The sequence below is a fragment of the Calidifontibacter indicus genome (genome assembly GCF_003386865.1).
Lineage (GTDB): Bacteria > Actinomycetota > Actinomycetes > Actinomycetales > Dermatophilaceae > Yimella > Yimella indica.
In genome coordinates this window covers 3,012,908-3,240,578 of record NZ_QTUA01000001.1, presented here as the reverse complement: position 1 = coordinate 3,240,578, position 227,671 = coordinate 3,012,908, and the positions used below count along the sequence as shown (strand labels likewise).

The 227,671-nt window shown below is 68.7% G+C and carries 219 protein-coding genes, 2 tRNA genes and 3 pseudogenes (1 of these 224 only partly in view); 119 read left to right on the top strand and 105 right to left on the bottom strand.

The window, feature by feature from the left end; translation table 11 throughout:
* Positions 1–29 precede the first annotated feature (29 nt).
* Both DFJ65_RS15375 and DFJ65_RS17225 read left to right on the top strand, forming a co-directional pair.
* Positions 30–548 (top strand): class F sortase, encoded by a 519-nt coding sequence (locus tag DFJ65_RS15375; protein WP_211308463.1) that lies wholly within the window; start codon positions 30–32, stop codon positions 546–548.
* A gap of 329 nt (positions 549–877) precedes the next feature.
* Positions 878–1,165: a hypothetical protein gene (locus DFJ65_RS17225; protein ID WP_170144121.1), complete on the top strand. Its 288-nt coding sequence runs from the start codon at positions 878–880 to the stop codon at positions 1,163–1,165.
* Positions 1,166–1,186: 21 nt separating this feature from the next.
* Here the strand turns inward: DFJ65_RS17225 and DFJ65_RS15365 are convergent, their stop codons facing one another.
* Positions 1,187–2,161, bottom strand: coding sequence for a DUF389 domain-containing protein (locus DFJ65_RS15365; protein WP_115923776.1), 975 nt, complete (start codon positions 2,159–2,161; stop codon positions 1,187–1,189).
* Positions 2,162–2,191: 30 nt separating this feature from the next.
* Here DFJ65_RS15365 and ychF point away from each other — a divergent pair, with 30 nt between their 5' ends.
* From ychF to DFJ65_RS15335, 6 genes and pseudogenes are all read left to right on the top strand, one after another.
* Positions 2,192–3,271, top strand: a complete 1,080-nt coding sequence (ychF, locus tag DFJ65_RS15360; RefSeq protein WP_115923775.1) for a redox-regulated ATPase YchF — start codon at positions 2,192–2,194, stop codon at positions 3,269–3,271.
* A gap of 47 nt (positions 3,272–3,318) precedes the next feature.
* Positions 3,319–3,420 (top strand): annotated as a pseudogene (locus DFJ65_RS18365) (type II toxin-antitoxin system RelE/ParE family toxin); the annotation flags it as partial.
* Between the two features lie 9 nt (positions 3,421–3,429).
* Positions 3,430–3,729: a HigA family addiction module antitoxin gene (locus DFJ65_RS15350; protein WP_115924379.1), complete on the top strand. Its 300-nt coding sequence runs from the start codon at positions 3,430–3,432 to the stop codon at positions 3,727–3,729.
* Positions 3,726–4,280 (top strand): P-loop nucleotide/nucleoside kinase family protein, encoded by a 555-nt coding sequence (locus DFJ65_RS18515; protein WP_115923773.1) that lies wholly within the window; start codon positions 3,726–3,728, stop codon positions 4,278–4,280. Before DFJ65_RS15350 ends, DFJ65_RS18515 begins: the two co-directional genes overlap by 4 nt.
* 166 nt (positions 4,281–4,446) lie before the next feature.
* Positions 4,447–4,680: a FitA-like ribbon-helix-helix domain-containing protein gene (locus DFJ65_RS15340; protein ID WP_115923772.1), complete on the top strand. Its 234-nt coding sequence runs from the start codon at positions 4,447–4,449 to the stop codon at positions 4,678–4,680.
* A complete protein-coding gene (locus DFJ65_RS15335; protein WP_115923771.1) occupies positions 4,677–5,102 on the top strand; it encodes a type II toxin-antitoxin system VapC family toxin in 426 nt (141 codons plus the stop codon). The genes DFJ65_RS15340 and DFJ65_RS15335 overlap by 4 nt, the downstream gene beginning before the upstream one ends.
* A gap of 294 nt (positions 5,103–5,396) precedes the next feature.
* Here DFJ65_RS15335 and DFJ65_RS15330 read toward each other — a convergent pair whose 3' ends face one another.
* Positions 5,397–5,867: a MaoC/PaaZ C-terminal domain-containing protein gene (locus tag DFJ65_RS15330; RefSeq protein WP_115923770.1), complete on the bottom strand. Its 471-nt coding sequence runs from the start codon at positions 5,865–5,867 to the stop codon at positions 5,397–5,399.
* A 439-nt stretch (positions 5,868–6,306) separates the two neighbouring features.
* On the opposite strand from DFJ65_RS15330, the gene DFJ65_RS15325 reads away from it, so the two are divergent.
* Positions 6,307–7,239 (top strand): hypothetical protein, encoded by a 933-nt coding sequence (locus DFJ65_RS15325; protein ID WP_147301419.1) that lies wholly within the window; start codon positions 6,307–6,309, stop codon positions 7,237–7,239.
* Positions 7,240–7,303: 64 nt separating this feature from the next.
* On the opposite strand, the gene DFJ65_RS15320 is transcribed toward DFJ65_RS15325, so the two are convergent.
* A complete protein-coding gene (locus tag DFJ65_RS15320; RefSeq protein ID WP_115923768.1) occupies positions 7,304–7,636 on the bottom strand; it encodes a putative quinol monooxygenase in 333 nt (110 codons plus the stop codon).
* 127 nt (positions 7,637–7,763) lie between these two features.
* On the opposite strand from DFJ65_RS15320, the gene DFJ65_RS15315 reads away from it, so the two are divergent.
* The 4 genes from DFJ65_RS15315 to DFJ65_RS15300 all read left to right on the top strand — a co-directional run bounded on the left by DFJ65_RS15315 (position 7,764) and on the right by DFJ65_RS15300 (position 10,813).
* Complete coding sequence (locus tag DFJ65_RS15315) at positions 7,764–8,366, top strand: carboxymuconolactone decarboxylase family protein (protein ID WP_115923767.1); 603 nt, start codon at positions 7,764–7,766, stop codon at positions 8,364–8,366.
* Between the two features lie 132 nt (positions 8,367–8,498).
* Positions 8,499–9,383 (top strand): polyphosphate kinase 2, encoded by an 885-nt coding sequence (gene ppk2 / locus DFJ65_RS15310; protein WP_425453001.1) that lies wholly within the window; start codon positions 8,499–8,501, stop codon positions 9,381–9,383.
* Entirely contained in the window at positions 9,376–10,332 is a 957-nt protein-coding gene (locus DFJ65_RS15305) for a M15 family metallopeptidase (RefSeq protein WP_115923765.1), read from the top strand. The genes ppk2 and DFJ65_RS15305 overlap by 8 nt, the downstream gene beginning before the upstream one ends.
* A 37-nt stretch (positions 10,333–10,369) precedes the next feature.
* Positions 10,370–10,813, top strand: a complete 444-nt coding sequence (locus tag DFJ65_RS15300) for an SRPBCC family protein (protein ID WP_115923764.1) — start codon at positions 10,370–10,372, stop codon at positions 10,811–10,813.
* Between the two features lie 65 nt (positions 10,814–10,878).
* On the opposite strand, the gene DFJ65_RS15295 is transcribed toward DFJ65_RS15300, so the two are convergent.
* From DFJ65_RS15295 to DFJ65_RS18160, 5 genes are all read right to left on the bottom strand, one after another.
* Positions 10,879–11,556, bottom strand: coding sequence for a DsbA family oxidoreductase (locus DFJ65_RS15295; protein WP_115923763.1), 678 nt, complete (start codon positions 11,554–11,556; stop codon positions 10,879–10,881).
* A 77-nt stretch (positions 11,557–11,633) separates the two neighbouring features.
* On the bottom strand, positions 11,634–12,503 hold the full coding sequence (locus DFJ65_RS15290; RefSeq protein ID WP_115923762.1) for a universal stress protein: 870 nt from the start codon (positions 12,501–12,503) through the stop codon (positions 11,634–11,636).
* 58 nt (positions 12,504–12,561) lie between these two features.
* Positions 12,562–13,623 (bottom strand): acyl-CoA dehydrogenase family protein, encoded by a 1,062-nt coding sequence (locus DFJ65_RS15285; RefSeq protein ID WP_115923761.1) that lies wholly within the window; start codon positions 13,621–13,623, stop codon positions 12,562–12,564.
* Between the two features lie 6 nt (positions 13,624–13,629).
* Entirely contained in the window at positions 13,630–14,805 is a 1,176-nt protein-coding gene (locus tag DFJ65_RS15280) for an acyl-CoA dehydrogenase family protein (protein ID WP_115923760.1), read from the bottom strand.
* Positions 14,806–14,891: 86 nt separating this feature from the next.
* Complete coding sequence (locus tag DFJ65_RS18160; protein WP_245950464.1) at positions 14,892–15,089, bottom strand: hypothetical protein; 198 nt, start codon at positions 15,087–15,089, stop codon at positions 14,892–14,894.
* On the opposite strand from DFJ65_RS18160, the pseudogene DFJ65_RS15275 reads away from it, so the two are divergent.
* A pseudogene (locus tag DFJ65_RS15275) lies at positions 14,994–16,637 on the top strand (formate--tetrahydrofolate ligase). The gene DFJ65_RS18160 and the pseudogene DFJ65_RS15275 sit on opposite strands and share 96 nt — an antisense overlap.
* A gap of 7 nt (positions 16,638–16,644) precedes the next feature.
* Here the strand turns inward: DFJ65_RS15275 and DFJ65_RS15270 are convergent.
* Entirely contained in the window at positions 16,645–17,382 is a 738-nt protein-coding gene (locus DFJ65_RS15270; RefSeq protein WP_115923759.1) for a VIT1/CCC1 transporter family protein, read from the bottom strand.
* A gap of 114 nt (positions 17,383–17,496) precedes the next feature.
* Between DFJ65_RS15270 and DFJ65_RS15265 the strand changes: the two genes are divergently transcribed.
* From DFJ65_RS15265 to DFJ65_RS15255, 3 genes are read left to right on the top strand one after another with little or no spacing between them, the layout of a single operon-like run.
* Positions 17,497–18,972 (top strand): DHA2 family efflux MFS transporter permease subunit, encoded by a 1,476-nt coding sequence (locus DFJ65_RS15265; protein WP_115923758.1) that lies wholly within the window; start codon positions 17,497–17,499, stop codon positions 18,970–18,972.
* Entirely contained in the window at positions 18,969–19,394 is a 426-nt protein-coding gene (locus DFJ65_RS15260; protein WP_115923757.1) for a (deoxy)nucleoside triphosphate pyrophosphohydrolase, read from the top strand. The genes DFJ65_RS15265 and DFJ65_RS15260 overlap by 4 nt, the downstream gene beginning before the upstream one ends.
* A gap of 41 nt (positions 19,395–19,435) precedes the next feature.
* Positions 19,436–20,386 carry an L-lactate dehydrogenase gene (locus tag DFJ65_RS15255; RefSeq protein ID WP_115923756.1) on the top strand — a complete coding sequence of 317 codons (951 nt, stop codon included), beginning with the start codon at positions 19,436–19,438 and terminating at the stop codon, positions 20,384–20,386.
* A gap of 65 nt (positions 20,387–20,451) precedes the next feature.
* On the opposite strand, the gene DFJ65_RS15250 is transcribed toward DFJ65_RS15255, so the two are convergent.
* The 5 genes from DFJ65_RS15250 to DFJ65_RS15230 all read right to left on the bottom strand — a co-directional run bounded on the left by DFJ65_RS15250 (position 20,452) and on the right by DFJ65_RS15230 (position 26,438).
* The gene (locus tag DFJ65_RS15250; RefSeq protein WP_115923755.1) at positions 20,452–21,600 is read right to left on the bottom strand and encodes an ABC transporter ATP-binding protein; all 1,149 of its coding nucleotides are present in this window, start codon (positions 21,598–21,600) and stop codon (positions 20,452–20,454) included.
* The gene (locus tag DFJ65_RS15245) at positions 21,597–22,646 is read right to left on the bottom strand and encodes an ABC transporter ATP-binding protein (protein ID WP_115923754.1); all 1,050 of its coding nucleotides are present in this window, start codon (positions 22,644–22,646) and stop codon (positions 21,597–21,599) included. Before DFJ65_RS15245 ends, DFJ65_RS15250 begins: the two co-directional genes overlap by 4 nt.
* A 6-nt stretch (positions 22,647–22,652) precedes the next feature.
* Positions 22,653–23,618 (bottom strand): ABC transporter permease, encoded by a 966-nt coding sequence (locus DFJ65_RS15240; RefSeq protein WP_115923753.1) that lies wholly within the window; start codon positions 23,616–23,618, stop codon positions 22,653–22,655.
* Positions 23,619–23,624: 6 nt separating this feature from the next.
* Complete coding sequence (locus DFJ65_RS15235) at positions 23,625–24,635, bottom strand: ABC transporter permease (protein ID WP_115923752.1); 1,011 nt, start codon at positions 24,633–24,635, stop codon at positions 23,625–23,627.
* A gap of 141 nt (positions 24,636–24,776) precedes the next feature.
* Positions 24,777–26,438, bottom strand: a complete 1,662-nt coding sequence (locus DFJ65_RS15230; protein ID WP_115924377.1) for an ABC transporter substrate-binding protein — start codon at positions 26,436–26,438, stop codon at positions 24,777–24,779.
* Positions 26,439–26,637: 199 nt separating this feature from the next.
* On the opposite strand from DFJ65_RS15230, the gene typA reads away from it, so the two are divergent.
* The 4 genes from typA to DFJ65_RS15210 all read left to right on the top strand — a co-directional run bounded on the left by typA (position 26,638) and on the right by DFJ65_RS15210 (position 33,819).
* Positions 26,638–28,548 carry a translational GTPase TypA gene (gene typA, locus DFJ65_RS15225; protein WP_115923751.1) on the top strand — a complete coding sequence of 637 codons (1,911 nt, stop codon included), beginning with the start codon at positions 26,638–26,640 and terminating at the stop codon, positions 28,546–28,548.
* A 37-nt stretch (positions 28,549–28,585) separates the two neighbouring features.
* Positions 28,586–29,077, top strand: a complete 492-nt coding sequence (locus tag DFJ65_RS15220; protein WP_115923750.1) for a flavin reductase family protein — start codon at positions 28,586–28,588, stop codon at positions 29,075–29,077.
* A gap of 76 nt (positions 29,078–29,153) precedes the next feature.
* Positions 29,154–30,968, top strand: coding sequence for a VanW family protein (locus tag DFJ65_RS15215; RefSeq protein ID WP_170144120.1), 1,815 nt, complete (start codon positions 29,154–29,156; stop codon positions 30,966–30,968).
* 10 nt (positions 30,969–30,978) lie between these two features.
* A complete protein-coding gene (locus DFJ65_RS15210) occupies positions 30,979–33,819 on the top strand; it encodes an FAD-binding and (Fe-S)-binding domain-containing protein (protein ID WP_115923748.1) in 2,841 nt (946 codons plus the stop codon).
* A 114-nt stretch (positions 33,820–33,933) separates the two neighbouring features.
* Here the strand turns inward: DFJ65_RS15210 and DFJ65_RS15205 are convergent, their stop codons facing one another.
* On the bottom strand, positions 33,934–34,968 hold the full coding sequence (locus tag DFJ65_RS15205) for an LLM class flavin-dependent oxidoreductase (RefSeq protein ID WP_115923747.1): 1,035 nt from the start codon (positions 34,966–34,968) through the stop codon (positions 33,934–33,936).
* A gap of 147 nt (positions 34,969–35,115) precedes the next feature.
* Positions 35,116–36,126: a GNAT family N-acetyltransferase gene (locus DFJ65_RS15200; RefSeq protein ID WP_170144119.1), complete on the bottom strand. Its 1,011-nt coding sequence runs from the start codon at positions 36,124–36,126 to the stop codon at positions 35,116–35,118.
* 63 nt (positions 36,127–36,189) lie between these two features.
* Between DFJ65_RS15200 and fdxA the strand changes: the two genes are divergently transcribed.
* The 3 genes from fdxA (at position 36,190) to DFJ65_RS15185 (ending at position 39,050) form a co-directional block, all read left to right on the top strand.
* Positions 36,190–36,516: a ferredoxin gene (gene fdxA / locus DFJ65_RS15195; RefSeq protein ID WP_115923745.1), complete on the top strand. Its 327-nt coding sequence runs from the start codon at positions 36,190–36,192 to the stop codon at positions 36,514–36,516.
* Positions 36,513–37,619, top strand: coding sequence for a succinyldiaminopimelate transaminase (gene dapC, locus DFJ65_RS15190; protein WP_170144118.1), 1,107 nt, complete (start codon positions 36,513–36,515; stop codon positions 37,617–37,619). The genes fdxA and dapC overlap by 4 nt, the downstream gene beginning before the upstream one ends.
* A 144-nt stretch (positions 37,620–37,763) precedes the next feature.
* A complete protein-coding gene (locus DFJ65_RS15185) occupies positions 37,764–39,050 on the top strand; it encodes a citrate synthase (RefSeq protein ID WP_115923743.1) in 1,287 nt (428 codons plus the stop codon).
* A 73-nt stretch (positions 39,051–39,123) separates the two neighbouring features.
* Here the strand turns inward: DFJ65_RS15185 and DFJ65_RS15180 are convergent, their stop codons facing one another.
* Both DFJ65_RS15180 and dapD read right to left on the bottom strand, forming a co-directional pair.
* Complete coding sequence (locus tag DFJ65_RS15180) at positions 39,124–40,137, bottom strand: hypothetical protein (protein WP_115923742.1); 1,014 nt, start codon at positions 40,135–40,137, stop codon at positions 39,124–39,126.
* Positions 40,134–41,099: a 2,3,4,5-tetrahydropyridine-2,6-dicarboxylate N-succinyltransferase gene (gene dapD, locus DFJ65_RS15175; RefSeq protein WP_115923741.1), complete on the bottom strand. Its 966-nt coding sequence runs from the start codon at positions 41,097–41,099 to the stop codon at positions 40,134–40,136. The genes DFJ65_RS15180 and dapD overlap by 4 nt, the downstream gene beginning before the upstream one ends.
* Positions 41,100–41,162: 63 nt before the next feature.
* Between dapD and dapE the strand changes: the two genes are divergently transcribed.
* The 4 genes from dapE to DFJ65_RS15155 all read left to right on the top strand — a co-directional run bounded on the left by dapE (position 41,163) and on the right by DFJ65_RS15155 (position 44,762).
* Positions 41,163–42,251 (top strand): succinyl-diaminopimelate desuccinylase, encoded by a 1,089-nt coding sequence (gene dapE / locus DFJ65_RS15170; protein ID WP_115924375.1) that lies wholly within the window; start codon positions 41,163–41,165, stop codon positions 42,249–42,251.
* Entirely contained in the window at positions 42,248–43,042 is a 795-nt protein-coding gene (locus DFJ65_RS15165) for an LOG family protein (RefSeq protein WP_115923740.1), read from the top strand. The genes dapE and DFJ65_RS15165 overlap by 4 nt, the downstream gene beginning before the upstream one ends.
* A 63-nt stretch (positions 43,043–43,105) precedes the next feature.
* On the top strand, positions 43,106–43,405 hold the full coding sequence (locus DFJ65_RS15160) for a DivIVA domain-containing protein (protein ID WP_245950318.1): 300 nt from the start codon (positions 43,106–43,108) through the stop codon (positions 43,403–43,405).
* Positions 43,406–43,457: 52 nt separating this feature from the next.
* On the top strand, positions 43,458–44,762 hold the full coding sequence (locus DFJ65_RS15155) for a hypothetical protein (protein ID WP_147301417.1): 1,305 nt from the start codon (positions 43,458–43,460) through the stop codon (positions 44,760–44,762).
* An 87-nt stretch (positions 44,763–44,849) separates the two neighbouring features.
* Here DFJ65_RS15155 and DFJ65_RS15150 read toward each other — a convergent pair whose 3' ends face one another.
* From DFJ65_RS15150 to DFJ65_RS15135, 4 genes are read right to left on the bottom strand one after another with little or no spacing between them, the layout of a single operon-like run.
* Entirely contained in the window at positions 44,850–46,148 is a 1,299-nt protein-coding gene (locus DFJ65_RS15150; RefSeq protein ID WP_115923738.1) for an SPFH domain-containing protein, read from the bottom strand.
* Positions 46,149–46,172: 24 nt separating this feature from the next.
* Positions 46,173–46,661 (bottom strand): NfeD family protein, encoded by a 489-nt coding sequence (locus DFJ65_RS15145; RefSeq protein ID WP_115923737.1) that lies wholly within the window; start codon positions 46,659–46,661, stop codon positions 46,173–46,175.
* A gap of 33 nt (positions 46,662–46,694) precedes the next feature.
* A complete protein-coding gene (locus tag DFJ65_RS15140; RefSeq protein WP_115923736.1) occupies positions 46,695–47,489 on the bottom strand; it encodes an enoyl-CoA hydratase-related protein in 795 nt (264 codons plus the stop codon).
* Positions 47,486–48,331, bottom strand: a complete 846-nt coding sequence (locus DFJ65_RS15135) for a PaaX family transcriptional regulator (RefSeq protein WP_115923735.1) — start codon at positions 48,329–48,331, stop codon at positions 47,486–47,488. The genes DFJ65_RS15140 and DFJ65_RS15135 overlap by 4 nt, the downstream gene beginning before the upstream one ends.
* A 219-nt stretch (positions 48,332–48,550) precedes the next feature.
* Here DFJ65_RS15135 and DFJ65_RS15130 point away from each other — a divergent pair, with 219 nt between their 5' ends.
* A complete protein-coding gene (locus DFJ65_RS15130) occupies positions 48,551–48,718 on the top strand; it encodes a DUF3117 domain-containing protein (RefSeq protein WP_115923734.1) in 168 nt (55 codons plus the stop codon).
* Positions 48,719–48,807: 89 nt separating this feature from the next.
* Here DFJ65_RS15130 and DFJ65_RS15125 read toward each other — a convergent pair whose 3' ends face one another.
* Complete coding sequence (locus DFJ65_RS15125; protein WP_115923733.1) at positions 48,808–49,440, bottom strand: O-methyltransferase; 633 nt, start codon at positions 49,438–49,440, stop codon at positions 48,808–48,810.
* 317 nt (positions 49,441–49,757) lie between these two features.
* Here DFJ65_RS15125 and sigE point away from each other — a divergent pair, with 317 nt between their 5' ends.
* From sigE to DFJ65_RS15110, 3 genes are read left to right on the top strand one after another with little or no spacing between them, the layout of a single operon-like run.
* Positions 49,758–50,426 (top strand): RNA polymerase sigma factor SigE, encoded by a 669-nt coding sequence (gene sigE / locus DFJ65_RS15120; RefSeq protein WP_425453033.1) that lies wholly within the window; start codon positions 49,758–49,760, stop codon positions 50,424–50,426.
* Positions 50,423–50,914 carry an anti-sigma factor family protein gene (locus DFJ65_RS15115; RefSeq protein ID WP_115923731.1) on the top strand — a complete coding sequence of 164 codons (492 nt, stop codon included), beginning with the start codon at positions 50,423–50,425 and terminating at the stop codon, positions 50,912–50,914. Before sigE ends, DFJ65_RS15115 begins: the two co-directional genes overlap by 4 nt.
* Positions 50,915–50,974: 60 nt before the next feature.
* Entirely contained in the window at positions 50,975–52,243 is a 1,269-nt protein-coding gene (locus DFJ65_RS15110) for a trypsin-like peptidase domain-containing protein (protein ID WP_115923730.1), read from the top strand.
* Between the two features lie 125 nt (positions 52,244–52,368).
* Here the strand turns inward: DFJ65_RS15110 and DFJ65_RS15105 are convergent, their stop codons facing one another.
* From DFJ65_RS15105 to DFJ65_RS15075, 7 genes are all read right to left on the bottom strand, one after another.
* Complete coding sequence (locus tag DFJ65_RS15105; RefSeq protein ID WP_115923729.1) at positions 52,369–52,746, bottom strand: twin-arginine translocase TatA/TatE family subunit; 378 nt, start codon at positions 52,744–52,746, stop codon at positions 52,369–52,371.
* A gap of 85 nt (positions 52,747–52,831) precedes the next feature.
* On the bottom strand, positions 52,832–53,968 hold the full coding sequence (locus tag DFJ65_RS15100; RefSeq protein WP_115924371.1) for an Mrp/NBP35 family ATP-binding protein: 1,137 nt from the start codon (positions 53,966–53,968) through the stop codon (positions 52,832–52,834).
* A gap of 109 nt (positions 53,969–54,077) precedes the next feature.
* Positions 54,078–54,713: a DUF1003 domain-containing protein gene (locus DFJ65_RS15095; protein ID WP_115923728.1), complete on the bottom strand. Its 636-nt coding sequence runs from the start codon at positions 54,711–54,713 to the stop codon at positions 54,078–54,080.
* A complete protein-coding gene (locus DFJ65_RS15090) occupies positions 54,710–56,044 on the bottom strand; it encodes a magnesium transporter MgtE N-terminal domain-containing protein (protein ID WP_115923727.1) in 1,335 nt (444 codons plus the stop codon). Before DFJ65_RS15090 ends, DFJ65_RS15095 begins: the two co-directional genes overlap by 4 nt.
* Positions 56,045–56,082: 38 nt before the next feature.
* Positions 56,083–56,559 (bottom strand): hypothetical protein, encoded by a 477-nt coding sequence (locus DFJ65_RS15085; RefSeq protein WP_115923726.1) that lies wholly within the window; start codon positions 56,557–56,559, stop codon positions 56,083–56,085.
* Positions 56,560–56,610: 51 nt separating this feature from the next.
* Positions 56,611–58,266: an AMP-binding protein gene (locus DFJ65_RS15080; RefSeq protein ID WP_245950316.1), complete on the bottom strand. Its 1,656-nt coding sequence runs from the start codon at positions 58,264–58,266 to the stop codon at positions 56,611–56,613.
* Complete coding sequence (locus DFJ65_RS15075) at positions 58,263–59,216, bottom strand: cyclase family protein (RefSeq protein ID WP_115923725.1); 954 nt, start codon at positions 59,214–59,216, stop codon at positions 58,263–58,265. Before DFJ65_RS15075 ends, DFJ65_RS15080 begins: the two co-directional genes overlap by 4 nt.
* 198 nt (positions 59,217–59,414) lie before the next feature.
* Between DFJ65_RS15075 and DFJ65_RS15070 the strand changes: the two genes are divergently transcribed.
* Together DFJ65_RS15070 and DFJ65_RS15065 are read left to right on the top strand one after the other, a co-directional pair.
* Positions 59,415–60,329 carry a TetR-type transcription factor C-terminal domain-containing protein gene (locus DFJ65_RS15070; RefSeq protein WP_115923724.1) on the top strand — a complete coding sequence of 305 codons (915 nt, stop codon included), beginning with the start codon at positions 59,415–59,417 and terminating at the stop codon, positions 60,327–60,329.
* On the top strand, positions 60,329–61,630 hold the full coding sequence (locus tag DFJ65_RS15065; protein WP_115923723.1) for a hydroxyacid-oxoacid transhydrogenase: 1,302 nt from the start codon (positions 60,329–60,331) through the stop codon (positions 61,628–61,630). The genes DFJ65_RS15070 and DFJ65_RS15065 overlap by 1 nt, the downstream gene beginning before the upstream one ends.
* A 372-nt stretch (positions 61,631–62,002) precedes the next feature.
* Here DFJ65_RS15065 and DFJ65_RS15060 read toward each other — a convergent pair whose 3' ends face one another.
* Together DFJ65_RS15060 and DFJ65_RS17580 are read right to left on the bottom strand one after the other, a co-directional pair.
* Positions 62,003–63,493: an aminopeptidase P family protein gene (locus tag DFJ65_RS15060; RefSeq protein ID WP_115923722.1), complete on the bottom strand. Its 1,491-nt coding sequence runs from the start codon at positions 63,491–63,493 to the stop codon at positions 62,003–62,005.
* A gap of 27 nt (positions 63,494–63,520) precedes the next feature.
* Positions 63,521–63,928 carry a DcrB/PsbP domain-containing protein gene (locus DFJ65_RS17580; protein ID WP_170144117.1) on the bottom strand — a complete coding sequence of 136 codons (408 nt, stop codon included), beginning with the start codon at positions 63,926–63,928 and terminating at the stop codon, positions 63,521–63,523.
* A gap of 13 nt (positions 63,929–63,941) precedes the next feature.
* On the opposite strand from DFJ65_RS17580, the gene DFJ65_RS17575 reads away from it, so the two are divergent.
* Positions 63,942–64,121 (top strand): hypothetical protein, encoded by a 180-nt coding sequence (locus DFJ65_RS17575; RefSeq protein WP_170144116.1) that lies wholly within the window; start codon positions 63,942–63,944, stop codon positions 64,119–64,121.
* Positions 64,122–64,250: 129 nt separating this feature from the next.
* Here the strand turns inward: DFJ65_RS17575 and DFJ65_RS15050 are convergent, their stop codons facing one another.
* Positions 64,251–64,724 (bottom strand): hypothetical protein, encoded by a 474-nt coding sequence (locus tag DFJ65_RS15050; RefSeq protein ID WP_147301415.1) that lies wholly within the window; start codon positions 64,722–64,724, stop codon positions 64,251–64,253.
* A 199-nt stretch (positions 64,725–64,923) separates the two neighbouring features.
* On the opposite strand from DFJ65_RS15050, the gene DFJ65_RS15045 reads away from it, so the two are divergent.
* The gene (locus DFJ65_RS15045; protein ID WP_115923719.1) at positions 64,924–65,820 is read left to right on the top strand and encodes a PHP domain-containing protein; all 897 of its coding nucleotides are present in this window, start codon (positions 64,924–64,926) and stop codon (positions 65,818–65,820) included.
* A 182-nt stretch (positions 65,821–66,002) separates the two neighbouring features.
* On the opposite strand, the gene DFJ65_RS18155 is transcribed toward DFJ65_RS15045, so the two are convergent.
* Together DFJ65_RS18155 and DFJ65_RS15035 are read right to left on the bottom strand one after the other, a co-directional pair.
* Positions 66,003–67,076 (bottom strand): response regulator transcription factor, encoded by a 1,074-nt coding sequence (locus DFJ65_RS18155; RefSeq protein WP_115923718.1) that lies wholly within the window; start codon positions 67,074–67,076, stop codon positions 66,003–66,005.
* Positions 67,073–68,686, bottom strand: coding sequence for a DEAD/DEAH box helicase (locus tag DFJ65_RS15035; RefSeq protein WP_115923717.1), 1,614 nt, complete (start codon positions 68,684–68,686; stop codon positions 67,073–67,075). Before DFJ65_RS15035 ends, DFJ65_RS18155 begins: the two co-directional genes overlap by 4 nt.
* Before the next feature lie 219 nt (positions 68,687–68,905).
* On the opposite strand from DFJ65_RS15035, the gene DFJ65_RS15030 reads away from it, so the two are divergent.
* On the top strand, positions 68,906–69,733 hold the full coding sequence (locus DFJ65_RS15030) for a ferritin-like fold-containing protein (protein ID WP_115923716.1): 828 nt from the start codon (positions 68,906–68,908) through the stop codon (positions 69,731–69,733).
* 55 nt (positions 69,734–69,788) lie between these two features.
* On the opposite strand, the gene DFJ65_RS15025 is transcribed toward DFJ65_RS15030, so the two are convergent.
* The 3 genes from DFJ65_RS15025 to DFJ65_RS15015 all read right to left on the bottom strand — a co-directional run bounded on the left by DFJ65_RS15025 (position 69,789) and on the right by DFJ65_RS15015 (position 71,212).
* Complete coding sequence (locus DFJ65_RS15025) at positions 69,789–70,052, bottom strand: GlsB/YeaQ/YmgE family stress response membrane protein (RefSeq protein ID WP_115923715.1); 264 nt, start codon at positions 70,050–70,052, stop codon at positions 69,789–69,791.
* Between the two features lie 242 nt (positions 70,053–70,294).
* Complete coding sequence (locus DFJ65_RS15020; RefSeq protein WP_115923714.1) at positions 70,295–70,516, bottom strand: DUF3107 domain-containing protein; 222 nt, start codon at positions 70,514–70,516, stop codon at positions 70,295–70,297.
* A gap of 69 nt (positions 70,517–70,585) precedes the next feature.
* Positions 70,586–71,212 carry a TetR/AcrR family transcriptional regulator gene (locus DFJ65_RS15015; protein WP_245950313.1) on the bottom strand — a complete coding sequence of 209 codons (627 nt, stop codon included), beginning with the start codon at positions 71,210–71,212 and terminating at the stop codon, positions 70,586–70,588.
* 65 nt (positions 71,213–71,277) lie between these two features.
* Between DFJ65_RS15015 and moeB the strand changes: the two genes are divergently transcribed.
* The 3 genes from moeB (at position 71,278) to DFJ65_RS15000 (ending at position 79,046) form a co-directional block, all read left to right on the top strand.
* Positions 71,278–72,456 (top strand): molybdopterin-synthase adenylyltransferase MoeB, encoded by a 1,179-nt coding sequence (gene moeB, locus DFJ65_RS15010; RefSeq protein ID WP_115923712.1) that lies wholly within the window; start codon positions 71,278–71,280, stop codon positions 72,454–72,456.
* Positions 72,457–72,558: 102 nt separating this feature from the next.
* On the top strand, positions 72,559–75,690 hold the full coding sequence (locus DFJ65_RS15005) for an ATP-dependent DNA helicase (RefSeq protein ID WP_115923711.1): 3,132 nt from the start codon (positions 72,559–72,561) through the stop codon (positions 75,688–75,690).
* Entirely contained in the window at positions 75,690–79,046 is a 3,357-nt protein-coding gene (locus tag DFJ65_RS15000) for an ATP-dependent helicase (RefSeq protein ID WP_245950311.1), read from the top strand. Before DFJ65_RS15005 ends, DFJ65_RS15000 begins: the two co-directional genes overlap by 1 nt.
* Before the next feature lie 29 nt (positions 79,047–79,075).
* On the opposite strand, the gene DFJ65_RS14995 is transcribed toward DFJ65_RS15000, so the two are convergent.
* Complete coding sequence (locus DFJ65_RS14995) at positions 79,076–80,254, bottom strand: phosphotransferase (RefSeq protein WP_115923710.1); 1,179 nt, start codon at positions 80,252–80,254, stop codon at positions 79,076–79,078.
* A gap of 41 nt (positions 80,255–80,295) precedes the next feature.
* Here DFJ65_RS14995 and nudC point away from each other — a divergent pair, with 41 nt between their 5' ends.
* The 4 genes from nudC (at position 80,296) to DFJ65_RS14975 (ending at position 84,172) form a co-directional block, all read left to right on the top strand.
* Entirely contained in the window at positions 80,296–81,297 is a 1,002-nt protein-coding gene (gene nudC / locus DFJ65_RS14990; protein ID WP_147301414.1) for an NAD(+) diphosphatase, read from the top strand.
* Positions 81,294–83,402, top strand: a complete 2,109-nt coding sequence (locus DFJ65_RS14985) for an ATP-dependent DNA helicase UvrD2 (protein WP_115924365.1) — start codon at positions 81,294–81,296, stop codon at positions 83,400–83,402. Before nudC ends, DFJ65_RS14985 begins: the two co-directional genes overlap by 4 nt.
* 137 nt (positions 83,403–83,539) lie before the next feature.
* Positions 83,540–83,761 (top strand): hypothetical protein, encoded by a 222-nt coding sequence (locus DFJ65_RS14980; protein WP_115923708.1) that lies wholly within the window; start codon positions 83,540–83,542, stop codon positions 83,759–83,761.
* Positions 83,762–83,866: 105 nt separating this feature from the next.
* Positions 83,867–84,172 (top strand): WhiB family transcriptional regulator, encoded by a 306-nt coding sequence (locus DFJ65_RS14975; protein ID WP_115923707.1) that lies wholly within the window; start codon positions 83,867–83,869, stop codon positions 84,170–84,172.
* A 239-nt stretch (positions 84,173–84,411) separates the two neighbouring features.
* Here DFJ65_RS14975 and DFJ65_RS14970 read toward each other — a convergent pair whose 3' ends face one another.
* Together DFJ65_RS14970 and DFJ65_RS17570 are read right to left on the bottom strand one after the other, a co-directional pair.
* The gene (locus DFJ65_RS14970; protein WP_115923706.1) at positions 84,412–85,731 is read right to left on the bottom strand and encodes an ABC1 kinase family protein; all 1,320 of its coding nucleotides are present in this window, start codon (positions 85,729–85,731) and stop codon (positions 84,412–84,414) included.
* A 35-nt stretch (positions 85,732–85,766) separates the two neighbouring features.
* Complete coding sequence (locus DFJ65_RS17570; RefSeq protein ID WP_170144115.1) at positions 85,767–86,564, bottom strand: TOMM precursor leader peptide-binding protein; 798 nt, start codon at positions 86,562–86,564, stop codon at positions 85,767–85,769.
* 207 nt (positions 86,565–86,771) lie between these two features.
* Between DFJ65_RS17570 and DFJ65_RS17565 the strand changes: the two genes are divergently transcribed.
* Entirely contained in the window at positions 86,772–87,341 is a 570-nt protein-coding gene (locus tag DFJ65_RS17565) for a M48 metallopeptidase family protein (RefSeq protein WP_170144114.1), read from the top strand.
* On the opposite strand, the gene DFJ65_RS14960 is transcribed toward DFJ65_RS17565, so the two are convergent.
* Both DFJ65_RS14960 and DFJ65_RS14955 read right to left on the bottom strand, forming a co-directional pair.
* Complete coding sequence (locus DFJ65_RS14960; protein ID WP_115923704.1) at positions 87,253–87,864, bottom strand: NUDIX hydrolase; 612 nt, start codon at positions 87,862–87,864, stop codon at positions 87,253–87,255. The genes DFJ65_RS17565 and DFJ65_RS14960 overlap by 89 nt on opposite strands.
* Positions 87,861–89,330, bottom strand: a complete 1,470-nt coding sequence (locus DFJ65_RS14955) for a zinc-dependent metalloprotease (RefSeq protein ID WP_115923703.1) — start codon at positions 89,328–89,330, stop codon at positions 87,861–87,863. Before DFJ65_RS14955 ends, DFJ65_RS14960 begins: the two co-directional genes overlap by 4 nt.
* Before the next feature lie 209 nt (positions 89,331–89,539).
* Here DFJ65_RS14955 and DFJ65_RS14950 point away from each other — a divergent pair, with 209 nt between their 5' ends.
* Positions 89,540–89,962 (top strand): molybdenum cofactor biosynthesis protein MoaE, encoded by a 423-nt coding sequence (locus DFJ65_RS14950; protein WP_115923702.1) that lies wholly within the window; start codon positions 89,540–89,542, stop codon positions 89,960–89,962.
* Positions 89,959–91,104 (top strand): YlbL family protein, encoded by a 1,146-nt coding sequence (locus DFJ65_RS14945; protein WP_115923701.1) that lies wholly within the window; start codon positions 89,959–89,961, stop codon positions 91,102–91,104. Before DFJ65_RS14950 ends, DFJ65_RS14945 begins: the two co-directional genes overlap by 4 nt.
* Before the next feature lies 1 nt (position 91,105).
* Here the strand turns inward: DFJ65_RS14945 and DFJ65_RS14940 are convergent, their stop codons facing one another.
* Positions 91,106–91,648, bottom strand: a complete 543-nt coding sequence (locus DFJ65_RS14940) for a PPA1309 family protein (RefSeq protein ID WP_115923700.1) — start codon at positions 91,646–91,648, stop codon at positions 91,106–91,108.
* Between the two features lie 149 nt (positions 91,649–91,797).
* On the opposite strand from DFJ65_RS14940, the gene DFJ65_RS14935 reads away from it, so the two are divergent.
* A complete protein-coding gene (locus DFJ65_RS14935) occupies positions 91,798–94,827 on the top strand; it encodes a UPF0182 family membrane protein (protein WP_170144113.1) in 3,030 nt (1,009 codons plus the stop codon).
* A 4-nt stretch (positions 94,828–94,831) separates the two neighbouring features.
* Here DFJ65_RS14935 and DFJ65_RS14930 read toward each other — a convergent pair whose 3' ends face one another.
* From DFJ65_RS14930 to DFJ65_RS14920, 3 genes are read right to left on the bottom strand one after another with little or no spacing between them, the layout of a single operon-like run.
* Entirely contained in the window at positions 94,832–95,425 is a 594-nt protein-coding gene (locus DFJ65_RS14930) for a TetR/AcrR family transcriptional regulator (RefSeq protein ID WP_115923698.1), read from the bottom strand.
* Positions 95,422–96,156, bottom strand: a complete 735-nt coding sequence (locus tag DFJ65_RS14925; protein WP_115923697.1) for an ABC transporter permease — start codon at positions 96,154–96,156, stop codon at positions 95,422–95,424. Before DFJ65_RS14925 ends, DFJ65_RS14930 begins: the two co-directional genes overlap by 4 nt.
* A complete protein-coding gene (locus DFJ65_RS14920; protein ID WP_115923696.1) occupies positions 96,153–96,935 on the bottom strand; it encodes an ABC transporter ATP-binding protein in 783 nt (260 codons plus the stop codon). The genes DFJ65_RS14925 and DFJ65_RS14920 overlap by 4 nt, the downstream gene beginning before the upstream one ends.
* A 193-nt stretch (positions 96,936–97,128) precedes the next feature.
* On the opposite strand from DFJ65_RS14920, the gene DFJ65_RS14915 reads away from it, so the two are divergent.
* Positions 97,129–97,205 (top strand) — tRNA-Met (locus DFJ65_RS14915).
* Positions 97,206–97,397: 192 nt separating this feature from the next.
* On the opposite strand, the gene DFJ65_RS17560 is transcribed toward DFJ65_RS14915, so the two are convergent.
* On the bottom strand, positions 97,398–97,565 hold the full coding sequence (locus tag DFJ65_RS17560; RefSeq protein WP_170144112.1) for a hypothetical protein: 168 nt from the start codon (positions 97,563–97,565) through the stop codon (positions 97,398–97,400).
* 147 nt (positions 97,566–97,712) lie between these two features.
* Between DFJ65_RS17560 and DFJ65_RS14910 the strand changes: the two are divergent.
* From DFJ65_RS14910 to DFJ65_RS14885, 6 genes and pseudogenes are all read left to right on the top strand, one after another.
* A pseudogene (locus DFJ65_RS14910) lies at positions 97,713–98,588 on the top strand (IS1634 family transposase); the annotation flags it as partial.
* Between the two features lie 322 nt (positions 98,589–98,910).
* Positions 98,911–99,465 (top strand): RNA polymerase sigma factor, encoded by a 555-nt coding sequence (locus tag DFJ65_RS14905; RefSeq protein ID WP_115923695.1) that lies wholly within the window; start codon positions 98,911–98,913, stop codon positions 99,463–99,465.
* Entirely contained in the window at positions 99,462–100,280 is an 819-nt protein-coding gene (locus tag DFJ65_RS14900) for a zf-HC2 domain-containing protein (protein ID WP_115923694.1), read from the top strand. The genes DFJ65_RS14905 and DFJ65_RS14900 overlap by 4 nt, the downstream gene beginning before the upstream one ends.
* A gap of 2 nt (positions 100,281–100,282) precedes the next feature.
* Positions 100,283–101,143: an ABC transporter ATP-binding protein gene (locus tag DFJ65_RS14895; RefSeq protein ID WP_245950451.1), complete on the top strand. Its 861-nt coding sequence runs from the start codon at positions 100,283–100,285 to the stop codon at positions 101,141–101,143.
* Positions 101,140–102,012, top strand: a complete 873-nt coding sequence (locus tag DFJ65_RS14890; protein WP_115923692.1) for a hypothetical protein — start codon at positions 101,140–101,142, stop codon at positions 102,010–102,012. Before DFJ65_RS14895 ends, DFJ65_RS14890 begins: the two co-directional genes overlap by 4 nt.
* Positions 102,013–102,044: 32 nt before the next feature.
* A complete protein-coding gene (locus DFJ65_RS14885; protein ID WP_147301412.1) occupies positions 102,045–102,653 on the top strand; it encodes a hypothetical protein in 609 nt (202 codons plus the stop codon).
* 328 nt (positions 102,654–102,981) lie between these two features.
* On the opposite strand, the gene DFJ65_RS14875 is transcribed toward DFJ65_RS14885, so the two are convergent.
* A complete protein-coding gene (locus DFJ65_RS14875) occupies positions 102,982–103,536 on the bottom strand; it encodes a Dps family protein (RefSeq protein ID WP_115923689.1) in 555 nt (184 codons plus the stop codon).
* Positions 103,537–103,843: 307 nt separating this feature from the next.
* On the opposite strand from DFJ65_RS14875, the gene DFJ65_RS14870 reads away from it, so the two are divergent.
* Entirely contained in the window at positions 103,844–104,164 is a 321-nt protein-coding gene (locus DFJ65_RS14870; RefSeq protein WP_115923688.1) for a hypothetical protein, read from the top strand.
* A gap of 16 nt (positions 104,165–104,180) precedes the next feature.
* On the opposite strand, the gene DFJ65_RS14865 is transcribed toward DFJ65_RS14870, so the two are convergent.
* Genes DFJ65_RS14865 through DFJ65_RS14860 form a run of 3 tightly spaced genes read right to left on the bottom strand, consistent with a single transcriptional unit; the run spans position 104,181 to position 106,157 of the window.
* Positions 104,181–104,972, bottom strand: a complete 792-nt coding sequence (locus DFJ65_RS14865; protein ID WP_211308461.1) for a helix-turn-helix domain-containing protein — start codon at positions 104,970–104,972, stop codon at positions 104,181–104,183.
* A 25-nt stretch (positions 104,973–104,997) separates the two neighbouring features.
* The gene (locus DFJ65_RS17860) at positions 104,998–105,156 is read right to left on the bottom strand and encodes a hypothetical protein (RefSeq protein ID WP_211308460.1); all 159 of its coding nucleotides are present in this window, start codon (positions 105,154–105,156) and stop codon (positions 104,998–105,000) included.
* A 32-nt stretch (positions 105,157–105,188) separates the two neighbouring features.
* Positions 105,189–106,157, bottom strand: coding sequence for an alpha/beta hydrolase (locus DFJ65_RS14860; protein ID WP_211308459.1), 969 nt, complete (start codon positions 106,155–106,157; stop codon positions 105,189–105,191).
* Between the two features lie 163 nt (positions 106,158–106,320).
* On the opposite strand from DFJ65_RS14860, the gene acmB reads away from it, so the two are divergent.
* Positions 106,321–107,523 carry a methyl acetate hydrolase AcmB gene (gene acmB / locus DFJ65_RS14855; protein ID WP_245950310.1) on the top strand — a complete coding sequence of 401 codons (1,203 nt, stop codon included), beginning with the start codon at positions 106,321–106,323 and terminating at the stop codon, positions 107,521–107,523.
* Positions 107,524–107,572: 49 nt separating this feature from the next.
* Here the strand turns inward: acmB and DFJ65_RS14850 are convergent, their stop codons facing one another.
* Entirely contained in the window at positions 107,573–110,224 is a 2,652-nt protein-coding gene (locus DFJ65_RS14850) for an excinuclease ABC subunit UvrA (protein ID WP_115923686.1), read from the bottom strand.
* Positions 110,225–110,523: 299 nt separating this feature from the next.
* Here DFJ65_RS14850 and DFJ65_RS14845 point away from each other — a divergent pair, with 299 nt between their 5' ends.
* Positions 110,524–111,240 carry a hypothetical protein gene (locus tag DFJ65_RS14845; protein ID WP_147301411.1) on the top strand — a complete coding sequence of 239 codons (717 nt, stop codon included), beginning with the start codon at positions 110,524–110,526 and terminating at the stop codon, positions 111,238–111,240.
* Here the strand turns inward: DFJ65_RS14845 and DFJ65_RS14840 are convergent.
* Both DFJ65_RS14840 and DFJ65_RS14835 read right to left on the bottom strand, forming a co-directional pair.
* Positions 111,224–112,990 (bottom strand): sensor histidine kinase, encoded by a 1,767-nt coding sequence (locus tag DFJ65_RS14840; RefSeq protein ID WP_170144111.1) that lies wholly within the window; start codon positions 112,988–112,990, stop codon positions 111,224–111,226. The genes DFJ65_RS14845 and DFJ65_RS14840 overlap by 17 nt on opposite strands.
* Before the next feature lie 25 nt (positions 112,991–113,015).
* On the bottom strand, positions 113,016–113,636 hold the full coding sequence (locus DFJ65_RS14835; RefSeq protein ID WP_245950309.1) for a response regulator transcription factor: 621 nt from the start codon (positions 113,634–113,636) through the stop codon (positions 113,016–113,018).
* Between the two features lie 255 nt (positions 113,637–113,891).
* Here DFJ65_RS14835 and DFJ65_RS14830 point away from each other — a divergent pair, with 255 nt between their 5' ends.
* Together DFJ65_RS14830 and DFJ65_RS14825 are read left to right on the top strand one after the other, a co-directional pair.
* A complete protein-coding gene (locus tag DFJ65_RS14830; protein WP_115923683.1) occupies positions 113,892–114,272 on the top strand; it encodes a hypothetical protein in 381 nt (126 codons plus the stop codon).
* Positions 114,269–114,556, top strand: a complete 288-nt coding sequence (locus DFJ65_RS14825; protein ID WP_115923682.1) for a hypothetical protein — start codon at positions 114,269–114,271, stop codon at positions 114,554–114,556. The genes DFJ65_RS14830 and DFJ65_RS14825 overlap by 4 nt, the downstream gene beginning before the upstream one ends.
* A gap of 49 nt (positions 114,557–114,605) precedes the next feature.
* Here the strand turns inward: DFJ65_RS14825 and DFJ65_RS14820 are convergent, their stop codons facing one another.
* Entirely contained in the window at positions 114,606–114,788 is a 183-nt protein-coding gene (locus DFJ65_RS14820; protein ID WP_211308458.1) for a response regulator transcription factor, read from the bottom strand.
* Between the two features lie 75 nt (positions 114,789–114,863).
* A complete protein-coding gene (locus tag DFJ65_RS14815) occupies positions 114,864–115,361 on the bottom strand; it encodes a hypothetical protein (RefSeq protein ID WP_147301410.1) in 498 nt (165 codons plus the stop codon).
* A 197-nt stretch (positions 115,362–115,558) separates the two neighbouring features.
* Here DFJ65_RS14815 and DFJ65_RS14810 point away from each other — a divergent pair, with 197 nt between their 5' ends.
* The 3 genes from DFJ65_RS14810 to DFJ65_RS14800 all read left to right on the top strand — a co-directional run bounded on the left by DFJ65_RS14810 (position 115,559) and on the right by DFJ65_RS14800 (position 118,737).
* Positions 115,559–117,286 carry a sensor histidine kinase gene (locus DFJ65_RS14810; RefSeq protein ID WP_147301409.1) on the top strand — a complete coding sequence of 576 codons (1,728 nt, stop codon included), beginning with the start codon at positions 115,559–115,561 and terminating at the stop codon, positions 117,284–117,286.
* Positions 117,283–117,915 carry a response regulator gene (locus DFJ65_RS14805; protein WP_115923679.1) on the top strand — a complete coding sequence of 211 codons (633 nt, stop codon included), beginning with the start codon at positions 117,283–117,285 and terminating at the stop codon, positions 117,913–117,915. The genes DFJ65_RS14810 and DFJ65_RS14805 overlap by 4 nt, the downstream gene beginning before the upstream one ends.
* Before the next feature lie 372 nt (positions 117,916–118,287).
* Positions 118,288–118,737 carry an EamA family transporter gene (locus tag DFJ65_RS14800; RefSeq protein WP_342767539.1) on the top strand — a complete coding sequence of 150 codons (450 nt, stop codon included), beginning with the start codon at positions 118,288–118,290 and terminating at the stop codon, positions 118,735–118,737.
* Between the two features lie 136 nt (positions 118,738–118,873).
* Here DFJ65_RS14800 and DFJ65_RS14795 read toward each other — a convergent pair whose 3' ends face one another.
* From DFJ65_RS14795 to DFJ65_RS14785, 3 genes are all read right to left on the bottom strand, one after another.
* Entirely contained in the window at positions 118,874–119,515 is a 642-nt protein-coding gene (locus DFJ65_RS14795; protein ID WP_115923678.1) for an alpha/beta hydrolase, read from the bottom strand.
* 48 nt (positions 119,516–119,563) lie between these two features.
* Positions 119,564–120,139, bottom strand: coding sequence for an NADPH-dependent F420 reductase (locus tag DFJ65_RS14790; protein WP_115923677.1), 576 nt, complete (start codon positions 120,137–120,139; stop codon positions 119,564–119,566).
* Positions 120,140–120,288: 149 nt separating this feature from the next.
* Entirely contained in the window at positions 120,289–120,777 is a 489-nt protein-coding gene (locus tag DFJ65_RS14785) for a winged helix-turn-helix transcriptional regulator (protein WP_115923676.1), read from the bottom strand.
* An 83-nt stretch (positions 120,778–120,860) separates the two neighbouring features.
* On the opposite strand from DFJ65_RS14785, the gene DFJ65_RS14780 reads away from it, so the two are divergent.
* Entirely contained in the window at positions 120,861–122,165 is a 1,305-nt protein-coding gene (locus DFJ65_RS14780) for an MFS transporter (protein WP_115923675.1), read from the top strand.
* 37 nt (positions 122,166–122,202) lie between these two features.
* On the opposite strand, the gene DFJ65_RS14775 is transcribed toward DFJ65_RS14780, so the two are convergent.
* Complete coding sequence (locus tag DFJ65_RS14775) at positions 122,203–122,913, bottom strand: SDR family oxidoreductase (protein ID WP_115923674.1); 711 nt, start codon at positions 122,911–122,913, stop codon at positions 122,203–122,205.
* Positions 122,910–123,737: a transglutaminase-like domain-containing protein gene (locus tag DFJ65_RS14770; RefSeq protein ID WP_211308457.1), complete on the bottom strand. Its 828-nt coding sequence runs from the start codon at positions 123,735–123,737 to the stop codon at positions 122,910–122,912. The genes DFJ65_RS14775 and DFJ65_RS14770 overlap by 4 nt, the downstream gene beginning before the upstream one ends.
* Positions 123,738–123,831: 94 nt before the next feature.
* Here DFJ65_RS14770 and DFJ65_RS17855 point away from each other — a divergent pair, with 94 nt between their 5' ends.
* From DFJ65_RS17855 to DFJ65_RS14750, 4 genes are all read left to right on the top strand, one after another.
* Positions 123,832–124,608 (top strand): YflT domain-containing protein, encoded by a 777-nt coding sequence (locus tag DFJ65_RS17855; RefSeq protein ID WP_211308456.1) that lies wholly within the window; start codon positions 123,832–123,834, stop codon positions 124,606–124,608.
* A gap of 121 nt (positions 124,609–124,729) precedes the next feature.
* Positions 124,730–125,266, top strand: a complete 537-nt coding sequence (locus DFJ65_RS14760; protein ID WP_115923673.1) for a PadR family transcriptional regulator — start codon at positions 124,730–124,732, stop codon at positions 125,264–125,266.
* Positions 125,263–125,688, top strand: a complete 426-nt coding sequence (locus tag DFJ65_RS14755) for a nuclear transport factor 2 family protein (RefSeq protein WP_115923672.1) — start codon at positions 125,263–125,265, stop codon at positions 125,686–125,688. Before DFJ65_RS14760 ends, DFJ65_RS14755 begins: the two co-directional genes overlap by 4 nt.
* Complete coding sequence (locus DFJ65_RS14750) at positions 125,685–127,718, top strand: NADPH-dependent 2,4-dienoyl-CoA reductase (RefSeq protein WP_115923671.1); 2,034 nt, start codon at positions 125,685–125,687, stop codon at positions 127,716–127,718. Before DFJ65_RS14755 ends, DFJ65_RS14750 begins: the two co-directional genes overlap by 4 nt.
* 231 nt (positions 127,719–127,949) lie before the next feature.
* Here DFJ65_RS14750 and DFJ65_RS14745 read toward each other — a convergent pair whose 3' ends face one another.
* Positions 127,950–132,065, bottom strand: coding sequence for a type VII secretion EssC family protein (locus DFJ65_RS14745; protein ID WP_115923670.1), 4,116 nt, complete (start codon positions 132,063–132,065; stop codon positions 127,950–127,952).
* Positions 132,066–132,257: 192 nt separating this feature from the next.
* Between DFJ65_RS14745 and DFJ65_RS14740 the strand changes: the two genes are divergently transcribed.
* The 11 genes from DFJ65_RS14740 to DFJ65_RS14690 all read left to right on the top strand — a co-directional run bounded on the left by DFJ65_RS14740 (position 132,258) and on the right by DFJ65_RS14690 (position 141,385).
* On the top strand, positions 132,258–133,484 hold the full coding sequence (locus DFJ65_RS14740) for a TadA family conjugal transfer-associated ATPase (RefSeq protein WP_115923669.1): 1,227 nt from the start codon (positions 132,258–132,260) through the stop codon (positions 133,482–133,484).
* The gene (locus tag DFJ65_RS14735; protein WP_115923668.1) at positions 133,481–134,341 is read left to right on the top strand and encodes a type II secretion system F family protein; all 861 of its coding nucleotides are present in this window, start codon (positions 133,481–133,483) and stop codon (positions 134,339–134,341) included. Before DFJ65_RS14740 ends, DFJ65_RS14735 begins: the two co-directional genes overlap by 4 nt.
* On the top strand, positions 134,338–135,264 hold the full coding sequence (locus tag DFJ65_RS14730) for a type II secretion system F family protein (protein WP_245950308.1): 927 nt from the start codon (positions 134,338–134,340) through the stop codon (positions 135,262–135,264). Before DFJ65_RS14735 ends, DFJ65_RS14730 begins: the two co-directional genes overlap by 4 nt.
* A gap of 57 nt (positions 135,265–135,321) precedes the next feature.
* Positions 135,322–135,525 (top strand): hypothetical protein, encoded by a 204-nt coding sequence (locus DFJ65_RS14725; protein WP_115923667.1) that lies wholly within the window; start codon positions 135,322–135,324, stop codon positions 135,523–135,525.
* Complete coding sequence (locus DFJ65_RS14720) at positions 135,506–135,910, top strand: TadE family protein (RefSeq protein ID WP_245950307.1); 405 nt, start codon at positions 135,506–135,508, stop codon at positions 135,908–135,910. Before DFJ65_RS14725 ends, DFJ65_RS14720 begins: the two co-directional genes overlap by 20 nt.
* Positions 135,907–136,353, top strand: a complete 447-nt coding sequence (locus DFJ65_RS14715) for a TadE/TadG family type IV pilus assembly protein (protein WP_115923666.1) — start codon at positions 135,907–135,909, stop codon at positions 136,351–136,353. Before DFJ65_RS14720 ends, DFJ65_RS14715 begins: the two co-directional genes overlap by 4 nt.
* Positions 136,350–136,829, top strand: coding sequence for a TadE/TadG family type IV pilus assembly protein (locus DFJ65_RS14710; RefSeq protein ID WP_115923665.1), 480 nt, complete (start codon positions 136,350–136,352; stop codon positions 136,827–136,829). Before DFJ65_RS14715 ends, DFJ65_RS14710 begins: the two co-directional genes overlap by 4 nt.
* Before the next feature lie 295 nt (positions 136,830–137,124).
* Positions 137,125–138,231 (top strand): peptide chain release factor 2, encoded by a 1,107-nt coding sequence (prfB, locus tag DFJ65_RS14705; protein ID WP_115923664.1) that lies wholly within the window; start codon positions 137,125–137,127, stop codon positions 138,229–138,231.
* A gap of 183 nt (positions 138,232–138,414) precedes the next feature.
* Positions 138,415–139,137, top strand: coding sequence for a cell division ATP-binding protein FtsE (gene ftsE, locus DFJ65_RS14700; RefSeq protein WP_115923663.1), 723 nt, complete (start codon positions 138,415–138,417; stop codon positions 139,135–139,137).
* A complete protein-coding gene (gene ftsX / locus DFJ65_RS14695) occupies positions 139,137–140,057 on the top strand; it encodes a permease-like cell division protein FtsX (RefSeq protein ID WP_115923662.1) in 921 nt (306 codons plus the stop codon). The genes ftsE and ftsX overlap by 1 nt, the downstream gene beginning before the upstream one ends.
* Positions 140,058–140,083: 26 nt before the next feature.
* On the top strand, positions 140,084–141,385 hold the full coding sequence (locus DFJ65_RS14690; protein ID WP_170144110.1) for a M23 family metallopeptidase: 1,302 nt from the start codon (positions 140,084–140,086) through the stop codon (positions 141,383–141,385).
* A 6-nt stretch (positions 141,386–141,391) separates the two neighbouring features.
* On the opposite strand, the gene DFJ65_RS14685 is transcribed toward DFJ65_RS14690, so the two are convergent.
* The 4 genes from DFJ65_RS14685 to DFJ65_RS14670 all read right to left on the bottom strand — a co-directional run bounded on the left by DFJ65_RS14685 (position 141,392) and on the right by DFJ65_RS14670 (position 147,173).
* Entirely contained in the window at positions 141,392–142,624 is a 1,233-nt protein-coding gene (locus tag DFJ65_RS14685) for a PQQ-dependent sugar dehydrogenase (protein WP_115923660.1), read from the bottom strand.
* Between the two features lie 6 nt (positions 142,625–142,630).
* Positions 142,631–143,110 (bottom strand): SsrA-binding protein SmpB, encoded by a 480-nt coding sequence (smpB, locus tag DFJ65_RS14680; RefSeq protein ID WP_115923659.1) that lies wholly within the window; start codon positions 143,108–143,110, stop codon positions 142,631–142,633.
* A gap of 69 nt (positions 143,111–143,179) precedes the next feature.
* Positions 143,180–145,804, bottom strand: coding sequence for an FHA domain-containing protein (locus DFJ65_RS14675; protein WP_115923658.1), 2,625 nt, complete (start codon positions 145,802–145,804; stop codon positions 143,180–143,182).
* Between the two features lie 94 nt (positions 145,805–145,898).
* On the bottom strand, positions 145,899–147,173 hold the full coding sequence (locus DFJ65_RS14670) for an FHA domain-containing protein (RefSeq protein WP_115923657.1): 1,275 nt from the start codon (positions 147,171–147,173) through the stop codon (positions 145,899–145,901).
* 152 nt (positions 147,174–147,325) lie between these two features.
* Here DFJ65_RS14670 and DFJ65_RS14665 point away from each other — a divergent pair, with 152 nt between their 5' ends.
* Positions 147,326–148,600 (top strand): M16 family metallopeptidase, encoded by a 1,275-nt coding sequence (locus tag DFJ65_RS14665; RefSeq protein WP_115924351.1) that lies wholly within the window; start codon positions 147,326–147,328, stop codon positions 148,598–148,600.
* Positions 148,597–149,940, top strand: coding sequence for a M16 family metallopeptidase (locus DFJ65_RS14660; RefSeq protein ID WP_115923656.1), 1,344 nt, complete (start codon positions 148,597–148,599; stop codon positions 149,938–149,940). Before DFJ65_RS14665 ends, DFJ65_RS14660 begins: the two co-directional genes overlap by 4 nt.
* A 16-nt stretch (positions 149,941–149,956) precedes the next feature.
* Here DFJ65_RS14660 and hisN read toward each other — a convergent pair whose 3' ends face one another.
* The 6 genes from hisN to DFJ65_RS18150 form a co-directional block, all read right to left on the bottom strand.
* The gene (hisN, locus tag DFJ65_RS14655; RefSeq protein ID WP_245950306.1) at positions 149,957–150,814 is read right to left on the bottom strand and encodes a histidinol-phosphatase; all 858 of its coding nucleotides are present in this window, start codon (positions 150,812–150,814) and stop codon (positions 149,957–149,959) included.
* A gap of 95 nt (positions 150,815–150,909) precedes the next feature.
* The gene (locus tag DFJ65_RS14650) at positions 150,910–152,667 is read right to left on the bottom strand and encodes an FUSC family protein (RefSeq protein ID WP_115923655.1); all 1,758 of its coding nucleotides are present in this window, start codon (positions 152,665–152,667) and stop codon (positions 150,910–150,912) included.
* Between the two features lie 3 nt (positions 152,668–152,670).
* Entirely contained in the window at positions 152,671–153,684 is a 1,014-nt protein-coding gene (rsgA, locus tag DFJ65_RS14645; RefSeq protein ID WP_115923654.1) for a ribosome small subunit-dependent GTPase A, read from the bottom strand.
* 3 nt (positions 153,685–153,687) lie between these two features.
* Complete coding sequence (gene aroA / locus DFJ65_RS14640) at positions 153,688–154,998, bottom strand: 3-phosphoshikimate 1-carboxyvinyltransferase (RefSeq protein WP_115923653.1); 1,311 nt, start codon at positions 154,996–154,998, stop codon at positions 153,688–153,690.
* 60 nt (positions 154,999–155,058) lie between these two features.
* Positions 155,059–155,241 carry a hypothetical protein gene (locus DFJ65_RS14635; protein ID WP_115923652.1) on the bottom strand — a complete coding sequence of 61 codons (183 nt, stop codon included), beginning with the start codon at positions 155,239–155,241 and terminating at the stop codon, positions 155,059–155,061.
* A complete protein-coding gene (locus DFJ65_RS18150; protein ID WP_245950305.1) occupies positions 155,238–155,501 on the bottom strand; it encodes a TetR/AcrR family transcriptional regulator in 264 nt (87 codons plus the stop codon). The genes DFJ65_RS14635 and DFJ65_RS18150 overlap by 4 nt, the downstream gene beginning before the upstream one ends.
* A gap of 35 nt (positions 155,502–155,536) precedes the next feature.
* Between DFJ65_RS18150 and DFJ65_RS14625 the strand changes: the two genes are divergently transcribed.
* The 4 genes from DFJ65_RS14625 to rsrA all read left to right on the top strand — a co-directional run bounded on the left by DFJ65_RS14625 (position 155,537) and on the right by rsrA (position 158,199).
* Complete coding sequence (locus DFJ65_RS14625) at positions 155,537–156,370, top strand: SOS response-associated peptidase (protein WP_115923651.1); 834 nt, start codon at positions 155,537–155,539, stop codon at positions 156,368–156,370.
* A gap of 3 nt (positions 156,371–156,373) precedes the next feature.
* Complete coding sequence (locus DFJ65_RS14620) at positions 156,374–157,012, top strand: alpha/beta hydrolase family protein (RefSeq protein WP_245950303.1); 639 nt, start codon at positions 156,374–156,376, stop codon at positions 157,010–157,012.
* Positions 157,013–157,210: 198 nt separating this feature from the next.
* Positions 157,211–157,930 carry a sigma-70 family RNA polymerase sigma factor gene (locus DFJ65_RS14615; protein WP_115923650.1) on the top strand — a complete coding sequence of 240 codons (720 nt, stop codon included), beginning with the start codon at positions 157,211–157,213 and terminating at the stop codon, positions 157,928–157,930.
* Complete coding sequence (gene rsrA / locus DFJ65_RS14610; RefSeq protein WP_245950301.1) at positions 157,927–158,199, top strand: mycothiol system anti-sigma-R factor; 273 nt, start codon at positions 157,927–157,929, stop codon at positions 158,197–158,199. Before DFJ65_RS14615 ends, rsrA begins: the two co-directional genes overlap by 4 nt.
* Before the next feature lie 13 nt (positions 158,200–158,212).
* Here the strand turns inward: rsrA and DFJ65_RS14605 are convergent, their stop codons facing one another.
* Together DFJ65_RS14605 and DFJ65_RS14600 are read right to left on the bottom strand one after the other, a co-directional pair.
* Positions 158,213–159,490 carry an HD-GYP domain-containing protein gene (locus DFJ65_RS14605; RefSeq protein WP_115923649.1) on the bottom strand — a complete coding sequence of 426 codons (1,278 nt, stop codon included), beginning with the start codon at positions 159,488–159,490 and terminating at the stop codon, positions 158,213–158,215.
* Entirely contained in the window at positions 159,487–160,707 is a 1,221-nt protein-coding gene (locus DFJ65_RS14600; RefSeq protein WP_170144109.1) for an HD-GYP domain-containing protein, read from the bottom strand. The genes DFJ65_RS14605 and DFJ65_RS14600 overlap by 4 nt, the downstream gene beginning before the upstream one ends.
* Before the next feature lie 392 nt (positions 160,708–161,099).
* Here DFJ65_RS14600 and DFJ65_RS18510 point away from each other — a divergent pair, with 392 nt between their 5' ends.
* Positions 161,100–161,174, top strand: coding sequence for a 50S ribosomal protein bL37 (locus DFJ65_RS18510; protein WP_369798754.1), 75 nt, complete (start codon positions 161,100–161,102; stop codon positions 161,172–161,174).
* A 78-nt stretch (positions 161,175–161,252) separates the two neighbouring features.
* On the opposite strand, the gene mctP is transcribed toward DFJ65_RS18510, so the two are convergent.
* Both mctP and DFJ65_RS14590 read right to left on the bottom strand, forming a co-directional pair.
* Positions 161,253–162,983 (bottom strand): monocarboxylate uptake permease MctP, encoded by a 1,731-nt coding sequence (gene mctP / locus DFJ65_RS14595; protein WP_115923647.1) that lies wholly within the window; start codon positions 162,981–162,983, stop codon positions 161,253–161,255.
* Positions 162,980–163,297: a DUF3311 domain-containing protein gene (locus DFJ65_RS14590; protein WP_115923646.1), complete on the bottom strand. Its 318-nt coding sequence runs from the start codon at positions 163,295–163,297 to the stop codon at positions 162,980–162,982. Before DFJ65_RS14590 ends, mctP begins: the two co-directional genes overlap by 4 nt.
* A 98-nt stretch (positions 163,298–163,395) precedes the next feature.
* On the opposite strand from DFJ65_RS14590, the gene DFJ65_RS18290 reads away from it, so the two are divergent.
* Positions 163,396–163,518 carry a hypothetical protein gene (locus DFJ65_RS18290; RefSeq protein WP_281269883.1) on the top strand — a complete coding sequence of 41 codons (123 nt, stop codon included), beginning with the start codon at positions 163,396–163,398 and terminating at the stop codon, positions 163,516–163,518.
* Between the two features lie 8 nt (positions 163,519–163,526).
* On the opposite strand, the gene sodN is transcribed toward DFJ65_RS18290, so the two are convergent.
* The 7 genes from sodN to rfbA form a co-directional block, all read right to left on the bottom strand.
* Positions 163,527–163,928: a superoxide dismutase, Ni gene (gene sodN / locus DFJ65_RS14585; RefSeq protein ID WP_115923645.1), complete on the bottom strand. Its 402-nt coding sequence runs from the start codon at positions 163,926–163,928 to the stop codon at positions 163,527–163,529.
* Between the two features lie 68 nt (positions 163,929–163,996).
* A complete protein-coding gene (locus DFJ65_RS14580; RefSeq protein ID WP_211308455.1) occupies positions 163,997–164,323 on the bottom strand; it encodes a S24 family peptidase in 327 nt (108 codons plus the stop codon).
* Positions 164,320–165,177: an amino acid ABC transporter ATP-binding protein gene (locus tag DFJ65_RS14575; RefSeq protein WP_115923644.1), complete on the bottom strand. Its 858-nt coding sequence runs from the start codon at positions 165,175–165,177 to the stop codon at positions 164,320–164,322. Before DFJ65_RS14575 ends, DFJ65_RS14580 begins: the two co-directional genes overlap by 4 nt.
* A complete protein-coding gene (locus tag DFJ65_RS14570; RefSeq protein ID WP_245950299.1) occupies positions 165,174–166,133 on the bottom strand; it encodes an amino acid ABC transporter permease in 960 nt (319 codons plus the stop codon). The genes DFJ65_RS14575 and DFJ65_RS14570 overlap by 4 nt, the downstream gene beginning before the upstream one ends.
* Positions 166,120–167,061, bottom strand: coding sequence for an ABC transporter substrate-binding protein (locus DFJ65_RS14565; RefSeq protein WP_115923643.1), 942 nt, complete (start codon positions 167,059–167,061; stop codon positions 166,120–166,122). The genes DFJ65_RS14570 and DFJ65_RS14565 overlap by 14 nt, the downstream gene beginning before the upstream one ends.
* Before the next feature lie 137 nt (positions 167,062–167,198).
* On the bottom strand, positions 167,199–167,801 hold the full coding sequence (locus tag DFJ65_RS14560; protein ID WP_211308454.1) for a dTDP-4-dehydrorhamnose 3,5-epimerase family protein: 603 nt from the start codon (positions 167,799–167,801) through the stop codon (positions 167,199–167,201).
* Positions 167,802–167,868: 67 nt separating this feature from the next.
* Positions 167,869–168,756, bottom strand: a complete 888-nt coding sequence (gene rfbA, locus DFJ65_RS14555; protein WP_115923642.1) for a glucose-1-phosphate thymidylyltransferase RfbA — start codon at positions 168,754–168,756, stop codon at positions 167,869–167,871.
* 107 nt (positions 168,757–168,863) lie between these two features.
* Between rfbA and rfbB the strand changes: the two genes are divergently transcribed.
* Genes rfbB through DFJ65_RS14540 form a run of 3 tightly spaced genes read left to right on the top strand, consistent with a single transcriptional unit; the run spans position 168,864 to position 172,305 of the window.
* Positions 168,864–169,895 (top strand): dTDP-glucose 4,6-dehydratase, encoded by a 1,032-nt coding sequence (gene rfbB, locus DFJ65_RS14550; protein ID WP_115923641.1) that lies wholly within the window; start codon positions 168,864–168,866, stop codon positions 169,893–169,895.
* Positions 169,895–170,842: a dTDP-4-dehydrorhamnose reductase gene (rfbD, locus tag DFJ65_RS14545; RefSeq protein WP_115923640.1), complete on the top strand. Its 948-nt coding sequence runs from the start codon at positions 169,895–169,897 to the stop codon at positions 170,840–170,842. Before rfbB ends, rfbD begins: the two co-directional genes overlap by 1 nt.
* 2 nt (positions 170,843–170,844) lie before the next feature.
* On the top strand, positions 170,845–172,305 hold the full coding sequence (locus DFJ65_RS14540) for a sugar transferase (protein WP_115923639.1): 1,461 nt from the start codon (positions 170,845–170,847) through the stop codon (positions 172,303–172,305).
* Positions 172,306–172,424: 119 nt separating this feature from the next.
* On the opposite strand, the gene DFJ65_RS14535 is transcribed toward DFJ65_RS14540, so the two are convergent.
* From DFJ65_RS14535 to DFJ65_RS14505, 7 genes are all read right to left on the bottom strand, one after another.
* Positions 172,425–173,174: a PIG-L deacetylase family protein gene (locus tag DFJ65_RS14535; protein ID WP_115923638.1), complete on the bottom strand. Its 750-nt coding sequence runs from the start codon at positions 173,172–173,174 to the stop codon at positions 172,425–172,427.
* Positions 173,175–173,183: 9 nt separating this feature from the next.
* On the bottom strand, positions 173,184–173,981 hold the full coding sequence (locus tag DFJ65_RS14530) for a PIG-L deacetylase family protein (RefSeq protein WP_115923637.1): 798 nt from the start codon (positions 173,979–173,981) through the stop codon (positions 173,184–173,186).
* A gap of 18 nt (positions 173,982–173,999) precedes the next feature.
* Entirely contained in the window at positions 174,000–174,653 is a 654-nt protein-coding gene (locus tag DFJ65_RS14525; protein ID WP_115923636.1) for a GDSL-type esterase/lipase family protein, read from the bottom strand.
* Between the two features lie 21 nt (positions 174,654–174,674).
* Positions 174,675–174,848, bottom strand: a complete 174-nt coding sequence (locus DFJ65_RS14520) for a DUF6104 family protein (RefSeq protein ID WP_115923635.1) — start codon at positions 174,846–174,848, stop codon at positions 174,675–174,677.
* 1 nt (position 174,849) lies between these two features.
* Positions 174,850–178,731, bottom strand: coding sequence for a multifunctional oxoglutarate decarboxylase/oxoglutarate dehydrogenase thiamine pyrophosphate-binding subunit/dihydrolipoyllysine-residue succinyltransferase subunit (locus tag DFJ65_RS14515; RefSeq protein WP_245950295.1), 3,882 nt, complete (start codon positions 178,729–178,731; stop codon positions 174,850–174,852).
* A 116-nt stretch (positions 178,732–178,847) separates the two neighbouring features.
* Positions 178,848–179,642, bottom strand: coding sequence for an ABC transporter permease (locus tag DFJ65_RS14510; RefSeq protein ID WP_115923633.1), 795 nt, complete (start codon positions 179,640–179,642; stop codon positions 178,848–178,850).
* The gene (locus DFJ65_RS14505) at positions 179,642–180,709 is read right to left on the bottom strand and encodes an ABC transporter ATP-binding protein (protein ID WP_115923632.1); all 1,068 of its coding nucleotides are present in this window, start codon (positions 180,707–180,709) and stop codon (positions 179,642–179,644) included. Before DFJ65_RS14505 ends, DFJ65_RS14510 begins: the two co-directional genes overlap by 1 nt.
* 143 nt (positions 180,710–180,852) lie before the next feature.
* On the opposite strand from DFJ65_RS14505, the gene DFJ65_RS14500 reads away from it, so the two are divergent.
* A complete protein-coding gene (locus tag DFJ65_RS14500) occupies positions 180,853–182,175 on the top strand; it encodes a hemolysin family protein (RefSeq protein ID WP_115923631.1) in 1,323 nt (440 codons plus the stop codon).
* Positions 182,172–183,197, top strand: a complete 1,026-nt coding sequence (locus DFJ65_RS14495) for a hemolysin family protein (protein ID WP_115923630.1) — start codon at positions 182,172–182,174, stop codon at positions 183,195–183,197. Before DFJ65_RS14500 ends, DFJ65_RS14495 begins: the two co-directional genes overlap by 4 nt.
* 148 nt (positions 183,198–183,345) lie before the next feature.
* Here DFJ65_RS14495 and acs read toward each other — a convergent pair whose 3' ends face one another.
* The 8 genes from acs to DFJ65_RS14455 form a co-directional block, all read right to left on the bottom strand.
* Positions 183,346–185,283 (bottom strand): acetate--CoA ligase, encoded by a 1,938-nt coding sequence (acs, locus tag DFJ65_RS14490; protein WP_245950293.1) that lies wholly within the window; start codon positions 185,281–185,283, stop codon positions 183,346–183,348.
* 88 nt (positions 185,284–185,371) lie between these two features.
* Positions 185,372–187,021, bottom strand: a complete 1,650-nt coding sequence (locus DFJ65_RS14485) for a solute symporter family protein (protein ID WP_115923628.1) — start codon at positions 187,019–187,021, stop codon at positions 185,372–185,374.
* Positions 187,022–187,023: 2 nt separating this feature from the next.
* Positions 187,024–187,362 (bottom strand): DUF485 domain-containing protein, encoded by a 339-nt coding sequence (locus tag DFJ65_RS14480; protein ID WP_115923627.1) that lies wholly within the window; start codon positions 187,360–187,362, stop codon positions 187,024–187,026.
* A gap of 174 nt (positions 187,363–187,536) precedes the next feature.
* Positions 187,537–189,102 (bottom strand): sodium/solute symporter, encoded by a 1,566-nt coding sequence (locus DFJ65_RS14475; RefSeq protein WP_115923626.1) that lies wholly within the window; start codon positions 189,100–189,102, stop codon positions 187,537–187,539.
* Positions 189,099–189,512 (bottom strand): hypothetical protein, encoded by a 414-nt coding sequence (locus DFJ65_RS14470; protein WP_115923625.1) that lies wholly within the window; start codon positions 189,510–189,512, stop codon positions 189,099–189,101. The genes DFJ65_RS14475 and DFJ65_RS14470 overlap by 4 nt, the downstream gene beginning before the upstream one ends.
* A 38-nt stretch (positions 189,513–189,550) precedes the next feature.
* Positions 189,551–190,282: a LytR/AlgR family response regulator transcription factor gene (locus DFJ65_RS14465; RefSeq protein ID WP_115923624.1), complete on the bottom strand. Its 732-nt coding sequence runs from the start codon at positions 190,280–190,282 to the stop codon at positions 189,551–189,553.
* A gap of 11 nt (positions 190,283–190,293) precedes the next feature.
* A complete protein-coding gene (locus DFJ65_RS14460; RefSeq protein WP_115923623.1) occupies positions 190,294–191,472 on the bottom strand; it encodes a sensor histidine kinase in 1,179 nt (392 codons plus the stop codon).
* A 21-nt stretch (positions 191,473–191,493) separates the two neighbouring features.
* Entirely contained in the window at positions 191,494–191,829 is a 336-nt protein-coding gene (locus tag DFJ65_RS14455; RefSeq protein WP_115923622.1) for a YnfA family protein, read from the bottom strand.
* An 82-nt stretch (positions 191,830–191,911) separates the two neighbouring features.
* Between DFJ65_RS14455 and DFJ65_RS14450 the strand changes: the two genes are divergently transcribed.
* A tRNA-Arg gene (locus tag DFJ65_RS14450) sits at positions 191,912–191,983 on the top strand.
* 127 nt (positions 191,984–192,110) lie between these two features.
* Here the strand turns inward: DFJ65_RS14450 and DFJ65_RS14445 are convergent.
* Positions 192,111–193,049, bottom strand: a complete 939-nt coding sequence (locus DFJ65_RS14445; protein ID WP_115923621.1) for a carbon-nitrogen hydrolase family protein — start codon at positions 193,047–193,049, stop codon at positions 192,111–192,113.
* A gap of 49 nt (positions 193,050–193,098) precedes the next feature.
* On the opposite strand from DFJ65_RS14445, the gene DFJ65_RS14440 reads away from it, so the two are divergent.
* The gene (locus tag DFJ65_RS14440) at positions 193,099–194,049 is read left to right on the top strand and encodes a LysR family transcriptional regulator (RefSeq protein ID WP_115923620.1); all 951 of its coding nucleotides are present in this window, start codon (positions 193,099–193,101) and stop codon (positions 194,047–194,049) included.
* A gap of 285 nt (positions 194,050–194,334) precedes the next feature.
* On the opposite strand, the gene DFJ65_RS14435 is transcribed toward DFJ65_RS14440, so the two are convergent.
* Positions 194,335–195,531 (bottom strand): IS110 family RNA-guided transposase, encoded by a 1,197-nt coding sequence (locus DFJ65_RS14435; RefSeq protein ID WP_115921497.1) that lies wholly within the window; start codon positions 195,529–195,531, stop codon positions 194,335–194,337.
* Between the two features lie 250 nt (positions 195,532–195,781).
* Between DFJ65_RS14435 and DFJ65_RS14430 the strand changes: the two genes are divergently transcribed.
* The 6 genes from DFJ65_RS14430 to rho all read left to right on the top strand — a co-directional run bounded on the left by DFJ65_RS14430 (position 195,782) and on the right by rho (position 204,326).
* Complete coding sequence (locus DFJ65_RS14430) at positions 195,782–197,263, top strand: HNH endonuclease (RefSeq protein WP_115923619.1); 1,482 nt, start codon at positions 195,782–195,784, stop codon at positions 197,261–197,263.
* 216 nt (positions 197,264–197,479) lie between these two features.
* Positions 197,480–198,823, top strand: coding sequence for a diaminopimelate decarboxylase (gene lysA / locus DFJ65_RS14425; RefSeq protein WP_115923618.1), 1,344 nt, complete (start codon positions 197,480–197,482; stop codon positions 198,821–198,823).
* A 3-nt stretch (positions 198,824–198,826) separates the two neighbouring features.
* Positions 198,827–200,128, top strand: coding sequence for a homoserine dehydrogenase (locus DFJ65_RS14420; RefSeq protein WP_115923617.1), 1,302 nt, complete (start codon positions 198,827–198,829; stop codon positions 200,126–200,128).
* Positions 200,129–200,133: 5 nt separating this feature from the next.
* Positions 200,134–201,219, top strand: a complete 1,086-nt coding sequence (thrC, locus tag DFJ65_RS14415; protein WP_115923616.1) for a threonine synthase — start codon at positions 200,134–200,136, stop codon at positions 201,217–201,219.
* A complete protein-coding gene (thrB, locus tag DFJ65_RS14410; protein ID WP_115923615.1) occupies positions 201,219–202,142 on the top strand; it encodes a homoserine kinase in 924 nt (307 codons plus the stop codon). Before thrC ends, thrB begins: the two co-directional genes overlap by 1 nt.
* Before the next feature lie 291 nt (positions 202,143–202,433).
* Positions 202,434–204,326 carry a transcription termination factor Rho gene (gene rho, locus DFJ65_RS14405; RefSeq protein ID WP_425453032.1) on the top strand — a complete coding sequence of 631 codons (1,893 nt, stop codon included), beginning with the start codon at positions 202,434–202,436 and terminating at the stop codon, positions 204,324–204,326.
* A gap of 250 nt (positions 204,327–204,576) precedes the next feature.
* On the opposite strand, the gene DFJ65_RS14400 is transcribed toward rho, so the two are convergent.
* Together DFJ65_RS14400 and DFJ65_RS14395 are read right to left on the bottom strand one after the other, a co-directional pair.
* A complete protein-coding gene (locus DFJ65_RS14400; protein WP_170144106.1) occupies positions 204,577–204,825 on the bottom strand; it encodes an LLM class flavin-dependent oxidoreductase in 249 nt (82 codons plus the stop codon).
* Between the two features lie 84 nt (positions 204,826–204,909).
* The gene (locus DFJ65_RS14395) at positions 204,910–206,790 is read right to left on the bottom strand and encodes an N-acetylmuramoyl-L-alanine amidase (protein ID WP_115923612.1); all 1,881 of its coding nucleotides are present in this window, start codon (positions 206,788–206,790) and stop codon (positions 204,910–204,912) included.
* A 209-nt stretch (positions 206,791–206,999) separates the two neighbouring features.
* On the opposite strand from DFJ65_RS14395, the gene rpmE reads away from it, so the two are divergent.
* The 3 genes from rpmE to prmC all read left to right on the top strand — a co-directional run bounded on the left by rpmE (position 207,000) and on the right by prmC (position 209,256).
* Positions 207,000–207,209, top strand: a complete 210-nt coding sequence (gene rpmE, locus DFJ65_RS14390; protein ID WP_115923611.1) for a 50S ribosomal protein L31 — start codon at positions 207,000–207,002, stop codon at positions 207,207–207,209.
* 90 nt (positions 207,210–207,299) lie between these two features.
* Positions 207,300–208,394: a peptide chain release factor 1 gene (prfA, locus tag DFJ65_RS14385; protein ID WP_115923610.1), complete on the top strand. Its 1,095-nt coding sequence runs from the start codon at positions 207,300–207,302 to the stop codon at positions 208,392–208,394.
* A 10-nt stretch (positions 208,395–208,404) separates the two neighbouring features.
* Complete coding sequence (prmC, locus tag DFJ65_RS14380) at positions 208,405–209,256, top strand: peptide chain release factor N(5)-glutamine methyltransferase (RefSeq protein ID WP_115923609.1); 852 nt, start codon at positions 208,405–208,407, stop codon at positions 209,254–209,256.
* An 8-nt stretch (positions 209,257–209,264) separates the two neighbouring features.
* Here the strand turns inward: prmC and DFJ65_RS14375 are convergent, their stop codons facing one another.
* The gene (locus tag DFJ65_RS14375) at positions 209,265–209,834 is read right to left on the bottom strand and encodes a pentapeptide repeat-containing protein (RefSeq protein WP_115923608.1); all 570 of its coding nucleotides are present in this window, start codon (positions 209,832–209,834) and stop codon (positions 209,265–209,267) included.
* 436 nt (positions 209,835–210,270) lie between these two features.
* On the opposite strand from DFJ65_RS14375, the gene DFJ65_RS14370 reads away from it, so the two are divergent.
* The 14 genes from DFJ65_RS14370 (at position 210,271) to DFJ65_RS14305 (ending at position 224,197) form a co-directional block, all read left to right on the top strand.
* Positions 210,271–211,446, top strand: a complete 1,176-nt coding sequence (locus tag DFJ65_RS14370; RefSeq protein WP_115923607.1) for a PLP-dependent cysteine synthase family protein — start codon at positions 210,271–210,273, stop codon at positions 211,444–211,446.
* Positions 211,443–212,288, top strand: coding sequence for an L-threonylcarbamoyladenylate synthase (locus DFJ65_RS14365; protein ID WP_115923606.1), 846 nt, complete (start codon positions 211,443–211,445; stop codon positions 212,286–212,288). Before DFJ65_RS14370 ends, DFJ65_RS14365 begins: the two co-directional genes overlap by 4 nt.
* Entirely contained in the window at positions 212,285–213,565 is a 1,281-nt protein-coding gene (locus DFJ65_RS14360; RefSeq protein ID WP_115923605.1) for a serine hydroxymethyltransferase, read from the top strand. The genes DFJ65_RS14365 and DFJ65_RS14360 overlap by 4 nt, the downstream gene beginning before the upstream one ends.
* A gap of 125 nt (positions 213,566–213,690) precedes the next feature.
* Positions 213,691–214,791 carry a glycosyltransferase family 4 protein gene (locus DFJ65_RS14355; RefSeq protein ID WP_115923604.1) on the top strand — a complete coding sequence of 367 codons (1,101 nt, stop codon included), beginning with the start codon at positions 213,691–213,693 and terminating at the stop codon, positions 214,789–214,791.
* Positions 214,792–214,899: 108 nt separating this feature from the next.
* Positions 214,900–215,388: a Cg1360 family ATP-synthase-associated protein gene (locus DFJ65_RS14350; RefSeq protein WP_115923603.1), complete on the top strand. Its 489-nt coding sequence runs from the start codon at positions 214,900–214,902 to the stop codon at positions 215,386–215,388.
* Positions 215,385–215,660: an AtpZ/AtpI family protein gene (locus tag DFJ65_RS14345; protein WP_115923602.1), complete on the top strand. Its 276-nt coding sequence runs from the start codon at positions 215,385–215,387 to the stop codon at positions 215,658–215,660. Before DFJ65_RS14350 ends, DFJ65_RS14345 begins: the two co-directional genes overlap by 4 nt.
* A 70-nt stretch (positions 215,661–215,730) precedes the next feature.
* Positions 215,731–216,561: a F0F1 ATP synthase subunit A gene (gene atpB, locus DFJ65_RS14340; RefSeq protein ID WP_211308453.1), complete on the top strand. Its 831-nt coding sequence runs from the start codon at positions 215,731–215,733 to the stop codon at positions 216,559–216,561.
* Positions 216,562–216,648: 87 nt separating this feature from the next.
* A complete protein-coding gene (locus DFJ65_RS14335) occupies positions 216,649–216,861 on the top strand; it encodes an ATP synthase F0 subunit C (protein ID WP_115923601.1) in 213 nt (70 codons plus the stop codon).
* A gap of 67 nt (positions 216,862–216,928) precedes the next feature.
* Complete coding sequence (locus DFJ65_RS14330) at positions 216,929–217,528, top strand: F0F1 ATP synthase subunit B (RefSeq protein WP_115924339.1); 600 nt, start codon at positions 216,929–216,931, stop codon at positions 217,526–217,528.
* Entirely contained in the window at positions 217,528–218,340 is an 813-nt protein-coding gene (locus tag DFJ65_RS14325) for a F0F1 ATP synthase subunit delta (RefSeq protein ID WP_115923600.1), read from the top strand. Before DFJ65_RS14330 ends, DFJ65_RS14325 begins: the two co-directional genes overlap by 1 nt.
* A gap of 76 nt (positions 218,341–218,416) precedes the next feature.
* Positions 218,417–220,051: a F0F1 ATP synthase subunit alpha gene (atpA, locus tag DFJ65_RS14320; protein ID WP_115924338.1), complete on the top strand. Its 1,635-nt coding sequence runs from the start codon at positions 218,417–218,419 to the stop codon at positions 220,049–220,051.
* 51 nt (positions 220,052–220,102) lie between these two features.
* Positions 220,103–221,014, top strand: a complete 912-nt coding sequence (locus DFJ65_RS14315; protein ID WP_115923599.1) for a F0F1 ATP synthase subunit gamma — start codon at positions 220,103–220,105, stop codon at positions 221,012–221,014.
* Positions 221,015–221,039: 25 nt separating this feature from the next.
* Positions 221,040–222,497 (top strand): F0F1 ATP synthase subunit beta, encoded by a 1,458-nt coding sequence (atpD, locus tag DFJ65_RS14310; RefSeq protein WP_115923598.1) that lies wholly within the window; start codon positions 221,040–221,042, stop codon positions 222,495–222,497.
* A gap of 392 nt (positions 222,498–222,889) precedes the next feature.
* Positions 222,890–224,197, top strand: a complete 1,308-nt coding sequence (locus tag DFJ65_RS14305; RefSeq protein ID WP_115923597.1) for a uracil-xanthine permease family protein — start codon at positions 222,890–222,892, stop codon at positions 224,195–224,197.
* 277 nt (positions 224,198–224,474) lie between these two features.
* On the opposite strand, the gene DFJ65_RS14300 is transcribed toward DFJ65_RS14305, so the two are convergent.
* Positions 224,475–225,119 carry a hypothetical protein gene (locus tag DFJ65_RS14300; protein WP_115923596.1) on the bottom strand — a complete coding sequence of 215 codons (645 nt, stop codon included), beginning with the start codon at positions 225,117–225,119 and terminating at the stop codon, positions 224,475–224,477.
* A 194-nt stretch (positions 225,120–225,313) separates the two neighbouring features.
* Between DFJ65_RS14300 and DFJ65_RS14295 the strand changes: the two genes are divergently transcribed.
* Positions 225,314–226,147 carry a polysaccharide deacetylase family protein gene (locus DFJ65_RS14295; RefSeq protein ID WP_115923595.1) on the top strand — a complete coding sequence of 278 codons (834 nt, stop codon included), beginning with the start codon at positions 225,314–225,316 and terminating at the stop codon, positions 226,145–226,147.
* Positions 226,148–226,225: 78 nt separating this feature from the next.
* On the top strand, positions 226,226–227,671 hold the 5' portion of the coding sequence (asnB, locus tag DFJ65_RS14290; RefSeq protein WP_115923594.1) for an asparagine synthase (glutamine-hydrolyzing). It continues 1,200 nt past the right edge of the window; 1,446 of the gene's 2,646 nt are visible here — the first part of the coding sequence; its start codon is at positions 226,226–226,228; its stop codon lies beyond the right edge, outside the window.

The following is a 227,671-nucleotide window of genomic DNA, read 5'->3' as shown; positions in this document are numbered from 1 at the left end:
CGGCGGTCGACAGGGGGTCCGGCACGCCAATGACAACGGCGTCGGGGAAGCCGGCCCCGACGACCGGGCTGGTGCTCGGCCGCTCTCGACCGGTGAGCCTCGACGTGCCGGCGATCGGTCTGAAGAAGCAGACGCTCACCTCCTACGGGCTGGACCGCGACGCAGTGGTGGCCATTCCGGCGGCCGATCTGCAGACTCCGGCCGGGTGGCTGGACCGCTCGCCGACGCCCGGGGAGGTCGGACCGTCCGTGATCGTCGGTCACGTCGACTCGGCCAAGGCCGGCCCGTCGGTGTTCTACCGGCTCGGCCAACTCAAGCCGGGCGAGACCGTCTCGGTGACCCGCGTCGACGGCACGGTGGCGGTGTTCCGGATCGAGGGCGTCGAGCAGTATCACAAGGCTCAGTTCCCGACCCTCAAGGTCTACGGCAACCTCGATCATGCAGGTCTTCGATTGATCACCTGTGGGGGCAAGTTCAACCGGGCGGTCGGTCACTACGAAGACAACATCGTCGTTTACGCGCGGCTCGTCGCGGCCCATCGGGCCTGACCGAACGGAGAATCTCGATGATGCGCGTGTCGAAGATCCTGGCGGTGCTCTCGACGCTGTCGGTGCTCGCTGGTTGCGCAACGGCTGAGCAGCCTGCTCCCGAAAGCCGGATGTCGCCGTCCGCCCGGAGCGCGCAGAGCGCGACCAGCTCGCAAAGCACTGTCGTCGGCAACCAGTCCGTCCCAGTGCCGGCTGCGGCCTCGATGGTGTGCGGTCCGGAGATCGGGGAGAGCTTGCAGCGCCAACTCCGACTCGGACACGAGCCTGAAGGGGCGAGCAGTTGGGACGGAAAGCGGTTCGAGTGCACCTTCCGGCTCCCGGACGGGCCGTTGGTGCTCGTCGTGCTCGCTCACGGGTCGCAGGCGGCTGCGGCACAGAGCTTGGCGACACAACGGTCGCAACTGGCCGGAGCGCGCCCGATCATCGGGCTGGCGGCGTTCGGTCTGCCTGCTGCACAAGCGGACTCGGGGGTTGTGCTCTTCGCGCGCGATGCCTTCACGCTGCGTGTGGACAGCACTTGGATGACCCCACCGATCGGCCCATTCGAGCGGAGTCGGCGCGATTTCGCCTACTCGATCGCAGCCGACGTCATTGCCTGCTGGCAGGAGCACCACTGACCGCCTCTACCGCGGCGACACCTACTGCGGCGACGTCGACGACCGTGACGTCCGGAACAATCGCTGCGACGCACGATCGACGTGCACCCATGCGAAACGCTGCACCAACAGGGTGAGGGTGCCGGCCACGATCATGCCGACGATGTTGACACCGAGCTGAGCCAGCGAGCCCTTGATCTCGTCGGTGGCCCACAACGCCAGGCCGAGCGCGAGGTTGGCCGCTGCGGGCACCGTCGTCACCGAGATGAACACTCCCACAAGGGCATTCGCCTTGTCCGACGACAGCGCGAGCACTCCCGCGATGCCGGCAAGGAACGCGACCATCAGCGACCAGCGGTCCGGACGGTAGATGAAACCGGTCTGCGGACGGGCCCGGGTGAGGTCGGCGGCGTCGAACCAATCCAGCAGCGCGCCACCCGTGGCGATCAGGGCGGTCACCGTGATCACCGCCGCGAACCCGAACACGAGCAACTTGAGCCCGCCGGCGACCAGCCGCGGCTTGCCGAGCACGATGCCGGTGCAGATCGCGGCGACCGTCGAGAACTCCGGGCCGACCACCATCGCGCCGACGACGAGGATCGAGGAGTCGGTCAGCACGGCGATGCCGGCGATCAGCGTCGCGACCAACAGGAACAGGTGGAAGGTGATCGTCGGACGCACCGAGGCCGCCGCCTGCGCCTTGATGACGTCCCACACGACGGCGTCGTCGGGGTCGCCCGCGGCAGCCTCCTCCACCTCGTAGGCCCGTTTGAACGGGGCGGCGCTGAGCGGCATCAGCACGATCCCGCCGGCGTCGTCGAGTCCGGTGGCTGACAGGTCGTCCAGCAGCGAACTCGCCGCCTCGCGGGCGACGTCGGCCTCGATGAGGTCTCCGGACGGTGCGACGGACGCGTTCGGGAACCGTACGAGGTTGGTGACGACCGGGTTTTCGGTCAGCAGACCCAGCACCGGATCGACCAGTTCGCGGGGCACGGTGAGCCGCAGGTGGACGAGCATGGCGCAAAGGGTAGTTAGACTCCTTGTCCCGTGGCCCTCACCATCGGAATCGTCGGACTGCCCAACGTCGGCAAGTCCACCATGTTCAACGCCCTGACCAAGAACAACGTGCTCGCAGCGAACTACCCGTTCGCGACGATCGAGCCCAACGTCGGGGTGGTCCCGCTGCCCGATCCGCGGCTGAAGGTGCTCGCGGGCATCTTCGGGTCGCAGGCGATCCTGCCCGCAACCGTGTCGTTCGTCGACATCGCCGGCATCGTCAAGGGCGCCTCGGAAGGTGAGGGCTTGGGCAACAAGTTCCTCGCCAACATCCGCGAGGCCGACGCGATCTGCCAGGTGGTGCGCGCGTTCGTCGACGACGACGTGCACCACGTCGACGGCAAGGTGTCGCCGGCGTCCGACCTGGAGACCATCAACACCGAGTTGGTGCTGGCCGACCTGCAGACCCTGGAGAAGGCGGTGCCCCGCCTCGACAAGGAGGTCAAGGGCAAGAAGACCGACAAGTCGGTGCTCGACGCCGCCGTCGCTGCCCAGAAGATCCTCGAGTCGGGCGACCCGATCTCCAAGCACCCGGGCGAGGTCGACCTCGACGCCGTCCGCGAACTCGGCCTGCTCACCACCAAGCCGTTCATCTACGTGTTCAACGTCGACGAGAGCCAGCTCACCGACGAGGCCTTCCAGGCCGAGATGTCCGCGCTCGTCGCGCCGGCCGACGCGATCTTCCTCAACGCCCAGCTCGAGTCGGAGGTGGCCGAGCTCGACGAGGAGGAGGCCCGCGAGCTGCTGGAGTCGGTCGGCATCACCGAGCCCGGCCTCGACCAGCTCGCGCACAAGGGCTTCAACACGCTCGGCCTGCAGACCTACCTGACCGCCGGCCCCAAGGAGACCCGCGCCTGGACCATCCGCAAGGGCTGGACCGCCCCGCAGGCCGCCGGTGTCATCCACACCGACTTCCAGAAGGGCTTCATCAAGGCCGAGGTCATCAGCTTCGACGATCTCGTCGAGGCCGGGTCGGTGGCCGAGGCGCGTGCCAAGGGCAAGGCCCGGATGGAGGGCAAGGACTACGTCATGCAGGACGGCGATGTGGTGGAGTTCCGGTTTAACGTCTAGCGCTATTGACGTGCTGCGTTATGCGGTGGTCAGGTGATCAGATCCTTCGGGCGGGTCAACACAGCCTCCGCATCAACGATCAGTGGCGGATCTGCTTCCGCTGGACGGACGTCGGCGCTGAAGACGTCGAGATCGTCGACTACCACTGAGGAGGGATGATGTCCGGCACGCTCTACCCGCCGATCCACCCGGGTGAGGTCCTCATGGAGGACTTCATCAAGGGCTTCGGGATCACGCAGAACAAGCTGGCGGTGGGGATCGGCGTGCCACCCCGGCGCATCAACGAGATCGTGCACGGCAAGCGCGCCATCACGGCGGACATTGCGCTGCGCCTCGGGCGCTACTTCGGGGTGGACCCGCAGTTCTGGCTCAATCTGCAGACCAGGTATGACTTGGAGGTTGCGGAGGAGCGAGTCGCCGATCAGGTCGCGGCGATCGCACCGCTGCAGTCGGCGTGACGCCCCGGCTCATTGCGATCTCGGGCTTGCCCGGCGTCGGTAAGTCCAGCATCGCGGCGGCTGTGGCCAGCCGTGACGGGGCGGTGCATCTGTCCATCGATCCGGTGGAGGAGTCGATCCTCGCCTGTGGCCTGCCTTCGGGCTGGCAGGTGGGCGTTGCCGCCTACGAGGCGGTCGGCGCGATGGCGGAGCAGAACCTGCGGCTCGGCCGCGACGTCGTGGTCGATGCGGTCAACGACAGCGAAGAAGCGCGTCAGACCTGGCGGGGGCGGCGTCGCGCGCCAACGCGCGCCTCGAGTTCGTGCACCTCACGATCTCCGATGCTCTCGAGCATGAGCAGCGGCTCAGCGGCAGGGATCGTGGTCTCGCCCACGTCGGCGAACCGACCTGGCCGGACGTGCAACACCGACGCGCCGGCTATGCCGAGTGGTCGGATGAGGTTGCGGAGTTCGATACGACGGGGCGGACTGCGGACGAGATCGCAGATGCTCTCGCGGCACACCTCGGCACGACGTTCGAGTGATAGTTGCCGCCCCGGGTCCCTCGGCTGACGTTCAGTCGCGCCGTCTGACGCTGGACTCTGCTGGCACGTCCGAGCATTCGCCCCGGTCACTGCGCATTGAGGCGACCGGGGCGTTGTCGCAGTGCACGTCCTCGCCTCTGGCAACGCCGTTGCGGCACCGCTATCATGACTGATATCAGAGGAGGTGGTTGCCGATGTCATCCATCATTGTTCGCGGTCTCGACGAGGCAGTGAAGCAGCAACTCGCCGCGCAGGCGAAGGAGCACGGACGGTCCATGGAGGCCGAGGTGCGCGACATCCTCACGCGCGCGGCTCGACGACCGCACATCGGGATGGCGTTGCTGGCTGCCGCTCTTGAGGCCGGCGGTGTCGAAGAACTGCCCGTCCCAGCGCGTGACGATGTCGCACGGTCGGTGGACTTCGGGTGATCGTCCTCGACACGAACGTCATTTCGGAGCTGTTTCGGCCCTCGCCGGAAGCGCCCGTCGTGGGCTGGCTCGCGTCGCTGGCAGGGGATGTTGCGATCACGTCCGTGACGCTCGCTGAATTGCTCGCCGGCGTGCGGAGGTTGCCCCATGGTCGTCGCAGGACAGCGCTGGCGAGTCAACTCGAATCAGCGCTCGAGCCGTACCGGGGGAGTCGTGCGGTGCTGCCGTTCGACGACGTGGCGGCCGACCGCTACGCCGATGTGCTCGTGGCTCGGGAGAGCGCGGGAGCGCCCATCAGTACCGCCGCCGCGCAGATCGCTGCGATCTGTCTGGCGCACGGAGCAACCTGCGCTACGCGCAACGTGAAGGACTTCGCGCACACCGGCGTCGAAGTGGTCGATCCGTGGCAGGTCGACTCGTAGTCCGGTAGTACGGCCAATCCCTGGATCGCCCGGCCGGCGCGCGGGTAGCTTTGCCAACGAACCCGCTAGTCATCGGATAGCCCCGGAGGCATGACATGCGCGCCGTGATCTATGCCCGAAACAACGAGGACGAAGTGGTCGATCGCCCCGTCCCGGAGTTCGGTCCGGACGAGTGGAAGAACGGGCCGTCGTCCAGTGCGTCGCTCATCGTTCCAGGCTGGTAGCGCCCGGGTGGGCGGACGAGGTCACGCGGGCGTGCGATCGGAACCCGGCAGCCAGCGTTTGCCACAGTGCTCAGGCCGGACGGCGCGACACCATCAGCCCGATCCGTCCGCGCTGCACGACGGCGCCGTGCTGGTTGGTGAGCACGAACTCCCGGTCGAGGATGCCGGCGCGGCCGTCGTTGGTGGCGCGCACCGACAGGATCGTGACGGTGCAGGTGACGGTGTCGCCGATGTGGACGGGCTGCTCGAACCGCCAGTCGTCGACCCCGAGCAACGCGATCGAACAGCGCTCGAAGATGCCCAGGCGGGAGGCGAGTCCCATCGCCACCGACAGGCCGAGCATGCCGTGCGCGATGGGGGCTGCGAACCGTCCGCCGGCGGCGTCGACGGCGTCGGTGTGCACCGGGTTGGTGTCCCAGCTCCAACCGGCGAAGGTGACGATGTCGGCCTCGGTGATCGTGCGGCTGAGGGTGCGGAAGGCCTGACCTTCGGCGAAGTCCTCGAAGTACCAGTCGGCAGGGGATCCGCTCACGTTCGTCATGCAGCGATCATCGCCGAGCCGCGCAAGCCTGGGTGGGAGGGATCCCTCCCAGGATGAAACCTTCCTCTGCACAACGCTCGCGAACCGCACCACTATGGATGAAGAACCGGTGCGCAGCATGCGCGTCGGCCCGCGAACCACGTACGGGGCGATCGTCGAAACACGACGAACCGCGAACGCGGATGAAGCCGGTGATGAACCTGACCTCGTTCGGTCGCACCGCGGCGATGGACAAGGATTTCGGCACGCTGATCACCGCGCTCCACGGCCGGCCGACACAGCTGCCGAAGCTGCCCAAGCGGCACGGTCGCTGACCCGGTTGCCTCCCTGCGATCTCACAGGTTCGGCGAATCCGAGGACCGCGGGCCCACGGCGGTGGGACTCTGAGAAATCGGGATGCGGAAGCAGTCCGCGTCTCACGCTCAGGGGGAGTGGAGCCATGGCTCAGCACACTGCACGGACCGAAACGGAAACCCAACAGACGCAAGGCAGTTCGACCCGGCGGAACATCCTGAGGGGTCTGGCTGTCACTGGTGTCGGCGCGGGCGCCGGCTTGATGATGGCGCCCGCGTCGAAGGCCGCCACCAACGACGCGATGCTGGCGGGTCGCGCCGTGTTCGCATCGAACATGACCTACCTCGCCAACGGCACGACGTCGGGAATCTTCGCGACGAACCCGCTGACGTCGGAGCCGACGTTGTTCTGGGCCGATAACCGCAACTCGACCATCAACGGCAACGGCATCCGTGGTGACGGCAAGGGCACCGGCGCAGGCATTTGGGGCAACAGCGACTTCACCGGCGTCGGTGTGCTCGGCACGGCCGCCGCAGGCGCGGTTGGAGTCAAGGCGAGCGGCGGTCGCGCCAACCTGCAGTTCGTCCCGGGCGGCACCGCGCCCCGCGGTCGCGGCGACGCCCACTCGGCCGGTGAGATCGTCGCGGATGCGAGCGGCGACCTGTGGGCCTGCGTGGTGTCGGGCGCCCCGGGGCAGTGGCGCAAGCTCGCCGGGCGGACGAGCGCCGGCCAGTTCCACGTGCTCGCCTCGCCCGTGCGGGCCTACGACTCGCGGTCCGGCGACGGTCCGCTGGCCGGCGGCAACCAGCGCAACATCGCGATGACCGGGGTGCCGGCCGGTGCGTCCGCGGTGACCGTCAGCGTCACGATCACGGGCACAACCGCGTCCGGGTATCTCGCGCTGTTCCGCGGCGGGGCGTCCTGGCCGGGCAACTCCAACCTCAACTGGTTCGCCTCGGGGCAGACCTTCGCGGTGACGACGGTCTCGGCGGTCAACGACTCCCGGATCGTCTCCGTGCGCGCCGGTGGCGGCGGGTCGACACAGGTGATCATCGACGTGATCGGTTACTACAGCTGACAGTGCGCGGACGCAGGTGAGCCCACCGGATATGGCCGGTGGGCTCGCCTGTGGGTCGGGTCGGTCAGCCCTCGCGCGGCTCGACCTCGCCCATCGGCCCGAAGCCGTCGACGCCCTTGGCGTCGGTGTAGATGATCTCCGGGCGCGCCGAGACGAAGTCGGGCAGCGTGCCGAAGAAGTCGGACACGTGCTGCTGCTTCATGTGCTCCTCGCCGGCAGCGTGGTCGACATAACCCTCGATGCAGACCCAGGTGTTGGGGTCTTGCTCGCTGCGCGCGAATTCGAAGAAGAGACAACCTTCCTCGGCGTTCACGGCGTCGGCGTACGCGGCGGACAGTTCGTTCCACTCGGTGAGCTTGTCCTCGCGGATCGGCATGCGGACGTTGATCAGGATCATCGTTTCTCCTCGTCGACTTCTCGGTCGCAGTTGCGTGCGTCCAGCATGCTGCACCGGCCCCGCGGGTGCGGCGGCGGGTCTTGCCGAAACCCGGGTGCGCGTGCCGGCGGGGGAGCACACTCGACAGATGGTCTTCTTGAGACGTCCGGACGAACCGATCGACGGTTTCGCGCAGTACCTCGACGAGGAACAGGCGACGTGGGGTTTCGTCCCCAACTACGCCTACTGCTTCGCCGACCGGCCCGACGTAGCGGTCGCGTGGAAGGCGCTCAACCGCACGATCGTCGCCGGGATGGACCGTCGCACCTACGAGTTGGCCTCGATCGCGGTCGCTCGCGCCCGCCGGTCGACCTACTGCACGACCGCGCACTCGAAGTTCCTGCGTGACATCTGCGACGACCCCGACGCGCTCGCCGCGATCGAGACCGATCCGGACGGCGGCGCGCTGCCGGCTCGCGACCAGGCGGTCTACCGGTTCGCGCGAGCGGTGGCCACCGACGCGTCCGCCGTCACCCAGGCGCAGATCGACGGGCTGCGCGCGCAGGGGTTCAGCGACGGCGACATCGCGGGTATCGCGTACGCGGCCGCGGCGCGGATGTTCTTCACCGCGGTGCTCGACGGGTTGGGTGCGCAACTCGACCTGCAGACGGCGCAGCAGTTCGACCCCGATCTGCTGCGCGGCATGGTCGTAGGCCGCCCGCCGTCCGACACCCCGTCCGGTAACCGGTAGCGCGCCCGCGAGGGCCATTGTTAATGCCCCGTTCACCGCGAATTCGGCTGTCTCGCAATGGGAGACAACTCATCCCCGCGAGCGCCTGCGGTTGTCTCGATGGGGTGGTGGAATAGGCGCATGGTCCAGCACATGCGTCTTCGTGAGTACATCGACAAGCTCAAGCTCGAGGGTTACACCGTCCGCGACGCCAGCGGCGAGGATCCGGTGCTCATCCGTCCGGACGGTGAGGCGGTCGAGACCTGGCGGCAGGACTACCCCTACGACTCCTTGATGGAACGCGAGGAGTACGAGGAGACGAAGTACCAGTTGCAGGTCGAGCTGCTGAAGTTCCAGTACTGGACGCAGGACGTCGGCGCCAAGCACGTCATCGTGTTCGAGGGTCGCGACGCGGCCGGCAAGGGCGGCACGATCAAGCGTTTCTCCGAACACCTCAACCCGCGTGCCGCGCGCGTCGTCGCCCTCACCAAGCCGTCGTCGACCGAGCAGGGTCAGTGGTACTTCCAGCGCTACATCAACCACCTGCCGACGTCCGGCGAGATCGTGATGTTCGACCGCAGCTGGTACAACCGGGCCAACGTCGAGCGGGTGATGGGCTTCTGCACCGACGACGAATACGAGGTGTTCATGAAGCAGGCGCCGCGCTTCGAGCAGATGCTCGTCGACAGCGGCACCACGGTCACCAAGCTGTGGTTCTCGGTCACCCAGGACGAACAGCGCACCCGCTTCGCGCTGCGCCAGATCGACCCGGTGCGGCAGTGGAAGCTGTCGCCGATGGACCTCGAGAGCCTCGACCGCTGGGACGACTACACCGCGGCGAAGGAGGCCACCTTCAACCTCACCGACAAGAAGTATGCCCCGTGGATCGTGGTCAAGAGCAACGACAAGAAGCGCGGCCGGATCAACGCGATGCGGGCCTTCCTGAACCAGTTCGAGTACGAGGGTAAGGACACCTCGATCGTCTTCGCGCCCGACCCGAAGATCGTCACCCGCGCGAAGCACACGGTCGGTGACTGAGTTCGTCCGCCTGCAGTCGACCGGCGCGCGAGCGATCGGGCACCCGAACGGGTGTGTGCGCGAGCCCGGCGTGCGGCGCCGCAACGTGCTCGGCCTGCTGGCGGTGGGCGCCGCGACCTTCGTGCGTCCGCCCGGCCCACGGCCGGGTGGCCGGGTCGTCGTCGGCCACACCCAACTGCCGTCGCCGAACACCACGTGGCAGGCCTTCGCGGTGACGCCGACGCGGGCCGTGGTGCTGATGCAGAACCTCCCGCGCACCGGCCTCGCCGCGCGCGACGGGGCGGTGCAACTTGCCAGCACGACGGTGCGCACCGGCACGGCCCGGTTGACCGTGCCGATGGCGTCGGGGAGCACCCGTGCGGTGCGGGTCGAAGACCTCGGGTTCAGCCTGCCGGTCACCCTCTCCACGACGTCCGCCGCGCTGGCCGGATCGCCGTGGATCCTGGTGAACAAACGCAACCCGCTGTCGTCCGGCTTCGTGCCGACCGGACTCGTCACCGTCGAGGGTGTTCAGCTGAGATCGACTGTGGCGCAGTCCTATTCACAGTTCAAGGCGGCCGCCTCGGCGTCCGGGCACAGCCTGCGGTTGAACAGCGGTTACCGGTCGTACGCGGGCCAGGCGGCCCTCTACAACCAGGACGTCGCCCGCTACGGGCGCGCGGGCGCCGACCAGCGGACGGCGCGTGCCGGCTACTCCGAACACCAGACCGGTCTGGCGCTCGACCTCGCGATCTCGGCGGGCACCTCGGTCGCCGCGTGGGTGGCGGCGAACGCGCACCGGTTCGGGTTCGTCGTGCGCTACGAAGCCGGGCAACAATCGGTCACCGGCTACCAGTACGAGCCGTGGCATCTGCGGCACGTCGGCACCACCCTCGCCGGCCAGTACCGCGCTTGGGGGATGCGCAGTCTCGAGGCGATGCTCGGGTTGTCTGGCGCGCCCACTTACTGAGGCGACCTACCGAGCCGGATCATGCTTCGATGAGTTCATGAGCGACCGCATCGTCTCCGCGACCCGTGACATCGCAGCCCCCGCCGACACCATCTTCGAGCTGATCGCCGACCCGGCCCGCCAGCCGGAGTGGGACGGCAACGACAACCTCGCCATCGCCGCACCGGGCCAGCGGGTGCACGCCGTCGGCGATGTGTTCCGGATGACCACCACCCAGGGCAAGGACCGCGACAACCACATCGTGGAGTTCGAGGAGGGTCGCCGGATCGCCTGGAAACCCTCGGCCGTGGGCGAACCGCAGCCGGGCCACCTGTGGCGCTGGGAGTTGGTGCCGAACGACGACGGGGGCACCCGCGTCACGCACACCTACGACTGGTCGCAACTCACCGACGAGGCGCGCTTCCAGCGGGCGCAGTGGACGACCTCGGAGCGGCTGATGGGCTCGATCGACCGACTCGCCACGGCCGCCGAAGGACATTGATCGCAGCCGCCGTCGGGGTTCGTGCGGGCTGATCCTTCGGCGGTGTCCGCACGAGGGTCCCTGGCTCAGCTGCAGCAGCTACCGCCGCAGCACCCGCCGCCGCCCTCGGGGGCGTCCTCGAAGGCCATCGCGAGGGCCTTGCCGAAGGTCTCGACCGGCTGTGCGCCGCTGACACCGAAGCGTCCGTCGACCACGAAGAACGGCACGCCGTTGATGCCGATGCCCTGCGCCTGTGCGGCGTCGGACCGCATCGCGGTGTCATAGGCAGGGGAGCCGAGCGCCTCGGCGATGTCCGACTCCTCGAGACCGTTCTCGACGCCGATCCGGGTGAGCACGGCGCGGTCGCCGATGTCCTCGGCGTTCTCGAAGTGAGCGCTGAACAGTCCGCGGCTCACCGGGGCGGCCACGCCGCGCAGCTGGGCGAGGTGCACGAGGTGGTGCGCCAGTCGGCTGTTGGCGACCTTGAGCCCGGCGAAGTCGAAGTTCAGCCCGTCACCGGCGGCGACTCCTGCGACCTGGTCGGTCATGGCCTCGACCTGGTCGCGCGGCATGCCCTTGCTCGCGGCGAGGTAGTCGACCTCGGTGCCGTCGTAGTGGTCGGGCAGCTCGGGATCGAGCTGGAAGCTGTGCCAGATGACCTTGACGTCGTCCTTGCCCTCGAACTCGGCGAGTGCCTTGTGGAAGCGTTCGGTGCCGATGAAGCACCAGGGGCAGGCGAGATCGGACCAGATGTCGACGTTCATGACTCCATGAAACAGCGAAGGTGCCCCGCTTGTTCCGGCGGGGCACCTTCGCTGGTGCGTGAACGGTCGGGCAGCACCTATCGGACGATCGCCACCGGGCACTTCGCCGCGTGCAGCACGCCGTGGCTCACCGAGCCGAGCATCATGCCGCGGAAGCCGCCGCGACCGCGCGTGCCGATCGCGAGCAGAGCCGCACCGACGCGTTCGGCCTCGGCGGCCAGCGCCGACGCCGGGTCGCCCTCGAGCACGGCGGTGGTGATCTTCAGGTCGGGGTGTTCGGCCCGCAACCGGTCTGCGGTCTGGCGCAGTTCGGCCGTGACCGCTTCCTCGATGCCTTCGCCGGCGCTCATCAGCACCGCGCCGTCGAGGTAGGAGGCGGCCGCGATGGTGGCGGCCGGGTGGCTCCACACCGACGCGAGGTGCACGGTGGCGCCACGCTCGTCGGCGACCTCGGCGGCGAGCGCGAGCGCCCGCTGCGACGGGGCCGACTCGTCGACGCCGACCATGATCGGGTGCTCGGTGCCGACGGACGGCGCATCGGCCCGCACCACGACCACCGGGCACGGTGCGTGCGCGGCGACCGCGTACGAGACCGAGCCGAGCAGCGCAGACAGCACGGGGCCACGGCCCCGGCTGCCGAGCACGATCGCCCGGGCGCCCTCGGCGGCCTCGACGAGCATCTCCGCCGGGTTGCCCAGCGCGGAGACCGCCTCGACCTCGACAGCGCCGAGTTCGGTGGCGCGCTTGACGCCGTTGGCGGCCATCTCGCGGGCACCCTCCTCGATCACCGACCGGTCGATCATCACCCCGGCGCCCGCATCGGCGAAGGTGGGCATGCCGGTGGCCGAGACCACCCGCAACGCCTCCTGGCTGCGCCGCGACTCGCTCGCGGCCCACTCCAGGGCGCGCTCGCAGTCCGGGGTGTCGTTGTAACCGACGACGATCATGATCGACCTCCTGAGGTTTCCAACCAACTACTACTCATTGTAGTTCATTCGGCGTCGGTCAGCTCACCACATCGACCATTTCGTGGTCGCCGAGGGCGGCCGCGAGACGGGCGAGGTGGTAGCGCGTGTCACCGAAGGTGTGCTCGATCGTCGTGAGCCGCGAGGTGTAGTGCCCGACCGCGTACTCGGCGGTCATGCCGATGCCGCCGTGCAACTGGATCGCCTCCTGGCCGACGTGCCGCCCGGTGCGTCCGACGAAGGCCTTGAGGCGCGACGTCGTCGCCCGGTCGGTTGGGTCGTGAGCGATCTCCATCGCAGCGAAAAGCACTGTGCTGCGCGCGAGTTCGACACTGGTGTACATGTCGGCGGCGCGCTGGGTGAGCGTCTGGAAGGTCGCCAGCGGCACCCCGAACTGCTTGCGGGTCTTGAGGTAGTCGACCGTCATCGACAGCGCCGACTCCATCGCACCGAGCGCCTCGGCGCCGAGCGTGACCAGGCCGATGTTGAGGCCGCGGTGCAGCAGGTCGAGGTCGCCGAGCCGGGTGGCCGGGCCGTCGAGCCGCAGGCTCGTGCCCTCGACCGTCGGGTTCTCGACGAGGAACACGCAGGTGCAGCCTTCGTCGGGGCAGTGGGCGGTGGTGACCACGGCCGCGACGCCGGTGAGGTCGGTGGCGCCGAGCTTGTGGCCCGACAGCACGTACCCGTCGCCGTCCTTCCGGCCGGTCGCCTGCGGGTTGTCGGGGTCCCAGGCGGCACCCGGCTCACCGAAGGCGGTCAGCACGAGCGCCGACCCGTCGACCGCGCCCTCGAGCAACTCGTGCCCGGCGCCGGCGAGGATGACGTTCGCGGTGAGCGCGTCGGCGTAGGGCAGGGTCGAGCGGGCGGAGCCGAGTTCGGACGCGGCGATCGCGACCTCGACCGCGCTGGCACCCATGCCACCGGCGTCCTCGGCGATCGGCAGGCCGAGCAGACCCATCTCGGCCAGCGTCTGCCAGGCCTTCGGGTCGACGGTCTGCGGGCCGACCGGCACGTCGCCGGTGGTCTCGGGAGCCAGGCGGGTGGCCATTTCGCGCACTGCGGACCGCAGGGCGCGCTGTTCGTCGTCGTAGGTGAAGTCCATCGTCGTTCAGCCCTTCAGTCCGAGGATTCCGCCGGAGATGATGCTGCGCTGCACCTCGTTGGAGCCGCCGTAGATCGACGCCTTGCGGAAGTTGAGGTAGGTGGGGGTGGCGCTCGCGGCCCAAGCCGGCACGTCGTCGTTCGCCGTCCAGGACAGCCCGGCGGCGCCGGCGATGTCGGCGACGAGCTCGAGCACGTCCTGCTGCAGCTGGCTGCCGCGCAGCTTCAGGATCGACGACGCCGGGTCGGGCTTGCCGTCCTTGCTGCCGCCGGCGACGCGCATGACGGTGAGTTCGAGGGCCATCAGGTCGGTCTCGAGCTCGGCGATCCGGGCGGCGAGCAGCGGGTCGTCCAGAAGCGTGCCGTCGGCCCGCTTTGTCTGTGCGGCAAAGGCTTTGGCGTCGGCGAGCTTCCGCTTGATCGACCCGACCGGGGCCACACCGACGCGCTCGTTGCCGAGCAGGAACTTCGCGTAGTCCCAGCCCTTGTTCTCCTCGCCGACCAGTTGGTCGGCCGGCACGCGCACGTTGTCGAAGAACACCTCGTTGACCTCGTGTCCGCCGTCGATCAGCTTGATCGGACGTAGCGTCAGGCCGGGGCTGTCCATCTTGATGAGCAGCATCGAGATGCCCATCTGCTTCTTCGGTGCGTTGGGGTCGGTGCGCACCAGCGCGAAGATCCAGTCGGCGTGCTGACCGAGGGTGGTCCAGGTCTTCTGGCCGTTGACGACGTACTCGTCGCCCTCCCGGACGGCGGTCGTGCGCAGACCGGCGAGGTCGGATCCGGCGTCGGGCTCGGAGAAGCCCTGGCACCACCAGATGTCGAGGTTCGCGGTGGCCGGCAGGAAGCGGTCCTTCAACTCCTTCGAACCGAACGTCGCGAGCACCGGGCCGATCATGCTCACGTTGAACGGCAACGGGGTCGGGAAGTTCGCCTGCTGCATCTCGGTGCGGTAGATGTGGTGCTGGAGTTCGGTCCACTGCTTGCCGCCGTACTCGACCGGCCAGTGCGGCACGGCGAGCCCGTGTTCGTTCAGCAGGCGCTGGGCGCGACGGATGACGTCGGGGTCGGGTTCACCTCCTGCCGCATTGGCGTCCCGGATGTCCTGGGGCGCGACGGTGGTGAAGAAGGTGCGCATTTCCTGCTGGAAAGCGCGGTCCTCGTCGGACAACTGGCGTTGCATGGGTCCTCCTGCGTGGGCGGCAACACGGCTTTCGCCCCCACGCTAGACGCACGGGGCGAACAGTGGTGAGCGAACGCTCACTTCGATCATGTCGTGGACGCGGGGACCCGTTCTCGGCGGGTCCGCAGTGCGGCACAGTGGTGTTCATGACGCAACCCAGTGATGTCGAGATCGCCGCCGCCACCCCGATGCGGCCGATCGAGCAGATCGCGCAGGCGGCCGGTATCCCGGTCGAGCATCTCTACCGTTACGGCCCGCACAAGGCGAAGGTCGACCTGCGTCACGTCCTGGAGTCACCCCGTGTGGAGGGCTCGAAGCTGGTGCTCGTCACCGCGACGAGCCCGACGCCGGCGGGGGAGGGCAAGACCACCACCAGCGTCGGCCTGACCGATGCGCTCAACCACCTCGGCGAACGCGCGATGGTGTGTCTGCGCGAACCCTCCCTCGGCCCCGTCTTCGGGATGAAGGGTGGCGCGGCCGGCGGCGGTTATGCCCAGCTCAACCCGATATGGCCGACATCAACCTGCACTTCACCGGCGACTTCGCCGCCATCGCCGCGGCGCACAACCTGCTCGCCGCGATGCTCGACAACCATCTGCACCAAGGCAATTCGCTCGACATCGACCCGCGGCGGGTCACCCTGAAGCGGGTGCTCGACGTCAACGACCGAGCGCTGCGCGACATCGTGATCGGGCTCGGTGGACCCTCGAACGGCGTGCCGCGCGAGTCGGGGTTCGACATCGTCGTGGCCTCGGAACTGATGGCGATCTTCTGCCTCGCCAACTCGCTCGAAGACCTCCGCGCGCGCCTGGCCCGGATCGTCGTCGCCCGCACCCGGGACGGCCGTGCCGTCACCGCGGCAGACCTCAAGGCCGACGGCGCGATGACCGCGCTGCTGCGCGACGCGCTCGCACCCAACCTGGTGCAGACCCTGGAGGGCAGTGGAGCGTTCGTGCACGGCGGACCCTTCGCCAACATCGCCCACGGGTGCAACTCGGTGATGGCGACGAATGCGGCTCTCGCGCACGCCGATTGGGTAGTGACCGAGGCGGGCTTCGGGGCCGACCTGGGCGCCGAGAAGTTCCTCGACCTGAAGTGCCGGATGACCGGTCTTCGACCCGACGTCGTCGTGTTGGTCGCGACGATCCGGTCGATGAAGTACCACGGCGGGGTGGCCACCGCCGACCTCGAGCACGAGAACCTCGGCGCGCTCGACGACGGGCTGGTCAACCTCTACCGCCACCTCGACAACCTGCAGGACGTCTTCGGGCAGCGGGTCGTCGTCGGCATCAACCGCTTCCCGTCCCGACACCGACGCCGAGATCGAGTTGCTGCGCAGCCGCCTGGCCGAGCGCGGCATCACCGTCGAGCTCGCCACCCACTTCGCGGACGGCGGCAAGGGCGCCGTCGACCTGGCGCGCGCGGTGCGCGACGCCGTTCACGATCGGCCCACCCCGCAGCTGCGGTTCGCCTACGCCGACGACGCATCGCTGGAGGAGAAGGTGAACGCGGTCGCCACGCGCGTCTACCGCGCCGGTCGGGTCGAGATCCCGTCCGCCGTCCGCAAGCAGTTGGCGGCGCTGGAGGACGAGGGTTACGGACACCTGCCGGTCTGCCTCGCCAAGACCCAGATGTCGTTCTCGACCGACCCGTCGCTGCGCGGTGCGCCCGAGAGTCACACGGTCGAGGTGCGTGAAGTGCGCCTGGCGGCCGGGGCCGGCTTCGTCGTCGTCATCTGCGGCAACATCCTCACCATGCCCGGTCTGCCCAAGAGGCCTGGCGCAGAACGAATCTCGGTCGACGGAGACGGCCGAATCGTAGGTCTCTTCTGAGCCGGAATCAGACCCCGACGCCGACGGCCGAGCCGATGAGGAAGGTCACGGCCATGGCCAGTGATCCGCCGATCACATTGCGCAACACCGCGGGTCGCAAGGGCGCGTCGGTCAGGCGGGCGCTGACCGTGCCGGTGATCGCCAGCATGATCACGACGGCGACGAAGGTGGCGTAGACGTTGATCGGCGCGGGCAGCATGATCACCAACACGGGCAGCAGCGCGCCGACGGTGAACGAGGCCATCGAGGCCCACGCGGCGTGCCAGGGGTTGGTGAGTTCGTCGGGGTCGATGCCGAGCTCGACCTCGGCGTGGGCGGCGAGCGCGTCCTGCTCGGTGAGCTTGGCGGCCACCTGCTCGGCCAGATCCCGGTCGAGGCCCTTGTCCTGGTAGATCTGGGTGAGTTCCTCGAGTTCCTCCTCGGGCATCTCGCGCAGTTCCCAGATCTCCTTCTCGATGAGCGCCTTCTCGCCGTCGCGCTGGGTGCTCACCGAGATGTATTCGCCTGCGGCCATTGAGAATGCGCCCGCAACGAGCCCGGCGAGCCCGGCGATGAGCAGGGCCTGGCGGTCGTTGTTGGCACCCGCGACACCCACGACGAGACCGGCGGTGCTGATCACGCCGTCGTTGGCGCCGAGCACCGCCGCGCGTAGCCAGTTGAGCTTCGACGCGGTCGACTCGCTGTGCGGTTCGTCGGGGTGCGGTGCGCGGACGTCGTCGGTGCGGTCGGTGCGGTCGGTGCTCATCGTCTGGTTCCTCCTGCAGTTCGTGGCTGCATACACCCTTCTCCTACGGCGCCGAACTGTCCACGAAGGCTAGGCATTGCTGGCCTGTCGGTGAGGTCGCCTATGGTTTGGGGAATGACCAGGGACCAGGTCGCCAATCCATGGCGGGCACTCTTCGCATTGTTGTTCGGCTTCTTCATGATCCTGGTCGACTCCACGATCGTCTCGGTGGCCACCCCGGCGATCATCACCGGCCTGCACAGTGACATCAACGGCGTCGTCTGGGTCACCAGCGCCTACCTGCTCGCCTACGCGACACCCCTGTTGATCACCGGACGTCTCGGTGACCGTTTCGGCCCGAAGCGGGTCTACCTCGCCGGGCTCACGATCTTCACCCTCGCCTCGCTGTGGTGCGGTCTCACCGACAGCATCGGCGGCTTGGTCGCCGCCCGCGTGGTGCAGGGCCTCGGCGCCGCGCTGCTGACGCCGCAGACGATGACGATCATCACCCGCATCTTCCCGGCCGAGCGCCGCGGCCAGGCGATGGGCGCCTGGGGCGCGACCGCCGGTGTGGCCACCCTCGTCGGCCCGATCCTCGGTGGCGTGCTCATCGACGCGCTGAGCTGGGAGTGGATCTTCTTCATCAACGTGCCGATCGGGGTGCTCGCGTTCCTCCTCGCCTGGCGCGAGGTGCCCGACCTGTCGGTGCAGTCGCACCGCTTCGACGTGCTCGGCGTGGCCCTGTCGGCGATCGGCATGTTCCTGCTCGTCTTCGGCATCCAGGAAGGCAGCAAGTACGACTGGGGCACGATCACCGGGGTGATCTCGGTGCCGTTGCTCATCGTGCTCGGGCTCGTCGTGCTGGTCGGCTTCGTCTACTGGCAGCGGGTCAACAAGTCCGAGCCGCTGGTGCCGCTGGTGCTGTTCGAGAACCGCAACTTCTCCCTGGCCAATGTCGCCATCGCAACGGTCGGTCTGTCGATCACCGCGATGGCCTTCCCGATCATGATCTGGGCCCAGGGCGTCCGCGGGTGGTCGCCCACCCAGTCGGCGCTGCTGCTGGCGCCGATGGCGTTGCTGACCGCGGGGCTCGCGCCGTTCGTGGGCCGGTTGGTCGACCGGATGCATCCGCGGGTCCTGGCGAGCTTCGGGCTGCTGTGCTTCTCGCTCGGCCTCGCCTGGATCGGCCTCGAACTCGACAGCGACACCTCGTTCTGGAAGCTGCTGCCGCCGATCATGGTGCTCGGTGTGGCCAACGGCTTCATGTGGTCGCCGCTGTCTGTCACCGCGACCCGCACCCTCCCGCCGCAGCGCGCCGGCGCCGGCTCGGGCGTCTACAACACCACCCGGCAGGTCGGCGCGGTGCTGGGCTCCGCCGCGATCGCGGCGCTGATGGAGTCGCGCCTGTCGGCCCGACTCGGCGCCGGTGCGAGCGCTGCGGCAGGCGACCCGGCGACGTCCGGCGGACATATCGGTGACGTGCCCGGGCTCGCGCACGAGTTCTCCCGCGCCATGGGTGAGTCCCTCTACCTGCCGGCGGCCGTCGTGCTCATCGGTGTGGTCGCGGTGTTGTTCTTCCGCAACCCGCACGGCCTGCGCGAGGACGCGTGACGCGACGGCTGGTCGTAGGCGCCGCGATCGTCGACGACCCCGCCGCGCCCACGCGGATGCTCGCCGCGCGTCGGTCGGCACCGGCCCATCTCGCCGGCGGGTGGGAACTGCCCGGTGGCAAGGTCGACCCGGGCGAAGACCTCGAGACCGCCCTGCACCGCGAACTCGACGAGGAACTCGGCGTCGATGTCACACTCGGTGACGCCGTGCCCGGTCCGGAGGACGGCGGTTGGCCGCTCGGCGAGAACTATCTGATGTTCGTCTTCCTGGCTGTCATCACCTCGGGCGTACCTGCGCCGCTGGAGGATCACGACGAGTTGCGCTGGCTGCCGCTCGATGACCTGTTCGACGTGGGCTGGTTGCGCGACGATCTGCCGATCGTTCACCTGCTGCATTCGCGTTGGTCACGGGCGGGCTCGTAGGCTCGGCCCCGTCAGCGCATCCGTCGGCAGGGGAGAGCCCGATGAAGTACGTCGAGAACAAGGTCGTCCTGATCGGCGCCGGCGCGGTCGGCATCGCCTACGCGTACGCGCTGGTCAACCAGGGCATCGCCGACGAACTGGTGCTGCTCGACACCGACGAGAACCGCACCCGTGGCGAGGTCACCGACCTCAACCACTGCGAGGCGTGGGCGCCGAGTCCGATCACCGTCACCCACGGCGGCTACGAGGAGTGCAGGGACGCCGCCATCGTCGTGCTGTGTGCCGGTGCTGCTCAGAAGGCCGGCCAGACCCGGCTCGACATGGTGGGCACCAACGTCCGCATCACCCAGGACATCGTCAGCGAGGTCATGGCGTCCGGGTTCGACGGCATCTTCCTGGTGGCCACGAACCCGGTCGACATCCTCACCTACGCCACCTGGCGGCACAGCGGTCTGCCGTCGGCACAGGTGCTCGGATCGGGCACCAGCCTCGACACGGCGCGACTGCGGTACAACCTGGCGCAGTACTTCGAGGTGGCCACCACCAACGTCCACGCGATGATCATCGGCGAACACGGCGACTCCGAGCTGCCGGTGTGGAGCGCCGCGTCGATCGCGGGCCGCTCCCTCGCCAAGCGCATCGCGGCGAACCCGCAGATCGAGGCCGACATCGAGGACATCTATGTGCGGACGCGGGACGCCGCCTACGACATCATCGCTGCCAAGGGATCCACCAGTTATGGCATCGGCATGGCATTGGCCCGCATCACCCGGGCGATCCTGTCGAACCAGAAGGTGACGCTGCCGGTGTCCGCGCTGCTCGAAGGGCAGTACGGCCAGGAGGGCATCTACATCGGGGTGCCGGCCAGCATCGGCCGCCGCGGGGTGCGCGAGGTGGTCGAACTCGACCTGGACGAGCAGGAGACGCAGCGCTTCACCGCCAGCGCAGACACGCTACGGACGGTCATGCGCGAGTTCTGGCCCGAGGCCTGAACCGAAAACGCGTGAGACGTGGTCGCCTTGCACCAGGACGACCACGTCGCACGCGTCTTTGCGGCCTACAGCTTCTCGGGTTCGAACATCGACCCGGCCTCGTCGGAGGAGTCACCGGTCTGGTCGGTGGCGACCGCCTTGACCTCGTGCGGCTGAATCTCGCCGGACGCGATCTGCTCGGCGAAGTGGCAGGCTACCCGGTGGTTGCCGGGCACGCCCTCGATCTGCACCTCACGCAACTCGGGGCGATCGGTGTCGCACTTGGTCTGCTGCCGCCACGGGCAGCGGGTGTGGAACCGGCAACCCGACGGTGGGCTCGCCGGGCTCGGCAGGTCGCCGACCAGGATGATCCGTTCCCGGCTGTCCTCGACGGCCGGGTCGGGCACCGGCACCGCCGACATCAGAGCCCGGGTGTACGGGTGCAACGGGTGCGCATAGAGATCGTCGGCGTCCGACTCCTCGACCAGCGAACCGAGGTACATCACACCGATGCGGTCGCTGATGTGGCGCACCACCGCGAGGTCGTGCGCGACGACCAGGTAGGTGAGGCCGAACTCCTGCTGGAGATCTTCGAGCAGGTTGATCACCTGAGCCTGCACCGACACGTCGAGCGCCGACACCGGCTCGTCGGCCACGATCAGCTTGGGGTCGACCGACAGCGCTCGCGCAATGCCGATGCGCTGACGCTGGCCGCCGGAGAACTCGTGCGGGTACTTCTTCAGCGCGGCGGCGGGCAGGCCCACCGCCGAGAGCAGTTCACGCAGCCGCTTACCGGCTGCGGCCCTGTCCTTCGTCAGGCCGTGCGCCTGCATGCCCTCGAGCAGCAACGCCTCGACGGTTTGCCGCGGGTCGAGGCTGGACAGCGGGTCCTGGAAAACCATCTGCATGTCCTTGCGCTTGCGGCGCAGTTCCTCGCCCTTCAGCGATGCGACGTCGACGCCGTCGAAGACGACGGTGCCCTCGGTCGGCTCCTCCAGGCGCAGCAGCGCGCGCCCGAAAGTGGACTTGCCGCAACCGGATTCGCCGACCAGACCGTAGGTCTCACCGCGCTTGATCTGCAGGTCGATGCCGTCGACGGCGTAGACATGGCCGACCGTCTTGTCGAAAATGACACCCCGCTTGATCGGGAAGTGCACCTTCACGCCCTTGACGTCGACGAGCACGTCGCCGTCGTCGACCGACGCGGTCTTGCTCTCGGGTGCCGTCGTGCTCATCGGGAGTCGTCCTTCCGCTTCTCGACCGGGTTGAAGCAACGCAACCAGCGGTCGCCGTCGAGACCGGGCGCTTGCTCTTCGAGGTCGGGGGTCGCTTGCGTGCAGGTGCCGATCGGCTGCGAACAACGCGGCGCGAACGCGCACGCGGAGGTCCACGGCAAGTTGTCGGCCACCGAGCCCGGCACCGGGTTGAGCCGCTCGCCGCGCGCGCCGTCGAGGCGGGGGATCGACTCGAGCAGGCCGTTGGTGTACGGGTGGCGCGGCTGCGCGAACAGGTCGTGTCGCTGCGCGCGCTCGACGATGCGTCCGCCGTACAGCACGTTGACCTCGTCGCACAACCCGGCCACGACGCCGAGGTCGTGGGTGATCATGATCAGCGCGGTGTCGGAGTCGCGCACCAGCTCGCCGAGCAACGTCAGGATCTGCGCCTGGATCGTCACGTCGAGGGCGGTGGTCGGCTCGTCGGCGATCAGCAGACGCGGCTGGCAGGCCAGCGCCATCGCGATCAGTGCACGCTGGCGCATTCCGCCGGACAGCTGGTGCGGATACTCCTTGAGCCGCCGGTCGGGGTCGGGGATGCCGACCTTGTCCAGCAGCTCACGGGCCTCCGGCATCGCCTCCTTGCGCGACTTGCCGCGGTGCCGCTCGATCACCTCGGTGACCTGGATGCCCAGCGGCACCACCGGGTTGAGCGAGCTCAGCGGGTCTTGGAAGATCATCGCGACGTCGCGGCCGCGGCGGTCGCTCATCTGCTTCGGCGACAGCTTGAGCAGGTCGGTGCCCTCGAAGTCGACGGTGCCCGACACCTTGTTGCCGCGCTTGGGCAGCAGGCCCATGATCGCCATCGAGGTCACCGACTTGCCGCAGCCCGACTCACCGACGAGACCGACGGTCTGCCCGGGACGGACGTCGAAGGACACTCCGTCGACGGCACGGAAGGGCTTCTTGCCCTTCGTGCCGAAGTCGACGGTCAGGTCGCGCACGCGCAGCAGCGCCTCGGACGAGGCGGGCCGGCGCCGCGGGGTTGTTTCAGTGGTTGTCGTCACCGTGGGTCACCTCCGGGACTTCGGGTCGAGGGCTTCGCGCAGGGACTCACCCATGAGCGTGAAGCCGAGTGCGGCGGCGATGATGCACAGCGCCGGGTAGACGGCCATGTGCGGGAAGGCGTCGACGAGGTCCTGCGCCTTGCCGAGCATCTGGCCCCATTCGGGCGAGGTGTCGTCGGGGTTGCCGGCGCCGAGGAACGACAGCGCGGCCGCGTCGATGATCGAGGTGGCGAACACCATCGTGGCCTGCACCAGCACCGGCGACAACGAGTTGGGCAGCATGTGCCGGAACACGATCGCCGACGGTTTCACACCGAGCGCACGCGCGGCGAGCACGTGATCGCTGGAGCGCTGCGCCATCATCGAACCGCGCAGCAACCGGGCGAAGGTCGGTGTCATCGCGACGCCGATCGCCACGATCACCGTGGTCTGCGAGGCGCGGCCGAACATCGCCGCGATCGAGAAGGCCAGCAGCAGTGACGGCAGCGACAGCATGATGTCGACGATGCGCATCACCAGCGAGTCGACCCAGCCACCCAAGGCGCCGGCGAGGGTGCCGAGGATCAGCCCGCCGACGAAGGCGAAACCGGTCGCGCCGAACGCGATGATCAGCGTGTTGCGCGAGCCGTAGATGAGTCGGCTCAGCAGGTCGCGGCCGCTGGTGTCGCCACCGAGCGGGTAGCCGTCCTGGGCGTCCGGCACCTGGTGGTTGGCCGAAACCTGGTCGATGAGGTCGCGCGCCGTCGGGTCGTGCGGCGCGAGCAGCGGCGCGAAGATCGCCATCAGGAAGATCAGTGCCACGATCACCGCACCGATGATGAACATCGGGTTGCGGCGCAGCCGCTCCCAGGCGCTGGCGATGAGGCTGACGCCCTCGCCGTCCTTGATGCCACCGGCGTCGACGTCGGAACGCGCGGTCGACTCGGCGAGCTCGTCGATGCGCGCCTTCTTGGAGTTTGCGTTGAGAACCATCGTCGATCACCGGATCCTGACGCGCGGGTCGATGTACGCGTACGCAATGTCGACCAGCAGATTGATGAGCACGTAGGTCAGTGCGGCCATGATGATCAGCACCTGCACCACCGAGTAGTCGCGGGTCTCGAAGCCGACCTTCATCGCATCGCCCAGCCCGGGGATCGAGAACACCGTCTCGGTCAGCACCGCACCGGTGAGCAGACCACCGACCTGCAGACCGATGGTGGTGACCACCGGGAGCATCGCGTTGCGCAGCACGTGGCGGGTGCGGATGGTGCCCGGCTTCAGACCCTTGGCCTCCGCGGTGCGGATGAAGTCCTCGTCCAGCACGTCGAGCACCGACGCACGGGTGATGCGGAAGATCACCGCGAACGGGATGGTGGCCAGGGCGATCGCCGGCAGGATGAGGTGCTTCACGGCGTCCCATGCGGCGTCGTACTCGCGGGTGATGAGACCGTCGAAGATGAAGAACCCGGTGACGCGGGTGGCGTCGAGCTCGGGACTCTGGCGACCGGCGACCGGCAGCAGGTGCCAGTCGACCGCGAAGAACTGCTTGAGGATCACCGCGAGGAAGAACACCGGCACGGCGACGCCGACCAGCGAGACCAGAATGCCCAGCCCGTCGAAGATGCCGCCGCGCCGCTTCGCCGCGAGGTAGCCGAGCGGGATCGCGGTGACGAGTGCCAGCACGATCGCGAAACCGGTGAGTTCGATCGTGGCGGGGAGGCGGTCGAGGAACACCCTCATGGCGTCGGTGCCGGCCGCGACCTGCGAGCTGACACCGAAGTCGCCGCGCACGGCGTTGGTGAGGAACTTCCAGTACTGCACCGGCAGCGGCTGGTCGAGTCCGAGGGTCTTGCGCAATTGAGCGGCGCGTTCGGGGGTGGCGCGCTCACCGAGCATGGCGGACACCGTGCCGCCGGGGAGCATGCGCAACCACACGAAGATCAACAGAGACAGCGCGAACAACACGCCGATCATCTGGATCACCCGGCGGGCGATGTAACGCAGCAACGCGGGCTCCTTCCGTGGGGTGGGGTACGTGGGCGGCCGGCTCACGAGGCGTGGGTGCCGGCAGACGCACCGGCGGCCGTGCCCGGTAACACTAGGACACGGCCGCCGGCTTCGGGCTGAACCTTGCTTACTTCTTGGGGCTTACTTCTTGACCGCGGTGGAGAAGTCCTCTGCGGTCAGCGGGCTCGCCACGATGCCGCTGATGTTCTTGCCGAACACGATCGCCGGCGGCGAGTTCGAGATCGGCAGACCGGGCATGTAGTCCTTCATCAGCTTCTCGCTCAGCTTCTTGTACGCAGCCGTGCGCTGTCCGGCGTCGACGATGCTGTCGGCGTCGGTGATCTCCTTCTGCAGCTGCGCGCCCCACGGGTAGGAGGTGACGCCCATCTGCTTGCCGATGAAGAAGTTGGCCAGGAAGTTGTCCGGGGTGTTGTAGTCACCGGTCCAACCGATGGAGAACGCCGGCGACGCACCGTTGGAGGTGCCGTCGGTGTAACCACCGGCCCACGGCTTGGTGACCGTGTTGACCTTCACGCCGACCTTCTCCCAGTCGGCCTTGACGGCCTGGAAGATCTTCTGCGGGTCGGGCATGTAGGGGCGGGTGACCTCGGACGGGTACCAGAGGTCGATCGACAGGTTCGACTGTCCGGCCTCCTTGAGCAGGCTCTTCGCCTTCTCCGGGTCGTACTTGTACTGCTGCACCGCGTCGCTGTAGCCGTCGACGGTCTTCGGGTACCACTGGGTGGCCACCGTCGCGCCCTCGGGCAGCTGGGTCTTGACCAGCTGGTCACGGTTGATCGCGTAGTACAGCGCCTGGCGGACCTTGAGGTCCTTCAGTGCGGGGTTCTTCGTGGGGTTGAGGCCCAGGTAGAGGATGTTGAACGCCGGGCGAACCATGAGGTTCATGCCCGCGCTCTTCAGCGAGGCCCAGTCGACGGGGTTGGGCAGGTCGTAGCCGTCGACGTCACCGGCCAGCAGTGCCTGCTTGCGCGAGGTGCCGTCGGGGATGATCTTGAAGACCAGCTTGGCGACCTTGGCCTTCTCGCCGTGGTAGTCGTCGTTGCGCACGAGGGTGACCGTCTTGTTCTGGACGTCGTACGACTCGAACTTGAACGGGCCGGTGCCGGTCGGGTACTTGGACGCGTACTCGGACTGGGTGATGCCGTCGCCCTGCGCCTTCACGTCGTTCGCCTTGTACTTCTCGAGCGCGGTCGGGCTCTGCATCGACCAGGCCGGCAGGCCGAGCAGCGCCGGGAACTTCGAGGTCGGACGCAGCAACTTAAGCTCGACGCTGTCTTCGCCCTTTGCGGTGCAGCCCTGGTAGAGGTCGGTCTTCGACTTGTTGAAGCCGCCCATGTTGTCGTTCCAGTACGACGCGGCGGTCTGGCCGGCCTCGTTCTGCTTGTCCATGCGCTCGAAGTTCTTGCACACGGCGTCGGCGTTGAACGGGGTGCCGTCGGAGAACTTCACGCCGGTGCGCAGCTTGAACGTCCAGGTCTTGCCGTCGGAGCTGGGGTTCCAGCTCGTGGCCAGGCCCGGCGTGAGGTCGGCGGTGCCCGGTTTGAAGTCGACCAGGCCCTCGAACATCTGCCGGGCGGGTCGGAACGACTCGCCGTCGGTGGCGTAGAAGGGGTCGAAGGTCTTCGGCGCGCCGGCCGCGGCGAAGGTCATGGTGGCGTTGGAGGTGCTGCCACTGGAGCCGGAAGTGCCACTTTCGTCGCGCTTCGACTCCGCGCATCCGGACAGCACCAAGGCCGCCACACTGGCCACTGCGAGCGCACTGACCTTGCGAGAGCTCTGCATGTTTTGTTCCTCTTCCTCGTCGTCGGCGGGCACACTCGTGCCCCGGCCGGTTCGATAAGGGCGACCCTAGACCCACGCACACAGGATTCATCGAGCGTTCACAGGCCGTTACGAAGTTGAGTCCTCACGTCCGGCGTGGACGGGTGCGCGCGTTCGGCGTGGTACGGAGCACAGGTCGGAGTCTGCGAGAATCGCAGTCATGCCTTTGAAGACCCGCGACGACGTTCGTAACGTCGCCATCGTTGCCCACGTCGACCACGGAAAGACGACCCTCGTCGACAAGATGCTCTGGCAGGCGGGTGCTTTCGGCGAGCGCGACACCGTCGAGACCACCGGCGAGCGGGTGATGGACTCCGGCGACCTCGAGCGCGAGAAGGGCATCACCATTCTCGCCAAGAACACCGCCATCCACTACAACGGCCCGTCGGCCAAGGACGCCGGCCAGGACCAGGTGGTCATCAACATCATCGACACCCCGGGTCACGCCGACTTCGGTGGCGAGGTGGAGCGCGGGCTGTCGATGGTCGACGGTGTGGTGCTGCTGGTCGACGCGTCCGAGGGGCCGCTGCCGCAGACCCGTTTCGTGCTGCGCAAGGCGCTCACGGCGAAGATGCCGGTCATCCTGTGCATCAACAAGGTCGACCGTCCCGACTCCCGCATCGAGGAGGTCGAGGAGGAGACCTACGAACTGTTCATGGACCTGCTCGACGACGCCGAGGGCAACATGGACCAGCTCGACTTCCCGGTCGTCTACGCGTCGGCGAAGAACGGCATCGCCTCCACCACCCGTCCGGGCAACGGTGCGCTGCCCGACGGCGACTCGCTCGAGCCGCTGTTCAAGACGATCCTGGAGACCATTCCGGCGCCGGCCTACGACGACGAGGCGCCGCTGCAGGCCCACGTGACCAACCTCGACTCGTCCAACTTCCTGGGCCGCCTCGCCCTGCTGCGCGTGCGCAACGGTGAGATCAGCAAGGGCCAGCAGGTCACCTGGTGCCGTCACGACGGCACCCAGCAGAAGGTGAAGATCACCGAGCTGCTGATGACCTTCGGTCTCGACCGCGAGCCGGCCGAGACGGCCGGACCGGGCGACATCATCGCCGTTGCGGGCATCCCCGACATCACCATCGGCGAAACCCTCGCCGACGCCGAGAACCCCATCCCTCTGCCGTTGATCCAGGTCGACGAGCCGGCGATCTCGATGACGATCGGCACCAACACCTCGCCGTTGGCCGGCAAGGTGCGTGGGTCGAAGGTCACCGCCCGCTTGGTCAAGGACCGCCTCGACCGCGAGCTCATCGGCAATGTGTCACTGCGCGTGCTGCCCACCGAGCGTCCCGACGCGTGGGAGGTGCAGGGACGTGGTGAGCTCGCGCTCGCGATCCTCGTCGAGCAGATGCGTCGCGAGGGTTACGAGCTGACCGTCGGCAAGCCGCAGGTGGTTACCAAGCAGGTCGACGGCAAGGTGCACGAGCCGGTCGAAGCGCTCACCATCGACACGCCGGAGGAGTACCTCGGCGCGATCACGCAGATCCTGGCGGCCCGCAAGGGGCGCATGGAGCAGATGACCAACCACGGCACCGGCTGGATCCGGATGGAGTTCAAGGTGCCGTCGCGCGGTCTCATCGGTTTCCGCACGGAGTTCCTCACCGAGACTCGCGGCACCGGCATCGCCCACCACGTGTTCGACGGCTACGAGCCGTGGTTCGGCCAGATCGTCACCCGCCTGTCGGGCTCGATGGTCGCCGACCGCACCGGCCCGGTCACCGCGTACGCGATGGTCAACCTGCAGGAGCGCGGTGTGCTCTTCGTCGAGCCCGGCACCGAGGTCTACGAGGGCATGATCGTCGGCGAGAACTCCCGCGCCGACGACATGGACGTCAACATCACCAAGGAGAAGAAGCTCACCAACGTGCGCGCCTCATCCGCCGACAACTTCGAGAAGGTCATCCCGCCGCGCCGGCTGTCGCTGGAGCAGAGCCTGGAGTTCTGCCGCGAGGACGAGTGCGTCGAGGTCACTCCGGAGGACGTCCGCATCCGCAAGGTCGTGCTCAACGCCGGCGAGCGCGCACGCGCCTCCGCACGGGCCCGCAACGCCGACAAGTCCTGAGCACCCGTCCCGAAAGCAACCCAATGGAGGTGACTCGATGACCGACGCAGTCGACCCCGACGAGTACCGCCAGGCAATCGGCCGGCTGGTCTCCGGGGTCACCGTCGTGACGACGGTTGCCGACGGCATCGACCACGCGATGACCGCCAACGCGATCACGTCGGTGTCGCTCGACCCCGTCCGGCTGCTGATCTGTGTCGAGCGCGAGGCGCGCTTTCACGACGCGGTGATCGCGAACGGCACCTGGGGCGTGTCGATCCTGGACGCGGCCCAGCGTCCACATGCGGTGTGGTTGTCGACGCGCGGTCGACCCTTGCACGGACAACTCGACCGGGTGCCGCACCACCGCCACGAATCCGGCGTGCCGTTGCTCGACGGTTCGTTGGCAACAATCGTGTGTCGAACCGCCGACACCCTTGTGTCCGGCGATCACACCATCGTGGTCGGCGACGTACTGTCCTTGCAGATCGCGGAGCAGCCGGGTGAAGCGCTGGTCTACTTCCGCGGTCGGTTCGGCAGCCAGAAATAAGCGACTCGCACGGCGTCCGAGGGGCGACGCGCGCCTCGGCGCGTGCGAGATCAGTGGATGAATGAGTGAGAGCGCAGTGAGCGAGAAGCAGACTTCGCGACGGGGACGATGGGCCGCACTGGCCGGTGGCGGGCTCGTGGTGCTGTTGGGCGCCGGCTACGTCGGCACCGCGGCGGCCGTCACCAACAAGGTGCCCGACGGCACGAAGGTGGCCGGTGTCGACGTCTCGGGGATGAGTTCGACGAGGGCCGCGGACGCCGTGGAGAAGCACACGAGCGGTCTGCTGTCGCGCCCGGTCACGGTCCACGCGGACGGCAAGTCGATCACCCTCGACCCGGCCAAGTCCGGACTCTCGCTCGATGCCGGTCAGGGTGTCGACGGGCTCACCGGGTTCTCGCTGAGCCCGACGGTCGTCAAGGAGCACCTGTTCGGGGTCACCCAGGACCGCCCGCTCAGGGCGAAGGCCGACCTCGACAAGCTCGCCGCCGCGATCACCGCTGAGGGCGGCACCTTCAAGGGCTCGGCGACCAACGGTTCGGTGCGCTTCGACAACGGCAAGGTCGTCGTCACCCGCTCGACCGACGGCACCGGCATCCAGGCCGACGCCGCTGCCCGGCAGATCGCGGCCGGCTGGCCGGCGAAGACGTCGTTCACCGCGACCATCGGTCACGTGGAGGCGCCGCTGACGAACGCCGAACTCGACGCGTTCGTGCGCGATTTCGCCAACCCCGCGATGAGCGGTCCGCTCAAGATCAAGGTGGGCGACAAGGTCGCCGAGCTCACGCCGCAGGACGTCTGCGAGTTCCTCAGCGCGAAGGTCACCGACGGCAAGATCGCGCCGGTCGTCGACGAGGCGAAGCTGAAGAGCGCGCTCGACTCGTTGTCGAACACCCTCACGACCGCACCGGTCAACGCCCACTACGGGGCGAACGGCGCGATCGTCGAGGCCAAGAACGGCACCGAGGTCGACCCGACCGGCGCCGCCGCTCTCGTGGTGAAGGCGCTCACCGCGACCGACCGCACGGTCACCCTCAAGACCAAGCCGGTCGCGGCCCGGATGACCGCCGCCGACCTGAAGAACCTCGGCACCACCCAGATCTCCGAGTTCGTGTCGCCCTACCCGACGGGGCCCGCGAACGCCGCCCGTACCACCAACATCAAGGTCGCGCTCAGCAAGATCAACGGCATGATCGTGGCTCCCGGTGAGCAGTTCAGCCTGCTGCAGGCGCTGAGCCCGATCGAGGCGTCGAACGGTTACGTCGAGGCCGGCGTGCTGATCGACGGTCGCCACGGCAAGGGCACCGGCGGCGGCATCTCCCAGGTGTCCACGACGCTCTACAACGCCACGTTCTTCGCCGGCGTCCAACTCGACGAACACACCGAGCACGCCTACTGGATCCCGCGCTACCCGATGGGCCGCGAAGCCACTTTGTGGGTGCCGACGATCGACAACAAGTGGACCAACGACACCGGCCACCCGATCCGCATCCAGGCGGGCACCGAGGGCAACGCGGCCGTCATCCGGCTGTTCGGCACGAAGACCTTCAACGTGAAGACGACCACCGGGCCGCAGTTCGCGTTCACCGACCCCAAGACGCGCTACCTGGACGAGTCGGGCTGCGAGCCGCAGACACCTGCGCAGGGCTTCTCGGTCACCGTCACCCGCACCGTGACCGACCTGTCCGGCAAGGTCGTGAAGAGCGAGAGCCGCACGACCAAGTACATCCCGCAGGACCGCGTGATCTGCGGACCCGACCCGAGCAAGGCCCGCGCCTCCAGCAGCGCGACGTCGAGCCGTAAGCCGACGAGCTCGTCCACGAGCACGTCGAGCACGGCCGCGAAGCCGTCCAGCACGTCGACACCAGCGACGCCGAGCAGCACGAAGAAGTAGATTCACCGGCGTGAATCCCACCCCCGAAGCCGTCACCGAAGCGCTGCGCCGAGCCGGACTGCGGGACGTGCTGGTCGACGGCACGAATCGCGCCGCCTACTCCACCGACGCCTCGCTCTACCGCCTGCTGCCGACCGCGGTCGTGCGCCCGCACGACCGCGACGAGGTGATCGCTGCGCTCGCGGCGTGCCGCGAGCTCTCGGTGCCGGTGACCTCCCGGGGTGCCGGCACCTCGATCGCCGGCAACTCGATCGGCACCGGGGTGGTGCTCGACTTCAGCAAACACATGAACCACCTGGTGTCGCTCGACGCCGAGGCAGGCGTCGCTGCGGTGCAGCCCGGCATCGTGCACGCGGCCCTGCAGAAGGCGGCGCTGGCCGCGGGTTGGCGCTACGGGCCCGACCCGTCGTCGCACACCCGCTGCACGATCGGCGGAATGATCGGCAACAACGCCTGCGGCTCAAGGGCGCTCGGCTACGGCAAGACCTCCGACAACCTGCTGGCGTTGGAGTCGGTGCTGGCCGACGGCACGGTGCTGCGTACGGCGCGGTCGACCGCGCGCGCCGATGCGGTTGCCGCGTCCCCGCTGCTGGCTGACCTCGACCGGTTGGTCGGCAGCGAGCTGGCGCTGGTGCGCCGGGAGTTCGGACGCTTCGGGCGCCAGGTGTCGGGTTACGCGATGCAGCAGTTGCTGCCGGAGAACGGTTTCGACGTCACCGGCTTCCTCGCCGGTTCGGAGGGCACCCTCGCGGTCGCTACGGAGGCCATGGTGCGGCTGGTCAAGGAACCGGCCCGGCGCCTGCTGGTCGTGCTCGGCTATGCCGACATCTACGACGCGGGCGACGCCGCGGCGGGTTTGCTGCCCTTCGCACCGGTGGCGCTCGAGGGCATGGACCGCCGGATCGTCGACATCCTCACCGCGCGCCGTGGGCCCGGCGCGGTGCCACCGTTGCCCCGCGGCGACGGCTGGTTGTTCGTCGAGCTGGCCGGAGACGATGCCGGCGAGCTCGGGTCGATTGCCGAACGCGTTGTCGCGCAGTCGGGTTCGATCGATTCGATGATCGTGCCCGACCCCGTGGTCGCTGCCGCTCTGTGGCGGGTGCGCGAAGACGGTGCGGGGCTGTCCGGTCGCTCACCGCGCGACCGGCCGGCGCACGCCGGCTGGGAGGACGCCGCGGTGCCGCCGCAGCAGCTCGGCCCCTACCTGCGCGAGTTCGACGCGCTGATGACCGAACACGACCTCACCGGCCTGCCGTACGGGCACTTCGGCGACGGGTGTCTGCACATCCGCATCGACTTCCCGCTCGCCGCCGACGGGGGCACGGCCGCGTTCGGGTCGTTCCTGGAGGCGTCCGCGCAGTTGGTGGCCAAGTACGGCGGCTCGCTGTCGGGTGAGCACGGCGACGGCCGCGCGCGCAGCGGGCTGCTGCACCACATGTATTCGCCCGAGGCGATCGACCTGTTCGGTCGGGTGAAGCGGATGTTCGACCCGTCCGGCCTGCTCAACCCGGGGGTGCTGGTCGACCCCGACGCGCCGACCGACCACCTGCGCATTCCGGCCGCGAAGGCGCCACGGGAGCCGCTCGCCCTGCTGTACCCGCACGACGGCGGCGACTTCTCCCAAGCCGTCCACCGGTGCACCGGTGTCGGCAAGTGCCGGGCCGACAACGGCGGCTCGCACGGCGTGATGTGCCCGTCGTACCTCGCCACCGGCGACGAGAAGGACTCCACCCGTGGCCGCGCCCGGGTGCTGCAGGAGATGCTCAACGGCACCTCGGTGCGGGGCTGGGACGCCCCCGAGGTGCACGACGCGCTCGATCTGTGTCTGTCGTGCAAGGGGTGCCTGTCCGACTGCCCGACCGGCATCGACATGGCCTCCTACAAGTCGGAGGTGCTGCACCAGACCTACAAGGGCAAGCGGCGTCCGCTGTCGCACTACACCCTGGGCCGGCTGCCGCAGTGGGTTCGGCTGAGCCGCAAGACATCTCGGCTCGCCTCGAAGCTCGTCGCGGTCGGCAGCCGCCCGGCGGCGGCGAAGCGTTTGGCCGGGGTCGACCCGCGCCGCTCGGTGCCCGAGTTCGCGCCCCAGACCTTCCGTGCCTGGTGCGCGAAGAACGGCGTTGCCGCGTTCGACCCGTCCGACGACCGGCCCGATCGGGTGGTGTTGCTGGTCGACACCTTCACCAACTACTTCACGCCGGCCACAGGTCGGGCTGCGGTGCGCGTGCTGCGCGACGCCGGTTTCGAACCGGTGGTCGTCGAACGCGACGGCTGCTGCGGGCTCACCCTGATCAGCACCGGTCAGCTCGACGCCGCGAAGAAGACCCTCGGCAAGTCGATCGCCGACCTCGATCCTGTTGCGGCGCAGGGACTTCCGATCATCGGGTTGGAGCCGTCGTGCACCGCGGTCTACCGCAGCGACGCCGCGGAGCTGATCGGTTCGCCGGAGTCGGCACGCGTCGCGGGCAAGGTGGTGACGCTGGCGGAATTCCTGGCCACGGTGCCGGGCTGGCAGCCGCCCGACCTCACCGGACGCAAGGTCGTCGCCCAGCCGCACTGCCACCACCACGCGGTGATGGGTTGGTCGCCCGACGCCGAACTGTTGAAGCGGGCCGGCGCCGACGTGCAGCGGCTGTCGGGCTGCTGCGGCCTCGCCGGCAACTTCGGCATGGAAGAAGGGCACTACGAGGTGTCGGTGAAGGTCGCCGAGCGGCAACTGCTGCCCGCGCTCGCGGCGCAGCCGGACGCCGTCCTGCTCACCGACGGATTCTCCTGCCGCACCCAGGCCGACGATCTCGCGGGCCGTGCGGGCGTGCACCTGGCCGAGTTGCTCGACCCCGGCACCGACTGAAAACCCGCAAACGCGGCGTCACTCGTCAGTCGCTGCGGTTGCAGCCGCAGCAGCTGACAAGTACTGCAGCGTTTGGGGGAGAGGCGGGCCGGGTTGGCCGGAGGGCGGACGGCGTCAGTCGGCGAGCAGTTCGCGCACCCGCGGGATGACCTCGGTGCCGTAGAGCTCGATCGAACGGCGCAGGTGCTCGTCGCGCACCGGTCCGTTGCTGTACTTCAGGTCGAAGCGGTCGAGTCCGAGGGTCTTGACCGTGTCGGCGATCTTGCGTGCGACGGTTTCGGGCGACCCGACGTACATCGAGCCGTGGTCGGCCTCGGCCTCGAACTCCGCCGGGCCGCTCGGACCCCAGCCGCGCTCGCGGCCGATGTTGTTGCGGTTGGTCAGCCACGCGTCGCGCACCTGGTTGCGCGCTTCCGCGTCGGTCTCGGCGATGTGGCCGGGGGAGTGCACGCCCAGCGGCAGGCTGATCTCGAGCTTGTCCTGCGCCTCGCGGTAGAGGTCGACGAAGGGCTGGAACCGGCGCGGGCTGCCGCCGATGATCGCCAACATCATCGGCACCCCGTGGGTGACGGCGCGGATAACCGACTGCGGTGAACCGCCGACGCCGACCCATGCCTTCAGGCCGCCTTCGGTGCGCGGCATGATGACGGCGTTGTCGACCGGACGGCGGTGAGTTCCGTTCCAGGAGAAGCGTTCCGGCTCGGCGAGCAGCTTGGCGAACATGTCGAACTTCTCCTCGAAGAGGAGTTCGTAATCGGCCAGGTCGTACCCGAAGAGCGGGAACGATTCGGTGAACGATCCGCGACCGACGGTGATCTCGGCGCGTCCGTTGCTGATCGCGTTGAGCGTGGAGAAGCGCTCGAACACTCGGATGGGGTCGTCGCTGCTCAGCACGGTGACGGCGGTGCCGAGGGTGATGCGCTCGGTACGCGACGCGGCGGCCGCGAGCACCATGTCAGGGGCGGAGATCGCGAAGTCGCCGCGATGGTGTTCGCCGAAGCTGATCGCGTCGACCCCGGCCCGGTCGGCGATGACCGCGTGCTCGACGTGGTTGCGGATCTCCTGGGCCGCGCTGTTCGCGTTGCCCTGCGCGTCGACGCTGATGTCGCCGAACGAATCAAGACCCAGTTGGACGGTTGCCTGCGCCATGGCTGCCTTTCGTGGAGGTTCGTGCCAACCTACAAGGTAGTGGACACGTCATCTATTCCGCCCCATCGCAAACGCTGCGGTTCCCGGCACGCGCTGCGGTTGCAACAGCAGCGTCTGCAGGGGCGCAGCGTTTGCGGAGGGGTGGGTTCAGTCGAGGCGGGCGTACCAGTACTCGTGGTGGGTCGTGAACCCGAGCGACTCGTACAACCCGATGGCCGGCGCGTTGTCGGCGCTCACCTGCAGGTAGGCCGAGCGCACTCCGCCGGCATCGGCGTCGCGGGCCGATTCACCGACGAGTGCGCGGCCGAACCCGTTGCCCCGCTCGGCGGGCAGCGTGTGCAGGTCGTAGAGCCCGATCCAGCCGGGGGAGTAGGCGATTCGGCCCGCGGCCACCGCTTCGCCCGATCGGCGGCGCACCGTCAGGTAGCGCCCGTCGTGCACCTGCGCGAGCAGCCGCTCGACCAACTCGCGGTGCTCCACGGTGCGGGGGCTGGCCGCCGTCCACCACCCCTCGGACGGCGCAGGCAGCACCTCGACCGCGGTGTCGGGGACGGGTCGTGCGAGCGCGACCTCACGGGTGGCGGCCGTCATCACGAAGGTCTGTTGGAAGACGCGTCCGCCGCGGGCGAGCACCTCGGCGGCCACCGGGTGGGCCGAGACGTCGAACCCCTGCTCACCGGCGATCTGGAACAAGGCGGGCTGCCCGAGGTCGCCGTACGCGGCACGCACCTCGTCGACCGCCTCGGCCAGCGGCATCCCCGGATCTCCCACTGCCAGAGCCGAATTGGCGCGCCCGGTGAAACCTTCGGCGGAGCGGAGCAGCCAATCGCCGATCGGCATCCGCAACAGCCCGGGCAGCCCGTCGACCATGAGCCGTTGCAGGTCGTCGATCGCGATCGTGCGGTGTGGTCGCCCGCGCCGGTCGGAGCGGGGCGGGATCTCCTTCGCGGCCACCACCTCGGCCCACGGCACGACCACCGTGCCGGCGCGTGACTCGACGGTGGCACCCGCCACGTCGGCCGCCACCAACTCCCCGGTCACATCGGTGAACCGGGCTCCCGAGGGGTCGTCGGGAGCCAGTCTGCGCCGCACCGCGACCCGCCGCCCGACACGTAACGGCCAGGGAAGGTGAGACTTACTCGGCTCCTCGTGCGACACCCCGGCATACTAGTGACGGACTCGCGAGCAGCCGCTCCCCAGATCAGCAGGAGGATTCCTCTCATGACGTACGTCATCGCCCAGCCCTGTGTCGACCTCAAGGACAAGGCGTGCATCGAGGAATGTCCCGTCGACTGCATCTACGAGGGTGAGCGCAGCCTCTACATCCATCCCGACGAGTGCGTCGACTGTGGCGCCTGCGAGCCGGTCTGCCCGGTCGAGGCGATCTACTACGAAGACGACACGCCGGAGGAATGGGCCGACTACTACAAGGCCAACGTCGAGTTCTTCGACGACCTCGGCAGCCCGGGTGGTGCCGCGAAGATGGGCCTGATCAACAAGGACCACCCGCTGATCGCCGCGCTGCCGCCGCAGTCGCACGACGAGTGAGTCGACGACTTCCCGACTTCCCCTGGGACACCCTTGCCGCGGCGAAGGCCACGGCGCAGGCGTATCCCGGGGGTTTCATCGATCTCTCCGTCGGCACCCCGGTCGACCCGACGCCGCAGGTGGTGCGCGACGCGCTCGCCGCGGCGTCCGACGCCCACGGCTACCCGCAGGTGTGGGGCACCCCCGATCTGCGCGAGGCGATCTCGGCGTGGTTCGCCCGGCGGCGCAACGCCCACGGCGTCGACCCGGACGGCGTGCTGCCGGTGGTCGGCAGCAAGGAGTTCGTCGCCTGGTTGCCGACGATCCTCGGGCTCGGCCCGGACGACGCGGTCGGCTTCCCGGAGGCCGCCTACCCGACGTACGACGTCGGTGCCCGCATCGCGGGCGCCCGCCCGGTGCCCGCGGCGTCGACCGTGCAGTTCGGTCCGAGTGCGCCGAAACTGTTGTGGCTCAACACTCCCGGCAACCCCACCGGGCAGGTGCTCGGCGTCGAACACCTCGCGAAGGTGGTGCGCTGGGCGCGTGAGCGTGGCGTGATCGTCGCCAGCGACGAGTGTTATTCCGAACTCGACTGGCGCGAGGGCGTCGACGACCTGACCACGCCGAGCATCCTCGACGACCGGGTCTGTGCGGGTGACCACACCGGACTGCTGTCGGTCTACTCGCTGTCGAAGCAGTCGAACATGGCCGGCTACCGCGCCGCGTTCGTCGCCGGTGACCGCGATCTGGTGCAGCAGTTGCTCGCGTTCCGCAAGCACGCCGGGATGATCGTGCCGTGGCCGGTGCAGCGTGCGCTGCTCGCGGCCGTGCAGGACGACGCGCACGTCGCCGAACAGAAAGAGCGCTACCGCCGTCGGCGCGCAATGCTCAAGGCGGCACTCAACGAATCCGGTTGGCGCACAGACTATTCCGACGCCGGTCTCTACCTCTGGGCGACGAAGGGTCAGCCCTGCCGGGCGACTGTCGACGAGCTCGCGGCGAAGGGCATCCTCGCCGCTCCGGGCGACTTCTACGGTGCCGCTGGGGCCGAGCACGTGCGGATCGCGCTCACCGCGTCCGACGAGCAGATCACGTCGGCGGCGCAGCGCTTGACCAGTGGTTGAACAAGGCGTTTCACCAAGCCTGCAGAACTGAGATTCTTCACACCGGGGTGCCCCGCGACGCGTTCGGACGCTGGGGTACCGTCACCTAAGGCTCAGCAACCGGCATCGTTGCCGGTTCCAGTGAGGACGGAAGGCACTTCCCTTATGACTGACACCGCTCCGGCCACCTTCGCCGCGGGTGACAAGAACCTCGAGTTCGCCGTCATCCCGGCGACTGAAGGCAACGACGGATACGACATCTCCGCGCTGCTGAAGGAAACGGGCAACGTGACGCTCGACGTCGGTTTCGTGAACACCGCGTCGTGCAAGTCGGCAATCACCTACATCGACGGCGACGCCGGCATCCTGCGCTACCGCGGCTACCCGATCGACCAGTTGGCCGAGAAGTCCTCGTTCCTCGAGGTCTCCTACCTGCTGATCTACGGCGAGCTGCCCACCAGCGAGCAGCTGGCGGAGTTCACCGCGAAGATCCAGCGCCACACGATGCTGCACGAGGACCTCAAGGACCTCCTCGCTGCGTTCCCGCGCGACGCGCACCCGATGTCGGTGCTGTCGGCGGCCGTCTCGGCGCTCGGCACCTTCTACCAGGACTCCCTGTCGATCACCGACAAGGACCAGGTAGAGCTGTCCACCATCCGCCTGCTCGCCAAGCTCCCGACGATCGCGGCCTACGCGTTCAAGAAGAGCCAGGGCCAGCCGACGCTCTACCCGGACAACAACCTCGACCTCGTCGAGAACTTCCTGCGCCTCACCTTCGGTTACCCGACCGAGGACTGGACGCCGAACCCGGTCGTCACCAAGGCGCTCGACCAGCTGTTCATCCTGCACGCCGACCACGAGCAGAACTGCTCGACCTCCACCGTCCGTCTGGTCGGTTCGGGTCACGCGAACCTGTTCTCCTCGATCTCGGCCGGCATCCACGCGCTGTCCGGTCCGCTGCACGGTGGCGCCAACTCGGCCGTGCTCGAGATGCTCGACACCATCGAGCAGGACTTCGGCGGTGACGTCGACAAGTTCGTCGAGAAGGTCAAGAACAAGGAAGCCGGCGTGAAGCTCATGGGCTTCGGGCACCGCGTCTACAAGAACTACGACCCGCGCGCCGCGATCGTGAAGAACGCCGCGGACGAGGTGCTGCAGGCCCTCGGTGTCGACGACCCGAAGCTGGCGATGGCTCGCCGCCTCGAGGAGATCGCACTCAGCGACGAGTACTTCGTGTCGCGCAAGCTCTACCCGAACGTCGACTTCTACACCGGCATCATCTACAAGGCGATGGGCTTCCCGACGGAGATGTTCACCGTGCTGTTCGCCATCGGTCGTCTGCCGGGCTGGATCGCCCAGTGGCGCGAGATGATGGAAGACCCGGCGACCAAGATCGGCCGCCCGCGTCAGATCTACATCGGCGAGACCGAGCGCGACTACCCGTCCGCCTGATCCCACTGCGCCAGAAGCCCGACCACCACGAGGTGGTCGGGCTTCTTCGTGTCTGTTCCAGGTGCGTGTGCGGCTAGTTGAGCTCGATCCGGACGGTGCTGTCGGAGCCGGTCGGGTGCTGCGCGGTGGTCCAGTTCCAGCCGGCCTTTCCCTTCTGCCGGTTCCACGCGTGGTCGCCGACGATCACCGAGGTGATCTGTTCGGACTGTGCGTGCGCGACGGCCCAGTGCCCCACCGACCACGCCTTCTGCGCCGAACCGGCCGGCACGGTGACGAGCTTGCCCGAGGTCGTAGCGTTGGTGATGCCGGCCTGGGTGCGCAGCTTGTCGGTCACCGCGGTCGGCGAACCGGGCGCGGTCGCGTCGTCGAGGCGGCACCCGACGGCCTGCGGGAACGACCCGTCGAACGCGGTGGCGAGCACCCGCCCCTGGGTCTCGTGGTCGGCGTACGCCTCCGGGTAACCCGAGCGCTGCACGGCTTGTGCCACATCGGTGAGCGGACGGGTCTGCCAGTCGGAGACCTTGACCAGCGCGTTGTAGAAACTGCGGCTGGCGTATACGGGGTCGAGAATCTGCTCGGCGGTGCCCCAACCCATCGTCGGACGCTGCTGGAACAGGCCGAGGGAGTCGCGGTCGCCGCTGCGCAGGTTGCGCAGCTTCGACTCCTGGATCGCGGTCGCGTTGGCGATCTGGCTGGCGCGGGTGCTCAGGCCGAGCAGGTCGGTGCCGACCACACTGATCGTCGCGGAGTTGGCCACCTGCTCCGGCGTCCACTGGTAGTCGAACCGGTCGTCGCGCACCTTGCAGCTGTTGGAGCCGATCGCGTCGGTGATGCGCTGGTAGCCGTAGTAGCCGCCGCCGGCGATGAGGCCGAGCAACGCGAGCGGGAGCAGGCAGCCCAGGGTGCTGGTCAGCCGGCTGCGCCGGTGGTCGGACTCGAACCGGTGCGACCCGAGGTGGATCGCGTCGTCGTCCTCGTCGCCCCAGTAGCCGTCGTCGGTGTCTTCGGTGTCGTCGTACGACCCGTAGCCGTCGTGCTCGTGGTGCGGCCCGTGCGCGTCGTCGGACCGTCGCCGCCGGAAGATCACGCCCCGGAGCCGGCCGGTCGACCGGAGGTGTTGGCGTGCAGTGCGTCGTTGAGTGCGATGCCCTGACCCTGGCGCGGACGGCATTCGACGACACCGGTCTCGGAGTTGCGAATGAACAGCATGTTCGAGCCTCCGGACAGCTCGCGCGCCTTCTTCACCGACCCGTCGGGCATCGTCACCTTGGTGCCGGCGGTGATGTAGAGGCCCGCTTCGACGACACAGTCGTCGCCGAGGGCGATGCCGACACCGCTCTGGGCGCCGAGCAGGCAGCGTCGACCGATGCTGACGCGCTCGGTGCCGCCGCCGGACAGGGTGCCCATGATCGAGGCACCGCCACCGATGTCGGAGCCGTCACCGACGACGACGCCCTGCACGATGCGGCCCTCGACCATCGAGGTGCCGAGGGTGCCGGCGTTGAAGTTGCAGAAGCCCTCGTGCATCACGGTGGTGCCGGGGGCGAGGTGGGCGCCGAGGCGCACCCGGTCGGCGTCGGCGATGCGCACGCCCGCCGGCACGACGTAGTCGGTCATCCGCGGGAACTTGTCGATGCCGTAGACCTGCACCGGGCCGTCCTGGCGCAGGCGGGTGCGGGTCTGCTCGAAGTTCTCCGGTGCACACGGCCCGACGTTGGTCCAGACGACGTTCTCCAGCACCCCGAACAGGCCGTCGAGGTTGATCGAGTTCGGTTCGACCAGGCAGTGCGACAGCAGGTGCAGGCGAAGGTAGGCGTCGGAGGCGTCCTTGGGTGCCTCGTCGAGGTCGATGCTGACCAGCACGACCTTGGTGCGCACCTCGCGCCGCGGGAAGTCGCGCACCTGGGACACCAGCTCCGTCGGCGCCGCGTAGGGCTCGTCGGCAGGCGCCTCGCCCAGGTGCGGGTTGGGGAACCAGGTGTCGAGGGTGCGGTCGTCGTACGTGATCGTGGCCAGGCCGAAACCCCAGGCCGTGCGCTGCGCGGTCATGCCACCAGGTTAGGCGGTGGACCCGTGCGGTCCGGGCAGCGACCGTCCGCCAAGATGGTGCGCATGGCAGATCTCGACCTGAGTTCGGACGTCGTCACCCTCACCGCGGCCCTGTGCGACATCCCGTCGGTGAGCAAGAACGAGCAGGAGATCGCCGACGCGATCGAGCGCGCGCTGCGCGCCCTGCCGCACCTGAGCGTCGAACGCGACGGCAACGCGATCGTGGCCCGCACCGACCTCGGCCGTGCCGAACGGGTCGTGCTCGCCGGTCACATCGACACCGTGCCGATCACCGTCGACCCGCCGAACGTCCCGGTGCAGCGCATCGACGGCGTGTTGCGCGGCCGCGGCACCACCGACATGAAGGGCGGGGTGGCCGTGCAGTTGGCGCTCGCCGCCGGCATCACCGAGCCGACCCGCGACGTCACCTACGTCTTCTACGACTGCGAGGAGATCGAGGCCGAGTTCAACGGCCTGGCACGGCTGGTGCGCAACCACCCGCAGTGGCTGGAGGCCGACTTCGCGGTGCTGCTCGAGCCGACGAACGGCGGCATCGAGGGCGGGTGCAAGGGCACGATGCGGGTCGACGTCGCGACCAAGGGCATCGCCGCCCACTCCGCCCGCCCGTGGAACGGCCACAACGCGATCCACGACGCGGGCGAGATCCTCGCCCGGCTGTCGGCGTACGAACCCCGCACCGTCGCGGTCGAGGGTCTGGACTATCACGAGGCGCTCAACGCGGTCGGCATCAGCGGCGGCATCGCGGGCAACGTGATCCCCGACCGCTGCGTGGTGTCGGTGAACTACCGCTACGCCCCCGATCGCGACACCGAGGCGGCCCTCGACCACCTGCGTGAGGTGTTCGCCGGCTACGAGCTGACGCTCTCCGACGCCGCGGACGGCGCCAAGCCCGGTCTCGACAAGCCGGCCGCGAAGGGCTTCGTCGACGCCCTCGCGCTGCCGGTGGTGGCCAAGGAGGGGTGGACGGACGTCGCGCAGTTCAGCGCGCTCGGCGTGCCGGCGGTCAACTTCGGCCCCGGCGACCCCAACCTCGCGCACACCGACGACGAACGCTGCCCCGAAGACCAGATCAGCGCCGCGCTCGCGGCGATGAAGCGGTGGCTGTCGCCGCAGGACGGAGCCGCCCGATGAGCGAGGCTGTGAACACGTCGAGCGAGTCGATCGAGGACGCGCAGCGGCGCGACTACCGGCGCGGCGCGACGACCCTGCGCGGGTCGCAGGTGCCGCGCACCACGACCGACCAGCGGTTGCTCGACCGGCAGCCCGACTCCGATTGGCTGCACACCGATCCCTGGCGTGTGATGCGCATTCAAGCGGAGTTCGTCGAAGGCTTCGGCGCACTCGCCGAACTCGGGCCGGCGATCGCGGTCTTCGGCTCGGCCCGCCTACAACCGGGCAGCGAGCACTACGAGAAGGGCGTCGAGGTCGGCCGGTTGCTGGCGCAGGCCGACTACGCCGTCATCACCGGTGGCGGGCCGGGTGCGATGGAAGCCGCGAACAAGGGCGCCTCGCAGGCCGGCGGCACGAGTGTCGGCCTCGGCATCGAGCTGCCCTTCGAAGCGGGTCTGAACGAGTACGTCGATCTCGGCGTCAACTTCCGCTACTTCTTCGTGCGCAAGACGATGTTCGTGAAGTACTCCCAGGGCTACGTCGTGCTGCCCGGCGGCTTCGGCACCCTCGACGAGTTGTTCGAGGCGATCACCCTGGCGCAGACGCACAAGATCACCAGCTTCCCGGTGGTGCTGCTGGGCGCCGACTTCTGGGCGCCGCTGCTCGACTTCGTGCGCGGCCGGTTGCTCACCGAGGGCATGATCTCGCCCGGTGACGTCGACCGGCTGCGGGTGGTCGACGACCCCGCCGAGGCGGTCGAGATCATCGTCCGGGAGTGCCGGCGGCTGCACGACGAGCAGGCCGGGCAGTGATCGACCACCTGTCGAGCACTCGCCGGCGCTGACCGGCACAGCCGTCGGCATTAACCTGTCGGGGTGATCGTCGTTCTCATCGTGCTGTTGGTGCTCGTCACGGGCCTGGCCGTTGCCGCCGTCCTGGGCCGATTCGGCGGCGGCGCCATGGACGACCCGGTCACCACCACGCCGTTCGAACCGCTGCCGGCCGGAGCACTGAAGTCGGCGGATGTCGCCGAGATCCGGTTCGACCAGACGATGCGCGGTTACCGCATGGGGCAGGTCGACGACGTGCTCGACCGGTTGCGCACCGAGCTCGACGAGCGCGACGCCGAGATCGCCCGACTGCGGGCGGAGCGGGACGAACTGACCGGCCGCTGAGCGAGGCTCAGCGGCGACGTCCGTCGCTGTGTGCGGGCATTGAGGAAAACCGTTGGGGGACACGACTATCGCAGGCGAGCAGAGCACGCGCGTGCCGCACGGTGGCGCGTCGGTCTCGCTCATCGCGTACGGCCGGGTGCGGCGCACCGTCGATCGGCTCGGCGGCTCGATCGACCGCCGCCTGACCTGGTGGGTGCTCGGCGGGTTCCTGCTCGCGCGGGTGTTCTCCGCCGTGCTGATCGCGTGGATGGCCCCGTCGAGCGGACGGCTGGTGGTCGCCAACCGGGAGGGCTCTGGCCCACTCGGCTACTGGGACATGGTGCATGCCTGGGACGGCAAGTGGTACGAGCAGATCATCAATGAGGGCTACCCGCAGGTGCTCCCGCTCGACCAGGAGAATCGCGTCGCTCAGAACACCTGGGCGTTCCTGCCGCTCTTCCCGACTCTGACCGCCGGCATCATGACCGTCACCGGCCTGTCGTTCGCGGTGGCGGGGTCGCTGCTGTCGATCGGGTGCGCCGCGGCCGCAGTGGTGTTGATGAGCGTGCTGCTGCGCGAGCGCATCGGCGCCCGCGCGGCGTTCGGCGCGACATTGCTCTTCTCCTTCGCCCCGTCGTCGCCGGTGCTGCAGATGACCTACACCGAATCGCTCGGCATCCTGCTGCTGACGATCTTCCTGTGGGGGATCACCCGGCACAATTGGGGCGTCGCCTGCCTCGCGGCCGTGCTGCTCGGCTTCGAGCGACCGATCGCGCTGTCGATGGCGGGCGTGGTCGTGGCGGTGCTGCTGCGGATGGTGCTGCGTCGACACACCGAACAGGTGCGGCCCCGCGACCCGGTGGGTGCCGTCACCACCCTGGTGGTGACCGGGCTGTCGGGTCTGGCCTGGCCGGCGGTGGCCGCCTGGCGCACCGGTCAGGCCGACGCCTATGTGCTCACCCAGGCCGCCTGGCGCGCCCCGGGCGGGGTGGTGCCGTTCAAACCGTGGCTGACCAACTTCCAGTTGGTCTTCGGCGAGGGGAAGGGCGTCATCGTCGTCTTCGTCGTGGTCGCCTGCTGGTTCCTGGTGATGGCCGGGCCGTGGTCGCGCGGGCTCGGGTTCGAGTTGCGCGCCTGGATGGTGTCGTACTCCCTCTACCTGGTGGCCATCACCGACGTCTGGACCAGCACCTACCGGTTCCTGTTGTTCCTCTGGCCGGTCGGCGCGATCCTCATCGGGGCCGCGCAGCCTCGTGCGCGCGACCGGTTGCTCGTCGGTTGGCGCACCGCGGCCTGGGTCGTGATCTTCGCCGGGTGGCAGATCTGGTGGGTCTTCGAGTTGTTGAAGTTCACCCCGCCCGCCGACTTCGCCCCCTAACCGCAAGAACGACACAAAACACGAGCCGGACGCCGGGTCGACGGGTGTCGATCCGGCGTCCGGCTCGTGTTGTTGAGCGTGGTGGCGTCAGCCCTGCTGGTCGGGGCGCTTGGGCAACTGGATGCCCGGCCCGAAGTCCGGCTGCTGCTGCGGCGGCACGGCGGGGAAGGACTGGGTCTCGCCGGCACCGATCGCCCGCGGGTCGCTGCCCGGCTGGGCCGGCGGCTGCGACTGGTCGACCTCGGGCTCAGGGGCCGGACGGCGACGGCGCGGCGCGGCCTCTTCGATCGGGTCGATGGTGACCGACTGACGGGCCACCGCCTCGGCCTCGGCGACAGCCTTCGCGACCGCCGGGTCACGGGACATGTCGAACCACTCCTCGACCTCGTCCTCGTCAACCTCGGGCACGTCGGAGTAGTCGGGCATCTCGTAACGGAACACGCCGTCGTCGCCCTGCTGGCCGAACGACTTCGCGAAGCCCTGCAACGCGGAGCCGAAGTCGGACGGCACGACCCACACCTTGCTGGCCTCGCCCTTGGCCATCTCGGGCAGGGTGCGCAGGTACTGGTAGGCGAGCAGTTCGGGGGTGGGACGCGAGGCGCGGATCGCGGCGAAGGTCTTCTCGATCGACTTCGCCTCACCCTGGGCGAGGAGGTACTTGGCGGCGCGGTCACCCTGGGCACGCAGGATGCGCGACTGGCGGTCACCCTCCGCGGCGAGGATGGAGGCTTGCTTGGCACCTTCGGCGGCGAGGATCTGGCTCTGCTTGTCACCCTCGGCCGACTTGATCGCCGACTCCCGGTGGGCCTCGGCCGCGAGGATCGTGGCGCGCTTCTCACGGTCGGCCTTCATCTGCTTCTCCATCGACTCCTGGATGGAGGGCGGCGGGAAGATCGATTTCAGCTCGACCCGGGCCACGCGCAGACCCCACCGGCCCGTGGCCTCGTCGAGCACGCCGCGCAGCTGGGAGTTGATCCGCTCACGGGAGGTGAGGGTCTCCTCCAGCGTCATGCCACCGACGACGTTACGCAGCGTGGTGGTGGTGAGCTGCTCGACACCGACGATGTAGTTGTTGATCTCGTAGACCGCGGCGCGCGGCTCGGTCACCTGGAAGTAGACGACCGTGTCGATGTTGACCGTCAGGTTGTCCTCGGTGATCACCGGCTGCGGCGGGAAGCTCACGACGCGCTCACGCAGGTCGACCTTCGCGCGGATGCGGTCGACGAACGGCATCAGGAACAGCAGCTGCCCCGAGACGGTCTTGGTGTAACGCCCCAGCCGTTCGACCACGGCAGCCTCGGCCTGCGGCACGAGCGCCACCGACTTGACCACGATGATCACCGCGAGCAGCGCGATGATCGCGGCGATGATGAGCAACGGTTCCATGTGTTCTCCCCAATGTTTGGACGCTTACGCGCCCGGTTCGACGCCGGGCCCGGCGCCGGTGTCTGTGTCGAAGTCTGTGTCGAGGTCCTTGTCGACGAGCGCGATCGCCCCGTCGATGCGTTCGACGACGAGCCGTTCACCCGGCTCGAACACGAAACTGCGTCGGGCGGGGCGGGCCGACCACTCCTCGCCGCCGATGCGCACCAGGCCGCCGTCCTCGTGCACCCGCTCGATCACCTCGGCCCGTGCCCCGAGCAGCGCGTCGGTGTTCATGGCGTGCTTCGGGCCCGACAGGAAGTGCCGCTTCATCGGCGGCCGCACCAGCAGCAACAGCCCGATCGAGACGACGGCGAAGACGAGCGCGCTCACCCAGGTGTCGGCTCCGGCAGCGGACGTGCCGGCGGCAGCCAACGCGCCACCGCCCAGCATGAGCAGCACGAACTCGCCCCCGACGACCTCGAGTCCCACCAACGCGAGACCCGCGATGATCCAGAAGAGTGTCGCCCCGTTCATGCTTTCTCCCTCCCCGCCGGGCGGCCCGGCGGATCAGCGACCTTCGAAGACCGGCGGACGCTTGGCGATGAAGGCGTCGACCGCGGCGCGGTGGTCGGCCGTGTCGCCGGTGAGCTTCATCAGTTCGCCTTCGTTGGCCAACGATTCGGACAGGTCGTGAGTTGCGGAGTAGGCGATCGCACGGCGCACCGAGCCGTACGCGATGGTCGGCCCGGCAGCCAGCCGGCCGGCGAGTTCGGCCACGGCGGCGTCGAACTCGTCGTCGGGCACGACCTTGGTGGCGAGGCCCAGTTCGAGCGCCTCGGCCGAGCGGACGGTGCGGGGAAAGAACAGCAGTTCCTTCGCCTTGGCGATGCCGACCAGGCGCTGCAACGACCACGACGACCCGGAGTCGCACGACAGCGCGATGCCGGTGAAGGCCAGGTTGAAGCCGGCGCTCTCGCGCAGGATGCGCAGGTCGCAGGCGAACGCGAAGGCGGCGCCGGCTCCGGCCGCCACCCCGTTGACCGCCGCGATGACCGGCTTGTTCATGGTCGAGAGCAACTCGACGATCGGGTTGTAGTGCTCGACCACGGTGGTGCCGAGGGCGTCGTCGCCGGTCTCGAGCAACCCGAGGTGTTCCTTGAGGTCTTGACCGACGCAGAACGCGCGGCCGGTGCCGGTCAGCACCACCACCCGCACGGTGTCGTCGCCGGCCACCTGCTGCAGCGCCGCGACCAGCCCCTCCTTGGTGGGGATGTCGAGGGCGCACATGTCATCGGGCCGGTTGATCCGGACGGTGGCGACGCCACCCTCGCGCTCGACCAGGACAGGTGCGTCGTCGCTCATCGGATCTCCTCGGTGTTCGGCTCGGTGTTCGGGCCGTCGGTGGGGTCGGTCGTGCTGCGGCCCAAGGCTGTTCGGATACAGGTATCAACGTATCCGGCAGCGCCGGGCCGAAGGCAGGCGGCTACGTCACGGAACTGCTTCGATGCCCGCGAACCCGGCCAATCGGGTGGCAGCACCTCGAGCGGGAGGCCGGGGTCGGTGAACAGGAACTTGCGCCACTCGTGCAACGCCAGGGAGCGGGTCGTGTAGCACTCCAGATCGCCGGCGGCATCGACGTCCGGCAGGTCGGCGACCAGGTCGGTGAGCCAGCGGATGTAGCCGTTGTGAGCCTCGGCCAGCGCGTCGAGGTCCCACATCTCGGCGGCGAACCGCACCGGGTCGCCGGTGAGGCGGGAGCGGAACTCGCGATAGCCGTCGCCGAGGGTTTCGGCGAGGTCGTCGCTGGGGCGGGGCGCCACCCAGGTGTCGGCTGCGAGGCGGGCATACCCGAGGTACTCCATCGATCCGCGCACCCGGGCACGCACCGAACGGTCGGCGCTGTGCTCGACGACCACGAGGTGCCACTCGCCGTCCCACTCGGGGGTCCGGTCGGCATAGATGCGTTGCGCGGCGGACCCCAGGCGGTGCCGGGCACGCGAGGTGAGTGCGTAGCCACGCACCCCGGAACGGGTTTCGGCGTCCAGCCACCCTTCCCGTGCCATCCGGGAGATCGCGGTGCGGGTCGCGGCCGGCGCGACGTCGACCACCCCCGTCAACTGCACCAGTGCGGCGACCGGCGCCCACCCGGTGGTGCCCAGGAGGTGGTCGCCGTAGATGTCGAAGACGGCGGACCTGGCGAGCATGGGCCCATCGTGCCAGTCCAGCGGCCCGAGGCCGCGCTGCACGCCACGACGCACGCCACGATCGCACGAATCGGCGGGCGCGAATTTCCTCCTCGCCACCTGGAAGGGGGATAATGAATCGGCAGAGGGCGTGTCACCGAGACATCGGCGAGACAACGAACTGCGTGGACGACGACGCGCCCGTCACAGACTTGCCACGCAGCGGAAGGGGAAGCACCCATGGCGGCGATGAAGCCGAGGACTGGCGACGGCCCGCTCGAAGTGACCAAGGAAGGTCGCAGCATCCTGCTGCGCATGCCGCTCGAAGGCGGCGGCCGCTTGGTGGTCGAGATGAACGCCGAGGAAGCGCAGGCGTTGGGCGATGCCATCAAGGGCTGCATCGGCTGACCGGCCGCACCCGAACGAAAAGACCCGCGGACCTCGAGGTCCGCGGGTCTTTTCGTGTCCGGAAGGCTCGACAGCCCGGAAGGCCGAGGTCAGCGCTTGACCGCCACCAGCAGGCCGTCACCGACCGGCAGCAGCGTGGTGTCGAGGCTGTCGTCGTCGCGCAACTGCTTGCCGAGGTCGCGCAGGATGCGGGTGACGTCGTCACGGGCGGCAGGGTCGGCGACCTGGTCGTGCCAGAGCATGTTGTCGATGGCGAGCACCCCGCCCGGGCGCAGCAGGCGCAGCGCCTGCTCGACGTACGCCGGGTACTCGGTCTTCTCGCCGTCGACCAGCACGAGGTCGTAGCCGCCGTCGGTGAGGCGCGGCAGCACCGACAGGGCGCTGCCCACGATCGTCCGGGTGCGTTGCGGCGGGTAGCCGGCCTCGGCGAACGCCTGCTTGGCGGCGTGCTGGTGCTCACTGGAGATGTCGATGGTGGTCAGGATGCCGTCGGCGGGCATGCCCGACAGCAGCCAGAGACCGCTGACCCCGGCGCCGGTGCCGATCTCGACCACGGAGCGTGCGTGGTTGGCGGCGGCCAGCATCCGCAGGGCCGCGCCGGTGCCCGTGCCGACGGGCACGGCGCCCAGTTCGTCGCCGCGCACACGTGCGCGCTCGATCAGTTCGGGCTCGGGAATGAACTCCTCGGCGTAGGTCCAGGTGCCGGGTCGCATCGACGTCATGACTCAGCAATCTACTTGCCGGGCGCAGTCGTGCGAAAATAAGCCGTCCGGGAATGCCTGAAGGCAGTTCGCGGACGGGGGAAACAATCCGGTGGTGCTGATCGTTGAACCGATCGACGTCCTGCGACGTCTCAACGGTTCGACCTGTCGACACCGCCGGCACTAGTGCACCGAGCCGTCATCGCTGGCACACAGCAGATGCACAGGTAAAGGTGCAACGGTGAAACGGTGAACGGCACAACCGGGGGACCAGCATGACGATCGAGACGAACATGACGAACGAACAGACGATGACGACGAAGACGCCCGAGAGGACGATGGTGAAGCGAACCAAGACGGTGGTTCCCGACGAGGTGCCGGCCGGCTGGCAGCCGCCCACCTGGGAGGAGATCGTCACCGAACACTCGGCACGCGTCTACCGCCTGGCCTACCGCCTGACCGGCAATGTGCACGACGCCGAAGACCTCACCCACGATGTGTTCGTGCGGGTGTTCCGTTCGCTCGGTTCGTACCGTCCGGGCACCTTCGAGGGCTGGCTGCACCGCATCACCACCAACGTCTTCCTCGACAAGATGCGCCGCAAGCAGCGCATCCGCTTCGACGCGCTGTCCGACGACGCCGCCGCGCGTCTGGTCAGCCGCTCGGGCAGCCCCGAGCAGATCTACGCCGACGCCCACTTCGACGACGACATCCAGCACGCGCTCGACGCGTTGTCGCCCGACTTCCGTGCGGCCGTCGTGCTGTGTGACATCGAGGGGCTGTCCTATGAGGAGGTCGCCGCGACGCTCGACGTGAAGCTCGGCACCGTCCGCTCGCGCATCCACCGCGGTCGTGCCCAGTTGCGGGCGGCCCTCGCCCACCGCGACCCGTCCCAGCGTCCGGTCACCGAGCCCATCGACCGTCCGATCACCCAGCCGATCCAGACCGGTGTGCAGACCGGTGTACGCGGCCTCGGCGTCCGTCGGCCCGCGGGGGTCGGCGGATGACCTGTCCGCAGCAAGACCTGTTGGTCGACTACGTCGACGGAGTGCTCTCCCGCGACGCCTCGACCGCGCTCGAACGTCACCTCGTCGCCTGTCAGGGCTGCCGCGCGCAGGTCGCGGCGGAGCGTGAACTCATCGAGCGGATGCGCGGGGTGCCCGCGGCACCGGGGCACGGCTCCGACTTCATGGCCGGGCTGCTCAGCCTGGGCGACCTCCCCACCGAGCCGATGCCGGTGCGGCGGGCGCACACCAACGCGCCGGCGACGCTGTCCAGCCACGCGCCCGCGCAGTACGTCTCCGCCCGTAAGCCGGTCGGCATCGCCGCGCTCGCGGTGGTCGGGTGCATCGGCGCCGCCGTGGTCGCGATCCACGTCCCGGCCGACGCCACCCAGACCCGGCTGCCGACGATGCGGTCGCAGACCGTGCAGCAGCAGCCGGCCGCGCGGGTCATCGGGTTCGAACCCGCCGCGCCCAACCCGAACCGGCCCTGATCACGGGCCGCCGCCTCCGACCGGCAACCTTCGTTGCCACAATGGCGCACAATGACGCCCATGTCGCAGCCACCCCTCGACCCGTTCGGCCCCGCTTCCGGCGGGCCCGGCCGACGCCTGCCCGGACGCGGTGGGCTGCCGACGGCTGCGGCCACCGATCCCTTCGGCGCGGGTCCGCGGGACCAACTGCGTGACCAACCCCAACGGCCGGCTGCGCCGTCCGGCCCGGCTGTTGCGCCTGCGTCCGCCGGCCCGAATCCGGGCGCACCGGTACAGACCCCGCCGCGCGGACGATCACGCGCCGGGTTGATCGCTGCCGTGGCGGCCGCCGCGTTGCTGTTCGGCGGCGTCGGCGGTTACGCGGGGTCGCAGCTGGCAGACCACTCGCACTCGACCGGCACCGGCGACACCGACGGGGTGGAGGCGATCGCCGCGAAGGCGCTGCCCAGCGTGGTGACCATCCGGATCAGCAGTTCGTCGGGCAGCCCGCTCGGCACCGGCTCCGGTTTCGTGCTGCGCGCCGACGGCTACATCGTCACCAATAACCACGTGGCCGCGGCCGGCGGCAGTGGCAGCCAGTTGAAGGTGCTGTTCTCCGACGAGTCGGAGGCCGACGCGAAGCTGGTCGGCACCTCACCGACCTACGACCTCGCAGTGCTCAAGGTCGAGCGCACCGGGCTGCCTGCGCTCACCCTCGCCGACTCCGGGCAACTGAAGGTCGGCCAGTCGGTCATCGCCGTCGGTGCCCCGCTCGGACTCACCGGCTCGGTCACCACCGGCATCGTCAGCGCCCTCAACCGTCCTGTCGTCACCGGCGGCGACTCCACCAGTGGCTCGAGCACGGGCTCGTCCGACCAGTCGTACATGAACGCGATCCAGACCGATGCCGCGATCAACCAGGGCAACTCCGGTGGACCGTTGCTCGACCTGCAGGGCAGGGTCGTCGGCGTCAATTCCGCCATCTACTCCTCGCGCAACGGCGGCAGCATCGGGCTCGGTTTCGCGATTCCGGCCGACCAGGTGCGCCGCACCACCGACCAGTTGATCCGCACCGGCAAGGCGGAGTATCCCGTCATCGGGCTCGACTTCGACCCCAACTACACCGGCACCGGCGTCAAGGTGTCCCGCGTCGTCGACGGTGGCCCGGCCGCCAAGGCCGGCCTCAAGGAGGGCGACGTCATCAACTCGATCGACGGCGTGGCCACCAAGGACCCGAAGACCTACCTGGTCACGTTGCGCTCGAAGGACATCGGCCAGACCATCACCGTCGGCTACAACAGCGGCGGCAACCAGAAGTCCGTGACGATGCAGACCGCAGCAGGTAGCTGAGTCCGACAGATCGCCGGTGGTGGCACTGTCTGTACCACTACGTGAGGCTCGCGCAGGCGGGACGCCTCGTGCTCGCAGCGACGAAGGAGCAGCGAGCACGAACGGCGAAGGAGCCTGCAGAAGACTTAGGTAGCTTCGATATCGAACGGGGTGGGGCGGTCGGGGTCATAGCGCATCGGCTCCCATACCGGCGGGGCGTCCATCACCGGGTCGTGCATGCCGCCCTCGAGCTGACCGGTGGGCTCGTCCTCCTCGTCGAAGAGGGCCTGCCGCACGATCTTGCGGGGGTCGTACTGCCGCGGGTCGTACTGGCGCCAGTTGACGTCCTCGAACTCCGGCCCCATCTCGTCCTTGAGCTGGGTCTTGGCCCCTTCGGCCATGTGACGGGCCTGGCGGATCCAGCCGCGCAGCTTGGCGATGTACTCCGGCAGACGCTCGGGTCCGATCAGGAACGCCGCGAGCGCGACGAGGATGACGAACTCCCATGGTTCGATGCCGAACACTGCGCTCCTCGTGCTCCGTCTGGTCTGGTCCGGGGTCGGATCGGACCAAGACTACGTCGTGCGGCTGACGGATCGGACGGAACCCTTAGCGTCCCGAGGGCGTGAGGCCGAGCGAGCGACCGGCGAGACCGCGAGCGCGCGAACCGAGGCCCTTGGCGATGCCGCGGAGCGCGACGGCGGCGGGGGAGTCGGGACGCGAGAGCACGACCGGCGCACCGGTGTCCGCTCCCTCACGCAGGGCGGTGTCGAGCGGGATCTGACCCAGGAGCTCGACCTTGGCGCCGACCGAACGGGACAGCGAGTCGGCGACCGACTGGCCACCACCGGCGCCGAAGATCTCCTGGCGCGAGCCGTCGGGCAGTTCCAGCCACGACATGTTCTCGATGACACCGGCGATGCGCTGCTTGGTCTGAAGGGCGATCGACCCGGCCCGCTCGGCCACCTCGGCGGCGGCCTGCTGCGGGGTGGTGACGACGAGGATCTCGGCGTTCGGGATGAGCTGTGCGACCGAGATCGCGATGTCGCCGGTGCCCGGCGGCAGGTCGAGCAGCAGCACGTCGAGGTCGCCCCAGAACACGTCGCCGAGGAACTGCTGCAGCGCGCGGTGCAGCATCGGGCCGCGCCAGACGACCGGCTGGTTGCCGGGCACGAACATGCCGATGGAGATGACCTTCACGTCGCCCGCGACCGGCGGCAGAATCATGTCGTCGACCTGGGTCGGCAACTGGTCGACCCCGAGCATGCGCGGCACCGAGAAGCCGTAGATGTCGGCGTCGACCACACCGACGCGCAGGCCGTTCGCGGCCATCGCAGCGGCGAGGTTGGTGGTTACCGAGCTCTTGCCGACGCCGCCCTTGCCGGAGGCGACCGCGTAGACGCGGGTCAGTGAACCCGGCTTGGCGAACGGGATCTCCTTCTCCGGGGCGCCGCCGCGCAGCGACTGACGCAGGGTCGCGCGCTGCTCGTCGTTCATCACACCGAGGCGCACCTCGACGCCGGTGACGCCGTCGACCTTCTGCACGGCGGCGGTGGTGTCGGTGGTGAGCTTGCTCTTGAGCGGGCAGCCGGAGATTGTCAGCAAGATGGTGACGCTGACGTGGCCGGAGTCGGAGATGTCGACGCTCTCCACCATCCCGAGGTCGGTGATGGGCTTGCGGATCTCGGGGTCCTCGACGGTCGCCAGGGCAGCGCGGACGGCGTCGAGTGTGGGCAGGGCAGACATGCTCTCCATGGTAGGTGGGTGACCGCGGTCACCCGGACGCGGCCGGTGCGTACACCTCGGGCACACCGGCCGGCTCCTGCCGGGCTCGCTGCGCGGCCCGCGCCGCCGACTACGCCCTGGGCGTCTCGGGTTTGGGCTGCTTGTCCTTCTTCTTGCGCGGCTTGGGCTCGTCCTCGCTCGGCGTCGCCAGCACCCCGCGCTCCTCCATCTCCTCCAGCAGGTTCCGCAGTTCGCTGCGCACGAAGTCGCGGGTTGCGGTGTCGCGCAACGCAAGTCGCAGCGACGCGACCTCGCGGGTGAGGAACTCGGTGTCGGCCAGGTTGCGTTCGTCGCGGCTCCGGTCTTGCTCGAGGGCCACCCGGTCACGGTCGTCCTGGCGGTTCTGCGCGAGCAGGATCAGCGGGGCGGCGTACGACGCCTGCAGCGACAGGATCAGCGTCAGCAGCGTGTAGTTGAGCGCGCGCGGGTCGAACTGCGCGGCGGCCGGCATGAAGGTGTTCCACGCCAGCCACAGCGCCACGAACACCGTCATGTAGATCAGGAAGGTGGGCGTGCCCATGAAGCGGGCGAACTGCTCGGACAGCACGCCGAACCGTTCGGCGTCGACGCCCGGACGCGGCAGCAACCGTTTGCGTTGCTCGCGCGGCTGGTCGAGACGCCGGCCGCTGTCGCGACGGGCGCTGCCACGCGCCTCCCGGCGCTCGTTGCGGTCGGTGCGCTCGCCGCGGTCGGTGCGTTCGCTCATGACTTGCCTCCCGCCCGGCCGATCGCTGCTCTGATCGGGCTCTCGCCCGGTGTGCGCACGTCGTGCCTGCCCTCGCGCCAGTCGTCGGGGAGGATGTGGTCGAGCACGTCGTCGACGCTGACCGCGCCGAGCAGTAGGCCGTCGCTGTCGACCACCGGCAACACCACGAGGTTGTACGTCGCGAGGGTGCGGGTGACCTCGTCGAGACGGGCGTCGACCGGGATGGCCTCGATCGTCTTGTCGACGGCCATGCCGACGGAGGTGTGCGGCGGTTCGCGCAGCAGGCGCTGGGCGTGCACCAGACCGATGAAGCGTCCGGTCGGGGTCTCCAGCGGCGGCCGGCAGACGAACACCGCCGAGGCCAGCGCCGGCGCGAGTTCCTCGCGCCGGATCATCGCCAGCGCCTCGGCGATCGTCGCCTCGGGGCCGAGGATCACCGGCTCGGTGGTCATCATGCCGCCGGCGGTGTTCTCCTCGTACGTCATCAACCGGCGCAGCGGCGCGGCCTCGTCGGGCTCCATCAACTGCAGCAGGGTCTCGGCCTGGTCGGGTGGGAGGTCGGCGAGCAGGTCGGCGGCGTCGTCGGGTTCCATCGCCTCGAGCACGTCGGCGGCGCGGTTGGTGTCGAGTCCGGCGATGATCTCGACCTGGTCCTCCTCGGGCAGTTCCTCGAGGATGTCGGCGAGGCGGCCGTCGTCGAGCGCGGCGGCGACCTCGGCCCGACGCTTGGGGTTGAGGTCGTGGATGACCTCGGCGAGGTCGGCGACCCGCAGGTCGTCGTAGGTCTCCAGCAGTCGCTCGGCGCTCTGCGCCTCGGTCTCCCGCTGCAGACCCTGCACCTGATCGAGATCGACGAGGGTGGTTTTGCCGGCCCGGCGCCGGATCAGTCGCGACACGCCCCGAGGGCTCGATGCTTCGGGCGAACTCTGTTGCCGCACATAGACCTTCGCGAGCACCCAGTCGCGCCGGGCGTTGCGGGCGATCGCGATGTCCTCGACCGTGGCGGGATAGGTCTGGTCGGGCTCGACGACCGTGACCGGGCGGTCGAACATCTCGGCGAGCACGAGGGTTTCGGTGGCTCGCTGCTCGAACCGGCGCATGTTGACCAGGCCCGTGCTGATCACGGCGGCCGGGTCGATGTTCGTCACGCGGGTCATCGGCAGGAAGACGCGTTTCTTGCCGGGCACCTCGATGACGAGCCCGATGGCGCGCGGGTGGCGTCCGGTGAAGGTGACGACGACGTCACGCACCAGACCGACCCGGTCGCCCAACGGGTCGAGCACGGTCAGGCCGGCGATTCTCGACACGAAGATGCGGGTGCTCACGAGGATTCAGCCTATTGCCCCGGTGGTTGATCGGCGTGCGCGGCTCAGCCCCGCCGACGCAGCCGACCGAGGTGGCGCGGCAACCGCGTGTTGGTGGTCGCCGAGGTGGGCCACGGTTGGTGCGCGCCGGAGGGTTCGTCGGACGCCGGCGGCGACTGTGGCGCGTCGGTGTCGACGTCGATCGCCCACACCGACGCGCTGGCCTTCCAGCGGTCGAGCACGGCCTCGCCGGGTGCTCCCTGCCGGGCGGCCATCAATGCGGTGATCGCGGTCTCCCAGGCGGGCACCCCGGGATGGAGCCGGAAAGCCTTCGCCGGCACCGGCCCGACCCGGGCGTGGGTGTCCTTGGTGCGCAGGATCACCTGGATCTCGTGCGGCAGCACCGGAAGCTCCTGCTCGCCGCTGCCGCTGACCACGTAGAGCCGCTCGCCGTCTACGGCATGCCAGACCGGCCAGGGACGGTCGTCGACCACCAGCCAGCTCACGGCGGACCGGGGGAGGGCAGCGCGCACGTCCTTCACAGCGCCGACTCTACCGATCCGGCCGCGAGCCGGCCCCGTGTGAGCCTCGTGTCAGCCGCGCAGCTGACGGCGCAGGATCTTTCCGGTGGTGGTCTTGGGCAGTTCGTCGAGCATTTCGACCTGCCGCGGGTACTTGTAGGCGGCCATCCGTTCCTTGCAGAACGCGACTAACTCCTCGGGCGTGGCCTGCTCGCCCGGCGCCAGCGATACGAAAGCCTTGACCGTCTCGCCGCGGTATTCGTCGGGGATGCCGACGACGGCGACTTCGCGCACCGCAGGGTGGGTGTAGAGCACGTCCTCGACCTCGCGCGGCCACACCTTGTAACCGGCCGCGTTGATCATGTCCTTCTTCCGGTCGACCAGGTAGAACCAGCCGTCGGCGTCCATGAACCCGACGTCGCCGGTGCGCAGTTCGCCGCCGGGCAACGACTCCGCGGTGGCGTCCGGCTTGTTCCAGTAGCCCGGAATGACCTGCGGGCCGCTGGTGCAGATCTCACCGACCTCGCCGACCGGCAGCTCGTTGCCACTTTCATCGAGGATGCGAACAACGGTGTCGTACACCGGAACTCCTGCCGCCAGCGCGCCCGAGTCGGGGTCGACCGGGGCGCGGGCCCCGGCCGGCACGAGGTGCGACGGCGAACTCGTCTCGGTGAGCCCGTACGCGTTGTGGATGTAGTGCCCGGTGAGCTTCTCGAACCGTTCAGCGACCGCCGGTGCGATGGGCGCACCACCGGAGTAGATCAGCCGGAACGAGGAGAAGTCGTCGGCGCTGACCCCCGGGGTGGAGCTCAACGCGATGAAGACGGTGATCGATCCGATGGTGAACGTCGGACGATGCTCGCGCAGGATGTCGAGCACGACATTCGGCTCGAACCGATAACCGAGCACCAGCGGACACTGCGCCACGATCGCCGCGCAGATGTGACCGACCAGACCGGTGATGTGGAACAGCGGCGCGACGCCGAGCACCCGATCGTCGCGGGTCAGGTGGGTCCACCGTTCGTAGGTGGTGCCGTTGAACGCAAGGTTGGCGTGGGTGTTCATGCCGCCCTTGGGTACGCCCGTTGTTCCGGAGGTGTAGGTGAGCACCGCGACGTCGTCCGGCCCCGGCGTGTGTTCGGCCACCCTGCCCGCCGGGGCATCGGCGGTGATCGCCGCCAGCGCCGTCGTTCCCTCGGGCGTGGTGTTCCGGCGGACGCCGGCGAACAGTCGTTCGTCGTCGCGGGTCTGCTCGTCGAGTGGGTTGACCGTTACGACGGTCTTGACCGCGGTGGCGCCGCCGGCCAGGACGGCCGCCGCCACATCGGTGTAGAGGTCGTCGTGACACAGCAGCGCCACGGCGCCGGAGTCGGGTAGCAGGTACTCGAGTTCGTGAGCCTTGCTCATCGGGTTGATCGCCACCGCGATGCCGCCCGCCTTCCACGCAGCTACCAGACCGATGACGTAGGCCGGGTGATTCTGTAGGTAGAGCGCCATCCGGTCGCCGACGCCGAATCCGTTGTCCTGCAGGTGTTTTGCAAGCGCCTCGGCGCGGTCGTCGATCTCCCGCCACGACAGGGTGCGGTCGAAGTACAGGATCGCCGCAGCACTCGGATCGTTCGCGACGGCGGCCCGCCACAGCGACAGCATGTCCGGCTGCACGGGGTCGATGTGCAGCGGTTGCCCGGCTTCGTAGCGGGCCGCCCAGGGGTAGGTCTGCTCGGTCACTTGATTGCGATGGGATTGACCGGCGAACCGGTGGCGCGGTGCACCTTCAGCGGTGCTGCGGTGTACAGGAAGGTGTACTGGGAGTCGTCGGCGCTGGATGCGGCGAGCGTCTCGAGGTCGCAGATCTCGGTGAGCGTGACGCCTAGGTTGCGCATGAGCGCGTTGTGCAGCACGAGCGCGACGCCGTTGTTGGGGTCGGTGGTGACCTCGTTGGCGATCGTATCGGTGACCAGGTTGGGGATCTCCATGTCCTGGAACCACTGCACGAGTTCGGGGGAGTACACGAGGCCGGGCTCGTTGAAGCCGTCGTAGAAGGCGTCGCCCTCCTCGAAGAAGCGCTGCAGGAAGTTGGTGCGGATCACGAGGATGTCGTGCTTCTCGATCGTCACGCCCTGCTGCTCGGCGCAGGCCAGCAGATCCTCGTGGGTGAAGGTCTCGCCCTTGTCGAGTGCGTCCTTGCCGCGGAAGCGGGCCATGTCGAGCAGCACGCCGCGCCCGACCACACCGCGCTGCGCGATCGGCTCGACGCTGGCCTTGTCCATGCCGCCGACCGTGGTGCGGGCGTCGTAGCCGTTCCAGAGCTTGCCGCCGTACCAGACGTGGCCGAGCGCGTCGTACTGCGTGGAGCCCTGCAGGAACGCGTTGATCTTGTCGTCGGCGTAGTGCAGGCCGCCCGGGAACTGCGGTGCGTCGTCGCTGTCCCAGGTGGATTCGTCGAGGATCATCGTGCGCTCGGCGGGCGCGCGGCCGGGCCAGACGGGGTCGCCCTTCGGGTCGTTGATCAGGCGCTGCAGCGTGTGCACCTCACCCTTGCTCACCGAGTCGATGCCGCGCAGCACCTCCTGGCTGGTGAGGTAATTCAGCGAACCGACCTCGTCGTCCGGCCCCCACTTGCCCCAGTTCGAGGGCGCATCCTTGAGCAGTTCTTCCAGGCTGATGGCATCGGCCATGACTCCACCTCCGCAAATGGTCGACCGAGCGCTCGCTCGGGCGAGATTGATCGATGTGTGACCACAGTCACAGCACGGATCGCGCCTGTCAAGGTGCGGTCTCACGAATCATTCCGGGGAACTCCCCGGTGGATCGGGACGTTCGGCCGGTCACTCGAGGGGGTTCCACGACCGCGACTGTTCGCCTAGGCTGAACGCATGGCACTTTCCTTCGACCCGCCGCCGGTGGGCCGGTCGATCCGGATGCACCGGGAGCGGCGAGGGCTGACGCTGCGCGGCCTGGCAGCCCGGCTCGAGGTCAGTGCGGGCACGTTGAGTGCGATCGAGAACGGCACGACGTCGCTGTCGGTCGAGCGGCTGTGCGGCATCGCCCAGGAACTCGACCTGCCCCCGCAGGCGCTGCTCGTTGTGCCCGACGAGGGCGGTCGCGCACCGGCGTCCGCCTCCGCCGGGGCGCGGGGTGACTGGCGCGAATTCGCCGAGCTCACCGTCGACCCGGCCCTGCGTGGCGCCATGATCGTGTTTTGCCGCAGGGGTTTTCACGGTGCCTCGATTCGGGAGATCGCCGATGCCGCCGGCCTCAGCGTGCCCGGGCTGTACCACTACCATCCGTCGAAGCTGGCGATGCTCGTCGCGCTGCTCGACCTCACGATGGACGACCTCACCTGGCGGTTGGAGGCGGTGCGGGCGGGTGTGACCGGCGACGTCGAGCGGTTGCGGATCACCGTCGAGTGTCTGGCGCTCTTCCATGCTCGCCGCCCCGGCCCGGCGTTCGTCGGCGCGAGCGAGATGCGGTCGTTTGAGCCAGGGGAGGACAAGGACCGAATCGTCCTCTCCCGCAAGCGTATTCAACAGATGTTGTATGACGACATCGCCGCGTTGGTGGGCGATCTGCCCGACGCCGGCACCCGTGTGGTCATGCTCGGCAATGCGATCTCGACGATGTGCACCTCGGTTGCGCAATGGTTCGACCCCGACGGAGCCGTCGATGCCGACCGGCTCGCCGTCCTCTATGCCGACGCGGCGGTCGCGATGTGTGCCTGTCCGCCTGCCCACGACCATGGGCGTGCCCGCGCCCGCAAGAATCCAGTTCCCGAAGGAAAGGCCTCGTGATGAGCAAGCTCGACCCGCCGCAGAATGCGGAAACCGTCTTCACCTACGGAGCGCCGCAGCTGAAGTTCGGCGCCGGTGCCGCCGACGAGATCGGCTACGACCTGAGCCTCACCGGCGCGCGCCGGGTGCTCGTGGTGACCGACCCCGGCGTCGCCCGGGCGGGTGTCGCCCAGCGGGTGGCCGACCAGATGAGCTCCTTCGGCATCGAGGCGGTCGTCTTCGAAGGCTCGCATGTCGAACCGACCGACGACTCGTTGCGGGAGGCCGTCGATTACGGCCGGCAGAACGGCCCGTGGGATGCCTTCGTCGCGGTCGGTGGCGGCTCTAGCATCGACACCGCGAAGGCGATCAACCTGCTGACTTCCAACGAGGGTGAGTTGATGGACTACATCAACGCGCCGGTCGGTGGGGGCAGGGCGCCGCAGAAGCCGCTCAAGCCACTGGTTGCCGTGCCGACCACCACCGGCACCGGCTCGGAGAGCACCACCATCTGTGTGCTCGACGTGCTGTCACTCAAGGTCAAGACCGGCATCAGCCACGCCCGGTTGCGGCCGACGATGGCGGTCATCGACCCGGTCGTCACCCTCACCCAGCCGTCCGGGGTCACCGCTGCGTCCGGCATGGACATCCTGTGTCACGCGCTGGAGTCGTACACCGCGCGCCCCTACACCTCCTACGAGCACAAGCAGCCGCAGGAGCGGGTGCCCTACTGCGGCTCGAACCCGATCGCCGACATGTGGTCGGAGAAGGCGATGACCTTGCTCGCCGGTGCCTTCCGGGTGGCCGTGCGCGAGGGCGACAACCTCGACGCCCGTGGCGACATGGCGCTCGCCGCCACCTTCGCCGGCATGGGATTCGGCAATGCCGGCGTGCACATCCCGCACGCCAACGCCTACCCGATCGCCGGACGCGTCAAGGACTTCCACCCCAAGGACTACCCCCAGGACGAAGCGATGATCCCGCACGGCATGTCGGTGTCGCTGACCGCGCCCGAGGCCTTCAGGTTCACCTTCGACGCGGCACCGGAGCGGCACCTGCACGCGGCGCGACTGCTCGCGGCCGGCGCCGACAAGAGCTACGACGGCGTGGCTGACGCCGAGTTGCTGCCGACCGTGCTGATCGACCTGATGCGCGACATCGAGATCCCCAACGGGTGCGGCGCCGTGGGCTACGACAGCGGCGACATCGCCGACCTCGTCGACGGCACGATGAAGCAGCAGCGGCTGCTGGCGACCGCGCCGAAAAAGGTCACCGAGGACGACATCGCCGCCATTTTCGAACGCAGCATGAACCTCTGGTGACGCCTGCCTGAACGGCATCGGGCCCCTCGGGAATAGATGTGGCCGAAGTCTCGTTATTTCAAGTGGAAGATTTCGATATCGAAATGTACGATAGACAACATCAGGCCACGACGAGACCCGAGGAGAGGAGGCAGCGATGCCCGGTCAGATGCCGTTCACGCGCCACCAGCTGGCGATCGTCCACGCAGCGGACGCGTACCGCACCGAAAAGACCCGCAGCCGCGTTCTGCGCGGACTGTTCAACCGCTGAGTGACCGCGCCGCCAGCACGGCGCGACCCATCGTCCGCACCGGACGGTCAGCGAAGACACCAAAGCCCTCACCGAGAACGGTGAGGGCCTTGTTGTTTTGGTGTGGCCGTGCGGGGTGCAGGTCAGCCCTGCTGCACCCGGGCGATCCAGGCCTCGACGTCGGCGCTGGTGCGCGGCATGTCGGCCGAGAGGTTCCGGTGTCCGTCGGCGGTCACCAGCACGTCGTCCTCGATGCGCACGCCGATGCCGCGCAACTCCTGCGGTATCAGCTGGTCGTCGGCCTTGAAGTACAGGCCCGGCTCGACGGTGAGGATCATGCCCGGCTGCAGTTCGGCGTCCATGTACTGCTCCTTGCGGGCGAGGGCGCAGTCGTGCACGTCGATGCCGAGGTGGTGGGAGGTGCCGTGCACCATCCACCGGCGGTGGTACTGGCCCTCTTCGACGTCGAGCGTCGTCTCGACGTCGACTCCCTCCGGCAGCAGCCCCCACTCGTAGAGGTGCTCGGCGATGACCCGAATCGCGGCGGCGTGCACGTCGCTGAACTTGTTGCCCGGCTTCACCGCCGCGATGCCGGCCTCTTGAGCGGCGAAGACCGCGTCGTAGACCTTGCGCTGGGCGTCGGAGAAGGTGCCGTTCACCGGGAGCGTGCGGGTGATGTCGGCGGTGTAGAGAGCGTCGACCTCGACCCCGGCGTCGAGCAGCAGCAGGTCGCCGTCCTTCACCTCGCCGGTGTTCTTGATCCAGTGCAGCGTGTTGGCGTGGTCGCCCGCGGCGCAGATCGAGTCGTAGCCCACGCCGTTGCCCTCATGGCGGGCGACGAGGCCGAACACACCCTCGACCCAGCGTTCGCCGCGTCCGGACTCGACGGCCCTCGGCAGGTCGGCGATGACGGCCTCGAAGCCGCGCTTGGTGGCGTCGACGGCAGACTGCATCTGGTCGATCTCCCACTCGTCCTTGACCAGTCGAAGTTCGGAGAGCGCCCGCGCCAACTCGGTGTCGAGTTCGGCGGGGTCGCGCTCGGCCTCGACGCCCGCCTCGGTGCGCACCTTGTCGACCAGTGCGGTGACGTCCTGGTCGGCATCGCGCACGACGGCCAGCGAGACGCTGCCGGCGTCCTTGGCCAGGGCGTCGGGGAGTTCGTCGATGTGTCGCGCGCTCAGACCGAGTTCGGCCTCGATGTCATCGAGCGAGGGGCGGGCCCCGACCCAGAACTCGCCGTAGCGGGAGTCGCCGAAGAATTCCTCGGTGTCGCGGCCGGCGAGAGGTCGGAAGTAGAGCACGGCCTCGTGCCCGGAGTCGGTCGGCTCGAGCACCAACACGGCGTCGGGCTCGCGGTCGCTGCCCAGGCCGGTGAGGTGCGCGAACGCGGTGTGCGGCCGGAACTGGTAGTCGCAGTCGTTGCTGCGCACCTTGAGCCCACCGGCCGGCACGACCAGTCGGTGGCCGGCGAACTCTGCGCTGACGGAATCGCGCCGGGTCGCCGCGTAGTCGGCGACCTCGGCGCGGTCGGGCGTGGTGGTGTCGCGATCGGCCCAACCGGACGCTACGAACTCACGGAAGGCCTTGCTGTTGGGGCGGCCACGATGTTCGGCTTTTTGCTGCTTCTTACTCACCCGACCATCGTCGCACGCCCCGGTAGATCACTTCGTCCAGGTCCAGGAGCCCAGGATGGAGTTCATCGTGCTGTCGGCGTTCGCCTTCTGGCTGGCCGCGCTCGTCATCGTGGCGATGTAGACCGTGCTGCCCTTCTGCACGAAGTACTGGGTCTGGGCGAGCTTGGCACCGGAGTAGGTGCGCTCCACCAAGTAGCCCTTCGCGTCTTCGCCGCCGATCTTGCGGTCGGCGACCGGGGTGACGGTAGCGCCCTGCTGGCGCATCTGGGTGGCGCCGGCGCTGGTATAGGCGCTGACGTCCTGACCGCTGGCCGCCGGGGCGCTGGTGACGTTGAGGTTGGTGAAGACACCGTCGGTCTGCGCGTCGGCCTTGATCGCCAGCGAGATCTGCGCGTTCGGCACGGACGCCTTAGACCAGCCGGACGGCTTGGTCACGTAGAACTCGCCCTTGGAGTCGGCCTCGGCACCGGCCGGCACCGAACCCGCCGAGCTGGAGGGGCTCTGCGACGTCGACGAACTGCTCGTCTCGCTCGAGGAGCTGCTGGTGGAAGTGCTCGGCTCGGAGCTGGAAGTGCTCGACTCGGTGGTCGAGGAGCTGCTCGACCCGGTACTGGTGGCCGAGCTCTGAGTCGTCGAGGAGTTGGTGTTGACGGTCACCGGGGCGTCGGACGCGCAGGAGGTCAGGGTCAGGGCAGTGGCCGCTGCAGCCACACAGATTCGCAAACGCATGTCCACAGGTTAATCCGAGGAAGGTGTGTCACCGGGGCCGCGGGGATGCGAAGTGTCGAGTGTTGTCGGGGTGCCACAGCAGCGCCGCGGCGGCGATGCCGACCACGAGCACGAGCAGCGACAGCACCGCTGACGGCACCGTCGGGTAGCCGCGGGTCAGCACACTCCACGTCTGCAGCACACAGAACAGGGTGAGGACGGTGGCCGCGATCCGGGCCCACCAGCGTCCGCGCCGGTTGAGCCAGGCCATCGCCAGCCAGATGATCGTCGCGACCACACTGCTGACGACCAGCACGATCACCATCGTCGTGGCCGCTTGGTCCATCTCGACGGCGGTCAGGCGGTCGCGGGGGTAGGTGCGGCCGTGTTCTTCGATGCCGGCCCGGATGTGGGACCGCAGCGTCAGGGCGACCAGCGCGTCGAGTGCGGACAGGGCCGCGCCGACACACATCAGCAGGACGGAGCGTCGCACCGGGGTTGGCAGAGCCAAGTCAGCAGTCATGTCGAAGGGGGTTGCAGAGGAAGTCGCAGTCGTCGTGGCTGGAATCGTGGCAGGCAGCGCCTCGGGTCGGTCGCTGCGGGTCACGTCGCTCATCCGGTCGGTCCTCAATGATCGTTCGACGGTCGGGAACAGGCTAGGACCGCGCTCCGACAGTAACGGTTCCGTCTGCGCATCGGGTGGGGATCGTTAGGCTGCCGAGGTGCGCATCGACCTGCATACCCATTCCCTGGAGTCCGACGGCACCCAGACGCCGCGGGACGTCGTCCTTTCGGCCCGACAGGCCGGCCTGGACGTCGTGGCGTTGACCGACCACGACACCACCGGTGGGTGGGAGCAGGCGCTGGCCACCGCCCGGGAGATCGGCATCGGGTTCGTGCCGGGCATCGAGATCTCCTGCGAGATCGACCACCGCAGCCTGCACCTGCTCGGCTACCTCATCGATCCCGCCGACACCGGTCTGGCGCAGGAGTTGACCAAGGCCCGTGACTCGCGCGAGTCGAGGGCGCACCGGATGGTCGAACGGCTCAGCGCCGACACCGGGTTGCAATGGGCGGACGTCGAGAAGCGGGTGACCGCGGGAGCGACGATCGGCCGTCCGCACATCGCCGACGCGCTCGTCGACATCGGCCGGGTCTGCGACCGCGCCGAGGCATTCGACAAGTACCTGCATCCCGGCACGAAGTACCACGTCGGTCACTACGCGGTCGATCCGGTGCGTGGTGTGGAACTCGTGCTGGCCGCCGGTGGGGTGCCGGTTCTCGCCCATCCCTTCTCGCACGTCACCGGCCGCGTCGTCGCCGACAGCACGGTCGAGGCCATGGTGGAAGCCGGCCTGATGGGCATCGAGGTCGACCACCGCGACCAGGGCGAGCAGGCACGCGCTCACGCCGAGCAGTTCGCGCGTCGGTACGGGTTGATCCGCACCGGCAGCAGCGACTACCACGGAGCCGGCAAGCCGAACCTGCTCGGCGAGAACACCACCGCGCCCGACCAGTTCGAACAGCTGGTGGCCCGGGCGACCGGTTCGACGCAGGTGTTTCTGCCGTCGCGGCGCCGGGGGCCCTGGGTGGCCGGGGAGAGCCCGGAAGGGACCTAGTCCCTTTCCGGCGAAGACCCCGGGAAACAGTGATAGCCAGCATCCCCCCTGCATGCTGGCTACCGCTCGGCTCGGCGTCCTCGCCCATGAAGAACGTGTTTGTCGCGCTGCCTAGTAGATATTGCCGCGATTTGTCCAACCCGCGCTATGGGACTTCGGCGTAGGGCGGCCGGGGTGGGGTCCTAGGACCCTGTGTCGGAGACCGGGCCGGCCGGTGCGGGGCCGTGCCCAAGATCGTGCCCAGGATCGTGCTCAGGTCGCTGCGCGAGCAGATCGGCCATCGCGAACACGATCGCGGATCGCTGACCGACGCCGAGCTTGCTCAGGATGTTGCCGACGTGGGTCTTGACCGTCTTCAACGAGATGCCGAGACGTTCGGCGATCTGGCCGTTCGACAACCGCTCGCTGGCGATCATCGCGGCGATCTCGTGCTCGCGTGCGGTGAGGTCGGCGCGCGGCGGGCTGATCTCCTCCAGGCCGTCGCCGGTGGTCTTCAAGGTGAGCATCCACTCGGCGAGGTCGACCTGCACCTGTTCCAGCGTCATCCGAAGCTCGCCCGACTCGCGCACCAGCGCCTCGTCCCGCAACTGTTCGGCGCGGTGCGTGAGTTCGGTGGCCCGGCGGCGGGCCCATTCCAACTGTTCGGAGACGAGCTTGAAACGCTCCTCCGGGTTGCTCGACCGGGCGCTGTTCAGCTCGGGGTGAGCGGTGTACAGCGAGTCGCCAGAAGTACCCACGTGCTGGTCACGCGCCTGCGCCAACATGAGTGCCTCGCCGAGCCACGCGGTCGCGGCCACGACCTCATCGTCGTAGACGCCGGCGGTGAGACTCTGGATGCTCATCAAGCCGACGACCTCGCCGGTGTCGGGCTCCTTCAGCGGCACGATGACCGCGTCGAGCGTGATCTCGTCCTCGTTGCCGAACAGGATGGTGCGACTCAGCAACCCACCGTCGTCCTCGGAGTAGACGTAGGGCTTGCCGCTGCTGCGCACCCAGTACGACGGTCCGCGCCGGCTGAACTTGGTGATGTCGGGCTGCAGGCTGCGGTCGTGGTCGAAGATGTACGGGATGACCAGCATGTCGTCGCCGTGGAAGAAGCCCACGTAGAAACTGTCGACCTGCGTGATGTTGTGCATCGTCATCCGGCAGATCGAGTACCGCCGCCGGCTGGAGCCGGGTTCGGACGTGCGCAGCCGGTGGTCGGCGAGTCGGAGGTGACTGACGACCCGATCGGTGAACGGCTGCGCCGCCGTCACGACGTGGCGGAGTCGTTCGAGCCGGCCGCGCCACCGCGGGTGCGACGGCGCCGACGCGGGGCACCGGACGTGGCACCCTCGCCACGTCCTTCGCCACGTCCGTCGGTGTCCTTGCGCTTCCTCTCGCCGTCCGAGCGGCCACCGCGTCCACCCGACCCGCTGCGCGTGCGACCGGAACCGCCGCGCGAACCGCCACGGGAGTCGCCACGGGATCCGTGCCCGCCCTTGCCGCGGTGGCCGGCTGCGGCGCCCACCTCGCCGAGGTCCTCGAGCTCCTCGGCGTCGAGACCGGCGCGGGTTCGTGCCGACTTCGGCAACCGGCCGGTGGCCGAAGGGTCGATGTGCAGGTCGCTGAACAGGTTGTCGGACGAGGAGTAGGTCTCGACCGGCTCGGGGATGCCGAGGTCGAGCGCCTTGTTGATCATCGTCCACCGGTGCAGGTCGTCCCAGTCGACGAAGGTGACCGCGGTGCCGGCCTGGCCGGCGCGGCCGGTGCGACCGATGCGGTGCACGTAGGTCTTCTCGTCCTCGGGGCACTGGTAGTTGATGACGTGGGTGACGTTGTCGACGTCGATGCCGCGGGCGGCGACGTCGGTGGCGACCAGCACGTCGACCTTGCCCGAGCGGAACGCGCGCAGTGCCTGCTCGCGGGCGCCCTGGCCGAGGTCTCCGTGGATGGCGGCCGCAGCGAAACCGCGGTCGGCCAGTTCGTCGGACACCTTGGCGGCGGTGCGCTTGGTGCGGCTGAAGATGATCGTGAGGCCGCGGTCCTTGGCCTGCAGGATGCGGGCGAGCATCTCGACCTTGTCGAGGGCGTGAGCGCGGTAGACGAACTGCTCCACGGCCTTCACCGTGTGGGCGTTCTCGCCCTCCTCGACCATCGCGCGGATGTGGGTGGGCTGCACCATGTAGCGGCGGGCGAGCGCCACGACCGCACCCGGCATGGTCGCCGAGAAGAGCATCGTCTGGCGCGATGCCGGGGTGAGCGCGAGGATCTTCTCGACGTCGGGCAGGAAGCCGAGGTCGAGCATCTCGTCGGCCTCGTCGAGCACGGCCACCTTCACGTGGCGCAGGTCGAGGTTGCCCCGCTGGCTGAGGTCGATGAGGCGGCCGGGCGTGCCCACGACGACCTCGGTGCCGCGCTGCAGGGCGGCGATCTGCGGTTCGTAGGCGCGGCCGCCGTAGACCGACTCGATGCGCACCTTGCGGCGGGTCGAAGCGGTCTTCAGGTCGCCGGTGACCTGCACCGCGAGCTCACGGGTGGGCACGACGACGAGAGCCTGCGGTGCGCCGGGCGAAGCGAGCGCGTCGAAGCCCTCCTCGTCGGGAGCGGTCACCTGGTGCAGCAGCGGCACACCGAAGCCGAGGGTCTTACCGGTGCCGGTCTTGGCCTGGCCGATGATGTCGTGGCCACCGAGCGCGACCGGAAGGGTCATCGCCTGGATCGGGAACGGCTTGAGGATGCCGGCGTCGGCGAGCGAGTCGACGATGCCCTGGCGCACGTCGAAGTCGGCGAACGTGGTGTCGTCGGCGGGCGGCTCGGTCTGGGCCGTCTCGACGGGTGCGTTGGTGCTGTCGACCTCGGTGAGGTCGGTGGTGAGGTCGGTCATGGGTGTCTGTGATTCCTTCGATCGGCGTCCGGCCGTGCGATCGCGAAGCGCGGCACAGGCTGCGACGTCGGCGCAGTGGGCGCCTGCTGTGGGAGCCGATCGGGAGTCTTCGCACGCGGCGTCGAAGCCGCGGATGCAGGTGGTGTAGATGTGTTCGTGCCGACCGGGCACCTGTTGTTGTCAGGGCAATGATACCGGTTGGTCGCTACGATCGCGGCCATGGCCGATGACCAGACCGCAGCAGAGCCCACCGACGTCGAACCCGACGCCACACCCGACGCCGCACCCGGCGGCTCCACCGCTGGAGCCACTGATGCCCCCGCCGATGCCCCCGCCGATGCATCGTCGCCCGGCGCGCCCGTCCAGCGCACCGAACAGGACCTGCAGGACCCCACCTTCCGATCGGGTGTCGTGTCCTTGCTGGGGATGCTCGCCTACGGCGAACTGGTGAGCTTCTTCACGGTCGTCTCGGACGCCGACCGCTCGCCGTCGACGGTGAAGAAGGTGAGTCTCACCGAGGTGGCGATCCGCGAGTTCGAGCACTACCAGCTGCTCGCGGCCCGGTTGGAGGAACTCGGCGCCAGCCCGCACCAGGCGATGGCCAAGTTCCGTCCGGCACTCGACGAGTGGCACCGCCGGTGCCAGCCGACCGACTGGTACGAGGGCCTCATGAAGGTCTACGCCGGCTCGTCGATCGCCACCGACTTCTACGCCGAGTGCGGCCGCTTCGTCGACCCGCGCACCCGCGAACTGGTCGAGCACGTGCTCGCCAACTCCACGCACTACGACTACGCCAAGCAGGAACTCGAGGCCGCGATCGAACGCGATCCGAAGCTCGCGGCCCGGATGGGGTTGTGGGGGCGCCGGATCGTCGGTGAGTCGTTGTCCCAGGCGCAGCGAGCGGCCGCCGACAACGACGAACTCACCGCGCTGATCGTCGACGACGGTTCGGGCAACGGGCTCGACCTCGCCGAACTCATGCACCTGTTCACCCGGATCACCGAGGCGCACACCCGACGGATGGCGGACCTCGGGCTATCGGCCTGACGACAAGAACCCCGCCGACCGGAGCGGTCGGCGGGGTTCTTCGTGCGGTGGTGCGTCAGACCTTCTTGCCGGCGATCGAGCCGTACACCGTGACCGCAGCCGCGGCGACGATGACACTGATGATCAGCTTGATCCAGTCGATGCCGTTGGTGTCGCCGACACCGATCGCGTTGGCGATGAAGCCACCCACGACGGCGCCGAGGATGCCCAGGATGACCGTGGCGGCGATGGAGATGTTCTGCTTGCCCGGCAGGACTGCGCGGGCGAGGATTCCGACGACCGCACCGCCGAGGATCCACATCAGGATGTTCCAGAGCATTGCTACTCCTTGTTGAACGGGCCCGGTGGGCCGTGTCCCGAACGCGGGGTTTGAGTTCGGGTCCTACTGTCCTGCACGCCGACTCGGGGTTTCGGGGCCCTCGTCCGCATGCCTGATTGCGAAACTACCGGTCCGTTCCTGCGAATGTGCTTAACCGTCAAGGGTGTTTCGGTCACGAACGGGTCACGGCGCCACCCCGGAGGGTGACGCCGCGATCCGTTCAGGCAGTTTGCAGCTGCTTCTCAGCTACCGAAGCCGACCCGGCGCTCCTGCTCCGAGCCGATGTCCAGGTATCCCAGCGCGTCGGCCGGTACGACGACGGTGTGGCCCTTGTCGTCCTTCAAGGTCAGCGCCTTGCCGCCCTCGAGGGCCTCGGCGACGGCCTTGTGCACGTCGTCGGCGCTCTGCTCGGACTCGATGACGATCTCACGCGCGACATTGCGCACGCCGATACGGATTTCCATGACTCTCCTGCTGATCGGTCTGTTGCTGTTCGCGAGCCTAGGCGGCGTCCGTGTCGCCGTGACAGCGGCTCAGGACTGGTCGCCCGACTTGGGGAATCCGGCGATGCCACGCCAGCCGAGCACCGTCACCAGCCGCTCGGCCTCGTGCCGCGGCATCCGAGGCTCTTGTGCAATCCAGAACCGTGCGACGACCTGCGCCATTCCCACCAACGCGACGCCGAGCATCAGGGCCTGGTCGTCGGGCAGTCCGGTGTCCTCGGAGATGACCTCGGCGACCGCGGTCGCACATGCGGTGCTCATCCGCTCCACCCGTGCGGCGACGACGGGTTCGTTGATGAGGTCAGACTCGAAGACCATGCGGAAGGCGGCGTCCTTGCGCTCGACGAACCTGAAGAACGCGCTCATCGCGGCGGCGACCCGGTCGCTGTTCTCCTCGGTGGAGGTCAGCGCCTCGTTGACCAACTCGGGCACCTCACGGGTGTGATGCTCCAGCAGCGCGAGGTAGAGGTCGAGTTTGCCGGGGAAGTGCTGATAGAGCACCGGTTTGCTGACGTGAGCGCGCTCGGCGATCTCGTCCATGGCGGCGCCGTGGTAGCCGGCCTCGACGAACACCGACTGGGCGGCCTCCATCAGCTGGGCGCGTCGAGCCGAGCGGGGCAGCCGACCACCGCGGGCCGTGTCGAGTGAGTCGGCCACGGTTACCTCCAAGTTCTACTCGCGGGTCAGTTCGCCATCTTAGGCACAGTCATAGGGTTGACGTCATGGATGTCGAAGCCCCCGGCGAGCCGGTTGCGCCTGCGCCACTGCGGCCCGAACAACTGGAGCGCTATGCACGGCACCTCTCACTCGCCCAGGTCGGCCCGGCCGGCCAACGGCGTCTGCTCGATGCGCGGGTGCTGGTGGTGGGCGCCGGCGGCCTCGCGGCGCCGGTGCTGCAGTATCTCGCGGCGGCCGGCGTCGGCACCATCACCGTCGTCGACGACGACCGCGTCGAGCTGAGCAACCTGCAGCGGCAGGTGGTGCACGGCACCGCCGACGTCGGCTCGGCGAAGGTCGATTCCGCCGCCCGCGCCGTCGCGGCGCTCAACCCCGACGTACGGGTGGTGGCCGTGCCCGAACGGCTCGCCGCAAGCAATGTGGTGGTGCTGTGCGCCGACCAGGACGTCGTCGTCGACGCCACCGACAACTTCGCCACCCGGTTCCTGCTCAACGACGCCTGCGTGCTGCTCGGGCTGCCGTTGGTGTGGGCCGCGATCAGCCAGTTCGACGGGCAGCTCACGGTGTGGTCGCCGGGCGAGGGCCCGTGCCTGCGCTGCCTGTTCCCGGTCGCGCCCGACCCGTCCGCGGCGCCGTCGTGCGCCGTCGCGGGAGTGTTGGGCGTGCTGCCGGGCATGCTCGGCGCGGCTCAGGCGGTCGAGGCGCTCAAACTCGTGCTCGGCGCCGGGCAGCCGCTGATCGGGCGCCTCGCGGTCTTCGACGCGTTGGCGTTCCAGTGGTCACAGCTGCCGATCGCGGCAGATCCGCGGTGTCCGGTGTGCGGCCCGGACGCCGAACCGGTCGTCATCCGCGACGAAACGCCGCCGGACGAACCCGCACCGGTGCCGCTCATCGGTGTGGTGGAGGCCGCCGCGTCGTGGGCCACCGGCGGGATCCGACTGATCGACGTGCGCACCGCCGCCGAGCGCGACGAGGCCGCCGTCGAGGGCTCGGAGTGGTTGGCGCTCGACGACATACGGAAGGGTGCCGTGCCGCCGGCGTCGGGGTCGGTGTCGGCGTCGGGGGAGAGCGGCGACCGGACGCTGGTGCTCATGTGTCGGTCGGGAGCCCGATCGGCCGAGGCGGTGCGGTTGCTGGCCGACCGGGGCATCGCGGCCCGGTCGCTCGACGGAGGAATCCTCGCCTGGTCGGCCGCGGTCGACCCGTCGTTGCAGGTCGGTTGAGCCGGCGGGTGGGTTGCCGACCAAGTTGTCCGGCGGGTTCTCGGGCAGGTTGTCGTCGAGGTTGTCGTCGAGGTTGTCGGTGTCGGCTGCTGTGATGGGCACATGGTCGAACTGATCAGGCACGCGCCCGACGACGTGCCCGCACCCGTGCTCGACGCGTCCCAGCAGGCCGCGGTCGAGTCGTCGGCGGCGTGCCGGTTGGTGTTGGGTGCCCCCGGCACCGGCAAGAGTCTCGTCGCGGTGGAGGCTGTGGTGGCGGCGCACGAGGCCGGCCTCGATCCCGATGCCTGCGTCATCCTGTCGCCGACCCGGGTGCGTGCCGCCGCGTTGCGCGACCGGGCGGCCGCGCGGTTGGCCGCCACCGCGAGCGCGCCGCTCGCGCGCACCCCGCAGGCGTTGGGTTTCGGCATCCTGCGGCGCATCGCCGCGCTGGAAGGGCGCGAAGCCCCCCGTCTGCTCACCGGCCCCGAGCAAGACGTCATCCTGCGGGAGTTGCTCGCCGGTCATGCCTCCGGTGAGGTGCCGGGTCCGCGTTGGCCCGACTTCATCACGGCGGCCCTGGAGACCCGCGGCTTCCGGCACGAGCTGCGCGATCTGCTGATGCGGGCCGTCGAATGGGGCGTCGACGCCGATCGGTTGCGGCTGCTCGGTGAAGAGCACGAACGGTCGGAGTGGATCGCCGCGGCGGCAGTGCTCGACGAATACGACCAGGTGACAGCGCTTTCCCGGCCCGGTGCCTACGACCCGGCCTGGATCATCGGCGGTGCCGCCGACCTGCTGGAGGCTCGCCCCGAGGAGCTCGCGGCGCTGCACGACGAGTTGCGGCTCATCGTGGTCGACGACGCACAGGAGCTCACCCGGGCCGGGGCACGTCTCGTGCGGCTGCTCGCGGGGCCGAACACGCGGCTCATGCTGATCGGCGACCCCGACGCCGCCGTGCAGACCTTCCGGGGCGCCGATCCGCGGTTGTTCGTCGACCTCGCCGACGCGGCCTCCGCCCAGCGACACGTCCTGGGCATCGCCCACCGCACCCCGCGGCTGGTGCGCGAGGCCGCCGAGCGGGTCACGGCCCGCATCGGCGCAACCGCCGGCAGCGAGCACCGCCGGCCGACGCCGTCCGCCCGCGACGGACGGGTGCGGGTGGCGATGCTGCGCGCGGTCAGCCAGGAGTCGGCGCATATCGCCGCCGAGCTGCGCCGGGCCCACCTCGAGCATCACGTTCCGTGGTCGCAGATGACGGTGATCACCCGTGGCCAGTCGCGCATCTCGGCCCTGCGTCGCGTGCTGCAGACATCCGGTGTGCCGGTCGCGGTGCCGCCGACGGTGCTCGCGCTGCGTGACGAGCCGGCCGTGCGACCGTTGCTGCGATTGTTCGAGGTGGCGGGCGAGCGCGCGGCCGACCGCCCCGCGAGCTGGTCCGCCGACGAGGTCGTCGACGTGCTGAGTTCCCCACTGGTGCAAGCCGATTCGCTGACGATCCGTCGACTGCGTCGGGTGCTGAGGGCGGCCGAGCTGGCCGCCGGCGGCGATCGCTCCAGTGACGAACTCCTGCTCGAGGCGGTGCACCATCCCGAGTTTCTCGGCGACCTCGGGCCCGAGGTGGCGCCGTTGCTGCGCATCGCGGGCATGCTGCGCGCCGGCGTGGCGGCCTGGCTGGCTCCCGGCGCGAGCGCGGAGTCGGTGCTCTGGCAGATGTGGAACGCCGCCGGTGTCGCCGCCGGGTGGTCGCGGCAGGCGATGGCCGGGGGAGCCGCGGGCGCCCGCGCCGACCACGATCTCGACGCAGTCGTCGCGCTCTTCGGCGCGGCCACCGCCTACGTCGACCGGCTGCCGGGGGCCGCGCCGGGAGGTTTCCTCGAGCACGTCCGCGAGCAGGAGGTGGCCGGCGACCGGCTGACCTCGTCGGCTCCGGCCGACGACGCCGTCGCCCTGCTCACCACGCAGGCTGCCGCCGGTCGGGAGTGGCAGTTCGTGGTGCTCGCCGGGGTGCAGGAAGGCGTGTGGCCCGATCTGCGGCTGCGTGGATCGCTGCTCGGATCGGAGGCCCTGGTCGACGCACTCACCGGCCGCCCCGACGACCTGCGGTCGCAGGCGGCGGCGGTGCGCTACGACGAGACCCGGCAGTTCCTGGTGGCGCTCACCAGGGCGAGCGAGCAGGTGCTGATCACCGCCGTCCGATCCGACGAGGAGCAACCCAGCGCCTACCTCGACCTGGTCGATCCGGTCGACGAGATCGAGGGCCGCCGCTACACCGACGTGGGCCGCGGGCTCACCCTGCGCACGATGGTCGCCGAGTTGCGGCGCGAGCTCGTGCCATCGCAGGTCACGCCCGCCGATGCACTCGATCCGCAGGCAGCGGCCGGCCTGCTCGCCGAACTCGCCCGGCGCGACGTCGCCGGCGCCGACCTCGACCAGTGGTGGGCGTTCCACGACCTCACCTCGACCACGCCGGTGCGGCGCAGCGACCAGGCCGTGCGGGTGTCACCCTCGAAAGTCGCCTCGTTCAACACCTGCGGGCTCAACTGGTTCCTCACCTCGCGTGGCGGCGATGGTCCCGACGTCGGAGCCGCCAATATCGGCACGCTCGTGCACGAGATCGCCGCGGAGTTCGCCGACAAAGACCCCGACCGGATGCAGCAGGCGCTCGTCGACCGGTGGGGACGCCTCGGCCTGGGTGACTCCTGGGTCGGACGCAAACAGTTCGAGCTCGCGACCGCCATGCTCGCGCGGGTGCGCCGCTATGTCGCCGAGGCGGCGTCCGGCGGCTGGCAGGTCTTGGGCATCGAACAAGACTTCTCGGTGGCCGACGGACGCGTCGAGCTCGGCGGGCAGGTCGACCGGATCGAGCGGCACGAGACGCTCGGGGTGCGGATCATCGACCTGAAGACCGGCAGCTCCACCCCGACGAACGCCGAACTCGCCGAGCACCCTCAGCTCGGCGCCTACCAGTGGGCGGTCGACCACGGCGCTTTCGGCGACGGCGAGCACAGTGCCGGTGCTGCGCTGTTGCAGGTGGGCAAGGGCTCGGGCAAGCCCGTCGACCGCGACGACTACAAGCTGCAGTCCCAGCAACCGCTGGCCGACTCCGACGATCCGCAGTGGGCCGACGAGTTGCTGCATCGCACCGCCGAGGGCATGGGCGCAGCGCAGTTCCTCGCCACCCCCGGCCAGCACTGCAACACCTGCCCGGTGCGGTCGGCCTGCCCGGTGCTCACGGAAGGGGAGTCTTTCTAGTGCTCGACACCGCACGCCACGACGCCGCCACGATCGCGCAGCGACTCGGGCTCTTCCCGCCGACCGACGAGCAGCGGGCGATCATCGAGGCAGACCCCGACCGGCCGATGCTCGTCGTCGCGGGTGCCGGCTCGGGCAAGACCGAGACGATGTCCAACCGGGTCGTCTGGCTGGTCGCCAACGGGTTCGTCCAGCCCGACCAGGTGCTCGGGCTCACCTTCACCCGCAAGGCCGCCGGTCAGTTGGCCGAACGGGTGGCCCGGCAACTGCGGGCGCTGCGTTCGGCAGGTCTGTGGGTGCCGGAGCAGGACGCCGACGGCACACTCGGGTTGTCCGACAGCCCGACGGTGCTCACCTACCACTCCTACGCCGGTCGGCTCGTGCGCGAGCAGGGTCTGCGCCTCGGTATCGAGCCCGATGCCCGGATGCTCACCGAGGCGGCGTCGTGGCAGTACGCCGCCGAGGTCGTGCACGGCTACGACGGCCCGATGGACGACGTCGACAAGGTGCCGGCCTCGGTGATCTCCGCCGTGGTGTCGCTCGCCGGTGAGATGGCCGAGCACCTCCTCACCCCCGAGGAGGTGCGCGCCGAGATCGAGGCGCTCATCGCCGGGCTGGGTGACCTCGACGAGACCGCCCGGCTGAAGAAGGACAAGAACCCCGTCTATCGCGATCTGCTGCAGACGTTGCGGGCGCGTCGCGCGGTGCTGCCGATGGTCGAGCGCTACGGGCAGCTCAAGCATGCGCGGTCGGCGCTCGACTTCGCCGACCAGATGGGCCTGGCGGCCACCTTGGCCCGCCGGTTCCCGGGCGTCGGCGCGCTCGAACGTCGCCGGTTCAAGGCGGTGCTGCTGGATGAGTTCCAGGACACCAGCGAAGCGCAGCTGCAACTGCTCAAGCACCTGTTCGTCGCACCGGGCGAGCCGGTGCGGGTCACCGCCGTCGGCGACCCGCACCAGTCGATCTACGGCTGGCGCGGTGCCAGCGCGACGACGCTCGGCTCCTACCCCGACCACTTCGCCGACGAGTCGGGTCGCGCCGCGGTACGTCCGCTGTCGACCAGTTGGCGCAACGACCGCACGATCCTCGACGCGGCCAATGTCGTCGCGGCGCCGCTGCGCGAGGGCAGCCCGGTCGCCGTCCCGGCGCTCGCGGCCAGCCCGGCGGCCGGGACGGGTGAGGTTTTCGCCGCGCGGTTGGAGACCATCGAGGCCGAAGCGGCCCACGTCGCGCAGTGGCTGGCCGAGCGTTGGCACCCCGGCACCGACGGCCACCTTCCGTCGGCCGCGGTGCTCTGCCGCAAACGGTCGCTGTTCCCGTTGCTCATCGACGCACTCGAGCAGGCCGGCCTGCCGGTCGAGGTCGTCGGTGTGGGCGGGTTGCTGATGACACCCGAGGTCGCCGACCTGGTGAGCCTGCTCTGGGTCGTGCAAGATCCCACCCGCGGCGACCGTCTCATCCGATTGCTGACCGGCCCTCTGATCCGGCTGGGTGCGGCCGACCTCGACGTGCTCGCCGCGTGGTCGCGCAAGCTCGAACGCGACAGTCGGCCCCCCGTCGAGCGCACCGCGACCGACCGCGAGCCGGCCACCCGTGACCGGCCGTCGTTGGTCGAGGCCATCGATCAACTGCCGCCGGCCCAGTGGGCGGGCCCGGCAGGTTCGCCACTGAGCGACATTGCGCGAGAGCGACTTTCGGGTCTTTCGGAGGTTGTCCGGCGGATGCGACGACTGGCCGGGTTGCCGCTCGCCGAGCTCGCCGCAGAAGCCGAACGCGCGCTCGGTCTCGACATCGAGGTGCTGTCCCGCCCGGGCGTCACCCCTGATGCCGCCCGGGTGCACCTCGACGCCTTCGCCGACGTCGCGACGCGGTTCTCGGCATCGGCCGACCGCCCGACGCTCGGCGGATTTCTGTCGTGGCTCGATGCCGCCGAGGACGAGGAGCGCGGCCTCGACAAGGCCGAGATCGAATCCTCCGACGCCGCCATCCAGGTGCTGACGGTGCACGCCGCGAAGGGTCTGGAATGGGACTACGTGGCGATCCCCGGCATGACCGAGACGATCTTCCCCGACCACCGCAAGTCGCCCGTCTACAACGACGAGGCCGACGGCTGGGGCATCGGCAAGGGGTCCGATCCCGACGACCGCAGCACCTGGGTGCTCGAGGACAGCGGGTGGACCGTCGGCCTCGACGGGGTGCCGTACGACCTGCGCGGAGATGCCGACGGGCTGCCGTCGTTGCCGATCGTCGAACTCGGTGATCTGGCCGACCTGCGGGACGAGTTCGCCGGCTTTCGGGTGGCTGCCGGCGAACACGGTCTGCGCGAGGAGCGTCGACTCGCGTACGTCGCCCTCACCCGCGCGAAGCACGAGATGCTGTTGACCTCATCGGTGTGGTTCTCCGGCAGCAAGTTCCGCTTGCCGTCGCGGTTCCTCAGCGACGTCGTCGACGCGGGAATCACCCGGTTCGAGCCGTTCGCCGTGACACCCGACGCCGACACCGCCAACCCCCGGTTGATCGACGGGCGCACCCAGCAGTGGCCCGACGACCCGTTGGCCCGGCGTCGGGACGCGCTCGAGCAGGGCCGCAAGCACGTGCTGGCGGCCTTGCAGGTGCTGGCACCCGTCGAGACCGCCGACCCGCTCGGCGCGCTCGAGGTCGAGGGGTCGTGGAGCGAGACGGAGCGACGACGTCGGCGCGAACTGCGAGACCTGTTGCACGAGCGAGCGGTCACGACCGGGCCGGTGGTGCCGACCGTCCGACTGCCACGGCACCTGTCGGCCTCGTCGGTGGTGGCTCTGGCCCACGACCGGGAACAGTTCGCGCTCGATCTGCGGCGGCCGATGCCCAAACCGCCCGCCTCGGCGGCGCGGCGGGGCACCGCGTTTCACGCTTGGGTCGAGGAGCACTACTCGCGGGCCTCGCTCGTCGATCTCGACGAACTTCCCGGCTTCGCCGACATCGATGCCGATCCCGACGCCGACCTCGACACGATGAAGGCGCACTTCCTGGCCTCCCGATGGGCGCAGATGACGCCGATCGCGATCGAGGTGCCGATCGAGACCTGGGTGGCCGGAGTATCGGTGCGTGGCCGCATCGACGCGGTCTTCGAGGACGACGACGGTTACCTGGTGGTCGACTGGAAGACCGGTCGACCGCCGTCCGGGCTCAGCGACTCGGCCAGGGTGCTGCAGTTGGCGGTCTATCGGTTGGCCTACGCGCGGCTGCGTGGCATCGACCCTGCGCGGGTCAAGGTGGCCTTCTACTACGCCGCGACCGGTGAGACCGTGCGACCGGAGTTGCCCGACGACGAAGCCATCGCCCGCATGCTCACGTCGATTCCGTTGGAGGAGTAGGGCGTTCGCGGGCGGAGGGTTCCGGCTCGCTACTGGTCGCGCCGGTCGGGGCGGTCGATCTTCAGCTCGATCGTGTCGTCGGCGTCGAGGTCGTACTCGTCGTCAGCGTCGTCCTCTGCGTCATCTGCACCGTCGAATTCGTCGTCTATCTCGTCCTCGTCGAACTCGTGGTCGCGCACCTCGTCGGTGGCGCCGGCGTCGTCATCGGTGTCGGTGGTGTCGTCCTCGGCGTCGTCGATCGGCTCGTCGGCGTCCGACGGCTGCGCCGCCGACACACGCACGCGCGGGGCAGCGGGCATCAGCGACTCGTCGTCGACGGTCTGCTCGCCGAGGCGGCGAAGCGCCGCGGTGCGGCGGTCGATCAGATCTTCGTCGTCGGCGGTGACGGCGTCGAGCAGCACGGTGATCCGCTGCAGTTCGGCGCTGAGCCGGATGCGACGTTCGAGGTGCTTGTCGGGTGCCTCGGAGCGCGCCGCGGAGTAGGTCTCGAGCACGGTGTCGAAGGCTTCCGGTGCGGCGAGCACCCAGAGCGCGGCGAAGTCGTCGGCGGGATCGCTGACGCTCGCGTTCTCCCACGACGAGATCGCGCTGACGTGGCCGTTCCAGAACACGTCATGGCCCTCCAGTGGGCCGTGGGTCACGCAGGTCGGGAAGCGCCAGAGGGAGACTTCCTCGAGGGCGCGCTCCCAGCGGGCGAGCAGCGCCGCGGGCACGAGTCCGGTGCCGGCGGCCCGGTCGAGCACGGCCAGCCGGCGCGAGCGGTAGCCGTCGGCGTCGTACGACGGCGCGCCGACCTCGTCGGCGAGCCGGGGGTCGACGTCGTGCAGGGCGGCGAGCGCGCGCCCGACTCCGGTGGCCTCGGCGCTGCCGGCGGTGAGACCGCGCCACACCATCGGGTCGCCCGGCAACCGCGGTTGCACGGTGACCAGGTTGCGGTCGGCGAGCGTCATCCGGCCCTCGGCGATCGGCACCGCGAACGGCACCCGCTTGGCGAGCAGCCGGGCGAACGCGTCGGCCTGCTCCGCGGCGGCTCCGGCGGCGGGGGATCGGGACAGGCGCACCGTCCAGGCCGCACCGTCGGCGCCCTCGATCAGCGCCTGCTGGAACTTGTCGGTGACCCGGGTGGGTAGTGCGGCCACCGACCTGGGCAGCAGGCGCGGGAGGGCGGCGTCGGCCAGGGCGGCCAGGACTTCGGGACTGCGGAGCACGGCCTCACGGTACGCGGAACCGGTCGCCTAGCCTGGGAGCCGTGGCCGATTCGTCCCGAACTCCTTCCTCCGCACCTTCGTCTGCACCCGCGGGCGCCGGCAAGCTGATGCTGTCGCACAGCCTGCTCGACCGCGACGGGCTGCGCCGCTCCGACCCGCGACTCGTGCCCGACCTGCTCGCCGACCCGAGCACCAAGGTGCTGCACCTGCGCGGGGAGCGGATGCCGGTCGACACCGCCGACGGCGCGGTGCGGTTGCGCTTCCGGGCACCTGAGCCGGACGACGCGGGCCGCAAGGCGACCTACCTCGGCCGCCAGGACGGCGCCAGCTACCTGGCCGTCTTCGACCAGCCCGAAGACCAACCGGCCGATCGGGGCAGCACCGACCCGGCCGATCTGCAGCGCCAGCGCGATCGCAGCCATCGCAGCCTGCGATCGCTCGCCGCGGTGCTACCGGTCGACGACCTGGGCATCGCGACCGTTTCGGTGGCGATGGCGAACTGGATTGCCGGACAACACTTCTGCCCGCGTTGCGGGCAGCCCGTCGAGCTCGGACAAGCCGGCTGGGTGATGGTCTGTGCGTCGGCGCACCAGCAGTTTCCGCGCACCGATGCCGCCGTGATCATGTCCGTCACCGACCCCGACGACCGCCTGTTGCTCGCGCAGGGCACCCGTTTCGCGGTGCCCACCGGGTTGTCGGTGCTGGCTGGTTTCCTCGAGCCGGGCGAGTCGATGGAGGCCGCCGTGGCACGGGAGGTGATGGAGGAAGTGGGTCTTGGCATCGAGCAGGTCGAGTACGTCGGCAACCAGCCGTGGCCGATGCCGGCATCGTTGATGATCGGTTACACGGCGCGCACCGCCGACACCGAACTGCGCCTCGATCCCGAGGAGATCCGGCACGCCCGCTGGTTCACCCGTGAGCAGTTGTCGACCGACCTCGAGACGGGCACGGTCACGGTGCCGCCGCGCCTGTCGATCGCCCGCCACCTCATCGAGCGCTGGTTCGGCGCCGAGTTGCCGTCGCAGCCGGGAGATCAGTGGTGACGCCCGACGAGGTGCTCGCCGGGCTCGACCCCGAACAACTTCAGGTCGCGTCCAACCCGATCGGCCCGATGTGCGTGCTGGCCGGTGCCGGCACGGGCAAGACGCGGGCGATCACCCACCGCATCGCCTACGGCGTGCATGCCGGTGCCTACCAGCCGCAACGGGTGCTCGCCGTCACCTTCACCGCACGTGCCGCCGGCGAGATGCGCACCCGCCTGCGCGGGCTGGGGCTGCCGGTGGTGCAGGCCCGCACCTTCCACGCGGCCGCCCTGAAACAACTCGGGTTCTTCTGGCCCAAGGTCATCGGTGGCGCTCCGCCGGAGATCATGGGACACAAGGCTCCCGCGATCGGTGAGGCCGGTGCCCGGTTGCGGCTCGAGCTCGACCGGGTCGCGATCCGCGACATCGCCTCCGAGATCGAATGGGCGAAGGTCGGCATGCTCACCCCGGAGAGCTATCCGACGCAGGCGGCGCGCGCCGGTCGACGGGTCGCCGATCTCGACCACACCGCGATGTCGCGGCTGTGGGCGACCTACGAAGAGGTCAAGGCCGCGCGCCACGTCATCGACTTCGAGGACGTCCTGCTGCTCATGGCGGGCTTCCTCGTCGAGCGCGACGACGTCGCCCGCACCGTCCGAGAGCAGTACCGCCATTTCGTGGTCGACGAATACCAGGACGTCAACCAGGTGCAGCAGACCCTGCTCGACCTCTGGCTCGGCGACCGCAGCGACGTCTGCGTCGTGGGCGACCCGGCCCAGACCATCTACTCCTTCACCGGAGCCTCGCCGCGCCACCTGCGCGAGTTCGCCGGCAAGCACAAGGACGCCACCACCGTCCGCCTGGTGCGCAACTACCGGTCGACGCCCCAGGTGCTCGAGCTCGCCAATGCGGTGCTCGGCGCGGCGCCGGGCGGCGGTTATGCCCGCCTGCAGGCGCAGCGGGAGGCGGGTGCTCCGGTGCGCCTGCTGCAGTACTCCGACGACGTCGCCGAGGCCGCCGGCATCGCCGAGCAGGTCAAAGGCCTTCTCTCCCAAGGGGTTCCGGCACGTGAGATCGCGGTGCTCTACCGCATCAACGCGCAGTCCGAACCGATCGAGCAGGCGCTGTCCGAAGCCGGCATCAACTATCTGGTGCGCGGGGGAGAGCGTTTCTTCCGCCGCCAGGAGGTGCGCCAGGCCGTACTCCTGCTGCGCGGTGCGGCCCGGTCCGACGACGGCTCGGCCCCGCTGGGTGCCCTGGTGCGCGACGTCATCACCGGCGCCGGCTGGTCACCCCAACGCCCCGCCGGCGGTGCGTTGCTCGACAGGTGGCAGTCGCTGGAGGCGCTCGCGACCGTCGCCGACGACCTGGTGGCGGCGCAACCCGAGGCGCGCCTGCCCGACGTCGTGCGTGAACTCGAACGCCGCATGGCCGAGCAGCACGCACCGGCGGTCGAGGGCGTCACGCTCGCCTCGCTGCACGCCGCGAAGGGGTTGGAGTGGGATGCCGTCGTGCTCGCCGGCTGCTCCGACGGGCTCCTGCCGCTGTCGCACGCCGAGGGCCCCGAGGCGATCGAGGAAGAGCGCCGACTGACGTACGTCGGCCTCACCCGAGCACGCAAAAACCTCCTGCTCACCTGGGCGGCCGCCCGACAGCCCGGCGGCAAGGCCAGTCGATCGGTGTCGCGTTTCCTCAACGCGGCCGACGGCATTCTCGACGGGGTGGCTCCACGCCGTCCGGCCGGGCAGCGCGGCAAGAAGGTGCAGCAGGCGCGAGCGGTGCGGTGCCGTGGCTGCGGCAAAGACCTCTACACCGCCGCCGAGCGCAAGATCGGCCGCTGCGCCGACTGTCCGCCGACCTACGACGAGCAGACCTTCGAAGCGTTGCGCGGCTGGCGCAAGGCGGTGGCCGACCGGCAGCGAGTGCCCGCCTTCGTGGTGTTCACCGACGCCACGCTGATCGCCATCGCCGAGCGCGGCCCGGTCGACGAGCGTGGGCTGGCCGGCATTTCCGGGGTGGGCGCGCGCAAGTTGGCGGCCTACGGGCCGGCGGTGCTGGGCGTGTTGCGGGGAGAGTCCGTGGACTCCATGGTTGAAATCGCTTGTGCTGCAACGGAATCGGTCTAGAAGTACCAACGTCGAAAAATTCGGCAATAATAATTTGCCGCGCCGGTGTGCAGCGCCGTAGCCTGAATGATGTTCAGCCCGGTCGTCCTTCGTGGTCGTGCCGGGGCCGGTGAAGAGTCGAGAGGAGGGTTGGCCTGATGGAGACCAAGACCTTGTGCAGGAGCACGGACGTTCTCGTTCCGAAGCGCTTCGCGCCCTCGACCATGCCCACCCTCGCTGCGTTCAACGCTCCGGCTCAGGGGAGCAGTGTGCCCGGTTACCTGGCCGTCGAGATCGTGCGCGAGCGCATCGCGGGCGTCGACGCTTCCTTCTTCGCCACCGATGTCGCCCCTTCCGCGGCTGGGAGGTCACCGATCTGATCTGACCAAGATCGACGGTCCTCTTTCAGGCCGCGGAACCCACGACAGGGTCCGCGGCCTTCGTGTTTTCCGCGGATCGACAGACACGACCACGAAAGACAAGACATGTTCGAAACAGCAGAACTGGGGCTTCGTGCCCTGATCGACCTCGGCTTCGCCGCCGACGAGGCCGGTGCCGAACTGCCCTGCCAGGTCAACGACCCGGAGATGTGGTTCGCCGAGCGCCCCGACGACGTCGAGTACGCCAAGTCGCTGTGCGGCACCTGCCCGCTGCAGCGGGAATGCCTCGCCGGCGCCCTCGAGCGCGAGGAGCCCTGGGGCGTCTGGGGCGGTGAACTCTTCCAGGCCGGAGTCGTCATTGCGCGCAAGCGGCCGCGTGGCCGTCCGCGCAAGACCGAGATCGCGGCGTAGACCCGTGATCAACGGTCGAACGATGCAAGAGCTCACACCGGGTCGCCGTGGTTCCTGCGGTCGCTGGGAACACCGATCGGATCGCCGATCCGATCACCGATCGCAGGGCCAGGTGACCGTCCGACGCAGCGGAGGGGTGATGAGTGTGGTGCGCCCTCGGGGGACGCACCGCGCCCACCACCTCTTCGCTGCGTCGTTCCGTTTTCGGTGCTTCGGCGTGGCGGTGCTCGTCCCGCGGTTCAGAGGGCGGGGAACTTGGCTCCGGGCACGTTGTCCTCGAAGATCTCACGCGCCGGCACGGTGCCGCCGATCTGGCACAGCACCGCGATGCCGCCCAGCCAGGTGCGGTGGATCAGCAGGAACTCCGGCGGCAGGTTGAGACGCAGGCCGACGGTGAACTGCGAGCTGCGGGGGTCGTTGATGTAGGCGAAGACCGACCGCAGCCACTCGCGGCTGAACTCGAATTCCTCAGTGCGCAGCGGTTCGATGAACACTCCGAGATAGTCGAGCAGGCGGTCGGCGTCGATCGAGATCGACGACTTCACGAATCCCGCATCGCGCAGGAGTTCGAGCAGTCCCTCGGCGTCGTCCGCGAGCGCGAGTGAGGCGAGTTCGCCGAGCACCGGCGGCAGTCCGTCGGGCAGCCGGTTGACGGCGCCGAAGTCGAGCACACCGAGCCGGCCGTCGTCGAGCAACCGGAAGTTGCCCGGGTGCGGGTCGGCGTGCAGCAGGCCGGCCTGTTGCGGCCCGCCGAGCAGGAACTCCAGATAGCGGCGGGAGGCGAGGTCGCGCTCCTCGGTGCTGCCGTCGGCGATGATCCGCGACAACGGTTGACCCTCGATCCAATCGGTGACCAGCACCAGATCGGTCGCGTAGACCACCCCGGGCAGCGCGAAGTGATCGACGCCCTCGTAGGCATCGACGAACTGCTCCTGCATCACCGACTCGAGGCGGTAGTCGGTCTCCTCGCTCATCCGTGCACGCAACTCGTCGAGGATGGGCACCACGTCGAGCCCCGGCACCCAGGACGTCGAAACCCGCATGACCCGGGCCAACTGATTGAGGTCGGACAGCATCGCCTCGGCCGCACCGGGGTACTGGATCTTCACGGCGACCTCGCGGCCGTCCTTCCAGATCGCGCGGTGCACCTGGCCGATCGATGCCGACGCGACCGGGTCTTCGTCGAAGGCCTGGAACCGGCTGCGCCAGCCGGTGCCGAGTTGTTCGCGCAGCACCTTGCGCACCGATTCCTTCGGCATCGCCGGCGCGGAGTCCTGAAGTTTGGTGAGCATGCTGCGGTAGGGCGCGGCGAGTTCCTCGGGCAGGGCCGCCTCGAACACCGACAGTGCCTGCCCGAACTTCATCGCGCCGCCCTTGAGCTCGCCGAGCACCTTGAACAGCTGGGCGGCAGTCTGTTCCTGCAGCTTGGCGGTGACCGCCTCGGCGGGCGCGCCGCCCACCCGACGTCCCAGTCCGATCGCCGCTCGGGCACCCATGCCGAGCGGTAGCGATGCCAGGCGTGCGGTTCGCACGACGGCCTTGCGCGGAATCTCCGTCATGACTCCATTCTGACCGACGGGCGGTTGTGCTCGGGTCAGGCGGTCGCCCGATCGGCGAGTTGACAGTCACAGCGCGGGTGGGCCGGCCACAGATGATGACGCAGTGTTCCGTCCGGACTGCCGATCGACATCGCCGCACCGACGGGCAGGGGACGGCCGGCCACGACTCCCCGGGCGACGAGGCCGACCAACCCGACCGCGATGTACGCGAGTTCGCCTGCAGTGGAGGGCTCGTCGTCGTGCAAGCCGGTGCCGAGCACCTGCGGCCAGACCGAGGCCCACCGTCGATCGGCGTCCTGACGGCGCAGGTTGAGGCAGTGCTCGCACGGACCGGCGCCGGCTCGCAGCAGGGGGCCGACGACCACCTGATCGCAGCCCAATTCGACGACCAGCCGCAGTTCGGCGGTGCCGAGCCGGGCCCCGGGTGCACCGACCGTCACCGCGAGTTGCGCCGTGCCGGGAGAGGGTGTGGCACCGAGCCGGGGGAGCAGCTCGCCGATGGCGGTCGCGACCGGCCCCACGCCGTGCACCTCGAACGACAGCCCGCCGAGGTCGGTCGGCATCGTCGCCGTCACCGCACGGTGCAAAGCCGCGGTGACCCGCGGGTCGATGCGGCGGACGGCGGTCATCCACTGGTTGCGGGTGAGTGCGCCGAGTCCGATGAGTTCGCGCAGCACAGGTTCGCGCAGCGGGCCCACCAGTTGCGGCTCGCGGCAGCCGAGCCCGACGAGAATGTGCTCGTCGTCGTAGCGCAGGGCGCGAGAACGGTTGGGCCACAACGATTCCGGCAGTCCGGGTGGCATCTGGCGCGACGTCGACGGTGGGTGCGACATCCGTTCCTCCGATTCCGACAGGGCCACGGGCGGGGGTGGTGGCCGGCTGGTGTCGGGTCAGCGTGCCAGAGCTCTGGTCGGTGGCCCCTGAGTTCTCCACAGGCGTCCGTCCACAGCCCGCGGTCGGTGCGCGGCCCCTCCACAGATCCCGCGGGCACGAGGCGTGCGGGTCGCGGGTTGTCGGCGCGCGGACGTAGGTTGCTCGGTATGGACAAGACGCCCGAGGTCGAGATCGTCAGGTCGGCCAAACGACGCAGCACCCTGTCGGCCAGCCTGGTCGAGGGGCGGGTCGTGGTGCGGGTGCCGGCCGCCATCTCCAAGTCCGAGCTCGACCGCATGGTGCCCGGTCTGGTGCGTCGGGTGATGGCCAAACAACAGCGCAGCGGTCCGTCCGACGAGCAACTGATGGAGCGTTCGCTGCTGCTGTCCCGGCGTTACCTCGACGGCAGGGCCACACCGGCCTCGGTGCGTTGGGTGGGCAACCAGAATCGCCGGTGGGGTTCGTGCACCACGACCACCGGCCAGATTCGGTTGTCCGACCGGTTGCAGAAGATGCCGCAGTACGTCATCGACTACGTGCTGGTGCACGAACTCACCCACCTGCTGCACGCCGACCACGGCCCGGGGTTCAAGGCGATGACAGCGCGTTATCCGCAGGGGGAGAAGGCCGAGGCGTTCCTGGCCGGGGTCAGCTTCGGTTCGGGGCTGCCGCCGATTCCGTTGGACGACCTGCCCGACGAGGGGATGCCGCCCGCAGCTGGTCACGCACCCGACTGACCGTCGCCGGCAGGTCGGGATCGGTCGGGGATGGCAGTGCGTCCACCGGCCACCAGGCGGCACGGTCCGACTCCTGCGAACACACCACCTCGGCCGGTTCGTCGAGCACGACCGCCACCCTGATGTCCCGGTGCGAGCGGCATCGGCCGAAGGCGGCCGACAGGTCGTGGTGGTGCAGGTCGACGACGACCGCCTGCTCGGCACGCACCGGCAGACCGGTCTCCTCACGGATCTCGCGCAGCGCGGCGTCGACCACCGTGGCGTCCGTCTGCTCGAAGTGTCCGCCCGGTTGCAGCCACAGCTGAGCCTTCGTGTGCAGCACCAGCGCCACTTGTTCGAGGGTGGGATCGAACACGAACCCGCCGCTGGTCAGGTGGTGCGGGACGCCGTCCCGGCTGACCGCATCGGCGTGCGCCGACAGGTGGTCGAGGTACTCCCGGCGCACCGCCTCCTGGGCGGCGTCCGGCGCCTGCCAGTCGGACAGCACCCGGTGCGCGTCGCGCTGCAGGTCGGCGAACGTCATTCCTTCGGGTCGCCGGAGTCGCCGGAGCCGTTGTCGGACTCGTTGTCGGACTCGGGCGACTCGTCGGCGGCTGCCTCCGGTGTGTCGCTCTTGCGCTCCGACTCCATCTCCTCGCGCCCCTGCGCGAGCAGGGCCGCGAGGGCGTCGTCCATCGCGTCGGTCCGTGCGTCGCCGGCCGGTTCCTCGATCGAGCGCTGCCCACCCTCGAGGTAACCCATCGGGTCGTCGAGGTCGTTCGCGCCGGGCGCGAAGTCGGGGTGCTTCCATGCCGCGTCGCGGCCCTCGGCGCCCTTGGCATCCTCCAGCACCGCGAACAGATTCGCCGCGTCGCGCATCCGGCGCGGTCGCAGTTCGAGGCCGACGAGGCTGGCGAACACCTTCTCCGCCGGGCCGCCGGTGGCGCGGCGCCGACGCACGATCTCGGCGAGCTTGTCGGCGTGGGGCAGGTGCGGGCGCACGGCCCGGTCACTCACGACGTCGACCCAACCCTCGACGAGCGCCAACAGCGTCTCGAGGTGGGCGAGCGTGCGCTTCTGGGCCTCGCTGGGTTCGGGTCGGAAGATCGACCCGGAGATCGCTTCCTGCAGACCGGAGGGGTCTTGCATGTCGGCGTTGCGCATGGCCTCCTCGATCGCGTCGGTGTCGATCGAGATGTCGGCGGCGTACGACTGCACCGCGGCGATGAGGGCGGGGCCGAGCCACGGCACGTTCTGGAACAACCGGGTGCGGGCTGCCTCCCGCACCGCGAGGTAGAGGTGCAGTTCGCCGGCGTCCATGTCGAGGCCCTCGGCGAACTTCGCGACGTTCGTCGGCATGATCACGACGGGGTTGCCCTCGACGAGCGGCAGGCCGACCTCGGTGCCGGTGACCAACTCGCCGGCGAGGGTGCCGACCGCCTGGCCGAGTTGCATCGAGAACACCGCGCTGCTCATCCGTCCGAGCATCGGCTCGAGCTGCCCGAGCATCTGCGGCGGCATGTCGAGCTGCTCGGCGCCGAGCTGCCCCATCTGCTCGCGCATAGCCCGCATCACGGCGGCGTTGACGGCGTCGGAGATGGGTTCGACCAGCCGGCGCCAGGTCGGCATCGTCGCTTCGACCCATTCCGAGCGGCTCCACGCCTTGCCGGCGCCGGTGCCGGCGAAGTTGGTGACCTGATCGAGCCACAGCCCGGCGACCATCACGACCTGGTCGACGTCCCTCGCGGTCGACGGACCGATGCTCGGGTCGCCGGCGGTCGAGACCGTGCGTCGCGCGACGTCGCGGGCGGCCTCGATGTTGAAGCTGCCGTCGGACGGCGCGGCCATCATCGCCGCGACCTGCTGCTGCATCTGCGCGAACATCGCGGGGTCGATATTGCCCAGGCCCATCTCGGACAACGCTTCCCGCATGTCGTCACCGCCACCCATGAGGTGTTTCAGCAGTTCGTTGAGGTCGGGAACGTCGTCGGGGCGCTCTTCGGGGTTCATCACGGTTCCTTCGCCTGAGCGGTGGACATCGGTCGGACATCTGTCACTGTTCGGGTCAACCATGTCGGGGCGTCAATCGTTCCCGACATCACCCATTCTGCTCGCCCGGTGACTGTTGCGGGACGGCGAGTTCGTTCGCACAGGTCCACATGCCTACGCTACGTCGAGACCGTGCCCAGCACTGCTGCCGAAGTTCGAAAGGTGAGTCGATGACCGACCCACGGATCACCCTGGCCGACATCCGCGACGAACCGCTGTCGGTCGACGAGGTGCTCGCGGCGGTCTCCGACCCGCAGGCCGGGGGAGTCGGGTTGTTCGTGGGGGTCGTGCGCGACCACGATCACGCCAAAGACGTACGCGGACTGGAGTACAGCGCCCACCCGAGCGCGATCGACGAACTGCGCAAGGTGGCGTCCGCAGTGCTCGACGAGGGCATCACCAAGGTGGCGGCGGTGCATCGCGTCGGCGCGCTCGAGGTCGGTGACGTCGCGGTGGTCGTCGCCGTCAGCGCCCCACACCGCGGCCCGGCACTGGACGCCTGTCACCGGCTGATCGACGACCTGAAGGTGCGGGTGCCGATCTGGAAGCACCAGAGTTTCGCCGACGGCAGCGACGAGTGGGTCGGACTGTGAGCTTTCCCGAGAACAACCCCGGCAGCCCCTCCGAGGGCGCCTACGGCAGTTACGGCAGCAACGCCACCGTCGCTGCCCGCCGTCCGTCGATGTCCCGGCGCAACCTCGTCCTGGTGGTGCTGACCGCCGTCCTGGTGGTCGCGATCGCCCTGATGTCGGTGATCAAGGTGCCGGTCGCCATTCTGCGTCCCGGCCCGGCGACCGACACGCTCGGCAAGGTCGACGGCAAGGAGGTCATCTCGATCGTCGGCGCGCAGACCTACCCCACGTCGGGTGCGCTCGACTTCACCACGGTGTCGATCGCCGGTGGCCCCAACTATCCGGTGTCGGTGTTGGAGTACCTGCAGGCGAAGTTCCTGGACAAGAACGCCGAGATCGAACCCGAGGAGATGTGGTTCCCCAAGAACGTCTCGGGCGACCAGATCAAGCAGCAGAACGCCGCCGACATGACCGACTCGCAGGAGACGGCCGAAGTGGTGGCGATGCGGGCCGCCGGATACAAGGTGCCGGAGAAGGTGTTGGTCGGCGCCGTGGCCGAGAAGGCCCCGGCCGGCGACGCCCTGAAGGTCAACGACGAACTGATCAAGGTCAACGGCAAGCAGGTGACCGACCTCGCCTCCGTGCACGCCGCGATGGGCACCGTGAAGGCGGGCGCGACCGTGCCGGTCGAGCTCAAGCGCGCCGGCAGGACGATGACGGTGCAGGCACGCACCGGGGCGCAGGACGGGCGGGCGATCTTCGGCATCGGGCTCAACCCCGAGTACACGATGCCGTTCGAGGTGAAGGTCAACGCCGGTAACGTCGGCGGTCCGTCCGCGGGAATGATGTTCACGCTCGCGATCTACGACAAGATCACGCCCGGCGCGTTGACCGGCGGCAAGAAGGTGGCCGGCACCGGCACGATGAACGAACTCGGTGAGGTCGGGCCGATCGGGGGAGTGCAGCACAAGATGGTGGGCGCCAAGAACGCCGGCGCCACCTACTTCCTTGCCCCCGCGTCCGACTGCGGCGAGGTCGTCGGCCACGAGCCGAAGGGCATGACGGTCGTGAAGGTGTCGACCTTCGCCGAGGCGCTCGCGGTGATGCCGAGGATCGCCGCCGGGCAGACCAGCGGCCTGCCGTCCTGCTCGCCGACGAACTGAGTCAGTCCTCCAGGCTCGCCTTGAGCGCGGCCACCAGGCCGGGCGCGATGTCCTGGCCGACGGCCACCTTGTCGTCCTCGTCGTACTCGCGCTGCCGCAGCAGGCAGATCTGCTCGCCGTCGCGCAGCACCGCCACCACCAACCGGACGTCGCGCCGGTCGGGGTGCGCGGCCAGCACCTCGGCGGCCTGCTCGGGGCTGTCGGGGAGGTCGTTCTCGGCCTCCGGGGGCACGACGATGCGTTCGATCGCGAGCAGCACGCCCTCGACCTCGGCGGGCCAGGCGAGACGGCCGAGCATCGACTCGATCGAGGAGGTGCGCGGCATGCCCTCCTGCTCGATCGCGCTGATACCCGACGGTTCGGCGCCGTGCAGTTGGTCGGCCAGCGCCGGTTCGCCGGCGAGCAGCGCGGAGTTGGTGGCGAGCGCGAACAGCCGCGGCGGCTGGTCCCAGCCGCCGGCCGCGACATGACGTTCGGTGTCGACGGCGCACTCACCCAGCGGGCTGAGGACGGGCTTGGCGACGGGTTCCTGCTGGGAGCTCATGGCCCCATCGTCGCGCACGGCACCGACCGTCCCCAACCCACCACCGGCTGACAGCCGTCCCACAGGTATGGCGACCGGGGGGAACAGACGGCGGCGCGCCGGGTTAGGGTCTGGGCAGACGCACAGGCGCGAGCCCGACGGAGGTACAGGTGAGTTCGGCCGACGACACCCCAGGTGACGAGCGCCCCAGCACGCCGCGGGGCCGCGGTCGGCTGCGTGGTTTCAACACCGGCAGCAAGTGGTTGATCCTTGCCGCCGTGCTGGTCGCCGCCTACCTCGGCATCCGTCTCGGGGCCCGGTTGTGGACCGAGAAGCTGTGGTTCGACGCGATCGGTTACGGCAACGTCTTCCGCAACGAACTGCTCACCAAGATCGGGATGTTCGTGGGCGGTTTCCTGCTCACCGCCGCGCCGGTGTGGCTGGCGATCCGGTTGGCCTACCGGCAGCGTCCGTTCCTGCCGCCGGGCACCCTCGAGCCCGACGCGATGGAACGTTACCGCGCCATGGTGGAGCCGGCGCGCACCTTCGCCTTCGGTGGCATCCCGCTGCTGCTCGGTCTGTTCGGTGGCGCGGTCGCCGGCAGTCAGTGGAAGGTGTTCACGCTTTGGTGGAACGGCGTCGACTTCGGTGTCAAAGACCCGAAGTTCGGCAAGGACATCGGCTTCTTCGTCTTCTCGCTGCCGTGGTGGCAGCTGGTCACCGCGATGCTCACGATGGCGGTGTTGTTCGCGCTCGTCGCGTCGGCGGTCGTCCACTACATCTACGGCGGCATCTCGCTCACTCGTGAACCCGGCTCGAAGTTCACCAGCGCCGCCCGGGTGCAGCTGTCGATCATCGGTGGCGTGTTGGTGCTCGTGCGCGCCGTCGCCTACTGGCTCGACCGCTACGCGTTGACCACCAAGGACTCGCGGCTCATCACGGGCATCGACTACACCGCCGATCACGTGCAGATCCCCACGAAGGCGGTGCTCGCCGTTGCCGCCGTGCTGTGCGCGGGCCTGTTCATCGCGACGATCTGGACCCGCACCTGGCGGTTGCCGGTCATCGGCATTGCGTCGATGGTGGTGCTGACGCTGGCACTGTCGGGCATCTACCCGACCATCATCGCCAACTTCAAGGTCAACCCGAACGCGCGCGCGTTGGAGGCGCCGTACATCGCCCACAACATCGCGGCGACGAAACAGGCGTACGGACTCACGAATCTGCTCGCCACCAACACCGCGCCGGAGACCGACGCCAAACCGGCGGAGCGGCGCAAGGACGCCGCCGCGATTCCCGGCATCCGGTTGGTCGACCCCTACATCATCTCGCCGACATTCCGGAACTACGAGGGACAGAAGCAGTACTACCAGTTCGCCGACGTGTTGGACGTCGACCGGTACAAGGTCGACGGCAAGGAGACCGACGTCGTCGTCGGCGTGCGCGAACTCGACCTGAGCGGGGTGCCGACCGGGCAGCGCAACTGGGTCAACCAGCACACGGTCTACACCCACGGCTACGGCGTGGTCGGTGCCTACGGCAACCAGCGCGGCCCGGAGGGGCAACCCAACTGGGTGGCGTCGGCGATGCCGCAGACCAGCAAGATCGGCACCTTCGAGCCGCGCGTCTACTTCGGCGAGATGAGCCCGTCCTACTCCATCGTCGGAGCCGAGCGCGGTGCGGCTCCGGCCGAGCTCGACTATCCCGACTCGGGCACCGGCGGTGAGCGGCGCACCACCTACACCGGCAACGGCGGAGTGGCGCTCGGTGGGGTCCTCCGCAAGTTGGCCTATGCGGTGAAGTACCAGGAGTACAACTTCCTGTTCTCAGACAGCATCAACGAGCAGTCGCGCATCCTCGACGTGCGCAACCCGGCCGACCGGGTGAAGAAGGTCGCGCCCTGGCTGACGGTCGACGGCGACCCGTACCCGATCGTGGCCGACGGCCGCATCCAGTGGGTCATCGACGGTTACACCACCAGCTCGCGGTACCCCTACTCGCAGATGTCCTCGCTCGACGCGTCCACCGAGGACTCCATCACCACGAACGCCTCCAACGTGCAGTCGATCAAGGCCGGCTCGATCAACTACATCCGCAACTCGGTCAAGGCGACCGTCGACGCCTACGACGGCAGCGTGAAGTTGTACGCGTGGGACGCCTCCGACCCGGTGCTGACCACCTGGCGCAAGGCGTTCGGCGGCACGGTGTTGCCGGTGTCGAAGATGTCGGCCGAAGTACGCGCGCACGTGCGCTACCCCGAGGACCTCTTCAAGGTGCAACGGGAGATCCTCGCGAAGTACCACGTGTCCGACCCGGCCACCTTCTTCAGTGGCACCGACTTCTGGCAGGTGCCGGCCGACACGACCCGCGCGGGCAGCGGCCAGCAGCCGCCGTATTACCTGTCGATCGCGATGCCGGGAGTGACCACCCCGACCTACTCGCTCACGTCGTCCTACATCCCGCTCGGCCGCGGCCGCCAGAACCTCGCGGCCTATCTGTCGGTCGACTCCGATGCGACGCCGGCCCCGGGCAAACCGAACGGGTCGTACGGCACGCTGCGCCTCTGGACGATGCCGCGCAACGTCACGATCAAGGGCCCGGCGCAGTTCCAGAACGACGTCAACACCTCCAACGACTCCTCGACGACCTTCCCGCAGACACTGTCGGTGTTCATGCAGGCGAACGGCGACCGACTGCAACGGGGCAACCTGCTGACCCTGCCGCTGGCCGGCGGACTGCTCTATGTGCAGCCGATCTACGTGAAGGCTTCGGGCACAACGGGATTCCCGCTGCAACGCGCGGTCGTGGTGCAGTTCGGTGAGAAGCTCGCCTGGGGTGTGACCCTGGAGAACGCGCTCGACGACCTGTTCGGTGCCAGCGAATCGGACGGTGGTACGACCGAGCCGAAACCAGGTGATCAGGACACCGTCGAGAAGGCGCTGTCGGACGCCGGTGCCGCCTGGACGCGCGGCCAGGACGCCCTGAAGAAGGGCGACCTGGGCGGCTACCAGAAGGCGATGAACGAGATGAAGGCGGCGCTCGACCGGGTGGTCAAGCTCAATGCGGCGAAGTCGTCGGCGTCGACATCGCCGAGTGCCTCGTCAAGTGCGTCACCGTCGGCGTCCTCGTCACCGGCGTCGACCCCGGCAGCACCGACCGGCACGGCGGCAGCGCCGTCCGGCACCGCGACGTCCGACTGACCGATCACTGCGTAATGGCGCCGGTGAGGTAGCGCTGCAGGTTCGGTGCGACCGCGGCGACGAGGGCGTCGATGTCCGCCGCGCGCAGCGGGGGGAGCGCGAGGATCTCGCGCGTCACGAGCAGGCCGGCGACCTGGCTGGCGAACAGGGTGAGGCGCAGGTCGAGATCGTCGCCGGTGCCGCGCAGGCGCTCGCGGATCGGTGCCAGGATCACGCTGGTCAGCAGGTCGCGCACGAGTTCGTCCTCGCCGCCGGTGAGGGCCTGCCGAAACCGGGCGATCACGCTCGGGCCGGCCGGTGACGCCCACACCTGCAGGATCTGGCGCAGCGTCGTGGCGGCGAGCTCGTCGAGCGGGCAGGTGCGCACCGGTTCGAGCACGGCCGCAGGGTCGGAGGGGAACTCGACGGCGGCCACGAACAGCCCGCGCTTGTTGCCGAAGTAGTGGCTGATCAGTGCGGGGTCGACGCCTGCGCTGTCGGCCACCTGGCGCAAGGTGGTGCGGTCGAAACCGTTGTTGCTGAAGAGTTTCCGGGCCGCTTCGAGGATGTCGTCGCGCGCGGTCGATTCGCCGGAGCGGCGTCCGGTGCGCCGGTTCACCGGGTCTGCCTTGGCATCGACAGGGCGGCCAGGGCCAGCGCGCCGACCGCGAAGAGCGCCAGCATTCCCACATTGCGCAGCACGTCACCCGATGGATCGGCCTGGGCACCGATCGCCTGCAGCGCCTTGACCGCGTACGTCATCGGGAGGGCGTCGGATAGCCACTGCAACACCTTCGGCATGCCGTCGCGCGGGGCGAGCAGGCCGCACAGAAAGATCTGCGGGCCGATCACCAAGGGCATGAACTGCACGGCCTGGAACTCGGTGCGGGCGAAGGCGCTGGCGAGCAGCCCGGTCGCGACGCCGACGATCGATCCCACGACGGCGACCAGTAGCGCCCAGGTGATGGGTCCGGACGGGTCGACACCGAGCAACCAGTGGGTGATGACGACCAGCACGAGACCTTGCACGAAGGCGGCGCACGCGAACGCGAACGCGTAGCCGACGAGCAGGTCGGCGCGGTGCAGTGGTGTGGTGAGCAACCGTTCGAGGGTGCCGCTGGTGCGTTCGCGCAGCATGGCCACCGAGGTCACGAGGAACATCACCAGCATCGGCAGGATGCCGAGCATCGTCAGCGCGATCCGGTCGAAGACTCGGGCGTCGTTGAAGACGAAGTAGAGGAGCGTGATGAGCAGGGCCGGCACCATCACGATGAGGCCCATCGTGCGCTGGTCGGCGCGCAACTGCTGCAGCACGCGCTTGACGGTGGCGAGGGTGATCCGGACGTTCATCGGCGGTCTCCTTGGTGGTCGCTCGCGCGCTTCGGACCGGCGTTGCCGCGACGGATCAGTGACAGGAACGCGGCGTCCATCGTCGACTCGCCGGTGCGGTCGAGCAGTTCCTGCGGCGGTAGGTGGGCCAGCAGCCGTCCGTCGCGCATCAGCAGCACGCTGTCGCAGCGGGCGGCTTCGTCCATGACGTGGCTGGAGACGAGCAGGGTCGCGCCGGCGTCGGCGAGCCGCCGGAAGTGGGTCCAGATCTCCTCGCGGGTCACCGGGTCGAGCCCGACGGTCGGCTCGTCGAGCACGAGTAGTTCGGGATCGCCGACGAGCGCGCAGGCCAGCGAGGCGCGACTGGCCTGCCCGCCACTGAGGTTCTCGACGGTGCGGTCGGCGTGATCGGCGAGCCCGACGGTGTCGATCGCCCGATCGGCGGCGTGCGGGGTCGACCCCTGGATGGCGGCGAAGTAGCGGGCGTTCTGGCGGACGGTGAGGTCGCGGTAGACGCTGACGGCTTGGGTGACGTAGCCGAGGCGGTGGCGCAAGGCATGGTCGGTCGGGGAGTGGTCGAGCACGTCGAGGTGGCCGCTCTCGATGCGCTGCACGCCGACGATGCTGCGCATCAGGGTCGTCTTGCCGCAGCCCGACGGTCCCATGAGACCGACGACGGTGCCGCGCGGCACGTCGAACGACAAACTGCGCAGCACCTCGTTGCCGGCGCGGGCCACCACGAGGTCGCGGGCGTAGACCGCGCCGCGCGTCGGGAATTCAGCAGGCGATGAATTCATCATGTATTGAAATATCCTCTCGGCCCGTCGTGGCGTCAAGGCTTCCGTGTCGGTTGTTGTGGTGATCGTCACGGTTGGTGGTCGAATTTGGCTGCGGCAGAGCAATATTGCTGGATCGTGCTCGGATCACTCGAATGGACGGCCGGGGTCGATTTGGTGAACAGCGCCGTCGCCACGTATGGTTGGGACATACCGACGCGGGGTGGAGCAGCTCGGTAGCTCGCCGGGCTCATAACCCGGAGGTCGCAGGTTCAAATCCTGCCCCCGCTACCAAAGCCGGCTTACTCCAACTGGTGACCTTCGGGTCATCGTGGAGTCAAGCGGCATCGGACAGATCCTCGGAGTTTTCTCCGGGGATCTTTTCGTTGTTCGGACTCAAGTTGGAGAACGGTTCGTTGAGGGTGGCGAAGGAGACGGTGCCTCGATCGTCAAGCCAGATGCGAGTGAAAATGGCGCGGTCGACGTTCAGCGCCGTCGGCCGTCGGCCATCGTCCCGGTTGACGGAGTCGGTGAGGCTGGCGTCGGGTCCCGGAGGAAGCGCAGTTCGTCGAGCAAGCCGGAATCGAAGCTGTGCATGAGGCAGGTTTCGGCGAACCGCAACTGGTTGTACGGGAACCGGCCCGCGATGCCCATGAGGTAGAGCTACCCGACGATGTCCGCCCGGAACAGCCGGAAGCTCAGCCCAGCCGGGTCGAACCCGGCGCGTTCGAGTTCCGTGCAGTGCCAGGGTCGCCAGTTCCGGCTCGTCGTCGAGGTTGAAGCTGAGGCCGAGCTTGACGTGGTGGACGTCGTGCCGAGGCGGAACTGGCCGCGTTGATGGAGGCCGGCCGGGCCAAGATCCACGCCGGCCAAGGAGAATTGGACCTCGGCTTCGGCTCGAAACACAACGCGGGTAGGGATCCGCGGCAGGCCGTGGTCACGGCCAAGACTTCCCGGTTGTTGCTGCAGGTGTTACGGGATGCGTGGGAGACGCTGGGATTCGACGCGATTGATGATGAGGCGTTCTTTCAACTGGTTGCTGCCCGGTTGATCGAACCGACCTCGATGACTGACTCGGCTCGTGTCCTGGGCGAGGTCGGCCTGGCGCCGGTGCATCGCTCGAGCATGAAACGGGCCCTGACTCGCTGCGTGGGTCGCGGGTACCGGGACGTGGTCGCGGCCAAGTGTTTCGCGCATGCCGCGACTGCTGGGGATGTGACGTTGTGCCTGTACGACGTCACCACGTTGTATTTCGAGGCCGAGCACGAGGACGACCTACGCAAGGTCGGCTATTCCAAGGAATGCCGGGTCGACCCGCAAGTCGTGGTCGGGTTGCTCGTCGACCGGCACGGATTCCCGTTGGAGATCGGCTGCTTCGAAGGCAACAAGGCCGAAACCGCGACGGTCGTGCTGATCGTGCTGATCGTGGCCCAGCTCGCTGACCGGCACAACCTGGCCGATATCGCGATCGTTGCCGACGCGGGGATGCTGTCCGCGACCAACCTGACCGCTTTGGACCAGGCCGGCCTGCGGTTCATCGTCGGGTCCCGCGTCACGAAGGCACCCGCGGATTTGGAGTCGCATTTGCGGTGGCACGGTGACGCGTTCACCGACGGGCAGCTCATCGACACGATCACCCCACGCACAGCCACCCACGCAGCCCGAGCAGTCAATGACCGGAGGCACTGATCTCCCGCGCGGTGAGATCTTGCTGATTCGTAGAGCATCGGGTGTACCCGACAAGCAGGGCGCTGATTGCGCACCTCCAGGGTGGGCCAGGTCGAGCCACGGAATGTGACCGACTCGGGCAGCGGCCGAGCCCGACCCTTCAGCAAGCGCCTCGCGCAACCCCGCGACAACCACCGCCCCGAATTCCGATGGGCTCGCGGAGCGACCCGGTGCGGGATCGGGCCGTGGCACTCGTCACCGTCTTGGGGAAGCAGGAAATCAGTCGCGCTCGGCGTGATCCGTTCGGGGCTCGGCGCGCGACAGTGTGTGCATGGAGCAGTTGAGTGACGCGGATCTCTTGCGCCTCGTGGCCGATCAGGACGAGGCCGCGTTGCGTCAGCTGGTCGAGCGCCACTCGGCGTGGCTGCTGCTCAGACTGCGGAGGCGTACCCCGGATGCGGACCTGGCCGCCGAGGCGCTCCAGGACACGTTCGTCGCCATCTGGAAGGCGCCGGACTCGTTCCGAGGTGACGGTGACCTGGGTGCCTGGTTATGGGGCATCGCGATCCGGCAGCTGGTGACCCGGTTGCGCAAGAGGGCGCAGCCGACGCCGGTCACCAGCCGGGTCATCTCCGCGCTGAGCCCGACCGTCAGGAGCGCGGAGGACGAGCTGCTCGTGGCCGTCGAGTACGGCACCGTCGGCGACGCCATCCGGTCGCTCTCGCCCGAGCTGCGGCAGGTCCTCCAGGCGACGGTCATCGACGGGCTCTCCACGAGGGAGGCGGCCCGGTTGCTCGGGATCCCTCAGGGCACGGTTAAGAGCCGGGCCCGCATAGCCAAGTCCAAGTTGCGCGAGCAGCTCATCTCCGGGGAGGCATTCTCATGACGTGGCACGTGGAGACCCCCGTATGGGAGGCGTATGCCGCTGGTCGGCTCGACCCTGCCGCAGAGGCGAGTGTGGAGACCCACCTCACCGGTTGCAGTGTGTGCCGCTCAGCGGCGGCCACGCTCGCTCCAGACCTCGCTCCAGCGGTCTGGGCCGACGTGCGCACCGCGATCTCTGAGCGGGCACTGCCCTGGCCGCTGCGCGTCCTGCGCCGCCTCGGCGCACGTGATGACGATCTCGTCGTGGTGTCTGCTGCGGACTCACTGTTGGTCCCCTGGGCGATGGCCGTGGGTCTCTCCGTGGTGTGTGCCTGTGTGGTGGGACTCGCCGGGCTCGGAGCACAGAACAGGGACGCGGCCTTCCTGGCTCTCGCACCCCTCATCCCCGTGCTCGCGGTCGCGGCGTCGTTCGACGCGCTCGACCCAGTGCGCGAGTTGACCGCGCCGACGCCGTACAGCAAGCTGCGGATGGCACTGCTTCGCGCGAGCGCGGCGCTGTCCGTGGCGCTGCCTGCAACGCTGGCGGTGGGACTGCTCGTGCCCCACATGAGCGACCTCGCGTTCGTTTGGCTCACTCCCTCGCTGGGACTGACCGTGGCGGCGCTCGTGCTGCTGACGTGGTTCGAGGCCCGGGTCGCCGGCGGTCTCGTGGCAACGGGCTGGGTGGCCTGCGTGATGGCCCTGCGCAGCGGCGGAGACCTGGCCACGCTGACCTCACCGGCTGTTCAGGCGGCGTTCGTCGTCGGCGGGGCCCTCCTCGCCGTGACGCTGGTGCTCCGCACCTCCACCCTTCGCATCCAGGGAGGCGACCTGTGAGCATGACCGCATCGCTCGACGGAGTGTCCAAGCAGTACGGACGGACGGTGGCCCTGTGGCCGACGACGCTCAGCCTCCGCCCTGGTGTGGTGGGCCTGCTCGGGCCGAATGGCGCAGGCAAGACGACGATCCTGAGGCTGCTGTCGACGTCGTTGCCGCCGAGCACCGGCCGCATTACCGTGGTTGGCTTCGACGCGACCGAGTCGCACGCCAACAGGATCGAGGCGCGGCGGCGGATCGGCTACTGCCCGCAGGAGGTGGACTTCCCGCGCGGCATGACCGGATTCGGGTTCCTCGACTACGTTGCGGTGCTGAAGGAGTGGCAGGACCGTGCACCCCGCCACGCCGAGGTCGAGCGGGTCCTCGACCTGGTGCATCTGGGCGACCGCGGCGCCATAAAGATCTCCAAGCTCTCCGGCGGCCAGCGCCGGCGCCTTGCCATCGCGCAGGCACTGCTCGGCTCACCCGACCTGCTCATCCTCGACGAGCCCACCACTGGCCTCGACCCCGAGCAACGAGCCTCCCTGCGAGGCCTCCTGTCCGGCCTCGCCGGCACGGTCGTCATCTCGACGCACCAGACCGAGGACGTCTCGGCCCTGTGCGACCGGGTGCTCGTCATCGACACCGGGAGGATCTGCTTCGACGGCACGGTGCCCGAGCTGCTGGCCACGGCAGTCGGCCGTGTCCATGTGGGGCCCTCCGCCAATGCCGGTGCGGCCCAGACCTGGAAGACCGGAACCGGGCTGATCCGGTCCGTTGGGGGACAGCCCGCTCCCGACTCCTCAGCCCTCGACCCTTCGGTCGAGGACGCCTACCTGCTGCTCCGCACGGACCGGCACACCTCACAAGGAGTCACACCATGAGTACCACCGCGATGCGAGGGTCGGCCCTGGGCGTCCTCGCCCGCCAGGAGATCCGCAACTACCTCCAGCAGAAGCTGTTCTGGCTCGGCGCCGCCATCACCGTCCTCTACATCGTGCTCATCGTCCTCGATGCCGACGAGACGTTCGGCGAGAGTACGACGCTCTACATGATCGCGCCCGGGGCCGCACTCGGGGTGCTGGGAATGGTCACCATGTTCGGGCTCACCCGGCGATCCGACCGGGCTGCGGAGGCTGCAGGTGCCGTCGCCATCCCCGAACGCACCCGCAGCTTGGCACTTGCGGCGGCCACGGTGGTGCCGGCCTCCCTGGCGCTGGTCGCCTTCGGCTTCGCGGTCGTCTATTACTACCTTGACCCGCCCGAGGCGCACACGGTCTGGCCGGAGATCAGCGACCTCTACGTGCACGCGACACAGTTCGGAGCCGGGGTCATGTGCGCGATCGGTGGTCCGATCCTCGGACTGCTGCTGGCCCGCTACCTGCCCAAGCGGGGGGTGGCCGCGGTCGCCGCTGTCGTCTTGGTCTTGGTCACGATCCTGATGCAGGGGTTGCTCGAGGGCGGTCAGCCCTACCGTGTGTTCTGGTTCTGGACCTACTTCCACGGTCCCTACACCGCCGACGGCGAGCACTGGGCTCGGCTGCCGGGGAACCCGTTCCTGTGGGTCGCCTACCTGGCCGTCCTCTGCGTCCTCGCAGTGGTGGTAGCCGTCTACCACGACCCCGAGTCGGACCGCCCCCGACTCAAGAAGGCCGTCTTCGGTCTCCTAGCCCTCGCGGTGGTCCTGGGTGTGCTGTCCATGACCGTGGGGTACACCGGGATCGTGACCAACCCCCTGCCGGGCGAGTTCTGATGCTCGGGTACGCCGCCAGGGCGGTCCCGTGGATGCGGGTCGCAGTGGCGGCGATCCTGGTGGTCGTGCTCATGGAGCTGGTGCGGTGGGACGCGTGGATGCTCTGGCCCTTGCAGGGCACCGCCGTCGGGCTGCTGGCCGCAGCGGCCGCCTGGTGCTTCGACGAGCAGGCCGGCATCGTCGTCGACGTCGCACCCCGAACCCTTGCTTGGCGTTCGGCGTCGCGCGGGCTCGGCGTACTCGTGCTGTTCCTTGCGTGGGTGGCCGTCGTTCTCCACGCCGGCGACACGGCGCTGTTCGGGCACCGGAACGCCGTGCTGCTCCAGGGACTCGCGGCACTCGTGGCCGGTGCGGGGTACGCGTGCTGGCGCCGCTCGCTGGGCGAACCCATGCCGGGACTCCTGTTCGCAGGAGTGGCTGTGCCGGCGACCACCGCCTGGGCTCTGCTCCATCCGTTCGACGAGCACCTGGTGGTGTTCCCGTACGGCAGTGCTTCGGAGACCGACTGGCAGGTCAGCGTCATCGGCTGGAGCCTCCTGGGCGTCTGTGCGGCGGTGCTTATCGCAGCGGCGTTGGCGGAGGCGCCCTGGTGGGGCAGAGGTCACGCACACCGAGGCGGGTTGCCCACGAGGTCCGTCTGAATCGATGTCCACCAGACGGGGTCAACCCCAGTTTCGGTGCGTGGCGAACCGGCGGCCAGGACAGCAGCGGGAAAAAAGCCACTGAACTCGTCCACGACGAAGTCGCCGGTCGTCCGGTCGGCAACAGCGCTGCCCACCTACGGCCGGCTCAGCAGAACCTGACGGCCGTGGTCGGCCAGTTCGATGGCGGCGAGCAGGCCATGATGGCCACCGCCTACCACGACTGCCTCGTATGCGTTCATGCGGAACGATCTCTCATCGGGTCGGCGGTGGTCAGCCGCGGGAGCGACCGGTGATCCAGATGGTCCTCAGACATGATCAACCGTGCTCAGACCTTGCGGGTCTTTGCGGCAGCGTCCTTCTCTGTGGCCGTACCGGCGTCCTTGAGCTCTCCGGCGAACGACTCGAGGTGAGCGCGCACGAACCACTGGAACTTCTCGAGTTCGCCGGTCTGTCCGATGATGAGGTCCTGCGTGACGAGGTCGAGGTCGTCGAGTTCCTCGATCGCCTTGCGGTTGGAGCTGATGACTCCGTCGTACACCTTGTCGAGGGCGCCCAAGTGTGCACCGACGGTGTCACGTTCGATGGCGTAGTCGTCCCACGTGCGGTCGCGCTCGATGTCGCTGACGCGGCCGCCGGGGGAGGCGCCCATTGCGGCAATGCGCTCGGCCACTGCGTCGGCGTACCCGCGTACCAGCTCCACCTGCGGGTCGATCATTTCGTGGACGCCGATGAAGTGAGCACCGACGACGTTCCAGTGCGCGTGCTTCAGGGTGAGGTGCAGGTCGTTGTAGGACGACAGGCGCACCTGCAGGATCTTGATGATCTCGTCCGACTTCTTCTTCGTCAGACCGGGCAATGTGAAGGTCGACTTCTCAACCACGAGATGTCCTTCCGTTGATCGCGTATGTGCCGGTCAGGCACTTGTTTTCATCAAAGCACCGCGAACGGCTGTCATGGCCTCCCCGGACTGACTCATCAGGGTGGTTACGCGATCAGGGTTGTCGACAGTCTTCGGCTGGAGCGGGATCAGAATGTCCAGGACCTGTGACGGATCGTCCAGCCGGTCACCACGACCACTGCTTGCCTCACCCTGACCCAAGGCATAGGCACCGTCGAGGGCCGGGCGCATCGAGGTGGACGGGTCGCTGACCTGTGGACCGCCGGCCAGCCGTAGAAAACCGGCCAGCGTGCGGAAGTACCGGCAAGAGATCCACGCCAACGAACTACTCCTGCTGGCCTACTACATCGCCGCCGTCAACATCGAGTCCGCGTTCCTCGACGCCAAACGAGAAGCCGGCCTCGAACGCCAACCGCAGTACGAATCCTTCCCCGGTCCGGTGCTCACCGACACTTTCCCGTCCTACGAACCCGGCGACCGGCTCGACGACAACGTCTTCGGCGACGGGATGGTGCGCATCGCCAAGGCGAGAGGCTGGACGCTTCCCGGCGAGTCGGCCCGAGTCGGAGTGCGGGCGATCAAACGCCGCTACCCGCGCCAATCCTCCTGAACCACAGCGGATCTGCTCACCCCGTCATGGCGGCCGGGGCGGGCAGGTCGAGCACAGTCGACCGACTGAGTCGATGCATGAGGAAGGCTGTGCCCAGGCGGGTGCGGCCGAAACCCTGCAACGGATCGAAGCCGAGACCGGTCCTGAGCGTGTCGCAGCGGGCTTGCAGTGTGCTGTGGTGGATGTCCAGTTCACGGGCCGCTTCCCGAACACTCTGTGTCGTCACCAGCGCCTCGACGGTCTCCAACGCCCACGGATGCTGTTGCGCGACAAGGGTGAGACTGTCGGCGTAATCATGCTGGGCGTCGTCGTCGGCGTCAGCCAACAGTTCGATCAGGCCGCCGTAGTCATCGGCTACGACCATCGGCTCACGCGGCGGAACACACAGCCGCAGCGCGACCAGCGCGCTGCGGAACGACCGGTCGAGCCCGTGCACGGAAGCGGCGATCCCGATGCCTCCCGGAGCGGCCCGGAACGGCTCGAAGATCTCGGGGACGACGACGACATGGATCGGACCGAAGCGCGTGCCGATCACGTCCTCGGGCCAGCATGGGCGACCCTCCCAGACAGCGAACAGCGGCGCGGCGACGATGCGGTAGCGGCGCGCGGCCACCAGTCCGAGCGCCCCGGCGGCGTCGAGCCGTTCCTCGACACTGCTGGTGCGCTCGGTCAGCACGCCGAGGTGGCGACGGTTGTCGATCTCGCGCTGACCGCGTCCGTGTCTGATGCGCACAGCGAGCGCGAGCCGTTCGAGGATGATCGCATTGTTGGCCAGCGGCGCTTCGTCCCGCTCGAGCCAGACGAGCATGTCGTCTCCCGCCCGGGCGAGGCGATCATCGCGCGGCCGTGCATCCGGCCAGCGAGGCAGCCGCGGCCAGCAGTGCCCGGGTGTTGACGTTTCCCACGATGAGCTCGTCGAAGCAGGCGATGACTCGCAGGCCGAGGCTCGAATTGGGGTCGAGGCGCGCGATGCGTCCGAGGAGTTCTTGCATCTCAGTGCTCCTGGCGAGATCGGGCCGGCCGATCAGTCGGCAAGGATCTTCTCCACCCAGGCGTTGCGGGTGCGGATCATCGAACGCCCCACGCTGGTGTGCGGCGCGAAGATGTCGCACGCGTGGAAGGCGCCCGACCACACGTGCAGTTCGGCATCGCCCCCTGCCGCCCAGATGCGTCCGGCGTAGTCGATGGCCTCGTCGCGGAAGATCTCGGCGGCGCCGACGTCGATGAACGCCGGCGGCAGTGCGCTGAGGTCGCCCGCCCGGGCCGGTGCGGCGTAGGCAGACACGTCGTCGCCACCACGGCGATCGCCGAGGAGCGCCTGCCACGCAGTTTGATTGCTCACCCGGTCCCAGACGCCGATGCCGTCGAACTGTCCGGTCGACGCGGTGATCAACCGGTCGTCGAGCATCGGGTAGTCGAGCAGTTGGCCGCAGGGCCGCGGGCCGCCCCGGTCGCGTGCAGCAAGGGCGATGCCGGCCGCGAGTCCGCCACCGGCACTGGCGCCGGCGACGAGAATGCGATCGCGACGTACGCCCAAGTTGCCCGCCTCGGCGGCGACCCATTCCAGGGCTGCGTACATGTCCTCCCACGGGTAGGGGTCGGGAAACTCCGGCGCGAGCCGGTAGTCGACCGTGATGACGATCGCGCCCAGATCGCTGACCCAATCGAGCACGAGGTCGAGACCGCTGAACTTGTCGCCGAACATCAACCCACCCGAATGCGCGTAGAGCACCGTCGGACGCGGCCCCTGTGCGTCGCGCGGTCGGAGAACGGCGGCCGTGAGGTCGCCGCCCTGGTAGCCGGGCAGGACGACGTCCGTGACGTCAATACGATGCTGCCGGAACAGATCGTTCATCGGCGGGGACGCGTAGGAGAGCCGCATGAAGTCGATGAGTTCCGGGGTGATGGTCGGCGGGAACATGCCGCCCACGACCGCAAATCCGGCGCGCAGCTCGGCGTCGAACCCGGGCCGCGGCACCGCGTTCACCGTCATGGGGCCTCCTTCGTGCCGACAAGTCTTCGAAGTCTATTGCGGTGCCTCGCACCGCACACCCGCCATTTGGCGGGGTGGGGTCGTCGATCTGCGACGCTGCGGCGGTTGTCGCCTGCGTCACACTTACGCGAAGGTTGATCCACACCGAACGAAAGGAAGATCAGTGAGCGACAACCTGACTACCGCGGTCGACGCCGTCGTCCAGCGCGCTTCGCAGGGCCCGAACTCCGGGGAAGGGCGAGTGCCGGGCGTCGTCGCCGGTATTACCGGCCGGGACAAGGACATCTACCTCGGCGCGTCCGGCGTGCGCGACCTGTCTTCCGACGCCGAAATGACGACCGACACGTCCTTCAACATCTGGTCGACGACGAAGGCGATCACCGCAACCGCCTGCCTCCAGCTGGTGGAGTCGGGCGACCTCGACCTGCAGGCGCCGGCGAAGGAGTACGCGCCCGCCCTCGCCGACGTCAAGGTCATCGACGGCTTCGACGCGAACGGTCAGCCGATCTTGCGTGCGCCGGCCAGCGACGTCACCACCCACCACCTGTTGACGCACACCGCGGGCTTCGGGTACGACTTCTTCAACGAGACCTACAAGCGCCTCGCCGACGAGCACGGCCAGCCGAGCGTGGCCACCGCGACGCGCGCCGCGCTGAACTCTCCGCTGCTGTTCGACCCTGGCACCCAGTGGGAGTACGGCAGCAACATCGACTGGGCCGGCCAGGTGGTCGAAGGCATCACCGGCAAGCGCCTCGGCGAGGTGTTCCAGGAGCGCATTTTCGCGCCTCTGGGCATGACGTCCTCAGCCTTCGCGCCGACCGAGGAGATGCTCTCGCGACAGGTTCGGCACCACCAGCGCGAGGACGACGGCACGCTCACCCCGAGCGAGTTCGCGACCCCCACCACGCCCGAGGTCGACTTCGGCGGGCACGGTCTGTTCTCGACCGTGCCCGACTATCTGAAGTTCATCCGCATGTGGCTCAACGAGGGACGCAGCGCCTCCGGCGAGCAGGTGCTGTCGCCGGCCTCTGTCGACCTCGGCTTCACCAACCAGCTTCCCGACAATCTCCAGGTCAAGCTGCTACCGGGCGTCATCAAGTGGCTCTCGAACGACGCCGAGTTCTTCCCCGGTCTGAAGAAGACGTGGTCGTACAGCTTCCAGTACACCGAGGACCCGTTCCCGACCGGACGACCCGCCGGCGCCATCGGCTGGGCCGGCTTGGCCAACCTCTTCTACTGGATCGACCGCGACAACGGCTTCGGAGGCTACTGGGCGACGCAGATCTTCCCGTTTGGCGACGGTCCCTCGTTCACCGGGTACCTCGACTTCGAAACCGCTGCGTACCAAGCGTTTACCAAGAGCTGATCGTTCTGGCGCCCGGACGACCGGTCGACCCCCGTCGGTCGATCGGTCGTCAAGCCGCAACGATCAGTTTGATCGCCGCGGCAAGGTATTGCGCGGACGCGCCGACGCCGTTCTCGGCAACCTGTGCAGGAGTTCCGGCGGCGACGACTGTGCCGCCATCATCGCCGGCGCCGGGTCCGAGGTCGATGACGTAGTCGGCTGCTGCGACCACCCGCATGTCAAGTTCCACCGCGACGACGGTGTTTCCTGCGTCGACCAGGGTTTGCAGATGCGTCACGAGCCGGTCAGCGTCAGCGCAGTGCAGGCCCGAAGTTGGTTCGTCGAGAACATACAAGGTGTCCCCTCGTTGTGCGCGCTGGAGCTCGCTTGCGAGCTTCACGCGTTGTGCCTCACCTCCAGACAGCTCGGTTGCCGGTTGTCCGAGTCGCAAGTATCCGAGACCCACGTCGGACAGTGCAGTTAGTGAGCGGGTGATGTCGTCTTCGCCGTCAAAGAACGCGTGGGCGTCCTCAACGCTCATCGCGAGCACGTCAGCGATGGTGCGCTCCCGCCAAGTGATCTCGAGGGTCGAGGCTTTGTACCGGGTCCCGTGACAGTCGGGGCATTCGGTGTACACGGATGGGAGGAAGAGTAGCTCGACCATCACGGACCCTTCGCCCTCACAGGTGGGGCAGCGGCCGCCGGAGACATTGAAGGAGAAACGGCCGGGCTTGTACCTACGCGAGCGAGCCTCGGGCGTCTCAGCAAAGCGTCGACGGACGTGGTCGAACAAGCCCGTATATGTTGCGATGTTCGATCGGGGGGTTCGGCCGATGGGTCGTTGATCGATGTTGACAACCCGCCGGACCCCCTCGAGAGAGCCGTCGAGGACACCGTCGAGCCGCTCTGGGGTATCGGCAAGGAGCAGCTCGTCGCCGGTCGATTCGTCCTCCGCCGCAACGCTGTGACCGAGGCGGTCACCGACGAGAGCCGGGAGGGCCTGGCTGACCAAGCTCGACTTGCCGGAACCCGAGACTCCGGTGACCGCGGTGAAAACACCCATGGGAATGTCGATGGAGACGCCGTGCAGGTTGTTACGAGTCACGTCCTTCAAGTGGAGCCACCCGCGCGGGTCGCGAGGGGTGTGCGGGGGCAGTCCACTGCCACCGAAGAGGTAGCCGCGTGTGACTGACTCCTTGACGTCGGCAAGCCCGTCGGTAGGGCCGCTGTAGAGAACGCAGCCGCCATGCTCGCCGGCGCCGGGGCCGATGTCCACGAGCCAGTCCGCGTGCCGCATGACATCGACAGAGTGTTCGACGACGAACAGGCTGTTTCCGCTTTTCTTGAGCCCGTCGAGGATCTTCAAGAGCGCTGTCACGTCTTGTGGGTGAAGGCCTGCGGATGGTTCATCGAGGACATAGACGACGCCGAACAGGTCGGAGCTGAGCTGTGTGGCGAGCCTGATTCGTTGCAACTCGCCACCCGACAGGGTCGGGGTGGTTCGACTCAACGACAGATACCCGAGGCCAAGATCGGTCAGTGGGCGGAGTCGCTCGATCAGCCCGGAAGCGAGCCGGGACGCAGCGGCGCGCTTCTCCGGCGAACGGTTTGCGGTGCGGCGCACATCGGGTGCGGCGGCGTGCGCGGACCCTCCGGCGGCGATGCGCTGCTCCGTGGCTGCGCGGCGGGAATCGGCATGCAGCACAGCACCATTCGGAACGGTCTCGGCCTGTTGCGCTCCCGCAACAACGTCGGAGAGCATGTCAGCAAGCTCTCGAAGCGGCAACTGCGAGAACTCCGCGATGTCCAGGCCCTCGAACGTGACCGAGAGCGCTTCAGGCTTCAGCCGCTTCCCGTGACAGGCCGGGCATAGGGCAGCCTCGAGAAACTGCGCGACGCGACGCTTCATCGACGCGCTCTTCGAGTTCGCGAATGTGTCCAACACATACCGGCGGGCTCCGACGAAGGTGCCCGAGTAGCTCGGCTCGACCCCGGCCTTGATCGCGGCGCGAGCCTCAGCAAGCGTCAACCGGGAGTGGACCGGAACGAACGGGGTCTCGTCCGTGTAAAGGATCCAGTCCCGGTCTTTTCGTGGCAGATCTTTCCACGGCACGTCAACGTCATACCCGAGGGCCACCAACACGTCGCGGAGCTGGTGTCCGTGCCATGCCGTCGGCCAGGACGCGATCGCGCGCTCCCGGATCGTGAGCGACGGATCCGGCACCATCCGCTCCTCGGGCACCGCGTAGACACGACCAATGCCGTGACATTCCGGGCAGGCCCCCTGCACCGTGTTCGCAGAAAAATCCTCCGCGTAGAGCATCGGCTGCCCATCCGGGTAGTCCCCGGCGCGGGAGTACAGCATCCGCACGAGACTGGACACCGTGGTGATGCTTCCCACCGTGGACCGGGCACTGCGTCCTCCACGCTGCTGCTGCAACGCCACGGCCGGCGGCATCCCGGTGATGGAGTCAACATCGGGAACGCCCGCCTGGTCGATCAGACGGCGAGCGTACGGTGCCACCGACTCCAAATACCGTCGCTGTGACTCCGCGTACAGCGTCCCAAACGCCAACGATGACTTCCCGGAACCCGACACGCCCGTGAACACCACTAACGAGTCCCGCGGAACGGAGAGGTCCACATTCCGCAGGTTGTGCTCCCGAGCACCCGAGACTCGAACCTGCGCGTCGGCGGCGGGTGAAGAATCAGACGAAGGCATGACCGGATCGTACTGACCTGTGAGTAGCTTCGTTTTGTGTCGTCGTTTCGCTGCGATCGGTGTCGGGTTAGGTGGTGCCGATGACGAGGGTGCTGCGGGCGGCTTCGACGACGTCGTTGGGTGATGACGTCGAGCTCGTTGGGGTCTGCTGCATGTGCGCCGGCGTCGTGGCGACAGTACGCATCGAGGTGACAGGTCACTTGGGGCGTCGTTGAGTCCAGAACCTGCTGCGCCTCGTCAGAGCGCGATTCCCAGGTTGGGAGGGAGTCTTTCCCGGAGAGTCAGGTCATCGTGCTCATGTGATCGGGACTGTGAGGTCGGGACGCTGTGTCTACCGGCGTCCGCCGACTTGTCGCAACGAAGGGAATCGCATGTCCATCACCACTTCAGAGCGCCTGCTGCCGGCCTCAGGTGCGGTGGCCGGTCTCGCTTGGATCGCTCACGGCGGGCTCAAACGATTCGGCACCGACCAGCCGGGCGGGGCTTCGGTGGAGGTCATCAACGATCACCTCGCGCTCAACATCGCCAGCCAGGGCGCCCTGATCGTGATGGGCATCGCGCTGCTCTTCTTCAGCGCCGCCACCCGCAATCACCTCCGTTCGAGCGAATCCGAGGACACGACCTTCTCGTCCGTAGCTTGTGCGGGATGGATCGTGGCCGTGGCCGCGATTTCCCAGATGGTCGTATGGGGGTGGGCGCTCATCAACGGAGCCACGGACGCCGACGACCAGAGTGCCGCTGGCATGTTGAGCTATGCCGAGTTCTTCGGCTGGGCAGGGCTGGGGATCGGTCTGGCGACGGCGTTCATCGCCACCGGCCTCGGCGGGTGGCAACACGCAGTCCTACCACGCTGGTTCGCTGTCGTGTCCGTCATCCTTGGTGTGCTTGCCGCGCTCGGCAACGCAGGGATTCCACCAGGCGGTTTGGTGACCTACCTGCTGCTTCCCTTCTGGCTCCTGACCGCTTCGGTCGTCATCGCCAAGCGGCAACGTGTCCGCCTCAAGGTCGGCGGATAGCCGGGGGCTGCAGAGGCAGGGTCGCTTCGACCCTGCCCCCTGTGGGGCTCGGTCCCGCGTGGATGGTGCCGCCGAGTAGTTGGGCCCGCTCGCGCATGGAGGCGAGCCCGGTACCCGCCTCCCAACAGGGGCCGGGTGACGCACCGTTGTCGGTGACTTTGACGCGCAGCGTGTTGCCGTCTTCGGTCACCGCGATTCGCACCTGTCGGGCGAGGGAGTGACGTGCTGCGTTGGTGAGGGCTTCGACGGCAATACGGTAGGTCGTGACCTCCATGGCTGCCGGTAGCGGCCCGACCTCGATCTGGACGTCGACCTCGAGACGTTGGCCGTCCGCTCCATAGGTGGACTCGGCGCGTTGGCGAAGCGCCCCGGCCAGACCGAGCTGGTCCAGGGCGGGGGGCCGCAGGTCCAGGGCGATGCGCCGGATTTCTCCCAAGGCCGTCGTCACCTCGCCACGCACGGCGGCGATCAGCGCGACCGATTCCGTCGGGGAGTCCTGCACGCGATTGGCCGCCGCATCGGCGGTGAAGGCCGCGCCGCTGAGCAGCGGCCCGATCCCGTCGTGCAGGTCGCGACGCAGCCGTCTGCGTTCCTCCTCGACTGCTGTGATCTCCCGCTCCACCGAGTTCCGAAGGCGTTCGGCGAGCTGACGAGCGCGCAAGGTCTGACCGAACAGCGGTGTGACGATGCGCAGCACCTGCTCGTCGTCCGCGGAGAACCTCAGGTCACCGGGCCTGAGTCCCACGATGAGGCGGGTGTCCGCCTGGTCCGCGCTGTCGAGCGCGAAGGTGCGGGTGTGGGTGACTGGGGTCCCGCTGTCCAGTTCGACACGTCCGTTGGTCTCGATGGCGGCATACGGCAGCAACATTGCCTCCCGAAGCGCGTCGAGTCCGGCCTGAGGCGAATCCGCGACCTCCCCGACAAGGCCCGACGCGGCACGTAGCGGATCCGGGCGCTTTCCGAACAACACCTCGTCCACGACACCGCGCAGGACGACCTGCAGGGGGCGCACCGCGAACGCGAGCCCCGCACAGGCCAGCACCACCACACCAAGCGGCAGCGGACTGCCTCGATCGGCTTCCACGACAGCAAGCGCTCCCACAGCCACCGCCACGAAGACAGCCACAACCGTCGCGTTCACCACCAGCGGCGTGACGATCCCGCGCACATCGACGACATCACCGCGCACTGCCCCTACGACCATCGCGATCGGGCCGGTCAGGCCCAGCAGCGGAACCAGCGGGCCTGGGTCCACGGCGGTCCCGGCCAAGGCGTCGCCGGTGAAGGACACCAGAGCGATCAGAAGACCAGCGCCCAGCCAGGCGGTGGTGGACCACATCAGCGCGCGGCGTGTCTGAGCATCGCCGTTCTCCCAGGTCCACCAGATCGCCAGCAGGAGCACCAAGACGATGGTCAGCGGCATCCAGGCAACGGCCGGGGTCAGCAACACCATCACAGTGCCGGCGAGGCCGACCGCGCTCAGCAGGGTCAGCGAGATCGCGCCCGGTTGCACCCGGGGGTAGCAGGCCACCGCGAGCGACAGCAGGACGCCGAGCGTGATCCGCAGACCGACATCGGTGGCGTGGGCGGCTCCAACGGCCCCACAGCCGATCACCCCGAACACGCCCACGCCTGTCGCGGCAAGCAGGGCACCGGAGGCCGGCGCAGTCCGGGAACGCAGCAACCAGACCCCACACACCGACGCGGTGACAGCGAAGGCTGCACCGGCCAGCGTCTGCCAGGCACTCATGGGATGATCGCTCGCTGTCGCTCGCTCATGGCTGTCCGAAGCCCTCACGTCGCGCGCGGACGATCGCCTGCGAGCGGTCGGTGACGCCAAGCTTGGTGAAGATCGCCGACACATGGTTGGCGACCGTCTTGGGCGACAGGAACAACTGGGCGGCGATCGCGTGGTTGCGGTGACCGGCAGCCATCAGATCGAGAACCTCGCGCTCACGGACCGTGAGGTCGGGGAACGGGGTGTACGACGGTGAGGTGGAGAAGTCCACGACGGCCTGCACGACCTCGGCGCCGAAGATCGCCTCACCTGCCGCCACGGCACGGATCGCCCGGTCGATGTCGCTCTGCTCGGCGCCCTTGAGAACGTAGCCCAGCGCCCCTGCCCTCATCGCCGCCCGCACCGTCTCGCGGTCATCGAACATCGTCAGTATCAGGATCGCAGTCTCGGGCGCGGCGCTTCTGATCCGGCGCGTGGCATCGATGCCGTCGCCGCCCGGCATCTTCACGTCAAGGAGCACAACGTCAGGCCGATGCTCGACCACGGCCGCCACCGCAGCGTCTCCGCTCGCGGCCTCGGCCACCACCTCGTAGCCGCCGAGTGAGTCGAGCAGGGCACGCAGCCCGCTCCGCACGACAGGATGGTCGTCGGCGAGCACGACCCGGAGCGGGCCGTCGTGATGCGGCATGGCCACCATTGTCCTGTGTGGGCACCGTCGGTGTCGTGGGGCCGCGTTCCCGGTTGGGCCGGGATCATTCCCGAGCAGATGGGGGCAAGGAGTCGATGCGTGCGTGATGGGCGAGGACCCAGAGTCGAGTCACCGAGTCATCGAAGGAGTAGTTGCATGAACCCACGACCGCCCTCTGTCGCCGACACCGCTGCGGCGCAACACGAACCCGTCAGGAGCAGCCCCATGAGTCCCCACCAGTCGTCCCCCACATGGAGCCCGCTCAACAAGGTCGGCCTCGCATTGACGGTCCTGCTGTCGATCGGCAACATCACCAGCGCCCTCGGTCCGACTCCCGAGTCAGAGACCGGACCGCCGCTCGGCATCCTGCTGGCCGGCTCGATCCTCGGCCTGATCGGCACCGTCGCCGGCATCCTCGCATGGGTCAAGAACAACCGGGCCGCCGCCAGGCTGGCCGCCATCACGATCGTGCTCTGCTCGATCTCGGCCCTGCCCGCGTTCTTCGTCGACGTACCCGCAGGCATCAAGGCGCTCGTCGCCGCGATGGTGTTGCTCACCGTGACTGCAGTAGTCCTCACCTTCTCCGGCCGCAGGAGCGCCCGATGATCGCCGCGGTCAGCGTTCTGCTGGCCTTCCCCCTGGGCTTCTTCTTCCGCTCCCAGTTGACCGCCGGGGTGATCTTCGGATTCGCGTGGATGTGGGCCTTCACCTACCAGAGCGTCTACCTGCTGGTCGACACCCTCGGCGGCAGCAACGTGTTCATCCCCGGCAAGTTCCCCTGGTCGTACGGCGTCATCAGCCTGGCGATCGGACTCGTCGGGGTCGGCCTGCTCGCCCTCGGCCACCGGCTCGCAACCTTCCGCCGGAACAAAGCAGCCCTCTCCGTCTGAGAGCCTGCCCGTCACGGGGTGACCTACCGAGTCACCCCCTGCGGCGGCTTCAGATGATGGCGATGGCGTTGGAGCGGTCCTCGGCGCCGAGTTCCAGCATCACCGCCGACACGTAGTTGGCGACGGTCTTGTCCGACACGTACGGCCGTTCGGCGATCAGGGCCGACCGACATGCGTGGCGGGTCGGTGTTCTCGGCGCCGGGCCGGAGCACAGAACGTCGGATGTGGACATGAGCGCTCTCCGCACGGTCGATGACAGTACGACCACACCCCGACCCACCTATGCCGGGCTGCCAGTGAGCACAGATCAGCGGGCGTTGGGTGATCCTTCTACGATCCAGGCGATGCTCACGCCGGCCACGGTGACGAGCACGTTGAGAATCGCGAAGACCAGGCCGACGATGCCGAAAACGCGCGGTGCGCCGGTGGCGGCGGTTCGCCCGCGGGTCAGGCCGGCGAGGAAGGCGGCGGTGGCGCCGAACATGCCGGGGGTGCCGGAGAAGAACAGGATGATGGTTGGCACGGCGAGTGCACCGAACACGATGGCACCGACTTTGGCGCGTGCCTCGGTGCGGGAGAACCACCAGGCGCCGAGCAACGAGATCGTCAGGCCGCCGATGCCGAATCCGATCACTCCGGCGAGTTGCTCGCGGAGGGTGCGGGGTCCTTCATCGACCACATCGGTGGCGATCGCGGCTATCAGGTTGAGGGCCATCCCCACGGTGCAGATGGCGAATACGATGCCGAGCGCGACTGGATAAGCGGGGATGACACCTCGTCGGCGTGTGGTGTGTGGCTGGGTCATGGGAACTCTCCTTGGTTCATCATCCCGTCTTTTCGGGAGGCTGCTGATGGTCGACCCCCAGACTTGACCGACAGGCAGCCTGTGGTCGATGCCGTGCGCACCCCTGAGGTCCCGGTGTCGACCCGGCTGTTCCCGATGTCGTCCTTGGCTTGCCTGCAACCGTTAGCCGTCGCGTGGTCAGAGGCGACAATGGTGTGGTGATCACGGTCCTTGCCCCGGCAAACCCACCTCTGGAGCAGACTCGGCCAGCGGTACCGACGAGCGTCATCCTCGGGTCGCTGCTGCTGGCGGCCACCTGCGGTTTGCCGCTGGTGGGCGAGTTCCCACGCGATGAGACCGCCTCCGTTGCCGCCTTGCCGCTGATCGCCTGGTTGGCGCTCGGCATCGCCGGGATCGTGGTGCTCGATCACCGCCCTCGCTCGCTGGTGGGCTGGGCCGGTATCGGTGCGGCCGCGACGCCCATGGGGGTGCTGATAGCAGGGTATCTCTGGCCGAGTGGCGTCGCCGGCGAGCCGCAGATGCTGAGGTTCGCGGCCCAGTGGGGCCCGTTGACGCTCGTGGCGCTGGTACTGCCCGCCCTGGCAGTGATGCTGACCGCCGACCCATCGCGGGGAGATCAGCGTTGGCGAGTCTGGATCGTCGCGGCCTGCATGGGTGCGCTCGGCGCTGCGTGTCTGGCCTGGTTCGTCGCAACGCATGCCGCCTACGGTGCCACCGCAGCGGCTGGAATCGGGGTCGTCGCCTTGGTTGTCGCCGCCTCGGGATTCGTGGCCGAACCGCGCCCAGTCATCGAGCCGCTGGTCGACATCGGTCTCGGAGTGGCCGCGCTCGCCGTGGCCGCCGGGGCCGGTGCAGTGATCTTGCAGATCGCTCGCCATGAGCAGATATTCGGTGCGGAAGCCCTCGGCGCGTTCTCGACCGCCGCGACCCTGGCCCTCACGCTTCCGGGAGCCTGGTGGCTGCGGCGGGAGTTCCTGACCCGCCGCTACGGCACCGGTGTCCTCTCGGCCGATGAGATCGCCGCCCTGACCGCGGACTTGAAGACCGCGGCCGATCCCCGTGAACTCCTGACCAAGGCCGGCGCGATGGTCACCGCAACCAGCGGTGTGGATGAGACTCGGCTGCTGCTCGACGAGGTTCCGGCCCCGGATGGATGGGACTGCTGGCCGCTGCTCGTCGGTGATGAGCTGGTGGGCACCATGCTGCTGCACCCATCGCATCCGGGCGGCCTGGAAGCACGTCAAACCCGAGTGTGCCGTCAACTGCTGCCCACCATCGCGCTCGTCGCGCGCGCCGTCGCACTGGCCATCGACGCCGAGTACGCCCGCAACGATGTCGCCCACCAGCGCGACCTCGAACGAGCCCGCATCCTGGCCGACCTGCACGACGACCTCGGACCAGTGCTCGCCGGCATGAGCATGCGGGTGCAGGCTGCCAGCGAGACCCACCACCTGCCCGAGCTCGACGCGCTCGCCTCGGACCTGGCATCGTGCCGTGCCGATCTGCGCCGGATTGTGTCGGGACTCTCGCCGACCGCACTCGGCGACGGCGACGTGAGCGCCGCCATCGCTGCGCTGGTCGCTTCCTTCGACGGCGGCAACGGCCCGGACGTCACGCTGACCACCGACATACCCGACGGGATAGACACCCATGCCTCGGTCCTGATCTACCGCGCCATCGCCGAAGGCATCACCAACGCGATCAAGCACGCGCACGCCACCCACGTGCTTGTCGCCGTGGAACGAGAGACCGGTGGACTGCGCATGTCCGTGACCGACGACGGCGTCGGCGGCACTCTGGTCCCCGGAGTGGGCCTGGAATCTCTGCGCAACCGAGTCTGCGAGACCGGTGGAACACTCTCGATCGAGCAAGCCGCACCGAGGGGCACACGGCTGGTCCTCACGCTCGATGAGGACGACCGATGATCCGTGTCCTCGTCGTTGACGACCATCCCGTCGTCTTGGCCGGGCTCACCGCCCTCATCGAAGCCGATCCACTCATGACCGTGTTCGCCAGTGCCGCGAGTTTACGAGAGACCGAATCGCTGGTAGTCAACGGCGAACCCGACGTGTGCATGCTCGACCTCCAACTGCCCGACGGCGACGGGATCAGCCTCGGCGTCATGCTGAAACGCCGCTGGCCCGCGAGTCGTGTGCTCGTCCTCACGATGGCCTCCGACCCCGGCGCGGTGATCCGCAGCCTCGGCGCCGGACTCGACGGCTACCTGCTCAAAGATTCCGACCCGGCCGAGCTCCGTGCTGCGATCCACGCGGCCGCTCAAGGCTCCACCGTGCTCGGGCGCGGCACGAGCGGCCCCGTCGTGGTCGCCGCGACCGTGCTCCCAGATGCGAACCCACTTGCCGCACTCGACGCCCGCGACCGTGAAATCCTCACCCTTCTCGTTCAGGGCCTCGGACCCTCACAGATCGCAGGACGACTCTTCCTCGCGCCCAAGACCGTCCGTAACCGCATGACCGCGATGCTCGCCAAACTCGGCGTCACTACCCGCGAAGACGCCATCGCCCTCGGAGTCGCCGGCGGCCTCGGCGCCTGACCCTCGGCAGAGACCGAGGGAAGCACGCTATGCCGGTACGTTCAGGTGTTTTGTGCTTCGAGGTAGGTGATGACGGCGAGAACGCGCCGGTGGGTGGTGCCCCCAGTTCGCCGACCTGCAGGCCGAGGGCCACCATGCGCAGGTGTCGGTGAGCGAGCCGCCGTTCGCGCGGATGCTCCCGGCCCTCCGCGGTGTGCGCCTGGCGATCGAGCGGGTGGAAACGAAGTTCACGTACGACGATCACAACCCGATCGACCACTCGGGAGCGGGTGATCGACCACCTCGCTGACCGCGATCGGCACCTCGACGCGATGGGCACCTCGACGCGGGCGCGGCCGCGCAGCAGCGGCGACGCCTCGGCGTGATCGGTGACTGGCAGCAGCCACCGGGTGGGCGGTCTACATCCTGCTCACCCAGTTCGTCGGCCACCGGGGCGACGGACTGGAGGGGCTGGCGTTCACGATCCCGGTTGCGGCGCTCACGGCCCTGGTCGGCGTGCCGCCGGCCACCGGTCATCTCACTCCGGTCGTGCTGCTCGCGGCCCTCGGGCTCGCGTTGTTGTTGCCGGTGTTTCCGTTCGCGCTCGAGATGCTCGCGCTGCGCCGGATGAGCCACACGGCGTTCGGCACCTTCATGGCCCTCGAACCCGCGATCGGAGCGGTGCTCGGGTTCCTCGTCCTCGGCCAGCGCATGGCGCCGATCCAGTTGCTCGGAGTCGCACTCGTGGCGTTCGCGGGGGGCGGCCGCGCAGCGTGGTGGCGGTCGTGCGCCGACCAGCAGGCGGACGCGGTCGTCGCCGACCCGACGGTCGCGACCGGCTGATCGGGCGACCGGCGCGGTAGGCGTCTCGGCAGGGAAGTCCTCACCAGGCGGACACCAAATTACGCCGGGCGCGACTTACTCGTCCGTATCGTGCGATACCTGGGAGTAAGTCGCGCCGGGCGCGAGTTTGGACGCTTTATCCGTCATTCCGTCCGGTGATGCCGGTGATCCATTCGCCGAGGCGCTCCACCACGGATGCGGTGAGCTGGTGGCCGCCGGGCACCCGCAGGGTGGTGGCCCGAGCGCCCGAGTCGGAGCCGAGATACTCCCAGGTGCGGTCCAGCAGTTCGCGGGGGATCACGTGGTCGGAGTCGCCCTGCGCCACGAACACCGGCAGGCCACTGAGCGTGCCCTGATCTGTGGCGAGGCCGGCCTCGAACGGCATGGTGCCGAACAGGACGGCCGCACCCGAGTAGCGCGTCGGTCGGTCGAGCACGAGGCCGCCGGCAAACGCGGCACCGCCGCTGAACCCGACGAGCAGCACCGGCCGACCCGCCGGCGCCACCTGGTCGAGCCACCCGGTGAACCAGTCCATCGTGGCGCGCAGCGACTCGGCGACCGGGCGGCCGACGCCGCGGTTGGCGAACCAGGCGAACCCGCCGCCCTCCGCGATCGGGGCGCGGACGGCGGCGTACTGCCGTCCGGTGGGCAGGTGCGACGCGAGCCCGATGATCTCGGTCTCTTCCGATCCGCGACCGTGCAGCAGCACGACCAGCGGGGCGGACGGGTCGGTGGCGCCGTACATCGCGACGACGTGCGGGCCGAAGGTGTCGGTCATCGATGCGTTCCTCGGGTGCTCGTGTCGATCAGCTCGGGTCAGCTCGGGTCAGGAGATGACGCCGAAACCGCCCGTCCAGGAGATCTTCTCGCTCGCGGCGAGCGTGAGCTGCAGGAAGCCGACGGCCTCGAGCTCGCGGGCGCGCTTGAGCGAACCGGCGTCGATGGCCTTCAGGCCACCGGAGGTGACGACCGAGGCGAGCTGCGACTTCGCGTCGGCGTCGTCGCCGGCGATGAGGACGGTGGTGGTCAGCGGGCCGACCGTGCCCGCCGCGAGGGTGCCGGCGAAGGTGGTGTTGAACGCCTTCAGCACGCGCGAGTTCGGCAGCTTGGCGGCGACCTCGGCGGCGGCGGAGCCGTCGGCCGGCACGACGAGCGAGTCGAAGGTCTCGAAGTTCAGCGGGTTGGTGATGTCGACGACGATCTTGCCGGCGAGTTGGTCACCGCGCTGCTCGACGATCTGGTCGATGGCCGGGTAGGGGACTGCGAGCACGACGATGTCGCCGGTGACCGCGGTGGCGAGGTCTTCCTGGCCGAGCTGCTGCACGTTGTGGCCGCCCTTGGCTGCGACGGAGGCGATGGCCTGGCCCATGTTGCCGGTGCCGAGGATGGTGAGGTTCGTCATGGCGTTGCTCCTGACTCTGAGGTCTGACGCGGCGTTGTTGTCGCTTCAAGTAGAACTCTAGAGCAGCATTGTTGATGTGTCAACAACATCTTGGGAGCAGGGCTCCGGCGGTCAGTCCGGCAGGCCCCAGATCTTTGTGCGGAGGTCGGTCACGCGCCGGCGCCGCGCAGGTGGTGTCGAGCGCCCCGCCACGGCTTCACCCAGGTCATGTCCTCGGGTCGCAACTGCTCGCCGCAGGCGCTGCAGGTCTCGGCGCGGGTGGTCTCCTGGCCGCAGGTCTCGTGGAAGAGCGTCATGTGTCCGCCACCCTCCGGGGTCGGGGTGTGCTTCTCGGCCCAGATCGCCAATTGCTGCAGGAGTGGCAGGAGATCGGCGCCCGCCTCGGTGGCCACATAACGCTGCCGGATGCGCCCACCGTTGGTGTAGTCGGCCGTCGTCAGCAGGTCGGCCTCGACCATCGCGCGCAGTCGCCGGCTCAGCACGGCGTCGGAGATGCGCAGGTTGTCGCGCAGTTCCTCGAAGCGTCCGGTGCCGTGCAGCACGTCGCGAATGATCAGTAGCACCCAGGGGTCGCCGAGCACGTCGAGCGACCGGCGCACCGGGCACAACTCGGTCGACCAGTCGGATCGCAGGGGCATCCGTCCACCTTTCAACCGCGCCTGTCGGCGCCGTGAGCTTGCTGCTAGCGTACCCGCCAAGCTTCCTTCAAGAAAGTTAGAAGATGACGTCCAGCACCGGACCCGCACCCGTCCGCTCGCCGCGCTTCCATCCCGCGTGGGCAGTCGCCGCGGTCGCCTTCCTTGCGCTCATCGGTGCAGCCGGATTCCGCGCTGCCCCAGGCGCATTGATGGTTCCGTTGCACGAAGAGTTCGGTTGGTCGACGAGCATCATGTCGCTCGCGGTGAGCATCAACCTGCTCCTGTTCGGCCTGACCGCGCCGTTCGCGGCAGCGCTGATGGACCGGTTCGGCATCCGCCAGGTGGTCGCGGCTGCGCTCACGCTGGTGGCGCTCGGCGCGGGCGGCAGCGTGTTCATGACGGCGTCGTGGCAACTGCTCGTCTTCTGGGGCGTGCTCATCGGTCTCGGCACCGGCTCGATGGCGCTGGTCTTCGCCGCCACCATCGCGACCCGCTGGTTCCACAAGCGCCGCGGCCTGGTGATGGGGATGCTCACGGCGGGCTCCGCGACCGGTCAGCTGATCACGCTGCCGCTCGTCGCCCACCTCGCCGATACCGCCGGATGGCGCCAGGCATCGCTGGTGATCGCCGGGGTGGCGCTGATCGTCGTGCCGATCGTCTGGGTGGTCATGCGCGACCACCCGCACGAGCGCGGCGTGCTGCCGTACGGCGCGCACGAGGGCTACGAGCCCCCGGCCACCGTCACCGGCAGCGCGTTCCGGCGCGCCGTCAACGGCCTCACCTTCGCGGCTCGACACAAGGCTTTCTGGGCGCTCGCCGGCGCCTTCGCGATCTGCGGTGCGACGACCAACGGACTCATCGGGGTGCACTTCATCCCGTCGGCGCACGACCACGGCATGTCACAGACGACCGCCGCCGGGCTGTTGGCGGCCGTCGGCATCTTCGACATCGCCGGCACCGTCGCCTCGGGCTGGCTCACCGACAAGTTCGACCCGCGCATCCTGCTCGCGCTCTACTACGGCTTCCGCGGCGTGAGCCTGATGCTGCTGCCACTGCTGCTCAGCGCGACCGTGCACCCGAGCATGGTGTTGTTCGTCGTGATCTACGGACTCGACTGGGTAGCAACGGTTCCGCCGACCGCCACCTTGTGCCGGGAGATCTTCGGGGAGCAGGGCACGATCGTGTTCGGTTGGGTGTTCGCCTCGCACCAGGTCGGCGCGGCCATGGCCGCGCTGGGGGCCGGCGTCATCCGCGACAGCTTCGGCACCTACACCTACGCCTGGTGGGCCGGGGCGGTGCTGTGTGCGATCGCGGTGGTGCTGTCCCTCGTCGTGCGGCCGCACCGCAAGATCGCGCCGGCGCCGGTCGCCGCGATGGCGACCGACTGACGGCGACCAGACTGACAGCGCGAGTTTCGGACGTCGGTCAGCTGCGCCGGTTCGTCGCCGCCGGGCCGGGACGGATCGAGATGGTCTCGTAGGTCGCGTCGGGGGTGGCGGTGAGCGCAGTGCGCACCGCCGTCGCCACCGACTCCGGACGCAGGAACTCCAGCGGGTCGTACGTCCGGTGTTCGGACGCGACGAGGTCGCGCTGCATCTCGGTGTTCACGCGTCCGGGGTGCACCGAGCACACCCGGATGCCGTCGGGGCGCAGTTCCTCGCGCAGCACGTCCGTGAGGGCGGTGAGCGCGAACTTCGACGCCGGGTAGTGGCCGCCCGCACCGCTCGCGCGCAGGCCCGAGCCCGAGTTGATCGTGACGATCGTGCCCTCGGCGGCGCGCAGTGCTTCGAGGGTGAGTCGGGTCAGCTCGGAGACGGCAATCACGTTGATCTCCAAGATGTTTCGCCACACCTGGCGGTTCGACTCCTCGGTGCGCCAGCCACCGGAGACGCCGGCCGAGTGCACGAGTCCGTCGAGCCGGTCGAGGCCGAGGTCGGCCACGGCCTGCTCCATCGCGTCGCCGTCGGCCACATCGCACACGAACGGCTGGGCCGATTCGTAACGTTCACACGCCGATTCGACTGCGGCGCGGTCGCGCCCACCGATCACGAGGTGGTGGTCGGGGGCGAGCGCATCGCAGATGGCGGCGCCGATGCCGCGGGTGCCCCCGGTGACGAGAACGATCGGGCGGCTCATTCGACGGCCTCCTGCGCGGTCACGGTCATGAGTTGCAGCCACGGCGCGCCGTACGTGGTCACCATCGCCACGTCGGCGGCGTCGCGCCCCGTGCCGATGATCACGCGGCCCTTGCGCGGGGAGTTCCAGCGCGGGTCGAAGTCCCACCAGCGGTCGCCGAGCCAGATCTGCGTCCACGCGTGGAAGTCCATCGGGGTGCCGGGGGAGGGCACGTCCATGTCGGTGATGTAACCGTGCACGTAGCGGGCGGGGATATTGAGTGCCCGGCAGAACGTGATCATCAGGTGCGCGAAGTCGCGGCACACGCCGCGTCCGGTGGCGAAAGCGTCCATCGCGGTGACGGTGCTGGTCGTCGAACCGGTGAGGTAGGTGAGCCACTCGTTGACGAAGGTGTTGACGGCCTGCACCCGGTGGTAGCCGGGGTCGAGGTGGCCGAACTTCTTCCAGGCCTGGCCGGCCAGCACGTCCGACTCGCAGTAACGGCTGGCGAGCGTGTAGACGAGCACCTCGTCGGGCAGTTCGGTGGGCGCGATTTCGGCGGCGCTCTCGTCCCAACTGTCGAACGCGTCGGGCACGGTGGCGCGCGCCGAGTAGGTGAGCGTCGTGACGCCGACGGGGAGCACGAGGCGGGTGCACGGGTTGTCGTAGAGGTCGCGGTAGTGGTGCATCGGCAGGTCGCCGGTCACCTCCCACGACTCCTGGAGGATCTTCGCGGTCGGCGATTCCTGGCCGGCCACCTGGAACACCGCGGCGGTCGGCGCGAGCGAGGAGTACCGGAAGGTGCACCCGAGATCGAGGGTGCGGGTGGGCACGTCGTTGGACACTGCGCTCCTGTGGGCAATCGGTGCGTGTGGGACCCGTCCACTCTAGGCGGGTGTGGTGGGGCGGATCGGCCGTAGTGGATGGGACAATGGGCACATGAGCCAGCCCGGTATGCGTCAGAACCCGCAGCTTCCCGTCCTCAACCTCGAATATCCGAAGTCGCTCGGCGTCTTCAGCGAGTACGCCGAGGCGCAGCGCGCGGTCGACTACCTGTCCGACCACGAGTTCCCGGTGCAGGAGTGCATGATCGTCGGCACCGACCTCAAGCAGATGGAACGCATCACCGGACGCCTCACCTGGGGTCGAGTGATCGTCGGCGGCCTCGCGTCCGGGGCCTGGATGGGTGCCTTCGTGGGTCTGATCTTCAGCCTGTTCTCCACCGGCAACGGCGTGCTGGCGATGATCATCTCGACGGTGTTCATCGGTGCGCTCTTCGGTGCTTTCTGGGCCGCGATCGGTTACGCCGCCACCCGCGGACGCCGCGACTTCACCTCCGTCTCGCAGGTGGTCGCCACGAAGTACGAGGTGCTCGTCGAGCACCGCAGCTTCGACCGGGCGCGCGGAATGCTTGCCGAGATGAGCGGACACCCGGTGCAGCAGGAGCAGTCGCAGGCGCCGGTGCAGCAGCGCACGTACAGCGAGTCGCTGCGTGACCGCGGCACCCCGCAGTACGGGCAGTACCGCGACGACGCCCCGTCCGCCCCGGCCGCGCCGCAGGGCCAGCCGCAGCAGGGCCAGCCCGCCCAGCAGAGCCAGGACTTCGGTGAGCAGCCGACCCAGGGTGTGCCGGTGCAGCAGCCCGGCCAGACGTACCCGCAGCACCAGCAGCCGCAGGAGCCGCCGCGCTACGGCGAGCGCACCGACGGCCAGTAGGCCGCCCAGCACGTCGACGGACGCCCTCGGGACCTTCGGGTCCCGAGGGCGTCCGTCATGTCTGCAGGAATTGTTTATGCAACTAGTTGCACAGCAACAAAGTGCATAGTACGTTCGTGGCGTGGCCCTCGAACACGCGATCCTGGTCTCCCTCGCCGAACGTTCGGCGACGGGCTACGACCTCGCCCGCCGGTTCGATGCGTCCATCGGCCGCTTCTGGAAGGCGAGTCACCAACAGATCTACAAGGTGCTCGCCCGGATGGAGGCCGACGGCTGGACCAGCGCCGAGCACATCGCCCAGGGCGCGCGTCCGGACAAGAAGGTCTACGCGCTCACCGAAGCGGGTCGCGGCGAACTCATCGCCTGGCTGGCCCGCGCCACCCCGCCGGAGCAGGTGCGCAGCGAGTTCGCGGTCAAGATCCGCGCCCTGCACCTGCTCGACCGCGTGACCGTGCTCGACGCCGTCCGCGCTCGCCGCGCCGATCACCAAGCCCGGCTCGACGGATACGACCTCAGCATGAGCAAGTTCTTTCCCGATCCGTCGGCGCTGGCCGAGGAAGAGATCGGCCCCTATCTCGCGCTTCGAGGAGGAATTCGCTTGGAGCGCAACGGCATCGACTGGTGCAACGAGATCATCGAAACCTTGGAGAACAGATGAAGCAGTTCCGTGAGGCCGTGGAGGCTCGCGACACCGACGCGATGGAGGCGTTGCTCGCGCCCGACGTCGTGTTCACCAGTCCGGTGGCGTTCAAGCCGTACGCCGGCAAGGCGGTGACCGCCGCGATCCTGCGCGGCGTGCTCCGCGTGTTCAGCGACTTCCGCTACGAGCGCGAGATCGTCGACGGCCCGCAGAGTGCCCTGATCTTCCGCACCAAGGTCGGCGACACCGACGTCACCGGGTGCGACTTCATCACCGTCGGCGACGACGGCCTCATCACCGAGTTCATGGTGATGGTGCGCCCGCTGCGCGGCGCCACCGCTCTCGCCGAGGCGATGGGTGCGCAGTTCGACCAGATTCTGGCCGAGGCATCGGCCGCCGAATCGAACACCGAGCAGGCTGTGGAGGGGCAGTCACGATGACCGAGTTCCCGCACCTGCTCAGCCCGCTCGATCTCGGGCACACCACGTTGCGCAACCGCGTGATGATGGGTTCGATGCACACCGGTCTCGAAGACCGGTTGCGCGACCTGCCGAAGCTCGCGGCGTTCTTCGCCGAGCGTGCCCGCGGCGGCGTCGGCCTCATCGTCACCGGCGGCTACGCCCCCAACCGGCGCGGCTGGCTGCTTCCCTTCGGCAGCGAGATGCTCAACAGCCGGCAGGCCGACAAGCACCAGGTGGTCACCGACGCGGTGCACGCCTACAACTCCAAGATCCTGTTGCAGGTGCTGCACGCCGGTCGCTACGGATACAGCCCGCTGAGCGTCGGCGCCTCCAGCAGGAAGTCGCCGATCACGCCGTTCAAGCCGCGCACGATGTCGACCAAGCAGGTCGACCGCACGGCGTCCGACTTCGCGCGTGCCGCCAAGCTGGCCCAGGACGCCGGGTACGACGGCGTCGAGATCATGGGCTCCGAGGGCTACCTGATCAACCAGATGCTCGCGGCCCGCACCAACGACCGCACCGACGCATGGGGTGGCAGCGCCGCCAAGCGGATGCGCTTCCCGGTCGAGATCGTCAAGCGCACCCGCCAAATGGTCGGCGACGACTTCATCGTGCAATACCGCATCAGCCTGCTCGACCTGGTCGACAACGCCCAGACCTGGGAGGAGACCGTCGAGCTCGCCCACCTGCTGCAGGACGCCGGCGTCAGCATCCTCAACACCGGCATCGGCTGGCACGAGGCGCGAGTGCCCACCATCGTCACGTCGGTGCCGCGCGCCGCATTCGCCTGGACCACAGCGAAATTGAAGGCCGAGGTGAGTGTCCCGGTCGTTGCGTCCAACCGCATCAACCGGCCCGAGGTGGCCGAGAAGTTGCTCGCCGACGGCGAGGCCGACCTCATCTCGATGGCGCGTCCGTTGCTCGCCGACGCCGACTTCGTGGCCAAGGCCGAGCAGGGCCGCGAGCAGGAGATCATCACCTGCATCGGCTGCAACCAGGCCTGCCTCGACCACACCTTCGCCAAGAAGCGCGCCACTTGCATGCTCAACCCGCGCTCGGCGCACGAGACCGAACTCGTGCTGTCGCCGACCCGCACGGTGAAGCACGTGGCCGTCGTGGGTGGCGGCCCGGCCGGCCTCGCGGCCGCAGTCGAGCTCGCCGGACGCGGCCACCGGGTCGAACTGTTCGAGGCGTCGGGCGAGATCGGTGGGCAGTTCAAGCTGGCCTCGAAGATCCCCGGCAAGGAGGAGTTCGTCGAGACGATCCGCTACTACGAGCACATGCTCGACCTGCGAAACGTCAAGACACACATGGGAGTTCGCGCGACGGCCGACGACCTGGACGACTTCGACGAGGTGGTCGTGGCCACCGGCGTCGAGCCGCGGGTGCCGTCGATCCCGGGCGTCGACCACCCGAAGGTCGTCACCTATCAACAGGTCGTGGGGGAGGGCGCGCCCGTCGGCAAGTCGGTGGCGGTGCTCGGCGCCGGCGGCATCGGCTTCGACATCAGCGAGTTCCTGCTGCACGACGCCGACGAGTCGCTCGAGCACTGGATGCAGCGCTGGGGAGTCACCGACCCGTCGCTCGAGCGGGGCGGCCTCACCGACAAGGTGAAGGGCGAGCCGCGCCGCGAGGTGTTCCTGCTGCAGCGCAAGACCTCCGCGCACGGCAAGGGCCTCGGTAAGACCACCGGCTGGGTGCACCGGCAGACGCTCAAGGACTCCGGCGTGCAGTTCCTCGGCGGTGTCGAATACGTGCGCATCGACGACGAGGGCCTGCACATCACGGTGCCGGTCGACCCGAAGGACGAGAAGTCGCAGCGCGAGCCGAAGGTGTTGCCGGTCGACACCGTGGTGCTGTGCACCGGGCAGGAGTCGGTGCGCGAACTCGGTTCTCTGGCAGATGTGCTCGGCAAACCCGTGCACGTGATCGGTGGCGCCGACGTGGCGGCCGAGCTCGACGCGAAGCGCGCCATCAAGCAGGCCACCGAACTCGCGGCGCGCATCTGAGGAAGACCGCCCACCTACGGAATCCGCGTGAGTTTGTGGGGTTCGTGCACGCGACGAACCCCACAAACTCGCGCGGATTCTGGTGGGTGGTGGAAGTGCTGGACGTGGGTTTGCCTGTGCGGCGGCGGAGTTCACTCCTCGTTCGCCGGGCTGCCGACCCAGCGGCCGGCGCTCATCGCCGGACTTGTGCACGTCGACCAGCAACCGGCCGCCTGAACCGGACGTCCCGGTTCAGGCGACCCGCTGGTCGGGCTCGTCGGGGCGGACGGGGTCGTCGACCAGCGCGACCTGCACCTCGGTGAGTTCACCGCGCTGCACCAGGTAGCCGTTGCCCGGGCGCGGGCGATCGAGCTTCGGGCAGCGCACCCCGAAGAGTTCGCCGTCCGTGCGGTTGGGTGTCAGCAACAGCCCGGTGCCGCGCCGACGCAGTTCGCCGACAAGGCCGCGGTACGTGGCGGCGAGGTCACCGGGATCACCGGCGGCGAAGACCACGGCACCCGACGTCGAGGCCCGTGCGGCGAAGTCGACCAGGAGGTCTTCCAGATCGGTGTCGAGCAGACCGGACGCGTCGTCGACGAGCACCACCCCGGCTGGTTTCGCGGCCAGCCAAGCAGCGGTTTCGGCGGTGGAGCCGGCACGGAACAGCCCGGACGGGAGGCACACCGACGCATCGGGCGACACCCAACAGACGGGTCGTTCGGCGAGCGCCGCCGCGATCGCGAGTAGTGCCGAGGTGCGCCCGCTGCGTGGCGGGCCGGCGATGAGCCCGAGCGCTTCGCCGCGTCGGCCCAGCGCAACCCCGGCCGGCCCCTCGGCCGACGCACCGATCGCGATCAGGTCGGGGCGTGCAGCGACGCCTCGCACGACGAGCGGCACGGCGGCGATGCGATCGACCGGTGCACAGGGCTCACGATCGGGTAGAGCACCCGGCAGGACGATCTGCAGTTCCATCCCTCCGGGAGCCGTGACCGCGCGTCCGGCTGGCATCCGCACCGGGATCGCCTGACGCGGCACACCCATCGCGGCCAGGTCGTCGCGGTCCGGCATCGACAGCGCGATCTGGGAGCGGAACATCGGCAGCGAACGGCTGGTCAACAGCCCGCGTCCGCCGGTGGCGACCACATGGACGTCGGCCGCCGGACCGTCGCGAAGCACCGAGGTGACCAGGTCGAGCAGGCGGAACATCGCTGTGTCGTCGGCGAGTTCGTCGAGCACGTCCCACCCGTCGATCACCAAGAGGATCCGCGGCCGGGTGATGTCAGGGGAGCGGCGCCGGGCCGCGACCTCGTCGGCGAGCCGGTCGAGCACCCGCTCGACCCGGCTCGGTTCGTCCGGCCCGACGACGGCGCCCACCGCCGGATGATCGGCCAGGTCGGTGAGCGACCGGCCGAGATCGAGCACATAGGCGTGCACCCGGTCGTCGTCGAGCGCGGCTGCCAGCAGGGCGCGGACGGCGGTGGTGCGTCCGCCGCGTGGACCGCCGACGATCGCCAGGTGTTGGTCGGTCTGCGGCGACCAGGAAAGGGCGGGTCGGTCCTGCCGCAACGGGCGGTCGGCAAGGGCGAACCGGTAGCCGGAGCCGGTTTCACCGGTCACCGTGATCGACGGCTCGCCGAGGTCGGCCATGCTGACGGTGTCGGGCAGGGGCGGCAGCCAGGGCGCCTGCGACGGCTGCATGCTCAACCGGGTGGCCACCTCGGCGGCAACCTCGACGAACCGTTCCAGGGTGGACGCACCGGGTTCCGCTTCGAGCCCGAGCGCGTCGTGCGGTGTCGAGACGAGCACAGCGTCGGGGCGCAACGGGGGCACGGTCACCCGTGCACTCTGGAACAGCAACGGTTCACCGCCGCCGCAGCGCAGGTACGCGCGTCCGGGCACGGTGGCGGACAACCGGGCAGCCTCGGAGGTCTCGATGACGTCCTGGGAGTCGCCGTCGTCGCGCACCCGCAGCGCGATGCGCAGGTTGACGTTCGCGCGGATGTCGGCCGACACCACACCTGCCGGACGTTGGGTGGCCAGCACCAGGTGCACACCGAGCGAGCGCCCGACCGTCGCCAGCCGCACGAGTCCGTCGACGAAGTCGGGCAATTCCTCTGCCAGCACGCGAAATTCGTCGATGACAAGTACGAGCCGGGGAATTGTCGGGCGAGTCGGATCACGGTGGTAGTCGTCGAGGTCGCCCGCCCCGGCGGCCACCAGCAACCGTTCGCGCCGGTGGATCTCGGCGCCGAGCGAGGTGAGCGCGCGCTGGGTCAGATGGCCGTCGAGGTCGGTGACCAGGCCGACGGTGTGTGGCAACCGCGCGCACTCCCGGAATGCCGCCCCGCCCTTGTAGTCGATCAGCACGAAGTTGAGTGCGTCGGGCCGGTTCACCGCCGCGAGCGAGGTGATCAGCGTCTGCAGCAGTTCGGACTTCCCGGCTCCGGTGGTGCCGGCGATCAGGGCGTGCGGGCCGTCGACCGTGAGATCGACCGTCACCGGCCCGGCGGCGCTGCTGCCGAGCACGGCGCGCGGATTCGGCCGTGCCTCTTGCGACCATCGTCGCTCGGTTGCGTCGAGATCGAGCAGGGGCGCACCGGTGGCGGGGGCCCATGCCTCCGCCAACCCGATGGCCGGCGGCGGCGTGCCTCCACCACCGGTGCTGACGGCGTCGCGCAGGGGTGCGAGCCGGCGCGCGAGGCCGGGCAGGAGGTCTGGCTCGGGCAGGTCGGGCACGCACTGCGTCGGTTGCGCGCCATCGACGACGAGGCGGGTCGTCGAGGTGCCGCGGAGCATCGGATGAGCACGGTCGGGCACGTGCGAGTCGGCATGCGCGAAAGTGACGACAGTGGCCGAGTACCGCCGCGGGTTCATGACGATCTCGCTGAGTTCGGCTGCGACGGAGGTGAATTCGCCGTCGAGCAGCACCACGAGAAGGCTCGGCGGACGATCACCTTCGTCGCGGTCGTGCATCTGGCTGCGCAGGAAGTCGACCAACGGGTCGGGGTGCTCGAGATCGAAGAGGGTGGGCTGCGGCCCGTCGGCGCCGAGATGGGGCAGCCACGACAGGTCGGCGGCGTTCGGCAACGGGGCCTTGCTGATGATCGCCAGGCGGAGGTGGCGCGGCGAGTGCCAGGCGCCGACCTGCAGCAGCAGACTCGACAGCAATGCGGTCTGCAACTCCCGCCGTGCGATCACCCCGACGAGGCGGTCGGCGCCGAGATCGACCACGACCGGTGCGTCGGCAAGCTCGGGCCGGGTCTGTTCGCCGTCGCTGTCGGTCACGGTGAGTTCGGAGGCGATCGTGCCGCGGCCGAGTCGCCAGTGCAGGAAACCGTGGTCGTCGGGATGGCGGTGCCACAGGCGTGCGTCGACCGCCCGGATGCTGCGGACGGCGTCGATGAGCGGCGGGGCCGCCCGTTCGCGCAGGTACCGCTCCGAGGCCAGGACGGCGGCCACGCGGGCCTCGTGCCGGGTGACCGCCGCGGCGTGGTCGGCGAGTTCTCGGCGGCGCGAGGTCTTGCCCTCGCGCTTGTCCGCGACGTGTTGGGCGAGCATCAGCACCGGGCTGAACAGCGCGAAGGCGAGGAACATCATCGTCCGCATCCACCAGGCGAGGCCGACGCCGATGACCAGCGGCGCGAGAACCACCAGCCACGGCAGCACCCGTCGTTCGCGCTCGCGTGGCGGGTTGGGTGCGGTGAGGCGCACGGTGGGCGGCGCGGTCGTGCGGGTCGGGGTTCGGCGGACGCCGATCCAACCGTTCTCGACCTTCGGAGGCTTCCCGCTCGGCGCGGCGAGCGCCAGGGTCGAGTTCCCGACCCGCAGTTCACCGCCCGCGCGAAGTTCGGTGCCTTCGCCGGCCGCGACACCGTCGACGTGTGTGCCGTTCGTCGACCCCAGGTCGGTGACGGTGACACGCCCGGCGACGAGATCGACGCGGCAGTGCACCCGGGATGCGTCCGGGTCGTCCAGTCGCAGGCTCGCGCGGTCGCTGCGACCGACCGTCACCGCGCGCTGCCCGAGTCGATGGCCACGTCCGACCGCCGGGCCGTTGGTGCATTCCAGTCGCAGCAGGTCGGACGCCGACCCGGCCGAGGCGTCGGGTGCGATCACCGCACCGTTGGGGATGTCACCGAGCCGGGTGTCGTCGTCCAGCCGGTCCGCACCGATCCACGCGGGGTCGGGCACGCAGTGGCCGGCCGCCTCGATGGCTTCGCGTGCGGCCGCCCAGCGCAGCCCGCTCGGAGCGGAGATCCGCACGCGCCGCCCACGCCCGTCGAGCGTGCCGACCAGGGTGACTGCGATCTGGGTGCGGGCCGGTGACCGGGGTGACGGATGAGGCGACGGATGGGGCTCGACAGTCATGGCCGCGGAGTATCGCCCGCCTTGCGCGTTGGTGCAGGACGGCCTGTGGATAAGTGCGCCGAAGGTAAAGAGCTGGTCAAGGAATGGCCGTTGGAGGCGATTGGTCGCTGTGGAAACACCCACTCGTAGGGATGGACATCGTTTGATGGCCTGCAGGTCGGGGAGACCACAAGGGGCACGAAGGGGCACGCAATGAACGGCATCCAGGTCATCGAGGGCGAGGTCCGCGAACTCATTCGCAGACGTCGGCTCGACCCGCTCGGCGACCGGGCGGGACTGCACTCGCTGATCCACGACGTCGTCGCCGACTACGAGGAACGCACCCTGCACGGCGGTCTCGAACCGCTGGGCGACCGCGACGTCGCGACCCGCAGCGTGCTCGACTCGGTGCTCGGCTACGGCGCGCTCCAGCAGTACCTCGACGACCCGACGGTCGAGGAAATTTGGCTGAACGAGCCGAGCCGGGTGTTCGTCGCACGACGCGGCGTGCCCGAGTTGACGCCGACGATCCTCACCGAGCAGGAGGTGCGCAACCTCGTCGAGCGGATGCTCAAGCCCTCCGGTCGCCGCGTCGACCTGTCGTCGCCGTTCGTCGATGCCACCCTGCCCGATGGGTCGCGGTTGCACGTCGCGATCCCCGACGTCACACCCGGGCGTTGGTACGTCAACATCCGCAAGTTCGTCGCTCGCGCGCACTCGCTCGACGACCTCGTGACCATGGGCTCGCTCCCCGCGCCCGCGGCCCGCTTCCTGCGCGCGGCCGTGGCCAGTGGCCTCAACGTGCTGGTGACCGGCGGAACGCAGGCCGGCAAGACCACCATGCTGAACTGCCTCGCGGCCGCGATCCCTGCGACCGAGCGGGTCGTGTCGTGCGAGGAGGTCTTCGAGCTGAAGCTCAACCTGCGCGACTGGGCCGCGCTGCAGTGTCGGCAGCCCAGCCTCGAGGGCACCGGCGAGATTCCGCTGCGCCGGCTGGTGAAGGAGGCACTGCGGATGCGCCCGTCGCGGATCATCGTCGGCGAGGTGCGCCAGGAGGAGAGCCTCGACCTGCTCATCGCGATGAACAGCGGCCTGCCCGGCATGGCCAGCCTGCACGCCAACTCCGCCCGCGAGGCGCTGGTCAAGATGTGCACCCTGCCGCTGTTGGCCGGCCCGAACGTCGGATCGCAGTTCGTGATGCCGACGGTGGCATCGTCGATCGACCTCATCGTGCACGTCGGTCTCGACCGCGACGGCAGCCGCGGCGTGCGCGAGATCGCAGCAGTGCCCGGCCGATTCGAGGGAAGCGTCATCGAGCTCGCCGAACTCTTCGTGCGCCGCGACGGCCGGTTGGTGCGTGGCGAGGGGTTCCCGCCGCACGCCGAACGCTTCGAACGCGCCGGCTTCGACGTGGCCCGCCTGCTTGGGGATCGCGAATGATTCCGCTCGTCAGCACCCTGCTGGGGCTCGGGGTGTTCTGCATCTACTGGTCGTTCTGGCCGCAGCAGGCAAAGCGCCCGAAGTCGAAGGTCACCGCCGTCGACCGGCTGCGCAGCGACCTCGCGGTGTCGGGGATGCGTGGGTTGAACGTGTCGACCCTCGCGTTGCTGTGCTTCGGTCTCGCGCTGTTCGTCTTCCTGCTCGGCATGGCGCTCACGCAGGTCGCACCGGTCGCGTTCTGCTTCGCGCTGCTGGCCGGATACACGCCGGTGGCGGTGTTGCGCAGCCGCGCCCAGCGCCGCAGACACGGACGTCGCGAACTGTGGCCCGACGCGGTCGACCACATCGCATCCGCCGTACGGGCCGGCCTCGCGCTGCCGGAGGCGCTCGCGCAATTGTCGGTGCGCGGCCCGGAGGAACTGCGTCCCGCATTCGCGCAGTTCGCCCACGACTACCGCACCAGCGGCGACTTCCAGACCAGCCTCGACGACCTCAAGGACCGGCTGGCCGATCCGGTGGCCGACCGCCTCGTCGAGTCGCTGCGGCTGGCCCGGGAGGTCGGCGGCACCGACCTCGGCCGGCTGCTGCGCACTCTGTCGACCTTCCTGCGCGACGACGCGCGCACCCGCGCCGAGTTGGAGGCCCGCCAGTCGTGGACGGTGAATGCCGCCCGGCTCGCGCTGGTGGCGCCGTGGCTGGTGCTGCTGATGCTCGCCACTCGGGGCAGCAGCCTCGAGGCCTACAGCTCGCCCACCGGCGTCGTGATCCTGGTGATCGGCGGCCTCGTGTCGTTCGCCGCCTACCGCATCATGCGCCGCATCGGACGGCTGCCGACCGAGGTGCGGGTGATGGCGTGAGTGGCAATCTGGTGTGGATCGGTGCGCTGTGCGGGCTCGTCGTGGCCGCCGGGCTGGTGCTCGTCTGGCAAGGGCTGCCGATGCGTCGCAAGCTCACCCTCGCCGACCGCGTCGCCCCCTACGTCGCCGAGCGGCCGCGTCCGTCGAAGTATCTCGGTGCCACCGCATCGACGCAGTCGAGCCTGTGGAAACCGTTGTTGCGCAAGGGTGGTCGTCTGGTCGACTCGGTACTCGGCGGAAGCGCGTCGGTGCGGCGCCGGTTGGAACGGGCCGGCAGTTCGGCCACCGTCGATGACTTCCGGGCCGAGCAGGCGATGTACGGCTGCGTCGCGGCGCTCGCCGCGACGGGGTGGGTGTCGCTGCGGATGGCGGCCGGTGCGCAGTCGCCGGTGAGCGCGGTGCTGCTCGTGCTCCTCGCCGCCGGTGGTGGCGTGGTGCTGCGCGACCAACTCCTGTCGCGAGCGGCCGACAGGCGCGACCGGGAGATCCTCGCCGAGTTCCCGGCGATCGCGGAGTTGCTCGCCCTCGCGATCACCGCCGGAGAGGGCGCCGCGGCGGCCTTGGAACGGGTGGCCCGCCTGTCGAAGGGCGAACTGTCCGGTGAACTCACCAGGTGCCTGGTCGATGCGCGCGCGGGTGCCAGCCTGCCGGAGGCCCTCCAGGGTCTGGCCGATCGCACCGGCTTGGCCAGCCTGGCGCGATTCGTCGACGGCATCATCGTCGCACTTGAGCGAGGCACACCCCTTGCCGATGTGATGCGTGCCCAAGCACAGGACGCCCGTGATGCGGCGAAGCAGGACCTCATCGAACTCGGCGGACGCCGCGAGCTCGCGATGATGGTTCCCGTCGTCTTCCTGGTGCTTCCGGTGACCATCCTTTTCGCGGTCTGGCCCGGCCTGTCCGCACTCAAACTCACGATGTGACCCCGCATCGTGCAACCCAAAGGTAGAACGGCGCGCAAGCGCCCAGGAGGAACGACCATGAACGCACTTCGCACGATGAGTGACCGGCTGATTCGGCGGGTTCTGGAGGTGACCGGCGACCGCGAGCGCGGCGATGTGCCCGGCTGGGTGCTCATCACCTTGATGACCGCCGGTCTGGTGACCGCGATCTGGCAGTTCGCGCAGCCGCAACTGACCAGCCTGTTCGACAACGCGATCCACGGTGTCAGCGGAGGCCAGTGAGCCGGCCACCGTCGACCGGGAGCGGGGCAGTGCCGTCGCGGAGTTCGCGATGGTCGGCGCCCTGCTCGTGGTGCTCTTCCTCGGCGCATTCCAGGTGGGTTTCGCTCTGTTCGTGCGGAATTCGTTGACTGCGTATGCGGTCGACGGTGCCCGTTACGGCGCGCGGGCCGACTCGTCACCGGCCGCCGGTGCAGCCCGCACGCGCACGCTCATCGACCAGGGCCTCGACGCCCGCTTCTCCGGCGACGTGTCGGCCACCGAGACCGTGGAGGGCGGAGCACGGGTGGTGCTGGTGACGGTGCGCACGCGGCTGCCCGTGCTCGGACCCTTCGGGCCGCCCGGTGCCCTCAAGGTGTCGGGCCGGGCTTACGTGGAGGCGCAGTGAATCGCCTGCTCGCGAGGCTGCGCCGCGGCGGCGACGACGAACGCGGCTCTGCCGTGCTGGAGTTCCTCGTCGTCGGTGTGCTGCTCACCCTGCCGGTCTTCTACCTGGTGATCACTCTCGCCCGGTTGCAGGCCGGCGCCTACGCGGTGTCCGGGGCGGCCCGAGAGGCCGGACGCATGTACGTCACCGCCACGGACGACGGCGCCGGGTCGCAGCGTGCGCAGGCCGGCGCCGCGATGGTGTTCGCCGATCACGGACTCACCGGGCAGGCGGGGATCAGTTGCGAGCGGACGCCGTGCCTGACTCGCGGTGGCCACATCACGGTGACGACGGCGGTCGATGTCGAGTTGCCGTTGGTGCCCGACTTCCTCGGTGGCGTGGTGCCGACCTCGGTGCACCTCACCAGCACCCACGTCGAGTCGGTCGGGAAGTACCGCGAATGACCCGGCTGCGCAGGTGGATCGCGGCGCGACTCGGCGGCGATGCCGAGGACGGTCGCATCATGGTGCTCGCCGCCGGACTCTTCGCGATCCTCGGCGTGCTCGTGGTCGGCGGAATCGACGTCACCGCAGTGCAATTGGCCAAGATGCGGGTGCTCAACGCCACCGACTCGGCCGCCCTCGAGGCGGCCGACAGTCTCGACGAGAGCGCGGTCTATCGCGGCGGCCTCGGCGCCGGCACCCCGCTGACCGGGCAGCGCGTCGCCGAAGCCGCGAGCGGCAGTCTCGCTCGCCAGCAGGTGCCCACCAACGTCTCTGCCTGGCAGGTCACCGGCGGCGACGTCTCCGGCAACAACACCGCAGTCGTGCGGGTGCAGGCGCTGGTGCACCCACCCCTGACCGGCGGGCTCCTGTCGTTCCTCGGGGCCGACGTGTCGGTCAGCGTCGAGTCGCGCGCCCGGTCCACCGTCCAACGGTGATCGCGGCGCCGCGGCCGGCGCGCTCCAGTGAAAGATCGGTGTCGTGACAGCAACACCGATCTTTCACTGGAGACACCGCGTAGCACCTGCACGAAGCTTTCCAACGCCGGGTCGTCGAACTGCCGCCCAAATTTACGGCGAGCGGGTCATGGGCGCCGCGGGTTCGGGCGGCGTCGGTGGAGTGCACCACTTGTCCACCAGCGCCCTCGATACAACCGTTGCTCTGCCGGACAGGTAGGGCACTCGCGACCGGCGCGGACGGATCCGGTGCCGCTCTGCCGTAGTCTTGACGACCGTGGCTGTTGATTTTCCCGCGGAACTGAAGGACCTGCGCACGACGATGGAGTCGGTGCGCGAGGTGACCGACCTCGAGTCGTTGAAGAAGCGGATCGCTGATCTGGAGGAGCAGTCCGCCGCGCCCGACCTGTGGGACGACCAGGAGAAGGCGCAGCAGGTCACCAGCGCGTTGTCGCGCGCGAACGCCGAGGTCGACCGGGTCGAGTCGATGGACTCCCGCATCGACGACCTCGAGGTGCTGGTCGAGATGGCCACCGAGGAGCACGACGCCGACACGATGGCCGAGGCCGAGCGTGAGCTGGAGTCGGTGAAGAAGGCCGTCGGTGAGCTCGAGGTGCGCACCCTGCTCAACGGCGAATGGGATCAGCGCGAGGCCGTCGTCACCATCCGCGCCGGCGCCGGTGGCGTCGACGCCGCCGACTTCGCCGAGATGCTGATGCGGATGTACCTGCGCTGGGCCGAGCGGCACGGCTACTCGACCAAGGTGATGGACACCAGCTACGCCGAGGAGGCGGGCCTGAAGTCGGCAACCTTCGAGGTCAACGAGCCGTACGCGTACGGGCACATGGCCGTCGAGGCCGGCACCCACCGCCTGGTGCGGATCAGCCCGTTCGACAACCAGGGCCGCCGCCAGACCAGCTTCGCCGCGGTCGAGGTGATCCCGCTGATCGAGCAGACCGACTCGATCGAGATCCCCGAGAACGAACTGAAGATCGACGTGTTCCGCAGCTCGGGCCCGGGTGGTCAGAGCGTCAACACCACCGACTCGGCCGTGCGCATGACGCACATCCCGACCGGCACGGTCGTCTCGATGCAGAACGAGAAGAGCCAGATCCAGAACCGCGCCGCCGCGCTGCGCGTGATGCAGTCGCGCCTGCTGCTGCTCAAGCGCGAGGAGGAGGCCAAGCAGCGCAAGGAGCTGGCCGGCGACTCCACCGCGAGCTGGGGCGATCAGATGCGCTCGTACGTGTTGAACCCGTACCAGATGGTCAAGGACCTGCGCACCGAGTACGAGACGGGCAACCCGTCGGCCGTGTTCGACGGCGACATCGACGGCTTCATGGAGGCCGGAATCCGCTGGAAGCGCACCGGCGAGAAGGAGTAGACCTCCGCGCGTAATGACGTCACCCCAGTGACGGGTGGGGTTTGCGGGGGCTTCGTCGGCGTGCCTTCGCCGGGCCGGGTCTTCTGCGGCGTACGTTTGCGTCGCCTCACGATGCGGGATCGGTCGAATTCGCCTGGTGGGGCGCACCATCCGACACCGACGTGAGGCTTGCTCGATCCCCGCATGATCACTTTCGAGAACGTCACCAAGCGGTACGCAGGAGGCTCCGAGCCGGCCCTGCGCGACGTTTCGATCGACGTCGGCCGCGGTGACTTCGCCTTCCTCATCGGCACCTCCGGTTCGGGCAAGTCGACGATGCTGCAGCTGATGACCCGCCAGATCACGGCCACCGAGGGGTCGATCCTGGTCGCCGGTCGCGACCTGCGCACGCTGCCGAACCGGCACGTGCCGGCCCTGCGCCGCGACATCGGGGTCGTCTTCCAGGATTTCCGCCTGCTGGAGAACAAGACCGTCTACCAGAACGTCGCGTTCGCCCTCCAGGTGCTCGGCATCAAACGCCACCGCATCAAGCAGATGGTGCCCGAGATCCTCGAACTCGTCGGCCTCGACGGGCTCGCCAAACGGCGTCCGCACGAACTGTCCGGTGGCGAGCAGCAGCGGGTGGCGATCGCCCGCGCGATGGTGAAGAAGCCGCAGATCCTGCTGGCTGACGAACCCACCGGCAACCTCGACCCCGACACCAGCACCGAGATCGTCAAGGTGCTCGACCGCATCAACAAGGCGGGCACCACCGTGGTGGTCGCCACCCACGACGTGCGCATCGTCGACCTGTTCCGCAAGCGAGTGATCGAACTGAGCAACGGAGAACTCATCCGCGACGAGCAACTCGGCAGCTACATCGCCGAGCCCGCCCCGCAGGCCACGCGCGGACGGACGGTCGACTGATGCGGCTGCGGTTCATCCTCGGCGAGGTCGGCAGCGGCATCCGCCGCAACCTGTCGATGATCATCTCCGTCGTGCTGGTCACGATGGTGTCGATGTTCTTCCTCGGCCTCGGCCTGCTCGCCCAGAAGCAGGTCACGATGGCCAAGGGCTACTGGTACGACAAGGTCGAGGTGTCGATCTTCCTGTGCACCAACGACTCCAGCGCGGTGGCCTCGTGTGTCGACGGTGTCGCCACGAAGGCACAGACCGATCAAGTGCGCCGCGACCTGGAGAGCATGCGCCCGCTCGTCGACGCGATCTACTACGAGAGCTCCGGGCAGGCCTACACCCGCTTCAAGCAGCAGTTCAAGAACAGCCCGTACCTCAGTGAGGTCACGGCTGCCTCGATGCCGGCGTCGTTCCGGGTCAAGTTGTCCGATCCGAACCGTTACTCCGAGGTGGTCGCTGCCATCGACGGATCACCGGGCGTGGAGGCGATCAGCGACCAACGCAAGGTGCTCGACACCTTCTTCAAACTGCTCGGCGTGCTCAGCGTCGGCGCCGTCGGGTTGGCCGCGGTCATGGTGGTCTGCTCGATCCTGTTGATCAGCACCACCGTTCGGCAGGTCGCCTTCAGCCGCCGCCGTCAGGTGGAGATCATGCGGTTGGTCGGAGCGTCGGCGACGACGATCTACCTGCCGTTCATCATCGAGGTCGTGCTGGCCGCCCTGGTCGGTGCGGCGTTGTCGGTCGGGGTGCTCTGGCTCCTGGTGGAGAAGGGAATTGCCGACTTGTTCAATTCGGGTGGACGCGGGGGCGATGTGATTTCGCTGATCGGCGCGAGCGAGGTGTGGCAGGTCGTACCCTGGCTCGTGGGGGGAGCCGTGGTGCTGTCGATCCTCGTCTCCTGGTTCAGCCTGCGTCGGCAGGTGAGGGTCTAGTCATGGCGCGAAAGGACGAAAGCGGCGTGAAACGATCGGATCGAACCGTCGGACCGGTGGTGCGGCGCGGTGCCGTCGTCGCCGTGTTGGCGATGCTCGCCTCGAGCGGCTTGCACGCCAAGGCCGACGACCCGGGCGATCAGAAGAAGAAGATCGACAACCAGATCGTCGCCACCCAGGGCAGCCTCGACTCGGTGAGCAAGCAGCTCAAGGCCGCCAACGACGCCGTGGCCCGCACCGAGGTGCTCCTCGGCGCGGCGCGCACCGACCTGTCCAACAAGCAGAAGGCCCTCACCGGAGCCGAGAACCACCTCAAGGGCGTCAACAGCCAACTGCGCATCGCACAGAGCGACGAGCGCCGCGCCCGGGGCGAACTCACCACGATCAACGCCTCGCAGGCCAAGACCAAGAAGCTGGTCGGTGGCGTCGCGCGGCAGAGCTACATGACCGGTGGCCTCGGGTCGTTCGACCTCACGCTGCAGATCCTGATGAGCAAGAAGAACCCGTCCGACACGATGTCGCTGGCCGACATCGTGATGCGGCAGCAGAACGGCGTGCTGACCACGCTGGCGGGGGAGAAGGCGTCGAAGACCGCCGCCGTCAACCGGCTCGGTGCCGCCACCCGCCGGGTGGCCGGGCTCAAGGTGCAGGCCGGCAACGCCGTCACCGCGGCCACGACCGCCCGCAACAACGCGCAGTCGGCCAAGACCCGTCTGGAGTCGCTGCAGCGCACCCAGATCTCCCAGCGCAACACGCTCGACACCCAGCGCAAGGCCGACCTGAAGCAACTTGCCTGGCAGAAGGGCGAATCCGCCCGACTCGGCAAGGTGTTGGCGGCGCGTGCCGCGGCCCGCGCGAAGGCGGCCCGCCAGGCGAAGATGGCCGTGCCGAAGAACGTCACCACCCAGCCGCGGGCGCCCTACACCTCGAACGGCTTCCTCAACCCGCCCGGCCCGCCGAACGAGATCGTCTCCGAGTTCGGTCTGCGCAACAACCCGGTGCTGCACGTCTGGATGCTGCACGCCGGTGTCGACTACGCATTCGCCTGTGGCACACCGGTCTACGCCGGCGCCGACGGCGACATCGTCGAGGCCGGATACGACGACGTCGCGGGTAACCACATCGTCATCGACCACGGCTTCGTGCGCGGCGTCAACCTCGCGACGATGTACGAGCACCTCAGCAAGTTCGCGATGCGTGGCGGACACGTGAAGAAGGGCCAGTTGATCGGCTACGTCGGCACCACCGGGCGTTCGACCGGCTGCCACCTGCACTTCGCGACGCTGAACGACGGCCAGTACGTCAACCCGCGGATCTGGATCGGATAGCTCCGGTCAGCTCGGGACGACGCGCAGCACCTTGTCGTCACTGCCGTTGCTGGTCGTGACGTAGAGCGCGCCGTCGGGGCCCACTCGGGCCGCCCGCAACCGTCCGTACTTGTCGGCGAACTCGGGCGGGACGGTCGTGCCGGTCACCCTGCTGCCGGACGGGTCGAACTGCAGCACAAGAAGTTTGGCGCCCTTCAGCGCCGTCACCACCATCGCGCCCTGCCAACTGCCCCACTTCTCGCCGGTGAGGAAGGTTGCCGCGCAGATGGCCTCGGTCATGTCGCCCGACTGCCACACCGCCCCGACCGCATCGGGGAAGCGAGCGGTGTCGGTCATCGGCACGCTCTCGTCGTAGTTGCGCCGGCTGCCACCCTGGCCGGGGTCCCAGCCGTAGTTCGCGCCGGGCTTCAGCAGGTTGACCTCGTCGTTCTTGTCGGGGCCGTGCTCGGCGGAGTAGACGCGGTCGCCGGTCACCGCGATGCCCTGGACGTTGCGATGGCCGTAGGTCCAGATCAGGCGTTCGTGCGGGTCGGACGACGTCGCGAACGGGTTGCCTGCGGGCGCGGCCCCGGTGCGCGGATCGATGCGCAGCACCTTGCCGCCGAGGCTCGAACGGTCTTGTGGGGCAGTCGGATCGGCGGTGTCGCCGGTGCCGACGTAGAGCATGCCGTCGGCGCCGTAGGCCATCCGACAGCCGGAGTGACGGCCGCTGCCGGCTACCGGGAAGCCGGTGAGCAGGTCACGGGTGCGGGTCGCCGTCCGGCCGTCGGCGGACAACCGCCGCACCACCAGTCGGATGTCCTGGGTGGTGTGGGTCTCGCAGGTGATGAACTCGCGGGACGTGGCGAAGTCGGGCGACAACACCAGCCCCATCAGCCCGCCCTCGCCGCGCGCGTTGACCTGGTCGAGATCGGCGTCGACGCTGGTGCGGCGCGCCCCAGGAGCGGAGCTGCTGAGCAGCACGAGCGCGCCGCCGCGTTCGGTGACGAGCACCTGTCCGTCGGGAAGGAAGGCGAGGTCCCAGGGGTGTTCGAGGCCGCCGGCGACCTCCTGGATCTCGAGCCGCGGCGCAGACCCCGAGGCGGCCGCGGACGAACTCGTGCCTGCCGGGGCGGAAGCGCCGGTCGAGGAGGAGGCCGAAGACCCGGTCGAGGTCGACGAGGACGAACCGCCGGTCGAACCGGTGCAGGCCGCGAGCAGCGCGACGAGACCGAAGCCGGCCAGTGCGCGTGCTCGCATCGGTGCTTACCGCCGTCCGCGCTTGAAGGCGTTGGACATGGCGCGTTGTGCCTCGCGGTCGTCCTGCCGCTCGCGCAGCGCCTGTCGCTTGTCGTGCAGCTTCTTACCCTTGGCCAGGCCGATCTCGACCTTGGCCCGCCCGTCGAGGAAGTACAGCGACAACGGGATGAGGGTGTGGCCCGACTCGCGCGACTTGGAGATGAGCTTGTCGATCTCGGCGCGGTGCATCAGCAGCTTGCGCCGGCGCTTGGCGGAGTGGTTGGTCCAGGTGCCCTGCAGGTATTCGGGGATGTGGACGTTCTCCAGCCACAGCTCGCCGTTGCGCTCGCTGGCGAAACCGTCGGTGAGGTTGGCACGGCCCATCCGCAGGCTCTTCACCTCGGTGCCCATGAGAACCAGGCCCGCCTCGACGGTCTCCTCGATGAGGTAGTCGTGGCGTGCCTTCTTGTTGTTGGCAATGATCTTCTTGCCGGACTCGCGGGGCATACCCTCCAGGATACGTGGCGACACGACGAAGGCCCCACCCAATAACCGGGTGGGGCCTTTGCACCGCGATCAGTCGGTGTTCTTGCGCGACAAGCGGCGCAGGGTGATCGCCGCGAAGACCGCCGAGAGCACCAGCATCATCGCCAGGCAGAGCATGTAGATGCCGGAGGAGTGGGCCCACAACGGGTCGGCGACGTCGGCACGCCACTTCTCGTACTGCTCGCCCCGCGGGATCCAGTCCTGCAGACCCACCACCGCGACGGACGCGGCGTAACCCCACCGGCCGGGGGTGAACCAGCTCAGCTGCTCCATGCCGGGGCGGCCGTCGACCGGGAAGAGGCCACCGCAGAGCACCATCTGGGTCATGATCGACACGACCAGCAACGGCATCACCTGCTCGCTGGTGGTGACGAAGCTCGACATCAACAGACCCAGCGCGACCGCGCTGAACGCGGTCAACCAGGTGACCAGGATCAACTCCACCGTCGGGCTGCCGAACATCACCGCCGACGACGGGCCGGGCTTCACGGCGAGCACCAGCAGCACCAGCACGATCGACTGGATCAGGGTGAGTAGGCCGAAGATCGCCAGTTTGCTCCACAGGTAGGCCGCCGGCGACAGACCGACCGCCTTCTCGCGGTTGAAGATCGCGCGTTCGCCGACGAGTTCGCGGATGCTGGCCGCCGTGCCCATGAACAGCGCCCCGACGATGATCACCACCAGCAGCACGCGTGGTTCGGCGGTGTTGATGCCGTCGGGTGGTGGTGTCGCGAGCCCGTGCTTGCTGGGCACCACCATCACCAGCACGGCGAGCACCACCGGCAGCAACAGCATGAACGCGGTGTAGCCCTTGTCGGCCAGGATCACCTGGAGATGTCGACGGGCCAAGGTCGACAACTGCGACCCGATCGACTGCTGCCTCGGCGGCTTCTCCAGCGGACGCATCGCCGGGCGACGCGCCGACAGCGGCGCCTCGATCTGCTCGGCCTCCAGCGGCGACGCCTTGAACCGCTGCTTCGACCCCTCCGGGTCGCGCGCGACGGCGGTGAACACGTCGGCATGGTCGCTCAGCCCGAAGAACGGCAGCAACTGGTCGGGTGGGCCGAAGTAGGCCACCTTGCCACCCGGGGCAAGCAGCAGCACCTTGTCGCACACGTTGAGGTTGGCGACGCTGTGCGTGATCACCACGACCGTCCGGCCACCGTCGGCCAGGCCCCGCAGGGTCTGCATGACCTGCTTGTCGAGGCCCGGGTCGAGACCCGAGGTCGGTTCGTCCAGGAACAACAGCGACGGACGGGTGAGCAACTCCAGCGCCACCGAGGTGCGCTTGCGCTGACCGCCGGAGAGGCGGTCGACCCGGGTGTCGGCGTGGTTGGTGAGGTCGAGTTCGGCCATCACCTCGTCGACCCGGCGGTCACGCAGGTGCTTGTCGAGGTCGTCCGGGAAGCGCAGCTCGGCCGCGAACCGCAACGCCTGCTTCACCGTCAGCTGGCGGTGCACGACGTCGTCCTGGGGCACGACGCCGATGCGGTGCCGCAGGTCGTCGAAGTTCTGGTAGAGGTCTCGTCCGTCGTAGTAGACCTCGCCCTCGGTCGCCTGCTGCGACCCGGTGAGCGCCTTCAACAGCGTCGACTTGCCGGCGCCCGACGGGCCGATGACAGCCAGCAGACTCGACCCCTCGAGCGCGAACGAGATGTCGTCGAGCAGCTTCTTACCGCTGCCGAGTTCGAAGCTCAGGTGGTTGGCGACGAAGTTGACGTCACCTTCGTCGATGCTGGCGACCAGCTGCCCGCGCAGGACGGTGAACCGGGAGTGACCGACCGCGAGCAGGTCGCCCTCGCCGAGCCGGCCGTGGCCGATGCGCTGACCGTTGATGTACGTGCCGTTGCGGCTGCCGAGGTCTTGCACGTCGAAGCCGGAACCGTTCGGCACCAACCGGGCGTGGTGGCGCGAGACGAGCAGGTCGTCGACGACGACCTCGTTCTCCAGACCGCGTCCGATGTTGAGCACGCCCTGCATGCCCGCACGCTGCCCACCTGGCTGGGGGCCGGCCGGGGCGAGCACCTGCGGGGCCGCGCCGCTGAGCGCGGTGTGACCGCCGCCGGGCGGCGGCGCCTGCATGGCCTCGTGCAACTGGTACCGGTCGAAGACCACACCGGTGTGCGACGGCACCTGCGGCACCGAGGCGGTCGCCGGACGGCGCTTGGGCAACGGTCCGGACGGCGTGCGGTGGGCCGCGGGGGCGTGCTGCTGCGGCGACCCTGCGTGCTGCTGGGGTGCGGGGACGGCGGTGCGGGCGCCCGGTGTGGCCGTGGCGGCACCGCCCATCTGCTGCGGCGCCCGTTGCGGGGCTTGTTGGGGTGCCTGCTGCGGGGCTTGTTGGGGTGCCTGTGGTGCGGCAGCGCGGATGATCACGCCGAGCGGCTGGGCGTCGGTGCCACCGAGCTGGATCTGCCCGCCCGGGGCGACGAGCACCGGGCCGGTGATCCGTTGCCCGTTGACGAACGTGCCGTTCGACGAGCCGAGGTCGGTGACCTCGATCTGCTCACCGGTGCGACGCAACTGGGCGTGCCGACGCGAGGCGCCGGCGTCGGTGACCATCAGATCGTTGTCCCGACCGCGACCGATCGTGAGCACCTGGTTGTTGGCGATACGGCGCGAGTTCTCGCCGTAGGTGATGCGGACATCGGTCATCGACCTGTCCCCCTGGAAGTCGTGGTCGTGGTCGGGTTCGGGCTGGGCGTGGAACCGGCCGGGGTGGGTGCGGTATCCACGGGATCAGCGGGTGTCAGATCGTGACGAGCCAGTCGTTGCGCACCTCGAAGGTGGTGCCGCCGACCCCGATCCGGTCGCCCTCCTGCAGGTGAGCACGCTCGACGCGGCGTCCGTTGACGTAGGTGCCGTTGCGGCTGCCGAGGTCTTCGAGCAGCAAGCCCTCGTCGTCGGCGGTGATACGCAGGTGGCGGCGTGACACCAGCATGTCGTCGAGCACGATCGAGTTGTCGCGGCTGCGGCCGATGGTCAGGGCCTCGTCGTCGGCCGGCTCCGAGGCGGCAGACCCGGTGGACGAACCCGCACGGTCGTCGGCCGCCGGGGGAGTCGGGATCGCTTCTCCCGCAGACGGATCGGTGGCCATCGGACGGTCGGAATCGGCGCCCTGCTGGTAGGCCGACCAGGCGTCCTGAGCGGCACCGGACTGCTGCGCGCCACCTGAGTCGCCTGGGGCGCCGTACGCCGGCGCGGCGGGCGCGCCGCCCTGCGCACGCTCGGCCGGCGGCACGTAGGCCATGCCGGAGTAGCCGGGCGCGGCGCCGTTGTCGGGCTGCTGGTCGACCCCGCCTGCCGCGGCCTGCTGGGCGTACGGGTCGTAGGCCCCCTGGCCACCCTGGCTTTGGGGTGCGGCGTACGGGTCGTAGGTGCCCTGTCCGCCCTGTTCGCGCTGGCTCTGCGGCGCGGCGTACGGGTCGTGACCTGCGGGTGCCTGCGAGGCCTGCTGTGCGTACGGGTCGTACTGGCCCTGCTGGGACTGCTGGCCATACCCGTTCTCCTGGCCCTGCCCGCTCTGCGGGCTGTCCTGCCCACTGCGCTGGTCAGCCGGAGCGAACGGCTCGGCGTAGCTGTCGGCACCCTCGTCGTGCGGCGCGTGCTGGATCGTGGCCGACGGGTCGAAAGGCTGCGACTGCGGTGCGGGCCCCGGGGCAGGTTCCTGCGCTGCCGGCGCGGCGAACTCGGCGGGTGCAGCCGTCTCGGCGGGTGCGGCCGACTCGGCAGGCGCTGCAGACCCAGCCGGTGCCGACTCGGCGGGTGCGGCCTCGGGCGCTGCCTGCTGCTCTGCCTCCTGCGGCGTCGACCAGGAAGCCCACGCCGACGAGAGCGACGGCGACTGCTGCGCGTCGGACTCGCCCGCGGCGGCCGTGTCGTTCGCGGCGCCGTCCGTCGCACCATTGGCTGCGGGTTCCTCGTCGAACGCACCGGGGCCGGCCCACGCGGCGGGCGCGCCGGGGGCGGTGTCCTGCCAGACGATCTGGGCCGGGCCGTACTGCCCGTCGTGCGAGGTGCTCATCAGCTCTCCGACTTCTGTTGACGCTCTGCAGTCCGGCACTCGGCCGGACCTCGGTTCAGGTTACCCGGCGGTGCTCGTTGCGCGTGGATTGCCGGGCCTTCCCTGGGGCGCGGTGGGCGGCCGATCGGTTCCCCCGATCTATGGTGTCGCTCATGCCGTTGGACTTCGAACTGCGCGATCACACCCTCGACAACGGGCTGCGGGTGGTCGTCGCCCCCGACCCGAGCGTGCCGATCGTCGCGGTCAACCTGTGGGTCAATGTCGGGTCGCGTCACGAGCAACCGGGGCGCACCGGGCTGGCCCACCTCTTCGAGCACCTGATGTTCCAGGGGTCGCGCAACGTGGCCGAGGGTGAGCACATGCGGGCGCTGATGGGCCACGGCGCCCGCCTCAACGCCACCACCTGGTTCGACCGCACCAACTACTTCGAGACGGTGCCGACCGGGGTGCTCGACCTTGCACTGTGGTTGGAGGCCGATCGGCACGGCTACCTGCTCGACGCCGTCACCCAGACCTGCCTCGACAACCAGCGCGACGTGGTGAAGGAGGAGAAGCAGCAGCGGTACGACAACCGTCCCTACGGCCACGCGCTGGAGGACCTCTACGCGCTGATCTTCCCCGACGGCCACCCCTACCAGCACTCCACGATCGGTTCGATGGACGACCTCGACGCCGCGACCCTCGACGACGTGCACGCCTTCTACAAGCAGCACTACGGACCCGACAACACCGTGCTCACGCTCGTCGGCGACGTCGGCGCCGATGAGGCAATTGCGTTGGCGGACAAGTACTTCGGCGGTCTGCCACGGGTGGGTGTGCAACTCGCGCCGCCCACCGCGCCGCTGCCGGCGCTCACCGAGCCGCTGCGCTTCGAACGGGTCGACGACGTGCCCGCCGACCGTCTGCACCTCGGTTTCCGGCTGCCGCCCGACCACACCCGCGAGTTCCTCGTGGCCGAGGCGGCGATGGACATCCTCGCCGGGCTCGCGACCTCGCGGCTCTACCGGCGGGCGGTGCGCGGCGAGCAGGCCGCCACCCACATGTCGCGGTCGGCGATGGGTCTGGTCGACGGGGTCTCGCTCGGCCTGCTGGTGGCCGACGTCGCCGACGACTCCAGCGTGCCGCAGTTGGAGAGCCTCATCTGCGAGGAACTCGACCGGCTCGCCGACGAGGGGCCGACCGAGGCCGAGATGAAGACGGCGTTCGTCGACTTCGAACGCGGCTGGTTGCAGGGCCTGGCCGTGCACGAGGAACGCGCCGACACCATCAGCCACTACACGCTGCTGCACGACGACCCGCAGTTCGTGAACACCTACCTCGACGACGCCGCCACCGTCACTGCCGACGAAGTGCGCCAGGTGGCCGACACCTGGCTACGTCCGCAGTCGCGCGCCGTCGTCGTGCACAAGAAGGGAGACGCGGCATGAGCATCGCTCGCCCCGACGTCCGACCGCCCAAGGCCTGGGCCTTCCCCGAAGCCGAACGCCACCGGCTCTCGAACGGCCTGCAGGTCGCCCTCTACCCGTTGCCCGGGCAGCACGTCACCTCGACCCGCATCAACATCCCGGTGCCGCTGGCCGCCGAGCCGCGCGACCGTGAGGGCGTCGCGACGATCGTGTCGCGCACGATGGACGAAGGCACCGCGTCGCACACCGCCGATGAGATGGCCGAACTCTTCGAGAGCAACGGCGTCGGGCTGAACGCCGGAGTCGCCCAGCAGGGCCTCTGGGTCGACCTGGAGGCGACCACCCGCAACGTCGGCACCGCATTCGGTCTCGCGCTGGAGTGCCTCACCGAGCCGGTCTTCCCCGAGAACGAGGTGAATCGGCATCGGCAGCAACGGCTTTCGCAGATCGACCAGGAGCTCGCCGACCCCGGTTATCGCGGCACGCTGGAGTTCGTGCGCACCTTCTACACCCCGACGTCACGCGCGTCGCGTCCCTCGGGTGGCTCGCGCGAATCGCTCGCCGGCCTGACCCGGGACGACTGCGTGGCCTTCCACCGGCAATGGGTGCGCCCCGACGACGCGTTCGTCGTGGTCGCCGGAGACTTCGACCCGCAGGCGATGCTCACCGAGCTCGACGGCACCCTCGGACGGTGGTCGGGCCAAGGCACCGCCCCCATGGCCGACGCACCGACCGATGCTCCGGCCGACGACCGCGGACGCGTCGTGTTCGTGCACCGTCCGGGGTCGGTGCAGACCGAGATCCAGTACGGCTGGGTCGGCCCGGCCCGGGAGAACGGCACCCAGTGGGCGCCGCACCCGGTGTTGTCGTACGTCATCGGTGGCACCCCGCACGCCCGCATCGACAGCGTGCTGCGCGAGGACAAGGGCTACACCTACGGGATGCGCGGCAGCTTCCGGCCGCGGTCGGGCTTCGGGCAGTTCGTCGCGTCGGGTTCGGTGCGCGGCGACGCGACCCCGGACGCGTTGCGGCTGCTCGGCGAGATCTTCGCGCAGGTCGACGAAGGCATCACCGCCGACGAACTGCGCGAAGGCGTCGACTTCCTGTCGATGACCGCGCCGGCGCGCTACGCCACCGCCGACTCGGTGGCCGACGAAGCGGCCTCGCTTCAGTTGGTCGGTCTCGACACCGACTTCATCACCGACTACCTGGCAGCGATGCGCTCGCTGACCGTCGACGACGTGAATTCGGCCTGGCGGCAGTGGAGTTCGCAGCCTCGCACGATCGTGCTGGTCGGCGACGCCGACAAGTACGCAGACCAGGTCGACGCGCTCGGGTTGGGCGAGCTGACGATCGTCTGACGGTAAAGGGCGGCCGTCAGGCGCTGGGCCAGCTGGAGCCCAGGCTCGGCCGGGTGGCCTGCTCCTCCGGCTGCTGCGTCGTCTCCTGCGTCGAACCGGTGCCCAGGCGGCGCAGCACCTCGTCGTGCAGCAGTCCGTTGCTGCTCACCGCGTTGCCGCTCCAACAGCCGGATTTGCCGTCGAGGCCGGTGAAGCGTCCGCCGGCCTCGGTGACGATCGGCACCAACGCCGCCATGTCGTACGTCGCGAGCTCCGGCTCAGGGGCGATGTCGACGCATCCCTCGGCGACGAGCATGTGCGACCAGAAGTCGCCGTAGGCCCGGCTGCGCCACACGTCGTCCATCAATTGCAGCATCGCCGCGCGCTTGCCGTGCGCGTCCCAGTCGCGCACGTTCGCATACGACATCGATGCGTCCTCGATGTCGGAGACCTTCGAGACGTGAATCCGCTTGGCGCCCTGCAGGTTTCGCCCCGTCCAGGCGCCGGTGCCCTTGCCGGCCCACCACCGGCGTCCGAGCGCGGGGGCGGCGACGAGACCCACGACAGGTTCGTCGTTCTCGACCAGTGCGATGAGGGTGGCCCACACGGGCAGGCCGCGCACGTAGTTCTTGGTGCCGTCGATCGGGTCGATGATCCAGCGCCGCGGGCCGCTGCCGACCAACCCCTGCTCCTCACCCTCCACCGCGTCGCGCGGACGGGCGCGCTTCAGTTGGGCGCGGATGATCTCCTCGGTGGCAATGTCAGCGTCGCTGACCGGGGTGAGGTCGGGCTTGGTGTTGACGACGAGGTCGTCGGCGCGAAAGCGCCCCATCGTGGTCGGCTCGACCGCGTCGGCGATCACGTGGGCGATGCGTACCTCGTCTGCGTAACTCACGCAGCGAACATACCGGCTGGCTCCATCTTGCCAACTGGTATACGTCTGGCCACGCACCCGGTGCCAGATGCGCACCAGTTGGCAAGATGCGGGGCTCAGTCGTCCGCCGACTCGACCTTCGGCAGCGTGATCGCCGACGAACCCGACCAGAGCACCTTGTCGATGCCGCTGACGAGCTCGTCGGCGTCGACGAGCCGGGTGCTCACCGGAGGAAGTTCCCGGATGAACTTGCGCAGTGCCGCCGCCATGTCGGCGAGGTCGAGTTGCTCGGCCGGTCGGCGGATCCAGCAGGCCACCAGGCTGGTGTAGACGAGTTGGTTGACGGCCACCTCCACCTGCGACCACGACCCGAGGGTCACCGGCAGGTCCTCCTGGGCGATCTTGAGGATGCGTGCCGCTTGCAACTGCTCGTAGGCCAGGTCGCGGCGCACCCGCAGACCGGCTTCGGTGTTGTGTTCGCCCGCGACCAGCAGTTCGAGCAGGTCGGCGGTGACCCGAAGAACGCGCCGATATTGCCTGCGTACCAACGCGATCGGTGCGCGCCGGTCGGTGACCCAGGTGACGACGATGCTGACGCCGACACCGATGAGGGTGTCGATGATGCGCTCGCTGATGACGTCGCCGATCTCGTGTCCCGGTGCGCTGGTGGTGGTGACGAGCAGCGCCATCGGCGTGACGAAGAAGGCGCCGAGCGCGTAGTTGCGCACCGCCGTCCACTGCACCATGAAGACGAAGGCGAGGCAGATGGGGATGAGCCAGTCGAGCGGCATGCCGATCTCGTGGATGCCGACGAACGCGACGATGCCCGCGAGCGTGCCGATCATCCGGTGCACGCCGCGGTGGGTCAGCGAGAGCCGGTCACGGCCCAGCGACATGATCAAGGCGGTCGTCATCACGGCCCAGAACGGGTGGTGCAGGTGCAGCCCGTACGACACGGCGCACACCAGCGCCGTCGCGATGCCGATGCGGCGGGCCGCGAGCCAGGGCAGCGATCGGGGTGAGAAGCCCCACCGCAGCAGGTAGTTGAGCGGCGGCGCGCCGAGATAGCTGCGCTGGGCTGCGGGCTCGACCTCTACCACGGCACCGGGCAACCAGCGGCCGGCGACCTCGCCGATCACCCGGAAGTGCTGCCGCCGCAGCTCCAGCAGCAGCGTGCGCCAGTGCTCGCGCGGACGGCGTCCGCTGGCCTCGGTGAGCGTCATGCTCGCCGAGAGCACCTCGGCGTAGGCGCTGTCACGCAGGTGCGCGAGTTCGAGCGCGTCTGCATCGCCGGCCGACGCCTCGGTCAGCTCGTCGACCGCTTCGCGTGCCTTGTCGACGGCGACGGCCTCCGGCGATTCCTTGGTGCGGGGGTGGAGCAGGAGCGTGCTCACGGTCGAGACGAGACAGCTGAGCGCGCAGACCGCCATCACCTGCCAGCTCGAGACCCCGATGGTCGGCAGGTACGACGCGATCGCCGGCCCGATGATGAGGAACATCGGGCCGGGCGGGTCGGCCATCAACGCGTTGTAAACCAGCACCGACGACATCGCGATGAGGGTCAGCGCACCAGTGAGCAGCACCGGATTTTCGCCGATGAGCAGCACGATGCCGCAGCCGACCAGATACGCGAGGTCCATCCAGGCGAGGATGTGCATGCGGGCGCGCCACGGCCGGTTCGCGGCGGTGTTGCCGATGAACGAACCGGTGATCGACAGCAGCGCGAGCTCCTTGCCGAGGACCGCCCACACCACCAGCACCGTGCCGGCCGTCATCGCGGTCGACCTCAGGGCCGTCTTCCATTGTCCGGGAGCCGATTTCACCTCGGCCAGTGCCGACAGCTGGTCGTTGACGGCGGCGAGCCGCGGCGCCACGAGCTACTCCTCCTCGGGCGTGCCGAGACGCGAACGCAGCAACCGGCGCAACGACTCGAGCCGGGCAGCGCCCGACGGTCCGGCGTGGCCTTGCGCGACCCAGGCGTCGAGCGCGCAGTGTTCCTCGTCGTGACTGCAACCGCGGGGGCAGTTCTCGGTGCCGGCGGCCAGCTCCGGGAAATGGTCGATGAAGGAGTCGGGGTCGACGTGGGCGAGACCGAACGACCGCACGCCCGGGGTGTCGATCACCCAACCACCGTCGGCGAGTTCGAGGGCGACCGCCGAGGTGGAGGTGTGGCGACCGCGTCCGGTGACTGCGTTGACGTGGCCGACGGCCCGGTGGGTGCCGGGCACGAGCGCGTTGACCAGCGTCGACTTGCCGACGCCCGAATGGCCGACGAGCACGGTCGTCTGACCGGCGAGGCGTTCGTGCACCGCGTCGAGGCCCTCGATCGTGCCGTCGGGCAACACCTGCGTGACGACGTACGGCACGTCGAGACCGGCGTACGACTGCATGAACTCGTCGGGGTCGGCGAGATCGGCCTTGGTGAGCACCAGCAGCGGATCCATCTCGGCGTCGTAGGCCGCAACGAGGCACCGGTCGACCATCCGCGGTCGCGGTTCGGGGTCGGCGAGCGCGGTGACGATGGCGAGTTGGTCGGCGTTGGCGACGAGCACGCGTTCGACCGGGTCGGTGTCGTCGGCGGTGCGGCGCAGGAAGGTCTCGCGCTCCTCGATCCGCACGATGCGCGCGAGGGTGCCTTCGTCGCCGCTGGTGTCACCCACCAGACCGACCCGGTCGCCGACGACGATCGGGGAGCGGCGCAGTTCGCGCGCCCGCATCGCGGTGACGACGTGGTCGTCGACCAGGCAGGTCCAGCGGCCGCGGTCGACACCTGTGACCACGCCGATGACGGCGTCCTTGTGCGCCGGGCGGTCCTTGGTGCGCGGACGAGTGCCACGACGGCCCGGGCGCACCCCGATCTTCGACTCGTCGTAGTCGTAGCGGCCCGGCACGGGTCAGCCCTGCCGGCCGAGCATCCGGCCCCACAGCTCGGTGAACGTGGGCAGGGTCTTGCCGACGGTGGCGACGTCTTCGATGACCACGCCGGGCACCCGCAGACCGAGCACGGCCGCGGCCATCACCATGCGGTGGTCGCCGTAGGTGTGGAAGGTGCCGGCGTGCAGCGCGGCCGGCTCGATGCGCAGCCCGTCGTCGGTCTCGGTGACCCGCCCGCCGAGGCCGTTCAGTTCGGTGCGCAACGCCGCGAGTCGGTCGGTCTCGTGGCCGCGCAGGTGGGCGATGCCGCGCAACTGGCTGGGGGAGTCGGCGAGCGCGGCGAGCGCGGCGAGCGCGGCGACGACCGGGGTGAGTTCGCCGACGTCGTGCAGGTCGAGATCGACGGCCGACACCTCGCCGGTGCCGCTGACGGTAAGGCCGTCGCGGTCGAGCACGACTTCGGCGCCCATCGCGTCGAGGATGTCGCGCATCGTGTCGCCGGCCTGGGTGGTCACCTGCGGCCAGCCGGGCACCCGCACCCTGCCGCCCGCGACGAGCGCCGCGGCAAGGAACGCAGCGGCGTTGGACAGGTCGGGCTCGACGCTGACCTCGAGCGCGGAGATCTCGGACGGTTCGACGTGCCAGGTGTTGGCGTCCATGTCGTCGACGACGACACCGGCGTCACGCAGCACCTCGACGGTCATCTGCACGTGCGGCAGGGAGGGGAGCGGTTTGCCGTCATGGACGACGGTGACCCCTTGCTCGAAGCGTGCGCCGGCGAGCAACAGGGCCGACACGAACTGCGACGATCCGGACGCGTCGAGCACGACCTTGCCGCCGCGCACCGCACCGGTGCCGGTGACCGTGAACGGGAGCGCGTCGGCGCCCTCCGTGGTGATGTCGACACCGAGAGCGCGCAGCGCACCGAGCACCGGAGCCATCGGACGCTTACGAGCGTGCGGATCGCCGTCGAACCGAACCGGGCCGTCGGCGAGCGCGGCGACCGGCGGTAGGAATCGCATCACGGTGCCGGCCAGGCCGCAATCGATGCCGGCCGGACCGCGCAGCTGCTGGGGCTCGATCAGCCAGCTGGGTTCGTCGTCGACGTTCTCCTGCGTGACCTGTGTGCCGAGGTCGCGCAGCGCGCCGACCATCAAGGTGGTGTCGCGGGAGACCAACGGACGCGTCAGGCGCGAGGCGTCGGTGGCGAGCGCGGCCAGCACCGCATAGCGGTTGGTGAGGCTCTTGCTGCCCGGGACGGCCACGGTGGCGTCGATCGGGGTGTCGGCGGTCGGTGCCGGCCAGTCGCCGGTGGGACTATGCGGATCCATCGGGTCCAACGGTAGCGAGATGACGCGGGCGATGCGCGTTGAGCCGGACGATGGGCGCGGTCACGGCTCGACGATGTCGACCTCGGCGACGCCCGTCTCGATTGCTCCGGCGACCGCGGCGGCCACCGTCTGCGGTGCGATGACATGCGAGAGCAGTGCACCGTCCGCGTCGCGGCGCAGGTGGCCGGGTTCGGGGCTGGGGGTGTTCGTGCCGTCGACGATGCCCGGCTTCACCAGGCTCACCGTGATGCCGTCCTTGGGGAGCTCCGCGCGGGCGGTCTGACGCCGAGGGCACGCGCGACGTCGACCACGGTGGTTTTCGCCGGGCCGTGGCGCCGCAGCACTTGTTCGGCCGCGTCGAGGATCGCCTCGCGGCTGAGCACCACGGGGCTCAAACCCTTTCCCGTCTCGGTCATGGCATCGGTATCAAAGATCAAATGACAGATGGCAATATTTGTCAGCGCGATGACCAGGGCCGTGCGTGTGTTCGAGGACGTGCGCACTTCCTGGCCGGGCGACCGCGGATAGCCTGACCCCCATGTGTGGTCGTTACGCCGCGAGCTTCAGCCCCGACGACATCGTCGACGAGTTCGAGGTCGACGACGATCGGCTGGCCGAGCACGCTCGGTCGGTGTTGGTCAACCCGCAGGACCCGCCGGCCGGCAAACCCGACTGGAACATGGCGCCCACCAAGCAGGCGCCCGTTGTGCTCACCCGCGTGCCCAAGGACGATCCCGACGCCGGCCCCGTCCGGCAGTTGCGGTTGCTCACTTGGGGGCTCGTGCCGTCGTGGGCGAAGGACACCAAGGTGGGGCTGCGGATGATCAACGCACGCGCCGAGACCCTGCTCGACAAGGGCGCGTTCGCCAAGGCCGCGGTGAGTCGACGCTGCCTGGTGCCGGCCGACGGCTGGTACGAGTGGCAGGTGAGCCCCACGGCCACCGACGCGAAGGGCAAACCGCGCAAGCAGCCGTTCTTCATCCGCCGCGGCGACGGTGAACACTGCGCGTTCGCCGGGGTCTACGAGTTCTGGCGCGACAAGACGAAGGACGGCGACGACCCCGACGCCTGGCTCACGACGTACTCGATCGTCACCACCGCCGCCGAGCCCGGCCTCGACCGCATCCACGACCGTCAGCCGCTGGTGCTCGACCGCGACGTGTGGCAGCACTGGCTCGACCCGACCAACACCGACCCCGACGAGGTGCGGGCGCTCATCGAGTCGCCGTCCGCCGGGCGGTTCGAGGCGTGGCCGGTATCCAGCGCGGTCGGCTCGGGCCGCAACAACGGCGAGCAGCTCGTGCTGCCGATCGGCGAGTCGGAGTTGCACGGTGTGGTCGACCCGACCACCGGCGAGATCATCGGGGAATAGCCAATGGCGTTGCGGATCAAGGAGATCGAGACGCCCACGGGTCTCGCGCGGGCCCACATCGAACGGGTGCCGAACGCCCGCGGCACGGTGGTCGTCAGCCACGGCGCGGGCGGCGGCATCGAAGCATCAGACCTGGCCGCCCTGCGCGTGCTCACCGCGGACGGCTGGAACTACGTGCGGGTCGAGCAGCCGTGGCGGGTGGCCGGCCGCAAGGTCGCGACCCCACCCAAGACCCTCGACGCCGCCTGGTTGCCGATCATCGCCGCACTCACCACCGGACGCGGCAAGCTCGGCCACCCGCTGATCGTCGGCGGCCGCTCCGCGGGTGCCCGCGTCGCCTGCCGCACCGCCGTCGAGGTCGGCGCCGATGCGGTGCTGGCGCTGTCGTTCCCGCTCAGCGGGGCCGGCAAGAGTGACAAGGCGCGCGCTCCAGAGCTGCGCGTGGTGCTCGAGGCCGGTATCCCGATCGCCGTGGTGCAGGGCAGCAGCGATCCGATGGGCCGGCCGCAGGAGTTCGCCGACGAATTCGGTGACGCGCTCCCGGTCTACCCGTGCAAGGGCGCCCACAGCTTCGGCGCGCAACCCGATGACGTCGTCGCCGCCGTCCGGGACTGGTTGGGACGGGCTTTCCCGACGAAGTGAGCCGCCCGGCGCGGAATGATCCGCCGCGGCCCTCTGTTGACCAAATCGTGCGAGCCACCCGGGTTCGTGCGACGAGGAGGAAACCCCAGCGTGTTCGTTGCACCTTGCGCGCCCGAAGACGTGGCGCTCGGTGGTGTCGGTCTCCCAACGAAGCCGAAGGAAGCAGGTCGTCAGTCGCCGGCGTTAGGCTGGAGCGCGATGAACCAGGACCGAACTGCCAGCACAGCCACCGTGCCAGAGCCCGACTCGGCCGCGACGCCCGATGAGGCCGCCGACGACCGCAGCCACGAGAAGACGTCTGTCTCCGGTGGCGCCGTCGACGTCGCCCAAGAGTCGTCGACCGAACGCCTCGCTCGCTTCGAACGCGACGCGATGCCCTACCTCGACCAGCTCTACAGCGCCGCGCTGCGCACCACGCGCAACCACTCCGACGCCGAAGACCTGGTGCAGGAGACCTTCGCGAAGGCCTACGCCGCCTTCCACCAGTACAAGCCCGGCACCAACCTCAAGGCCTGGCTCTACCGCATCCTCACCAACACCTACATCAACGACTACCGCAAGAAGCAGCGGCAGCCGCAGCAGTCCGACGCAGCGGAGATCGAGGACTACCAACTCGCCCGCGCCGAGGCACACACCTCCACCGGTCTGAAGTCGGCCGAGGCGGAGGCGCTCGATCACCTGCCCGATTCCGATGTGAAGCGGGCTCTGCAGGAGATCCCCGAGGACTTCCGTCTGGCGGTTTACTTCGCCGACGTCGAGGGTTTCTCCTACAAGGAGATCGCCGAGATCATGGACACCCCCATCGGCACCGTCATGTCGCGACTGCATCGTGGTCGCCGGCTGTTGCGTGAGAAGCTCACCGACTACGCCCACGAGCGCGGCTTCATCAATGCCGGAGCAGAGGGTGGCGCCAAATGATGTTCGACAACGCCCAGGGTTGCGACAGCTACCTCGACCACCTGGCCGAGTACCTCGACGGCGAGCTGACCGAGGCCGAGTGCACCGCGCTGAAGCAGCACCTCGCCGACTGCCCGCCGTGCCTCGACGAATACCAACGCGACGCGATCATGAAGGCGCTCATCCGCCGTTCGTGCCAGTGCGAAGAAGCGCCCGCCGCCCTGCGCACGCAGATCATGCAGCGCATCAGCGTGCAGGTGACCACCGTTCAGATCCACCGGGTCGACTGAGCGAGCCGCGGGCTCAACGGGCCGGACGGGTGAGGTTCGACAGCAGGTCGACGACGTCCGGGTCGTATTCGTAACCCATACCGAGAGAGATGCGTTCCAGTGCGCTGGGGCGCATCTCTTCGCGTCCCTGGGTGAGGTCGTCGTAGGCGTTGCAGGCCTTGAGGATGCGGCACTCGATCGGCACGTCCTCACCGAACTCGCGCACATTGCGGAACGGCGTCGACTGCAGTTCCACGATCTCGGCCACCCGCTCCAGGCCGCCGAACTCCCGGATCACGGCGGCGCCGTCTGCGGCGATCGCCACCTGATCGGCACGCGCCGCCTCGCTGGTGGCGCCGCCCGGGAGCGGGTCGGACAGACCCAGCTGCCCGACGTCGTGCAGCATCGCCGCCATCTCCAGATCGCGCAGTTCACGCTCGGTGAGCATGAGTTCGGTGCCCACCAACCGGGTGAGGTCGCGCACTCGGCGACCGTGGCCCTCGGTGGTGAAGCCGGTGCCGTCGGTGAGTCGGCTGAGCGCCTCGATGGTGTCGTGTCGCACCTGGGCGATGGCGGCTTGCCGGCGCAAAGCGGTGCGCATCAGCAGCAGCGGCGAGGCCATGATCGGCACCGACCACAGGTCGAGCGGACCGAACCCGAGGGCGATCGCCACCGCGATGCCGAGCACCGCCAACCAGATGGGGCCGAGCTCGCGGGCCACCAGTTCGGCCTGCGAGTCGATGCGGCCGATGGGGGCCGTGCGCAGCACCAGCACACCCATCTCGATGAGGACGGCCACCGCCCCGCAGACCGTCATCGCGACCGCCATGCGCCAGGGGGTGTCGGCCCACGCCTCGACCTGTCGAGCCGGCGCCTTACCGTCGACCCACGGCACGTTGCGGAACAACGCGGCAGCGGCTGCCGCACCGACGATGCGGCTCGAGATCACCGCGGCCACCGGTCGGCCCTGCCCGGTGAGGGCGCTCAGCGCGAGGCCGATCCCGGTGCCCACGATCACGCCGACGACGACGAGGGCCGAGCGCATCACGTAGTCGTCGAGGCGGATCAGCGGCGACAGCACCATCGCGAGGCCAATGGCCGGCGCCACCGGTGACGCGTCGAACCCGCCCGGTAGCCGCAGGTGCAACGGCCCGGCCAGTGCCAGCGCCAGCACCATCACTCCCCATCGCCAACCGGCGCCGGCCCTTGCCTCGGCGGGGTCGTGCACCAAGATGACGAGCGCCGCGACGCCGGCGACGATCGCGAGGATCGTGACGACGAGGTCGACGTAGCGGCTGCGGGCCGGGCTCACCCCATCTCCCCGTGGGTGTTGCGCGGGGTGCTGCCGGTGAGCTTCATCGTGATGCGCCCGGCGAGAGTGGCTGGTGGGGCCGCCGCCAGCGCGGCGCGTGCCCCCGGTTCGAGGTCGTTGCGGGTGCCGACCTGGGCGATGCAGGCGTCGATGAGGGTGCGGTCAGGAATGTCGACCCCGCTGGCGATCATGCGGTTCTCGACGGTCGATGCGAGGGCATCGGCGACGGCGAGCACGGCGGTGCCGGCCGGTCGGGTGCCGATCGGGTCGGCCTGGGCGGCCACGACCCGACGCGTGGGCTCGAGGTAGTGGATCGGTGCGAGCAGGTCGGCAGCCAGTTGGCACGCCTCGGCATCGATCGTTGCCATCGGACGGCGCGCGGCGGTCATCGTGCCGAGGTGGTGCAGGCGCGCCGACCGGCGGACGGTGGCGATCTCGGTGTCGGAGAGTCCGGCGACATTGCCGACCTCCTCCGCGATCACCATCACGAGTTCGCCGTGGTCGCGTGTGCCCGGCCGGTTGAGGTCGAGCGCACCGGCCAGCACGTCGACCGAGTGGTCGACGTTCGACGACTCGGCCTCCATCGAGGAGTAGGCCCATTGCGCGAGCAGCAGGGGAGGGGCCATCACCAGGATGGTGACCGGTCCGGTGCCGGCGCCGATCCAGAGCACGACGATGAGGTAGGAGATCAGGCCGCCGATGAGGAACAGCGGCGCGCTGCTGGCGCCGAAGTCGCGCAGCGACCGGCCGTACGGCACGGCAGCCGTCACCTTGATCACCAAGCTGATCAGCAGCGCGTTGACCAGCATCATGACGAGGGTCATCACCGTCATCGGCAGCGCGAGCGGCACCACCTCGGTGGGAGCGTGGGTGAGCGTGCGATCCGGCGCGGTCAACAGGTCGAAGGTCAGTCCGCCGAGCAGCGCGACCCAGCCGGTCATGGCGGCGTTGAAGTAACGCACCATGCGGGGTAGGCGTGCTGCGATGAGTGCGGTGGCGGCTACACCCACGACGCAGGCGCCGAGCGGCCCGCAGAGCACCGCGGCCACACCGACGAGGGTCGAGGTCAACGACATCGAGGAGAACCGCTGCACGAGGGAGGCGAAGGTCTCCGCCACCCAGCCGACCACGGCGAGGAGCAACACGGTCACCGGCTCCTCGAAGCGCAGGCCGGAACGCTGGCCGAAAATGACGGCTGCAAGAAGCGCAGCCGTCATCGTCAGGGTGACCGGCGTGGCGCTGCGAAGTGCGTCGCTACGAGGGTCGATCTGCCCAGCGTCCGACGTGGTCGATGGATCGCTGGTCACTACGGGATCAGCCGGTCGGCGGACGCCATCCGACAATCGGCTGCGGGGTGCTCACGCCGGCGTCGCCGGCCAACTGGGCGAGGAGGATTTCGAGTGCGGTGTTCATGGGGGGTCCACCTGTGATCTGCCGTGGGGGTGCGTCCCGCTCGGACGCAGGAATCGATTATGGCACGGACCACATAGTGCTCGGTGCCACCTGAACAGGTGACCTGGATTCGGCAGTTCGGTGTGATTGTGGGAGAATCGCAGGGTTTGCCGGGTCTCTCCGGCGATCAGATCCCTAGCTGCACCAGGAGCAGACCATGAGCAAGCGCGCCCGTAAGCGTCGCTCGCGCAAGGGCAAGGGCGCCAACCACGGCAAGAAGCCCAACGCCTGAGCCGAGTGCACAGAACGTGACGAAGGAGCGGTGCTTTCGCACCGCTCCTTCGTTGTTGCTCGGGAGGTGTCCCGAACCTCAGGCGGGTTCCGGACGATGGGCCGCGTGGCGTCCGCTCGGCCCGGTCCCGTCGTCGGTGTGGTCCTCGAACGGGTCGGGGTCGTACGCCTGCACGCGCGGGTCGTCCTCATCGGCGAAGTAGTCCATCGTGACCGTCTCGTCGCGTCCGACCGGCACCTTCGCCGCCCGCAGGATCGCGGTCAGCGCCACCGAGACCAGCACGTTGAGCACGAACGCCGTGAACGCGATGTAGCCGAGTTCCTTGATGACCGGAATCTGCGCGAGCGACCCACCGAAGTGCTTGGTCGCCGGGCTCGCGACGCCGTACGCCTTGTAAGTGCCGTAGATCATGCCGACCGCCCAACCGGCGAGTGCCGCCCAGCGGTGCAGCCACCGGGTGTAGAGCCCGATGACGATCGAGGGGAAGGTCTGCAGGATCCAGATGCCACCGAGCAGCTGCAGGTTGATCGCGTTCTGCTTGTCCATCGTGAAGACGAAGATCAGCGCGAACACCTTGACCACCAGCGACACCACCTTGGAGACCTTCGCCTCCTGCTCGACGGTCGCATCGGGCTTCAGCCATTCCTTGTAGATGTTGCGGGTGAAGGTGTTGGCCGCTGCGATCGACATGATGGCCGCCGGCACCAGCGCGCCGACCGCGATCGCCGCGAACGCGACCCCGGCGAACCATGACGGGAACTGGTCCTCGATGAGCTGCGGCACGACCAGCTGAGCGTTCGCCTTGCCGTCGAGACCGAGCGGCTTGGTGCCGGCCGCGATCGCGATCCAGCCGAGCAGCGCAAGGAGGGCGAGGACGAGCGAGTACGCCGGCAGGATCGAGGCGTTGCGGCGGATCGTGTTGCGGCTCTTGGACGACAGCACCGCGGTGATCGAGTGCGGGTACATGAACAGCGCCATGGCCGAACCGAACGCCAACGTGACGTAGGCCCATTGTTGGTTGGCCGCCGGCACGAACGCGCCGGTGGGCTTGCCCGTGGCCGGGTTGGTGGTGCCCATCTTCTCCTGGGCCGCGTCGAACACATGGCCCCAACCGCCGACCTTGGTCGGCAGGTAGATGATCGCGACGATGATCACCAGGTAGATCAGGACGTCCTTGACGAATGCGATGATCGCCGGGGCGCGCAGACCGCTGGTGTAGGTGTACGCGGCCAACACCGCGAACGCGATGAGCAGCGGGAGGTCCTTCGCCAGCCAGTTGCCGCCGCCACCGACGCCGGCCACCTCGAGCACCGCCTGGATGCCGACGAGTTGCAGGGCGATGTACGGCATGGTCGCGACGAAGCCGGTGACCGCGATCGCGAGCGACAGTCCGCGTGAGCCGTAGCGGCCGCGGATGAAGTCGGCCGCGGTGACGTAACCGTGGCGGTGGCTCACCGACCACAGGCGCGACATGAAGAAGAAGATGATCGGGTAGGCGACGATCGTGTAGGGCACCGCGAAGAACCCGTTGACGGCGCCGAGCGAGAACATCGCGGCGGGAACGGCCACGAAGGTGTAAGCGGTGTAGAGGTCGCCGCCCAACAGGAACCACGTGATCCAGGTGCCGAAGCTGCGGCCGCCGAGGCCCCACTCGTCCAGGGATTCCATCGACTCGGCCCGCCGCCAGCGGGTGGCCAGGAAGCCCATCACGGTGACGGCCAGGAAGATGACGACGAGGATCGTCAGGGCGGTCCAGTTGACCCCGGTGTTCGGGGTGGACGGGTTCGGCGCGAAGACGAGGGTGCTCATGCGTCGGCCCCAGGGTGCTGGACGTCGGCGCCGTCATCGGCCGCGTGGCGACCGACGGCGTGCACCGGCACGTGCGGTCGCGCCTTCTTCACCACGAAGAACGCGGCGACGGTGAACAGCGCGGTGATCGGCACCATCAACATCTGGTACCAGATGAAGATCGGCCAGCCGGCGATGTCATGGGCGCGGGGGTCGTCGGCGCTGGCGTACCAACCCACCGGCACGAGCGCCAGGCAGGGGATGACCAGCAGCACGCCGGCGAGGACGAGCAGGGATTTGTTGGCCGGGGGTGGTTTGTCCGGATCGTGTTGCATGGCGCTCCCAGTGGGATCGACGGGACGCTTGTGGCGTATGGGACCACGGCAACCTACCGAAAGTGAGCTGGATCACATAGATCAGCGAAGGTATGGGTTTGTCCAATTCTTGCGGCGAGCCGCCATCACCTGACGACAGCCTGACGACCAAGGTGATGACCAAGGTGACGACACAGGCGAAGGGCGCCACCCGCGATCGGATGGCGCCCTTCGGCGTGTGAAACCAGGCTCAGGCCTTCTTGGTCTCCGCGAAGATGCGGGCGATCTCGTCGATCTTGCCCAGCAGCTGGTCGGCGACGTCGACGTCGAGCGAACCCTTGGTGCCGGAGGCACCGGCGAGCTTGGTGGCCTCGTTGACGAGGGTGTGCAGCTCGGGGAACTTCTCGAAGTGCGGCGGCTTGAAGTAGTCGGTCCACAGCACCCACAGGTGGTGCTTGACCAGCTCGGAGCGCTGCTCCTTGATGATCAGGGCGCGGGTGCGGAAGTCGGGGTCGTCGCTGTCGGCGGCCTTCTGGCAGACGGCCTTGATCGACTCGGCCTCGATGCGGGCCTGCGCGGGGTCGTAGACACCGCAGGGAAGGTCGCAGTGGGCGCTGACCTCGAGCGTCGGGGCGATGAAACGGCGGAACATGTGGATCCTCTCCGTGGTCTTCGGTCGGCCGCGATGGCGGAGCACCGCGGGCCCTGTCATGTCAGAACTTACTCCGCCGCGCCGCGCCGCGGGCGGCGGGGCAGCCGGATCGGCGCGATCACCCGCGCGATCATCCCTTCCGGTGGGATCGCGCCCAGCACGCGGGAGTCCGTGCCCTCGGGGGCGTTGTCGCTGAGCACCCACCAGCCGTCGTCGGTGGCGTACGCGACCCGCTTGACCGCGATCGGCCGGGCGGGCAGTTGCACCACATGGCACCGGCCCGGACGCGGTCGCGCACCGTGCAGGACGAGCAGCCGGTCGCCGTCGGCGAAGGTCGGCACCATGGATCGGCCCCGCACGACGGCGAGGCCGATCCGACGGTTGGTGCCGCTCACTCGTTGATCGCGTCGGGCGACGGCTCGGGGCTCTCGTGTTGTTCGGCCAGGATGCGCCGCAGGAACGCGCGGGTGCGCTCGTGCTGCGGCTTGGCGATGACCTCTCGCGGCGGGCCCTGCTCGACCACGACACCTCCGTCCATGAACACCACCCGGTCGGCGACGTCACGGGCGAACGCGATCTCGTGGGTGACCACGATCATCGTCATGCCGCCTTCGGCCAGCTCGCGCATCACTTCGAGCACCTCGCCGACCAACTCCGGGTCGAGTGCCGACGTGGGCTCGTCGAAGAGCATCAGCTTCGGCTTCATCGCCAACGCCCGCGCGATCGCGACCCGCTGCTGCTGGCCGCCCGACAACTGCGCCGGGTAGTGGTCGCAGCGTTCACCCAGGCCCACTCGCTCGAGCAGCTCGCGCGCCTCGGCACGGGCAGTCTTCTTGTCGACGCCCTTCACGTGCACCGGCGCCTCGGCGACGTTCTCGAGAGCCGTCATGTGCGGGAAGAGGTTGAACCGCTGGAACACCATGCCGATCTCGCGCCGCTGGGCCGCGATCTTCTTGTCGGCGAGGCGGTGCAGCGTGCCGCCGCGGTCCTCGTAACCCATGAGGTCGCCGTCGACCCAGATGCGTCCGCCGTTGATCGTCTCGAGCTGGTTGATGCAGCGCAGGAAGGTGGTCTTGCCCGAGCCGGACGGACCGAGCAGGCACACCACCTCACCCTCGTGCACGTCGAGGTCGATGCCCTTGAGCACCTGGTTGCCGTAGAAGCTCTTGGTGACGTTGACGGCGTGGACGAGGGAGGTGCCGTCGCCGGTCGGGCGTCCGGTCGCCTCCTGGGCGAGTTCGGGGCTCACTTGCCGCCACCTCCGATCATGCCGAGGAACTTCGTGCGTTGCGACGCGCTGAGGTTCGAGTTGCCGAAACCGCGTCCGAAGCGGCGCTCCAGCCAGGCCTGGCCGACCATGAGCACCGAGCAGACGATGAGGTACCAGACGAAACCGGCCACATAGGCGGGCACGATCTTGTAGGTCTGGTTACCGACGGTCGACACCTGGTACCACAGCTCCATCGTGACCGGCACCGCCGACAGCAGCGAGGTGTCCTTGACCATCGCGATCGTCTCGTTGCCGGTGGGCGGCACGATCACCCGCATCGCCTGCGGCAGCACCACGCGCCGCATGGTCTTGCCGGGCGACATGCCGAGTGCCTGCGCCGCCTCCGTCTGACCACGGTCGACCGACTGGATGCCGGCGCGCGCGATCTCGGCCATGTACGCGGCCTCGGACAGACCGAGGCCGAGGATGCCGACGATGATGCCGTTGGACAGCTTGTTGACGTCGATCGACCCGACCATCAGGGCGTTGTCGACACCGAAGATCTGCTGGGCGAACGGGAAACCGATGTCGAGCTTGGGGTAGAGCACCGCGATGCCCGAACCCATCATGACCAGTAGCACCAGGCGCGGGATCGCCCGGAAGAACCAGGTGTAGACGAACGAGACGCCGCGCAGCACGGGGTTCTCCGACAACCGCATGATCGCCAGGATGATGCCGAGGCCGACGCCGAGAACCATGGCACCGAGGGTGCCGACGATGGTGCCCTGCACCAGGCCCTGGAGCACCGGCTTGTAGTTCATCACCGTGCCGACGAAGCCCCAGTTCCACTGGGCGTTGGTGACGAACGAACTGATCATCATCGCGACGAGCAGGACGATGATCGCGATGGCCACCCACCGCAGCGGGTGCGGCACCGGCCGGGCGTCGATCTCGCCCGGCCGGTCACCGGTCACAGCTTGGTCAGCTTGCGACACTCGGGTTCACCTCGAAGGAACTGGTGGCGCCGGAGCTGTTGTTCCAGTTCTTCAGGATGGTGTCGTAGCTGCCGTCGGCCTTGATCGCCTTCAGGCCCTCGACGAGCGCCTTGCCGAAGTCGGTCTGGTCCTTCTTCAGCACGAGTCCGTAGGGCGCCGAGTCGTAGATGTCGCCCACGGTCTCGACCGCGCCGTTGGTGGTCTTGACGGCGTACAGCGTCACCGGGGAGTCGGCCGCCATCGCCTTGACCTTGCCGGAGACCAGGTCGGCCGTGACCTTGCTCTGGTCCTGCTCGACGACCTGGGTGATGCCAGGCTTGCCTTCGTCGGTGCACTTCTTGCTGCGGGCGGTGAGGTCGTCGACCTGCACCGTGTCCTTCTGCACCCCGACGGTCAGGCCGCACGGGTTGTTGACGTCGACCTTGTCCTCGCCGACCGCCCTTTGCGGGGGGTTGCCCTTCTTGGTCGCCCACTGCGTGCCGGCGCTGAAGTAGCTGACCATCGTGACCTGCTGCAGGCGGGTCTTGTTGATGGTGAACGAGGAGACACCCATGTCGTACTTGCCCGACTGCACACCGTTCTGGATGGTGCCGAAGCTGGCGTTCTGGAAGTTGGCCTTCAGACCGAGCTTCGCCAGCACCGCCTTGGTGAGGTCGATGTCGAGGCCCTGGACGGTCTTGCCATCGGCGGCCAGGAACTCGTTGGGCGCGTAGGACGCGTCCGTGCCGATCGTGAGCGTGCCCTTGCTCTTGATCGCCGCCGGCACCATGTCGGCCAGCTTCGTGTCGGCGCTCACCGAGGCGGAGGTGGTGCTCGAGGACGACGACGAAGAGCCGCCGAGGCTGTCCGAACCGCACGCGGTGAGACCGAAGCTGACTGCGATGGCGCCGACGAGAGCGACGCGCGTACGTGAGTGGACGATGGCCATGTGGAACTCCTTGCGTGCGGAACTGCGTACGCGACCCGGCGGGCCGCAAGTGACGCACATCTTTGCACCGTCCGTCGCCGGCAGCGGCTTGACGTGCCGAAGTGTGACGTGGACGTAACACCCCGTCCGGTCGGCACTCAGCCGCGCAGGGAGTTGCGGAAGTGCAAGCAGTCTTCGTAGCGGGGCAGGAGTCCTTGTTCGGCGGCCTCAGCGAGTGTGGGGGCGGCGGCGTCCTTGGGTGACAGGGTGGGGGCGTCGATGTCGTCGGGGAGGGTGAGCGCGATGGTGGGGTCGAGGGGGTGGATGCCGTGTTCGCGTTGGGGGTTGTAGACGGCGGAGCAGAGGTAGACGGCGGTGGTGTTGTCCTGCAGGGCGCAGAAGGCGTGGCCGAGGCCTTCGGAAAGGTAGACGGCTCTGCGGGTGTCTGCGTCGAGGAGCACGGAGTCGAATTGGCCGTATGTGGGGGAGCCGACGCGGATGTCGACGATGTAGTCAATGAGGGCGCCGGTGGTGGCGGTGATGTATTTGGCTTGGGAGGGCGGGACGTCGGCGTAGTGGATGCCGCGGACGGTGCCGGCGCAGGAGACGGAGATGTTGGTCTGGACGACCTGCATCTGGTGGCCGGTGTGTTCGGCGAGGTGGTCGGCGCGGAAGCCTTCCATGAAAACGCCTCTGTCGTCGGGGAATTGGCGTGGGGTGACGACCCAGGCGCCCTCGATCTTGAGCGGTTCGATGTTCATTCGTCCGGTTGTCCTTGGGGATCGTGGTGGGTTTCGAGCCGCGGCCGGCTCAGAGTCCGTGCTTGGCTCAGAGTCCGTGGTGGCGTCGGCGGCCTTCGCCGAGGATGCGGTGCAGGTAGAGGCCGTAGCCGCTCTTGGTGAGGTCGTCGGCGTGACCGCGCAGGGTGTCGTCGTCGATCCAGCCGGCACGCCAGGCGATCTCCTCGACGCAGCCGATCTTGAGTCCTTGTTGTTCCTCGACGACGTGCACGAACTGGGAGGCCGACATGAGGCCCTCGAAGGTGCCGGTGTCGAACCACGCGGTGCCGCGCGGCAGGACGGTGACCTGGAGGTCGCCGCGGCGCAGGTAGGCGTCGTTGATGCCGGTGATCTCGAGTTCGCCGCGGGCGCTGGGGGTGAGGTTGCGGGCGAGGTCGACGACGTCGTTGTCGTAGAAGTAGAGGCCGGGCACCGCGAAGCTCGACTTCGGGTGTGCGGGTTTCTCCTCGATGGAGATGGCGCGCATGTCGTCGTCGAACTCGACGACGCCGTAGGCGGTCGGGTCGGGCACGTGGTAGGCGAAGATCAGCCCGCCGGTGAGGCGGTTGTGGTCGCGCAGCCGGGTGCCGAGCCCGGCGCCGTGGAAGATGTTGTCGCCCAGCACCAGGGCGACGGAGTCGGCGCCGATGAAGTCGGCGCCGATGATGAAGGCCTGAGCGAGGCCGTCCGGGGAGGGTTGCACCGCGTAGGTCAGCTCGATGCCCCACTGGGAGCCGTCGCCGAGGAGGCGTTGGAACTGGTCGGCGTCGTGGGGCGTGGTGATGATCAGGATTTCGCGGATGCCGGCCATCATCAGGGTCGACAGCGGGTAGTAGACCATCGGCTTGTCGTAGATCGGCATCAGTTGCTTGCTGATCGCCCTGGTGATCGGGTGCAGCCGGGTGCCCGAGCCCCCCGCGAGAATTATCCCTTTCATGTGCGCACATGCTACCGACGGGTCTAGTCTTGCCACGGGGTCAAGGGGAGACTCGCAAGATCCAGGGGGGATCGGATGCTTTCGGGTTCACGTTGGAAGGGTGTTCTGTGCACGTTGTCGTTACCGGTGGGGCCGGTTTCATCGGGAGTAATTTCGTTCACTTGACCCGGGCGACGCGTCCGGATGTGCGGGTGACGGTGCTGGACAAGTTGACGTATGCGGGGTCGTTGGCGTCCTTGGACGGTGTCCTCGAGGATGCGCGTGGGGACTCGATGGTCGAGTTCGTGCAGGGTGACATCTGTGATGCCGGGTTGGTCGATTCGTTGGTGTCGGGTGCGGATGTGGTGGTGCACTTCGCGGCGGAGTCGCACAACGACAACTCGTTGGCCGATCCGCGGCCGTTCCTGGACACGAACGTGATCGGCACGTACACGTTGTTGGAGGCGGTGCGTCGGCACGGGGTGCGGTATCACCACATCTCGACCGATGAGGTGTACGGCGATCTGGAGTTGGACGACCCGAACCGGTTCACCGAGGCGACGCCGTACAACCCCTCGTCGCCGTATTCGTCGACCAAGGGCGCGTCGGATTTGTTGGTGCGGGCGTGGGTGCGGTCGTTCGGGGTGGCGGCGACGATCTCGAACTGTTCGAACAATTACGGGCCCAGGCAGCATGTGGAGAAGTTCATTCCGCGGCAGATCACGAATCTGATCGACGGGGTGCGGCCGAAGTTGTACGGCGACGGGTTGAACGTGCGGGACTGGATCCATGTCGATGACCACAACAGTGCGGTGTGGACGATCATCGAGCGCGGGCAGATCGGTGCGACGTATCTGATCGGGGCGGATGGTGAGGAGTCGAACCGGTCGGTGATCGAGGCGATCCTGGCCGGGTTCGGGCAGCCGGTGGATGCGTTCGATCATGTGACGGATCGGGCGGGGCACGATCGCCGGTACGCGATCGATGCGTCGCGGTTGCGGTCGGAGTTGGGGTGGTCGCCGGTGTACACCGACTTCGCGGATGGGTTGGCGGCCACGATCGAGTGGTATCGGAACAATGAGGGGTGGTGGCGTCCGATGAAACAGGATGTCGAGAACAAGTACGCGTTGACCCAACAGGTATTGGAAACGCATAACTGATGTGGGTGTTGCTGGGGGGGACCGGCATGCTCGGTCAGGATCTGCAGCGTGTGCTGACAACTGCCGGTCGGGAGTTCGTGGCGTTGGGTAGCGCCGACTGCGACATCCGTGATCTCGACGCGGTGCGTGCCGCAGTGTCGGTTACGGGGTCGGCTGCGGGGGAGTCGCGGTCGCTGGGTTCGTCCGGCGTTCGGGTCGTCGTCAACTGTGCGGCGTGGACCGCGGTCGACGCGGCCGAGGCTCATGAGGCCGAGGCGTTCGCGATCAACGCGGTCGGGGCCCGGAACGCCGCTGTCGTGGCGCGTGAGGTTGGTGCACGGTTCGTGCACGTGTCGACCGATTACGTGTTCGACGGTGCCGCGCAGGGAGCGTACGGCGAGGACCACCCGCAGGCGCCGCGGTCGGCGTACGGCCGCACCAAGGTGGCCGGGGAGTGGGCCGTGCGTGCGGCCGACCCGGACGCGTACGTGGTGCGCACCGCATGGTTGTACGGCGCGGGAGGAGGCAATTTCGTCAAGACGATGCTGCGACTGGCCGGTGAGCGGAACACTTTGACAGTGGTGGCCGATCAGGAGGGGCAGCCGACCTGGACGCACGATCTGGCCGAGTTGATCGTGCGACTGGTCGATTCCGGTGCGCCGGGCGGCTACTACCACGGCACCAGCAGCGGCGCGACGAGCTGGCACGGGTTCGCCCAGGAGATCTTCCGGTTGTCCGGGCTCGACCCGGCCAGGGTCAACCCGATCAGCACCGAACAGTTCCCCACGCCCGCGCAGCGTCCGGCCAACAGCGTGCTCGGCCACGACGCGTTCGCCTCGGTCGGCATCGACCCGATCGCCGACTGGGCCGACCGCCTGGCCACCGCACTGCCCGCCGTGAGCGATGTCCTGTCCGCCGCCTCGCCGGCCACCGCCCCCTCGACGAACGACTCCCAGAACCAGGGCTGACCATGGCCATCGACCAGCGGGTCACAACAGTCGCGAGCACAGACGTCGGCTGGCGCCGCAAGATGCAGGCACGGCTGTTCGCCTTCGACTTCGTCGCCGTCGCCGTCGCGCTCGGCACCGCCGTCATCATCCGGTTCGGCGACGAGACCGATCGCCGGGTGTCCGGCCTCGCCGAACTCTCCTACCCCCAGACCGCGGTTCTGCTCGGCATCGCGTGGCTGGCCACCATCGCCGCGTTCGGTGGCTACAGCCTGCGGGTCGTGGCCGTCGGATCCGCCGAGTACCACGGACTGGCGCGCGCCACCTGGTCGACCTTCGGTGGCATCGCGATCTTCGCGGCACTGTTCCAGATCCAGTTCGCCCGCGGATTCCTGCTCGTCGCGCTACCCCTCGGGCTCTTCCTACTACTGGTCGGACGGCTGGCCGCCCGCCGCATGCTGGTGCGCCAGCGGGAGCGCGGCGAGTGGGTCGAACGCGCGCTTGTCGTCGGGTCACCCGTCGAGGTGCGCTACGTCGTCGACGCCATGGAACGGGCCTCCATCGCCGGCTACAAGGTGGTCGCGGTTGCGACCGGCGGCACCGACGCCGAGTTCGAACTCGCCGACGGCGGAATGCTCCCTGAGATGGGGCTGCCCGAGGACGCCGCCCGGTCCGCCGTCATCTCCGGTGCCACCGCCGTGGTCGTCGCCGGCCAGAGTTCGAGCGGGCCGACCTTCCTGCGTGACCTCGGCTGGGCCCTGGAAGACACCGACTGCGACCTGGTGCTCGCCTCCCGGATCACCGACGTGGCGGGCCCTCGAATCCACTGGCAGCCGGTCGACGGACTCCCGCTGATCGCGGTCGACATGCCGCGCTACACCGGCGTGAAGTACCTCGGCAAACGCGCCTTCGACGTCATCGTCGGCGGCCTCGGAACGCTCGCGCTCATGCCGGTCATGCTCATCGCGGCGCTCGCCATCAAACTCGAGGATCGCGGCCCGATCTTCTACCGCCAGGAGCGGGTCGGGGTCAACGGCGACCGGTTCCGCATCACGAAGTTCCGCTCGATGGTGCCCGACGCCGAGGCGAAGCAGGCCGAACTGCGCGCCCGGCACGACGGCAACGCGATCCTGTTCAAGTTGCGCGCCGACCCGCGGGTCACCCGCGTCGGCCGTTTCATCCGCCGCTACTCGATCGACGAACTGCCGCAGCTGTTCGATGTGCTGCGTGGTGACATGTCGCTCGTCGGTCCCCGTCCGCCGCTGCCCACCGAGGTCGACCTCTACGACCAGCACGTGCACCGGCGCCTCTACGTCAAGCCCGGCATCACCGGCCCCTGGCAGGTCGGCGGACGCTCCAACCTCACCTGGGACGAGAGCGTGCGCAAGGACCTCTACTACGTCGAGAACTGGTCGATCACCGGTGACCTGCTGATTCTGGTGAAGACCGTGCGCGCTGTGATCCGCGGCGACGGTGCGTATTAGCTCTGGCGGCTCCTTCGGCGTTCGTGATCCCTGCTCCTTCGTCGCTGGGAGCACGAGCCGTCCCGCCGCCGTGAGCCTTTCGTAGCGGTACAGAAGGTGCCACCACCGGCGATGCCGCACTAACCCAGGTCGTAGGCGCGGAAGGTCACTGCGAACTCGTGGCCGGCTGCCTTTCCGCCGGTGCGCAGGATCTCCGGGATGAAGTCGGCCGGCTTCGGGTGCCACGGCAGGTCAGCCAGATAGGCCTGGTGGCATTCGAGCGACGCGACGGACGCGGCGACCTGGTCGGCGCCCACCGCCAGGGCGTGGGTGGCGTCCGGGTGCCCGGCCACCAGCAGCCACCGGGTGTGCCACTTGCGCAATCCCTCGTCCTCGGCGAGCTCGCGGAAGACCCATGTGTTGTCGGCGTCGCGCACCGCGTCGACGGTCGCCAGCCCGGCGGCCCGGTGGTCGGCCTGGTTCAGACCGCCATACGCCTCGAAGTCGAAGTTGGCGGTGAGCACCGCGTCGGGACGCACCCGGCGGATCACCCGGGCGATGTCGCGACGCAGCTCGAGCGTCGGCATCAGCATCCCGTCGGGGTGGTTCATGATGACCAGGTCGCTGACATCGACCGTCTCGCACGCCTTGGCCTGTTCGTCCGCCCGGATCGGCCCGACCTGCTCCGGCGGCGTCTGCATGCCGGCCTCACCGCTGGTCAGCAGCAGGTAGGTGACCTCGACCCCGCGCGCGGTCCAGGCGGCGACGGCGGCGGACGAGCCGTACTCCATGTCGTCGGGGTGGGCGACGACGCACAACACCCGCGACCAGTCCTCGTCGGGCAGCGCGGGGAGCAGAGGCGAGGGGTCGGAGGTCGGCGTCGAGGTCATGACATCAGCCTACGGAGCTTCGGTGGCGCGCAGGCGAACACCGGCGCGCACGACGATGGGTTCGCGTTGCCCTCCGACGTGCACCACGTGGTCGCCGTCGACCTGCACCTGCGACGCGTGCGCGCGCAGCGCATCCTGCACACGTCCGAGTCGGCTCGACAGGTCGAGCCATGCGATCGCGTCGAGGTCGCCGTCGACCGTGCGATCGGGCGGGATCACCTCGAGCATCGGGATGCCGGTGTGGCCGGCCACCTGGGCGGTGAGGTCGTGCGTGCGCACGTGGTCGGGGTGACCGTAGCCGCCGTTCTTGTCGTAGGAGATCAACAGGTCGGGCGCGGTGGCCGCGACATATGCGTCGAGGTCACTGGCGGCCTCGGAAACCGTTGCGGCAGTGAGTGACTCGGGGCCGGAGTCTTCGGCCGGACCGGCCACGTCGGGGGTCACCCAGCGCATGCCCGAGTCGCGGTAGCGGCGTGCGGTCGTCGCACCGGGGTCGCGGGCCGGTGCGGTGCCGAGGAAGGCGTGATGGTCGACGCCGAGAGCCGCCAGCGCGCGACGCAGTTCCTGCTCACGCAACGCCACGAAGGCCGCCGAACCGGGCTCGACGTCGGCCACACCAGGCACCAACTCGCCGCGTTCGCCGCGAGTTGCGGTGAGCACGTGCACCTCGACCCCGCGGTCGACGAGTTCGGCGATGAGCGCGCCGGTGGCCAGCGTCTCGTCGTCCGGGTGGGCGTGCACGAACAACACCCGGCGGGCAACGTCGAGCAACCGGGCGGCGTCGGTCGCGGGGGACTGCGGCATCATCGGGCGCCGGTCAGCTGCTCAGAGATCCAGCCACGCTTGCCATCCCGCGTGCAGCACCAGCCAGGCGATGAGGCCGTAACCGGCCTGGCCGGGCAGCCCGTCGGGTGAGGCCGCGAGGTCGGCCTGCCACTGGTCGTGGCCGAGCAGCGGCCGGAAGCAGTCGACATACGTCACACCGCGGCGCGCGCACACGTCGGCCTGAGCATCCACCAACACCTGCAGGCGCTCGTTGAACTCGTTGTCGAGCGTGGGTGCCGGCCCGACCACGAACGCGGCGATCGCGGCCGACGACGCGTCGTCGAGGATGTTGGCGAGGTTGAGCCGGGAGCGCGCGGTCGACATGCCCTGCTCGACGTCGGCCGCGCCGAAGCCGACGACCAGGCGCCGCTCGTTCGCGCTGCGCCAGCGCAGGTCCGACTCCTGCTGCCAGCGCGCCAACACCTCCGTGGAGCTGTCGCCGCGCACGCCGAGGTTGTAACCCGCGAGGTCGACGCCGGCGTGCGGGGTGCGGGCGACAACCCGGGAGACCCAGCCGAGGGCCTTGGGGTCACCAAGGCCCGCGACGTACTCGTCGCCGACGAAGCACACGCCCACCCGGCGCGGCCCGTCGACCACCTGGAACTCCGCACTCGGGTTGAACACCGGCTCGCGCCGCTCATCCTGCTGGGTCACGCGTACCTCACTGTCAATCCGTCACTCGTCGTCGTCGAGTCGAGCCAACCATGTTGCCAGGCGTTCGACGGGCACCTCGAACTCAGGGTTGAGGTCGAGGAACGTGCGCAACTGGTCGGCGAGCCACTCGAAGCTGACTTCCTCCTCGCCGCGTCGAGTCGAAAGCTCCTCGATGCCGCGGTCGGTGAAGTACATCTCAGCGGTCGAACGCGCCGGCCAACAGCTGCGCCAACTGCGCCGCGTGGCGCTTGGGCGAACCGGTGGCCGGGGATGCCGCGCTCGGACGCGAGACGACCCGCAGCGAACGCTTCTCGCCGAACTCGGCCAGAACCTCAGGCAGGTTGAGCGCCATGAACGGCCACGCACCCTGGTTCTTCGGCTCGTCCTGCACCCACACCAGTTCGGCGTTCGGGTACTCGGCGATGGCCTCGGCGATCTCCTTGCCCGGGATCGGCGCCAACTGCTCGACGCGAACGATCGCGGTGCGCTTGTCGCCACGCTTCTCGCGCTCGGCCTCGAGGTCGTAGACCACGCGGGCCGAAGCCAGCAGCACCCGGTCGACCTGGGACGGGTCGGGCTGGGTGTGGTCGCGCAGCACCGGCTGGAACACGCCGCTGGTGAAGTCCTGCGGCTCGCTGGTGGCGGCCTTCAGACGCAGCAGTTGCTTCGGGGTGAAGACGATCAGCGGACGACGCGGACGGGCGTAGGCCTGGCGACGCAGCAGGTGGAAGTACGACGCCGGCGTGCTCGGGTAGGCGATCGTCATGTTCTCCTCGGCGAACAGCTGCAGGAACCGCTCGATGCGGGCCGAGCTGTGGTCGGGGCCCTGGCCCTCGTAGCCGTGCGGCAGCAGCAGCACGACCGACGAACGCTGCGCCCACTTCTGCTCGGAGGAGGAGATGAACTCGTCGAGGATCGTCTGGGCGCCGTTGACGAAGTCGCCGAACTGCGCCTCCCACAGCACGAGCGCGTCGGGGCGCTCGACCGAGTAGCCGTACTCGAAGCCCATCGCGGCGTACTCCGACAGCAGCGAGTCGTAGACCCAGAACCACGCCTGGTCGGGGCTGAGGTAACGCAGCGGCGTCCACTCGTTGCCGTTGACCTTGTCGATGAGCACGGCATGGCGCTGCACGAAGGTGCCGCGGCGGCTGTCCTGGCCGGCGAGGCGCACCGGGATGCCCTCCATCAGCAGCGAACCGAAGGCCGCCAATTCGCCCATGGCCCAGTCGATTCCGCCCTTGGTCACCATCTCGTTGCGGCGCTGCATGAGCTTCGCGAGCTTGGGGTGGACGGTGAAGCCCTCCGGCGGGTTGACCCAGGTCTGGCCGATCTTGGCGAGGTCGGCCTCGCTGATCGCGGTCGACCGGTTGCGTCCGTCGACGGTGGCGTCGTCGGCGGCCTGCGCCGACGGGCGCTCGAGACCGCCGTGACCCTCGGCGTCGGTGCCGGTCGAGGAGTCGGGGGCCGACGGAGCAGCACCCTGCTTCTTGGCCTCCTTGGTCTCCACGAACACCCGCTCCAGCTGCTGCTGGTAGTCGCGCAGCGCGGCCTCGGCCTCGTCGGGGGTGATGTCGCCGCGACCGATGAGGGCCTCGGTGTAGAGCTTGCGGACGCTGCGCTTGGCCTCGATGAGGTTGTACATCAGCGGCTGCGTCATCGACGGGTCGTCGCCCTCGTTGTGGCCACGGCGGCGGTAGCACACCATGTCGATGACGACGTCCTTGTGGAACTTCTGGCGGAACTCGTAGGCCAACTCGGCCACCCGAACGCACGCCTCGGGGTCGTCGCCGTTGACGTGGAAGATCGGCGCCTGCACCATCCGGGCGACGTCGGTCGAGTAGGTCGACGAACGCGACTGCGAGGGTGCGGTGGTGAAGCCGACCTGGTTGTTGATGACGACGTGGATCGTGCCGCCGGTGCGGTAGCCGCGCAGCTGCGAGAGGTTCAGCGTCTCGGCGACCACGCCCTGACCGGCGAACGCGGCGTCGCCGTGCAACATGATCGGCAGCACGGTGAACGCGGTGCCGGCGAGGTTGATGCGGTCCTGCTTGGCGCGGGTGATGCCCTCGAGCACCGGGTCGACCGCCTCGAGGTGCGAGGGGTTCGCCGCGAGGTAGACGCGGGTGCTGTTGCCGGCGTCGGAGACGAACTCGCCCTCGGTGCCGAGGTGGTACTTCACGTCGCCCGAACCCTGAACCGAGTTGGGGTCCTGGGTGCCTTCGAACTCACGGAAGATCTGGCCGTAGGACTTGCCGGCGATGTTGGCCAGAACGTTGAGGCGTCCGCGGTGCGGCATGCCGATGCAGATCTCGTCCATGCCCTCGTCGGCCGCTTCGCACATGATGCGGTCGAGCAGCGCGATGACCGACTCGCCACCTTCGAGGCTGAAGCGCTTCTGGCCGACGTACTTGGTCTGCAGGAAGGTCTCGAAGGCCTCGGCCGCGTTGAGCTTGCGCAGGATACGCAGCTGCTCCTCGGCGGTCTGCTTCTCGTAGGGCACCTCGACCTTCGACTGGATCCACCGCCGCTGGTCGGGGTCTTGGATGTGCATGTACTCGATGCCGGTGCCGCGGCAGTAGGAGTCACGCAGGATGCCGAGGATCTTGCGCAGCGTGAGGAACGGCTCACCGCCGAACCCGCCGGTGGGGAAGGTGCGGTCGAGGTCCCACAGGGTGAGGCCGTGGTTGGTGATGTCGAGGTCGGGGTGACGCCGCTGCTTGTACTCCAGCGGGTCGGTGTCGGCCATGAGATGGCCGCGCACCCGGTAGGCGTGGATCAACTCGTGCACACGAGCGACCTTGCTGATGTCGTCGTCGTGGCTGGTGTCGATGTCGCGCACCCAGCGGATCGGCTCGTACGGGATCCGCATGGCCTGGAAGATCTCGTCGTAGAAACCATCCTCGCCCAGCAGCAACTGGTGGACGACGCGCAGGAACTCACCCGAGACCGCGCCCTGGATGATGCGGTGGTCGTAGGTCGAGGTCAGCGTCATGACCTTGCTGACGGCGTTCCGGTTGAGCGTGTTCATGCTCGCGCCGTGCCATTCGGCGGGGTACTCCAGCGCGCCCGCACCGATGATCGCGCCGGCGCCCTTCATCAGGCGCGGCACCGAGTGGACGGTGCCGATGCCGCCCGGGTTGGTCAGGGTGATCGTGGTGCCCTGGTAGTCCTCGAGGGTGAGGGTGTTGGTGCGCGCCTTGCGCACCATCTCCTCGTACGCCGACCAGAACTGCACGAAGTCCATCGCCTCGGCGTTCTTGACGTTCGGCACGACGAGGGTGCGGCTGCCGTCGTCCTTCTGCAGGTCGATCGCGAGGCCGAAGTTGATGTGACCGGGCTCGACGAGCACCGGCTTGCCCTTCTCGTCGGTGGTGAGCGCGCTGTTCATGCCCGGGACGAGCTTGAGCGCCTTGACGATCGCGTAACCGAGCAGGTGGGTGAAGCTCACCTTGCCGCCGCGGCTGCGGGCGAGGTGGTTGTTGATGACGATGCGGTTGTCGATGAGCAGCTTGGCCGGCACGGCGCGGACGCTGGTGGCGGTCGGCACCTCCAGGCTCTGCTCCATGTTGGTGACGATGCGCGCCGCGACACCGCGCAGCGGAACGTGCGTGTCCTCGACCTCGGGGGCCTGGACGGCGGCGGCGCCACCGTCACGCGAGATCGGGCGCGCGTTGGACAGCTCGGCCTGCTTGGGGTCGAGGGTGTGCGAGGGGGAGCTGGTGTCGCGCGAGGAGCGCGACTTCTCCGCCTTCGGCGCGGTCGAGGGGGCGGGCTGTGCGCTCGCGTCGGTCTTCGTGCCTGCCTTCGTGTCGGCCTTGGGTGCTGCCTTTGCCTCGGTCTTGGCCTCAGCCTTCGGTGCCTGCGTGGCAGCGTCGTTGGAAGCGCCGTTGGACGCGCCGTTCGCGGACTGGCCGTTGCTCGAACCGTTCGCGGCGGCCGCGCCCGGCTTGTAGTCGGCGAAGAAACTCCACCAAGCCTTGTCGACGGAGTTCTTGTCCTGCAGGTACTGCTCGTAGAGCTCGTCGACCAACCACTCGTTGGGGCCGAAGCTGGCGAGCGGTTCGGAAGGCTGGGACACGCTGATGCGCCTCTTTCTGGGTGTCGCCGATTCTGTTCTGCGTGCGCGCTAGCACACAGTTATAGGCAAGCCTACGCCCGACCGGTCAGCTGTGCCCGGCAGGGCCAGGGAGTGTCTCAGCTGACGTCGCGCCGGTTGGTCAGCCAGGTGCCGATGCCGACGAAAACCGCCGCATAGGCGAGCAGCACCAGCGAACCTTCCCACCAGTTCAGCAGGCTCTGCGCACCCTCGCCGCTCGACGTCGCACCGAGCACCGCGTTGGTCGCATAGCTGGGGAAGAACTTCGCGATCGTCTCGCCGAACGACACCTGCGAGATGAGCAGACCGAGCAGCGGTTCGACGATGAACGCGATGCCGACACCGGTGAGGATCGCCGCCACCTGGTTGGGGATCAGCACACCGAGACCGAGCCCGATGAGCGCCCAGAGGCCCAGCACGAGCAGCACGAGCAACAGCGAGCGCACGAGCGCCCCGGGCTCCGGGAACGCGTCCAGCCCGCGGGCCGACAGCACGGTGAAGCCGACGGACACCGAACCGATGAGGAACACGAGTCCGTAGAAGACACCGAACGCGAGCAGCGCCACGACCTTCGCCGTGATCATCTGCGGCCGCCGGGGGAAGGCGAGCAGGGTGCCGGTGATCGTCTTGTGGCGGTACTCCGCGCCGATCGTCATGATGCCGATCACCATGAGCAGCGTGTAACCGAACCCGACGCCACCGGTGTAGGTGCTCGTCGCGATCTCACGCGGGTTCATGGTGGGAATGCCGGAGTTCTCGGGGTTGTCGCCGCCGAGGATGAGCCCGAGGAACAACGCGAACAGCGCGCCGCAGGCGAAGACGGCGATCGCCATGCCCCACCACAGCTTGGTGGTGAGCATCTTCTGCACTTCGGCCTTGATCGCGCGGCCCATCAGAGCGCCTCTCCTTCGGTCGGGGCGGATGTCGGATCGACGTGTTCGGTCGGGGCTTTGGTCGGCGCTTGGGTGGGGGCCGCGCCGGGTTGTCCGGCACCGGCGGCGGGCGCGCCGAGGTTGCGGTTGCGTGCACCGCCCTGGCTGGTGAGTTCGAAGAACAACGCTTCGAGGTCGGCCTGCTGGCGGCGCAGTTCGTGCACCGGCAGCCCGGCGCGGAAGGCGATGTCGCCGACGGACGCGGCGTTCTCGGTGAGCGCGAAGACCGTGCCCGGCGCGTCGCCAGGTTCGGTGGCGATGCCCGCACCGTTCAGCGCCTGGGCCAGCCGTGCCGGGTCGGGCACGACGACCCGCACCTTCGGGTGACCGCGCAGTTCCTCGATCGTGCCCTGCCGGATGAGGCGACCGTTGGCCAGGATGATCACGTCGTCGACGGTCTGCTCCACCTCGGCGAGCAGGTGGCTCGACACCAGGATGGTCTTGCCGTTGCCGGCCAGGTGCCGCAGGAAGCCGCGCAACCACCGGATGCCCTCGGGGTCGAGGCCGTTGGCGGGTTCGTCGAGCACGAGCACATCGGGATCGCCGAGCAGCGCGCCGGCCAACCCGAGCCGTTGTCGCATACCCATCGAGTAGCCGCCGGCCGGCTTCTTCGCGGCGGCCGGAATGCCCACCAGTTCGAGCAGTTCGTCGGCCCGCGACGCAGGCAGCCCGGCGGCGGTGGCCATCACCCGAAGGTGGTCGCGTCCGGTACGCCCGGGGTGGAAGTTGGTCGCCTCGAGCGCGGCGCCCACGACGCGCAGCGGGTCGCTCAGTTGCACATAGGGCACGCCGCCGATCGTGGAGCCACCGGACGTCGGCCGGATGAGGCCGAGGATCATCCGCAGCGTGGTCGTCTTGCCGGCGCCGTTCGGGCCGAGGAAGCCGGTGACACGGCCCGGTGGCACTTCGAACGACAGGTTGTCGACGGCGCGGAACGAACCGAACGACTTGGTGAGCTTCTGCACCACGATGCGGCCGCGGTCGGAGCCGCCGACAGGTGAGGAAGCGGTGGCGGGTGCTGCTGACACGGTGTGACCCCCGGAAAGATTCGTGTAGGTGATTCGTGTAGGTGAATCGTGTACAGGAACAGACCCATCCCATCATTTCGGGTCGGGTCGCCGGGTGACCGGCCCCCGCGAACCCGCCTCGGGCGTGGGAGAATCGCCGACCTATGTACGAATGGATCCTCATCGGTCTCGGCGTGCTGCTGACAGCCGGAACGGCGATGTTCGTCGCCGCGGAGTTCTCCCTCGTTGCCCTCGATCGGCCGAGCGTCCAGCGCGCGGCCGACGAAGGTGACGCGGGCGCGCGCTCGGTGCTCGCGTCACTGCGCAGCCTGTCGACCCAGCTTTCGGCCGCGCAGGTCGGCATCACCTTGACGACGCTGGTGCTCGGTTGGTTGGTCGAACCCTCGCTCGGCCGGTTGCTGGAAGGGCCGCTCACCGCGATCGGGCTGAGCGAGCCGGTGGCCGCGACCACGTCGACGGTCGTCGCGCTGGTGATCGCGTCGATCTTCTCGATGATCTTCGGTGAACTCATCCCGCAGTTCCTCGGCATCTCGGCACCGCTCGGTGTCGCCACCGTCGTCGCGGCGCCCGTGCGCTTCGTCGGCCTGATCTTCAAGCCGCTGATCCTGCTGCTCAACGGATCGGCCAACGCAATCCTGCGGTCGCTCAACATCGAGCCGCAGGAGGAACTCTCGGCCGCCCGCACCCCGCAGGAACTCGCGTCGATGGTGCGTCACTCGGCCGCCGCCGGAACGATGGAGGAGGGCACGGCGCGGCTGCTGGCGCGGTCGCTGGGCTTCGGTGAGCGCGTCGCGGCCGATGTCATGACCCCGCGCGTGCGGTGCTCCTTCGTCGAGCGCACCGCCTCGGCCGAGGACGTCATCGACCTGGCCCGCGCCACCGGCCACTCCCGCTTCCCGGTGCTCGGCGACGGGTGGGACGACGTCGAGGGCATGGTGCACGTGAAGAAGGCGATCGCGGTGCCCCACGACCGGCGCGCCGACGTGCCGGTGACCGCCCTCATGGTGCCGCCGGTGTTCGTGCCGGAGACGGTGCGCCTCGACCCGCTGCTGCTGCAGTTGCGCGGCGGGGGACTGCAACTCGCCCTGGTGATCGACGAGTACGCCGGCACCTCCGGCATCGTGTCGCTCGAGGACGTCATCGAGGAGATCGTCGGTGAGGTGACCGACGAGCACGACAAGGTGGCCGACCCCAGTCGCCTTCTCGCAGACGGCAGTTGGACGGTGTCGGGCATGTGGCGACCCGACGAGGTGGCCGACCGGATCGGCGCCGAGATCCCCGAAGGACCCAACTACGAAACGGTCGGCGGGTTCGTCATGGCACAGGTCGGACGCGTGCCCGAGGTCGGCGACGAGGTCGAGCTCGACGGGTGGCGGCTGCGGGTGCTGTCGATGGACCGCCGCCGGGTCGACCGGGTGCGGCTGACCCCCGTCGTGCCCGAAGCCGCCGAGGAGGAGCAGTCGTGAGCCTGCTGTTCTCGTTGCTCCTGTTGCTCGGCAACGCCTTCTTCGTCGGCGCCGAGTTCTCGGTGATGGCGGCCCGGCGCTCGCAGCTCGAACCACTGGCGGCCCAGGGCTCCAAGCGGGCCCGATCGGCGATCGAGGCGTTGGAGAACGTCTCCTCGTTGTTGGCCTGCGCGCAGCTGGGCATCACGGTCTGTTCGGTGCTGCTCGGTGCCGTGGCCGAAGACGCCCTGCACCACCTGCTCGCCGGGCCGATGCATTCGCTCGGGATGCCCGAGGGTGCCGCCGACATCGTCGCGCTCGTGCTCGCGCTGCTGATCGTGGTCTACCTGCACGTGGTGCTCGGCGAGATGGTGCCGAAGAACCTCGCGATCGCCGGGCCCGACCGCGCCGCACTCGTCCTCGCGCCGCCGCTGCTGTGGATCACGCGCGCCCTGCGCCCCCTGATCCGTGCGCTGGAAGCGATCGCGAAGTTCGCCGTCCGCCGGCTCGGTATCGAGCCCAAGGACGAGATGGCATCGACCTTCTCGGCCGAGGAGATGGAGATCATCGTCGAGGAGTCGCACCGAGAGGGTCTCATCGAGGCGGCGCAGCAGGAACGCGTGCGGGGCGCACTGGAGTTCACCGACCGGGTCGCTTCCGACGTCGCCGTGCCGATCGACGAACTCGTCACCCTCAAGGTCGGGTGCACCCCGGCCGATGTAGAGAAACGGGTCGCCAAGCGCGGCTTCTCGCGCTTCCCGCTGGTCGACGCCTCGGGCGCGCTGGCCGGGTATGTGCACCTCAAGGACGTGCTCTACGCCCGTGACGAGTTGTACGACGAGCCGGTGCCGCCGCGCCGCATCCGCCGCTTGGCGACGGTGAGCCCGGGCGCCGAGGTGGAGGACGTGCTGCTGACGATGCAGCGCACCGGGTCGCACCTCGCGCGGGTCGTCGACCCGGCCGGCACCGCCACCGGTGTGGTGTTCCTGGAGGACGTGCTCGAGGAACTGGTCGGTGAGGTCACCGACTCGACCCAGCGCTGAGCGGATCGCGCGCCTCGTCGACCGCCCGCGCCAGACCCCGCCGTCCGCCGACAACCCCTGTAACCCTCCGCAAACGCTGCACCAACCGACAGACGCTGCCGTTGCAACGGCAGCGTCTGTGGGTTGGTGCAGCGTTTGCGGACTTGGGTCAGTCCTTCTTGAGGCCGGCCTGGATGAGGTTCATCACCGTGGAGTCGGCCAGCGTGGTGACGTCACCGACCTCGCGGTTCTCGGCGACGTCCTTGAGCAGGCGGCGCATGATCTTGCCCGACCGGGTCTTCGGCAACTCCGGCACGACCATGATCTGGCGCGGCTTGGCGATCGGGCCGATCTCCTTGGCGACGTGGTTGCGCAGTTCCTGCACGGTGTCGTCTCCGTTGTCGGCGAAGCCCTCGCGCAGGATCACGAACGCGCAGACCGCCTGGCCGGTGGTCTCGTCCGACGCGCCCACGACAGCGGCCTCGGCCACGGATTCGTGTGACACCAGGGCGGATTCGATCTCCGCGGTGGAGAGTCGGTGGCCCGACACGTTCATCACGTCGTCGACGCGTCCGAGCAACCAGATGTTGCCGTCGGCGTCGTACTTCGCGCCGTCACCGGCGAAGTAGTACTTCGGACCGAAGCGGCTCCAGTAGGTGTCCTGGTAGCGCTGGTCGTCGCCCCAGATGGTGCGCAACATGCTCGGCCACGGCTTGGTGAGCACCAGGTAGCCGACCTGCTCGGGTTCGGTGAGCGGGTTGCCCTCGTCGTCGAGGATCTCGGCGGAAATGCCGGGGATCGGACGCTGCGCCGAACCCGGCTCGAGGGTGGTGAGGCCGGGCAGCGGCGAGATCATGATCGCGCCGGTCTCGGTCTGCCACCAGGTGTCGACGATCGGTGCCTTGTCGCCGCCGATGTTCTTGCGGTACCAGCGCCACGCCTCCGGGTTGATCGGCTCGCCGACCGAGCCGAGCACGCGGATCGAGCTCAGGTCGTACTTCGCGGGGATCTCGGCGCCCCACTTCATGAAGGTGCGGATCGCGGTGGGCGCGGTGTAGAGGATGGTCACGCCGTACTTCTGCACGATCTCCCACCAACGACCCTGGTGCGGGGTGTCGGGGGTGCCCTCGTAGAGCACCTGCGTCGCGCCGTTCGCCAACGGCCCATAGACGATGTAGGAGTGGCCGGTCACCCAGCCCACATCGGCGGTGCACCAGTAGACGTCCGACTCGGGGTGCACGTCGTGCACGATCGAGTTGGTGTAGGCCGCCTGCGTCAGGTAGCCGCCGGACGTGTGCAGGATGCCCTTCGGCTTCCCGGTCGTGCCGGAGGTGTAAAGGATGAACAGCGGGTGTTCGGCGTCGACCGGCTCGGGGGTGTGCTGGTCGGACTGGCGGTCTACGACGTCGTGCCACCACTTGTCGATGTCGTCGTTCCACCGCACCTCCGAGTCGGTGCGCTTCACGACGAGCACGTGCTTCACCGGGTGCTCACCGCGGGTGAGCGACTCGTCGACGGCGGCCTTCAGCGGGGCCGGCTTGCCGCGGCGCCACTGGCCGTCGGTGGTGACGACGACGGTCGCGTCGGCGTCGACGATGCGGGTGTGGAGCGCGTCGGCGGAGAACCCGCCGAAGACCACCGAGTGCGGCGCGCCGAGGCGGGCGCACGCGAGCATCGTGAACACGGTCTCGGGGATCATCGGCATGTAGATCGCGACCCGGTCGCCCTTGCCGATACCCAACTCCGACAACGCATTTGCCGTCTTGCTGACTTCCTTCTGTAGGTCGGCGTAGGTGATCGTGCGGGTGTCGCCCTGGTCGCCCTCGAAGTGGATCGCGACCCGATCGCCGTTCCCCGCCTCGACGTGCCGGTCGACGCAGTTGTAAGCGACGTTGAGCTGACCGTCGGCGAACCACTTCGCGAACGGTGCGTTGCTCCAGTCGAGAGTCTGGCTGAAGGGCTTCGCCCAGGTGATCCGCTCGCGGGCCTGGTCGGCCCAGAAGCCCTCGAAGTCTGCTGCGGCCGCGTCGAAAAGCTCCTGCTTTCCGTTGGCGCCGGCGGCGAAGTTCGCATCGGGTGCGTAGCTGGTGTCGCTCACAATTCTCATCCTCATCGACGTTCCGGGCGCCGTCGGCGTCCGGTCTTACCGTTGTACCGGCAGGGTGGGGCGCGTCACACGCCCCACCCCAACCTTTCTAGTGTTCGATCGCCTCGGCAACCCCGTGTCCGGTGAGAGAACGCACCTCCATCTCGGCGTACTTGGCGGCGTTGAACTCCTTGCTCGTGACGCTGCCCAACCAGCCGAGGAAGAACCCGACCGGGATGGAGACGATGCCGGGGTTGTCGAGCGGGAACCAGTGGAAGTCGATGTCCGCCGGCAGCATCGACAGGGTCTTGCCGGTCTTCGGGTCGGCGCCCTTGCCGCTCACCACGGGGCTGAAGATGATCAGACCGACCGCGGTGATCAAGCCGCCGTAGATGCTCCACACCGCGCCGCGGGTGTTGAACCGCTTCCAGAACAGCGAGTAGAGGATCGTCGGCAGGTTGGCGCTCGCGGCGACCGCGAAGGCCAGGGCGACGAGGAACGCGATGTTCTGGTCCTTGGCGAGCATTCCGCCGAGGATCGCGACGACACCACCGACGAGGGCGGCGATGCGCGCCACCTTCACCTCCGACTCCGGCGAGGCCTTGCCGCGCTTGATCACCTGGTTGTAGATGTCGTGCGCGAAGGTGGCACTGGTGGTGATCGTGAGCCCCGCGACCACCGCGAGGATCGTCGCGAACGCGATGCCCGACACGATGCCGAGCAGCGGCGAGCCGCCGAGTTCGAAAGCGAGCAACGGTGCAGCGGCATTCGCTTTGCCGGGCGCGGCGTTGATCTTCTCCGGGCCGACGAGCGCGCCGGCGCCGTAACCGATGACCAGGGTCAGCAGGTAGAACCCGCCGATCAGCCAGATGGCCCACTCGACCGACTTACGCGCCTGCTTGCTCGTGGGCACGGTGTAGAAACGCTGCAGCACGTGCGGCAGGCCCGCGGTGCCGAGTACGAGAGCGAGGGCGAGGGAGACGAAGTCGAGCTTGGTCTCGTCGGTCTTGCCGTACTTCAGACCGGGCGACAGCAGCTTCTCGCCGGCCGTCGGGTTCTCCTTCACCGCGGCGTCGAACAGGTGGCTGATGTTGAAGCCGTACTTGCCGAGCACCCAGAGGGTCATCACGAAGGTGGCGGCGATGAGCAGCACGGCCTTGATCATCTGCACCCAGGTGGTGCCCTTCATGCCGCCGATCATCACGTAGAGCACCATGATCACGCCGACGACGGCGATGACGATGTTCTGGGCGGCGGCGCCGCTGACGCCGAGCAGCAGCGACACCAGGCCACCGGCGCCGGCCATCTGGGCGAGCAGGTAGAAGAACGAGACGCACAATGCCGACGTGGCGGCGGCAAGACGCACCGGACGCTGCTTGAGGCGGTACGACAGCACGTCCGCCATCGTGAACCGGCCGGTGTTGCGCATGAGTTCGGCGACGAGCAGCAGTGCGACGAGCCACGCGACGAGGAATCCGATGGAGTACAGGAAGCCGTCGTAGCCCTGCAGTGCGATGGCGCCGGCGATGCCGAGGAACGACGCGGCCGACAGGTAGTCGCCGGCGATGGCGAGGCCGTTCTGCTTGCCGGAGAACGCGGCGCCACCGGTGTACATCTGCCCGGCGGTCTTGTTGCCCGCGGCCACCTTGATGACGATGGTGAGCGTCACCAGCACGAAGACCGCGAAGATCGCGATGTTGAGGGTGGCGTTGCCGACGGTGCTGCCGGCAGCGGCGAGGGACTGGATGGATCGCGTCATGGTCAGTGGTCCTTGCCGGTGCTGAGGGCGGCGCCGATCGCGTCGGCCTTCGGGTCGAACTCGCGGCTCGCCCACCGCGCGTACCAGAAGGTGATCGCGAAGGTGGTGACGAACTGGCCGAGCCCCATGAGGATGCCGATGTTGATGTTGCCGAGGACCTTGGTGCCCATGAAGTCGGGCGCGTAGATCGACAGCAGCACGAACAGGAAGTACCAGGCCAGGAAGAACGCCGTGACCGGGAAGACGAACCCGCGGAACTTGCGACGAAGCTCGGCGAACTCGGGGGACTGCTGGACCGCGATGTAGCGGTCATCGACCTGTGGAGCAGGGTCGTTGCTCACCAAGCCACCTCCTTGTGGACGACACACGGAGGTCCCGTGTGATCGGCCTCACATATTTCGGCATCCGCGGGGTGCGCGGCGACCGGTTCGGACGGCGGTGCGCCGGATGGCGGTGACGCCTCGGCGTGCGGGCGCGGCCGACGCGACGAACGGTCGGCCACGCGCGGTGAGCGGTCAGTGACCGGTGGCGCGTCCCTCGCGCTCGCTCTCGGCTCTCGGGTCTGCATTCAGGTCGCCGAGCGCGACCGCCTCGAGCACGTGCAGCCGGGTGAGGGTGCGCGCGGTCGAGGCGGGAATGCTGCCTGGGGTCATGAGCGACACGACGACCATCACGAACACGGCAAGCGGGGTCGCCCATGCCGCGGGATCCACCAGCAACTGCCGGACGGTGCCCGACACGAGGTCGGGTCGGGCGAGCATGGTCGCTGCCGAGATCGACGTGCCGAGACCGCCCACCAACACCCCGGCCAGGGCGCCCTTGCGCGACAGCCCGCGCCACCAGACGCCGAGCAGCAACAGCGGCGCGAAGGTGGCCGAGGCGATCGCGAAGGCGTAGCCGACGACGAGCGAGATGCCGAAGGTGCCGCCGAGCACTGCCACCGCGAACGGCACCAGGGTCGCCACCAGCACCGCCGCCCGGAACGACCGGCTCGGTTGCAGGCTCGGCCGCCACCGCCGCTGCAGCGGGCGGGCGATGTCTTGGTCGAGCACCCCGGACACCGCCATGAGCAGGCCGGACGACGTCGACAGGAATGCCGCGAACGCGCCGGCCGCGAGCATGGCGCCGAGGGCCTGCGCGACACCGGTCGAGACCACCGATTCGGGCAGGCGCAACACCATCGTGTCCCGCTCACCTGCGGTGCCCGGTGACAGGTAGACCCGCCCGAGCCAGCCGTACGCCGGCGGCCACACGTAGAACGCGCCGAGCAGCGCGAGCACCGCGACCGTCGTCCGGCGGGCCTCGCGGCCGGTGGGATTGGTGTAGAAGCGTACGACGACGTGCGGCAGCCCCATGCTGCCGAGGCACAACGCCAGCAGCACCGAGTAGGTGCCGTAGAGGCTGCCGTCGTTTCCGGTCGAGGTCAGGGGGTCCCACCAGGTGCTGTCGGCGACCGCCGCCGGTCGGCCGTCGCGAAACCACACGGCGAGCATGACGAACGCGGGCACCACCAGCGCGGTCAACTTCAGCCAGTACTGCACCGCCTGCACCAAGGTGATCGAGCGCATTCCGGCGAGGGCGACGTTGAACGCCACGAGCGCCGCGACGACGACCGTGCCGACCGATTGCGGCCATCCGGTGACATGGCGCAGCACGAGCCCGGCGCCCTGGAGTTGGGGGATCAGGTAGAGCCAGCCGATGCCGATGACGAACACCGAGCAGACGGTGCGGGCGATGCGGCTGTCGAGGCGCAGTTCGGCGAAGTCGGGCAGCGTGTAGGCGCCGCTGCGGCGCAGGGGAGCGGCGACCAGCACGAGCAACACCAGGTAACCCACGGTGTAGCCGACCGGCAGCCAGAGGGTGTCGAGGCCGCGGTCGTACATCAGTGCCGCGACGCCGGGGAAGCTTGCGGCCGAGAGGTATTCGCCGCCGATGGCGCTGGCATTGCGCCACGGGGTGACGGTGCGACCGGCCACGTAGAAGTCGCTGGTGCCGCGGGTGAAGCGCAGCCCGAGCAGGCCGATCGCCGAGGTGGTCACGCACACCAGCGCAATCGCGGCGAGGGCCCACCCCGAGGTCATCGACCGGGTCCTTCGCCGCGGGTGACGACCGCCGTGAACTCTGCCTCGAGTCGTTCGGAGGCCCGCACGTACTGCCGGGCCATCAGCACCGCCGTCGGATACACGACCAACCCGAGCACCAGCCACGCGAACGGCACGCCGAACACGCTCGCGCGCCGGGTGGCCGGCACGAGGTGGAACAGCAAGGGCAGGCCGCCCAGGCTGAACACCCCGACGAGGATGACCCGCAGCGCCAGTCGCAGCTGGGCGCGCATCAGCCCGCCGACGTACACCTCGCCGAGCTCGGTCTGGTTGCGGATGTCGTCGCGCAGGCTGTGCTCGGACGGGCGGATCGTGGGGCGGCGCGAGCTGGTGATGCGCACCCGCTGCGGGCCCTCCGGCGGCTGCGTCGGCTGCGTCGGCTGGGTCATCGCGCTGTCATCCCTGCGTCACCCCTCGCCCGGCTGCGTCACTGGTCGCCGTCACCGCCTTGCAACAGATGCTTGCGCAGTTCGCGGGTGTGGCGCCGGCTCACCTGCAACGGGGTGCCGTCGACGGTGACCGTGCACCGTCCGTCGTCCATGTGCAGCTCGCTGACGAACCTCGTGCAAACCAGCGTCGACCGGTGGATGCGCACGAATCCGGCTGCGGCCCAACGCTCCTCGAGGGTGTTCAGTGGGACGCGGATGAGGTGTGTGCCGTCGGGGGTGTGGAGTTCGGCGTAGTCGCCCATCGCCTGCACGAAGCGCACGTCCGACCGGTTGACGAAGCGGGTGACACCGCCGCGGTCGACCGGGATGCGTTCGTCGTCCGGGGTGGCCGGCGGCGTGCTGCTGCCCACGCAACGGGTGACAGCGAGGGCAAGGCGCTCGGGACGCACCGGCTTCATCACGTAGTCGACGACGTCGATCTCGAACGCGTCGACCGCGTACTCGTCGTAGGCGGTCACCAGCACGACCTGTGGGCGCTCGGGCAGGCGGGCGATCACCCGGGCGAGCTGCATGCCGCCGAGGCCCGGCATGTTGATGTCGCTGAAGACGACGTCGATCGGGGTGGAGTGCAGCAGGTCGAGGGCTTCGCCGCCGCTGGCCGCCTGGTGGATCGTGGCGATCCACTCGTCCTGTTCGAGCAGCCAGGCCATCTCAGAGCGCGCGGGAGTCTCGTCGTCGACGACGAGGACGGACAGTGGCACCGGTGACACGACGTCAGACTTTAAGCGTCCGGGGCGAACTTCGGCACCCGGAAGGTCACCTTCATTCCGGCGCCGGATGCGGTTTCGACAACCAGGCCGTGTTCGTCGCCGTACGTCTGGCGCAGTCGGGCGTCGACATTGCCGAGACCCACCGAGTCGGTTCGGGTCTCGCCGTCGAGCACCTGCTGGATGCGTTCGGGATCGCTGCCGACACCGTCGTCCTCGACGCTGATCTCCGCCTCGGCGCCGACGTCGCGAGCGGTGAGCACGACCGTGCCGGTGCCGGCCTTCGGCGCCAGGCCGTGCCGCACCGCGTTCTCGACCAGCGGCTGGATCGCGAGGTAGGGCACGCGGGTCGGCAACGCCTCCGGTGCCACCTTCATCTGCAGCTGCAGCCGCTCGCCGAACCTCGCCTGCTCGAGCACGAGATAGCGCTCCACATTGCGCAGTTCCTCGGCAACGGTCGTCGAGGCGCCGCCCTGCCGCAGGGCGTAACGGGTGAAGTCGGCGAACTCCAGCAGCAATTCGCGGGCACGGTCGGGGTCGGTGCGCACGAACGACGCGATCGCACCGAGGCTGTTGTAGATGAAGTGCGGACTGATCTGCGCCCGCAAGGCGCGCAACTCCGCCTCCATCGCCCGGGTGCGGTCGGCCGACAGGTCGGCGAGCTCGACCTGGGTGGCAATCCAGCCGGCAACCTCCTCGGTGGCTCGGCTGAGGCCGGCGCTCGGGTGTTCGCCGAGAGCGACCAGTTGCCCGACAATGCTGTCTCGAACCCGAATTGGTGCCAGCACCGCCGAACGCACCTGGCAGTCGGGGTCGTTGCACTCGAGCGTGTTGACGACGGCGACCTTGCCGTCGCCGAGGTGCTCGACCGCGGCATCGTGCACCTGGTCGCGGTGATGGTCGCCGACGCCGTCCCAGGCCAGGATGCGTCGGCGTCCGGTGAGGGCGAGCGCAGGGGTGGCGAGCAGTTCGCGCAGGTGGGGCAGGGCGCGTTCGGCGCCGCTCTCGTCGAGACCGCCGCTGAGGTGTCGACCGGCCAGCGAGGCGGTGTGCAGCGTCTCGTAGGTGGCGCGGTCGCGCTCGCTGACGAACCCCTGCTGCAGGTTGCGGCGCCGCAGCACCTGCCACAGCAGCAGCACCACGAGTGCCGCTCCGACCGCGAGCACGATCGTCACCTGCTCCTGGCTGCTCATGGTTCGAAGGGTAGGAGCAGGTCAGGCGCCGCGGGGGGCGTACATGATCACGGCCACGCCGATCAGGCAGACGAGCGCGCCGATGAGGTCGTAGCGGTCGGGGCGGAAGCGGTCGACCACGACCGCCCACAGCAGCGAACCGGCCACGAAGACACCGCCGTACGCCGCGAGGATGCGACCGAAGTTGGCGTCGGGCTGCAAGGTGGCGACGAACCCGTAAACGCCCAATGCGATCACGCCGGCGCCCGCCCACAGCCAGCCGCGCTGCTCACGCACCGCTTGCCAGACCAGCCATGCGCCACCGATCTCGCACAACGCAGCGACGGCGAACAGTAGGAGCGACTTCACGACGGTCATGCGGGGGAGTCTGGCAGAGGGGGACGAAGAGGTCGGCCGATGCGGGGAATCGCCGACTCTGCTGATAAGGTCAACCGCTGTTGCCCCCTTAGCTCAGGGGATAGAGCACCGCCCTCCGGAGGCGGGAGCGCAGGTTCGAATCCTGCAGGGGGCGCACAGGGACGAAGGCCGCAGATTCCGCGTGGATCCGCGGCCTTCTTCGTCCGTCGGTGTCGGCGGGCGGGCGGCGGAGCAACCCATATGCACGCTGACGAGCGTGTACTGCGGCGGGAGGGCCGCACTCAGGTCAGGCGGGCGGTCTCGTCGGTGGTGAGCGTGAAGATGTCGGGTCGCGCATAGTGACCGACGGGGTCGAAGTCGAACCTGGCGCGGGTGAGGTCATCGAGGTCGAGTTCGGCGGACAAGATTCCCTCCGCACCGCGCAGCGGTCCGGCCAGCACCTCGCCCAGCGGCGAAACGATCACCGATCCGCCGTCGATCAAGACGGTCTCCGGGCTGTTGCCTTGCACCGGGATGACGTCGTCCGGGTAGTTGGCGCGGGTCTGGAACTGTGCGGCGCTCACGACGAAACAGCGTCCTTCGAGCGCGATGTGGCGCATCGTCGAGAGCCAGACCTCGCGGTCGTCGACGGTCGGCGCGCACCAGATGTCGACGTCCTTGGCGTACATCGACGCTCGGAACAGCGGCATGTAGTTCTCCCAGCAGATGGCAGCGCCGAAACGTACGTCGCCGGTGTCGATCACCGGCATCGTCGACCCGTCGCCCTGGCCCCACAGGTAGCGCTCGCCGGCGGTCGGCATGAGCTTGCGGTGCAACCCGATGTAGCCCTGCGGGCCGAAGTGGAGCGCGACACAGTAGAGCGTTCCGTGGCGGCGCTCGATCGCGCCGACGACGGCGTGGCAGCTCAGCTCCCGGGTGAGGTCGCCGATCGCGGTGACCTCTTCGCCCGGCACCTCGAGCGCCGCATCGGCGTAGCGGCGGAAGAGATCTCGCCCTTCGGGGGTGCGGCTGCCGACCGTGATGCCGAAGTCGAGGCCCTTCGGATACCCGCCCAGGAAGCCCTCGGGCAGCACGATCAGTTCGGCGCCGAGTTCGGTGTGCGCCCGGGTGATGAGGGAGATGGCCTTATCCAGCGCGGCGGCGCGGTCGAAGAGCGGGGCGGCCGCCTGCACGGCGGCGACCGTGATCGAGGTCTTGTTCGAGGATTCGGGGGCGGTCATGTGGCAACGGTAGGGAGCCCCGCGCACATAGGGCAAAGTCATCTTCGTGATGTCGAATATCGACCGCGGTGATATCAGCTCGGCCGACCTCAATCTGCTCGTGGTCTTCGATGCGGTCATGCGAGAGGGGAGCATCAGCGCTGCCGCGCAGGTGCTGCACCGCAGCCAGCCGGCGGTGAGTGCCTCGGTGGCGCGGTTGCGGCGCCAGTTCGGTGACGAGTTGTTCGTCCGCACCCGCACCGGGGTCCGTCCGACACCCGTGGCGATCGAGGTGTACCGCTGGGTGTCGCCCGGCCTGGATTACCTGCGGCGGGCGGTGCTGGGCGAGGCGTCGTTCGACCCCGAGCGCGACCGACGCGACTTCGTGGTGGGCATGTCGGACGACGTCGAGGCTGCGTTGCTGCCCCACGTGTTGGATCGGACGCGTGAGTTCGCGGGGGTGCGGGTGCTGTCGCGTCCCGCCTCCAGTGCCACCGCCGTCGAGATGATCGACGTCGGGGAGATCGAACTCGCGGTCGGTGCGGCGACGGTGACCGACGCACACCATCGCACCCGGCGGCTGTTCGCAAGCGGCCACTCGTGCATCTTCAACCCGCGCCTGCTGCCGCTGCCGAGTGAGCTGTCGCTGGAGGAGTACCTCGATGCGCCGCACCTGCTCATCTCGTTCGACGGTCGCCGGGGAGTCGTCGACGACGTGCTCGACGGGATGGCGCGCACCCGCACCGTCGTCGGATCGACCGCGCAGTTTGCCAGTGCCGCAATCCAATCGGCCACGCTGCCGGTGCTCTGCACGATGCCGACCCATGCGGCGCTGCGGTTCGCTGCGGCGCTCGACCTGACCGTGTGCGAGCCGCCGATCCCGTTGCCGCACTACGACATCAACCTGATCTGGCATGCGGCCGCGGGTGCCGACCCTGCACACGAGTGGTTTCGTGAGGTGGTTGTCGATGCGGTCGATCGCTTCGTGTCGGGAGGCGACTCTCCTGCTGCTCGCGGCTGAGGAACGATCGCAGGCCATTGCTTCATCCGCCCGAGGAACGTGATCGGCGTCCACGCCCGATTGCTGGCGAGCGTGAGGAGCAGGCTCATCCACAGCCGTCTCGGCGAGCCTGTGTTTGTCTGTGGATGAATCGACTCAACGAGGGGGCTGTGGATACCGACGGGTATCGAATTCTTCTGTGTTTCAGTCGAATTCGTGGTGCTAAGTCTTGTTTCAGGGTTCGAACGGGTGTACGGTTGAGGTATTCCGCATGGCACACCTGGGGAGGTGTCCCTATGGTCTTCGTCAAGCGGCGGCTGGGGTTTTCTGTTGGTAGAGGGTTCCGTCGCGAAGCATCGCGTACAGCACGTCGCAGCGTCGTCGGGCGAGGCAGATGAGGGCGGCGTTGTGCTTCTTGCCTTGGCCGCGTTTGCGGTCGTAGTAGGCCCGCGAGGTCGGGTCGTGCAGTGCGGCGAACGCGGCGAGGAACATCGCTCGTTTGAGGTGCTTGTTGCCGCCTCGGGCGGGGTGCTCACCGCGGATCGAGGTGCCGGATCGGCGGGTGACGGGTGCGAGGCCGGCGTACGCGGCGAGGTGGCCGGAGGTGGGGAAGCTCGAACCGTCGCCGACTTCGAGCAGGATCCGTGCGCCGGTCCTGACGCCGATGCCGGGCATCGAGGTCAGGACCGCGGCAAGAGGGTGGGCATCGAGCATGTCCTCCAGTTGGGTTCCCAGCTCGTCCCGGTCGTGCAGCAGGCGCGCCAGTCCGGTCGCGAGTTTGGGCAGGACCAGCTCGGCGGCTCGGGTGCCAGGGACGGTGACGGTCTGCTCGGTGAGCGCTGTCTGGATGTCGTCGACGAGGCGTTGGTAGGAGCGGGGCGCGCGGGGTTTGGCGACGGCGAGCAGACGTCGCCGGCCGGCCGCGCGCAGGCCGGTCGGGCCACCGAAGCGGGTCAGGAGTTCGAGGACTGCCGGGTGTTGGATGCGTGGGCCGAGGACACGTTCGAGGGCTGGGTTCACTTGTGTCAGAAGGCCTCTGATCCGGTTTGCTTGCGCGGTGACCTGCCCGGCCAGGTCGTCATCGAAGCCGACGATGACTTCCAGGTCGGCCAGGGTGTCGTCGCCGACATCAACCCGTCGCAGGGCGTGCGGCATCGACCGGGCAGCTTCGGCGATGACGTACGCGTCCCTTGCGTCGGTCTTGGCGTTGCCGGGGTGCAGGTCGGCGATACGGCGCATCGCCAGCCCGGGCAGATAGGCCACATCGATACCCATGGCTCGGGCGACCGCGACGGGCAGCGCGCCGATCGTTGCGGGTTGATCGACCACGACCAGCAGGCGACCGTGCGTGCCGAGTTCGGTCAGCAGGCCACGCAGCGACGACTCGTCTTGGGGCAACGGTTTGTCGTGCAGCCGTGTGCCATCGACGTTCAGCGCGCAGGCGTGGTGCGCCTGTTTGCCGACATCGAGCCCGATGTACACCGCGTAGTCAGGTCGGGACATGGTCCCCTCCTCGTGCGTCCGAGCGGCTGGTCACCAGATCAGGCGCAGGAAGCCGACATCCACGTTACGAAGAGACCTACCCAGGCGTTCGGGCGGCCCGGTCCCTATCAGCGGTCCACCAGCGCCACCAGCACCCGGTGACAACACCTCCCGGATCATGCAAGCGACAGGGGTGATCAGTCATGCCGGGGCCGGCGACCAGGGGCCTTGCTTCAAGGCCCATCAAAGACGGTAACGGGTGAATCCGGACATGACCGCAGAAGATTTCCAACCGTCATTGGAGTACGCGCACGACTCGTACCCGGGTGAAGCCGCTGCTTGTGCCGCCGCGGTCGCCGCCGTTCTTCCGATGATCCAGCGTCTGTCCCAGCTGACCGGCAACCTCACCGACGTCGAGTTGACCACGGTCGGGCGATCCTTGGCGCTCGTCCAACAACAGTCCGAAGCAGGACTCGTCGCGGTGACCAGTGACGCCATCGACCGAGGAACTGTGTACCGGTCCACCGCTGCGGACGCGACCCAATGGGTGCGCCGGTTGTCCACCGGTGAGAGTGCGGACGCGTTGCTCGGGGCCGAGTCCTTGTCCGTGGCCGGGCCCTTGGTGCCACTGGAGGAACCCACCAGCCCACCAGCCGCCGACGACTCTGACGCCTCACCCACGGACGACGAGCTGCGGCGGTCGGGTTTGGAACCGTCGCACGCGTCCCGGATCGCGAAGCTCGCCGAAGCAGCCCGCTCCCCGTTGAACCACGCATTGACCGACGCGGTCACCTCCGGGCAGGTGAACACCACCATCGGGAAAACCTGCCTGGACACCATCGACAAGATCAAAGCGGTGCTGCCGAAAGCGAGCCGGGACGAAATCTACGGCTGGCTCCTCACGTTGGGCCCCGGCGCCGGCGCGAAAACCGTGCGGGAACTGACCAAGCGGATCCTGGCCCAGTACAGCGAAGAAGTGCTCGACGAGAACGAAGACGCCCTCCAGAAAGTCGAATCGTTGTCCTGGTCGGATTTGCCGGGTGGGATGGTCCGATTCACCGCCGACCTGTCACCCGACCACGCCGAAGCCCTCATCCACGGCGTCCAATCACTCGCGGCACCGTCCCCGAAATCAGCCTGTTGCGACGACCCGCACCACCGACACACCCCCGACCAAGACGGCAACTCCCAGAAAACCGGGGAACCCGACCCCCGCACCCCCGGCAAACGCCGCGCCGATGCGTTCCTGCTCCTCCTCGGCCTGGGTGCCGCCGCCGTCGACAACGATCCAGAGGTCACACACCGCGGCTCCGCGACCCTCGTGGTCACGATCGACTTCCTCGTCCTCGCCGGACTGCTCGCCGGACTCGGCGTCACCGACACCGGCACCGGCGTCACCCCCGACACCGTCCGGCAACTCGCCTGCGACGCAGACATCCTGCCGATGGTCCTCGGATCCAAGAACCAACCCTTGAACGTCGGACGAAAACGAAGACTCGTCGACAACGAACTACGACGCGCGGTCATCCACCGCGACAAACACTGCACCCACGCCGGCTGCGACCGACCACCCGTCATGTGCGAAGTCCACCACCTCATCCCCTGGCACCTGGGTGGCGAAACATCCCTCACCAACAGCGCCCTCCTGTGCGACACCCACCACCGCATCGCCCACCGCGACCACCTCACCGGCACCGCCACCGACACCAGCGTCACCTGGCACTACCAAGCCACCAGCACCCACGCCGTCTGACCCACAGCTGAACAAGCACCGTGAAGGCAACAGCCGGCTCCAGTGAAAGATCACTGTTGCTATGGCAGCAGCAACCTTTCACTGGAGCCGCTCACAACCTGGCAACCCGCAACCGTGACTCCACGAGCGGATACGCGGCGCGGGCGGCACGTCGGTGAGGTCCACTCCCTGAGTACAGGCGCATCGGGGGTGGACCGGTCGGTAGCGTTGCCGCCGATGGACGCGACTTCAGCCCAGACCCCCGTCTTCTCGCGCAACACGACGCGCACGGCCGACGGTGCGATCGCCGTCGCCGGACGCGATGTGCGTGACCTCGCCGCCGAATTCGGTACGCCGGCCTATCTTGTCGACGTCGACGACGCGCGGCGACGTGCGCGCGAGTACCGCGCCGAGTTCGCTCGGGCGTTCGAGGCGATCGGCACGCACTGCGACGTCTTCTATGCCGGCAAGGCCTTCTTGTCCGTGGCGATGGCGAAGCTGGTGCTGGAGGAGGGCCTTCACCTCGACGTCTGCACCGGTGGCGAGCTCGCGGTGGCGCAGCGGGCGGGTGTGCCCGGTGAGGCCATTGGAATGCACGGCAACAACAAGTCGGTGGCCGAGATCGACGCCGCCATCGCCGCCGGGGTCGGACGCATCGTCGTCGACTCCTTCGAGGAGATCGACCGGGTCGCCGACGCGGCCGCCCGTGCCGGGGTGCGGGCCAAGGTGATGCTGCGGGTCAAGACCGGCGTCGAGGCACACACGCACGAGTTCATCGCCACCGCCCACGAGGACCAGAAGTTCGGCTTCAGCCTCGACGGTCAGGTGAGCGACGCCGTCCGCCGGGTGCTGGCCCGTGACGAATTGGAGTTGCTGGGCTTCCACTCCCACATCGGGTCGCAGATCTTCGAGTCCGACGGTTTCGCGGTCGCGGCCGAGCGTCTGATCGGCCTGCAGCTCGAGGTCGCTCAGGAGCACGGCGTCGACCTGCCCGAGCTCGACCTCGGCGGCGGGTTCGGCATCGCCTACCTGCCCGACGACGTGCCGCTCGCGCCCGCCGACATGGCCGACCAGTTGGCTGCCATCGTCCAAAAGGCCTGCGCCGCGGCCGGAACGGCGATTCCACGCATCTCCATCGAACCCGGGCGTTCGATCATCGGGCCGGCCGGCATGACGCTCTACACAGTGGGCACCGTCAAGCCGGTCGTCGTCGACGACGACCTCACCCGCACCTACGTAGCGGTCGACGGGGGCATGAGCGACAACCCGCGTCCGGTGCTCTACGACGCCGACTACCACTGCGAGATCGCCGGCCGCGACGGGGAGTCGACCGCGCTCAGCCGCGTCGTCGGCAAGCACTGCGAGTCGGGTGACATCGTGGTGCGCGACGTGCTTCTGCCCGCCGATGTGCAGGCGGGCGACCTCGTGCTGGTTGCGGCCACGGGCGCCTACTGCCGGTCGCTGGCGAGCACCTACAACCACGTGCCGCGGCCCCCGGTCATCGCGGTCGACGAGGCGGGTGCGCGCCCGTGGTTGCGGCGCGAGACCATTGAGGACCTGTTGTTGCTGGAGAGTGAGTAGGAAATGTCGGAGTCGGTGCGGATCGCGCTGCTCGGTTGTGGAGTCGTCGGCGGCGCTGTCGCCCGGCGGCTGACCCAGGCGAAGGACGAGTTCGAGGCGCGCGTCGGGCGTCGATTGGAGATCGTCGGGGTCGCGGTGCGTGACACCTCGAAGGACCGCTCGGACACCGGGTTGGACGCCTCGTTGTTCACCACCGACGCCGAGGAACTCGTCACCCGGGCCGACCTGGTGATCGAGCTCATGGGCGGCATTGACCCGTCGAAGTCGTTGCTGCAGAAGGCAATTGAGTCGGGTGCCAGCGTCGTCACGGCCAACAAGGCACTGCTCGGCCAGCATGGCGCCGAGCTCTACGAACTCGCCGAGGAGCACGGCGCCGACCTCTACTACGAGGCAGCCGTCGCCGGCGCGATCCCGCTGATCCGGCCGCTGCGCGAGTCGCTCGCGGGCGACAGCGTGCAGCGGGTGATGGGCATCGTCAACGGCACCACCAACTTCATCCTCGACAAGATGGACCGCACCGGAGCCGATCTGGCCGACGTGCTCGCCGAGGCGCAGGAGTTGGGCTACGCCGAGGCCGACCCGACCGCCGACGTCGAGGGGCACGACGCCCAGGCGAAGGCTGCGATCCTCGCCTCGCTCGCCTTCCACACCCGGGTCCGCACCTCCGACGTCGCGGTCGAGGGCATCATGTCGGTCACCGCCGACGACATCCGTGCCGCCCGCCGGATCGGTTGTGTCATCAAGCTGCTCGCGATCGCCGAGCTGGTCGACAAGGACGGCGGTCAGGCCGTGAGCGTGCGGGTGCACCCCACGCTCATCACCCGCAGCCACCCGCTCGGCTCCGTGCGCGACGCCTTCAACGCGGTCTTCGTCGAGACCGAACTCGCCGGCGAGCTGATGTTCTACGGACGCGGCGCCGGCGGCGACCCGACCGCCTCGGCCGTGCTCGGCGACGTCGTGCAGGCGGCCCGGCACAAGGTGCACGGCGGACGCGGTCCCGGCGAGTCGGCGTACGCCAACCTGCCGATCGAGGGAGTGGGTGCGGCGAAGACGGCCTACTTCATCCGGATGGACGTGCAGGACAAGCCCGGTGTGCTCGCCGCCATTGCGAAAACCATTGGCGAGCAAGGGGTTTCGATTGAATCGATGCGGCAGAGCGTGCGCCGGTCGCAGGACGGTCTGGCCACCTTGCACATCATCACGCACCGATCGAGCGAGGCCGACCTCGCCGCGGTGGTCGAACAGCTGAAGGCAGCGGACGAGGTCGACAAGGTCTTCTCGGTGCTGCGGGTCGAAGGGGAGTAGGACGAATGGCACACCAGTGGCGCGGGGTCATCCGCGAATACGCCGACCGGCTGCCGATGCTGGGGGGCGCGCCCGTCGTGACCCTCGGCGAGGGCGGCACGCCGCTCATCCACGCGGAGGGGCTCAGCGAGCTCACCGGCGCGGACGTCTGGGTGAAGTTCGAGGGCATGAACCCGACCGGGTCGTTCAAGGACCGCGGCATGACCACCGCGATCTCGATGGCCGCGAAGGCCGGCGCGAAGGCCGTCGTGTGCGCCTCGACCGGCAACACCAGCGCCTCCGCGGCCGCGTACGCGACCAAGGCCGGGATGACCTGTGCCGTGCTCGTGCCGGACGGCAAGATCGCGATGGGCAAGCTGTCGCAGGCGATCGCCCACGGCGCGACCCTGCTGCAGGTCGACGGCAACTTCGACGACTGTCTCGGGCTGGCCCGCAAGCTCGGTGAGGCCTACCCGGTCGAACTCGTGAATTCGGTCAACCCCGCGCGTATCGAGGGGCAGAAGACCGCGGCGTTCGAGGTCATCGACGTGCTCGGTGACGCGCCCGACATCCACGTGCTTCCCGTCGGCAACGCCGGCAACATCACGGCCTACTGGAAGGGCTACAGCGAGGCCGTCGACGCCGCCCACGGCACCCCGATCGCCACCCGCCGTCCGGCGATGTGGGGATTCCAGGCCGAGGGCGCGGCCCCGATCGTGCGCGGTTACCCGGTCGACGACCCCGAGACCGTTGCCACTGCGATCCGCATCGGCAACCCGGCGTCGTGGAAGCAGGCCGAGGCGGCGCGCGACGAGTCGGGCGGTGTCATCGACATGGTCAGCGACCCCCAGATTCTTGCCGCGCACCGACTACTGTCGACCACCGAGAGCGTGTTCGTCGAGCCGGGCTCGGCCGCCAGCATCGCCGGCCTGCTGAAGATGCACGAAGCCGGTCGCATCCCGGCCGGCGCGAAGATCGTGTGCACGGTCACCGGGCACGGGCTGAAGGACCCGCAGTGGGCACTGAAGACCGCTGACGGCGACGATGTGCAGCCCACCCGGGTCGGGATCGACGTCGTCGGCGTCGCTCGCGCGCTCGGCCTCGAATCCTGATGCAGCACAAGCGCATCGCGCCCGGGCAGTGCGTTCGGGTCGAGGTGCCGGCGAGCTCGGCGAACCTCGGTCCCGGCTTCGACTCGCTGGGTCTCGGCATCGAGTTGCGTGACGTGCTCGAGGTCGAAGTGACCGGCGACGGCCTGGTGATCGAGGTCGAGGGCGCCGGGGCGGGGGAGGTGCCGACCGATGAACGGCACCTCGTCTACCGCTCGATGCGCACCTACTGGGAGCGGGTCGGGGCGACCCCGCCGAACGGCCTGAAACTGTTGTGCCGCAACGTGATTCCTCACTCTCGAGGCCTGGGTTCGTCGGCGTCCGCCATCGTCGCCGGAGTGAGCGCGGCCGCGGGGCTCCTGGGCCCGTTAGGCGATGAGGCGCGTGCCCTGGTCAACGACGTGGCGAGCGCGTTGGAGGGGCACCCCGACAACGCCTCGGCCAGCGTCTACGGCGGCTTCACCGCCTCCTGGTTCGACGAGCGTGACCAGGCCTGGCGCACCGTCCACCCGGGCCTGCACCCCGACGTCAATGTCGCGGTGCTCGTGCCCGACTTCACCCTCGCGACCGACAAGGCTAGGGCGGCGTTGCCCGCCGCCGTGCCGTTGGCCGACGCGGCCCGCAATGCGGGGCGCACCGCGCTGTTGGTGCACGCGATGACCAGCGACCCGACGAAGTTGCTGCCGGCCACCGCGGATTGGCTGCATCAGGAGAACCGGCGGGGGGCCTACCCGCAGAGCATGGCCGTGGTCGACGACCTGCGTGGTCGTGGCATCGCGGCGTTCGTCTCCGGCGCGGGGCCGACGGTGCTGGCCGTCGGCACCGCGACCGAACTCGATGCGGTCGGGGTTCCCGGACCGGGCTGGCAGGTGCTGCGTCCGGGCATCGCTCTCGACGGGGTGCGGGTCGTTTCGCACAATCGCTGAGCGTGCGTGTAGATTGGGTCACGCACCAAGAGAGGTACCGGATCTCCGGCACGCCCCGGGTGCAATCACTCTCGCTGTTCGCGACATCGATTCTTGATGCGCGGGCGAGTTCGGAAGAATATGCCTCGCTCGAGGCTCAACCCCGATCGATCGTCAGATCGAGATGACGAGGGGGAAGGAACCTTCGTGACTGAAACAACCGAGTCCCGCACGCCGGCATCGGCCGAGTCGGGCTCCCGAGGATCCCTGGGTTCGCTCAAGCTGGACGAGTTGAAGCGACTCGCCGGCTCGATGGGCATCAGCGGCACCTCCAAGATGCGCAAGAGCGACCTGTTGGCCGCCATCCAGAACCGCGGCGACACCGTCCGCCCGCCGGCCGCGCGCAGCAACACCGCCGACAAGTCCGTCGACAAGGGCGTCGACGCCCCGGCGCAGGATGCGCCGAAGGCTGAGCGCGCGCCGAAGGCCGCGGCGGCCGAGAGCGATGCTCCGAGCCGGGCGAGGGCCGAGAGCGCACCGGTCGAGGGCGCCAAGGCTGACTCCGGCCACGCCGACTCCGGCCACGCCGAGAGCGCCGAGCAGTCCGGTCGTCCGAACCGCGAGTCGGTTCCGGCCCGCGACGAGCGCGACGGGGGACGAGACGGGGGGCAGGAGCCGGCTGACAAGCAGGACGGCGCCCACGACAAGCAGGACGACCGGGGTGAGCGATCCGAGCGCCGCGACCGTGGTCGCCAGAACAACCAGAACCGCCAGGGTGGGCAGGGGAACCAGCAGGGCGACCGCCAGCAGGGCGGCCAGGGGAACCAGAACAATCAGGGTGGCAACCGCCGCAACCAGAACCAAGCCGGGCAGCAGAACCAGAACAACCAGGGTGGCCAGCAGGGCAACCAGGGTGGTCAGGGTGGCGGCAACCGCGACGACTGGGACGAGGGTGGCCGCGGCAACCGTCGTCGCCAGCGCGGCCGTGACCGCAAGCGTGGCCGTAACCGCGCCGAGGAGTTCGGCGACGTCGACACCCAAGTGCGCGAGGATGACGTGTTGGTGCCGGTGGCCGGCATCCTCGACGTGCTCGACAACTACGCGTTCGTGCGCACCAGCGGCTACCTGCCGGGCCCGAACGACGTTTATGTGCCGCTCGGCATCGTGAAGAAGAACAACATGCGCAAGGGCGACGCCGTCACTGGTGCCGTGCGTGCGCTGCGCGAGGGTGAGCAGCTGCCCGCCCGCCAGAAGTTCAACGCGCTGGTGCGTCTCGACACGATCAACGGGATGACCCCGGAGCAGGCCGGCAAGCGCGTCGAATTCGGCAAGCTCGTGCCGCTGTACCCGCAGGAGCGCCTGCGCCTGGAAACCGCGCAGAACCAGCTCACCACTCGCATCATCGACCTCGTCGCACCGATCGGTAAGGGCCAGCGTGGTCTGATCGTCGCCCCGGCGAAGGCCGGTAAGACGATGGTGATGCAGGCGGTCGCGAACGCGATCACCACCAACAACCCCGAGTGCCACCTGATGGTCGTCCTGGTCGACGAGCGTCCGGAAGAAGTCACCGACATGCAGCGCGCGGTGAAGGGTGAGGTCATCGCCTCCACCTTCGACCGCCCGGCCGACGACCACACCACGGTTGCCGAACTCTCGATCGAGCGCGCCAAGCGTCTGGTCGAGATGGGTCACGACGTCGTCGTGCTGCTCGACTCAATCACCAAGCTCGGCCGTGCCTACAACCTGGCGGCCCCGGCGTCCGGACGCATCATGTCCGGTGGTGTCGACTCCGCGGCTCTCTACCCGCCGAAGAAGTTCTTCGGTGCGGCCCGCAACATCGAGGACGGCGGTTCGCTGACCATCCTCGCGACGGCGCTGGTCGAGACCGGTTCGAGGATGGACGAGGTCATCTTCGAGGAGTTCAAGGGCACCGGCAACATGGAGCTCAAGCTCGACCGTCAGCTGGCCAACCGCCGTATTTTCCCGGCGGTCGACATCAACAACTCCGGCACGCGCCGCGAGGAGATCCTCCTCGGCCAGGACGAACTGAAGATCATGTGGAAATTGCGTCGTGTGCTCGCCGCACTCGACCAGCAGCAGGGCATCGAGTTGCTGCTCGACCGGTTGAAGAAGACCAAGAGCAACGTCGAGTTCCTCATGCAGGTGCAGCAGACCTCGTCCATCAAGCTGGATGACGAAGACTGACCCGCTCGCAGGCTAAAACCCCGCAAACGCTGCGGTTGCCGCCAAACACTGCTGTTGCAACAGCAGTGAGTGGCGAGTAACGCAGCGTTTGCGGGGTTTTTGTCAGTTGCGGGGTGGGCCGGCGGCGACGCGGCGGGTGATCTCGGCGACGCCCTGCGGGTGTGGACGTTGGGCAGTCGGCGGGGGACCGTCCGGTTCGATTCCGGCGGTGATGTCGATCGTGAAGTGCTCGCCGTCATGTCGGAACGGCTCACCGGTGCACAGCATCGCAAACAGTTCGAGACCCTCGTCGACCCGTGCGGCCCTCGCCGGGCTCGAAGGCCAGCCCGTTGGAGTTGGGTTCGCCCAACCCGACACCCATCGTCACGCGTCCGCTGGACAGCCGGTCGACGGAGCCGACGAGCGACGCGAGATCCCACGGTTTGTACCGGGCGACCGGCGTGATCACCGTGCCCAGCCGGACGGTGGACGTCACCATGGCCGCGGCCGCGAGTTGCACCCAGGCGTCCTGGCGCCACACTCGACCGACAGGCGAGCCCCGGCCGCGGAGCGCATTGTCTCCATGGCCGGGGCCACGACCCGGCTACTCGATCACGACGTCCGCGGCCTGCACGAACGCGACCCTGTGGCCGAGGTTGACCTGGTAGTACTTCGTGCGGCCGACGGTGTTGATGTGGTCGCCCGGGGTGTCGAGCGAGAAGGTCTTCGCCCGGTAGTAGTCCGCGGGCACGTCGTCGTCCGACAGCACGTACGACTGGCCGGCCTTCATCGTGTAGATCAGCGGTGAGATCGGTTGCACGTCAGCAGGATCGGCGTACGCGGACGCTTCCGGGTAGGCCGTCCCGTAGACCGGTGCGGTTGCCGCCTTGGGGGTGACGGTGCGTCGGCCACGCACCACCCGGGCGGTCGGCGAGTGGGTCGGGTTGTGGAACCACCCGATCTCGCCGAGGTACCAGACCGCCGTCCAATCGCCCTGCACCTGCGCCACGACATACTCGGTGCCGGCCGTCGCGCGGGCGCCGATGTCCGACACCTTTGTCGTCGACGGGCCGGCCTTGAGGCCCGGGTCGGCGACCAACGGTGCGGACGCGTCCGGTGCCGTGCGCAAGGGCACGAAGTTGGTGCCGTGGTCGCCGGGCTCGACGCAGGTGCCGTCGCATCCTTCGACGGTCTGCACATTGCCGTCGAAACCGGGCAGGATGCGCACGACCTCACCGGCGGTCGGCCGCCGACCGATGGTGCCCTGGCTGAGCGGTGCACCCATCAGGGTGAAGTAGCGCTCCCAGTCCCAGAACGGGCCCGGGTCCCAGTGCATGCCCTTGATGCTTGCGGTCTTTGCGCCGGGCACCTGGTCGTGGCCGATGATGTGTGCGCGGTCCATCGGGATGCCGTAGGTGGTGCACAGGTGCCGGGTCAGCCGCGCGCTGCGTCGGTACATCGCCTCGGAGTACCAGCGATAGCCCTGGGCGGCGTAGCCCTCGTGCTCGAGGCCGACCGAGTGCATGTTGAGGTACCAGTTGCCGGCGTGCCAGCCGACGTCCTTGGTCTGCAGGTGCTGGGCGATGTGGCCGTCGGACGCGCGGATGGTGTAGTTCCACGCGAGGTAGGTCGGGTCGGTGACCAGTTGCAGGCCGAGCTCGTAGCTGCACTCGGTGTCGTGGATGACGACGTGGGTCAGTTGGGGCGAGCGCGGGCGGAACGCCAGGTCGTGGTTGCCGTAGTCGCCCGGGTCGGGCCCGTACTGCTCGTACGGGGCCGGCACCCATTCGACGCCGAGTCCGGCCGGCGCGTCGATCGGTCCGGACGGCTTCTTGGCGGCTGCGCCGCGCGCCGTCACCTTCGCCCGGCCGGCGGGTGTGCCGACCCGCTGCGGTGCGACGGTGAAGGTGGTGTTGCCGTCGCGCACGGTCATGCCCTGGCGCAGGTCGGTGAGTAGGTCGTCGGCGAACTGCGTCTGGGCGCTGACCTCTGCCAGGCCGCTCGCGGTCGCCGCGGCTTCGTACCACTGCGCCGGGTCGGTCTCGGCGCCCACGGGCGCACCGGTCTCGCGCTGGATCGCGGCGATGAGGGCGGCGGTGCCGCGCACGTTCGCCGCCGGGTCGGTCTTCAACGTCTCGGCCGCGATGCCGGACGCCGCGGCGGCCCGGGACAGCGTGTCGACCGCCGATGCGGGCGACTTGCCCTCCGCCGCGCGCTGCGCGGCCACGGCGGCACCATCGATGAGGTGCATCGGGCCGTAACCGAGGCTCCGGCTGGGGTGGCCACCGTGGTCGACCCAGCGGGTCTGGCCGTAGCTGAACGCGGCGAGCAGTTTTGCCGGAACAGCGAATTCGGCGGCTGCGTCGCGGAAGACCGAGGCCTGGTCGACGGCGAGCGCGGTGGGCATCGCGACGGCGGCGGCGCCACCGGCGAGTGCGGTGACCAGGAACGAGCGGCGGGACAGACTTGGATGGGACGAGGGCATGCTGACTCCTTGAGGACGGGAGCCCAACGGTTGCAGCACATTGTTCAAGAGGGGGCAAAGGCGGCGCAAAGAGTGGGCGGAATAACGTCGGACCTGTCGTCGTTTTGGCCTATGTCCGCCGCTCTGGCAGACTTGACCCTTGGCCCCGGTTCACGCCCCGCACCCCGCGCGGCGACCCGGGAATCAGCCTGAACCTCGAGGAGAAGCCCGTGAAGAAGAACCTTCACCCGAACTACGCCGAGACCGTGGTGTCCTGCACCTGCGGCAACACGTTCACTACCCGCAGCACCGCCGAGTCCGGTCGCATCAGCGTTGAAGTGTGCTCCAACTGCCACCCGTTCTACACCGGCAAGCAGAAGATCCTCGACACCGGTGGCCGCGTCGCGCGCTTCGAGCAGCGCTACGGCAAGAAGAAGTAGCGACTTCGATCCGCCGGTTCCGTGCCTCGCACGGAACCGGCGGATTTGTGTTTGCACCCGTCCCCGCGCCGCCGTACGAAGGAAGTCCCAGTGCTTGATTCAGCCTCCGCGATCGTCGCCGAGCATGCCGAGCTCGAGCGGCGGATGACCGATCCCGAGGTGCTCGCCGACCCGGTGATGTTGCGCAAGGTCAACAAGCGGTACGCGGCGCTCGCGCCCACCGTGGCGGCCTTCAACGCGTGGCGGACGGCGCAGGACGACCTCGCGACGGCGCAGGAGCTGGCCACCGAGGACGCCGCGTTCGCCGAGGAGGTGCCGGCGCTCACCGAGCAGGTGGCCACGACCGAGGCGCACCTGCGCAAGCTGCTGCTGCCGCGTGACGAGGACGACGACCGCGACGTGATCCTCGAGGTCAAGGCCGGCGCCGGCGGCGCCGAGGCGGCCCTCTTCGCCGCCGACCTGGTGCGGATGTACCTGCGGTTCGCGGAGCGGTCGGGGTGGCGCGCCAGCGTCACCGATGGCACCGAGTCGGACCTCGGCGGCTACACCGATGTGCGCCTGCAGATCCAGGCCAAGGGCACGATGGAGCCGGGCACGGCCCCCTGGGCGAGGCTGAAGTACGAAGGCGGCGTGCACCGCGTGCAGCGCGTGCCGGCCACCGAGTCGCAGGGCCGCATCCACACCTCGGCCGCCGGCGTGCTCGTCATGCCCGACCTCGACGAGGGCGACGACGACGAGATCACGTTCGGGCCGAACGACCTCAAGATCGACGTCTACCGCAGCTCCGGCCCCGGCGGTCAGTCGGTCAACACCACCGACTCCGCGGTGCGGATCACCCACCTGCCGACCGGTGTCGTCGTCTCGTGCCAGAACGAGAAGTCGCAGCTGCAGAACAAGGAATCGGCGCTGCGCGTGCTCAAGGCACGGCTGCGTCAGATCGAGCAGGAGAAGAAGGACGCCGAGGCATCGGCCGCGCGCAAGTCGCAGGTGCGCACGATGGACCGCTCCGAGCGCATCCGCACCTACAACTTCCCCGAGAACCGCATCGCCGACCACCGCACCGGCTACAAGGCCTACAACCTCGACACCGTGTTGGACGGCGAGCTCGGCCCCGTGATCGACTCCGCCGTCGAGGCCGACGAGGCCGCGAAGATGGCGGCCGTCGCTGCCGGCGGCAGCAACTGAGCGACCGCCCGTGAATGACCTTCGGGCGACACTTCGGGCTGCCTCGGATCGGTTGCGGCACAGCGGTATCCATTCGGCGGACGCCGAGGCGCACCAGCTGCTGGAGCACGCCTGGGGCCGCTCGGGTGAGCAAGTGCGTCGCGCCGTGCTCATGGGGGAGGAGCTGCCGGACGACGTCGGCGACCGGTTCGACGTGCTCGTCGACGAACGCGCCCGACGGGTGCCGCTGCAACACCTCACCGGTCGCGCCCACTTCCGTCACCTCGAACTGGAAGTCGGACCGGGAGTCTTCGTGCCGCGGCCGGAAACCGAACTGATCGTCGATCTCGGTCTCGCGCATGTGCCGCAGGGGGGCACGCTGGTCGACCTGTGCACCGGCGCCGCGCCGATCCCGCTCGCGGTGAAGCAGGAGCGCCCTGACCTGCGGGTGCACGCCGTCGAGCTCACCGAGCACGCCTTCGCCTGGGCGACTCGCAACGCCCAGCGCCTCGGGCTCGACATCGACCTGGTCAGCGCGCCCGCGCAGGATGCTTTCCCTGAGCTCACCGGCGTGGTCGACGTGGTGCTCAGCAACCCGCCGTACATCCCCGACGCGATGGTGCCGGTCGACCCCGAGGTGCGTGACCACGATCCGGCCGAGGCACTCTACGGCGGCAGCGCCGATGGTCTGCGCATTCCGCTCGAGGTGGCGGCGCGTGCCTTCGAGCTGCTTCGTCCGGGTGGCGTGCTGATCATGGAACACGCTGAGACTCAGGGCGATTCACTGCCTGCAGCGCTCGCTCGCGCCGGGTGGGTCGACGCCCGGGACGAGCCCGACCTGACCGGTCGCCCCCGCTTCGCCGTGGCCTTCCGGCCGCGCTGAGCCTGGGCTCAACTGCCGATCTCGAGGATCTGCGCTCCGGTGAGGTCGGCGACGATCGCGCCGGCCTGGGCGGGCGACAGGATCGCTCCACGCAGTGCGCGCAGCCGGTCGAGGTCGCAGGCGCCGAGTCGGGCACCGCGCAGATCGGCGTCGGTGAGGTTGGCGTCGAACAGATCGGCGTCGGTGAGGTCGCACTCGTCGAAGACGGACGCGTGCAGGTCGGCTCCGCGCAGCACCGCCTCGGTGAACCGGCAACCGGTGAGGTCGGCGTTCGCGAGCACGACACCCATGAGGTTGGCTGCGAAGAGGTTCGACCGGCGGATCTCGAACCCGAGTCCGCGGGTGCGTTCCATCGACACACCGGTCATCCGGCAGCCGGTGAACACCACTGCGCCCACCGCGGCGCCGTCGAGCAGCGTGCCGTCGAGCGCGCACTCGGTGAAGCTCACCTCGGTGAGGTCGAGGTCGCGCAGGTCGGCCCCGGCGAGGTCGCAGCGCAGCAGAGTGACCGGTTCGCGGGCTTCGTCGAGGATCGTGGACAACGCAGCGCGATCGAGTGACCGGTCGGTGATCTCCATGGGCACCACTGTGAACCACGCCTGCGACAGCCGGCCCCGAAGGGGTCGAATGCACGCCCCGAACAATCCGGTTGCACCTGCGACGGCGCCCGATCAGCGCCTTCGGTGGTGCCCGCGAATGCCGACAGCGCGCGGTGACCACGTACGACGAGTTCGATCAGCGTGAGGCCCCACACGACGAACGCGACCTGCTGGAGGACCGCAACCGGCGTGCTCGGCATCGCCGACCTGTCGGCGATGGTCTGGTAGAAGATCAGCGCACCCGCCACGAGCGCGGCGATCCGCGCCGTGACCCAACCCGGCCACGTGATCAGCGGACCTCGTCCGCCGGCCGCTGCGTGAGGCAGCGCAGCGAGGAGCCCGCGCCGTCGGCCGGGTGGCTGCGACAACCGCACGGTTGTCGGCGACCGTTGGGCGCGGGCCTACGATCGCAGTCATGCAGCAAACCTCGGCCGACGTCACGAACTGTTGCGACGACGACCGCGCCTGGGTCTCCTGGGCCATCCGCGCCGTCAACGCCGATGCCAACCGGTCGGCCGACACCCACCTCATCCCGTTGCACCTGCCGTCCGATCTCGGGGTCGACGTCTACCTGAAGGACGAGTCGACCCACCCGACCGGCAGCCTCAAGCACCGCCTCGCTCGCAGCCTGTTCCTCTACGGCCTGTGCAACGGTTGGATCACCCGCGACACGGTGGTGGTCGAGGCCAGCAGCGGATCGACCGCGGTGAGCGAGGCCTACTTCGCCCGACTGCTCGGGTTGTCGTTCGTCGCGGTGATGCCGCGCTCGACCAGTCAGCGCAAGATCGAGTTGATCGAGCGGTACGGCGGACGCTGCGAGTTCGTCGACAGCGGGGCGCTGGTCTACCAGCGGGCGCAGGAGATCGCCGACGAGACCGGCGGGCACTACCTCGACCAGTTCACGTACGCCGAGCGGGCGACCGACTGGCGCGGCAACAACAACATCGCCGAGTCGGTCTTCGCGCAGATGGCCGACGAGCCGCACCCGGTGCCCACCTGGATCGTGGTCGGGGCCGGCACCGGCGGCACCAGCGCGACGATCGGACGGTACCTGCGCTACCAGGGCCACGACACCAAGTTGTGTGTCGTCGACCCGGAGAACTCCGTATTCTTCGACGGCTGGGTCGACCGCGACCCCGAACGCACCATCTGCGGCGGCTCCCGCATCGAGGGCATCGGCCGCCCGCGCACCGAACCGTCGTTCGCACCCGGTGTCGTCGACCGGATGATCAAGGTGCCCGACGCGGCGTCGATCGCCGCCGTCCACCTGCTGAGCGAGCGCACGGGTCTTTGGGCCGGCGGTTCGACCGGCACCAACCTGGTCGGCACCCTGCGGCTCGCCTGCGAACTGCGCGAGCGTGGTGAGCGCGGCTCGATCGTCACGCTGCTGTGCGACGGCGGCGCCCGATACGAGCAGACCTACTACGACCCGAACTGGTTGCGCGACAACGAGATCGACATCGAGCCCTACAAGAATGCGCTGCGGTCGGCCTTCGGCGACGGCCGTTGGACGGACCTGGATGCGCTCGGCCTCGCCAATGCGGGAGACTCGTCCTCGATGTCAAAAAACCCGGCGAGGAGTGTTCAGTGAGCCCGGTCTTCGACCTGTCCGACGAACAAGGGCGCACCGACGGCATCGCGGCCGCCGTCGAGGCCGCCCGGATGGGCCGATGTGTGGTGCTGCCGACCGACACCGTCTACGGCATCGGCACCGACGCGTTCAGCGCCGCCGGGGTCGACGCCCTGCTTGCCGCCAAGGGCCGCGGACGCGACATGCCCCCGCCGGTGCTCATCGGCGATGTGGCAGCGGTCGACGGTCTCGCGACGGCGGTGCCGTCCTATGCGCGCCGGTTGATCGACGCATTCTGGCCCGGCGGCCTGACGCTGGTGTTCCGGTCGCAGCCGTCGCTCGCCTGGGACCTCGGCGATACCAACGGCACTGTCGCACTACGCATCCCGGACGACGAGCTGACTCTCGCGGTGCTGCGCGAGGTGGGCCCGATGGCGGTCAGCTCGGCCAACCGCAGCGGCGAACCCACGGTCACGACCATCACCGAGGCGGGCTTCGCGTTCGGCCCGGCCGTCGACGTCTACCTCGACGCCGGCGTGCGCAACGGCGACACCCCTTCGACGATCCTCGACTGCACCAAGGCCGACCCGGTGGTGCTGCGCGCCGGCGCGATCACCGTCGAGCAGTTGCGCGAGGTGCTCGGCCCGGTCGAGCTCGTCGACCCGTTCGCCGAGCAGCCGCCGGACGACGCGGTGGACCACCCCGCGGACGACGCAGAAGGCGCAGCGCCGATCGCCCCCGAGATCGACCCCGCGACCGGCGAGCGGGTGCCACTCGACGGCCCGATCGACCTCGCGAAACACGAAGACCCCTCCGAAGACACCAGCGAACCAGAACAACCCGACCACGAGGTGAACCCATGAGCACGCCCTTCTACGGCTCCGACTACGAGGCGCTGGAGCAGTTCGACCCCGAGATCGCCGGCATCCTGGTCGACGAGGTCGACCGGATCCGCAGCGGTCTCCAGCTCATCGCCAGCGAGAACCTGTCCAGCCCGGCGGTCATCACCGCTCTCGGGTCGACGCTGACCAACAAGTACGCCGAGGGCTACCCGGGTCGCCGCTACTACGGCGGCTGCTCCGTGGTCGACCGTGCCGAGAGCCTCGCGATCGAGCGGGCCAAGGAACTCTTCGGTGCCGATCACGCCAATGTGCAGCCGCACTCCGGTGCAAGCGCCAACCAGGCGGTCTACGGCGCGTTCATGCAGCCGGGCGACACCATCCTCGGCATGGCGCTGCCGATGGGCGGTCACCTGACCCACGGCACCAAGGTGAGCTTCTCGGGCAAGTGGTTCAACGCCGTCCACTACGGCGTCGACAAGCAGACCGAGGACATCGACTACGCCGAGGTCGAGCGGCTCGCCAAGGAGCACAAGCCGAAGGTGATTCTCGCCGGCGGTTCGGCGATCCCGCGGCTGATCGACTTCGAGTTCTTCCGCAAGCTCGCCGACGAGATCGGGGCGATCTTCTGGGTCGACGCGGCCCACTTCATCGGCCTCGTCGCCGGTAAGGCCATCCCGAGCCCGGTGCCCTACGCCGACGTCGTCACCTTCACCACCCACAAGGTGCTGCGCGGCCCGCGCTCGGGCGCGCTGGTCTGCAAGGAAGAGCACGCCGCCAAGCTCGACAAGGCGGTCTTCCCGATGATGCAGGGCGGTCCGCAGATGCACACGATCGCGGCGAAGGCGGTCAACTTCAAGGAGTGCGCCTCCCCGGAGTACGCGCAGTACGCCAAGGACGTCATCGCCAACGCGCAGCAGTTGGCGACCTCGCTGGGGGAGAAGGGGATCCGCCCGACCACCGGCGGCACCGACACCCACCTGTCGCTGCACGACCTGCAGGGCGTCGGGGTCACCGGCGCCGGCGCCGAGGCGCGCGCCGACGCGGCCGGCATCGTGCTGAACAAGAACGCGATCCCGTTCGACCCGCAGAAGCCGAACGTCGCCTCCGGCATCCGGGTCGGCACCCCGAGCGTCACGACGCAGGGCATGGGGGTCGAGCAGATGAAGACCATCGCCGAGCTCATCCACACCGCCGTCACCCAGGGTGACGGCGACCCGGACAGTGCGATCTCCAAGCAGGTGCGCGCCGGTGTCGACGAGCTGTGCAAGCAGTTCCCGGCCTACCCGCGTCCGGCCTGATCGACGGCCTGATCTCCGAACCCGACCGCTGCCGCTCGTGCCACTCGACCACCGAGTGGCACGAGTGGTTAGTTTGGGGTGCCCACCTTCTGCCCCACCCGATGCCGAGGAACCGCTGACCGTCCGTGCGTGAATACCTGCTGGTGTGCGTCGTCGCCACGGCCATCACCTTCCTCGCGACCCCGGCGATCCGGTGGCTCGCGGTGCGCTTCGGCGCGGTGACGCCGGTGCGCGGACGCGACGTGCACTCGGTGCCCGTACCCCGGCTCGGCGGCGTGGCGATGCTCATCGGGTTTGCCGCAGCTACCTTCGTCGCGTCCCAATTGCCTTATTTGTCAAGACTGTTCAGCTCTGCGGAGCTGTACGGCGTGCTGGTCGCGGCGGTCATCATCACCGCTCTCGGCGCAATCGACGACTTCATCGAGCTCGACGCGATCACGAAGTTCGCGGGACAGATGATCGCTGCGGGCGTGATGGCGTTCGCGGGCGTTCAGCTCTACCTGGTGCCGTACGGCGGCGCGCAGACGATCCTGCCGCAGCCGGTGATGGTGACGCTCACGATCTTCATCGTCATCGCCACGACCAACGCGGTGAACTTCGTCGACGGGCTCGACGGCCTGGCGGCCGGCATGACGGCGATCGCGGCGACCGCGTTCTTCATCTACGCCTACTCCTCGATGCCGACCGACCTCAACGTCGAGACCGTGTTCTCGACGTCGGCGTTCGTGTCGGCGGCGATCGTCGGCTGCTGCATCGGCTTCCTGCCGCACAACTTCCATCCGGCGAAGCTGTTCATGGGCGACGCCGGGGCCCTGTTGCTCGGACTGCTGCTCGCGGCGGCCACGATCTCCTTCACCGGCAACTTCGACCCGAGCATCGCCCCGCAGCGCAGTTCGGCGCTGGTCGCCTTCTGGCTGCCGATCGTGTTGCCCCTGTCGATCCTCGCCGTGCCCATCCTCGACGTGTTGTTGGCGATCAAACGCCGTGGCCTGAAGTTCTGGAAGCCCGACGCCAAGCACTTGCACCACAAGATGCTCGGCATCGGTCACCCGCACCGTCAGGCCGTGTTGCTGTTCTACCTGTGGTCGGCGGTCGCGTCCGGAGGAGCGTTGCTGTTCACGTTTCTCGAAGCGAAGTACGCCGCGGCGGCTCTCGTCGCGGGCATGTTGATCTGTCTGGCACTCACCCTCGGACTGCCGAAATTGGGCCGCAGGAGGACTTTGTGATAGTTTTCACAAGGACCTGGGAGGGCCCTGGCACTGGTTCGTACCCGCTGCCGACCGGCCCGCTGACCAGGCACAACGACCCCCGTCTCCGGCAGTTCTGAGGGCCCAGTGAAGACCGCGCACCGTCCGCTCGCCGCCAGGCGTCGTGACGTTTCGGCGCCGGTTCCGGGCACCGGACGCGATCGCACTGCGGTGCCGATGATGTTCCGCGGGGGAGTGATCGCCGCAGTCGCGACGCTGCCGATCGCCGCGGTCGTCGGACTGGTCGCACGCGGCACTGCCGGCCTGCTCGGCGCGATCGCCGGAGTCGGTGTGAGTGCCCTGATCTTCCTCATCGGTTACGTCGGCATCCGCTGGGTGCTCGAGCAGTTGCACCCCAACTCCGCATTGGCCGGCGCGCTGGGGATCTACTTCCTTCAGATCAGCCTGTTGTTCCCCGCATTGCTGTTCCTCACCCACGTGGAAGCGCTCGACGCGCGCAGCGTCGCGCTCGGTGCCCTCGCTGCAGCGTTCGTCTGGCTGGGTGGGCAGCTGTGGGGCTTCCTGCACTCGCGCACCCCGCTGTTCGACGTCGCGCTCCCGGGGGCTTCGCGATGAGCGCCAAGGTCGTCCGTCCGACCCACGCGAAGTCGGACCAACTCGCGTCCAACGTCACCGCGATCCTCATCTCGGGGCCGCTGGTCTACACCCTGCTCGGCTGGCTGGCCGACCGTTGGCTCGGCACCAAGCCGTGGTTGACCCTCGCCGGACTACTGCTGGGCATGGCCCTGTCGATGTACCTCGTGTGGATCCGATACGGTAACCCCGGCGAGAACGCCGCAGGTTCGAACGGATCGACGCCCACCGAGACCCCCGAAGGTGACGTGTGATCGACCCGAATCCGGCTGAGCCCCGAAACCTTCATCTGCCCCTGACCAATACCGTCACCGAGGAGAACGAGTGAGCCTCAACGCGCTGGCCCTACCGGCAGCCGTCCACGCCGAGGGCGGATTCCCGCCCAAGCCCGACGACTTCTGGCAGCCGCTGGTGACCTTCGGCCACGTCAACTGGGGCGGCTACGAGTTCACGCTCGCCATCACCCGCCCGATGGTGGTCATGTTGATCGCGACCGGTCTGCTGCTCTGGTGGCTGCTGTCCACCACTCGCAAGGCCGCTGTCGTGCCGAGCAAAGGCCAGTACCTCACCGAGCAGGTCTACCACGCGATCCGTGGCGGCGTCGCCGAGGACTCGATCGGCTCCAAGGACTTCCTGCGGTTCGTGCCGTTGCTGTTCAGCCTGTTCGTCTTCATCCTGCTGAACAACTGGATGGGCATCATCCCGCCGTTCCAGAACCCCACAATGGCCCGCGTCGGCTTCCCGATCGCGCTCACGCTGTTCGTCTACGTGATCTACCACTGGGTCGGCATCAAGAAGCACGGTGGATTCGGCAAGTACATCAAGTGGATGATCCCGCCGGGCGTGCCGGGCTGGCTGCTTCCGCTGATCGTGCCGCTGGAGCTGCTCACGTTCTTCATCACCCGCCCGGTGACGCTCGCCCTGCGTCTGTTCGGCAACATGTTCGCCGGCCACATGCTGCTCGTGGTCTTCATCCTCGGCGGTTGGGAACTGTTCAACCAGGACGCCATCGGGCTGAAGCTCGTCGCAGTGCCGGCGTGGTTGATGGCTGTCGTGATGACCGCGTTCGAGGCCCTGGTGCAGTTCCTGCAGGCGTACGTCTTCGTCCTTCTGGCCGCCTCGTACATCGGTGGCGCCCTCGCGGACGACCACTGATCAACAACTGAACACAAACCCCACAATCGCCCAGAGCGAACAGTTCGTTCTGGTCCATCCCACACAATGTGAGAGGCACTACCCAAAATGACTGGTGAACTCAGCGGAAACCTCAGCACCATCGGCTACGGCCTGGCCGCCATCGGCCCGGCGATCGCCATCGGTCTGATCTTCGCCGCCTACATCTCCGGCGTCGCCCGTAACCCGGAGAGCGGCAACCTGCTGCGCCCGATCGCCATCCTCGGCTTCGCGCTGGCTGAGGCCCTTGCCATCTTCGGTCTGGTCCTCTTCTTCCTGTAAGACCCGCGCAGGGCCGGCGGTTCGATCAACGCCGCCGGGTCCTGGTGAAACCGAGGAGCACAACGTGATCATTTCCAGCGGAGCGGTCCAGGCCGCGGTGCTGCTTGCGGAGGGCACTGACCCCGAGCACACGCAGAAGCCGATCCTGCCGCACATCCCTGAGCTGGTCTTCGGCATCATCGTGTTCGGCTTCTTCATGTTCATGGTGAAGAAGTACGTCGTGCCGAAGCTGGAGCAGGCGCACGCCGAGCGCACCGCCGCCATCGAAGGCGGTATGGAGCAGGCGCAGGAAGCTCAGAAGCAGGCCGAGGCTGCCAAGGCGCAGTACGAAGCCCAGCTGAGCAGCGCTCGTGACGAAGCCGCGAAGATCCGCGAGGACGCCCGTTCGCAGGGTGCGCAGATCGTCGCCGACATGCGGGAGCAGGCCAACGCCGAAGCCACCCGCATCGTCGACTCGGCGAAGAAGCAGACCGAGGCCGACCGCCAGGCGGCTGCGGTGTCGCTGCGTTCCGACGTGGGTCGCCTGTCGACCGACCTCGCCAGCAAGATCGTGGGCGAATCGCTGCACGACGAGGCCCGCCAGAAGGGCATCGTCGACCGGTTCCTCGCCGAGCTGGAGTCGGGTGCGCTGAAACCGACCAAGATCGGTACCGAGGCAGGCAACTGATGCAGGGAGCCTCCCGGACCGCATTGGCCCACGTCCGCGCCGAGCTCGGACGTCGGTTGAGCGAAGGAGCCGACGCGGCGGACACGTCGCGTCAGCTGTTCGCCGCAGTCGACGTCCTCGACGGCAACGCCGGACTGCGACGGGCCCTCACCGACCCGACGCACGACGCGTCGGCTCGGGCCGGGTTGGTCGACAGGCTGTTCGGCGGCAAGGTCGGCGACGCCGTCCTCGCCGTGCTGCGCGAGCTCGCCTCGCAGCGGTGGAGCAGCGACCGCGACGCCTCCGACGCCGTCGAGGAACTTGCTGTCGACTCCGCCTTCGCCGCAGCCGACCGTCGTGGTCGCCTCGACGAGGTGGAGGAGCAGCTGTTCCGCTTCGAGCGCACCGTGGCCGGCGATGCCGGACTGCGCGACGCTTTGACGGACCGGCAGCGTGCGGGCGCCGACAAGGCGGCACTCGTCAGCCGACTGCTCGAGGGCAAGGCCGAACCGGAGACCGCATTCCTCGCGGCCCGGGCCGCCGAGCACCCGCGTGGTCGTCGCTACGAGCGCGTGCTCGAGGAGTACCTGCGCGTCGCCGCGGCGGTGCGTCAGCAGCTCACCGCGACGGTCACCGCCGCGACGCAGCTGAGCTCGGAGCAGCGTGACCGGCTGGCTCGTGCACTGCACAACCTCTATGGACGCGAGGTCATGACCAACGTCGTCGTCGACCCGCAAGTGGTCGGTGGCGTCCGCGTCCAGGTCGGTGACGAGGTCATCGACGGCACCATCCTGACCCGACTCGACCAGGTCCGCCGCGACATCGCGGGCTGAAGTCCGACGGTCGAAAACCTCGTAACCCACCTGACAGCTTGAACCGCGGGCCACGGCCCACACGAAGGAGAAGATGATGACGGAGCTCTCCATCCGTCCGGAAGACATTCGGGCCGCACTGGACGGTTACGTCCAGTCGTACGAGCCGGGCCAGGCATCCCGCGAAGAGGTCGGCCGCGTCACCGACGCAGCCGACGGCATCGCCCACGTCGAGGGCCTGCCCACCGCCATGACCAACGAGCTGCTGCAGTTCGAGGACGGCACCCTCGGCATCGCGCTGAACCTCGACGTGCACGAGATCGGTGTCGTCATCCTCGGTGAGTTCGGTGGCATCGAAGAAGGCCAGGAAGTCAAGCGCACCGGCGAGGTGCTCTCGGTTCCGGTGGGCGACGCCTACCTCGGCCGTGTGGTCGACCCGCTGGGCCAGCCGATCGACGGTCTCGGTGACATCGCCACCGACGAGCGCCGCGAGCTGGAGCTCCAGGCGCCGAACGTCGTGTCGCGCAAGTCGGTGCACGAGCCGCTGATGACCGGCATCAAGGCGATCGACTCGATGACCCCGATCGGTCGCGGTCAGCGTCAGCTGATCATCGGTGACCGCAAGACGGGCAAGACCACGATCGCCACCGACACGATCATCAACCAGAAGGAGTACTGGGAGACCGGTGACCCGCAGAAGCAGGTTCGCTGCATCTACGTCGCCATCGGCCAGAAGAACTCCACCGTCGCCGAGGTCCGCGCGACCCTCGAGGAGGCGGGCGCGATGGAGTACACCACCATCGTGAACGCCCCGGCCGGCGACCCGGCGGGCTTCAAGTACCTCGCTCCGTTCACCGGTTCGGCCATCGGTCAGCACTGGATGTACGAGGGCAAGCACGTCCTGATCGTGTTCGACGACCTGTCGAAGCAGGCCGACGCATACCGCGCCATGTCGCTGCTGCTGCGCCGTCCGCCGGGCCGCGAGGCCTACCCGGGCGACGTCTTCTACCTGCACAGCCGTCTGCTCGAGCGTTGCGCGAAGCTGTCCGACGAGCTCGGCGCGGGTTCGATGACCGGTCTGCCGATCATCGAGACCAAGGCCGGTGACGTCTCGGCGTTCATCCCGACCAACGTCATCTCGATCACCGACGGTCAGATCTACCTGCAGGCCGACCTGTTCAACGCCAACCAGCGCCCCGCGGTCGACGTGGGTGTGTCGGTGTCGCGTGTCGGTGGTGCCGCGATGACCAAGGCCATGAAGGCCGTCACCGGTTCGATCAAGGTCGACCTCGCGCAGTTCCGCGAGATGCAGGCGTTCGCCATGTTCGCCTCCGACCTCGACGCCGCGTCCCGTCGTCAGTTGGCTCGTGGTGAGCGTCTGATGGCGATGTTCAAGCAGCCGCAGAACTCCCCGTACGCACTCGAGGAGCAGGTCGCTTCGATCTGGGCCGGCACTACCGGCCAGCTGGACGAGGTTCCGGTCGACGACATCAACCGGTTCGAGTCCGACTGGCTCGACTACCTGCGACGCAACGAAGGTGACTTCCTGAAGTCGGTCCGCGAGAGCACCAAGCTCGACGACGACGGCAAGAAGACCCTCGAGAACGCGATGGCCGAGTTCAAGAAGGAGTTCCGCTCCACCCCCGACCACGGTGGTGAGGGTTCGGAGCGCTTCGACGAGCTCACCGAGGACCAGATCAACCAGCAGCAGATCGTCAAGCAGAAGCGCTGAGGCGCCCTGCACGATCACTGACGGTTCGACAGCGACAAGGAAGGAACGCCTATGGGAGCGCAGATGCGGGTCTACCGCCAGCGCATCCGGTCGGTCCAGGCCACCAAGAAGATCACGCGCGCGATGGAGCTCATCGCCGCGTCCCGGGTGGTCAAGGCTCGACAGGCCGTCGAGCGGTCGACGCCCTACGCGACGGCCCTCACCCGCGCCGTGTCGGCTCTTGCGACCCACTCGGACGTCGAGCACGTGCTCACGACCGAGCGCGAGCAGCCGAAGCGGGCAGCGGTGCTGATCATGACCAGCGACCGCGGTCTCGCCGGTTCGTACTCGGTCAACGCCATCAAGCGCAGCCAGGAGCTCATCGAGCACCTGCGCGCTGATGGCCTCGAGCCGGTGCCGTTCCTGGTGGGCCGCAAGGCGGTGAGCTACTACAAGTTCCGTCGGCGCGAGTTCGCCGCGGAGTGGAGCGGTTTCACCGACAGCCCCACCCCGGAGATCGCCCGCGAGATCGGCCAGCGTCTCACCGACGAGTTCATCAAGGGCTCGGAGAACGGCGGCGTCGACGAGGTGCACGTGGTCTACACCCTGTTCCGCAACATGGTGACCCAGGAGCCGCGCGTCATCCGGCTGCTCCCGCTCGAGGTCGTCGAGAGCGACCAGGCCGCGGAGCAGCAGGACGCTTCGACCGACCTGCTGCCGCTGTACGAGTTCGAGCCCGATGCGGCGAGCGTGCTGGACGCGCTCCTGCCGAAGTACGTCGAGTCGCGGATCTTCAACGCGTTGCTGCAGTCGGCCGCATCCGAGCTGGCTGCCCGCCAGCGCGCGATGAAGTCGGCGACCGACAACGCCGAGGAACTCATCAAGACGTACACCCGACTGGCCAACCAGGCACGTCAGGCCGAAATCACCCAAGAGATCAGCGAGATCGTTGGTGGCGCCAGCGCACTCGCCGACGCCAGCTGAGCGCCATACGAGAAGGAATCAATCAATGAGCACCATTGCTACCGAGCCCGAGGCCGGCCAGGCCCAGCAGCCCGGCGGTGTCGGTCGCATCTCGCGTGTGATCGGCCCGGTCGTCGACGTGGAGTTCAGCGTCGACACCATGCCGGAGGTTTACGCCCTGCTCAAGGCCGAGGTCGAACTCGGCGGCGAGAAGAAGACGATCAACCTCGAGGTCGCCCAGCACATCGGCGACAACATGGTCCGTGCGATCTCCCTGCAGCCGACCGACGGTCTCGTCCGCGGTGCGCAGGTGCAGGACACCGGCGGCCCTATCACCGTCCCGGTCGGCGACGTCACCCTCGGCAAGGTCTTCAACGCCACCGGTGACTGCCTCAATCTCGAAGAGGGCCAAACCCTCGAGGTGAACGAGCGCTGGGGCATCCACCGCAAGGCCCCGGCCTTCGACCAGCTGGAGTCCAAGACCCAGATGTTCGAGACCGGCATCAAGGTCATCGACCTGCTCACCCCGTACGTGCAGGGTGGAAAGATCGGTCTGTTCGGTGGTGCCGGTGTCGGCAAGACCGTTCTGATCCAGGAGATGATCGCCCGTGTCGCCCGCGACCACGGTGGTGTGTCGGTGTTCGCCGGTGTCGGCGAGCGCACCCGTGAGGGCAACGACCTGATGGTCGAGATGGAGGAGGCCGGCGTTCTCGGTCAGACCTCGCTCGTCTTCGGCCAGATGGACGAGCCGCCGGGCACGCGTCTGCGCGTCGCACTCTCGGCGCTGACGATGGCGGAGTACTTCCGCGATGTGCAGAAGCAGGACGTATTGCTGTTCATCGACAACATCTTCCGCTTCACCCAGGCGGGTTCGGAGGTGTCGACCCTGCTCGGTCGTATGCCCTCCGCGGTGGGTTACCAGCCGACCCTCGCCGACGAGATGGGTGTGCTCCAGGAGCGCATCACCTCGACGCGTGGTCACTCGATCACCTCGATGCAGGCGATCTACGTGCCGGCCGACGACTACACCGACCCGGCTCCGGCGACCACCTTCGCCCACCTCGACGCGACCACCGAGCTCTCGCGTGACATCGCGTCGATGGGTATCTACCCGGCTGTGGACCCGCTGACCTCCACGTCGCGCATTCTCGACCCGCGCTACGTGTCGGCCGACCACTACAACACCGCGGTCCGGATCAAGGGAATCCTGCAGCGCAACAAGGAGCTGCAGGACATCATCGCGATCCTCGGTATCGACGAGCTGTCGGAAGAGGACAAGATCCTCGTCAACCGCGCCCGTCGTATCCAGCGCTTCCTGTCGCAGAACACCTACGTTGCCAAGCAGTTCACCGGCATCGAGGGCTCGACGGTTCCGCTGGCCGACACCATCGAGGCGTTCACCAAGATCGCCGACGGTGACTACGACCACGTCCCCGAGCAGGCGTTCTTCATGTGCGGTGGCCTGGACGACGTCGAGGCCAAGGCCAAGGAGCTCGAGGGATAATTTCCTCTGGCCGCCCTTCGCGGTGAAGCCCCCCGGACGCACGCGTCCGGGGGGCTTCCGCGTCCCGCCGCCGTGAGCCTCGCGCTGTGGCCGGTGGGTGCCACCGCTGGCATTCGCCAGCGGTGGATCGTCCTGCGGTGGATCGTCGTGGTCGAGGCAACAGTCGGGCGCTCGTAGCTCGGGCGCCCGTAGCTCGGTCGCTGCGCGTGAGGTGCTCGCTCGTGGCTCGGGTAAAGCAAACCGCGGTTTGGGGCGGCGGTGTAGTGCAGACCGCGGTGTATAGCTCGCGCTTTGCACTACGTGGGGCTGCCGATCCGCGCTTTGCACTACCTCGCGCGGCCAGACGATCCACCCTTCTGCGAATCACAGCGACCCCGATAGGATCGCGGCTCGTGAACGGACTCGGTTGGACCCTGCACGGTGACGGACGAACGATTGCCCCGGGGCAGGTGGTCGCACCCGAGGAGCGGCTGACCTGGCCGCGCACGATCGGCATCGGGGCACAGCACATCGTCGCGATGTTCGGCGCGACCTTCCTGGTGCCGCTGATCACCGGCTTCCCGCCGTCGACCACGCTGTTCTTCTCCGGCGTGGGCACGATGATCTTCCTGCTGATCACGGCCGGACGGGTGCCGAGCTACCTGGGCTCGTCATTCGCGTTCATCGCGCCGATCACGGCCGCCAAGACCGATCACGGCATGGCGGGAGCCCTCGGTGGTGTCGTGCTCGCCGGTGTCAGCCTCTTCCTCGTCGGCCTGGTCGTGCAGGTGCTCGGAGCCGGTTGGCTGCGCGCGCTGATGCCGCCGCTGGTCACCGGCGCGATCGTCGCGCTCATCGGGCTCAACCTCGCGCCCGCCGCGAAGAACAACTTCGTCGTCTCGCCGGTGACCGGCACCGTCACGCTGGTGGTCATCGCGCTGGTCACCGTGCTTGGACGCGGCCTGCTCGGACGTCTTGCGATCCTCGTCGGTGTGCTCGCCGGGTACGTCGTCGCGGTGTTGCGCGGCGAGGTGAACTTCGACAGCGTCGAGAAGGTGGATCGTTGGATCGGGCTGCCCGACTTCCAATCTCCGACCTTCCACCTGTCGGCTGCAGCGCTGTTCATCCCGGTCGTGCTGGTGCTCGTCGCCGAGAACATCGGCCACGTGAAGTCGGTGTCACAGATGACCGGCCGCGACCTCGACGACGTCTCCGGACGCGCGCTGATGGCCGACGGACTCGCCACGACGCTGGCCGGCGCGGGCGGCGGTTCGGGCACCACGACGTACGCCGAGAACATCGGGGTCATGGCTGCGACCAAGGTCTACTCGACGGCGGCCTACTGGGTCGCGGCGTGCGGCGCGCTGCTGCTCAGCTTCTGCCCGAAGTTCGGCGCCGCGATCGCGACGGTGCCGGCCGGTGTGCTCGGCGGCGCGGGCACGATGCTCTACGGCATGATCGGGCTGCTCGGCGCCCGCATCTGGATCGACAACAAGGTCGACTTCGGCAACCCGATCAACCTCACCTCGGCCGCGATCGGCCTCATCATCGGCATCGCCGACTACACCTGGAAGCTCGGCGACCTCACCTTCTCCGGCATCGCGCTCGGCACCATCGCGGTGCTGGTGAGTTATCACGTGATGCGGGCCCTGAACCTCTGGTCGAAGGTGCTGCCCGATCCGCAGCGGGCGGAAGCGAAGGCTGCCTCGTCAGCGGTGTAGTCGCACCGCGCCGCCGGCGCAGCCGAGCGGCCCCAGCAGTTGGAGCGCGTGGGTATCGGCGCTGCTCGCCGGACTGGGTGAACGCGGCGAGGTTCGCGATCGCGTAGTAGAGCAGCACCCCGAACGAGCTGAACCCGACCACCACGCTCGAGCCGAGTCCGATCGCGATCGCATCGCCGGTGCCCAAGCGCCGCGCAAGCTCGGTCACCGCTGATCACCCGCCTCGACTCGGTCTGCGCGCGGGCGTCGCGTGGCTCGCGAACCCTTGGGTGGGAAGTCAGTCGCGGGCGGCCGGGCCGAGTCGGCCACCGTACGCGGCGACGAGGGCCTCGGCGACCGGGCGCACGTTGCGCGCGACGACCTCGGCGGGCACGCGGGGGAGGTTCTCCTCCCAGTCGAGCATCGGCGAGCCGCGGAACTGCAGGATGCGCGCCGGCCTGCCCATGAACAGCATGTGCAGGTGCGCTCCGCCGTCGCCGTACTTCGCCAGCTGGACGCGTCCGACGCTCGGCAGTTCCTCGACCGCGGCCGAGACCGTGGCGATCAGCGGTCCGAGCCCGGCGGCCACCGCGGGCGGCATCGTCGGCAGGTCGCAGTGGGTGAGCGGGCTGAGCCACACCATGATCGGCAGCCCCGAGCCGTCCAGATCGGTCGAGAGCTTCCACTCGTCGTTCGACCAGACCAGGCCGTCGGCCTCGGGGTCGACCGGTTCGGCACACCAGCAGGTCTCGGGATCTTCGCCGCGGCGCGCGGGTTCGGTGTCGGCCAGCGGGGCGAGCGGCTTGATCTTCAGGAAGTCGATCTCGTACGGGTAGATGTCCCAGCCGGGCATTTCCTCGACGGCGACCGGAAGGCGGCGTTCGTCGCCGAGCGCCGCTTCGATGCGTGCGTAGTAGTCCTCGGGGCTCTCGGGTGCGTCCATGTGCGCAAACCTAGCCGCGCGCGGCCGGGCCACGGGCCGCCAGCGTGGCCCGAGATGAATGCCGTCGCGGCCCAACGGTATGGGCACCTCTACCCATTCAGGTATCGCAACCGAACCGGCCCGCTCCTCCCTCATAGCGATGCACCGAGAACGCCCGGCCGACCGGCCGCGCGACCGGCAAATCAGGGGGAATCATGAACACGCTTCGCAGCCGTCGGACGGTGAAGATCTCGGCTCTCGCGCTCGCCGCGACGATGGGGGCGACCGGCATCGCGGTGGCGGCCAACACGGGCGCCGCCAGCGCCGCGTCCGGCCTCAACCTCGAAAGCATCGTCGGTCCGCTCACCTGGGGAGCAGTCGTCGGGGCGGGCAGCCGCGCCGGCGCGGACGTCGGTGGCAGCACGACCGGTGGCAGCTCCACCGACGCCGGCTACCGCACCACACGCTGCGGCAACAACGGCGACAAGGTGCTCCTCGTCTTCGACGACACCTCGCCGAGCGCCGCCGCGTTCCGCAACCTGGTCGACACCGCGAAGGCCAACGACATCGGCATCGGGGTCGCCCCGAACGGCAGTGCGGTCGCTGCGGGCAACGCCGACCCGGCCTACGCCCGGGCCAACGGGATGCTGGTCGTCGACCACACCTACGACCACCACGACCTCACGACGCTGTCCGACGATCGGATCGCGTGGGAGATCACCCGTCCGCAGGTGGACAGCAACTACGTGCGTCCGCCGTACGGCGCCTACAACGCGCGGGTGTGGTCGGTGCTCGCGCAGCACGGCAAGTTCAACTGCATGTGGAACCTCGACCCGCGTGACTGGGACGGCAAGTCGGCCCGGTCGGCGGCCGACCACATCGTGCGCAATGCGTTCCCGGGCAGCACGGTGGTCGTGCACCTCAACCACATGGGCACCGACCCGGGCACGCTGCCCTACATCAAGCAGGGCCTGGCCGACCGAGGACTCGAGCTGTGTGCGCCGTGGAGCAAGCCCACGACCAATCGGATGCCGGCCACCTACTGCTGACCACCCAGGCAGCAATGTGACCGGCTCGCCGTCCGGCGGTGTCGGCCGCACGTGCGGGCGCACCTTAGGATTGCGCCCATGTGTGGAATCGTCGGTTACTACGGTCCGGACGGCAGCGAAGCCATCCTTCGCGCGATGAACGACTGCCAGGTGCACCGCGGACCTGACGGCGAGGGCACCCACTTCGAGGGCCCCGTCGGTCTGGGGCACCGCCGGCTGTCGATCATCGACGTGGCCCACGGTCAGCAGCCGATGCAGACCGCCGACGGGCGCTACACGATCGCCTACAACGGTGAGGTCTACAACTACCTCGACCTGCGCACCGAACTCGAGGCCCTCGGCCACACCTTCACCACCGACTCCGACACCGAGGTCGTGCTGCAGGCGTTCGCGCAGTGGGGCGGCGACGCGTTCGACAAGTTCAACGGCATGTGGGGCCTGGCGATCTGGGACGCGGTCGAGCAGCGCCTGACGCTCTCCCGCGACCACTTCGGCATCAAGCCGGTCTACCTCGCACAGGTCGGCGACACCGTGCTGTTCGCCTCGGAGATCAAGTCGATCCTCGCCAGCGGTCTCTACCGCAAGGCCGTCAACGAGCGCTCGCTCTACCGCTACCTGCGCTTCCGCATCCACGAGGACGGTCGGGAGACCTTCTTCGACGGCATCGAGCGGCTCGAGCCGGGGGAGATGCTGACCGTCGACGCCTCGGGTGTGCAGCGCCGTCCGTTCACCCGGCTGCGTGACGAGCTCGCCGAGCTGGCCAAGCAGCAGCGTCCGTACGACGACGCGGCTGCGGCGGAGTACAAGCAGCGCCTGTTCGAGTCGGTGCGGCTGCGCCTGCAGTCGGAGGTGCCGGTCGGCACCTCGCTGTCGGGTGGCCTCGACTCCTCGGCCGTCGCCGTGATCATCAACCAGCTCCTCAACGAGGGCGACGAGACCACCAAGTCGATCGGCGCTCGCCAGAACACCTTCTCCGCCGTGTTCCCGGGCTCGCTCAACGACGAGGAGAAGTACGTCGATGCGGTGCTCGACATCTGCAAGGGGCAGGTCGACTCGCACAAGATCCTGCCGACCGCGGACGAGTTCAAGAAGGACCTTCTCGACTTCATCCGCACGCAGGAGGAGCCGCTGATCTCCTCCGGTCCCTACGCGCAGTTCCAGGTGATGCGCGAGGCCACCAACCACGTCACCGTCCTGCTCGACGGCCAGGGCGCCGACGAGATGATGGCCGGTTACATCCCCTATTACTTCGTCTACCTGCGTCAGCTGAAGGCCCAGGGCAAGAAGGACGCCGCGCTCGAGCTGTCCAAGAGCCTCGACGTCATCTACCGGCTGGGTCGCTTCAAGCTGCAGGACAAGCTCAAGCGCAAGAAGGTCATCCCGGCCACCGCGTTCATGAACTCCGAGTTCGCCTTGAAGCACGCGGGGGAGAAGTTCACGACCGAAGGTCGGAACCTCAAGTTGAGGTTGATCGAAGATCTCTTCCACAACTCGCTGCCCTCGCTGCTGCGCTACGAGGACAAG

Coding starts and splice junctions, on each gene's coding strand:
- DFJ65_RS15375 (WP_211308463.1), top strand. CDS start 30: ATGACAACGGCGTCGGGGAAGCCGGCCCCGACGACCGGGCTGGTGCTC.
- DFJ65_RS15365 (WP_115923776.1), bottom strand. CDS start 2,161: ATGCTCGTCCACCTGCGGCTCACCGTGCCCCGCGAACTGGTCGATCCG.
- DFJ65_RS15350 (WP_115924379.1), top strand. CDS start 3,430: ATGTCCGGCACGCTCTACCCGCCGATCCACCCGGGTGAGGTCCTCATG.
- DFJ65_RS15340 (WP_115923772.1), top strand. CDS start 4,447: ATGTCATCCATCATTGTTCGCGGTCTCGACGAGGCAGTGAAGCAGCAA.
- DFJ65_RS15330 (WP_115923770.1), bottom strand. CDS start 5,867: ATGACGAACGTGAGCGGATCCCCTGCCGACTGGTACTTCGAGGACTTC.
- DFJ65_RS15325 (WP_147301419.1), top strand. CDS start 6,307: ATGGCTCAGCACACTGCACGGACCGAAACGGAAACCCAACAGACGCAA.
- DFJ65_RS15320 (WP_115923768.1), bottom strand. CDS start 7,636: ATGATCCTGATCAACGTCCGCATGCCGATCCGCGAGGACAAGCTCACC.
- DFJ65_RS15315 (WP_115923767.1), top strand. CDS start 7,764: ATGGTCTTCTTGAGACGTCCGGACGAACCGATCGACGGTTTCGCGCAG.
- ppk2 (WP_425453001.1), top strand. CDS start 8,499: ATGCGTCTTCGTGAGTACATCGACAAGCTCAAGCTCGAGGGTTACACC.
- DFJ65_RS15300 (WP_115923764.1), top strand. CDS start 10,370: ATGAGCGACCGCATCGTCTCCGCGACCCGTGACATCGCAGCCCCCGCC.
- DFJ65_RS15295 (WP_115923763.1), bottom strand. CDS start 11,556: ATGAACGTCGACATCTGGTCCGATCTCGCCTGCCCCTGGTGCTTCATC.
- DFJ65_RS15290 (WP_115923762.1), bottom strand. CDS start 12,503: ATGATCGTCGTCGGTTACAACGACACCCCGGACTGCGAGCGCGCCCTG.
- DFJ65_RS15285 (WP_115923761.1), bottom strand. CDS start 13,623: ATGGACTTCACCTACGACGACGAACAGCGCGCCCTGCGGTCCGCAGTG.
- DFJ65_RS15280 (WP_115923760.1), bottom strand. CDS start 14,805: ATGCAACGCCAGTTGTCCGACGAGGACCGCGCTTTCCAGCAGGAAATG.
- DFJ65_RS15270 (WP_115923759.1), bottom strand. CDS start 17,382: ATGAGCACCGACCGCACCGACCGCACCGACGACGTCCGCGCACCGCAC.
- DFJ65_RS15265 (WP_115923758.1), top strand. CDS start 17,497: ATGACCAGGGACCAGGTCGCCAATCCATGGCGGGCACTCTTCGCATTG.
- DFJ65_RS15255 (WP_115923756.1), top strand. CDS start 19,436: ATGAAGTACGTCGAGAACAAGGTCGTCCTGATCGGCGCCGGCGCGGTC.
- DFJ65_RS15250 (WP_115923755.1), bottom strand. CDS start 21,600: ATGAGCACGACGGCACCCGAGAGCAAGACCGCGTCGGTCGACGACGGC.
- DFJ65_RS15240 (WP_115923753.1), bottom strand. CDS start 23,618: ATGGTTCTCAACGCAAACTCCAAGAAGGCGCGCATCGACGAGCTCGCC.
- DFJ65_RS15230 (WP_115924377.1), bottom strand. CDS start 26,438: ATGCAGAGCTCTCGCAAGGTCAGTGCGCTCGCAGTGGCCAGTGTGGCG.
- typA (WP_115923751.1), top strand. CDS start 26,638: ATGCCTTTGAAGACCCGCGACGACGTTCGTAACGTCGCCATCGTTGCC.
- DFJ65_RS15220 (WP_115923750.1), top strand. CDS start 28,586: ATGACCGACGCAGTCGACCCCGACGAGTACCGCCAGGCAATCGGCCGG.
- DFJ65_RS15205 (WP_115923747.1), bottom strand. CDS start 34,968: ATGGCGCAGGCAACCGTCCAACTGGGTCTTGATTCGTTCGGCGACATC.
- fdxA (WP_115923745.1), top strand. CDS start 36,190: ATGACGTACGTCATCGCCCAGCCCTGTGTCGACCTCAAGGACAAGGCG.
- DFJ65_RS15185 (WP_115923743.1), top strand. CDS start 37,764: ATGACTGACACCGCTCCGGCCACCTTCGCCGCGGGTGACAAGAACCTC.
- dapD (WP_115923741.1), bottom strand. CDS start 41,099: ATGACCGCGCAGCGCACGGCCTGGGGTTTCGGCCTGGCCACGATCACG.
- dapE (WP_115924375.1), top strand. CDS start 41,163: ATGGCAGATCTCGACCTGAGTTCGGACGTCGTCACCCTCACCGCGGCC.
- DFJ65_RS15165 (WP_115923740.1), top strand. CDS start 42,248: ATGAGCGAGGCTGTGAACACGTCGAGCGAGTCGATCGAGGACGCGCAG.
- DFJ65_RS15150 (WP_115923738.1), bottom strand. CDS start 46,148: ATGGAACCGTTGCTCATCATCGCCGCGATCATCGCGCTGCTCGCGGTG.
- DFJ65_RS15145 (WP_115923737.1), bottom strand. CDS start 46,661: ATGAACGGGGCGACACTCTTCTGGATCATCGCGGGTCTCGCGTTGGTG.
- DFJ65_RS15140 (WP_115923736.1), bottom strand. CDS start 47,489: ATGAGCGACGACGCACCTGTCCTGGTCGAGCGCGAGGGTGGCGTCGCC.
- DFJ65_RS15135 (WP_115923735.1), bottom strand. CDS start 48,331: ATGCTCGCCAGGTCCGCCGTCTTCGACATCTACGGCGACCACCTCCTG.
- DFJ65_RS15130 (WP_115923734.1), top strand. CDS start 48,551: ATGGCGGCGATGAAGCCGAGGACTGGCGACGGCCCGCTCGAAGTGACC.
- DFJ65_RS15125 (WP_115923733.1), bottom strand. CDS start 49,440: ATGACGTCGATGCGACCCGGCACCTGGACCTACGCCGAGGAGTTCATT.
- sigE (WP_425453033.1), top strand. CDS start 49,758: ATGGTGAAGCGAACCAAGACGGTGGTTCCCGACGAGGTGCCGGCCGGC.
- DFJ65_RS15115 (WP_115923731.1), top strand. CDS start 50,423: ATGACCTGTCCGCAGCAAGACCTGTTGGTCGACTACGTCGACGGAGTG.
- DFJ65_RS15110 (WP_115923730.1), top strand. CDS start 50,975: ATGTCGCAGCCACCCCTCGACCCGTTCGGCCCCGCTTCCGGCGGGCCC.
- DFJ65_RS15100 (WP_115924371.1), bottom strand. CDS start 53,968: ATGTCTGCCCTGCCCACACTCGACGCCGTCCGCGCTGCCCTGGCGACC.
- DFJ65_RS15095 (WP_115923728.1), bottom strand. CDS start 54,713: ATGAGCGAACGCACCGACCGCGGCGAGCGCACCGACCGCAACGAGCGC.
- DFJ65_RS15075 (WP_115923725.1), bottom strand. CDS start 59,216: ATGGCCGATGCCATCAGCCTGGAAGAACTGCTCAAGGATGCGCCCTCG.
- DFJ65_RS15070 (WP_115923724.1), top strand. CDS start 59,415: ATGGCACTTTCCTTCGACCCGCCGCCGGTGGGCCGGTCGATCCGGATG.
- DFJ65_RS15065 (WP_115923723.1), top strand. CDS start 60,329: ATGAGCAAGCTCGACCCGCCGCAGAATGCGGAAACCGTCTTCACCTAC.
- DFJ65_RS15050 (WP_147301415.1), bottom strand. CDS start 64,724: ATGACTGCTGACTTGGCTCTGCCAACCCCGGTGCGACGCTCCGTCCTG.
- DFJ65_RS15035 (WP_115923717.1), bottom strand. CDS start 68,686: ATGACCGACCTCACCACCGACCTCACCGAGGTCGACAGCACCAACGCA.
- DFJ65_RS15030 (WP_115923716.1), top strand. CDS start 68,906: ATGGCCGATGACCAGACCGCAGCAGAGCCCACCGACGTCGAACCCGAC.
- DFJ65_RS15025 (WP_115923715.1), bottom strand. CDS start 70,052: ATGCTCTGGAACATCCTGATGTGGATCCTCGGCGGTGCGGTCGTCGGA.
- DFJ65_RS15020 (WP_115923714.1), bottom strand. CDS start 70,516: ATGGAAATCCGTATCGGCGTGCGCAATGTCGCGCGTGAGATCGTCATC.
- moeB (WP_115923712.1), top strand. CDS start 71,278: ATGGATGTCGAAGCCCCCGGCGAGCCGGTTGCGCCTGCGCCACTGCGG.
- DFJ65_RS15005 (WP_115923711.1), top strand. CDS start 72,559: ATGGTCGAACTGATCAGGCACGCGCCCGACGACGTGCCCGCACCCGTG.
- DFJ65_RS14980 (WP_115923708.1), top strand. CDS start 83,540: ATGGAGACCAAGACCTTGTGCAGGAGCACGGACGTTCTCGTTCCGAAG.
- DFJ65_RS14975 (WP_115923707.1), top strand. CDS start 83,867: ATGTTCGAAACAGCAGAACTGGGGCTTCGTGCCCTGATCGACCTCGGC.
- DFJ65_RS14970 (WP_115923706.1), bottom strand. CDS start 85,731: ATGACGGAGATTCCGCGCAAGGCCGTCGTGCGAACCGCACGCCTGGCA.
- DFJ65_RS17570 (WP_170144115.1), bottom strand. CDS start 86,564: ATGTCGCACCCACCGTCGACGTCGCGCCAGATGCCACCCGGACTGCCG.
- DFJ65_RS17565 (WP_170144114.1), top strand. CDS start 86,772: ATGGACAAGACGCCCGAGGTCGAGATCGTCAGGTCGGCCAAACGACGC.
- DFJ65_RS14960 (WP_115923704.1), bottom strand. CDS start 87,864: ATGACGTTCGCCGACCTGCAGCGCGACGCGCACCGGGTGCTGTCCGAC.
- DFJ65_RS14955 (WP_115923703.1), bottom strand. CDS start 89,330: ATGAACCCCGAAGAGCGCCCCGACGACGTTCCCGACCTCAACGAACTG.
- DFJ65_RS14950 (WP_115923702.1), top strand. CDS start 89,540: ATGACCGACCCACGGATCACCCTGGCCGACATCCGCGACGAACCGCTG.
- DFJ65_RS14940 (WP_115923700.1), bottom strand. CDS start 91,648: ATGAGCTCCCAGCAGGAACCCGTCGCCAAGCCCGTCCTCAGCCCGCTG.
- DFJ65_RS14925 (WP_115923697.1), bottom strand. CDS start 96,156: ATGAACGTCCGGATCACCCTCGCCACCGTCAAGCGCGTGCTGCAGCAG.
- DFJ65_RS14920 (WP_115923696.1), bottom strand. CDS start 96,935: ATGATGAATTCATCGCCTGCTGAATTCCCGACGCGCGGCGCGGTCTAC.
- DFJ65_RS17560 (WP_170144112.1), bottom strand. CDS start 97,565: ATGGGCATCGCGGGCCGGTTCCCGTACAACCAGTTGCGGTTCGCCGAA.
- DFJ65_RS14905 (WP_115923695.1), top strand. CDS start 98,911: ATGGAGCAGTTGAGTGACGCGGATCTCTTGCGCCTCGTGGCCGATCAG.
- DFJ65_RS14900 (WP_115923694.1), top strand. CDS start 99,462: ATGACGTGGCACGTGGAGACCCCCGTATGGGAGGCGTATGCCGCTGGT.
- DFJ65_RS14895 (WP_245950451.1), top strand. CDS start 100,283: ATGACCGCATCGCTCGACGGAGTGTCCAAGCAGTACGGACGGACGGTG.
- DFJ65_RS14890 (WP_115923692.1), top strand. CDS start 101,140: ATGAGTACCACCGCGATGCGAGGGTCGGCCCTGGGCGTCCTCGCCCGC.
- DFJ65_RS14885 (WP_147301412.1), top strand. CDS start 102,045: ATGCGGGTCGCAGTGGCGGCGATCCTGGTGGTCGTGCTCATGGAGCTG.
- DFJ65_RS14865 (WP_211308461.1), bottom strand. CDS start 104,972: ATGCTCGTCTGGCTCGAGCGGGACGAAGCGCCGCTGGCCAACAATGCG.
- DFJ65_RS17860 (WP_211308460.1), bottom strand. CDS start 105,156: ATGCAAGAACTCCTCGGACGCATCGCGCGCCTCGACCCCAATTCGAGC.
- DFJ65_RS14860 (WP_211308459.1), bottom strand. CDS start 106,157: ATGACGGTGAACGCGGTGCCGCGGCCCGGGTTCGACGCCGAGCTGCGC.
- DFJ65_RS14850 (WP_115923686.1), bottom strand. CDS start 110,224: ATGCCTTCGTCTGATTCTTCACCCGCCGCCGACGCGCAGGTTCGAGTC.
- DFJ65_RS14840 (WP_170144111.1), bottom strand. CDS start 112,990: ATGAGTGCCTGGCAGACGCTGGCCGGTGCAGCCTTCGCTGTCACCGCG.
- DFJ65_RS14830 (WP_115923683.1), top strand. CDS start 113,892: ATGAGTCCCCACCAGTCGTCCCCCACATGGAGCCCGCTCAACAAGGTC.
- DFJ65_RS14825 (WP_115923682.1), top strand. CDS start 114,269: ATGATCGCCGCGGTCAGCGTTCTGCTGGCCTTCCCCCTGGGCTTCTTC.
- DFJ65_RS14820 (WP_211308458.1), bottom strand. CDS start 114,788: ATGTCCACATCCGACGTTCTGTGCTCCGGCCCGGCGCCGAGAACACCG.
- DFJ65_RS14815 (WP_147301410.1), bottom strand. CDS start 115,361: ATGACCCAGCCACACACCACACGCCGACGAGGTGTCATCCCCGCTTAT.
- DFJ65_RS14805 (WP_115923679.1), top strand. CDS start 117,283: ATGATCCGTGTCCTCGTCGTTGACGACCATCCCGTCGTCTTGGCCGGG.
- DFJ65_RS14795 (WP_115923678.1), bottom strand. CDS start 119,515: ATGACCGACACCTTCGGCCCGCACGTCGTCGCGATGTACGGCGCCACC.
- DFJ65_RS14790 (WP_115923677.1), bottom strand. CDS start 120,139: ATGACGAACCTCACCATCCTCGGCACCGGCAACATGGGCCAGGCCATC.
- DFJ65_RS14785 (WP_115923676.1), bottom strand. CDS start 120,777: ATGCCCCTGCGATCCGACTGGTCGACCGAGTTGTGCCCGGTGCGCCGG.
- DFJ65_RS14780 (WP_115923675.1), top strand. CDS start 120,861: ATGACGTCCAGCACCGGACCCGCACCCGTCCGCTCGCCGCGCTTCCAT.
- DFJ65_RS14775 (WP_115923674.1), bottom strand. CDS start 122,913: ATGAGCCGCCCGATCGTTCTCGTCACCGGGGGCACCCGCGGCATCGGC.
- DFJ65_RS17855 (WP_211308456.1), top strand. CDS start 123,832: ATGAGCCAGCCCGGTATGCGTCAGAACCCGCAGCTTCCCGTCCTCAAC.
- DFJ65_RS14755 (WP_115923672.1), top strand. CDS start 125,263: ATGAAGCAGTTCCGTGAGGCCGTGGAGGCTCGCGACACCGACGCGATG.
- DFJ65_RS14750 (WP_115923671.1), top strand. CDS start 125,685: ATGACCGAGTTCCCGCACCTGCTCAGCCCGCTCGATCTCGGGCACACC.
- DFJ65_RS14745 (WP_115923670.1), bottom strand. CDS start 132,065: ATGACTGTCGAGCCCCATCCGTCGCCTCATCCGTCACCCCGGTCACCG.
- DFJ65_RS14740 (WP_115923669.1), top strand. CDS start 132,258: ATGAACGGCATCCAGGTCATCGAGGGCGAGGTCCGCGAACTCATTCGC.
- DFJ65_RS14735 (WP_115923668.1), top strand. CDS start 133,481: ATGATTCCGCTCGTCAGCACCCTGCTGGGGCTCGGGGTGTTCTGCATC.
- DFJ65_RS14725 (WP_115923667.1), top strand. CDS start 135,322: ATGAACGCACTTCGCACGATGAGTGACCGGCTGATTCGGCGGGTTCTG.
- DFJ65_RS14710 (WP_115923665.1), top strand. CDS start 136,350: ATGACCCGGCTGCGCAGGTGGATCGCGGCGCGACTCGGCGGCGATGCC.
- ftsE (WP_115923663.1), top strand. CDS start 138,415: ATGATCACTTTCGAGAACGTCACCAAGCGGTACGCAGGAGGCTCCGAG.
- ftsX (WP_115923662.1), top strand. CDS start 139,137: ATGCGGCTGCGGTTCATCCTCGGCGAGGTCGGCAGCGGCATCCGCCGC.
- DFJ65_RS14685 (WP_115923660.1), bottom strand. CDS start 142,624: ATGCGAGCACGCGCACTGGCCGGCTTCGGTCTCGTCGCGCTGCTCGCG.
- smpB (WP_115923659.1), bottom strand. CDS start 143,110: ATGCCCCGCGAGTCCGGCAAGAAGATCATTGCCAACAACAAGAAGGCA.
- DFJ65_RS14675 (WP_115923658.1), bottom strand. CDS start 145,804: ATGACCGATGTCCGCATCACCTACGGCGAGAACTCGCGCCGTATCGCC.
- DFJ65_RS14670 (WP_115923657.1), bottom strand. CDS start 147,173: ATGAGCACCTCGCACGACGGGCAGTACGGCCCGGCCCAGATCGTCTGG.
- DFJ65_RS14665 (WP_115924351.1), top strand. CDS start 147,326: ATGCCGTTGGACTTCGAACTGCGCGATCACACCCTCGACAACGGGCTG.
- DFJ65_RS14660 (WP_115923656.1), top strand. CDS start 148,597: ATGAGCATCGCTCGCCCCGACGTCCGACCGCCCAAGGCCTGGGCCTTC.
- aroA (WP_115923653.1), bottom strand. CDS start 154,998: ATGGATCCGCATAGTCCCACCGGCGACTGGCCGGCACCGACCGCCGAC.
- DFJ65_RS14625 (WP_115923651.1), top strand. CDS start 155,537: ATGTGTGGTCGTTACGCCGCGAGCTTCAGCCCCGACGACATCGTCGAC.
- DFJ65_RS14620 (WP_245950303.1), top strand. CDS start 156,374: ATGGCGTTGCGGATCAAGGAGATCGAGACGCCCACGGGTCTCGCGCGG.
- DFJ65_RS14615 (WP_115923650.1), top strand. CDS start 157,211: ATGAACCAGGACCGAACTGCCAGCACAGCCACCGTGCCAGAGCCCGAC.
- rsrA (WP_245950301.1), top strand. CDS start 157,927: ATGATGTTCGACAACGCCCAGGGTTGCGACAGCTACCTCGACCACCTG.
- DFJ65_RS14600 (WP_170144109.1), bottom strand. CDS start 160,707: ATGACGGCTGCGCTTCTTGCAGCCGTCATTTTCGGCCAGCGTTCCGGC.
- mctP (WP_115923647.1), bottom strand. CDS start 162,983: ATGAGCACCCTCGTCTTCGCGCCGAACCCGTCCACCCCGAACACCGGG.
- DFJ65_RS14590 (WP_115923646.1), bottom strand. CDS start 163,297: ATGCAACACGATCCGGACAAACCACCCCCGGCCAACAAATCCCTGCTC.
- sodN (WP_115923645.1), bottom strand. CDS start 163,928: ATGTTCCGCCGTTTCATCGCCCCGACGCTCGAGGTCAGCGCCCACTGC.
- DFJ65_RS14565 (WP_115923643.1), bottom strand. CDS start 167,061: ATGGCCATCGTCCACTCACGTACGCGCGTCGCTCTCGTCGGCGCCATC.
- DFJ65_RS14560 (WP_211308454.1), bottom strand. CDS start 167,801: ATGAACATCGAACCGCTCAAGATCGAGGGCGCCTGGGTCGTCACCCCA.
- rfbA (WP_115923642.1), bottom strand. CDS start 168,756: ATGAAAGGGATAATTCTCGCGGGGGGCTCGGGCACCCGGCTGCACCCG.
- rfbD (WP_115923640.1), top strand. CDS start 169,895: ATGTGGGTGTTGCTGGGGGGGACCGGCATGCTCGGTCAGGATCTGCAG.
- DFJ65_RS14540 (WP_115923639.1), top strand. CDS start 170,845: ATGGCCATCGACCAGCGGGTCACAACAGTCGCGAGCACAGACGTCGGC.
- DFJ65_RS14535 (WP_115923638.1), bottom strand. CDS start 173,174: ATGACCTCGACGCCGACCTCCGACCCCTCGCCTCTGCTCCCCGCGCTG.
- DFJ65_RS14530 (WP_115923637.1), bottom strand. CDS start 173,981: ATGATGCCGCAGTCCCCCGCGACCGACGCCGCCCGGTTGCTCGACGTT.
- DFJ65_RS14520 (WP_115923635.1), bottom strand. CDS start 174,848: ATGTACTTCACCGACCGCGGCATCGAGGAGCTTTCGACTCGACGCGGC.
- DFJ65_RS14510 (WP_115923633.1), bottom strand. CDS start 179,642: ATGGGCCGCGCGATCAAGGCCGAAGTGCAGAAGATGCTCACCACCAAG.
- DFJ65_RS14500 (WP_115923631.1), top strand. CDS start 180,853: ATGTACGAATGGATCCTCATCGGTCTCGGCGTGCTGCTGACAGCCGGA.
- acs (WP_245950293.1), bottom strand. CDS start 185,283: ATGAGAATTGTGAGCGACACCAGCTACGCACCCGATGCGAACTTCGCC.
- DFJ65_RS14485 (WP_115923628.1), bottom strand. CDS start 187,021: ATGACGCGATCCATCCAGTCCCTCGCCGCTGCCGGCAGCACCGTCGGC.
- DFJ65_RS14475 (WP_115923626.1), bottom strand. CDS start 189,102: ATGACCTCGGGGTGGGCCCTCGCCGCGATTGCGCTGGTGTGCGTGACC.
- DFJ65_RS14470 (WP_115923625.1), bottom strand. CDS start 189,512: ATGACCCAGCCGACGCAGCCGACGCAGCCGCCGGAGGGCCCGCAGCGG.
- DFJ65_RS14460 (WP_115923623.1), bottom strand. CDS start 191,472: ATGAGCAGCCAGGAGCAGGTGACGATCGTGCTCGCGGTCGGAGCGGCA.
- DFJ65_RS14455 (WP_115923622.1), bottom strand. CDS start 191,829: ATGACCGTCGTGAAGTCGCTCCTACTGTTCGCCGTCGCTGCGTTGTGC.
- DFJ65_RS14445 (WP_115923621.1), bottom strand. CDS start 193,049: ATGACCGCCCCCGAATCCTCGAACAAGACCTCGATCACGGTCGCCGCC.
- DFJ65_RS14440 (WP_115923620.1), top strand. CDS start 193,099: ATGTCGAATATCGACCGCGGTGATATCAGCTCGGCCGACCTCAATCTG.
- DFJ65_RS14435 (WP_115921497.1), bottom strand. CDS start 195,531: ATGTCCCGACCTGACTACGCGGTGTACATCGGGCTCGATGTCGGCAAA.
- DFJ65_RS14430 (WP_115923619.1), top strand. CDS start 195,782: ATGACCGCAGAAGATTTCCAACCGTCATTGGAGTACGCGCACGACTCG.
- lysA (WP_115923618.1), top strand. CDS start 197,480: ATGGACGCGACTTCAGCCCAGACCCCCGTCTTCTCGCGCAACACGACG.
- DFJ65_RS14420 (WP_115923617.1), top strand. CDS start 198,827: ATGTCGGAGTCGGTGCGGATCGCGCTGCTCGGTTGTGGAGTCGTCGGC.
- thrC (WP_115923616.1), top strand. CDS start 200,134: ATGGCACACCAGTGGCGCGGGGTCATCCGCGAATACGCCGACCGGCTG.
- thrB (WP_115923615.1), top strand. CDS start 201,219: ATGCAGCACAAGCGCATCGCGCCCGGGCAGTGCGTTCGGGTCGAGGTG.
- rho (WP_425453032.1), top strand. CDS start 202,434: ATGGGCATCAGCGGCACCTCCAAGATGCGCAAGAGCGACCTGTTGGCC.
- DFJ65_RS14395 (WP_115923612.1), bottom strand. CDS start 206,790: ATGCCCTCGTCCCATCCAAGTCTGTCCCGCCGCTCGTTCCTGGTCACC.
- DFJ65_RS14375 (WP_115923608.1), bottom strand. CDS start 209,834: ATGGAGATCACCGACCGGTCACTCGATCGCGCTGCGTTGTCCACGATC.
- DFJ65_RS14370 (WP_115923607.1), top strand. CDS start 210,271: ATGCAGCAAACCTCGGCCGACGTCACGAACTGTTGCGACGACGACCGC.
- DFJ65_RS14360 (WP_115923605.1), top strand. CDS start 212,285: ATGAGCACGCCCTTCTACGGCTCCGACTACGAGGCGCTGGAGCAGTTC.
- DFJ65_RS14345 (WP_115923602.1), top strand. CDS start 215,385: ATGAGCGCCAAGGTCGTCCGTCCGACCCACGCGAAGTCGGACCAACTC.
- DFJ65_RS14335 (WP_115923601.1), top strand. CDS start 216,649: ATGACTGGTGAACTCAGCGGAAACCTCAGCACCATCGGCTACGGCCTG.
- DFJ65_RS14325 (WP_115923600.1), top strand. CDS start 217,528: ATGCAGGGAGCCTCCCGGACCGCATTGGCCCACGTCCGCGCCGAGCTC.
- atpA (WP_115924338.1), top strand. CDS start 218,417: ATGACGGAGCTCTCCATCCGTCCGGAAGACATTCGGGCCGCACTGGAC.
- DFJ65_RS14315 (WP_115923599.1), top strand. CDS start 220,103: ATGGGAGCGCAGATGCGGGTCTACCGCCAGCGCATCCGGTCGGTCCAG.
- atpD (WP_115923598.1), top strand. CDS start 221,040: ATGAGCACCATTGCTACCGAGCCCGAGGCCGGCCAGGCCCAGCAGCCC.
- DFJ65_RS14300 (WP_115923596.1), bottom strand. CDS start 225,119: ATGGACGCACCCGAGAGCCCCGAGGACTACTACGCACGCATCGAAGCG.
- DFJ65_RS14295 (WP_115923595.1), top strand. CDS start 225,314: ATGAACACGCTTCGCAGCCGTCGGACGGTGAAGATCTCGGCTCTCGCG.